Genomic DNA, 230686 nt, shown 5'->3' with positions numbered 1-230686 from the left:
TACTGATGATCTGAGCATCACTGTCAGCCGCAGCCTTGATCGCATCACTGACTGAGGGGGTTTTTTCCTTATCGGCGCCGTTCACGCCTTTGGAGAGCACTCGATAGGGGACGATCTTCGCGCCGGGGGCCAAGCCCTGTATACCGCCTCCGGCGCCAGTACCGGCAATCAGCTCCGCCATGCTGGTGCCGTGGCCGTCGTAATCTTCGGTGGCGTTGTACGAGACCACCTCCGGTACCTCGCCCCCGAGCACCTGGCCCTTCAGGGATGAGGTATTCGGATTCACACCGGTGTCCAGCACAGCAACTTTGACGCCTTTGCCTGTGCTGATCTTCCACATGCCTTCAGCGTCCATCGCGTCCAAGTACCACTGCTTCGGCTGAACGTCTGCGGCGACCGCACTTGGAGCCAGCCCCGAAGACACGATTACGAAAGCACCGAGTGCCGCACACACGGTGGACACCTGTCTCCCGGCACGGCCTGCGAAGAACGCAGGCAATCCGCGACGTGGACTGGTCCCTGTCATGCCTCTGGAGATCCTCACTCTTATCAGTCAGTCACTGGTGGCGTGTTGCGTCGCGGGGTCTCCGGTTGACCCTCACCCTTACGAGCTTTGCGGTTCGTGTTTTGTCGATTCCCCGTCCGGCCGTGCGGGGCGCCTGCGCCGCCTCCGGCCAGTCCACCGCTTCTCCCTGCTGGGGCTCGCCCCTTGGGTGCACCGACGACGCCGTCGGCATTGCCCGCGGCGGGACGGGCAGTCTGGCCCGGACGAGCACCAGGGGTCGAGTTCGGCGCCCCGATCACTCCGCGCTGCCCGATTTGGCCGGCGGGCGCACGAGAGCCAGGGTTGCCCTCGGCGCCGACGACCGTACCGCGCGGGACCCTGGAACCGGTCGCCCCTTGAGGACCTGTGGCGGGCCTTCCTCCGACAACTCCATTACCGCGCGCCGCACCTGTGGAACTCGCACCGCCCGCGCGGTCGCTCGCCGGTCCACCGACGGTGCGTGGCATTCCGCCGGAGACACCTCTGCCCATGGGTGCAGCGCTGCCACCTCGAGTACCCGACTGCCCGGTTGTGGTGGCGTGCCCCATCGGGCCTGAGGTGCCGCGGCCGCCGACGGTCCCACTCGAAGCGCCTGTACGGCCCTGAGCCGAGATCGGGGCCTTATTGCCGTTCGCTCCGCTGAAGGCTGAGGTTCGGCCAGCCTTACCGCCAAGCGTAGGAGGAACCGGGCCCGAGGTGAAGGGAGGTACTGGCCCACCGTTCCCTCCACCCGGGCTGGGCGCCGACGACGGCCCATTCATCGCCGGCCTCGTGGTCTCCTGGGGCGGGAGGGTGCCTACGCTGTCGATCTTGGTACCGACGTTCACATCTGACTGAACGGTCGGCGCCTCCACACGATTGAGCGGCGCCGTGGTGTTCCCCGAGCCCTGTTGTCCTGTGCTCCTGCTCGAAGCGTCGTGCTGGCCCGTCACGGACTCGCGCGCGGCTCCAACACCCTCTGCGCCCAGCACTTCGCCGCGCTCGATCGGCGCCTTATAGGTCGGATCCGGCTTAGGCACCCCCACATCCGGCATAGGCTCGAACGTCGGCGGCTCCTGCCCCGCCATGATCTCTTCCGACACCGCATAGAAGGACGCCAGCCGGTTCATCTGGTTGATCGCCTCTTGGCGGTCCTTCTCGGCCTTGACCGCAGCCGCGTACTCCGCGTTGCTTTCGACTTGCTTGGGCGGCGGAATGTCCGCGACCGCCTTGGGGTCCTCTCGGGTGTCGCGGGGCGGCATCGCGCTACGGACGGAGGCGAGGCCCGTGGCCGCTGCCGTTACCTGGGTGCCGGCGACGTCGGCGAAGGCGGCGAGTTTGCGGGCGTGGATGACGAGATTGGCGCCCCACTTACGGAAAGCCTCGCCTGACTCGCCCTCCCAGTCGACCCGGCTGATGTGGCCCTCGAGTTCCTCGGCGGCATCTTCGATGGCGGTCCGGGCGTTCAACAGAGCAGTGCCCGCAGCTTCCAAGTCCTCCGGTTTTGCGGACTCGACCATGTCGATCATGGCGTTCAGGGCATGGCCCTCGAAGTTCGTCTTGCCGAAGACACGGGGGACCTTCCAGCCGAAGGGGAGGAGCTGAGCTATCCCCGTCGCACCGCTCACCATGTCGATCGCGCCGAGCTGCGCCGCGGCCTGCTCCCTCTCCGCCTGGTGCGGTACCGGGTGCTCCTGCTCTTCGCTCATCAGTACAGGTCACCTGCCTGGTCGTCATCAGAACGTTCTGGCGCGGACTCGCCCCGCTTCGCAGCCTCCGCCGCTGCCCTCTCCTGCTTCGCTTCAAGCTGCTGACGGCCGATATCAGTCCTGATCTCCCAGAACCGCCGCCGCTCCTCCTCGTCGATGTTGCTGAAGTTTCCGCCCGCGCCCATGACGGCGATCTGCATCGCCTCGATCTGAAGGCCCAGGTTCTTCGAGAGTGCGGTGAGACGTTCGTGGACGCGCTCGTACTGGCTGTGGAGGCCCTTGGCCTCGGCGAAACCGCCCGAACCGCTGAAAGAGGCCTCGGAGAGGGCGTGCGCCGCGATCTTCTGAGGGCTGCCGGGTGAGCCCTCGAATGTGGAGAGCACGGCATCGACACGCTTCTTGAAGGTTCCCAGCGCCTCCAAGCCGACCTTGAAACCCTCCGCAGGCAGCATGCCTTCCCTCCCCGTTCCCCGTTGAAAAGTCGTCGAGCGGTGCACAGGTGTTGATCCGATCGGCACACTCGATGACCACTGTAGTCATAGTGCGAGATGCGGCCAACTGAACTTCGTGGTATGCGAGTTACCAGGGGGGACCAGACCCGGCCGAGCCACGAAGTCAGCAACCCCCCTTGCGCGTCGTCACCGCGAAGTCGTACGAAGGGACCGTCACCGTCCCCTGACCTCCCGCGATCCCCGGCGGCTCATAGTCTCCGTCCTTCGACCGGGTGCGGGTGACCCGCATGCAGAAGGCCGAGTCGCCGCCGGTGACCGTGTAGCGCGCCTCGGATGCCGTGTTCGAGGCGGCGGGCGTCGCGTTCACCCCGTACTGCGGGGCGTCGCCGCCGCCGTGCTCCACTACCTCTTGCTCGATTGTTGTCGCGTATTCGTCGATCCAGCCGGTGTCGTTGTCCTCGGCATAGATGTCGCCGAAACCGGAACTGCCGTCCAAGGCGTCGGTGGCCCCCTGCACCGCGCTGGTCAGCTCGCTGTCGTCCCACGCTGTGTCGTCGGAGACGCCGAAGCCCTGCACGCTCACGTAGATGCCGGCGCCGGCCAAGGCGACGAAGGTGACGCGAGCGGCGACGAAGAAGGCGTCGGGCAGTTCCTCGGCCGACGGGTTGATGCCGGCGCGCCACGCCCGGATGCGGTCGGCCTTGATGCAGGCCATGGCCAGCAGCACGGCGGACAGGACAAGGCTCAGCACACTCAGTTTGGTCAGCGCGTCCATGATCCGCCCTCCACCCGTCGCTGCTGCCTGCGCCGAGCGTCCCGGAGCGCCACCGCCGTGCCGCCCAGCGCCGCGACGAGGACCGCCGCGCCCACGGTCACGTACGTGGCGAGGCGGGCGTTGCGTTCCTCGGCGGTTTCGCCGATCTGGAACTCGGCCGGGGTGGGGGCTTCCGGTTTGCCCAGGCCTGCCTGGGGGTCGGGAGACTCGATGGGGTGTTCGTCCTGCGTCAGGGCGCGTACGGGGTCGACCACTCCCCAGCCGACCAGGCGGTCGTGGCCCGCGACGGTGCGCTCCGCGGTCTGTTCGATCTGGGCGACGATCTGCCGGGCCGTCCAGTCGGGGTGTTTCGCCTTGATCAGCGCCGCGACGCCGGCGACGTACGGCGCCGAGAAGCTCGTACCGTTGTCGGAGCAGTGGCCGCCCTTGGGAACGGTGGAGATCATGTCGACACCGGGGGCCGCGACGCCGACGAACTCGCCGGACTGGGAGAAGGAGGCGCGCTCGTTGTTGCGGTCCGACGCTGCGACCGCGAGGACGCCCTTGTAGGAAGCCGGGTACGTCTCCTTGACGTTGCCGCCGAGGCCGTCATTGCCCGCCGAGGCCACGACCACGATCTTCCGGGCCAGGGCCTGGTCGATCGCCAGCGCCAGATCGGACGTCGACTTCACCGGTTTCGAGGTGTCCTGGGAGATGTTGATGACGTCGGCCTCGGCCTGGATGGCGTAGCGGATCGCGTCGGTCAGGGTGTCGACGTCGCCGTGGCCCTCCGCGTCGTTCTGCTGGATCGGGATGATCGTCGCCTCGGGGGCCAGGCCCACGAAGCCGGTGCCCTCGGCGGGCCGGGCCGCGATGATGCCGGCGACCTTGGTGCCGTGGCCGACCGTGTCCGTGGTGCCGTTCTCCTTGCCCCGCTCGATCGGGTTGCCGTCGTCGTCCTTGAGGTTCCTGGGCAGGAAGTTGCGGCCGCTCTTCACGTCGACAGCGTCGGTGAGCTGCGGATTCGTCACGTCGACGCCGGTGTCGATCACCGCCACCCGCACGCCCTTGCCCTTGGACTGGCTCCACAGCTCGTCCAGGAGGACGCGCTGCAGGGACCAGGGCCGGCCCGGGTACTTGCCGTTGGGGAACGCGCACTGGTCCGAGTACGGGAGGTCGGCCGCCGCCGCGGGGGGCGCGAGGAGGACGGGGGCGGTCGTGAGCAGGGTCGCGGCCACCACCGTGGTCGCGGCGCGGAGGAAGGAGGGCACGTGTGGCATGTCCGGCCCCCTCAGGAACCCTGCGGCTGGCGTGCCGCCGTCGTCGACAGGCGTGGGCCGGTGGGCAGGAACTCCGACCAGGCGGCGGGGATCGGCGCGGGATCCACATCCTTGTAGCCGAGCCGGGTCTGGGCCTGTTGGGCCTCCTGCTGGGCCTGCCGGCGGTCCTTGGCCGTCGTGCCGATACCGGCGTCGTCCGCGCCGCTGTCGGCGTTGGACTGCAGGACGTAGCGCAGGCCCGTGTCGGTGACGAGGAAGACGGGGCCGGCCTTGGTCTCCTTGCCCTGGAACTGGCGGTAGAGCTGGCCGGAGCCGGGCGTGACGTAGGCGCTGGAGGAGCCGGCGGGGAGCTTGGCCGGGAAGTCCGTGCCGGCCCAGGTGCTCAGGGTCGTGGCGCCGGAGCCGGCGTTGACGCCGCGCAGGACGTTGCAGACGGTGCTGCGGCTTCCTGCTGTGCCGGAGGCGTCGTTGACGGGCTGGGGGTCCTCCGTCGGCCAGCGGTGCTCGGTGCCGAACGGCTTGCCGGGGACGATCGCACCCGGGCTCATGTCCTTGGCTTCACCGGCCTGGCCGAGGGAGACCAGGTCCTCGCTGAACAGCAGGAGTTGGGCGACGAAGGCCGAGACGGGGGCGACTCGGCCGGGCAGTACCACGTAGTACTGGTCGCTGTTGAGGTCGGACGCCTTGAGCACCATGCCGACCCTGTTGGTCTTCTCGTCCAGTTGGCCTGGGGCGTCGGCCGCGATGCCGACCTGGCCGGGGATCTTGGGAAAGGAGATCGGGTCGCCGGTGTGCAGGGTCTCCAGCCACTCCTCGGACACCTTCTGGGGCTTGCGTCCGGAGCCGACGACGGCGCGCAACAGCAGTTCGTCGCTCTTGTCAATGGGGTACGAGCGTCCGCTCGCGTCCACCACATAGCGGCTCCCGTCCGGGGCCGCGACGTAGAGCAGTTGACCCGCCGTCAGCTTTTCGCCCCTGCCCTCGGTCGCCTTCATGTCGCGGGAGGCGAGGACCAGGGCCGCCTTCTGGATCGACTCGCCGCCCGCGCTGGGGCGTTCGCAGACTGCCCAGCGTTTCTCGCTGCCCGCCTCGGACGCCGAGGGAAGGCGGTCGGGCGCGTACGGGATGCCGATGGTGACGCCGTGCGGGATCTTGCCGTTGTCGAGGACGGACTCGGCGACGGTCACCACCTCGCCCTGGCCCTCGTTGAGGAGCAGCTTGGCGGACGCCATGTTGAGGACCGGGTGCAGCTGGACCTGTTCGCCGGTCTTCAGGACGACGTAGCGCGTGGTCGAGTCGCTGGCGACGATCACCTTGGCGTTGGGCTCGTTCCAGCCCTTGGGCGCGGTGGGCTTGAACATGCCCCAGGCCCCGAACACGGCCATGACGACCACACCCACGATGACGCCGGGGATGACCGCGCGCAGCGGACGAGGCGCCCCTTCCTCCGAACCGTCGGGCGACGACTGCAGGAAGGCCGCGAGCATGCGGCGTTTCGCGAAGGTGTAGGCATTGAGCTGGTCGCGCCGAGATGCCATCTGTGCCTGTCTCTCCCCGTGTTCACGTGTGTCGCGCTCGCCAGGCGTGACATGGTCCCGCCCCCGGTGTCAGAGCGGCCCCCTACTATGCCTGGTATCCGCGGGGACTTGCGGAGCGAGTAGGGTACCTGGGCCATCAAAGGCCTTGTGCGGTGCTGAAGTACCGGCGGTTGCCGGCGAAACGGGGGGATGGAGTGATGGCATCCGGAACGCGCGCCCGGTCCCGTGACCGATCGCGGACACGGGGCGCCGCGGCGCCCCCACAAGGGCCGGCGCAGCGGCCGGCCTCGCCGGGCGCACTCCAGTCCAAGATGCGTTCGGGGCGGGTCGGGGCATTCCGGTTGCAACGCCTTGTCCTGTTCGAGATCGCGGCCGCCGTCCTGCTCGTCGGATGGGTGATCGATCCCTTGGCTCTGGTGCCTGCGGCTGCCCTCGCCGTCTGTCTGGTGCTGGTCTCCTTCCTCCGTCGCCGCGGCCGTTCCCTGCCCGAATGGCTGGCCACGGCACAGGCGTTGCGTGCGCGGCAGCGGCGGGCGGCGAGTACGCCGATTCCGGAGGGCGCCGAGCCCGGGTTGGTGCCGGCCCTGGAGTGCGACCCGAGTCTGCGGACGTACACGTACACCGGCCGTGACCGCCGGTCTGTCGGAATCGTCGGGGACGGTACGTTCGTCACCGCGGTCCTGCAGGTCGAGGCCGACGCCACCGCACTGCGGGCCGAGCGGAACAGACAGCCGTTGCCGCTCTCCCTGGTGTACGGCGCCCTGGATGTGGACGGTATCCGGCTGGAGTCGGCGCAGGTCGTGCTCCACACCCAGCCCGCGCCCGCGATCCATCTGCCCCAGCAGTCCGTGGCCGTCGCCAACTACGCGCCCCTGCAGGAGCAGACAGGTGCGCCGGCCGTACGCATCACCTGGATCGCTTTGAAGCTCGACCCGGAACTGTGCCCGGAAGCCGTGGCCGCGCGCGGGGGCGGTCTGGTCGGAGCGCAGAAGTGTGTTGTGCGTGCCGCCGACCATCTCGCGAGCCGACTCACCGGAGCCGGATTCCGGGCGACCCTCCTCGACGAGGAGCATCTGATCTCCGCGATCGCCACTTCGGCCTGTGCCAACCCGCTGGTGACGGCGGAGGCGGGGCGGACGGACGCGCGGGAGCGGCGGACCGAGGAGTCAGGCCGGAACTGGCGCTGTGACAACCGCAGACACACCACGTACTGGATCCGTCGGTGGCCCGTGCTGGGTGGCGAGAGGGCACCGTCGCTGCCGCAGCTCGTCGCTCTGGTCACTGCCGTCCCCACCCTCGCCACCACCTTCAGCCTCACGCTCAGGCGCGGGGAGCGGAAGGAGGTGTCCGTGTGCGGGCACGTGCGGGTGACCGGGCGCAGCGACGACGAACTCGTCGCCGCCCGGCGCGCAGTGCAGGCCGCGGCCCGGCACACGGGCATGGGGCTCGCCCGCCTCGACCGGGAACAGGTACCCGGCATGCTCGCCACTCTGCCCCTCGGAGGTGCCCGGTGACGGCAACGCCCCGGCGCGTGGGACAGGCGGCGGCCACCGGCCGGAGCGAGCCGCAGCCCTCTGCCCCCGGGCAGGCGCGTGAACTGCTGCGTCGTGGCTTCGGGTTGATCGGCCCGAGACACCCGCGGCACTCCGTGACCGTCGACCAACTGGACACCCTCGCCCTCCCCGTCGCCGACGACGGCGTCGTCATCGGCTTGGACGCGGAGAGCCGGCCCGCGGTACTCGGGCTCAATCGGCCGATGCCGTACGACGTCGTCCTCATCGGTGGGCTGTGGACCGTGCAGGTCATCGCGCTCAGGGCGGCGGCGACGGGGGCGCGGGTCGCCGTGGAGACGGGGCGGGCGCAGGCCTGGATGCGGATGGTGCACGCCATGGGGGGTGGGCAGAACGGGATGGCCGTGTACGACGTGGGGCGGGTGCCCCCGCTGGGTGCCTCAGCCGGTACGCCGGTGTTGGTGGTGCGGGACTGCGGGATGCGGCCACCTCGCGGTCGGGTCGTCTCCGGGGCCTGGCAGTCGGTGCTGACCCTGCTGCCGTACGTCAGCCCGGTCGCTCCGCGGCTCGTGCGGCAGGCGCGGCTGGTCGGGATTCAGAGGGTATCGCCGGACGAGGCCACGGAGCTGGGCCGCACGATGGCGCTCACCCGAGCCGAGATCGACTCCCTGCCGGGGCTCTCCGACGGTCTCACCCTGTGGTGTACCGATCGCGATCGGCAGTACGTCATGACACAGCCCACGGACACGGAGACCGGGCTGTTGGGTGCGCCACGTCGGATGGACTGACGGACCTCGTATCGGAAGCGCCCGTAACACGCCGTTTCGTCAACTTCTGCGCCAGGAATTACATCGCATTTGCGTGGTTTTCACGGTCCAGCGTTGTTATGGAGGGGCAGATGGGCCTGCCGAGGCGGACCTCGTGGTGATTAGGCTGGTACCGGGCGCGACGTCAGAACCCCGTGGACCGGGCGTCCGCGTCCCAGAAGGAGAGCGGGGAAGCCGGTGCGGTGTATCGGACGACCTCGGACGGCCTCGGAGACGCCATTGACCGACTTCGGACGAGGTCGGACGACAAGCAAGGGTCGCCCCAGCACGGCATGAGGGTGCTCGACCACACCAGGAGGAACACTGTGAGCAGCGATCGGGACGGGATCCGCGGGGGCTGGGCGACACCCGGCGATGACCAGCCCGACGCGGAGTCCGACGTCGAGATGACCGGCGAGTTCACCATCGACTACGCGCCCCCGGCCTGGTACACGCAGAACGCTTCGGGGAGTTCAATTTCGAGTTCGGGGCAGGGGGCGGGGGCGTCCGAGGACTCCGGTGCGTCCGATGCGCCGTCCCAGGAGGGCCGGGGGCCCGGTGACTCCGGTGGCTCCGGCGCTTCCGGTACCTCCGGTGCCCCGAGCGGACCGGTTCCTCCGCTGCCGGGGCTGACTCCGCCGCCGCATGCCAATCCTTCCGGTGGTCAGCCGTCCGTTCCGCCGCAGGCTCCGGCTCCGGGGCCTGCTCCGGGGGCGCCTTTCACGCCTCCCGTGCCGCCGCCCGCGGCGGGCGCTCCGTTCACGCCTCCCCCGCCGGCGCCGGGTGTGCCCTTCACGCCTCCCACGCCTTCCTCGGGTGGGGGCTCCGCCGTGCCCAAGCTGCCCATGGGGTTCGAGCCGCAGGGGCGGACCGAGGCGCCCGAGGCGGACACAGCCTCTCCTTCGGCCGTACCGGGCACCCCCGGCGGCGGGTTCCCGGCGCAGTGGACGCCGCCGGTTCCGGCGGCTACTCCTGCCGCTGCTCCGGATGTTCCGGCCGGCCCCGCCACCCCGGCCACCCCGGCCTCCGGGGAACCGGAGTCGGGGGACGGTGATCTGGAGAGCGGTGCCACCATGCGGTTCTCCGCCGTCGCCCTGAAGCGGGAGATCGCCGAGCGTGCCGCGGCGACCGAGGCGCGGCTGGAGTCGGCCGACGACGAACAGGGCGAAGCCGAGGCCAAGGACGAGGACCAGGGCGACTCGGGCGGTGACGCCGGGAGCGCGCCCGCCGACGCCGACGCCGACGGTGACCGCTCGGCGGATGCGGCCGACGCGTCCGGGACGGACGACAGCGCGGACGGCCCGGCTTCTGACGATGCCGAAGCCGGGGGCGTGAACGCGCACGCCGAGGTGACGGCACCGGACGAGGGGGCTCCGGAGAACGGGGCTTCAGGGGGCACGACACCAAAGGACACGGCTGCCGAGGACAGGACCTCCGAAGCCGAGATGCCCGGCGCCGTGGCCGCGGATGCGGCCCCGGCCGGACCCGAGCCGGTCGACGACCCGCCCGCCGAGGCCGATCCCTCCGACGCCAGGGCTGAGGACAGCGCCCCGCGGGGCGCCGCCGTTCCGGGCGTGCCGCCGCTGCCGCCGTCGTACCAGCCGGCCGCCCCGGCGCCGGCCAACCAGTGGCCCGCGCAGCATCAGCCCCAGCCGCAGGCCCAGCCCGCGGACCCGAACGCGCAACCGCAGCCGCCGTTCCAGCCGCAGGCGCCGCAGCCCACGCCCGCCGCGTGGAACCAGCCGGGCGCACCGACGCCGCCGAACCAGCCGCCCGCCCAGCCCGCCCCGCAGCCCGGTGGCTACGGCTTCCCGCAGCCGGGAGGCCCGGTCCCGGCCGCGCCCGACGCGCACGGCGGCTACGGCTTCCCGCACCCCGGCGCACCCGCCCAGCCCCCGGTCCAGCAGCAGCCGGACGGCCCGCCCGCCCCGGCACCCAACGCCCAGGGCGGCTACGGCTTCCCCCACCCCGGCACCCCGGCCGCACAGCAGCCCCCGGCCCAGCAGCCCGGCGCCCCGCAGGGCGGCTACGGCTTCCCGCAGCAGGGCGCTCCCGTCCCCCAGGGCGGATACGGCTTCCCGCACCCCGGTGCCCCCAGTGCCCAAGGCGGTTACGGCTTCCCCCAGCCGCCCGCGCAGCAGGCCCAGCCCGGGGTGCCCCCGCAGGGCCAGCCGCAGCCAGGGGGGCAGCCCCAGCAGCCCGTGGATCCCCGTACCGGCGCCGCCTGGCCGCAGCCCATGCAGCACGACCAGCGGCAGCCGACCAACCCCGGTGCCGCGCCGCTCGGTTACACCGCCGCGGTGGAGCTGTCGTCCGACCGGCTGCTCAACAGCAAGAAGCAGAAGGCGAAGAGCAGCCGTCCGGCGGCCGGCGGTGGCCGGTTCAAGCTCGGTGGGAAGAAGGAGGAGGCCGAGCGGCAGCGGAAGCTGGAGCTGATCCGTACGCCCGTGCTGTCCTGCTACCGGATCGCCGTGATCAGCCTCAAGGGCGGTGTCGGCAAGACGACCACGACCACCGCGCTGGGCTCCACGCTCGCCACCGAGCGGCAGGACAAGATCCTCGCGATCGACGCCAACCCGGACGCGGGCACCCTCGGGCGCCGCGTGCGGCGGGAGACCGGGGCCACCATCCGTGACCTCGTGCAGGCGATCCCGTACCTCAACTCGTACATGGACATCCGGCGGTTCACGTCGCAGGCGCCGTCCGGGCTGGAGATCATCGCCAACGACGTCGACCCGGCCGTGTCCACGACGTTCAACGACGAGGACTACCGGCGCGCGATCGACGTGCTGGGCAAGCAGTACCCGGTGATCCTCACCGACTCGGGTACCGGTCTGCTCTACAGCGCCATGCGCGGTGTGCTGGACCTCGCCGACCAGCTCATCATCATCTCGACGCCGTCCGTGGACGGTGCGAGCAGCGCGAGCACGACCCTGGACTGGCTGTCGGCGCACGGGTACTCCGACCTCGTCTCGCGGTCCATCACCGTCATCTCCGGTGTGCGCGAGACCGGCAAGATGATCAAGGTCGAGGACATCGTGTCGCACTTCGAGACGCGCTGCCGGGGCGTCATCGTCGTGCCGTTCGACGAGCATCTGGCCGCCGGTGCCGAGGTCGACCTCGACATGATGCGGCCGAAGGTGCGGGAGGCGTACTTCAACCTCGCGGCGATGGTCGCCGAGGACTTCACCCGCCACCAGCAGGCGCACGGCCTGTGGACCTCCGACGGCAACCCGCCGCCGGTGGCCGCCCCGCCGCTGCCCGGCCAGCCCGTCCCGGGCCAGCCCCAGCCTCCGTACCCCGGACAGCAGCCGGCCCCCGGCCAGCAGATCCCCGGGCAGCCCGGACCGTACCCGCAGCATCCGCAGCCGCACCCCGGCCAGCCGTACGCCCAGCCGGGCCAGCCCCCGGCCCAGCCGGGGCAGCCGTACCCGCAGGCCGCGGGCCAGCCCCCCTACCCGCAGCCGGGCCAGCCCCCGGCCGCGCCCCCGCAGCCGGGCTACGGCTACCCCCATCCCGGTCAGCCGGGTCAGCCCGGTCGGCCGGGATATCCGGCGCAGCCCGACGGGCAGAATCCGCCGCCCCCGCCCGCGCCCCCGACGCAGTAATCAGCTCACCCGATCGGCCCCTTTCGAGGGGCCGATCCCCTTTCCGGCCCGTGCCGTCCCGACCGGTGCGGGCCTCGGCGCGTCCAGGGGCGAAATCCGTTGCCAGGCCCTGGCCAGGAGCGCGTCAGTGGTCTCGACCAATGGGCACGAAAAGCTCGCCAATTCGTTATTTCCGCAGGCCACAAGGGGTGAACGCGCCGTTGACGGCTGGGAACGGCCGCTGATACACACTCAGCATCCACTGACAGCTGATCAACCCGTCCTTCCCGTCCGAGCGATGACGCGAGGTCCGACCATGGGCACGAACGATCAGACACGCAGCCTCCCGCGCGGCCTCCGGCTCGTCGCCGCGGCCGGGGCGGTCGCGCTCACCCTCACCGCCGGTCTCGCGACCCCGCTCGACCCGGCGCCCCAGCAGGCCCGGGCGGCCGACGACGGCAAGAAGGTGCTCACCGTCGCAGTGGCGCAGAGCGTGGACTCGCTCAGCCCGTTCCTGGCGGTCCGGCTGCTCAGCACGAGCATCCACCGGCTCATGTACGAGTACCTGACGAACTACGACCCCAAGGACAACCACGCCGTCCCGGGCCTGGCCACCAAGTGGGAGCCGTCGCCGGACAAGCTCACCTGGACGTACACGATCCGCACGAACTCCGCGTGGTCGGACGGCAGGCAGGCCACCGCCGAGGACGCGGCGTGGACGTTCAACAAGATGATGACCGACTCCGGCGCGGCCACGGCGAACGGCAGCTACGTCGGGAACTTCCGGAAGGTGACGGCGCCGAGCCCCACCAAGCTGGTCATCGAGCTGAAGAAGCCGCAGGCCACGATGACCGCGCTCGACGTGCCGATCGTGCCGAAGCACGTGTGGGAGAAGGTCTCGGACTTCTCGGAGTTCAACAACGACAAGAGCTTCCCGGTGGTGGGCAACGGGCCGTTCGTGCTGACCGGGTACAAGGCCGACAGCTATGTGCGGCTCAAGGCGAACAAGAGCTTCTGGCGCGGGGCGCCCAAGTTCGACGAGCTGGTCTTCCGCTACTACAAGGACCAGGACGCGGCCGTGTCGGCGCTGCGCAAGGGCGAGGTGTCCTTCGTCGCCGGGTCGCCGTCGCTGACGCCCGCGCAGGCGGAATCCCTGGAGGGCGCGGAGAACATCAAGGTCAACGACGCCCCCGGCCGTCGCTTCTACGCCCTCGCCACCAACCCGGGCGCGAAGGCGAAGAACGGCGAGAAGTTCGGCGACGGCCACCCCTCCCTGCTGGACCAGCGGGTGCGCCACGCGCTGTTCATGGCCGTGGACCGCGAGGCCATCATCGACAAGGTGTTCCGTGGGCACGCCGTCGAGGGCGAGGGCTACATCCCGCCGCGCTTCTCGCAGTACTTCTGGAAGCCGTCCGCGAGCCAGAAGCTGGCGTACGACCCGGCGAAGGCCGCGCAGCTGCTCGACCGGGCCGGGTACCGGAAGAACGGCGACGGCAAGCGCGTCGGCAAGGACGGCAAGCCGATCACCTACCGCGTCCTGTGCCACGCCACCGACCCGAACGACAAGGCGGTCGGCAAGTACCTTCAGGAGTGGTGGGGCGACCTCGGCATCGGCGTCCGGCTGGACTGCCTGGACAACGTGACCGACCCCTGGCTCGCCGGCACGTACGACCTGGCGTTCGACGGCTGGTCCGTGAACCCCGACCCGGACTTCGTGCTGTCCATCCACACCTGCGGCGCGCTCCCGGCGACCCCGAAGGACACGGGCGCGACGGACAACTTCATCTGCGACAAGAAGTACGACGAGCTCTACGCCCGGCAGCTCGCGGAGTACGACCCCGCCAAACGGGCGGACCTCGTCCAGCAGATGGAGTCGCGGCTGTACGACCTCGGGTACATGAACGTCATGGCGTACCCGAACGCGGTCGAGGCCTACCGGACGGACCAGATCAAGTCGATCACGACGATGCCGGCGAAGGCGGGCAACATCTACGGCCAGGACGGCTACTGGAGCTGGTGGTCGGCGGTGCCGGCGGACTCCGGCGACTCCTCCGGCGGTTCGTCCACGGCCGTCGTGGCCGTCATCGCCACGAGCCTCGTCCTGCTGATCGGCCTCGGCACGGTCGTGGCGGTGCGGCGCCGGGCCGGTGCCGACGACCGTGAGTGACCGGGCGCCCATGACCGCCGACGCGACCTCCACGCTGGTCGAGGACAGGCAGCCGGCGGCCGGGCCGCGGGTACGCAAGCGCTCCGCGTACCCGCGGTACCTGGCCGGGAAGGTGGCCGGTGCGGCCGTCTCGCTGCTGGCCGTCCTCGTCACCAGTTTCTTCCTCTTCCGGCTGATCCCCGGTGACCCGGTGAAGACCATGACCGGCGGCCGCCAGGTCTCCGCCGAGCAGCTGGCCGCGTACCGCGAGGAGTTCGGGCTCGATCTGCCGCTGTGGCGGCAGTTCACCGACTACTGCGGCAAGGCCCTCACCGGCGACTTCGGCACGTCGTACCAGTTCCGCGCGCCCGTGGTCGACAAGATCACCGAGGCGCTGCCGAACACCCTGCTGCTCACCGGCACGGCCTTCGTCCTCTACACCGTGCTCGGCATCTTCCTGGGCACGCGCTCGGCGTGGCGGCGCGGCGGGCTCGGCGACCGGGTCAACACCGGCCTCGCGCTGACCCTGTACTCGATCCCGTCCTTCTGGCTGGGGCTGCTGCTGATCATCGTGCTGTCGGTGGGCATCGGCCCGCTGCCGGGCCTGTTCCCGACCGGCGGCATGGAGTCGGGCGGCGAGGAGGGCTTCGCCTACGTGCTCGACGTGGCGCACCATCTGGTGCTGCCGGTGGTGACGCTGGTGGCGGTGGAGTACGGGCAGACGCTGCTGGTCACGCGGTCGGCGCTGCTGGACGAGATGGGCAGCGACTATCTGACGACCGCCCGGGCCAAGGGCCTGCGCGACGACCTCGTGCGCCGCCGGCACGCCGTGCCGAACGCGCTGCTGCCGACCGTGACGCTGATCTTCATCAACCTGGGACGGACGGTGGCGGGCGTGATCCTGGTGGAGACCGTGTTCTCCTGGCCGGGCCTCGGCGGGCTGTTCTACCAGGCGCTGAGCGTGCCCGACCTGCCGCTGGTGCAGGGCCTGTTCTTCGTGTTCGCCGCCGCGGTGATCCTGATGAACACCCTCGCCGACCTGGTCTATCCGCTGCTCGACCCCCGGGTGGCCCGATGACGACGTCGACCGGCACGGCCCCGGGCCCGCGCGCCCTGGCCCGGCAGCGCCGCCGGGCCTCCGTCGCCCGCTTCTGGCGGCAGTACCGCGCCGAACGGGCGGGGCTGTACGGCCTGGCCGTGCTCGCCCTGTGCGCGCTGCTGGCGCTGTTCGCACCCCTGTTCGTGGGCTCCGACGTGAGCAGCGTGACCGACGCTCCGGGGCGTCCGATGCAGAGCCCGAGCGCCGAGTTCCCGCTCGGTACCGACCAGTTCGGGCGGGACCTGCTGGGGCTGGTGGTCTGGGGCTCGCGGGTGTCGCTGCTGGTGGGGCTGCTCGCGGCCGTGCTGTCAGTCGCGATCGGCACCCTGATCGGGGTGACGGCCGGTCACTTCAAGGGCTGGTACGCGACGGTGATGATGCGCATCACCGACTGGTTCCTGGTCATGCCGACGCTGGTGCTGGCGATCGCCCTGGCGACCGTGATGTCCCGCTCCCTGACCACGACCGTCGTCGCGATCGGCGTCACCACCTGGCCGACCACCGCGCGCCTGGTGCGCGCGCAGACCCTCGCGGTGGAGACCCGGCCGTACATCGAGCGGGCGAGGGCGCTCGGCGGCGGCCACTGGCACATCATGTCCCGGCACGTCCTGCCCAACGTGATGCCGCTGGTGCTGGCCCAGACGACCCTGATCATCTCCTCGGCCATCCTCGCCGAGGCGACCCTGGCCTTCCTCGGCCTCGGCGACCCGACGGTCGTGTCGTGGGGCGGGCTGCTCCAGGACGCCCGGGAGGCGGGCGCGGTCAGTGCCGGGGACTGGTGGTACCTGGTGCCGCCGGGCATCGCCATCGCCGTGGTGGCGCTGGCGTTCACGCTGTGCGGACGGGCCGTGGAGTCCGTCCTCAACCCCAGGCTGGGGGTGTCGCGTTGAGTCTGCTCGACGTCAGGAACCTGACCGTGACGTACCCGGGCGGCGCGGCCGCCGTGCGCGGGGTGGACCTGCGCCTGGACGCGGGGCGCAAGCTCGGCCTGGCCGGGGAGTCCGGCTGCGGCAAGTCCACGCTGGCGCTGGCCCTGCTGCGGCTGCTGCCGTCCGGGACGCGCATCACCGGGGAGGTCCTGCTCGACGGCGAGGACGTGCTGACGATGAAGTGGGGCCGGGTGCGGGCGGTGCGCTGGGCCGGGGCCTCGGTCGTCTTCCAGGGCGCGATGCACTCCCTGAACGCCGTGCACCGCATCGGCGACCAGATCGCCGAGCCGATCCTGCTGCACCGGAAGGCGACCCCGGCCGGGGCGAAGAAGAAGACCGGCGAGCTGCTGGAGCAGGTCGGCCTCCCCGCCGCCCGCGCCGACGCCTACCCGCACGAGCTGTCCGGCGGCCAGCGCCAGCGCGTCATGATCGCCATGGCCCTGGCCTGCGACCCGCGCCTGGTCATCGCCGACGAGCCGACCACCGCGCTGGACGTGATGATCCAGGCCCAGATCCTCCGGCTCATCGAGCAGCTGGTCGCGGACCAGGACCTCGGCCTGATCATGATCAGCCACGACCTGGCCGTCCTGGCCGACACCTGTGACCGGCTGGCGGTGATGTACGCGGGCCGGGTGGTCGAGGAGGGCCCGGCGGCGCAGGTGTACGAGGACGCCCGGCACCCGTACGCCCGGGCCCTGTCGGCCGCGTTCCCGCGCATCGGCGACCCGGCCTCCCGGTTCGCGCCGCAGGGGCTGGCGGGCGACCCGCCGGACCCGGCCGCGCTGCCGTCCGGGTGCACGTTCCACCCCCGCTGCCCGGTGGCGCTGGAGGCGTGCGCCGAGGAGGATCCGGTACTGCGGGAGGCGGGGGCGGAGCGACGGGCGGCGTGCGTGCTGGTGGGTGCGCCGGTGGACGGAACGGACGGCATCCGTGACGCGTCGGAGGCATGTGAGACGCCGGTGGCCAGTGGCACGTCGGAGGCCCATGAGACGCAGGTGGCCCGTGACACGCCGGAAACCCGCTACGCGCCGGAGGCCCGTGACGCCTCGGAGGCCCATGACGGGCGCCGAGCACCGGAGGGCCCCGAGCCCCTGGAGGAAGCGAGGCCCGGCACGCCATGACCCTCTCCCCCACGGCCCCCGACGTCACCACGGCGCCCCTGCTGAGCGCCCAGGGCCTCCACGTCACCTTCCCCGGCCGGCACGGCGGCCCCCGGGCCCGCGCCGTCGACGGGGTCGACCTCGACATCCGGCCCGGCGAGATCGTCGCGCTGGTCGGCGAGTCCGGCTGCGGCAAGACGACCCTGGCCCGCGCCCTGCTGGGCCTGGTCGAGCCCACGGCGGGCCGGGTCGCCTTCGACGGCCGCCCGCTGGACTACTCCGGCCGCTCCCTGAAGGCCTACCGCAAGCGCGTCCAACTGGTCCTGCAGGACCCGAGCGGCTCGCTCAACCCCCGGCACACGGTGTACGACGCGGTCGCCGAGGGCCTGCGCATCCACGGTTACGGAGGCGACGAGCGGACAGCGGTCGCCGAGGCACTGTCCCGGGCCGGCCTGCGCCCTCCGGAGCGCTTCTTCCTGCGCTACCCCCACGAACTGTCCGGCGGGCAGCGCCAGCGGGTCGTCATCGCGGGCGCGCTCGTCCTGGAACCCGAACTCCTCGTCGCCGACGAGCCGGTGGCCTCCCTCGACGCCTCGGTACGCGGCGAGATCCTCGCCCTGCTGCTCCGGCTGCGCGCCGGCCTCGGCCTGTCCGCGCTGGTCGTCACCCACGACCTCGGCCTGGCCTGGAACATCGCCGACCGGGTGGCCGTGATGTACCTGGGCCGGATCGTGGAGACCGGCGCGGTGGAACAGGTCCTCACGGCCCCCGTGCACCCGTACACCCAGGCCCTGCTGTCGGTGCTCCCCGAAGCTCCTGGCGCCCCGGTGATCCTCACCGGCGAACCCCCGGACCCGTCCCGCGTGCCGTCAGGCTGCCGCTTCCACGCACGCTGCCAGATCCTGGCGAGCGGCGAGGCGGAGCGGGCGGGCGTGGGCGACGCGTGCAGACACCAGGACTTGGAAGTGCTGAGCGGGGGCGGCCAGTCACAGGTCGCCTGCCACTGGGCAACGTCCCTCAGGGGCGCGGAGAACTGCGCGACAAGCCCCCACCCACCCGCACCCGGCCCTCAGGAGGACTAGGCGGCCTCGTCAGCCGCCACCAGCTCCCGGCACTTCTGCACGTCCCGCCCGATCTGCTCCAGCAACGCGTCCAGCGTGTCGAACTTCGCCTGCCCCCGCACGAACGCCAGGAAGTCGACCGCGACGTGCAGCCCGTACAGATCCAGCCCGACCCGGTCGATGGCGTACGCCTCCACCGTCCGCTCGGTCCCCTCGAACTGCGGGTTCGTGCCGACGGAGATCGCCGCCGGCATCGCCTCCCCCTGCGCGTGCAGCCACCCGGCGTACACACCGTCGGCCGGGATGGCCGTGTGCGGCAGCGTCTCCACGTTGGCCGTCGGGAAGCCCATTTCGCGCCCGCGCTGGGCGCCCCGGACGACGACGCCCTCCACCCGGTGCGGCCGGCCCAGGATCTCGGCGGCGCCCTGGACGTCGCCCTCGGCGACCAGACGCCGCGTCAGCGTGGAGGAGAACGGCTCCCCGCCGCCCGCCTCTCCGGTCACGTACAGGTCGACGACCTCGACCTCGAAGTCGTAGGTCTTGCCCTGCGTGGCGAGGAACTCCACGTTGCCCGCGGCCTTGTGGCCGAAGCGGAAGTTGGGGCCCTCGACGACCGCCTTGGCGTGCAGCTTGTCGACGAGCACCTTGACGACGAAGTCGGCCGGCGACAGCTTCGAGAACTCGGTCGTGAAGGGCAGGATGAGCACCGCGTCCACGCCCAGGTCCGCCATGAGTTCGGCGCGGCGGTGGTGCGGGGCGAGCAGGGGCGGGTGGCTGCCGGGGCGGACGACCTCGCTGGGGTGCGGGTCGAAGGTGACGACGACGGCGGGCACGCCCAGCTCCCGGGCGCGGTCCACGGCATGCCGGATGATCAGCTGGTGTCCGCGGTGCACTCCGTCGTAGGAGCCGATGGTGACGACGCTGCGCCCCCAGTCCTGGGGGATGTCCTCCAAGCCACGCCAGCGCTGCACTGTGCCTGCTCCTTGTCGAAAGCTCGTCGAACCCGTGTCCGGTCGGTTGTCCGTGGTGACGCGTACGCAGGTCTAAGGGTGCCATGCCGGGTCCCCGCCGCCCGCATCGGCATGGGCGCTGTGACCGGGCGCACGACACCCCGCGCCGGTCAGGCGGGGACGCGCACGCCCGCACCGGCCGGGCGGGAACGCGGACGCCCGCGCCGGTCAGGCCGGGACGCGGACGCCCGCCAGGTTCTCGATCGTCCGGTGGCAGCTCGGGCCGACCAGGGCCGCCCACTCCCCCGGCGCGTCGGCCAGCCAGCCGGCCAGGCGGGCGGCGAAGCCGGGCACGTGCCGGCCGAGGTCGACCAGGGCGCGGTCGAAGCGGCTCGCGCCCTCCGGGGTGCGGGCCAGGAGCAGGCCGATGCGGCGGACGAGGTCGCGCAGGTCGTCGCCGCCGTTCCGGGCGGCGGCGTGCAGCAGCGCGTCCAGCACGTCGGTGTCGTGCTCGCGTGCCAGGAGCGCGTCGCGCAGTTCGCGGCGGAGCGGGCGGGAGGCGGGGATGCCGGGCGGGGTGAGGACGGTGGCGAGGGCACACCGCAGCCGGATGGGGCCGCCCTCGAGCAGGCCGCTGACCAGCGGCAGGAGCACGGCCCGGGCGGCGGGGCCCCGGTCGAGCCGCTGGTCCACGTATGCGGCCGCGTGCCCGGCGAGTTCCGGCCGTCGCTCCGCCGCCTCCCGGAGCAGCGCGGCGACCCGGTGGGCCAGGCCGGGCGGGGTGGCGTCGGCGAGCGCCCGCAGGGCGTCCTCCGGGTCCGGCCGCTCCAGCCGCGCGGCGAAGGCGCCGAGGACCGGCTCGGGGCAGACCGGGAGGGCACGGGCCAGTGCGTCCGGCGGGAGCTGCGGGTCGCCCGCCGCGAAGTGCTCCAGCGCGCGGGGGAGGTACCGGGCGCGGGTGTGCGGGTCCTGGACGAGGAGGGCGAGCGCTCCGCCGTGCAGGGCGCGGTCGGCGGGGCGGGCGAGCAGGGTGAGGGCCGCGTAGCGCAGGAGGGCCCGGTCGCCTCCGGCGGTCACGTGCGGCGCGACGCGCAGTCCGTGCTCCATCGCGGCGTGCCGGCGCGCCGGCCGCTCGTCGCGTGCCCATCGGTCGACGGCCCGGCACACCGCCGACGGTTCCTCCTCGGCCAGCACGGCCAGCAGTTCCCGGGCCCGCCGGTGCGCGCGGTCGACGAGCACGTCCACGAGGTCGTCCAGGGCGGCGTGGCGGTGGGTGTGCAGCAGCGCCTGCGCGGCCGTGGCCACGGTCGCGTGCGGGGTGGCGGGCAGGGGCTGCTCGTCGTCGAACCAGTCGGCGAGCAGGGGCTGGACGGCGGCGGGGTCGGTGGCGAGCAGACCGGCGACGGCGTCCAGGAAACGGGGGCCGGCCTCGCACGGCGGGCCGTCGGCGTGGACCAGCCGCCTGAGCAGCGCGCAGCGCACGCCCTCCGGCAGCCGCAACCCGGTCCAGAAGGCGGGCCCCGCCTCCTCGGGCACCGGATGCCCGAGCCGCCGCCAGGCCACGACCCGGTCGGCGAGCAGCCGCAGCACCTCGCTGTACGGCGTCGCGTCGGGCACGGCGGCCAGGGTGCCGGTGAGCAGCCGGGCGGCCCACCAGGACCGCGGGTCGGCGTCCAGGGCGTGCACCAGGTCGGTGAGACGGGCCGCCAGCCGTTCCGTGCCGTGCTGGCGCGCGAGGCACAGCAGGGCCTGGACGACGGGTCCGATGCGGTGGTGCGGGACGGGGTCGGGCTGTGGGGCACCGCGGCGGTGGACGAGGGCGTGCAGAGCCTCGTCGAGGTCGAGGTGCATGCCTTGGAGCCAGTCGGCGAGTTCCTCGTGGGCGAAGCGGTAGCCGGGCCCGGCGGGCACGAGCAGGCCCTCGGCGAGGACGGCCGACGCCCAGCCGGTGCCGCCGCCGAGCCGCGCCGGGGCGGGCCCCCACGGGAACACCTCCTCGAAGGCCGCACGGTCCAGGTCCCCCGGCCCGGGGCCGAGGCTGCGCCGGGCGGCCTCGTGCACCTGCCCGGCGACCTTGGCGGCCAGCCGCCGTACGGCCGTGCCGTGCAGGCCGTTCCCGGCGGCCAGGCGGAGGGCGATGCGCAGGGACATCAGGTCCAGGTAGGCGCAGAGGACGCCGTCCCGGTCGGTGGTGGCGGCGTGCGGGGCTTCGGGGGCGTCGGCGAGGGCGGCCCTGACCTCGGCGAGCAGACCGAGGGTGAGGGGGTGCCGGGCGTCGGCGGGGACGAGGGCGCTCTCCGGGATGCCGTGGCGCAGGCGGGCCTGGCTCGCCTCGTCCTCGGTGAGGTCGCCGAGCCGCAGGCACGCGGGCCGGTCCAGGAGGTCCGACACCTCCTCCCAGTACTCCGTCCGGCACGCCACGACCAGGCGCACTCCCGTCTCCCGCAGCCACCGCACCGTCCCGTCGGTCCAGTCGGCCAGGCGGCGGGCCAGGGCCGGCGGCATCTCCTCGGGGTTGTCGAGGAGGAGCAGCAGGGGGCGGCCGAGGGAGCCGGCGAAACGGGCGAGGCGCTCGGGCGTGGTGTCGCCCGGGTCGGCGGGGAAGGGGGCGCGGGCGGCCGCCACGACGGGCAGGGCCCGGGTCAGCGCCCGGCGGGCCGCGTCCGCCACGGAGGTGTCGTCGGCGCGCAGTTCGCAGCCGCGCAGCCACAGGGTGGGGTGCCCGCCGCGGCCGCGGCGGGCGGCGAGCGCCGCGAGTTCCGTGGTGCGGCCGCTGCCGGGCGGCCCGACGAGGCCGAGTACGGCCCCCGGGCCCGCCGTGAAGGCGTCGAGTCCGGCGACCACGGCGGCCCGTTCGACCGGTTCCGGGAGGCCGGTGCCGCCGGGCGGGCCGTCCAGCCCGGCCGATGTGCCGGTCAGCTCCAGCACCCCGGCGAGGTTGAGGTCGGCGCCGTAGGCGGGCACCGTCGCCGCGTTCTCGGCGAGCAGGTCGGCGAGCGGTCCCGCCGCGCCGGCCGGCCCGGCGTGCAGGGGTACGGCGAAGCCGACGTCGCGGTGGCCGGAGCTGAGCGCGGTGCCGAGCACGCCGACGACGGCGCCCGTCCCGGCGTCGAGCACGGGGCCGCCGGCCGCTCCGCCGCCCAGTCGCAGCGCGTCCCGCCCTGCCGTGCCGACCGCGAGTTCCAGCGCGCCGTCGAGGCGGTGGAAGCGGTCCGTGGCCGCGTAGGTCACGGCGGTCGTGCCCAGCACCCGCGCCTCCCGCCAGCCCCCGGCGGCGATCCGTACGTAGGCGCCGGTTTCCGCCCCGCCCCGCACGGTGACGGGCAGCGGCGGCACGCCGAGCCCCTCGGTGCGGACGAGGGCGAGGTCGAGGTCGGGCAGCGGGGTGACCGCCTCGGCGGTCACGACCCGGCTGCGGTCCCCGGCGCCGTACAGGACGAGCCGGGGCAGTCCGTCGACGGCCTCGTGGCTGGTGACGAGCGTGCCGTGCCGGTCGGCCAGGAAGCCGGTGCCGCGGGGCCGGCCGGCCAGGTCGTGGATGCGGACGAGAGCCTCGCCGGGGATCGCCCGGTCTGCGTACTCCGCCGTACCGCTGGTCTGTTGCGCTGTTCCGGGGCGGTCCTGGGAGCCTGCTGTGCTGTCGTGTGTCTCCCGGGACCGGTTCCGCGACGTCATCGTCGAGCCTCCCCGCCGTACACCCGTGCCCTTGTGTTCGACAGTAGGGGCGGGATGATCAGCGGGACAGATCGCTCTGCGAAAGCGCCCCCTTCCGCTCCCCCGGTTCACTCCGAGCGCCCGCACAGACGGGTGAAGGAACGGGGGCGGCTGGATACACCCTAGGGGTGGGGGAACCGAGGGGGGACCGTGGAGCGGCGGCAGTGGAGGTACCCCGTGGTCGCCGCTCCACGGGCGGACCGCCCCGGGCGGGCGGTCAGCCGAAGACGGCCAGGCTCTTGGCCTTGCCCCGCTGCTCCTCGACGAGGGCGAGGAAGCGTCCCTCCGGGTCGAAGACGGCGACCGGGCCGGAGCCCGCGTACTGGTCGGGCATCTCCAGCCGTACGCCGTTGGTGAGCAGCTTGGCGCGGCGGGCGTCGACGTCCCAGCGGGGGAACGCGGCCGCGGCGGCTTCGGCGACGGGCATCACGGTCAGCTCCTGCTGGAGCTGGTCGAGGGTGCGGGCGGCGTCCAGCTTGTAGGGGCCGACGCGGGTGCGGCGCAGGGCGGTGAGGTGACCGCCGACGCCGAGGTCGGCGCCCAGGTCGCGGGCGAGGGCCCGGATGTACGTGCCGGAGGAGCAGACGACCGACACGACCAGGTCGAGCACGGGCGTGCCGTCCTCGGCGACGGCGTCCCGGACGTCGTGCACGCCGAAGGAGGAGACCGTCACGGGGCGGGCGGGGATCTCGAACTCCTCGCCCTCCCGGGCGCGCTTGTAGGAGCGCACGCCGTTGATCTTGATGGCGCTGACCTTGGACGGCACCTGCATGATGTCGCCGGTCAGCTTGGCGATGCCGGCGTCGATGGCCTCGCGGGTGACCTTGGAGGCGTCGGCGGAGGAGGTGATCTCCCCCTCGGCGTCGTCCGTGAGGGTGTTCTGTCCCAGGCGGATGGTGCCCAGGTACTCCTTCTCGGTCAGCGCGAGGTGGCCGAGGAGTTTGGTGGCCTTCTCGACGCCGAGGACGAGGACGCCCGTGGCCATCGGGTCGAGGGTGCCGGCGTGCCCGACGCGTCGGGTCCGGGCGATGCCGCGCATCTTGGCGACGACGTCGTGCGAAGTGAAGCCCGACGGCTTGTCGACGATGACGAGGCCGTCGGGCGTGGTGTGCTTCTGGGTCATTCGGCGGTGTCGTCCGTCTCGTCGTCCTCGTCCGGCTTGCGGTACGGGTCGGCGTCGCCGGCGTACTTGGCGCCGGCCGAGACCTCGCGCACCTTCTCGTCGGACTGGCGGGCCTTGTCGAGGAGGTCCTCGATGGTCCGGGCGGTGTCGGGCAGCGCGTCGGCGACGAAGGTCAGCGTCGGCGTGAACTTCACGCCCGCCGCCGCGCCGACCGCGGAACGGAGCACGCCCTTGGCGCTCTCCAGACCGGCGGCCGCGGCCGCCCGCTCCTCGTCGTCCCCGTACACCGTGTAGAAGACGGTCGCCTCCCTGAGGTCACCCGTGACCCGGGTGTCCGTGATGGTGACGTGCGAGCCGAGCCGCGGGTCCTTGATCCCGCGCTGCAGCTTCTGGGCCACCACCTCTCGGATGAGGTCCGCCAGCCTTTTAGCCCGCGCGTTGTCGGCCACTGGTCCGTCTCCCGTTCTTTCCTGTCCGGTTCGTTCTTGGGGTCGTCAGTCGTCTTCACCGTGGAAGCGCCGTCTGACGGACAGCAGCTCCACTTCGGGGCGGGCGGCGACCAGCCGTTCGCACCGGTCGAGCACCTCGCTCAGGTGCCCCGCGTCGCCGGACACCAACGCGAGACCGATGACGGCCCTGCGGTGGAGGTCCATGTGGTCCACCTCGGCCGCGCTCACCGCGTACTTGCGCTGGAGCTCGGCGACGATGGGGCGGACGACGGAGCGCTTCTCCTTCAGCGACCGTACGTCGCCGAGAAGCAGGTCGAAGGACAGAGTCCCCACGTACATGTGTGTATCCGGATGACCCGCCGGTACGGGATCGATGGCCCTGCCGGTAGGGGTGGCAGGGACACCAGGAACGTTACCGCGAACGGGGCGGGTGCTCGATCGGGTTTTCCCGTGCGCACCGCGCCCCAACGGCCAGCCGGCCGACGCGGCGGGTGCCGCGTCGGCCGGCTGGGAAACCGTGGGTGTTACACCCGCGGCTTCTCGCGCATCTCGTACGTCGCGATGACGTCGTCGACCTTGATGTCGTTGAAGTTGCCGAGGTTGATACCGCCCTCGAACCCTTCGCGGATCTCGGTGACGTCGTCCTTGAAGCGACGCAGGCCCTCGATGTTGAGGTTCTCCGCGACCACCTTGCCGTCGCGGATGAGGCGGGCCTTGGTGTTCCGCTTGACCTCGCCGGAGCGGATGAGAACACCCGCGATGTTGCCCAGCTTGGACGACTTGAAGACCTCGCGGATCTCCGCCGTACCGAGCTCGACCTCTTCGTACTCCGGCTTGAGCATGCCCTTGAGGGCCGCCTCGATCTCCTCGATCGCCTGGTAGATGACCGAGTAGTACCGGACGTCCACGCCTTCGCGCTCGGCCATCTGCTGCGCACGCCCGGCGGCGCGCACGTTGAAGCCGATGACGATGGCGTCGGAGCCCATGGCCAGGTCGATGTCGGACTCCGTGACCGCACCGACGCCGCGGTGCAGGACGCGGATGTCGACCTCTTCGCCGACGTCCAGCTGGAGCAGGGAGGACTCCAGAGCCTCGACCGATCCGGACGCGTCGCCCTTGATGATCAGGTTCAGCTGCTGGACCTCGCCGGCCTTCAGCACCTTGTCCAGGTCCTCCAGCGACACGCGGCGCGTGCGCTTGGCGAACGCGGCGTTCCGCTCGCGGGCGGCGCGCTTCTCCGCGATCTGGCGGGCCGTACGGTCCTCGTCGACGACGAGGAAGTTGTCGCCCGCACCCGGGACGTTGGTCAGGCCCAGGACCTGGACCGGCGTCGACGGGCCCGCCTCGGTGACGAGGTTGCCGTTGTCGTCGTGCATCGCCCGGACTCGGCCGTACGCGTCGCCGACCACCATGGTGTCGCCGACCCGCAGCGTGCCGCGCTGGACGAGGACCGTCGACACGGCACCGCGGCCGCGGTCGAGACGGGACTCGATCGCGATGCCCTGCGCGTCCTGGTTCGGGTTGGCCCGCAGGTCGAGCGAGGCGTCGGCCGTGAGGATCACGGCCTCCAGCAGGGAGTCGATGTGCAGACCCTGCTTGGCGGAGATGTCGACGAACATCGTGTCGCCGCCGTACTCCTCGGCCACCAGCCCGTACTCGGTGAGCTGACCGCGCACCTTGGTCGGGTCGGCGCCCTCGACGTCGATCTTGTTGACCGCGACGACGATCGGGACGTCGGCCGCCTTGGCGTGGTTGAGCGCCTCGACCGTCTGCGGCATGACGCCGTCGTTGGCCGCGACGACCAGGATCGCGATGTCGGTCGACCGCGCACCACGGGCACGCATGGCGGTGAACGCCTCGTGACCCGGGGTGTCGATGAAGGTGATCTTGCGCTCTTCGTCGTTGACCTCGGTCGCGACCTGGTAGGCACCGATGTGCTGGGTGATGCCGCCGGCCTCGCCCGCGATGACGTTCGTCTTGCGGATGGCGTCGAGGAGCCGGGTCTTACCGTGGTCGACGTGACCCATGACGGTGACGACCGGCGGGCGGACCATCAGGTCCTCCTCGTCGCCCTCGTCCTCGCCGAACTCGATGTCGAAGGACTCGAGGAGCTCGCGGTCCTCCTCCTCCGGGCTGACGATCTGAACCGTGTAGTTCATCTCGTCGGCGAGGAGCTGCAGCGTCTCGTCGGAGACGGACTGCGTGGCCGTGACCATCTCGCCGAGGTTCATCATGACCGCGACGAGCGACGCCGGGTTGGCGTTGATCTTCTCCGCGAAGTCGGTGAGGGAGGCACCGCGCGACAGGCGAACGGTCTCGCCGTTGCCGCGAGGCAGCATCACGCCGCCGACCGACGGGGCCTGCATGGCCTCGTACTCCTGGCGCCTCTGCCGCTTCGACTTGCGGCCACGACGCGCGGGACCGCCGGGACGGCCGAAGGCGCCCTGCGTGCCACCACGGCCACCGGGACCACCGGGACGACCGCCGAAGCCGGGACGGCCACCGCCGCCACCGGGACCACCGGGACGACCGGCGAAACCGCCACCGCCGCCACCGGGACCGCCGGGACGACCGGCGAAGCCGCCACCGCCGCCACCGGGACGGCCGGCGAAGCCGCCGCCACCGGGACGACCGCCGCCGCCACCCGGACGACCGCCGCCACCCGGACCGCGGCCACCGGGGCCACCGCCACCGGGACGCGGGCCGGCAGCCGGACGCTGCGGCATCATGCCGGGGTTCGGACGCGGACCGCCGGGACCGCCACCGGGACGCGGGGCGCCGCCCTGCGGACGAGGCATGCCGCCCGGCGTGGGACGCGCGCCGCCCGGAGCCTGCGGACGGGGACCGCCCGCCGCACCCTGGGGACGGGGACCGCCCTGGCCCTGGCCCTGCGGACGCGGGGCACCGCCGGGGGCACCGGGGCCGCCCGGACGCGGGGCGCCGCCCGGACGGGGCGCCTGCGGGCGCGCCATGCCGGTGGAGCCACCAGAGGTGAACGGGTTGTTGCCCGGACGGGGACCCGCCGGACGGGCACCGGGACGCGGGGCGCCGCCACCCGGACGCGGAGCGCCGGGACGGTCGCCACGGTCACCGCGGCCCTGGCCACCCTGGCCCGGGCCACCCGGACGGGGAGCACCCGGACGCGGCGCCTGGCCGGCCGGACGCGGGGCGCCCGGACGCGGGCCGGAGCCCTGGGACGAGGCGGGCGCGGCGGGAGCCGACGGCGGCGCCGTGAACTCGGGCGTCGTCGGAGCCGGGGACGCCGGGGCGGGCCGCGGCGCGGGCTTCGGGCCCGGGGTGGGACGGGGGCCGGGAGTGGCCGGCGCGGCGGGAGCCGCGGGCTTCTCGGCAGCCGGCTTGGGGGCCGACGGGCGCGGGGCGGCCGGACGGGCGGCCTGCGCCGGGGAGGGGGCTGCCGGCTTCGCCGGGGCAGCCTTGCGTGCGGGGGCGGGCTTGCCGCCTCCGTTGCCCTGCTGGAGGGCGTCCGTCAGCTTGCGTACAACGGGCGCTTCGATCGTCGAAGACGCCGAACGGACGAATTCACCGAGTTCCTGGAGCTTGGCCATGACGACCTTGCTCTCGACACCGAACTCCTTGGCGAGTTCGTAGACCCGGACCTTAGCCACTTCGCTCCTTTGAGGTCCGGGTTACGTCCGGACCGTCGCTAGTTCATGGGCGTACTCATCGCGTACTCATCGAGTGCTCATCGCAATCTCGACCTGCTTTCGACTCGCGAGGTACCTAAGCCACACGGGGTTCCGTGCGGCACGTCTTACGGTGTTGCCTGCTCGGCAACTGTTGTCTGCTCGACGTGTCGGCGCAACGCCTTTGTGTCGAGCGCTCCCGGGGCGCGCAGTGCCCTCGTGAACGCCCGGCGGCGTACCGCCTGGTCGAGACAGACCAGTGCGGGGTGAACGTACGCACCCCGGCCGGGCAGCGTACCGCGAGGATCAGGGACGCATGCGTCCTCGATCGCCACGATCCGCAGCAGTTCGGCCTTGGCCGCTCGCTCCCGACACCCCACACAGGTGCGTTCAGGGCATGCGCGGGCGCGCGTCCGGCCAGACACTGTTAAGTCTACCTCCCCGTACGCACCTCACCCCTGTGGGGCAGGTTTCGAACAGTTGCCGCGCGTGAACCTGTCGTGATCTGAACGGCCCGCGGCTTGGATCTATTCCCCGGAGCGGTCCCGGGTCTGTTCCCCGGACGATTCCGTGTCCGGGCGGATGTCGATCCGCCATCCGGTGAGCCGGGCCGCGAGGCGGGCGTTCTGGCCCTCCTTGCCGATGGCCAGGGACAGCTGGTAGTCGGGGACGGTCACCCGGGCGGACCGGGTTGACATGTCCACGATCTCGACCTTGGAGACACGGGCCGGGGAGAGCGCGTTCGCCACCATCTCGGCCGGGTCCTCGGACCAGTCGACGATGTCGATCTTCTCACCGTTCAGCTCGCCCATCACGTTGCGCACCCGGCCGCCCATGGGGCCGATGCAGGCGCCCTTGGCGTTCAGGCCGGACCGGGTGGACCGTACGGCGATCTTGGTGCGGTGACCGGCCTCGCGGGCGATCGCGGCGATCTCCACGGATCCGTCGGCGATCTCCGGCACCTCCAGGGCGAACAGCTTCTTCACCAGGTTGGGGTGCGTGCGCGACAGCGTCACGGACGGGCCGCGGACGCCCTTGGCCACCCGGACGACGTACGACCGCAGCCGCATGCCGTGCGGGTAGGTCTCGCCGGGCACCTGCTCCTGCACCGGCAGGATGGCCTCCAGCTTGCCGATGTCCACGAGCACGTTCTTCGGGTCGCGGCCCTGCTGGACCACGCCGGTGACGATGTCGCCCTCGCGGCCGGCGTACTCGCCGAGCGTCGCGTCGTCCTCGGCGTCGCGCAGGCGCTGCAGGATGACCTGCTTGGCCGTGGTGGCGGCGATACGGCCGAAACCGGACGGTGTGTCGTCGAACTCGCGGGGCTCCTGGCCCTCCTCGAGGTCGTCGGGGTCCTCCTTCGCCCACACGGTCACATGGCCGGTCTCCCGGTTGAGCTCCACGCGCGCGTGGCGGCGGCTTCCCTCGGTGCGGTGGTAGGCGATGAGGAGGGCCGACTCGATCGCCTCGACCAGCAGGTCGAAGGAGATCTCCTTCTCCCGAACCAAGCCCCGCAGGGCACTCATGTCGATGTCCACGGCTACGCCTCCTCTTCCTTCTTGTTGTCCTTGCGGCTGAACTCGACCTGGACGCGTGCCCGGACGATGTCGTCGAAGGCGAGTCTGCGCGCGGTGGCCTTGCGGCCCTTGACCCCGGGCACCTCGGTGTCGACGCCGTCGTCGTCGACCTTCAGGATCCTGGCGACCAGCTCGCCGCCCTCGGCCAGCTGGAACTTCACCAGCCGGTCCGTGGCCCGGACGTAGTGCCGGTGTTCCGTGAGGAGGCGCTCCGCGCCCGGGGTGCCGACCTCGAGGGTGTACTCCCCCTCGCCCATCGCGTCCGTCTCGTCGAGCTTCGCCGAGAGCGCGCGGCTCACATCGGCGATCTGGTCCAGGTCCGCACCGGTGTCCGAGTCGACGACGACGCGCAGTACACGCTTGCGGCCGACGGAGTCCACTTCGATCTCTTCGAGATCCAGGCCCTGGGAGGTGACGAGCGGTTCCAGCAGTTCTCGCAGCCTCTCGCTCTGGGTGGTGCTCATCCGGGTGACTCCTCGGCCGCGTGTGCTGTTGTGGGATGGGTCGCGTGTCTGGTCAAAGGGTATCCGGTCGCGGGGAGTGTTGCCGTCCACCCGGTCACGAACGGTGCCGCTGAGTGGTCCCGGGCGGGGGCCCGGGTACCGTGATCACGGGCGTGCAGCCCTGCCATGCGCTTCTTTCTCGCAACGAGCCCCCGAGGACGTCTGACGTGCCGTTCCCCCCATCGCCGCGCGCCCGTTCGGGGCCGCGCAGAAGGAGTCTGCTCGCCCTGGGCCCGGCGGCCGTCGCCGTGGCCGGATGCACCGCCGGCGGGGCGGACCCGGCCGACCCGGGCGACGGCCCGTCGGCGGCGGAGCGCCGGGCACGCGCGCGTGCGGCGCGGGACAGCGAGGGGCTGGTGGAGCGGTACGACGCGGTGATCGCCGCCCGGCCGGGGCTCGCGGGGCGCCTGGGGCCGCTGCGGGAGAACGTCGTACGGCACGCGCAGGCGTTCGGGGGTGGCCGAAAAGCATCCCCCTCGGGGTCGGGCTCGGTCACGCCCTCGGCCTCGCCGAGTGCCGCGGTGCCGGGGAACGACAAGGACGCCCTGGCCGGGCTCGCCGCCGCGGAGCGGGAACTCGCCGACCGGCGGTCCAAGGAGCTGCTCGGGGTGCCGGGCGAGCTGGCGCGGCTGCTGGCGTCGGTGGCGGCGGCCGGGGCGGCGCACGTGTATCTGCTGACGGAGGGGGACGCGTGAGCGAGGCGAAGGACCGGGAGCTGCGGGCCCTGCAGGCGGCGCTGGCGGCCGAGCACGCGGCGGTGTACGGGTACGGCGTCGTGGGCGGGCGGATCGGCGAGGGGCAGCGCGTCGAGGCGCGGACGGCGTACGACGCGCACCGGGCGCGCCGGGACGCGCTGGTGCGCGAGGTGAAGGACCTGGGCGGCCGGCCCGTGGCGGCGGCCGCCGGGTACGCCCTGCCGTTCCCGGTGCCGGACGCGGCGGCCGCCGTGCGGCTCGCCGCGGAGCTGGAGGACCGGGTGGCCGGGGTGTACTCCGATCTGGTGCGCGCGGCGGGCGGCGGGCGGCGGGCCCTGGCCGCCGAGGCGCTGCGGGAGGCGGCGGTGCGGGCGGTGCGCTGGCGCGGGGAGAGCGTAGCCTTCCCTGGGCTCGCCGAGCGGGCCGGCACGGCTCCGCCCTCGGCGGCGCCGACGGCGTGACCCGCGCGGGGCACGCACCGCGGACAGTACGAAGGGAACGACTCGCGCATGGTTTTCGAACCGCCGAAGCGCCTGGTCAGGGCGCTCGGTGAGACGGCGCCGGAGGGTGACGACTGGCTGGAGAGGCTGCCCGAGACGGCGCAGCGTGCCGTCGCGCTACGCGAGTTGACCGTGGAGCGGGTGCAGGTGCCGGGCGGGCGCAGCAGCCTGGTCGTGCTGGTGCGGAGGGCCGACGGGACGCCCGCCGTGCTGAAGCTGGCGCCGGAGCGGGCCCGGCCGGAGGCGGAGCGGGCCGCGCTCGCGCACTGGGCCGGGCGGGGTGCCGTACAGCTGCTCGACGCCCACGCTTCCGAGGGTGTGCTGCTGCTGGAGCGGCTGCACCCGGACGTGTCGGTGCGGTCCCTGCCGGAGGCGAAGGCGCTGCTGGAGGCGGCGGGGACGCTGCGGCGGCTGTGGGTCGAGCCGCCCGCCGGTTTCCCCTTCGAGACGGTGGCCGAGCGGACCGGGCGGCAGGCCGAGGCGATGCGGGCCCGGGCGCAGGCCGATCCCGAGGTGGCCCCGCTGGTGGACCTGGCGCTCGCGGCGCGCGAGGAGCTGCTGGCGGCGCCGCCCGAACACCGGTTGCTGCACGGCACGTTCCGGCAGAGCAAGGTGCTCGCCGGGGAGCGGATGCCGTGGCTGGCCGTGGGGCCCGACCCGGTGGTCGGCGAGTGCGCGTTCGATCTGGCCCGGCTGGTCCGCGACCGGGTGGAGGACCTGATCGCCCAGCCGTCCGGCGCGGCGACGACCCGGCGCCGGGTGAAGCGGCTGGCGGAGTCCCTGGACGTGGACCAGGAGCGGCTGCGGGGCTGGACGCTGTTCCGGGCCGTGGAGTCGGGGGTGCGGGCGGGACGCGTGGGGCGGCCCCGGGACGCGGAGCTGCTGCTGGAGTTCGCGGGCTGGCTGTGAGCGCCCGGTCGCCCGGAGCGCTCACAGCCGCTGTCGTCGCGACCCTCAGGCGGTGAGGCGGGCCACGGCCTCCTCGACCGTCATCTCCTCGCGCTCGCCGGTGCGGCGGTCCTTCAGCTCGACCACGCCCTCGGCGGCGCGGCGGCCCGCCACCAGGATCTGCGGGACGCCGATCAGCTCGGAGTCCGTGAACTTCACGCCCGGGGAGACGCCGGCGCGGTCGTCGACCAGGACGCGGACACCGGCCGCGGCCAGCTTCTGCGAGATGTCGAGGGCCAGTTCGGTCTGGAGGGCCTTGCCGGCGGCGACCACGTGGACGTCGGCCGGGGCGACCTCCTTGGGCCAGCACAGGCCCTTGTCGTCGGCGCTCTGCTCGGCGAGGGCGGCGACCGCGCGGGAGACGCCGATGCCGTAGGAGCCCATGGTGACGCGGACCGGCTTGCCGTTCTGGCCGAGGACGTCGAGCTTGAGGGCGTCGGCGTACTTGCGGCCCAGCTGGAAGATGTGGCCGATCTCGATGGCGCGGTCGAGGACGAGGCCCGTGCCGCACTTGGGGCAGGGGTCGCCCTCCTGCACGACGACGACGTCCACGTAGGCGTCGACCTCGAAGTCACGGCCCGCGACGACGTTCTTGGTGTGCGTGCCGGCCTTGTTGGCGCCGGTGATCCAGGACGTGCCGGGGGCGACGCGCGGGTCGGCGATGTAGGTGACCTTGTCCAGGCCCTGCGGTCCGACGTAGCCGCGGACCAGGTCGGGGCGGGCCGCGAAGTCCGTCTCGGTGACCAGCTCGACGGTGGCCGGGGCGAAGTGCGCCTCGACCTTGTCCATGTCGACCTCGCGGTCCCCGGGGACGCCGACGGCGACGATCTCGCCGTCGACCTTCACGAGGAGGTTCTTCAGCGTGGCCGAGGCCGGGACGCCGAGGGAGGCGGCGAGGGTCTCGATGGTCGGCGTGTCCGGGGTGGGGATGTCCTCGGCGGCCGGCACGTCGGCGGCGTCGACGGGCTTCAGCTCGTACGTGATCGCCTCGGTGTTGGCGGCGAAGTCGCAGTTCGGGCAGTCGGCGAAGGTGTCCTCGCCGGCCTCGGCCGGGGCCAGGAACTCCTCGGACTTGGAGCCGCCCATCGCACCGGCGGTCGCGGCGCAGATGCGGTAGTCCAGGCCGAGCCGCGCGAAGATCTTCTGGTAGGCCTCGCGGTGCAGGGCGTAGGACTGAGCGAGGCCCTCGTCCTCGGTGTCGAAGGAGTAGGAGTCCTTCATCAGGAACTCGCGGCCGCGCAGGATGCCGGCGCGGGGCCGGGCCTCGTCGCGGTACTTGCTCTGGATCTGGTAGAGGATCACGGGCAGGTCCTTGTAGGAGGACGCCTGGTCCTTCACCAGCAGGGTGAAGATCTCCTCGTGGGTGGGGCCGAGGAGGTAGTCGCCGCCCTTGCGGTCCTGGAGGCGGAACAGTTCGGGGCCGTACTCGTCCCAGCGGCCGGTGGCGTCGTAGGGCTCACGCGGCAGGATGGCGGGGAGCAGCACCTCCTGGGCGCCGATGGCGTCCATCTCCTCGCGGACGATCCGCTCGACGTTGGCCAGCACCTTCTTGCCGAGCGGCAGCCAGCTCCAGATGCCGGCGGCGGTGCGGCGCACGTACCCGGCGCGGACGAGGAGCTTGTGGCTGAGGACCTCGGCGTCGGCCGGGTCGTCGCGCAACGTCTTCGCCATCAACTGGGACATGCGCTGGACCGGTGCGTTCGCCATGGTTCTGCTCCTGCTGCGTGTGGGTGATGGCAGGAGGTTATCCGGGGGGTGCTGGGCGGTGGAAATCGGTTAGCGGCGCAGCAGTGGGAGCGGGGCGCCCATCACCGCGTACGGCTTCGGGGCGCTCGGGAAGAGCACCTGGCGGGCCAGGTCCCGGTAGCCGAGGGAGCGGTAGAGGGCGCGGGCGGGGCTGTCGGTGTCGATCGCGGAGAGGATCGAGCGGGGTTCGGCGGCGCCGTCGGTGATCGTGGTGATCAGGGAGCGGCCGATGCCGCGGTTCTGGTGGTCGGGGTGGACGTGCAGCTCGGTGATCACGAAGGAGTCGTCGAGCCAGGTGTCGCGGCCCTGGGCGCGGAGGTAGGGCTCCACGACGGTGGACCACCAGTGGGTGCGGTCGTTGGGCATGCCGTAGACGAAGCCGACGAGGCGTCCGCCGGTGGTCGCGCCGAGGGCGCGGGCGCCGGGGTAGGTCATGTGGCGCAGGACGATCTGGCGGCGGACGGCGACTTCGTCGGAACCGAGGCCGAAGGCCACGGCCTGGACGGCCAGGGCCTCGTCCACGTGGGCGGAGAGGTCGAGTGGGCCGATCACGAGGTCCATGGCGGGAGCCTACAGGGGGGTCTCCGTTGTCAGAACAGCACGCTCATGAAGGCGCCGACCTCCTGGAAGCCCACCCTTTGGTACGTCCTGCGGGCCGCCGTGTTGAAGTCGTTGACGTAGAGGCTGACGACCGGGGCGACGTCGGCCAGGGCGTAGCGCAGCACCGCCGCCATGCCGGGGGCGGCCAGGCCGGTCCCCCGGTATTCGGGGGCCACCCACACGCCCTGGATCTGGCAGGCGTGGTCCGTCGCGGCGCCGATCTCGGCCTTGAAGACGACCTTGCCGTCCGCGTCGAAGCGGGCGAAGGAGCGGCCGGAGCCGACGAGTTCGGCGACGCGGGCCTGGTAGAGGAGTCCGCCGTCGCCGGCCAGCGGGGAGACGCCGACCTCCTCGGTGAACATCGCCACGCACGCCGGCATGATCGTCTCCATCTCGTCCTTGCGGACGCGGCGGACGTAGGGGTCCGGGGCGATGCCGGCCGGCAGCCGGTCGGTGACCATGAGCGGCTGGTGGCGGCGGACCTCGCGGGCCGGGCCCCAGTGGGGTTCCAGCAGTCGCCACAGGTCGGCGGTGGCGCCCGAGGGTCCGACGATGGAGGAGCAGCGGCGGCCGGCCCGGCGGGCACGGTCGGCGAAGGCGCGGACGGCGCGCGGGCCGGCGCAGATGGGGACCAGGTTGGCGCCCGCGTAGCACAGGGACGTCAGCATGCCGTCCTCGTACCAGCCCCACATCTCGCCGCCGAGCCGCCACGGGTCGAGACCGGCGATCCGCACCCGGGACGTCACGAAGGCGTTCGCGACCGGCTCGCGGTCGAGGACGGCGAGCGCGGCGTCCAGGTCGCTCGGTTCGAGGACCCGTGAGGTGGTCTGCGTCAACACGTGGCGGGGCCTCACACACTCGGGTCTGTTGGTCTCCGCACTATAGCTGCGCTGCTGGGGCGGGGCGCCTCGGAGCTCGGGAGTGACGGTTTGCCGGCGGGTGCGGGTGCGTTGGGGCGCGTCGCGCAGTTCCCCGCGCCCCCAAGGAGCCCGGCCCCGCCGGCGTCATGGGAAGGATCAGCCCGCGACCGCCACCGACGGCTCGCCGGAAGCGACGCCGTCCGCCTCCATCTGCTCGGCCAGCTTCATGGCCTCCTCGATGAGGGTCTCCACGATCTTGGACTCGGGGACGGTCTTGATGACCTCGCCCTTGACGAAGATCTGGCCCTTGCCGTTGCCGGAGGCGACGCCGAGGTCGGCCTCGCGGGCCTCGCCGGGGCCGTTGACGACGCAGCCCATGACGGCGACGCGGAGCGGGACCTCCATGCCGGTCAGGCCGGCGGTGACCTCTTCGGCCAGCTTGTAGACGTCGACCTGGGCGCGGCCGCAGGACGGGCAGGAGACGATCTCCAGGCCGCGCTCCTTGAGGCCCAGCGACTCCAGGATCTGGAGGCCGACCTTGACCTCCTCGGCGGGCGGCGCGGAGAGGGAGACGCGGATCGTGTCGCCGATGCCCTGGGAGAGCAGGGCGCCGAAGGCGACCGCCGACTTGATGGTGCCCTGGAAGGCGGGACCGGCCTCGGTGACGCCGAGGTGCAGCGGGTAGTCGCACTGCTCGGCGAGCTGCTTGTACGCCTCGATCATGATGACCGGGTCGTTGTGCTTGACGGAGATCTTGATGTCGCGGAAGTCGTGCTCCTCGAAGAGGGACGCCTCCCACAGGGCCGACTCGACCAGGGCCTCGGGAGTCGCCTTGCCGTACTTCTGCAGCAGGCGCTTGTCGAGGGAGCCGGCGTTGACGCCGATGCGGATCGGGGTGCCGTGGTCGCGGGCCGCCTTGGCGATCTCCTTGACCTTGTCGTCGAACTGCTTGATGTTGCCGGGGTTGACGCGGACCGCCGCGCAGCCGGCCTCGATCGCGGCGAAGACGTACTTCGGCTGGAAGTGGATGTCGGCGATGACCGGGATCTGCGACTTGCGGGCGATCGTGGCGAGGGCGTCGGCGTCGTCCTGGGTGGGGCAGGCGACGCGGACGATCTGGCAGCCGGAGGCGGTCAGTTCGGCGATCTGCTGGAGGGTCGCGCCGATGTCGGAGGTGCGCGTGGTGGTCATCGACTGCACCGAGACGGGGGCGTCTCCGCCGACGGCCACGGACCCGACCTGGATCTGGCGGCTCTTCCGGCGCTCGGCGAGCTTGGTCGGAACGGACGGCATGCCGAGAGAAATCGCAGTCATCTGCTGTGCAACCCCAAGTCGTGGATCAAGGTCCGGTCCCGTGAGCAGCGGGCTCCGAGCTTCGAGATTACGGCACATGCCCCGGCGCGGGCACATCCCACCCGCGTGGCCACTCGATGGGAGGCGGCCCGGCAGAAAGTATGCCGAGCCGCCACGAACGCCATATGACTAGGAGATTCTCACCGGGTTAACCACGTCCGCGATCAGGACGAGGATCGTGAAGCAGATGAAGATCCCCGCGACCACGTAGGCGACCGGCATGAGCTTCGCCACGTCGAAGGGGCCCGGGTCCGGCCGGCGGAGCACCTTGGCCGTGTTGCGGCGCAGCGACTCCCACAGGGCGCCCGCGATGTGGCCGCCGTCGAGCGGCAGCAGCGGGAGCATGTTGAACAGGAACAGGGAGAGGTTGAAGCCGGCGACCAGCATGAGGGCCATGGCCAGTTGCTGGGTGGGCGGGATGTCGAGGGTGAAGATCTCGCCGCCGACGCGGGCCGCGCCGACCACGCCCATCGGGGAGTCGGCCTCGCGCGGGGCGCCGTCGAAGGCCGCGTTCCACAGGGCCGGGATCTTGCCGGGGAGGGCGGCGAGGGAGTCGACGGCCTCGCCGATCCGGTCGCCCATCCAGGTCACGGACTCGCCGAAGTCCTGCTTGACCACGCCCGTGGCGGCGCTGAAGCCGAGGAAGCCGGCCCGGACGTACTGGTTCTCGATGATCTGGCCGCTGGAGTCCTTCTTGGCGACCATGTTGGGGGCGATCTTCGCGTGCAGGGTGACGTCCTGGCCCTTGCGCTCGACGACGATCGGCACCTCCTTGCCGGGGCTGGAGCGGATGAGGTCCGACAGCTGGTTCCAGTCGTCGGTCTTCACCCCGTCGAAGGAGACGATCTTGTCGCCGGCCTTGAGGCCCGCCGCGGCGGCCGGGGAGGCCGGGTCGCCCTTCTCGCACTTGTCGCGGTTCTCGCTCTGCGAGATGACGCACTGGGAGACCGAGCTGACCGTGGTGGTCTGCTGGCTGATGCCGAAGCCCATCAGGACGGTGAGGAACAGCGCCACCGCCAGGACCAGGTTCATGAAGGGGCCGGCGAACATGACGATCACGCGCTTCCAGGGGGCGCGCGTGTAGAACATGCGGTTCTCGTCGCCCGGCCGGAGCTCCTCGTACGCGGCGGAGCGGGCGTCCTCGATCATGCCGCGCCACGGGGAGGTGGAGCGGGACTCCAGACGGCCGTCGGCGCCCGGCGGGAACATGCCGATCATGCGGATGTAGCCACCGAACGGGATCGCCTTGATGCCGTACTCGGTCTCGCCCTTCTTGCGCGAGAAGATCGTCGGGCCGAAGCCGACCATGTACTGCGGCACGCGGATGCCGAACAGCTTGGCCGTGGACAGGTGCCCCAGCTCGTGCCACGCGATCGAGAACAGCAGGCCGACCACGAAGAGACCTATGCCGAGGATGAACATCAGAGTCGTCATGCACGGGCCTCCGCCGTCTGTGCCGCCAGTTCCCGGGCCCGGGTCCGCGCCCAGGTCTCCGCTTCGAGGACGTCCGACACGGTGAGTGAGGTTCCCGTACGCGGGGTGCCGTGCTCCTCGACGACCCGGGTGACGGTCTCCATGATCCCGTTGAAGGGCAGCGCGCCCTGGCGGAACGCCTCCACGCACTCCTCGTTGGCCGCATTGAACACCGCCGGGGCGGTGCCCGCGAGCTCGCCGACGTGCCGGGCGAGGTTCACCGAGGGGAAGGCCTCGTTGTCGAGCGGGAAGAACTCCCAGGTCGAGGCCTTGCTCCAGTCGAAGGTGGGGGCGGCGTCGGGGACGCGCTCGGGCCAGCCGAGGCCGATGGCGATGGGCCCGCGCATGTCGGGCGGGGTCGCCTGGGCCAGTGTCGATCCATCCGTGAACTCAACCATCGAGTGGACATACGACTGGGGATGCACGACCACCTCAATGCGGTCGAAGGGAATGTCGTAGAGGAGGTGTGCCTCGATGACCTCCAGGCCCTTGTTGACGAGGGTCGCGGAGTTGATCGTGATGACCGGGCCCATGGCCCAGGTGGGGTGGGCGAGGGCGTCCTCGACGGTGACGTGCGCCAGCTCCTCCTTGCTGCGGCCGCGGAAGGGGCCGCCGGAGGCGGTGACGACCAGCTTGCGGACGTCGGCGCGGGTGCCGGCGGCCAGGGCCTGGAAGAGGGCCGCGTGCTCGGAGTCGACCGGGATGATCTGCCCGGGCTTGGCGAGGGCCTTGACCAGCGGGCCGCCCACGATGAGCGACTCCTTGTTGGCGAGCGCGAGGGTGCGGCCCGCCTCCAGGGCGGCGAGGGTCGGGGCGAGTCCGATGGAGCCGGTGATGCCGTTCAGGACGGTGTGGCAGTCGGAGGCGGCGAGCTGGGTGGCCGCGTCCGGGCCGGTGAGGATCTCGGGGAACGGCTCGCCGGTGCCGTACTGCGCGGTGAGCGCCTCGCGCAGGGCCGGTACGACGTCCTCGCGGGCCACGGCGACCGTCCGCACCCGGAGCCGGTACGCCTGCTCGGCGAGGAGGGCGACCCGGCCGCCGTTGGCGGAGAGGCCGGTGACCCGGAACCGGTCGGGGTTGCGCAGCACGAGGTCGATGGCCTGGGTGCCGATGGACCCGGTGGAGCCGAGGATCACCACGTCCTTGGGGCCGTCGCCCGCTACGGGGTCGTAGACGAGGTGCGGGTCGGCGAGGGGGGCTGGACTGTCGCTCATTGCTCCATTGTTGCCGTAAGGGCCGTGTGTGAGGACAGCGCATCCCCTTCGCGGGGGCGCGCGCCACAGCGGCGCACGCCCCCATGAGGGCCGGGGCTACCGGATCGGCCGGTGGACGTTCTCCTTCTGCGACGGTCCCGGTGTCGCGTCGGCGATCCAGGGGCCGTCGCCCGACGGGTCGACGATGCCCCGCTCCAGCCACTCGTACGTGCCGGACAGGACGCCCTTGACCACCTTGCGGTCGAGGTCGTCGGTGTTGGTCCACAGGCGGGTGAAGAGTTCCTCGATCCGGATGCGGGCCTGGCGGCAGAAGACGTCGGCGAGCTGGTAGGCCTCGCGGCCGTGGTCGCCCTGGCTGCGCAGCATTTCGGCGCGGACGCAGGCCGCGCTCATGGCGAACAGCTCGGCGCCGATGTCGACGATCCGGCCGAGGAAGCCCTGCTTGGACTCCATGCGGCCCTGCCAGCGAGACATGGCGTAGAACGTGGAGCGGGCGAGCTTGCGGGAGGTGCGCTCGACGTAGCGCAGGTGGCCGGAGAGGTCGACCTCGTGCTTGAACTCGGCGTAGGAGGTGGGGAGCTGGCCCGGTCCCGCGACCAGCTTGGGCAGCCACTTGGCGTAGAAGGCGCCCGCGTTGGCGCCCGCCTTGGCCTTGTCGCCGAGGGACTTCTCGGGGTCGATGAGGTCGCCGGCGACCGAGAGGTGGGCGTCGACGGCCTCGCGGGCGATGAGGAGGTGCATGATCTCCGTCGAGCCCTCGAAGATGCGGTTGATGCGCAGGTCGCGCAGCAGTTGCTCGGCGGGGACGCCGCGTTCGCCGCGGGCCCGCAGGGACTCGGCCGTCTCGAAGCCGCGGCCGCCGCGGATCTGGACGAGTTCGTCGGCCATCGTCCAGGCCATCTCGGAGGCGTACAGCTTGGCGAGGGCGCCTTCGATGCGGATGTCGTTGCGGTCCTCGTCGGCCATCTGGGAGGCCAGGTCCGTCACGGCCTCCAGGGCGAAGGTGGTGGCCGCGATGAAGGAGATCTTGGAGCCGACCGCCTCGTGGTGCGCGACGGGCTTGCCCCACTGCTCGCGGGCCGCCGACCACTCCCGGGCGATCTTCAGGCACCACTTGCCGGCCGCCACGCAGGACGCGGGCAGGGACAGCCGCCCGGTGTTGAGGGTGGTCAGGGCGATCTTCAGGCCCTGGCCCTCCTCGCCGACGCGGTTGGCGGCGGGGACGCGGACCTGGTGGAAGCGGGTGACGCCGTTCTCGATGCCGCGCAGGCCCATGAAGGCGTTGCGGTTCTCGACCGTGACACCCGGCGAGTTCGTCTCCACGACGAAGGCGGTGATGCCGCCCCGGTGACCCTCGGACTTCGGCACCCGGGCCATGACGACCAGCAGGTCGGCGACCACGCCGTTGGTGGTCCACAGCTTCACGCCGTCGAGGACGTATTCGTCGCCGTCGGGCACGGCCGTGGTGGCGAGGCGGGCCGGGTCGGAGCCGACGTCGGGCTCGGTGAGCAGGAAGGCGCTGATGTCCGTGCGGGCGCAGCGGGGCAGGAAGCGCTCGCGCTGCTCCTCGGTGCCGAACAGCTTCAGCGGCTGGGGCACGCCGATCGACTGGTGCGCGGAGAGCAGCACGCCGATCGCGGGGCTGGCGGAGCCGGCCAGAGCGAGTGCCTTGTTGTAATACACCTGTGTGAGGCCGAGACCGCCGTACTTGGTGCCGATCTTCATGCCGAAGGCGCCGAGCTCCTTCAGCCCGTCGATCACCTCGTCGGGGATCCGGGCCTCGCGCTCGATGAGGGCCGGGTCGACCTTCGTCTCGACGAAGTCGCGGAGCTTGGCGAGGAACTCCTCGCCGCGCTGGGCCGCCTCGTCCTCGGGGACGGGGTGGGGGTGGATGAGGTCGAGCCGGAAGCGGCCGAGGAACAGCTCCTTGGCGAAGCTGGGCTTGCGCCAGTGCTGTTCCCGGGCGGCCTCCGCCACCTCACGGGCCTCCCGCTCGGTGACGGCGGGACGGGAAGAGGGGGTGGTGGACGCGGACATGAGGGGCACCTCGCCGCAACTAGGGAGATTGAGGACCGTTTCGTTACCGACCAGTGCTACTGGATCGTTGGTACCCGAAACCGGACGCTCCCACCAGTCCTCGCGCGTCCGTTCAGCCGAAGGGGGCGGATCGCGCGCGGCACTTGTCGCGCGCCTGACGACGGTGTTGCATCGAGGTGCCCCCCAGGAGACCGATTCGCGCCGCCGGAATTCGGTATCGAAGCGCTTCGACAACCTATGGACACCCAGGACCGCTGGAGCTACTGTCGAACCACCCTCACTCGTCGTTATCAGCAATGCGCACTGTCGAAGCGCTTCACAAACTTGGAGAGCTGGATGGTCACCCTCGCCGAGGTCGCCCAGCACGCCGGAGTCTCGGCGAGCACGGTGAGCTATGTCCTCAGCGGCAAGCGGTCCATCTCCGCGACCACCCGGCAGCGGGTCGAGCGGAGCATCCGCGAGCTCGGGTACCACCCGAACGCCGGGGCCCGGGCCCTGGCGAGCAACAAGTCGAACATCATCGCGCTGATGATCCCGCTGCGCACGGACATGTACGTCCCCGTGATGATGGAGATCGCCATCGCGGTGGCGACCTGCGCGCGCACGCACGGGTACGACGTGCTGCTGCTCACCGGCGAGGAGGGGCCGGACGCGGTGCGCCGCGTCGCGGGCAGCGGGCTCGCCGACGGGATGATCCTGATGGACGTCGAACTCGACGACGAGCGGCTGCCGCTGCTGCGCGCGACGGACCAGCCGTCCGTGCTGATCGGGCTGCCCGCCGACACCACCGGCCTGACCTGCGTCGACCTGGACTTCCGGGCGACGGGCGCGCTGTGCGTGGAGCACCTGGCGAAGCAGGGGCACCAGGACATCGCCGTCGTCGGAGAGGCCCCGGCCGTCTACGAGCGGCACACGGGCTTCGCCGAACGCACCCTCGACGGGCTGCGGTCCCGCGCGCGGGAACTGGGCGTGCGGCTGCTGCACCGGCCGTGCGAGGGCGGGTACGACGCCATGGCGGTGACGCTCGCCCGGATCCTCGACGAACGCCCGGACACCTCGGGGATCATCGTGCAGAACGAGTCGGCGGTCGAGCCGCTGCTCGCGCTGCTGCGGCAGCAGGGCCGGGCCGTGCCGGAGGACATGTCGGTGGTCGCGATCTGCCCCGACCAGGTCGCGATGCAGGCCTCGGTGCGGCTGACGTCGGTCGCCATCCCCGCGCAGGAGATGGGCCGGCACGCGGTGGAGCACCTGGTCGCCAAGCTCGAGGGGCGCGGCCGCGACGAGGTCGTGCTGATCGCGCCCGAGCTGACCGTACGGACGAGCACGGGCCCGGCGCCGAGCCGCTCGTAGGCGCCGCTGCGCCCCGCCTCCCCCGCATCACCGCCCACCTCCCTCGCAACCACCGCCCACCTCCCAGGGCACCCCCATGTCTGCACTCCTCCAGGAGCACAGGAGCACGCCACGTGAATCAGCCCGCTGAAACCCAGCCCCAGGTGAGCCTGGCGCAGTCCTCCCCCACGGTCGGCACGTTCCGCGAGCGCGGCGGCGCGCTGGAGTGGAGCGGCCGCCAGGAGACCGTACGGATCGAGCCGTGGGGTCCGGACGCGGTCCGGGTGCGTGCCCGGCTCGGCGGCCCGGTCCTCGAAGGGCTGCCGGGCGCCCTGCTCGACGAGGCTCCCGCGACGCCGTCCACGGTGAAGATCGAGGACGGCAGCGGCCGGCTGACCGTCGGCACGCTCACCGTCGAGGTGAACGCCGAGGGCCTCATCCGCTTCCTGCGGACGGACGACTCCGCCGAGCTGCTCGCCGAGGACCGCGCCCACTTCTGGTGGCCCGGCTCCCGCCTCTACACGGCCGTCGGCAACGGCCACCACCGCCTGGAGCAGCGCTTCGCCGCCTACGACGACGAGAAGCTCTACGGCCTCGGCCAGCACCAGCACGGGCGCCTGGACCAGAAGGGCCTGGTGCTGGACCTGGTCCAGCGCAACGCCGAGGTCGGCATCCCGGTGCTGACCTCCAGCCGGGGCTACACGCTGCTGTGGAACAACCCGGCGATCGGCCGCGTGGAGCTGGCGCACAACGGCACCCGGTGGGTCGCCGACTCGGCCCGGCAGATCGACTACTGGATCACGGCGGGCGACCCGGCCGGGGCCCAGCGCCGGTACAGCGCGGTGACCGGCCGGACGCCGATGCTGCCTCAGTGGGCGGCGGGCTTCTGGCAGTGCAAGCTGCGCTACCGCACCCAGGACGAACTGATGGCGGTGGCCCGGGAGTACAAGCGGCGGGGGCTGCCCATCTCGGCGATCGTCTGCGACTTCTTCCACTGGACGCACCTCGGCGACTGGAAGTTCGACCCGAAGGAGTGGCCGGACCCGGCGGCGATGGTGCGGGAGCTGGAGGAGCTCGGCATCAAGCTGGTGGTGAGCGTCTGGCCGTCGGTGTCGCCGCTGAGCGAGAACCACCCGGTCCTGGAGCAGCGCGGCTGGTTCATCGGCACCCAGTACGGGCCGATGGCACACGCCGACTGGCCCGACAAGGAGGTCGCCTCCACGGTCCAGGTCGCCTTCTACGACGCCACGAACCCGGACGCCCGGGAGTTCGTGTGGTCGAGGGTGAAGGAGAACTACCTGGACCCGTACGGCATCACGGCGTTCTGGCTGGACGCCTGCGAGCCGGAGCTGAAGCCGGGCTTCCAGGAGAACCTGCGCTACTGGGCGGGCCCGGGCCTGGAGGTCGGCAACATCTACCCGGCCGAGAACGCCCGGACGTTCTACGAGGGCCTTCTCGCCACCGGCGAGGAGGAGGTCGTCACCCTCAACCGCTCGGCGTGGGCGGGCAGTCAGCGCTACGGCGCCGCCCTGTGGTCCGGGGACATCGGCACGGACTTCCCGACGCTGCGCCGCCAGATCGCGGCCGGGCTCAACACGGCCCTGTCGGGCATCCCGTGGTGGAACACCGACATCGGCGGCTTCCACGGCGGCGACCCGGACGACCCGGCGTACCGGGAGGTGATGGTGCGCTGGTTCCAGTTCGGCGCGCTGTCCCCGCTGATGCGCCTGCACGGCTTCCGCGACCCGGGCATGCCGCTGGGCCCGGAGATGACCGGCGGCCCCAACGAGGTGTGGTCGTACGGCGAGGAGGCCGGGGCCGTCCTGGAGAAGTACCTGCGGCTGCGCGAGCGCCTGAAGCCGTACGTCCTGCGCGTCATGCGGGAAGCGCACGAGGAGGGCCTGCCGGTGATGCGGCCGCTGTTCCTGGAGTTCCCGGACGACCAGGCCACCTGGTCGGTCGACGACTCCTACCTCTTCGGCCCGGATCTGCTGGTCGCCCCGGTGCTGACGGCCGGCGCCACGGCCCGTACGGCGTACCTGCCGGCGGGGGCGACGTGGACGGACGCGTGGACGGGCGAGACGTACGAGGGCGGTCAGGCCGTGACGGTCGACGCCCCGCTGGACCGGATCCCGCTGTTCCTGCGGGACGGGGCTCGGCTGCCTGTAGCGGAGTAGCCGTGCCGGACGGGTGGCCGGATCGATGGAGGTCTTCCGGCCACCCCGTCCGCTTCTTCGGCCAACTTCCCACCAGCGCCGGTGGGTTGGAAGGGGTAGGTTCCCTGCGTGTCCTCGTCTCCGCTCGCCCTCACCGCCGCCAACCTGCTGCTGCGGCCCGCCTTCGGCTCCCGCCGGAACCCCGGCCGGGTCTTCGACCGCATCGCGGTGGAGGCCGGTCGGGCGCCGGGTGACCAGGAGTTCACCGACGGCTTCCGGTCCCTGCTGGGCTGGTGGGCGAAGGCCGAGAACCTCACGCCGGTCGGCTGGCAGTCGGCGCAGGCGCACGTCCGGCGGCACCTGGCCAACCGGGCCCGGGTGCGGCGGCTGATCGCCGAGCACCCGGAGATCGAGCGGGAGCCGATCGAGAAGCCGGTGTTCGTCGTGGGGCTACCGCGCACGGCGACCACTGTCACGCACTCGGTGCTGTCGATCTCGGACGGGCACCGCTGTCCGCTGCTGTGGGAACTGCTCGCACCCGACCTGGAGTTGCCGCCCCGGCAGCGGCGCAGGGCGGTCGCGGCCGGGCGCCGGCTGGTCCAGGGCACGGACCTGTTCGCGCCGCGCTTCCGCGACATCCACGCGATGGCCGCCGAGGGCCCCGAGGAGTGCACGTTCGCGCTGCCGCACGCCCTGATGCCGTTCTCCCAGGCCCGGATCCCCGAGTACCTGGCGTGGCACTGCGCGCGGGACTTCACCGCCGACTACCGGTACCTCAAGCAGGTGTACCAGGTGCTGCAGTACGGCCGTCCGCGGCGGCGCTGGATGCTGAAGTCGCCCATGCACCTGGAGAACCTGGACGCGCTGCTGAGGGTCTTCCCCGACGCCACACTCGTGTGGTGCCACCGCGACCCGGTCACCGTCGTGGCGTCGTTCTGCAGCCTGATCGAGCACGGCATGGCCGTCAGCACCCGCCCCCTCGATCCGGCCGGCATCGGCACCACCTGGCTGGGTCTGCTGAGCCGGGCCATGACGCGCGGTCTCGCGGCCCGGGCCGCCGTCCCGGCGGAGCAGTTGGTGGACGCCCCGTACTCCTGGCTCGGCTCCGACCCCGCGACCGGCGCCCCGAAGCTGTACGCGGCCGTCGGCGCCCCTTGGACCGAGGCCGACGCGGCCCGGCTGCCCGCGGCCGTGGCCCGCCCCAGGGGCGCCCGCAAGCACACGTACGACCTGGCCCGCTACGGCCTGACCCGGGACGAGGTCGAGTCGGCCTTCGCCGCGTACAACGCGCTGCGGGCCGAGGTCGACCGCGCCTGACGGCACGGCCGGCCCCGGCCCCGGAGGTCAGCTGCTGCTGACCGTGAGGTTGTTGGTGGTGAAGTTCAGACCGCCGGACGACGAGGTGATCTCGTAGCCGAACTGCACGTCACCGATGGTCTCGTTGCCCATCCACTTCTTGGTGTCCTTGATCCACTTCAGGATCGGCAGGATGTTCACGGTGCCGGAGTTGGAGTTGGAGGTGCGGATGAACGAGAACACCTCGTTGGCGCCGTTGGTGCCCTTGAAGACGTTCCAGGTGTGGCCGCCGAGCGTCACGCTGCCCTGCGAGCTGCCGATCGGGCCGACGGGTCCGGTCTTGTTGACCCAGAGCATGATCTCGTAGTCGTGGTCCGTGTCCCAGATGTCGTACGACGTGTTGTACGCGCCGGACGACGGGACGCTGACGTTGTAGCTGCTGGTCAGCGAACCCAGGGAGGTGATCGACTTGTTGATCGCCTTCGTCTGGTTCGGGTAGGACTTGATGCCGCCGGTGTTGGGGTGGTTGGCCCAGACGCCCCAGTTGGTGCCGGAGTTGGCCCAGATGCACTGGCTGCCGGCGCCGGAGCCCCAGATGTTGTTGTAGAGCGTGTAGCCGTTCAGGTTGGTCTGGCCCCACTGGTCGCAGGAGTTCCAGACCGCGGCGGAGGCGGGGGCGGAGGCGAGGCCGACGGTGACGCCGAGGGCCAGAGCGGGGGCCAGCAGGGCCTTGGTGACCCTGCTCAGCGTGCGTGATGCCATGGTGTCCCTTCCATGGGTGGGGGGGGTGGGGGGAACTACCACGCCCTCAGGGTGAGGACGTGGTCTTCTCCGGCGACCAGGTGGAGGGATTCTGCGCCGGAGGAAGTCCGGAGTTCGACGCGGTGGGTGCGGCCCGGCCTGATGACCGCGGTGGCGCGGTCCCGCGTCCAGGTGAGGTCGATCTCGGCCCCGAACCGGGTGCGCACACCGCGCAGCGCACCGCTGGGGTACGCCGCCGGGAGCGCGGGGAGCAGCACCAGCCGGTCGGGGGTGGACTGCACGAGCATCTCGATCAGCACGGCCGGCAGGGTGTGCGCCGCGTCGGCGTTGTAGACGTCGCGCTTGGGGTAGTGCGCGCTCATCAGGGAGGCGTGGAAGAAGTCGCCGTCCAGGACCTGGCCGAGGGCGTGGGCGACGCGGTCGGCGTCCCCGAGCCTGGCCGCGATGAGCGCGTGGTGCAGGTGGCCGTGGGCGGAGTCGTTCTCGGCGCCGCGCAGTTCGAGGGCGCGGTGGGCGGCGGCCGCGAGCTCGGGGGTGTCGTAGGGGGTGATCTCGTCGAGTGGCCAGACGCCGTAGAGGTGGCTGAGGTGGCGGTGGTCGTAGGAGTCCGCCAGGCCCGGCCAGGCCCATTCGGCCAGGGCCCCGTCCTCGTTGATCCGGTGCGGCGGCAGCCGGTCGGCGAGGGCGTGCCAGCGGTCGGCGTCGGGGCCGGGGTGGTAGGCGGCGGCCGTGCGCAGGGCGTGGCGGGCCGCGGAGAGGTCCATGGCCGCGTTGAGGGTGCCCCAGCTCGCGTTGGCGGGGCGGTTCTCGGGTGAGTAGGACGGGACGACGACGAGGTGGCCGTGCTCGTCCGTCCTGGTGAGGAAGTCCTCGTAGAACACGGCGACTTCGGCGAGTGCGGCGGCGGTGCGCGGGTCGCGGGTGCCGTGGGTCTCGTCGTGGTCGACGAGCGGTTTGAGCAGCCAGTCGGCGCCGGCGGTCCACAGGTGCAGCGGGTACTCGCGGTTGTAGTGGTACACGTGGCCGGACTCGCCGTCGGTGTGGGCGGGGGCGACGACGCCCCTCGTGCCGAAGATCGCGCGGGCGTTCTCGCGCCAGTCGGGCAGCTGGCGGTGGATCAGGTTCGCGTGGGCCTCGGTGACCTCGGGGAGGGCGGCGGCAGCGGCGGAGGCCGTCTGGAGGTTGAGGTTGGCGTCGTTGGTGAAGGCGCCCGACCAGGCGGTGTTCCAGTCGCCGGTCCACAGTCCGGTCAGGCGGGGCGGGAAGAGGCCGCTCGCGGAGAGCAGGTGGTAGCGGCCGGCGGCGAAGAGGCGCTCCAGCAGGGCGGCGCTGCGCGGCCGGGTCAGCAGCTCGGAGCCGGGCAGGGCGCGTTCGGCGGGGTCGGCGGCGAGGTCGAGGGTGACGCGTTCGTAGGCGGTGCGGTGCAGGGCGGTGTGGCGGTCGAGGAGCTCGTCGTACTCCTGGGGCAGGTCGCGCAGGGCCCGGCCCTCGGCGACCACGTCGAGTTCGCCGGTGTGCCGGTGCACCCGGGTGAGGACCAGCACGGACCGGGCGCCCTCGACGCGCACGCCGGGGGGCACCAGGGTGGTGGTGCCGCCGGTGACGGTGACCTGGGTGACGCCGGTGCAGGCCCGGTCGCCGTCCGGGTAGCGGGCGCGCAGGCTGAGCAGGGCGCCCTCGGGGGTGAGGACGGCTCCGTGGCCGATGCCCAGTCCGGCGGGGGCGCCGGGCAGCCGGTGGTCCAGGTCGATGTCGAGGGTGAGGCCGGGTCCGGTGAGGTGGTGGACGATCACGTCGTCGGCGCGGGAGACGAAGACGCGGCCGGTCCAGCCGGCGCAGGTCGCGCTGACCACGCCGGTGGTGAAGTCGACGTCGCGCCGGTAGTCGGGGCAGTCGGCCGGCGGCCGGCGCAGCCGGACCTGGAAGGCGGGGTGGAAGGGCTGCACCCACTGGAGCGGGCGGCTGTCCGTGAAGCTCTCGGCGGCCGTCCGGTCGCCCGCCAGGAGGCGGTCCTGGAGGGCGGGGAGGGCGTCGGCGAGCTGCGGGGGCCTCGGGTCCCGGCCGTTGGGCCGCACCAGGGTGTGGTGCGTGACGATGACCCGCTCGTGGTCCGGGTCGCCGAACACCAGGGCGCCGTGGTGGCCGTTGCCGCTGAGGAAGGCGTCCTCCCAGCGGGCGGCCGGACGCGGTTCCCAGGTGCCGTGGACGGGTGCGGTGGCGGTCATGACCGGAGCACCGCCGCCTCGTAGCGGCCGAGGGTGACCCGGTCGGTGACGGCCTTGTCCGTCAGCAGGTCGTGGTGGGTGCCGGGCACCTCGACGGTCACCGGCTCGCGGCCGTGGTTGAGCACGAACAGCAGCTCGCCCCGGCGTACGGCCTCGACCTGCTCGGGGAGGCCGTCCAGCACCGGGCGGACGCCCGCGCCCTCGGCGATCCGGGCCAGCAGGTCGCGCAGCGCCTCGGGTTCCGGGAGCGTGGAGAGGTACCAGGCGGGGCCCTTGCGCAGGACGGCGGGCATGCCGTCCAGTTCGCCGCCCTTGTAGGGGATCGTGTGGTCCGGGTCGGCGGGCTCGATCTCCTCGGACCACAGGGTGCCCCGGAAGCCCTCGCACGCGGCGGTCTCCCCCGCCTCCAGCGGCCACCACTCGTGCAGCGTGCGGATGCCGAACAGCTCCCGCAGCCGGGCGTCCATGCCGCCGGGCCGTACCCGGTCGTCCTCGTCGGCGACGCCGGTCAGGAAGCCGCAGACGAGGGTGCCGCCCTGCCGGACGTAGGCGAGGAGGTTGTCGATCGCCGCGTCGGTGAGCGCGTACAGCTGGGGCACGACGACCACCGAGTACGGCGTGAGGTCGTGCTCGGGGTGGGCGAAGTCGGTGGTGAGGTGCGCCTGCCACAGGGCGCGGTGCCAGGCGCGCAGCACGTCCGGGTACTCCACCTGGCTGGACAGGCGGCCGTCGTGGGCGCCGGCCCACCAGGCGTGCCAGTCGTGCAGGACGGCGATGTTCGCGGTGAGGTGCCGTCCGGTCACCTGCGGGGCGATCCGCGCCAGGTCGGCGCCGAGCTGCTTGACCTCCTGGTACGTCCGGCCGTCCTCACCGGCGTGGCTGACCATGCCGGAGTGGAACTTCTCCGCGCCCTGCCGGGACTGCCGCCACTGGAAGTAGCAGACGGCGTCGGCGCCCCGGGCCACGGCCTGCAGCGACCACAGCCGGTTCATCCCCCGGGGCTTGGGGTGGTTCACACCCCGCCAGTTGACCGGCCCGGCCGCCTGCTCCATCAGCATCCACGGCCCGCGTGCCTGGGAGCGGGTCATGTCCTGGACCAGGGCGCCCTGCTGGGCGCCGAGCGGGTCGCGCGGGTCGGGGTAGAGGTCGACGGAGACGACGTCCTCCTCCTCGGCCCAGCGCCAGGCGTCCTGCCCGAACCACAGCGGCATGAAGTTGCTGGTCACCGGCAGGTGCGGGGTGTGCCGCCGGACGATGTCCCGCTCGGCGGTGTAGCACTCCAGGAGCATGTCGGAGGTGAAGCGGCGGAAGTCCAGGACCTGGCCGGGGTTGCGCAGATAGTGCGGCAGGCGGGGCGGCAGGATGCCGTCCCAGGTGTCGTAGCCCTGGCTCCAGAAGGCCGTGCCCCAGGCCTCGTTGAGTGCCTCCAGGGTGCCGTACTTCTCCCGCAGCCAGCGGCGGAAGGCGGCCGCGGCCTCGTCGCCGTAGTCGTAGGTGCAGTACTCGTTGTTGATGTGCCACATCGTCAGGGCCGGGTGGCCGCCGTAGCGGGCGGCCAGGTCCTCGGTGATGGCGGCGGCGTAGCGCCGGTAGGTGGCGCTGGAGTGGGAGAAGTGCTGCCGGCCGCCCCACCACTCGGTGCGGCCGTCCTCGGTGACGGGCAGGGTGTCGGGGTGCAGCCGGCCCATCCAGGGCGGGGGCGCGGAGGTGGGGGTGGCGAGGACGACGCCGATGCCGTTGTCGTGCATCAGGTCCATCAGCGTGTCCAGCCAGCCGAACTCCCGTGCGCCCGGCTCGGGTTCCAGCGTCGACCAGGAGAAGACGCCGAGGGTGACGGAGTTGACGCCGGCGGCCTTCATCAGCCGGACGTCCTCGTGCCAGGTCTCCTCGGGCCACTGCTCGGGGTTGTAGTCGCCGCCGAAGAGGAGGCGCCCCCTCGTCGCATCACTCAGGCCGGGCATCAGGCGGGCTCCCCGTACTGGACGCCGCGTCCGTTGGTGGCGATGTAGACCCGGCCGTACACACGCGGGTCGCCGGTGATGGCGGCGCCGATCCAGCCCCACTGGTGCTGGTCGTCGTTGACGCGCACCCAGGTCTTCGCCTCGTCGTCCGAGCGGTACACGGCGGTGATCGTCTCGGTGGCGCCGACCATGTAGAGCGCCGGGTAGGAGGCGCCCGCGGCGGCCTTGCCGAAGCCGAGGGTGTACGAGGCCCAGCAACTGTCGACCTTGGCGAAGGTCGCGCCGCCGTCCGTGGAGCGGTACAGCCCGTTCCACTTCAGGCTCAGCCACAGGTCGCCCGAGCGGCCCGGGGCGGCGACGAGCTGGAACTCGGTGTCGCCCGAGTTCAGGCCGCCGGCCCGCGCGGTGAAGGTCAGGCCGCCGTCCGTGCTGGCGAAGAGCGTGCCGGTGGTGGTGTCGAAGGCGTAGAAGCGCTTGTCGTCGACCGGGTCGGCGACCGGGGCGGCGCCCTTGGGGAAGGAGGAGACCTCGGACCAGGTGGTGCCGTTGTCGGCCGAGCGGAAGCCCGGGTTGCTCGTGCCGAAGGACCACAGCAGCACGCTGCCGTCGGCGTTGGTGGCGATCGGCCCCGGCGCGCTCTTGGCCATGCTCGGCTGGGCCTTGAACGGGGCCCACGTCCTGCCGCCGTCGTTCGACCAGGCTCCGTTGCCGTTGTCGCCCCAGCCCGCCCGGACCACGTACGAGGGCTTGGCCGCGGCCAGCGAGAGGCCGGTCGACGTGCCGAACACCGGGTTCGACGCCATGCCGCGCGAGGGCGACGCCGTGAGCCGCTCGTGGTACATCACGCCGATGTCCCCCGAGCCGCTGAGCAGGTGTGCCTCGCCGGTCGGGGGCGAGACCAGCTGACGGATGGAGGCCTCCTCCAGGCCGCGGATCTGCGGCGCCCAGTGCCTGAGGTCGCGGGTGCCGTAGAGGGTCGCGCCCGTGCCGTAGACGACGTGCTTCGAGTCGTACGGGTCGAGGGCGAGGGCCTGGATCCACCAGCCGAACTTGGGCTGGTCACCGCCCCACTTGAGGAACGGCGTCTCGGAGACGTCGAAGACGGCCGTGTCCTTCAGGGACGTCCAGGTGCGGCCGCCGTTCGTGGAGCGGAACACGGTGTCGATCTCGGCCCAGCGGTTGTTGGTGGAGACGACGAGCGTGCCCGGGCGGCGGGCGTCGACGGCGACGCCGCCGTAGCCGAAGGAGTCGGTCCCGCCGTCGCTCGTGGTCCCGCCGGGCTTCACCGGTGTGACCTCGGTCCACTTCCCGCTGCTGGTGCGCAGCTTGTGCACGCTGCCGTCGGACTGGCCGTTCGGGCCGGGGGCGTTGGCGTACGTCACGTACAGCTCGCGGGTGTGCCGGTCGTACGCGGCGCGGATCGGCACCTTGGCGGCGGTGCCCGCGGGCTGCCCGGGGACGGCCTCCCAGGTGGTGCCGTCGGCGGTGCGGTAGAGGTTCGCGGTGGTGCCGTCGGAGTCGCCCCAGCCGGCGTAGACGGTACGGCCGGCCGCGACCAGGAGCGTGACGCCCTGGCCGGTGGCGCTGGGTGCGGCCGGGAAGCTCACGGCTTTCCAGGTGGCGCCCCGGTCGGTCGACTTGAGCAGCCCGTCGTGCCGGGTGCCGAGCCAGAGCGTGTCGCTGTCGCGCGGGTCGACGAGCAGCCGCTCACCGCATCCGCGCCCGTCCTCGTTGGCCCCGAGCTTCACGGTGAGGTCGGTGCGCTTCCAGGTGGCCCCGCGGTCCTCGGAGCGCAGCACGGCCCCGTTGCCGGCCCAGGACTGGGCGTACGTGCCGAGGGCGAGGTAGACCCGGTTGGGGTGGGCCGGGTCGACGGCCATGGCCTCCACGCCGAGCAGGTTCCAGTCGTCCCAGCCGAGGTGGTCGGTGAGCGGGACCCACCGGCCGGTGCGGTCGTCCCAGCGGTAGGCGCCGCCGATGTCGGTACGGGCGTAGGCGAGGCCGCGGACGGTGGGGTGGAACAGCACGCCGGTGATGAATCCGGTGCCGCCCTGGACGACGTTGCGCCAGCGGTACGCCTGCCCGGCGGAGACAGCCGCCCCGGCGGCGTGCGCCGGCCCGGGCAGGAAGGGGACGGTGGTGAGCGCGGCGGCGGCCGCGGTCCCGGCGAGGACGGTTCTTCTGCTGAGGCGAGACGCGCGCATGACACATACCTCGATCTACGAGAAAGGGTGGGGAGACGCACTTCAGGGGCGCGGGGCACTGCTTGATATGCGGCTCCGCCGCGTGGGCGCGATCGACCACGGCGCAGCCGCAGACGACGACGGTCGACAGCCCTGCGGCGAGAGGGCGTTGTCAGCCCTTGACGGCGCCGGTGAGCATGCCCTTCTTGAAGTGCTTCTGGACGAACGGGGAGAGGACGGCCACGGGCAGCAGGGCCAGCACCATCACCGCCATCTGGATCGCGAGCGGCGAGAGCTGGCCGGTGTTGATCTGCGCCTGGAGCCCCACCGGACGCTGCTGCATCTGCACCAGCTGGATCATCACGTTCTGCAACGGCATCATGTCCTGGTCGGTCAGGTAGATCGACGCGTTGAACCAGGCACTCCAGTAGCCCACGGCGTAGAAGAGGGCGATCACCGCGAGGACCGCGCGGGAGAGCGGCAGAACGATCTTCCACAGGATCCGCCAGTCGCCGGCGCCGTCGATGCGGGCGCTGTCGATCAGCTCCTGGGAGATGTTCATGAAGAAGGCGCGCAGCACGAGGATGTTGAAGACGCTCACGGCACTGGGCAGGATCAGCGCCAGATAGGTGTCCGTCAGGCCGAGGGCCTGCACCAGCAGATAGGTGGGGATGAGACCGGCCCCGAAGAACATCGTCGCCAGCAGGAGCATCAGGATCCAGCGGTGGCCGAGCGAGCCGCTGCGCGACAGGCCATAGGCGCACAGCACCGACACCGTCATGCTGAACAGCGTGCCGACCAGGGTCACACCGATGCTCACCAGGGTGGCTCTCTGGACCTGGCCGCCGCTGAGGAGTTCCTGGTAGGCGACGAAGGTGATGCCCTTGGGGATCACCACCAGACCGCCGGCCTCGTCGATGGTCTCCTTCGACTGGAGGCTGGTGACGATGACGATCCACAGCGGGAAGAGGATGGACAGGCAGGCCAGGGACAGGGCGATGCCCTTGCCGGCCAGCCCGGCCTTGGAGGGCGGCTCCTCCCAGACGGGGCGGGGCGGGGCGGCCCAGCGGCTCGGTTTCCTGACCCGCGGCGCGTCGCCGGGCGGAGTGTCGAGGACGGCGGTCACTTCTTGTACACCCCCTGCTCGCCCATGAGATGGGCCACCTTGTTGGCGATCAGCACGAGCGCCAGACCGACCACGCCCTTGACGAGCCCGGCAGCGGCGGCGTAGCTGAAGTCCTGGTTGCGGATGCCGTTCCACCACACGTAGGTGTCGAGGACCTCGGAGGCGTCGACACCCACGGCTTGTCGTTGGAGGAGCAGTTGTTCGAAGCCGACGGTGAGGGCGTCGCCGACGCGCAGCACGAGCAGCAGGGCGATCACCGGGCGCAGGGCGGGCAGCGTGATGTGCCAGATGCGCCGCCAGCGTCCGGCGCCGTCCATGGCGGCGGCCTCGTACAGGTCGTTGGAGACCGAGGAGAGCGCGGCGAGGAAGACGATGATGCCCCAGCCGGCGTCCTTCCAGACGGTCTGGGCCGTGACCAGGTACTTGAAGACCTCCGGGTCGGTCATCACGTCGAAGCCCTCGTAGCCGTGCTGGCGCAGGGTCTGGGCGATGATCCCGGCGCCGCCGAAGATCTGCATGAAGACGGTGACGACGAGGACCCAGGAGAAGAAGTGCGGCAGGTACATGACCGCCTGGGCGACCGCCCGGACCCGTGGCCTGACGACGCTGTTGATGAGCAGCGCGAGCAGGATGGGGATCGGGAAGTAGAGCACCAGCTGAAGGAAGAACAGCACCAGGGTGTTCTGCACCGCGTGCCAGAAGGCCGAGTCGGCGAAGATCCGCTCGAACTGCTCGAAGCCGATCCAGGGACTGTTGAGGATGGCGACGAAACCGTTGTCGCCCGCGTACGGGTCGTAGTCCTGGAAGGCCACCACATTGCCGAGGATCGGTATGTAGTTGAAGACCAGGATCAGCAGGACCGCCGGCAGCACCATGAAAAGCAGCGCGCGGTCACGCCTGAATCTGAGCCTCAGGCTCAGTTTTCCCGCGTTCTTCCTGCCGCGGGCCCGGTCTCCGGCGCCGCCGCCGGACTTCGCCGGAGTGCTCGCGGGGGTCTTCGCCTCGGTCGTCGCCTGAGGCACCGTGCTGTGGGACACGGCCTTCTCCTTGCTTGAGCCCCGGATCAGTTCGCCGAGCCGTTGTCGTCGAGCAGCTTCTTGTACCAGTCGCGCAGGTCGTCGCCGCCCTTCTTCTTCCAGTCGGCCACCGCCTGCTGCACATCGCTGATCTTCTTGCGGCCGCGCACGACGTCGTCCTCGAGCTGCTCGAAGTCGTCGGCGAGGTTGGCCCAGCGGGTGGGCTCGGTGACGGTCAGCCCGTAGAAGGTGGTCTTCTTGGTGAAGGCGCCCATGCGCTGCTGCCACTCGACGATGCCCCGGGTGATGTCGGGGAAGTCGGGGTAGGCGACGTACGGCGCCGGGTTGCCCGTGAGGTCATAGGTGCTGCTGACCTCGTTGATGCCCTGCTGCGTCTTGACCGGCAGGCCGCCCTTCACCGTGTAGTCGGTGCCCTCGACGCCGTAGGCGGTGAGCATGAACTCCTTGGTGCCGTAGGGAGCGGCGCAGTAGTTGCAGAGCGCGAGGAAGTCCTTGATCTGCTGCTTGCTCGCCTTCTTGCTGATGAAGGTGAACATGCCGCCCGGCTGACTGGCCCACAGCGTGGGGTCACCGCCGTCGGGCCCGAAGATGTCGAACACGCCCATCTCGAATTCGGGGTTCTGGGTCCGCTGTTCGGCGGTCTTGCCCCACCAGTCGGAAATGTTGTTGTTGTAGACCAGGACCTGTCCGGCGGTGAAGCGGTTGGCCGCCATGCCGCCCGCCTTGCCCGACACGGCGTCCGGGTGGACCACCTTCGCCGCGTAGAGCTTGCGCACCCACTCCAGGGCTTCCAGGTACTGCTCGGTCTCGATGCGGTTGACGAGCTTGCCGTCCTCCAGGTTCCACCACAGCGCCTTGTCGCCGCCCGGCGGGACACCGAAGATCTGCAGGGCCGACCACTTCATGTCGTCGCAGGCCCAGAGCTTCGCCCTGGGCTCGGCCGCCTCCTTCGCCCAGGACAGGAACTCGTCGGGGCTCTTCGGGAGGGAGTAGCCCTTCTTCGCGAAGAGGTCCTTGCGGTACATGGTCGCCATGCTGGTGACGCGGGAGTTCGGCATCGGGATCGCGCGGAGCTGGCCGCCGAAGATGCCTCGCTGCCAGGCGTCGGTGGGCACGGCCGCGAGGTTCGGGTAGTCCTTGACCTTGTCGCCGGACAGGTACGGGCCGAGGTCGGCGAACTTGGCGTTGATCGCGCTGGGTATCCGGCCCGTCAGGTTCCAGTCGGGCACCACCACGGCGTCGGGGATGTCACTGGAGGCGAGGATCGCGCCGAGCTTCTGGTCGTAGGTGGCGCCGTCCTGGTTCTGCCAGGTGATGTCCACGCCGATGGCCTTGTTCATGGCCGTGTAGTAGGGGTTGCTGCCCTTCGGCGGGGTGCCCCAGTAGGGGGCCATGATGGTCAGCCGGCCGCCGCTGCCGAGCTTCTGCGGCACCGAGGTCTTCAGCTCGGCCGCCGGGATCGCCTTGGTGAAGCCGACGGGCGAGCCGTTCTTCGAAGGGATGTCGGGGGTCGCGACGTTCGACGCGACGTAGGCCGGCAGGATCTTCGCGGCGTCCTTGCCCGACGTGGCCCCCTCCTTCTGGCCCTCTTTCCCGCCACCACAGGCGGAGAGCAGCGGCATCCCGCCCGCCACGGCTGCGGTGGCGACCGCGGTGGAGGCGAGGAAGCTTCTCCGGCTCGGTCCGGAGGAGGCGGAGGCGGCGTTCGGCGTCATTGCGTCAACCCTTCATGGCGCACCAGGACACCCGGCGGAGGCCGTCGGCTGCGGTGTCTCGAGTGGAACTGGCTGAGCTGAAGCGAGCCTTCGACCCATGCAACCGGGGTTCCCGTAGTCGAAGCGCTTCGATGTTGCTGTGAGGTTAAGTGAACGCCCCAGGGTGCACAAGGGTCGTTCCCAAACTTCCTGCCGGGCGCGAGAAGGGACCATTCCTCATGCACCGCTTGAAGTGATGGCGTCGGTCTCTTGACACCCGACCCGTCGTCGAATCAGCATCGAAGCGCTTCGAAAGCGCCTCGCCGATCCAGTGCAAGGGATCCCCACGTGACCGCACACACGCCGCCCACCGAACCGTTCCGCGATCCGCAGCTTCCGTTCGCGGAGCGCGTCGACGATCTGCTGGGGCGGCTCACCCTCGACGAGAAGATCTCCTTTCTGCACCAGTTCACGCCCGCCGTCGAGCGCCTCGGCGTCGCCGCCTTCCGCACGGGCCAGGAGGCCCTGCACGGCGTGGCGTGGATGGGCCCGGCGACGATGTTCCCGCAGGCGGTGGGCCTCGGCGCCACCTGGAACCCGGAGCTGGTGCGGCGCGTCGGCGACGCGGTGTCCAAGGAGGTCCGCGCGATGCGCGCCCGGGACGACCGGGTCGGCCTCAACGTCTGGGCGCCGGTCGTCAACCTGCTGCGCCACCCGCTGTGGGGCCGCAACGAGGAGGGCTACGCGGAGGACCCGAGGCTCACCTCGGCGATCGCCACGGCCTACACGCACGGCCTGCGCGGCGACCACCCCGCCTACTGGCGCACCGCACCCGTGCTGAAGCACTGGCTCGCCCACAACAACGAGACGGACCGGGCCACGACGTCGAGCTCGGTGCGCCCGCGGGTGCTGCACGAGTACGACCTGCGGGCCTTCCGCGCGACGGTCGAGGCGGGCGCGGTGGCCGGGGTGATGCCGGCGTACAACCTGGTCAACGGCCGCCCCAACCACGTCTCCCCGCTCCTCGCCGAGCACCTGCGCACCTGGACCGACCAGGAGCTGCTGGTCTGCTCGGACGCGGGCGCGCCGAGCAACCTGGTCGACTCCGAGCACTACTTCGACACCCATGAGGAGGCCATCGCGGCCTCGCTCGTGGCGGGCGTCGACAGCTTCACCGACCACGGCACGGACTCCTCGCAGATCACCGGGCGGCTGCGCGGCGCCCTGGAGCGCGGTCTGCTGACGGAGGCCGACATCGACACGGCCGTCCGCCGCCAGCTCTCGGTCCGCTTCCGGCTCGGCGAGTTCGACCCGGAGCACGACCCGCACGACGCGACCGGCGAGTTCGACACCCCGGCGCACCGCGCCCTCGCGCAGGAGGCCGCCGAGCAGGCGATCGTGCTGCTGAAGAACGACGGGGTGCTGCCGCTGGCCCCCGACACCCGTGTCGCGGTGGTCGGGCTGCTCGCCGACGAGTGCAAGCTCGACTGGTACAGCGGCACGTTCCTGCACCGCTCGACCCCGCTGGAGGGCCTGTACGAGCGGTTCGGCGCGGAGCGGGTGGAGTTCGCCGAGGGCGTCGACCGGGTCCGGCTGAAGACCGCCGCGGGCGCGTTCGTGCACGTGCCGGTGGCCGAGGACGCCGCCGAGGAGGTGCGCGGCGCCGAGGGCGCGCTCGACCCGGCGCTGCTCGCGGGCCGCACCGACCTGCCCGCGCTCACGACCGACGCGACCGGCACCGAACTGGCGCTGGCCGACTGGGGCGAGGGCGTGCTGACCCTGCGGGCGCCCGACGGCCGCTACCTCTCGGTCGCCGAGGACGGGTACGTCCGCGCCGCCGCGGACCAGCCGGGCGGCTGGGTCGTCCAGGAGACGTTCAGCCTGGAACCGCACGGGAACGGGCACCTCCTGAAGCACCTGGGAACGGGTCGCCATGTCTGTGTCTCCGCCGACGGCCTGAAGGTTGCCGACGAAGATCCCGAGGTGTTCGAGCTGGTCGTCACCGAGCGGGGCGAGGAGGCGGTGGCGCGTGCCGCCGCGGCGGCCGACGTGGTCGTGGTGGTCGCGGGCAACGACCCGCACATCAACGGCCGTGAGACGGAGGACCGGACGACCCTGCGGCTGCCCGGGCAGCAGGAGCGGCTGCTGCGGGCCGCCCGGGCGGCGAACCCGGCGACGGTGCTGGCGCTGGTCTCGGCCTATCCGTACGCCGTCGACCCGGCGGACCTCCCGGCCGTGCTGTGGACCGCGCACGGCGGCCAGGCGGCCGGCACCGCCCTGGCCCGCGTGCTGGCCGGTGACGTCTCCCCCGCCGGCCGCCTGCCGCAGACCTGGTACGCCGACGACGCCGACCTGCCGGACCTGCTCGACTACGACGTGATCGGCGGCCGCCAGACGTACCTGTACTTCGAGGGCACGCCCCTGTTCCCCTTCGGACACGGCCTGTCGTACACGTCGTTCACGTACGGCGGCCTCACGGCCCGGGTCGAGGACGGGGCGGTGCGGGTCTCCTTCTCCGTCACCAACTCCGGCGAGGTCACGGCCGACGAGGTCGCCCAGCTCTACGGCCGGGCCGTGGGGGCGTCCGTGCCGCGTCCGCGCCGGGAGCTGCTGGACCACCGCCGCGTCACCCTGGCCCCGGGCGCGACGGCCGAGCTGAGCTTCGAGATCCCGCTGTCCGCCTTCGCGTTCTGGGATGTGGCGCAGGACCGGTGGCGCGTCGAGCCGGGGGCGTACGAGCTGCTGGCCGGGGCCTCCAGCGAGGACGTCCGGCTGCGGACGACCGTCACGCTCGACGGCGAGCCCACCCTGCCCCGCGCCGTCGTCGCGAACGGCCTGGCCGCCGCCGGCTTCGACGAGCAGCGCGGCATCGACATCGTCGACCGGACGAAGGTGTCGGGCGACGCGGTGACGCCGGCGGACGCGGCCTCCGGTGAACTGGTCTACCGCGCCTGTGACTTCGGGCCCGGCATCACCGAGGTGACGGTGGAGGTGGCCGGCGAGGGCACGGTCGAGCTGTCCCTCGACGGCGGTCCGGCGCTCGCGGTGCTGTCGCCCGCGAAGCCCACCTCGGGCCCGTACGACTACGTCTCCGTCGCCGCGCCCGTCGTCGCCGCGGGCGTGCACGACGTGCACCTCAGGCTGCGCGGCCCGCTGCGGCTCGCGCACGTCGGCTTCTCCGGTTGAGGGTCCGGAGCAGCTCGGCGTAAAGAAGAGGCCCGGCACCGGAAGGCATCGGTGCCGGGCCTCTTCGCAGAGCCTATATGAAAATGGTTCCCATAAGCTAGAGGGGGTCAGAGAGGGTCAGAGAGTGATGCCGGTGAGGACCATCACGCGCTCGTAGGTGTAGTCCTCCATCGCGAACCGCACGCCCTCACGGCCCACGCCGGACTGCTTGACGCCGCCGTAGGGCATCTGGTCGGCGCGGTAGGACGGCACGTCGCCGATGACGACACCGCCGACCTCCAGGGCCCGGTGGGCGCGGAAGGCGGTCTGCAGGTCGTGGGTGAACACACCCGCCTGGAGGCCGTACTTGGAGTCGTTGACGGCGGCGAACGCCTCGGCCTCGCCGTCCGCCTTCTGCACGGTGAGGACGGGCCCGAAGACCTCCTCGCAGGAGATCGTCACGTCGGCCGGGACCTCGGCCAGCACGGTCGGCGCGTACGAGGCGCCGTCGCGCTTGCCGCCGGTGAGCAGCCGGGCGCCGGCGTCCACGGCCTCCTGCACCCACGCCTCGACGCGCTTCGCGGCGTCCTCGCTGACCAGCGGGCCGACGTCGGTGGCGTCGTCGCTCGGGTCGCCGGTGACCTGGGCCTCGACGGCGGCGACGATGCGCGGCAGCAGCCGGTCGTAGACGGAGGCGTCGGCGATGACCCGCTGGACGGAGATGCAGGACTGGCCGCCCTGGTAGTTGGAGAAGGTGGCGATGCGGTTCGCCGCCCACTCCAGGTCCTCGTCGCTCGCCCAGTCGGCGAGGACGACGGCCGCGCCGTTGCCGCCCAGCTCCAGGGTGCAGTGCTTGCGCGGCACCGAGTCCATGATCGCGTAGCCGACCTTCTCGGAGCCGGTGAAGGAGATCACGGGCAGGCGCTCGTCCTGCACCAGGACGGGCATCTTGTCGTTGGCGACCGGCAGGATGCTCCAGGAACCCGCGGGCAGCTCCGTCTCGGCCAGCAGCTCGCCGATGATCAGGCCGGACAGCGGAGTCGCCGGGGCAGGCTTGAGGATGATCGGGGCGCCGGCGGCGATGGCCGGGGCGACCTTGTGGGCGCACAGGTTCAGCGGGAAGTTGAAGGGCGCGATGCCCAGCACGACGCCCTTCGGGAACCGCCGCGTGAGCGCGAGCCGCCCCTGCCCGCCGAGGTCGGTGTCCAGCCGCTGGGCCTCACCGCCGTTGAACCGCCGGGCCTCCTCGGCCGCGAACCGGAACACGGACACGGCACGCCCCACCTCGCCGCGCGCCCACTTGACCGGCTTGCCGTTCTCGGCGGAGATCAGCCGCGCGATCTCCTCGGTGCGCTCGACCAGGCGCTTGCTGACGTGGTCGAGGGCGGCGGCCCGCACGTGGGCCGGGGTGGCGGCGAACTCGTCCCGCACGGCGTACGCGGCGGCCACGGCCTCCTCGACCTGAGCGTCCGTCGGCACGCTCACCGTGCCCACGAGCCGTCCGTCCCACGGGGAGCTGACGTCGAAGGTGTCCTCGCCGGTGGCCTGGCGGCCGGCGAGCCAGAAGGCGTGGGTGGAGGTCATGTTCGTTCCGGCCCTTCGGCGTTGGGGGTGATCCACTGCTACGGGACCAACGGTAGGGGCGGAGTGGCCGAAGGGCGTTTGTCCGGGGTGTAGCAGTGACGGCCGGGGACACTACGGTTTGGCTAGTCGGTGTTGGTCGCCTTCAGGGCCAGCCACAGTTCCATCCGGGCGTCCGGGTCGTCCAGGGAGCGGCCGAGGATCTCCTCGACGCGGCGCATGCGGTAGCGGAGCGTGTGGCGGTGGACGCCGAGGTCGGCCGCCGCCGCGTCCCACTGGCCGTGCTTGGACAGCCAGGCGCGCAGGGAGGCGACCAGGTCGCCGCGGCCCGTGGCGTCGTGCTCGTACAGGGGGCGCAGCATGCCGTCGGCGAACGCCCGAACGGCGTCGTCCGCGAGCAGCGGCAGTACGGATCCGGCCGCCATCTGCTCGTGCTCCACCAGGACGCGTCCGCGCCGCCGGGCCACCGACAGGGCCTGCTCGGCCTGTTTGTACGCGGCGGACGCGGCGATGGGGCCGGCCGGTGCCGACAGGCCCACGACCAGTTCGTCCTCCTCGCCGCCGGGCACCTTCTCGCGGACGCCGGCCCGGGCCGTCTCCAGGGCGGCCGCGTACTCGGCGCAGGCCGCCGCGGCGGCGCCGCCGTCCGCGGCGAGCACCACCAGCCGCTCCCCCTCCGGCACCACCAGCACGGCCTCGCCCGCCCGGGCCGCCGCGGACTCCATGACGTCGGCGAGCGCCGCGAGCGGGTCGCCGTTCGCGTCGGCCGCGGCGAGCGCGGCGGCCGAGGGCCGGTCCGCGGCGCGGGCGGGCGTCCCGGACTCCGCGCGGGCCAGGGCGGCCGAGGCCGACACCGGCACGCGCTCGGCGACCAGCATCCGGAACGGCGCGTCCAGCAGCCCGCCGTACAGGTCCCCGGCGACGGCGCGGGCGTGGTCCGGCTCCCCGGCCAGCAGCATGCGCAGCACCGCCGAGCCGATCCGCTGCTCGGCCGCCTGGAGGGACCGGGAGCGTTCCGTGGTCAGGGTCAGCAGCGCGATGGCGGAGTGGACGGCGTACCGCTCGGCCGTACCCGGGGCGGCGGCCGTGCCGACGGCGAGGGCCGCCCGGGGGCGCCGGCCGGTGCCGATGGTGTGCAGTTCGACGCGGTCCTCGTTCTCCGGCCCGCCGGCCACCGACGAGGCGGGCGCGGGCCGCTCCCGCAGCCGCTGCACGTCGCCGGTGAGCCGCGCGGCGCGCCGCCCCGCCCACTCCGGTGCCGTGGCGACGACGGCTCCCGAGGCGTCGTACAGCGCCGCCCAGCCGTCGACCTGTGCGGCGAGCGCGGCCAGCAGCCCCTCCGGACCGCCGGTCTGGGCCTGCCGGGTCAGCTCGCGCTGGGCGGCGAACCCGGCGGTGACGGCCCGGTACTGGTCGGCGGCGATCGCCGCCGACACGGCCTTGCTGATGGCGAGGAAGGGGGTGCGGCGCGGCACCTCCAGCAGGGGCAGGCCCTCCTCCTCGGCCGCGTCGACGAGCGCCTTGGGGATCTCCTCGTAGTTGACGCCGACGGCGAAGCCGAGCCCGACCACTCCCGCCCCGGCCAGCCGCCGCACGTAGCGGCGCATGGCCTCCGGGTCCTCGGCGTCCAGCTTGAGCGCGGTGATCAGCAGCAGTTCCCCGCCCTCCATGTAGGGCACGGGGTCGGCGAGCTCGCTCACGTGGGCCCAGCGGACCGGCACGTCGAGGCGGTCCGCGCCCGCTCGCACGGTCAGTTTCAGCGCGGAGTGGTGGACGAGCGAGGCGAGCGTCGGGGGCATGAGGCCTTCTGCGTCAGGGCTGTGTGATCTTTGTGGTCTTTTGGCCGCCGCGTATGAACGACCTGTGACGATTCTGCCTCACCGTACGGTCCCCGCGTACCCGCACCGGCGGGAAGCCGTCAGCCCCGGAGGTCCACCAGCAGCGGCGGCGCGTGCTCTCCCTTCACATTGGTCAGCGACAGCACCGCGTGCCCCGCCGGAACGCCGTGCGCCAGCTCGGACGCGGACCAGCGCTCCCGCTCGACCTGCCGCACGGTCACCGCCCGCGCGGTCGGCGCCTTGCCGGTGATCACCCGCCGTACCGCGTGCAGCGCCTTGCCCGCCGGGGTCTCGGCGATGATCTGCCGGTCGGTGACGTCCCGGGCCTCGGTCCACTCCTTGCCCCACACCTCGGCGAAATCCTGCCCGTCCCAGGGCGTGACGCCCGACAGCGCCATCCGGCAGCCGGTGGCCCCGAGCAGCGGCCCGCGCAGGGGCCGGGCCACGTCGTCCAGGGTGCGCAGGGTCAGCACGACTCCGGCGTTGCCGGACCGCAGCCGCTGGATGCCGCGCACGGACTCGGGCGTGACCACGCCGGTCGCGTCGTCGAGCACCAGGCAGGCGAACAGCGACCGGTCCTCCCGTACGGCGACACTCGCCGTGAACTGGGCGAGCACCAGCCGCGCCAGCATCCGGGAGGCGTCGGCGTGCCCGCGCTCGGGCAGGTCGATGCGCACCCGCACGGGATGGTCGAGGGCCTTCAGCGTGAACGGCCGCGACCGGCCGGAGGTGTCGAAGAACCCGGCGAACGCGGGCCGGTCGAGCAGCGCGACCCGGTCGGCGAGCACCCCGCCCACGTCACCCGGCTGCCCCATCTGCCGCTCCCGGGCGTCGAGCTCCCGCAGCAGCGAGTCCTGCCCGGCGTCCAGCAGGCCCTGCCGCAGCGTGGCGAACGGCCCCGGCGCCCCGTCCAGCAGCTGCCGCAGCTCCGGTACGGAGGGGAAGCGCCCGTGGACGGCCCGGAACGGTCCGAGCAGCTGCGCGAGGACGGTGGTGGACCGGCGGCTGTCGCTGCCCGGGTGCGGATCGGCGAGATCCCCGACGAGCGCCTCGGCGAGCACGGCCGCGGCCTCGTCCGGATCGGCGGTCCCGCCGTAGAGGTCGAGGTCGTACTCGGACTCCTGGTTCCCGATCCGTACGACGACGTCGTACGCGTCGGCCGGCCCGAGCCCCGCCCCGGCCGCCCCGACGACGACCACGGCGGCCCGCCCGGCGAGCGCGTGCAGACACAGCGACTCGGCGAGGGGCCGGACGACGGCACCGGTCTTGCCGGAACCGGCGGGGCCGACGGCGACGAGCGAGGTGCCGAGGAGGTCGGGGCCGAGGGCCAGCCCGGCCCCGCGGTAGGCGTAGGGGTTGCGGACGTCGTCCACGGTGGTGCCCAGCCGGACCTGCCCGGTGACCAGGTCGTGCCGGGCCAGCCGGGCGGGCAGGTCGCGCTCCCCGGAGGGGTGCAGGCAGGCGGCGGCGCCGTCCTTGAGCACGGCACCGCTGAAGGTGGCCAGGCTGTGCCGTCCGGTGCGCACGCCCTGCCAGGCGCGGAGGATCCGGGCGTGGTCGACGTCCCGCATCAGCCCGGAGCGGGCGTCGGCGGCGAGCCGCTCGGCGGCGTCGGCGGCCCCGGCGGCGCGGAGCTCGTTCCACTGGGCCGGGTCGTCCTCGGGGGCCGGTTGCGCGGCCTGGGGGTCCGGCCTGCGGAAGCGGGGGGCCACGAAGCGGCGCCACACCTCGCCCCAGCGGCCGAGCCGCGCCACCCCGACCATGATCGCCAGGGCGACCAGCAACTCGTACCCCCGGTACACCAGGAACGTGCCGGTCTCGCCGAGATCGCTGTCGGCGCCGCGCCAGGCGTCGGGGACGATCAGGTCGAACGGCACCCACCACCAGTTGCCGAGGTAGCCGTTCTGCAGCAGCGACCAGATCAGCCAGCCCACGAGGAAGGCGATCAGCGCCCCGCTCAGCAGCTGCCGGGTGGGGACCGTCTCGGGCTCCTCCGCGGGCCGCGGCCGGTGCCCGAAGCGCCATACGCCCGGCGCCGCGTCGGGGCGGGGCGCGCGCAGCCAGGCGAGGAAGGCCGACCCGTCCGGCAGCGGGGGCGCCTCCGGTGCCCGTGGCGGCCTCGGCGGCATCGCGGGCACCTCCGCCGGCCCCCCCGGGCGCGGCACGGGATGCGCGTGCGTACCCCGGGCCTCCTGCGTCCCGTCGCTGTCCATCGCCCTTGCCCCCTGACCAGCCGCTCCGTCCACCATCAGCGAGCCAATCTAACGCCCTCCCCTGGGGAGTTCACCGCTTACGCGGCCGGGTCGTGGGCAGCAGCCCATCAGGCCGCCATGTCCACCCCGGACAAGCCGCCGCGCCGACAACGCCCACATGGAGCATGCCCACCCTCCTTTCCCCGCCCTAGCCTGCGAGAAAAGAAGCCAAGCGTCCGTATGTCACCCTCCGCACCACCCCAGGAGCCCCGCATGACCGCACTTCCGCAGGAGCGTCGCGTCGTCACCGCCATCCCCGGACCGAAGTCCCAGGAGCTGCAGGCCCGCCGTACCGCCGCGGTCGCGCAGGGTGTGGGCTCGGTGCTGCCCGTGTTCACGGCGCGTGCGGGCGGCGGCATCATCGAGGACGTCGACGGCAACCGGCTCATCGACTTCGGCTCGGGCATCGCCGTGACCTCCGTCGGCGCCTCCGCCGAGGCCGTCGTACGGCGGGCGTCCGCGCAGCTCGCCGACTTCACCCACACCTGTTTCATGGTCACGCCCTACGAGGGGTACGTCGAGGTCGCCGAGGCGCTCGCCGAGCTGACCCCCGGTGACCACGCCAAGAAGAGCGCGCTGTTCAACTCCGGCGCCGAGGCCGTCGAGAACGCCGTGAAGATCGCGCGGGCGTACACCAAGCGGCAGGCCGTCGTCGTGTTCGACCACGGGTACCACGGGCGGACCAACCTGACGATGGCGCTCACCGCGAAGAACATGCCGTACAAGCACGGCTTCGGGCCGTTCGCGCCCGAGGTGTACCGGGTGCCGGTGGCGTACGGCTACCGCTGGCCGACCGGCCCCGAGAACGCGGGCCCCGAGGCCGCCGCCCAGGCGATCGACCAGATCAGCAAGCAGGTCGGCGCCGAGAACGTGGCCGCGATCATCATCGAGCCGGTGCTCGGCGAGGGCGGCTTCATCGAGCCGGCCAAGGGCTTCCTGCCGGCGATCCGGAAGTTCGCCTCCGACCACGGCATCGTCTTCGTGGCCGACGAGATCCAGTCGGGCTTCTGCCGCACGGGCCAGTGGTTCGCGTGCGAGGACGAGGGGATCGTCCCGGACCTGATCACCACGGCCAAGGGCATCGCCGGTGGTCTGCCGCTGGCGGCCGTGACCGGTCGCGCCGAGATCATGGACGCCGCGCACGCCGGCGGTCTGGGCGGCACCTACGGCGGCAACCCGGTCGCCTGCGCCGGTGCGCTCGGCTCCATCGAGACGATGAAGGAGCTCGACCTCAACGCCCGGGCGCAGCACATCGAGGCCGTCATGAAGGCCCGCCTGTCCGCCATGCAGGAGAAGTTCGACGTCATCGGCGATGTCCGCGGACGCGGCGCGATGATCGCCATCGAGCTGGTCAAGGACCGGGCCACCAAGGAGCCGAATCCGGAGGCGACCGCCGCACTTGCCAAGGCCTGCCACGCCGAGGGGCTGCTGGTCCTGACCTGTGGCACCTACGGCAACGTGCTCCGTTTCCTGCCGCCGCTGGTGATCGGCGAGGACCTGCTGAACGAGGGCCTCGACATCATCGAGCAGGCCTTCTCCCGCATCTGACCCGGTGTTGCCCGCACCCTGCCCCGTCGGTCCGCGCATCCGAGCCGCCGTCGGGGCAGATGAGCCGCCGTCGGGGCAGGTGAGCCGCCCGGGTTCCGCTACCGCGGCGGCGAGCGGCAGAGCGTGTGAAGAAGGTGTGCGAGGTGGATGACAGGGGGCCCTGCGGCCTGTCCTGCGCCCTGCCCCTGTCGTAGGTTCTACCCAGATGAGAGATACACCCCGCCCACAGGGGACTGTGGGTGACATCAGGCCGGGGCCTCCCCAGCTTCGACCTGGTCGTGCCCTCGCGCACACAACCGGAGCCTGAGGCTCTGGATCTCCTCACCGATCGGACAGTCGCCCGCCCCAAACCCCCCGGGGCGGCGACGTTCCGGTCCGGACGGCCGCCTCGGAACCACCCCCCCTGTTCCGGGGCGGCCGACCTCCCTCTACGCCCCCTTCCTGAGCACTTCGGTCAGTGCCGCGATGCTGTGCCGCCCGTGGCCCGCCTCGGCCGCCCGCCGCAGCAGGTCGTGCAGGGGAGCCAGCCAGGCGGTGTCGACGTTCGTCTCCTCGGCCAGGTCGTGGTCGTGGGCCGCGCCCGCGAGGAAGAGGTCCACCGAGCTGGCGGCGTCGCCGTAGTCACCGCTGTCGATCTCCGCGGCGTAGACCGGCAGCAGCGTCTTGATCATGTCGAGCCACTTGCCGGCGAACCGCACCGTCGACTCCGCCCGCAGTCCTCGCGCCTGGACGGCGGCGGCCCCCTGGAAGAACCCGACGAGCGCGGGCAGCAGCATCGCGCCCACCGCCATCTCGTACAACGCGGCGAGATCGGGCTCCTCCCCGAGGTGGACGGTGTCGCCTCCCAGCACCCTGAGGGTCGTCTCGTGCGCGTCGAAGACGGCCCGGTCGCCGCTGTAGTAGAGCAGGGTGTCCGGTGCTCCCACGGCCGCCGGCACGTTCTTGACCGCTCCGGCGAGCAGGCGGGCGCCGTGCGCGGTGGCCCACGCGGCGGTCTCGCGCGCGCCGGACGGGGAGCCGCTGTTCAGGGTGACGACGTCCCGGCCCCGTAACGCCCCGGCGGCCGGTTCCAGTACCGCGCGGGTGTCCTCGAAGGTGGTCAGGCACGTGACGACCAGTCCGCTTGCCGCGACGGCGTCCGCGACCGACTCCGCGTGCACGGCCCCCTTCTCCACCAGCGGCCCGGCTCGGCCCGGGGTGCGGTTCCAGACGGTGGTCGGGTGTCCTGCCGCCAGGAACGCCCCGGCGAGGGCCCGGCCCATCGACCCCAGTCCGATGACGGTCACGGGCGCGGGGTGGTCTCCAGCCATGTTTTCTCTCCCTTGTTTTCTTTTACGGGAGTCCATGCTGGGTGGTCGCGTACATTCCCTCAAGTACCTACATTTTTCTCGGGTACTGACAGTTTTGTTCGTGGGGAGGGCCGGATGGCGAAGCGTACGTTCACCTGCGGGCTGGATGCCGCCATAGCCGTGATGGGCGGAAAGTGGAAGGGCCTGATTCTGTTCTCGCTGGGGGAAGGCCCTTTGCGCTTCGGCGAGTTGCGGCGCGCGGTGGCCGGAATCAGCGAACGGATGCTCATCCTTCAGCTGCGGGAGATGGAGAACAGCGGTCTGGTGCACCGCGAGGTGCACCAGCAGGTTCCGCCGAAGGTGGAGTACTCGCTGACGGAATTCGGCCGTTCCCTCAATGCCGCGATGGCACCGCTCGGGGAATGGGGCGAGGAGAATCTGGAACGGATCGAGGCCATTCCGTGAGCCGGGGTCAGGACGGTTTCGCGGCGGCCGGGGCCGGTTCCGGGCGGTGGATGCCGCGGGGGCGGTAGCCCAGGACGTCGGCGAGGCCGAGTACGTCCGCGAGCAGCCAGATGATGGCGAGCCACATCTCCGTGCCCTGGAGGCCGGGTTCGCGGCCCGGGCCGCTGCCGTCGAGGGTGGGGCCGAAGGCGAAGCCGTGGCCCGGGTGCCAGCGGCGCAGGGCGGCGGTGAGCCGGTCCGCCGCCCAGGCCCGGGTCTCCTGGGAGCGGTGGCCGGTCTGCCGGGCGCAGAGCCACAGGGGGTGGATGACGTCCAGGACGTTGCAGGCGTTCTCGCGGCCCGGGGCGAAGTGGCGGGGGTCGCGGGCGTGATCCAGGACGGTGTCGATCGCGCGCTCCGCGTACGGCACGGGCAGGCCGAACTGGGCGAAGGAGCCGCGGGTGAGCCGGTAGTAGCCGTTGACCATCTGCAGGCGTCCGGCCTCGGGGGTGGGCGAGCCCCACATGCCGGTCCAGGGATCGGCGTGGGTGTGCAGCCAGCCGAACAGTGCCTCCAGCGCGCCGGGCGCGGCCGCCTCCGCCCCGAGGCGCAGGTTCCAGTGCGCGGCGGTGGCCCAGGAGTCGACCCAGGCCCCGGCGTGCCAGGCGCGGTCGCGCCAGGGCAGTGCGGCCAGGTGCCGGATCAGCCGGTCCGCGGTCGTGCCGCGCACCGCGTGCACCGGGTGGGCGAAGGAACTGCCGAGCAGGTCGAGCGCGTAGCCCACGCACAGCACGTGGTAGGCCGCGGCACCGTCGTCGTCCGGCAGCCCGGCCGGGCCGGGGAGCGGCGGCGCCGCGCCGTGTTCGGGGACCAGCCCGGTGGCGGGGTCCTGCAACGTCCGCAGCCGCTCCACGTGCTCGGCGGCGGACAGTTGGGGCGGCACGTCCCGGAGCAGCAGGTCGGCGATCTCGACGGCGTCGCAGTGGGCCCGCACGGTCGGCTGGACACCGGGCCGGTCGACGTAGCGGCCGGTGCCGGGTTGCCGGCAGCGGTCGAGCAGGTCGGGGGCCTGGGCCCGGGCGGTTCCTGCGAACGCGGCGAGTTCCTCGGCGAGAGCAGCGAGGGCGGGACGCCGGTCCGCGCTGTCGTGCGGATCGTGGTGGGCCTTGCCGAGGACGTGGGCAGGGCCTGGCCCCTCACCCCTCGGATCCCGCCGGTCCCGGATGCGCCGGGCCGGGTTGCCCGCCGCCACCGTCCACGCCGGCAGGTCCTTCGTCACCACCGCTCCCGCCCCGACGACGCAGTGGTCCCCGATCGTCACGCCGTCCAGCACCACCACGTGCGAGCCGATCCACACGTCGTCGCCGACCGTGATCCCACGGCTGGTGACGGGCTGCCGGTGGACCGGCAGGTCGGGCACGGTCCCGTGGTTGAAGCCGAGCAGGGAGGTGTGGGCGCCGACGCGCACCCCGTCCCCCAGGGTGACGGTCCCGCGCACCACCGTGAACGGGTTGATCGTGCAGTCGGCGCCGGTGCGTATGTCGCCGGTGACATAGGCGTGGGCCGCGATGTAGGAGCGGTCGCCCAGGTGCAGGACGTCCGGGTGCACGGCCGCCGTCTCCGCGACGAAGCAGTCCGCCCCGAGCCGCACCGGCCCCGGCCCCGCGAGCAGCCGCCGCTGCCGCTGCTCCTGTGCCGCGCGCTGCCCGTCGGACGCCTGCGCGGCGAAGAGCCACGGGCAGTGCTCGAAGAGGCCGTCGTCGTTCGCCGGCTGGTTCACGTGATCCTCCGAGGGGGCCGCGAGTGGGCGTCTGTGCTCGTGCCAAGCTGTGCCCCATGCCGATCCCCGCGAACCAGGAGCGCGCCACGTCCCCCACGCGGGGCAGGAGAACACACCCGGGCCTCCTGACCCTCCTGTTCGGCCTCCCCGCCCTGCTCTTCGCCCTGATCACCTGGCAGGTCGTCGCCGACGGCCCGCTGATCCGGCTCGACGAACGCGTCAGCCGCGGCCTCGTCGCCCCCGACCGCGCGTCCGAACTCCTCGCCGACCTCGGGAACATCCAGGTCGCGGTCCCCGTCCTCGCCGTCGTCCTCGGGTACGTCGCCGTACGCGCCCGCCGCTCCGGCGGCGACCGCTGGTGGCTGCCGGTGGCCGCCGCGGCCCTGCTCATGACCCTGGTCCCGGCGCTGGTCGTCCCGCTCAAGGAACTCACGGACCGCCCGGGCACCCCGGTCGTCCCGCCCGGCACCGGCTACTACCCCTCGGGCCACACCGCCACGGCCGCCATCGCCTACGGCTCCGCGACCCTGCTCCTGCTCCCCCGGCTCCGCACGCCCCTGGCCCGCCGCGCGCTGGTCGCCATCTGCGCCCTGCTGGTGCTCGGTGTCAGCTACGGCCTGGTCCGCCGGGGTTACCACTGGCCGCTGGACGTGGTGGCGAGCTGGTGTCTGTGCGCGGTGCTGCTGTCGTCGCTGTGGCTGTTCCTCGGGCGGACCGGGCCGTCCGAGCAGCCCCGGTAGGGCTTAGGGCCCTTCTGATGGATCTCCGCGGCGTCGCGACGCCGGCACGCCCGCTCGCCGATCGCACGCACCGAACGCCGCTCCTTCTCCCACGGAGATCCATCAGAAGGGCCCTAATCGTCGTGCTCCGTGGCCAGCCCCGCCGCCGCCTCGTGCATCGCCAGTTCCAGCAGCGCCGGGTCCGTCAGCGTGCCCGAGCCGTCCGGGGGGACCAGCCAGCGGACGCCGCCGGGTGAGGAACGGCCCGGGTACGGCACGACGATCCAGGTGCCGGCGCCGGCCGTGCGGATGCCCGTGCCGAGCCAGCGGGCCGCGGTGCCCGGCGGCACGAAGAAGCCCATGCGCGCGTCGCCGAAGTCGACGAGCACGGGCCCCGGCTGGTCGAGGACGCGGCTCAGCACGTCGAGCGTGGCGTAGCCGAGTTCGCCGGGCAGGATGAGCACGTCCCAGGCGCTGCCCGCGGGCAGCAGCGCCACCCCGAGCGGGTTGCGCTCCCATTCCCAGCGGCAGGCCTCGGGGTCGGGTGCGACGGATGCGAGCCACTCGACGGCCGTCTTCGCACCGGTCATCGGGAGGACCTCCTTCTCTCTCGTGGATCCCGTGGACCTCGTGGATCCCGTGGTCCTCGTGGACGCGCGGCGCGTCCCGAGGGCGTCACGAGGGAGAAGGGGGTCTCTCGCCGTCATTACGCGGCTTCCGGCTCCTCGTTGGAGTGAACCGGCTCACAGCCCACCGGCTCAGCTGTCGAAGCCCAGCCCCAGCCGGTCCATCGTCCGCAGCCACAGGTTGCGGCGTCCGCCCTGTGCGTCCGCCCTCGCCAGGGACCACTTGGTGAGGGCGATGCCCGTCCAGGCGAACGGCTCGGGCGGGAACGGCAGCGGCTTCCTGCGGACCATCTCCAGTTCGGTCCGCTCGGTGCGCTCCCCCGCCAGCAGGTCCAGCATCACCTCGGCGCCGAACCGGGTGGCGCCGACGCCGAGCCCCGTGTACCCGGCCGCGTAGGCCACCCTGCCCTGGTGGGCGGTGCCGAAGAACGCCGAGAAGCGGGAGCAGGTGTCGATCGCGCCGCCCCAGGCGTGGGAGAAGCGGACGCCCTCCAGCTGCGGGAAGCAGGTGAAGAAGTGCCCGGCGAGCTTGGCGTAGGTCTCGGGCCGGTCGTCGTACTCGGCGCGGACGCGGCCGCCGTAGGGGTAGATCGCGTCGTAGCCGCCCCAGAGGATCCGGTTGTCGGCGGAGAGGCGGAAGTAGTGGAACTGGTTGGCGCTGTCGCCGAGGCCCTGGCGGTTCTTCCAGCCGATCGAGGCCAGTTGGCCGGCGGTGAGCGGCTCGGTCATGAGGGCGTAGTCGTAGACGGGGACGGTGTAGGAGCGGACGCGTCTGACCAGGTTGGGGAAGATGTTGGTGCCGAGGGCGACCCGGCGGGCGCGGACCCGGCCGTAGGGGGTGCGTACGGCCATGCCGGCGCCGTAGGGCTTCAGGTTCAGCGCGGGGGTGTGCTCGTAGACGCGCACGCCCGATCGAATGCACGCCCGCTTCAGGCCCCACGCGAGCTTCGCCGGGTGCAGCATGGCGACGCCCCTGCGGTCCCACAGGCCCGCCTGGAAGGTGGGTGAGTTCACCTGTTCCCGTACGGCGTCGGCGTCCAGGTACTCGACGCCGTCGGCGAGGCCGCGGCGGGACATCTCCTCGTGCCAGTCGCGCAGTTCCCACGCCTGGTACGGCTCGGTGGCGACGTCGATCTCGCCGGTGCGTTCGAAGTCGCAGTCGATGGAGTGCCGGGCGACGGCCGCCTCGATCGCGTCGAGGTTGCGGGCGCCCAGCTCCTGGAGCGTGTGGATCTCGTCCGGCCAGCGGGCGAGGCCGTTGGGCAGGCCGTGGGTGAGGGAGGCGGCGCAGAATCCGCCGTTGCGGCCCGAGGCGGCCCAGCCCGCCTCGCGGCCCTCCACCAGCACCACGTCCCGCCGCGGGTCGCGCTCCTTGGCGATCAGCGCCGTCCACAGTCCGCTGTAGCCGCCCCCGACGACCAGCAGGTCGCAGGTCTCGGAGGTGGTGAGGGCGGGTTCGGGACGGGGCCGGCCGGGGTCGTCCAGCCAGTACGGGACCGGCTGGGCGTCGGAAAGCGATCGGATCCACTGATTCATGGCGCTCGGGGCCATGATGTCAACTCCCTACGGTTATGCCTTTTGTCTGTTGCGGCGATTGCCGACGGCCATGGAAACGAGGACGAACAGTACGGCGACGACGAACATGGCCGTGCCGATGACATTGATCTGGACGGGCGTTCCGCGCTGTGCCGAGCCCCAGACGAACATGGGGAAGGTGACGGTCGAGCCCGCGTTGAAATTGGTGATGATGAAGTCGTCGAAGGAGAGCGCGAAGGCGAGCAGCGCGCCCGCCGCGATTCCCGGGGCGGCTATCGGCAGGGTGACGCGGAGGAACGTCTGGAACGGGCCCGCGTACAGGTCCCGTGCCGCCTCCTCCAGTTTCGGGTCCATCGACATCACGCGTGCTTTCACGGCCGTGACCACGAAACTCAGGCAGAACATGATGTGCGCGATGAGGATCGTCCAGAAACCGAGCTGTGCGCCCATGTTGAGGAACAGGGTGAGCAGCGAGGCGGCCATGACGACCTCGGGCATCGCCATCGGCAGGAAGATCAGCGAGTTCACGGCGCCGCGGGCGCGGAACCGATAGCGGACCAGGGCGAAGGCGATCAGCGTGCCCAGGAGGGTGGCGCCGAGGGTCGCCCAGAACGCGATCTGGAGGCTGACCGACAGCGAGCCGCACAGGTCGGAGACCCCGCACGGGTCTTTCCAGGCGTCCAGGGAGAACTGCTGCCACTCGTAGTTGAAGCGCCCCTTCGGTTTGTTGAAGGAGAACACCGTCACGACGATGTTCGGCAGCAGCAGATAGGCGAGCGTCAGCAGTCCCGCGATGACGACGAGATTTCTCTTGAGCCAGTTGACGAAGGGCATGTCAGACCAGATCCTCCGTCCCGGACCTGCGGATGTAGAGGGTGACCATGAGGAGGATGGCCGCCATGAGGATGAAGGAGAGTGCCGCGGCCGTCGGATAGTCGAGCACTCTGAGGAATTGCGTCTGGATGACGTTGCCGACCATGCGGGTGTCCGTGGAGCCGAGCAGATCGGCGTTGACGTAGTCACCGGCCGCCGGGATGAAGGTCAGCAGCGTGCCGGAGACGACACCCGGCATCGACAGCGGGAAGGTCACCTTGCGGAACGTCGTCCACGGGCGGGCGTACAGGTCCCCCGCCGCCTCGTGCAGCCGGCCGTCGATGCGCTCCAGCGAGGTGTAGAGCGGCAGGATCATGAACGGCAGGAAGTTGTACGTCAGGCCGCACACCACCGCGAGCGGCGTCGCGAGGACGCGGTCGCCGGCGGTCCAGCCGAGCCAGTTGGTGACGTCCAGGACGTGCAGCGTGTTGAGCGCGCCGACGACCGGGCCGCCGTCCGCGAGGATCGTCTTCCAGGCCAGGGTGCGGATCAGGAAGCTGGTGAAGAACGGCGCGATCACCAGGATCATGATCAGGTTCCGCCAGCGGCCCGCCCGGAAGGCGATCAGATACGCCAGCGGGTAGCCCAGCAGCAGGCACAGGATCGTCGCCGTGCCCGCGTAGAGCACCGAGCGGACGAACTGCGGCCAGTACGCCGACAGGGCGTCCCAATAGGTGGCGAAGTGCCAGGTGACCTTGTAGCCCGTCTCCAGTGAGCCCGTCTGCACGGACGTGGAGGCCTGGTAGATCATCGGCAGCGCGAAGAACAGCAGCAGCCAGAGGATGCCGGGCAGCAGCAGCCAGTACGGCGTGAAGCGGCCTCTGCGCTTCGGCGGCTTCGGTTCGGGCGCCTCGGGCGCGAGCGGCGGTGGCGCCTCGGTGAGTGTGCTCATCAGACCGCCTCTTCCACTCCGGCCTCGGCGTCCTGGGCGGCGTCCAGGCCGAAGGTGTGGGCCGGGTTCCAGTGCAGGACGACCTCGGCGCCCGGCACCAGCCGCGGGTCGCGGTCGATGTTCTGGGCGTAGACCTCGAAGTCGGCGCAGACCGGGCTGTCGACTACGTACTGCGTCGAGACGCCGATGAAGCTGGAGTCCGCGATCCGGCCGGTGATGCGGTTGCGGCCCGCCGGGATCTCGCCGGCGTCGTCGGCGTGGGTGAGGGCGATCTTCTCCGGGCGGACCCCGGCCAGCACCTTGCCGCCGGTGCCCGTGGGCGCCGAGCAGCGCGCCTCGGGCAGGACCAGCTTGCCGCCGCCCGCCTTCAGCACGATCTCCTCGCCGCTCCTGGAGTCGACCTCGGCCTCGATGAAGTTCGAGGTGCCGAGGAAGTTGGCGACGAACGTGGTGCGCGGGTTCTCGTACAGGTCGGCCGGGGAGCCGAGCTGCTCGACGCGGCCCGCGTTCATCACGGCGACCGTGTCGGCCATGGTCATGGCCTCCTCCTGGTCGTGCGTGACGTGGATGAAGGTGATGCCGACCTCGGTCTGGATGCGCTTGAGCTCCAGCTGCATCTGGCGGCGCAGCTTCAGGTCGAGGGCGCCGAGCGGCTCGTCGAGCAGGAGCACCTTGGGGTGGTTGATCAGCGCGCGCGCCACGGCGACGCGCTGCTGCTGGCCGCCGGAGAGCTGGTGCGGCTTCTTGCGGGCCTGCTCGCCGAGCTGGACGAGGTCGAGCATCTCCTCGACCTGCTTCTTCACCGACTTAAGACCGCGCCGGCGCAGCCCGAAGGCGACGTTCTCGAAGATGTCGAGGTGCGGGAAGAGGGCGTAGGACTGGAAGACGGTGTTCACCGGCCGCTTGTACGGCGGGAGGGCCGTCACGTCCTGGTCGCCCAGGAAGACGCTGCCGGCGGAGGGTTCCTCCAGCCCGGCGATCATGCGCAGGGTGGTGGTCTTGCCGCAGCCGGAGGCGCCGAGCAGGGCGAAGAAGGAGCCCTGCGGGACGGTCAGGTCGAGCGGGTGGACGGCGGTGAAGGCGCCGTAGGTCTTGGCTATGCCGGTGAGGCGGACGTCGCCGCCCTGGTCGGTGGTGTTCGTCATGGTGGTCACGCCCCCGTCAGCTTCGCGAACTTCTCTTCGAACTCGGTCTCTTCCTTCGAGCTCAGCGAGCGGAAGGCGTGCGACTTGGCCGCCATGGCCCTGTCGGGGATGATCAGCGGGTTGTTCGCCGCGTCCTCGTCGATCTTCGCCAGCTCGGCCTTCACGCCGTCGACGGGGCACACGTAGTTGATGTACGCGGCGAGTTCGGCGGCGGGCTTCGGCTCGTAGTAGAAGTCGATGAGCCGCTCGGCGTTCGTCTTGTGCCGGGCCTTGTTGGGGATCAGCAGGTTGTCCGTGGACGTCATGTAGCCGCTGTCGGGGATGAGGAAGTCGATGTCGGGGCTGTCCGCCTTGAGCTGGACGACGTCACCGGCCCAGGCGACGCAGGCCGCGAAGTCGCCGCTGGTCAGGTCCGAGGTGTAGTCGTTGCCGGTGAAGCGGCGGATCTGGCCCTTGTCGACGGCCTTCTGCAGGCGGGCGATGGCCGCGTCGTAGTCGTCGGCCGTGAACGTCGCCGGATCCTTGCCCATGTCGAGCAGCGTCATCCCGACGCTGTCGCGCATCTCCGAGAGGAAGCCGACCCGGCCCTTGAGCCTGGGGTTGTCGAGCAGGTCCGATATCGACTTCACCTCGACACCGTCGAGGGCCTTCTTGTTGTACGCGATGACCGTCGAGATGCCCTGCCAGACGTACGAGTAGGCGCGGCCCGGGTCCCAGTCGGGGCTGCGGAACTGGGCGGACAGGTTGGCGTAGGCGTGCGGCAGGTTGGAGGGGTCGAGCTTCTGCACCCAGCCGAGGCGGATGAGCCGCCCGGCCAGCCAGTCGGTGAGGACGATCAGGTCGCGGCCGGTGTCCTGGCCCGCGGCGAGCTGCGGCTTGATCTTGCCGAAGAACTCGTTGTTGTCGTTGATGTCCTCGGTGTACCTGACCTTGATGCCGGTGCGCTTGGTGAACTGCTCCAGCGTCGGGTGGTGCTTGCCGCTGTCGTCGACGTCCATGTACTCGGTCCAGTTGGAGAAGTTCACGGTCTTCTCCTTGGCCGAGCGGTCCTCTGCGGAGACGCCGCCCTGCGACTGACCGGCCGCCGGGATGCCGCAGGCGCTCAAGCTCCCGAGACCGCCGACGGCGAGCGCGCCGCCCGCGGAGGCGCGCAGCAGGGACCGCCGGGTGAGGGCGGCCCTGCCGTTGGTGAAGCTGCGCCGCCGGGCGGCCACTTGGGCCGGGGAGAGGCGGTCGGGCTCGTACTGCTCCATGCGCGTGGTGCCCTTTCGGAGGGTGGGCGGCCGCTGGTCAGGCGGCCTGATACGGCTAGCGGTCCCCGAAGACGGTGCGGTGCCAGTCCTTCGCGGCCACCGCGGTGTTGTCGAACATGACGTGCTTGATCTGGGTGTACTCCTCGAACGAGTACGTTGACATGTCTTTGCCGTAGCCGGAGGACCGGTAGCCGCCGTGCGGCATCTCGCTGATGATCGGGATGTGGTCGTTGACCCATACGCAGCCGGCCTTGATCTCGCGCGTGGCCCGGTTGGCCCGGTACACGTCCCGGCTCCAGGCGGAGGCGGCCAGCCCGTACGGGGTGTCGTTGGCGAGCGCGATCCCCTCGTCGTCGGTGTCGAACGGCAGCACGACCAGGACCGGTCCGAAGATCTCGGACTGCACGACCTCGCTGTCCTGCGGCGCGTCGGCGATCAGGGTGGGACGGTAGTAGGCGCCCTGGGCGAGTTCGCCCCCGGGTGCCTCGCCGCCGGTCACCACGCGCGCGTAGGCCCGCGCCCGGTCGACGAAACCGGCGACCCGGTCGCGCTGGACGTGCGAGATCAGCGGCCCGAGGTCGGTCCCGGCGGCGAAGGGGTCGCCGAGCCGGACGGTCTCCATGAGCGCGGCGGTCCGCGCCACGAAGTCCTCGTACAGCGGCCGCTGCACGTACGCGCGCGTGGCGGCCGTGCAGTCCTGCCCGGTGTTGATGAGCGCGCCCGCGACCGCGCCGTGGGCGGCGGCCTCCGGGTCGGCGTCGTCGAAGACCACGAACGGCGCCTTGCCGCCGAGTTCCAGGTGGAGGCGCTTGACGGTGGCGGTGGCGATCTCGGCGACTCGCTTGCCGACGGCGGTGGAGCCGGTGAAGGAGGTCATGGCCACGTCGGGGTGGCCGACGAGGTGTTCCCCGGCCTCCTTGCCGGTGCCGGTGACGATGTTGATCACGCCGTCCGGGATCCCGGCGTCCGTGGCCGCCTGGGCGAAGAGCAGCGAGGTCAGCGGGGTGAGCTCGGCGGGCTTCAGGACGATGGTGTTGCCCGCGGCGATCGCCGGGAGGATCTTCCAGGCGGCCATCTGCAACGGGTAGTTCCAGGGCGCGATCGACCCGACGACCCCGATGGGCTCGCGCCGGACGTACGAGGTGTGGTCGCCGGAGTACTCGCCGGCGGACTGCCCCTGCAGCAGCCGTGCGGCTCCGGCGAAGAAGGCGGTGTTGTCGATGGTGCCCGGGACGTCGAACTCCCGGCTCAGCTTCAGCGGCTTGCCGCACTGGAGCGACTCGGCGCGGGCGAAGTCGTCGGCCCGGTCGGCCAGGACCGCGGCGAACCGGTGCAGGGCGTCGGACCGCTCGCCGGGCGTGGTCCCCGCCCAGCCGGGGAAGGCCTCGCGGGCGGCGGCGACGGCCCGGTCGACGTCGGCCGTGCTCGCGAGCTCGTAGCGCAGCACCTCCTCGCCGGACGCCGGGTCGACGACCGCGTGCGTACGGCCGGAGGTGCCCCTGGTCAGGCGGCCCGCGATGTACTGCGCGCCCTCCTGGAAGCACTCCTCGGCCGGGAATCGGTCCGGGGTGGCGGTACCCGGGTTGTGCATGTCGCTCTCCTCCGTGTCCCCGCGAGGGGGCCGGCGTGGCTCAGGCTCGATTTGAGTGCCGATCCTGACAGAGGGATGGGACTCCAACAAGGGATTCCGTTGTTGATTTTTGGTTACGCGACGGAATCTGTCGACCAGGTGGCGAGTCCGCCGGGAAAAGGCGGGACGCTGTGTCAGTGGTGGCTGCCAGACTCGCCCGCATGGAGAAGATCACGGGGGCGGTCGGTTCGCGGGAGGCCCTGATCAGGGCGGTCCGCGCCGGCGCCAAGGTCGAGTATCTGCACTTCTGGGGGCACCGGCCGCGGCCCGACGGCCGGATCGGGCCGAGCTGTCTGAGCCAGTGGTGGCCGTCGCCCTTCACGGTGGACGGCGTGGAGTACGCGACGGCCGAGCACTGGATGATGGCCGGCAAGGCCCGGCTCTTCGAGGACGCGGCGACCGAGCGTGCCGTGCTCGCGGCCGGGACTCCCGCCGCGGCGAAGAAGGCCGGGCGGCTGGTGCGCGGGTTCGACGAGGCGATATGGGCGCGGGAGCGGTTCCGGATCGTCGTGGAGGGTTCCCTCCACAAGTTCGGCGCCCATCCGGACCTGCGGGAGTTCCTGCTGAACACCGGCGACCGCGTGCTGGTCGAGGCGAGCCCCGTGGACCGCGTGTGGGGCATCGGGCTGGCGGCGGGCGACGAGGCGGCGATGGACCCGGAGCGGTGGCGGGGGCCGAATCTGCTGGGGTTCGCGCTGATGGAGGCGCGGGAGCGGCTGCGCACGGCGTGAGCGAGGGGCCGGCCCCGGGACCGGCCCCTCCGTGAGGCTTCGGTCAGGCAGCCGCGCCGAGCCCGCCCATGATGCTGGCGAACAGCAGGAAGCCCAGCAGCGGCAGGATCACGGTGGCGATGATGCCGCAGACCAGGCCGGCGGTCGCCGCGCCCTTGTTGGTGGCCTCGCCGCGGGTGGCCTTGCCGCGGCCGATGGCGCCGAAGATGATCGCCAGGATGCCCAGGACCACGCCGAAGAACCACAGCAGGAAGGTCACGCTGCACACCACGCCGATGATGCCCAGCACCAGCCCCGTGGTTCCCATGCCGTTGCTCGGCTGCGGAGGTATCCCGTAGCCGGGGGCCTGCGGGTAGCCCGCGGGCGGCGCGGCCGGGTAGCCCGGGCCGCCCTGGGGGTAGCCGTAGCCCGGGCCGGACTGCTGCGGGTAGCCGTAGCCGGGAGCCGGTTGCTGCGGAGGCTGGGACGGCGGCCCGAACCCACCGGGCGCGGGATTGGTGTTGGACATGGACGATCTCCCCTCGTTGTCAGACCAGGGAATCGTAGTGGCCAACTTCGAAGCGCCGTACGGGAGTTTCAGCGGTGGTACGGGGCGGTGGCGATCGGGGCGTGGGCGCCGTAGGGGTCGCTGTCGTACGAGTCGTCGCTGTTGATGGCGGCCGTGATGCCGACCGCGATCAGGACGATCACGGTGATGCCGAGGATGATCCCGATGATGCCCATGATCAGACCCGCCTGGGCCTGGCCGTGGTTCGTGGCCACACCGGCCTCGGCGCGCTTGCGGCCCTTGATGCCGAAGACGACGGCGAGGATGCCGGTGACCAGGGAGACCACGCCGTAGAGGCAGAACAGCGTGCAGGAGATGATGCCGAGCACCATCGCCGCTATGCCCATGCCGTTCTGCGGGGCCGGCTGCATACCGGGCCAGCCGTAGCCGGCCCCGGCCTGGTAGCCGGTCCCGCCCTGGGGGTAGCCGGGGTAGCCGTAGCCGCCGGGGGCGACCGGCGGGGGTGGGACCGCCCCGGCGCCCGTGCTGTCGAACTGGGGCGTGCCGGTGGGCGGGGTGAAGCCCGCGCTCGGCATCGAGGTGACCGTGGCCTGGTCGTGCACGGAGGACGGCGGCCCTTGGGTGGGCGGCTGGTCCTTGTCGAGCGACGGCTTGTTCTCCGGGGGCGCCCACGGGTCGTGGCCGCCGCCTGCGCCGGGCTGCGTCGGGTCCGTCATCTGTGCATCCCCCCTGGGTCGATCGTCCCGCCATGCTACGGGGCGCTTCACGCGTGTCGCAGTGCGGGTGCACGGGGGGCCGGTCGCGCGGTTCCCCGCGCCCCTGGGGGCGCCGCACCACGGCCTAGGATGAAGCCCGAGTCATCGATCAGCCGATCACCCGCGCCCGCCCGAGCCACGCTCCGGCCGGGGCGCCGTTCCGGGGAGGAACCCTTGACCGAGCATCTCGTCGACCCCCAGGCCCCACGCGACCTGAAGGCGTTCATCGCCGGACTGCCCAAGGCCGAACTGCACGTGCACCACGTGGGCTCCGCCTCCCCCCGGATCGTGTCCGAGCTGGCCGCCCGGCACCCCGACTCGAAGGTGCCGGCCGACCCCGCGGCCCTGGTCGACTACTTCACGTTCACCGACTTCGCGCACTTCATCGACGTGTACCTGTCGGTCGTCGACCTGATCCGCACCCCGGAGGACGTCCGGCTGCTGACCTATGAGGTGGCCCGGGACCTGGCCCGGCAGCAGGTGCGGTACGCCGAGCTGACCATCACGCCGTTCTCGTCCACGCGTCGCGGCATCGACGAGCGGGCCTTCATGGACGCGATCGAGGACGCCCGTAAGGCGGCCGAGGCCGAGTTCGGGACGGTGCTGCGCTGGTGCTTCGACATCCCCGGCGAGGCCGGCCTGGAGGCCGCCGAGGAGACGACCCGGCTCGCCACCGACGACCGGCTGCGCCCGGAGGGCCTGGTCTCCTTCGGACTCGGCGGTCCGGAGGTCGGCGTGCCCCGGCCGCAGTTCAAGCCCTACTTCGACCGGGCGATCGCGGCCGGGCTGCACTCCGTGCCGCACGCCGGCGAGACCACCGGCCCGGAGACGGTGTGGGACGCGCTGACGCACCTGCGGGCCGAGCGCATCGGGCACGGCACCAGCTCCGCGCAGGACCCGAAGCTGCTCGCGCACCTCGCCGAGCACCGGATCCCGCTGGAGGTGTGCCCGACCTCCAACATCGCCACGCGCGCGGTCCGCACCCTCGACGAGCACCCGATCAAGGAGTTCGTGCGGGCCGGGGTCGTCGTCACGATCAACTCCGACGACCCGCCGATGTTCGGCACCGACCTGGACAACGAGTACGCGGTCGCCGCCCGGCTCCTCGGCCTCGACGAGCGGGGCCTGGCCGACCTGGCGAAGAACGCCGTCGAGGTGTCCTTCCTGGACGACGCCGGCAAGACCAGGATCAAGGGCGAGATCGACACGTACACCGCGGGGTGGCTCGACCGGTGACGTCCTCCGCACAGCGCCCCGGACAGGCACAGCGCCCCGCGCGGGCCGTGACCGCCGTGGCCCACCGGGGCGACCCCTACCGCGTCCGCGAGAACACCGTGGCCTCGCTCAAATCCGCGCTCGGCCGGGGCGCGGACGCGGTGGAGATCGACGTACGGCTCACCCGGGACGGCGTACCGGTGCTGCTGCACGACGCGACGCTCAAGCGGCTCTGGGAGCACGAGCGGCCGGTGCTCGCGCTCTCCTTCGACGAGGTGCGCGGGCTGACCGGCGGCGGGGTGCCGACCCTGACGGAGGCGCTGGCCGCGACCGACGGGCACCGGGTGATGATCGACCTGCCCGGCTCGCCCGACGTGCGGGCGGTGCGCCGGGTCATGGATGCCGTCGGGGAGGCCTCGGCGGCGGACCGCGTCTACTACTGCGCGGGCGCCGACGCCATGCTCGCCGTGCGCGCGGCGGACCCGGACGCCGAGATCGCCCTCACCTGGACGACGCTGGCGCCGCCGCGGCCCGTGCTGCTGGAGGCGATCCGCCCGCGCTGGCTCAACTACCGCTTCTCCCTGGTGGACCGCCCGCTCGCCGACCGGGTCCACGCCGACGGCTACCTGCTGTCGGTCTGGACCCCCGACACGCGCCGCTCCATGCGGCGCCTGCTGGCCGCGGGCGTGGACTCGATCACGACCAACCGCGTCGACGTGCTGTGCGCTACACGCGCGAGCGCTGCGGCACCGTCGCCGGATCGGCCGGGGCCTCGCGGGTGACGTACTGCGGCACCGGCGCGCTGTCCGTGCCGGTGTCGCGGACGAGGCCGTAGCGCAGGGCGCCGCCCTGTCCGGGGCCCTCGTTGATGTCCTTGTCCACGGCCGCCCAGCTCGACGGGAAGACGGTCAGGCCGTAGTCGCAACCCCTTTCGTTCTGGGTGAGGGTGACGGTGCCGTCGAGGTAGAAGTACTCGTTCTGCCACATCTGCTGGGTGCCGGGCGGCAGGACGGCCCAGCCGATGTCCGGGCCGCCCATGCCGGTGGCATAGCCGTTCGGGGCGCCGGGCAGCGGGTCGTCCATCCGGCGCCAGCCGCCGGACGCCACGTGGAACAGCTTCCCCTTCAGGCCGGTCCAGCTGGGCATGACCAGCGCGCCCGGCCGGGACTTCGGCGAGATCTGCCAGCGGACCAGGACATAGCCCTGCCCGGTGAACGTCACGCTGTCGCCGCGGTGCTGCATGACCGTCTTCGGTCCGCCGGTGCTGGTGAGCCCCGACTCGGGGCGGCGCGGCAGCGCGGCGGGCCGGGCGTCCGGGTCGGGGGCGCGGTCGACGGCGTCGACGACCGTGCCGTAGAGGTCGGCCTTCTTCGACGGCGACGGCGAGGGCTCGGGGGTGGGCGGCGCGGAGGGCGACGGCGGTCCGGGGGTGGTGGCCGTCGCCGTGGGGGTGACCGCCGCCCGGGGCGGCGGGGCGTCCGGCGGCTGGGTGACGACGTAGGCGCCGCCCGCGACGATCGTCGCGCCCGCCGTCATCGCGACGGCGGGCTTGGTGAGCGCGCCCAGCAGCTTGGCGGACCAGCCGGCGGACGTGGCGGCCGCGGCCGTCTTCCCGCCGAAGGCGAGCGACAGCGTGAACCCGGCCGGCAGCGGGACCAGGGCGATGCCGACGAGGAGGCGTTCCGCCGGTACGACGGACTCGCGGGTGTCGCCGCAGTAGCCGCAGCCGCGGATGTGCCGGGCGAGCCGCTTGCGCCACACCGAGTCGGGCCTGCCGTCCCAGCGGCCGGTCAGCTCGCGCAGGTCGGGGCAGGCGCCGTCCAGGGCGCGGACGATGCCGCGCGAGGTCTCCAGGCGCTCCTTCATCCGCTGGACGCGCACGGCGGCGTGCTGCCGGGTGATACCGACGGCGTCCGCCAGTTCGCGCCGGGTCAGCTCCCCGGCGACCTCCAGCCACCACAGCGACAGCAGCTGCCGGTCCTCGTCGTCCAGCCACCGCACCGCCTCGGCGACCTCGCGCCGCTGCCCCTCCAGCTGGAGGCGCAGCACGGTCAGTTCGGCGAAGTCGGCGGCCGGTGTCTCCTGAAGCCGGTCCGCCGTCCGGCGCCGGGCCCGGTCCCGGATCTGCCGCATGGCGATCGCCACCAGCCAGGACCGGAAGCTGTCCGGGTCGCGCAGCGAGCCGAGGTTGCCGACCGCGCGCAGCATGGTCTCCTGGACGACGTCGTCGACGTCGGCGTGGCCGTTCAGGGCCCGGCCCACGATGTTGTAGACCAGCGGCAGCCAGCCCGCGACCAGCTCGTCCAGCGCCTGCCGGTCGCCGGACTGCGCCGCCGTGATGACGGCGCGCCAGTGCTGACTGTCCACGGTGCCCTCTCGACGCCTGGGTTCACTGATGTTCCGCACGCACCCTCTCAGCCGGTACCGGGGTCCTCGCCATGTCGGGGATCACATCCGGGGAGACGGCGTGAAGGTTCTCGGGATAACAGTTTTTCCTCAGACGCCCGGCACCGGGACGGCCACCGGCGCGGTCAGCGCCTCCAGCCGCTTGATCCGCTGCCGGACGACGTACAGCGGGATCACCCCGAGCACCCCGAAGGCCATGTCGATCACCGACCACCAGAAGGGGATGCCGCGGATCGGTCCGCAGATCAGGGCGAGGGGGATGATGCCGGCGCAGGCGATCATGCCGAACTCGACGACCCAGATGTTGCGGACCGGGTCGCGGTAGGGCCCGTAGAAGGCGACCGCGATCACCAGGTGCGCGAAGGCCAGCCAGTCCGTGCCGTACAGCAGGAAGGGGTACTCGGCGTCCGCCCGGTCGAGGCCGGCGCGCACCCGCCCGATCCACTCCGTCAGGCCGGGCAGGTGGTCGCCGACGGACAGCGCCCGCAACAGATCCTCGGTCCACCGCAGTTCGTGGACCAGGGGAAAGGCCGTGGCGCCACTGAGCACCAGACACACCACGAAGAAGACCAGCCACGCACGGATGCCCTTCAGCAGGGCGGCTCTGTCGCTCATGAGGCGCACTCTACGCTGCAATTGAACATGTTCAAAAACAGGGGTCCGTCCCGGACGCTCCGGGGCCCGCCTCGGGCGCCCCGGCATGCGCGAGCGGCCCCGGACGGAGAGGAACCGTCCGGGGCCGCTCGGCAGTACGGGGAGGGCTACGCGTCCAGCGACGTCATCACGTGCTTGATGCGCGTGTAGTCGTCGAAGCCGTACGCCGACAGGTCCTTGCCGTAGCCGGACTTCTTGAAGCCGCCGTGCGGCATCTCCGCGACCAGCGGGATGTGCGTGTTGATCCACACGCAGCCGAAGTCGAGCTTCTTGGACATCCGCATGGCGCGGCCGTGGTCCTTGGTCCACACCGAGGAGGCGAGCGCGTACTCCACGCCGTTGGCCCACTCCACGGCCTGGTCCTCGTCGGTGAAGGACTGCACGGTGATGACCGGGCCGAAGACCTCCTTCTGGATGATCTCGTCGTCCTGCTTCAGGCCCGAGACGACGGTCGGCGCGTAGAAGTAGCCCTTGTCGCCGACCCGCTTGCCGCCGGTCTCCACGCGCGCGTGCGCGGGCAGCCGGTCGATGAAGCCCTCGACCTGCTTGAGCTGGTTGGGGTTGTTGAGCGGCCCGTACAGCACGTCCTCGTCGTCCGGCTGCCCGGTCTTCGTCTCGGCGGCGGCCTTCGACAGCGCGGAGACGAACTCGTCGTGGATGGACTCGTGCACCAGTACGCGCGTGGCGGCCGTGCAGTCCTGGCCGGCGTTGAAGTAGCCCGCGACCGAGATGTCCTCGACGGCCTTGGCGATGTCGGTGTCCTCGAAGACCACGACCGGGGCCTTGCCGCCCAGCTCCAGGTGGACGCGCTTGACGTCCTTGGAGGCGGACTCGGCGACCTGGATGCCCGCCCGCACCGAGCCGGTGATGGAGGCCATCGCCGGGATCTCGTGCTCGACCATCATGCGGCCGGTCTCGCGGTCGCCGCAGATGACGTTGAAGACACCCTTGGGCAGGATCCCGCCGAGGATCTCCGCGATCAGGACCGTGGAGGCCGGGGTGGTGTCGGACGGCTTCAGCACGACGGTGTTGCCCGCCGCGATCGCCGGGGCGAACTTCCACACGGCCATCATCATCGGGTAGTTCCACGGAGCGACCTGCGCGCAGACGCCGACCGGCTCCCGGCGCACGATGGAGGTCAGGCCCTCCATGTACTCGCCGGCCGAGCGGCCCTCCAGCATCCGCGCCGCACCCGCGAAGAAGCGGATCTGGTCGACCATCGGCGGGATCTCCTCGGAGCGGGTCAGCCCGACCGGCTTGCCCGTGTTCTCCACCTCGGCCGCGATCAGCTCCTCGGCGCGCTCCTCGAAGGCGTCCGCGATCTTCAGCAGGGCCTTCTGGCGCTCGGCGGGCGTGGTGTCGCGCCAGCCGGGGAAAGCCTCGGCGGCCGCCGCCATCGCGGCGTCCACGTCCGCCTGCCCGGACAGCGGAGCGGTCGCGTACGCCTCGCCCGTCGCGGGATTGACCACCTCGGTGGTCCGTCCGTCGGCGGCGTCCCGGAACTCACCGCCGATGTAGTTGCGCAGACGACGCAGCTCGGTGCTCACTGCCGGCCCTCCAGTTCGGATGTCCAGTACTTGAGACACCCACCCTAGTCGGCCGGTCCACGTTTTCAACACCCCCGCTCCCATCGTTCATGCGGAATCCGCAGTCGCAGGCCATAAAAACAACGGATTTCATCGATCACGGCTTGCGGAAGTGACGAGACCTCGTGCACAGTGACCTCGTGGCCAGTCGAAGCGCAGACCAGAAGGGCTCGCGGGAGCACCGCGAGCCCTCCCGAGAGTCCAGGAACGGCAGCTCGCCCCAGCTGGACGCCGTCTCCCTCGCCATCATCGAGCAGCTCCAGGAGGACGGCCGCCGGCCGTACGCCGCCATCGGCAAGGCCGTGGGCCTGTCCGAGGCGGCCGTGCGCCAGCGCGTCCAGAAGCTGCTCGACCAGGGCGTGATGCAGATCGTCGCCGTCACGGACCCGCTCACCGTGGGCTTCCGCAGACAGGCGATGGTCGGCGTCAACGTCGAGGGCGACGTGGAGTCGGTCGCCGACGCGCTGACGGCCATGCCCGAGTGCGAGTACGTGGTGATGACCGCGGGCTCCTTCGACCTGATGGTGGAGATCGTCTGCGAGGACGACGACCACCTCCTGGACGTCATCAACAAACGCATCCGGGCCGTCCCAGGAGTGCGCTCCACCGAGAGCTTCGTCTATCTGAAGCTCAAGAAGCAGACCTACATGTGGGGAACCCGATAACCGTGAGGACCCGATAGCCGTGAGCAAGGACCTCTCCCAGTCCGCGTACGACCACCTGTGGATGCACTTCACGCGCATGTCGTCGTACGAGAAGGCCCCCGTCCCCACCATCGTCCGGGGCGAGGGCACGTACATCTACGACGACCAGGGCAAGCGCTACCTGGACGGCCTCGCCGGGCTGTTCGTGGTGCAGGCCGGGCACGGCCGCGTCGAGCTGGCCGAGACCGCCTTCAAGCAGGCACAGGAGCTGGCGTTCTTCCCCGTGTGGTCGTACGCCCACCCCAAGGCGATCGAGCTGGCCGAGCGCCTGGCCCACCACGCGCCGGGCGACCTGAACAAGGTCTTCTTCACCACCGGTGGCGGCGAGGCCGTCGAGACGGCCTGGAAGCTCGCCAAGCAGTACTTCAAGCTGGTCGGCAAGCCCACCAAGCACAAGGTCATATCCCGTGCGGTCGCCTACCACGGCACCCCGCAGGGCGCCCTGTCCATCACCGGCCTGCCGGGCCTGAAGGCCCCCTTCGAGCCGCTGGTGCCGGGCGCGCACAAGGTCCCGAACACCAACATCTACCGCGCCCCGCTCTTCGGCGACGACCCGGAGGCCTTCGGCCGCTGGGCCGCCGACCAGATCGAGCAGCAGATCCTCTTCGAGGGCCCGGACACGGTCGCCGCGGTCTTCCTGGAACCCGTGCAGAACGCGGGCGGCTGCTTCCCGCCCCCGCCCGGCTACTTCCAGCGCGTGCGCGAGATCTGCGACAGGCACGACGTGCTGCTCGTCTCCGACGAGGTCATCTGCGCCTTCGGCCGCCTGGGCACCTACTTCGCCTGCGACAAGTTCGACTACGTGCCGGACATGATCACCTGCGCCAAGGGCATGACCTCGGGCTACTCCCCGATCGGCGCCTGCATCATCTCCGACCGCCTGGCCGAGCCGTTCTACAAGGGCGACAACACCTTCCTGCACGGCTACACCTTCGGCGGCCACCCGGTCTCCGCCGCCGTGGGCCTCGCCAACCTCGACCTGTTCGAGCGCGAGAACCTCAACCAGCACGTCCTGGACAACGAGGGCAACTTCCGCGCCACCCTGGAGAAGCTCCACGACCTGCCGATCGTCGGCGACGTCCGCGGCAACGGCTTCTTCTACGGCATCGAACTCGTCAAGGACAAGGCCACCAAGGAGTCCTTCGACGCCGACGAGACCGAGCGCGTCCTGTACGGCTTCCTCTCCAAGAAGCTGTACGAGAACGGCCTGTACTGCCGGGCCGACGACCGCGGCGACCCGGTCGTCCAGCTCGCCCCGCCGCTTATCTCGGACCAGTCGACGTTCGACGAGATCGAGCAGATCCTGCGCGCCACGCTGTCGGAGGCGTGGACGAAGCTCTGACCCGCCGACGCCCGCCGACGCCCGCCGGCGCCCGCCGGCGCCCCCCGCGTCGCTCCGATCGTCTGCCTGGATGATCAACACCGGCCCCGGTGCCGCCCGTTCGAGTGAGAAACGGCGGCCCGGGGCCGCGTGCTGTCCGGCGCCGAGTCGCCTTCTGCCTAGCGTGCCCAGTGACCGATCGGCCCTGCCTTCGTTCCCCCGCACGGGGGATGGCACGGGAACTACGGATCTGAACCGAGGTGTGTGCCCATGGAGGCCAAGCCGGACGACGACGTGCTCTGGGCACGCGCCCTGCACTTCCAGCACGACGACGGCTCGCCCGCGCTCAGCGGTGTCTCGCTCGGCGTCCGGGAGGGCGAGATCCTGGCCGTCAGCGGCCCGCGCGGCAGCGGCAAGACGACCCTGCTGCGGTGCCTGTCCGGCCTGGTGCCCGTGCGGCGCGGCGAGGTCTGGTTCAACAGCGTGCCCGTGCACACGATGGGCCCGCTCACCCGGGAACGGCTGCGTCGCGACCGCTTCGGCTGGATCGACCCGGCCCCCTCCCTGGTGCCGGAGCTCAACGCCTGGGAGAACACCGCCCTGCCGCTGATGCTGCGCGGCACCAGCCGGCGCCGCGCGAAGACCGCCGCCCTGGAGTGGCTGGAGCGCCTCGACATCGGTGACGGCGCCCGCAAGCGCCCGCACCAGCTGGTCCAGGCCGAGCGCCAGCGGGTCTGCATCGCCCGCGCCCTCGCCCCCGCCCCCTCGGTGCTGTTCGCGGACGAGCCCACGGCCCCGCTGCACCGCGCCGACCGCGCCCACGTCCTGCGCACCCTCACCACGGCGGCCCGCTCCCACGGCATCACCGTCGTCCTGGCCACCCACGACCCCGACACCGCGGCGCTCGCCGACCGCACGGTGTCGCTGCTCGACGGGCGCCGCGTGCAGACGGTGCACCTGCCGCCGGTCGCCGAGACCGCCGAGCCGGAAGGCCGGGCCGCGTGCTCGCTCTCCGTCTGACCCGCGGCGCCCACCCCGCCGTCCAGCTGCGCCGCCTCCTGGTCGCGGCGGCCTCGGCGGGCACGAGCTTCCTGTTGCTGTGCGCCCTGGGCCACGCCCTCGGCCACCCCGGCGCCACCGGCGAGTCCCTGATGCGGCTGGCGTGGTGCGCGGCCCCGCTGGCCGCCACGATCTACTTCGCCGTCGCGGTGGCGCGCACCGACCCCGCCACGAAACCCCGGCCCGGCCTCTCCGCGATCGGCCTCGGCCCGCTGCGGCTGATGGTCGTCTCGGCGGCGACGACGGCCCTGTCCTGCACGCTCGGCTCCATGCTGGCCCTGCTCGTCTTCCTGCATCTGCGGGGCGACCTGTCGGGCCTGCCCTTCGACGGGGCGGCCGCCGGGCCCCTCGCCTCCGACCAGCCGCTGCCGCTGGCGGGCACCCTGACGCTGCTCGGGATCGTGCCCTTCGGGGCGTCGGCGGCCGTGGCGCTGGCACTGCGGCCGAGGGAGGCGACACCGGCGGCGCCCCGGACGCCCCGGACGCCCGGGATCTACGGCCGCTTCGGCGCGTACCGCCGTGAGAGCAAGCGCGAGACCTTCGGGGCGTACGGCAGGTTCGGACGGCAGATCGTCCGGCCCACGCCCGGCCAGTCCACCGGCTCCGCGCCGCAGGACAGCCCGCCGCAGGCCCGCACGGGCGAAGGGGCTTCGGCGGCGACCGCCGCCGGTTCCGGTCCCGGTTCTGTCTCTGGCACCGGCACCGGCACCGGCACCGGCACGGGCACCGGCTCTGCCTCCGGCAAGGGCTCCGGTTCTGCCCCCGGCAGCGGCAGCGGCTCCGCCAGTACGGTGAGCGCGCTCGCGGACCCGGCGGCACGCGACGCGGTGAGCGCGGTGATCCCGTACGGCGACCCGGCCCGCCACCCGGCCGCGCCGGCACCGGGGGACGCTGCCCGGCCCGACGGTGATCCCGCCCGGCACACGGCGGCACCCGGCCCCGGCACCCCCGACAGCGATCCGGCCCGGCACCGCGCGACATCCAACCCCGGCGACTCCGAGGACGCCCCCGCCCGGCACCCGGCGACATCCGACCCCGGCACCCCCGACAGCGCCCCCACCCGACACCCGCTGAACACCGCCCGCCCCGCCCGACACCCGCAGGCGCCGGACCAGCTGAACACCGCCCGGAACGCACAGGCGCCGGACCCGGTGAGCACGCCACGCCCCGACGGGACGCCCGCCCAGCGGTCCGCCCCGTCCGCGACCGCAACGCGCGGCGCCGACCACCCCACCGCTGCCCCCTCCCCGACCCCGACGCGCGGCGCCGACGACCCCGACGCCCTCGCGGCGGCGCTGCCGGACCCGCCCGGGACCGGCGGTTCTCCCACCTCCGCCCCCACTGGTCTCCCCTGGGGCATCACCCTCCTGGCCGCGGGCCTCGCCGTGGAGACCTACACGAGCCGCACCGCCCCGACCGCCCCCGACCTCACCTTCTCCGGCGCCTCCCCCGGCGTCCTGGCCGGCTGGGCGCTGGCCGCCGTCGGCCTGGCCCTGGCGGGCCCGGGCCTGACGCACCTGTGCGGACGCCTGCTCCAGTCGGCCCGCCCCGGCGCCCTGCGGCTGCTGGCCGGCCGCATCCTCATGGCCGAGGCCGGCCGCATCGGCCGCCCCCTGGGCGTCGTCAGCGCGGTCCTGTCGGCCGCGTGGGCCATGGCACTGCTGCACGCCCCGGACGGACTGTCGCTCGGCCCGCTCACCACCCTCGGCGTGCTCCTCGTGACCGGCTGCACCGTGGGCACGCTCCTCACGGCCGCCGTCGAGACCCGGCAGGCCCGCGCCGACACCACCGCCGCGCTGCTGCGCCTCGGCGCCCCCGCGACGATGCTCCGCGGCGCCGCCGCCCTGCGCGCGGGCGCCCTGCTCGCCCTGTTCGGCCCGCTCACCCTGACGGTCGCCGAGCTGGCGGCACTCCCGCTGGCCCGCTGAAGCGCGCCCGACGGCCACCGGAAGCCCGCCGAAACCCCGCCAGAACCCCGCCGAGAAAATCCGTACGAAAAAAATCTTCGAACGGCGATGAGTTCCGCTCCGTACCCCGGTCTATCCCCGCGTAACGACACGGACCCGATGGGAGAGACCCGCATGTACCAGCAGATGATCTTCGTGAACCTGTGCGTCAACGACCTCGACGCCTCCAAGAAGTTCTTCACGGAGCTCGGCTACTCGATCAACGAGCAGTTCAGCGACGACACGGCCGCCTCGGTCGTGATCAGCGACACCATCGTCGTGATGGTGCTCACGAAGGAGAAGTACGCCCAGTTCACCAAGAAGGAGATCGCGGACCCGAAGCGGACCAGCGAGGTGCTGATCGCGCTGAGCGCCGAGAGCCGCGAGAAGGTCGACGAACTGGTCGAGAAGGCGGTCGCGGCGGGCGGCTCCGTCAGCGGCGAGACCCAGGACCTCGGCTTCATGTACGGCCGCTCCTTCGACGACCCGGACGGCCACACCTTCGAGGTCGTGTGGATGGACCCGTCGGCCATCGAGGGCTGAGACGTGGCTGTGCCAGCATGGGCGGGTGCAGACGATGCCCGCCCATGCGGCCCCCCACGACGACCGTGAGATCGAGACGCTCGAGGAGTTCGACGCCACCGTCTCGGCGCGCGGCACACTCGCCGGCCACCGCGTCCAGGCCGTCGACCTGACGGACCGTACGCGCGAACTGCTCGGCACGGACACCGCGGGCGCGGTCTTCCTCGGCTGCGCGATGCGCGAGGACGCGGCCGCGAAGATCCGCGCCGACGGCGCCCTGGTCTTCCCGCCCGTCCCGGACCTGCCCTTCGACCCGTACCGCGGCCATGTCTACACGCCGGACGAGCTGTTCGCGTCGCTGGCGGACGGCTACGAGGCCACCCCCGACGCCCAGGCGTACGCCTGGTTCCAGCGCACGAAGGCGGACCGGGACATCTACGCCTCCATGTTGCGCTCGGTCCACGACGACTCCGTCTCCGACGCCCTCGACGAACTCCTGTCCGGCGCCCGGGTGGTGGGCGTGATGGGCGGCCACGCGATGGCCCGCGGCACGCGGGAGTACGCCGGTGCCGCCCGGCTCGGACGCGAGCTGGCCCGGGCCGGTTTCACGGTCGCCACCGGAGGCGGCCCGGGCGCGATGGAGGCGGCGAACCTCGGCGCGTACGCCGCCCCGTTCAGCGAGGACATGCTCACCGAGTCGCTCGAACTGCTCGCCAAGGCACCGCGGTTCACCCCGTCGATCACCCAGTGGGCGACGGCCGCCTTCGAGATACGCGGCCGCTGGCCGCGGGGCGGCCGTTCCGTCGGCATCCCGACCTGGTTCTACGGCCACGAGCCGCCGAACGCCTTCGCGTCCCACATCGCCAAGTACTTCGCCAACGCCACCCGCGAGGACGGCCTGCTGGCCCGGTCGAACGCGGGTGTGGTGTTCCTGCCGGGCGCCGCCGGGACCGTACAGGAGATCTTCGACAACGCGACGCCCAACTACTACGAGTCGCGCGGCGAGCCGACGCCCATGGTGCTCGTGGACCGGGCGCACTGGACGGAGAAGCTGCCGACGTGGCCGCTGCTCCGGTCGCTGGCGCAGGGGCGGTCGATGGAGGCGCGGATCGCGCTGGTCGACCGGATCGAGGAGGCGCCCGAGGCGTTGAAACGTCTCGGCGGTTAATAAGCTGGCAAAGCAAGTGCTTGCACCCTGCATATGCGTTGACACTACTTATGCGGCGCTTATAGACCTGTGAGCCTCCCGGTAGTGCTGATGTTCCGTCAACACTGCCTCCAACCCCCCGCATTACGTATCCTGTAAAGGACAAACGTGGCAGTTCTGTCCGTATCCCGCCGTACGGCCTCGCGCCGTACCGTCGCTCGCTCCCTGCGCGTCCTCGGTGTCGCCTCGGCGTCGGCCGCGCTCGCGCTCGGTGCCGCCGGCAACGCGCTCGCCTGCAACATCAACGAGTTCTCCGCCGAGGCGAAGTGCGACGGCGACAAGGGCGTCATCACCGTCACCGACGTGGACCCCGCCGGCGTCCCGGCCACGGTCACCGTGTACCTGCAGAACAACGGCGCCGACGCCAAGAAGGTCGGCGAGCAGGTCGTCAAGGGCTCGCGCGAGGGCACCACCATCACCTTCGCCGAGGAGTGGAAGCCGAACGCGGAGTACCGCATCCACGTCAAGGCCACTCCGTACGTCGACGAGGACATCAAGCCGAACCTCGTCACCCCGGCCACGGCCTGCAAGAAGGAGGAGGAGCCCCCGGCGTCGACTCCGCCGGCCACGCCGACCCCGTCGGCCTCCCCGTCGAAGCCGGCCGAGGACACCGGCACCCCGGCTCCGACGCCGTCGGAGAGCGAGAGCACCACGCCGGCGGGCAACGCGCCCGCCCCGGCGGCCGGTGACTCGAACCTCGCCGAGACCGGTGCCGACTCCAACACCGGCATCATCGCCGGCATCGCGGCGGCCCTGGTCGTCGTCGGTGGCGGTGCGGTGTTCTTCGGCATGCGCCGCCGCGGCGCGAAGAGCGACAGCTGACGCTCCGCCGACCAAGACGTGGCCCGTCCCCCGACCAGGGGGCGGGCCACGTCCCGTCTCCGCCCGGCCAGGAGACAGCTCCACCGGGCCAGGAGACGGGTGGCGGCTTCCCGGCTCAGCCGAACGTCGCCCGTTCCAGCCAGAACTCCAGCAGCTCCTGGTCGCCCAGGACCTCCAACTCCTTCGCGTCCAGCGGCAGTCGGCGGTAGAACGCGAGCAGCACGGAGGTGAGCGGTCCGCGCAGGGCGACCGTGGCCTTCTCATGCCCCCGGCGCCAGGAGACACCGTCCTCGGTCAGCTCTATCAGCCACTCCGCGTCAAGCTCGGGCCGGGCGTCGGTGGCGTGCAGATGGATGCTCCGGACCGGGCCGCGCAGTTCCCGCACCGCGTCGTCCGGCGCGGTCCGCTGCACGTACTCCACGATCTGCAGCCACTCGTCGATCGCGTCGGCGGCCACCTCGGGCGCGACATCGTAGGGCAGCCCGGCGGCGAGGGCCGCGTCGGCGCGGTGCACGGTGATCTCGTGCGTCACCCGGCGGGCCCAGAATCCGCAGCTGAGGTCCCCCGCCCAGCTCCACACGCCGGTGTCCGGCCCGGCCTCCCGCAGTGCGGCGACGACCTGCTCACCGCTCTCCGCCAGCCATGCGTCCAGGGCGGCGGCGTCACCCCGCGCCTCCGGCCCGGCGAAGCCCGGCACCCCCTCCTCGGGCACCTCCTCCTGGGCCCGCGTCCGCACGATGAGCTCCACCCAGCGCAGGGCACCGCCCAGGTGCCGGACCAGGTCCTCCAGCGACCAGTCCGGGCAGGTCGGCACGGTGCCGGACAGATCGGCCCCGGAGGTCACCACCGACCTCAACAGGCCCACCTGGTGGGCGATTTCGTCGCAGTAGCGATCGTGTGCGAGCTGAGTCATGCCCGCACCCTAAGCCGTCGTCGATCAGTCGAGCACCACGATTTCGGTCGCGTCGAACTCCACCCCGACCTCGTCCCCCACCTCGGGCGCCGCCCGCAGCGCACACGCCGCCTCCAGGCGCGGGGCGTCCCCGGGCTGGAGGTGGACGGCGACATGGGTGCCCCTGAAGGTGCGCGCGGCCACCGTGCAGCGCAGGCCGGTGCCGTCGGGCACCAGGCGCACCCCGGCGGGCCGGACGAGCAGGGTCCGCGTGCCCTGCGGGGCCCCCTCCGGCAGGGGCACCTTGCCCCACGGCGTGTCCGCCGCCTCCGCCCCGACGGTCGCCTCGACGACGTTCTCGAAGCCGAGGAAGCGGGCCACGAACGCGTCGGCGGGCCGCTGCCACACCTCAAGGGGCGTACCGGACTGGGCGATCCGCCCGTCCCGCATCACGACGACCCGGTCGGCGAGCGCGAAGGCCTCGCCCTGGTCGTGGGTCACGGCGAGCACGGTGGTGCCCAACCGGCCGAACAGCTCCTTGAGTTCGACGACCAGCCGCTCCCTGAGCGACCGGTCGAGCTGCCCCAGCGGCTCGTCCAGCATCAGCAGCCGGGGGCTCGGCGCCAGGGCCCGGGCCAGCGCGACCCGCTGCTGCTCCCCTCCGGACAGCGCGGCGACGGCCCGGCGAGCCGCACCCGGCAGCCCGACCAGATCCAGCAACTCCTGGACACGCTCGGCCTGTTGCCGCTTCGGCGCTCCGTGCATGCGCAGCCCGAAGGCCACGTTGCCGCCCACGTCCCGCTGCGGGAACAGCTGGTGGTCCTGGAACATCAGCCCGACGCCCCGCCGGTGCGCGGGCACGCCCGCCTGGTCGCGGCCGTCGAGCGAGACCCGCCCGGAGTCGAGCGGCTGCAGCCCGGCCACCGCGCGCAGCAGGGTCGACTTGCCGCTGCCGCTGGGCCCGAGCACGCACACGACCTCGTGCCGGGCGACCTCCAGGTCGACGGCGTCCAGCACGGCCCGCCCACCGAAACGGACCGTCGCGCCCTCCAGGCTCAGCAGCATCTAGAACTCCCCGGTCCGGTCCGTGCGCAGCCGCTCCAGCACCAGCAGGGCCACGGCGCACACCACCATCAGAATCGTCGACAGGGCCATCGCCTGCCCGTAGTTGAGGTCACCGGGCCGCCCCAGCAGCCGGGCCACGGCCACCGGCAGCGTCGGGTTGTCGGGCCGCGCGATGAACACCGTCGCCCCGAACTCCCCGAGCGACACGGCGAAGGCGAACCCGGCGGCGATCAGCAGCGCCCGCCGCACCATCGGCAGGTCCACCTCCCGCCACACCCGCCAGGGCGAGGCGCCCAGCACCGAGGCCGCCTCCCGCAGCCGCGCGTCCACCGCCCGCAGCACGGGCAGCATCGTCCGGACGACGAACGGCACCCCGACCAGCGCCTGCGCGAGCGGCACGAGGATCCAGGAGGACCGCAGGTCCAGCGGCGGCTCGTCCAGCGCGATCAGGAACCCGAAGCCGACGGTCACCGCGGACACCCCGAGCGGCAGCATCAGCAGCGCGTCGAAGCCGCGCACGAACCGCCCGGCGTCCCGGCGGGTGAGCGCGACGGCGGCGAGCGAGCCGATCACCACGGCGATGGCCGTGGCGGCGACGGCGTACGACAGGGAGTTGCCGACCGCCTCGATCGGCGGGACCAGGAACACTCCCCCGTCGTCGCTGGTCAGCGCCCGGTAGTAGCCGAAGCCGGGCGCTTCCAGGGACCGCCGCACCAGCACGGCCGGCGGCAGCAGGAGCAGCACGACCACGGTGACCAGGACCCCGCCCAGCAGCGCCCACTGCCCGGCGCCGCGCGGCCGGCGCGCGGTCCCGGCGGCGTCCACCAGCCGCAGCGCCGTCTCCCGCCGCCGCACGGTCCAGGCGTGCAGGGCGAGGATCGCCCCCACCGCGGCGAACTGGATCAGCGTCAGCACGGCCGCCGTGGACAGGTCGAAGATCTCGGACGTCTGCCGGTAGATCTCCACTTCCAGGGTCGAGAAGGTGGGCCCGCCGAGGATCTGGACGACGCCGAAGGAGGTGAAGGTGAACAGGAACACCATCAGCGCGGCGGCGGCCACCGCGGGCGCGAGGGCCGGGAGCGTGACCTGCCGCCAGGCCTTCAGGGGCGACGCGCCGAGCATCCGCGCGGCCTCCTCCTGCCGCGGGTCGAGCTGCGCCCAGAGCCCGCCGACAGTCCGTACGACGACCGCGTAGTTGAAGAAGACGTGCGCGAGCAGGATCGCCCACACCGTGGTGTCCAGCCGCACGCCCCACAGCTCGTCGAGCAGCCCGCCGCGCCCGACCAGCGCCAGGAACGCCGTACCGACGACGACCGTCGGCAGCACGAACGGCACGGTCACGACCGCCCGCAGCACGTGTTTGCCGGGGAAGTCCAAGCGCGCGAAGACGTACGCGCCGGGCAGCGCGACGAGCAGCGTGAGCGCGGTGGAGACGAGCGCCTGCCAGGTGGTGAACCACAGGACGTGCCGGACGTCGGACTGCGCCAGCACCTCCCCGATCCGCCCGAGGTGCCAGGCCCCGTCGGCCTTCAGGCCGCGCGCGACGATCGCGGCGACCGGATAGGCGAAGAAGACCCCGAAGAACGCGACGGGCACGGCCAGCAGACCGAACCGCGCCGCCGCGCCCCGCCTGCGGACGGCTACTTCAGCACGAGTGAGGTCCACGACTTGACCCACTGGTCACGGTGGTCGGCGATCTTCGCCGGGTCCATGGTCTCGGGGTCCTTCGCCTGCGGCCCGTACTTCACGAACTCCGGCGGCACCTGGGCGCCCTCGGTCACCGGGTACACGAACATGTTGAGCGGCATGTCCTGCTGGAACCTCTTGCTGACGAGGAAGTCGAGGAGGGCCTTGCCACCCTTGGTGTTCTTGGCGTTGCTGAGCAGCCCCGCGTACTCGACCTGCCGGAAGCAGGTGCCCTCGGCGACCCCGGTCGGGGCCGTGCCCGGCTTCGGGTCGGCGAAGACGACCTCGGCGGGCGGCGAGGAGGCGTACGACACGACGAGCGGCCGGTCGCCCTTGGCCTTCTTCCCGCCGGCCGAGCCGGAGAACTCCTCGTTGTAGGCCTGCTCCCAGCCGTCGACGACCTTCACGCCGTTGGCCTTGAGCTTCTTCCAGTAGCCCGCCCAGCCGTCGTCCCCGTACTTCGCGGCGGTACCGAGCAGGAAGCCGAGGCCGGGCGAGGACGCGGAGGCGTTCTCGGTCACGAGCAGGTTCTTGTACTGCGGCTTCACCAGGTCGTCGAAGCTCCGCGGCGGCTCCAGCTTGTGGTCCGCGAAGTACTTCTTGTCGTAGTTGACGCAGATGTCGCCGGTGTCGATGGGCGTGACGCGGTGCTGCTCCTGGTCGACCCGGTACTCGGCCTTGATCCGCTCCGACCCCTTCGCCTCGTACGGCTGGAACAGGCCGTTGTCGAGGGCGCGGGACAGCAGCGTGTTGTCGACGCCGAAGAAGACGTCGCCCTGCGGGTTGTCCTTGGTCAGGATGGCCTTGTTCACGGCCTGCCCGGCGTCGCCGTCCTTGAGGACGCGGACCTTGTAACCGGACTGCTTCTCGAAGGCCGCGATGACGTCCTTGGACGCGGCCCACGAGTCGTGGCTGACGAGCGTCACGGTCTTGGAGTCGCCGGCCCCCTGGGAGCCGTCGGACGACCCGCACGCGGCCAGCGCGCCGACCATGCCGAGCCCGACGGCCACCGCCGTCAGCCGCCTGATGTTGATGCTCACTGGATTCCTCCTGGAGTGACCAGGAGAAGACGCGGCCCTGCCCGGGACTTCCGGGGTCCCGGGCAGGGCGCAACAGCTCGAGTGGTGACCGATCTCCCTACCCAGAATGACCTGGGCCAGGTTCGGAGGGTCTGCGGCCGGGTGCCGCACTCTCAGCGCTGTGGCGCTCCCCTGTCGGAATATGCAGATGTTCTTACGGTGGTCAGACTACCGTTCGGTGGCGGCGAGCTGACCGCACGCCCCGTCGATCTCCTGACCACGGGTGTCCCGGATCGTCACCGGCACACCATGCGCGGCGATGGCCTCCACGAACGCCTTCTCGTCCTCAGGCCGCGAGGCGGTCCACTTCGACCCGGGCGTCGGGTTCAGCGGAATGAGGTTGACGTGCACGGGCCTGCCCTTGAGCATCCGGCCCAGCCGGTCACCGCGCCACGCCTGGTCGTTGATGTCCCGGATCAGCGCGTACTCGATGGACAGCCGCCGCCCGGACCGGGCGCTGTACTCGAATCCCGCGTCCAGCACCTCCCGGACCTTCCACCGCGTGTTCACGGGCACGAGGGTGTCGCGCAGCTCGTCGTCGGGCGCGTGCAGCGAGATCGCCAGCCGGCACTTGAAGCCCTCGTCGGCGAACCGGTGGATGGCCGGCACGAGACCGACGGTGGAGACGGTGATCCCGCGCTGCGACAGCCCGAGGCCGTCGGGCTCCGGATCGGTGAGCCGCCGGATGGATCCGATGACCCGGTTGTAGTTGGCGAGCGGCTCGCCCATGCCCATGAAGACGATGTTGCTGAGCCGCGCGGGGCCGCCGGGGACCTCCCCGTCCCGCAGGGCCCGCATCCCGTCCACGATCTGGTGGACGATCTCGGCGGTGGACAGGTTCCGGTCGAGACCCGCCTGCCCCGTCGCACAGAACGGGCAGTTCATCCCGCATCCGGCCTGCGAGCTGATGCACATGGTGACCCGGTCCGGGTAGCGCATCAGCACGGACTCGACGAGCGTCCCGTCGAACAGCCGCCAGAGCGTCTTGCGGGTGGCGCCCTGGTCGGTCGACAGATGCCGCACGACGGTCATCAGCTCGGGCAGCAACGCCTCCTGCAGCCGCCCACGAGAACCGGCCGGGATGTCGGTCCACTGCTCCGGATCGTGCGCGTACCGCGCGAAGTAGTGCTGCGAGAGCTGCTTGGCGCGAAACGGCTTCTCCCCGACAGCGGCGACCGCCTCCTTGCGCTCGGCAGGAGTGAGGTCGGCGAGATGCCGCGGCGGCTTCTTGGCTCCGCGCGGGGCGACGAAAGTGAGTTCTCCGGGTGCAGGCATAACCCGTCCAGTGTGGCAGATCACCGCCGGGAGCCCAGGCCGGAGCGGGGTGGGGGTGGTCACCTGTGGGTGCCGACTGTCAGCGTTGGCCGGCCTCGGACGGCCCAGGGACGGCCCAGAGACTGGTGGAGGCAGTTCGTCGAGCAACCACCGAATGTCCGACTCCTAGGGCAGGATGACGTGGGACCAGCCCTGACGCCACCTTCACTTGAGGATCCGAGCGCATCGAATACATGAACGCCACCCTGGAGAAAAGTTTCGAACTTTTTGTTCGACGCATCAGCTTGAGCCAACGTGAAATTGGTGACGCACTGAATCGCGCCGAGGAAATTTGCCAGTTCCTTTCACAGGCGACCGCGATTCACGAATGCCAAGTCACTGGCTCCATGGCTCACTCAACAGCGATTCAAGGATTCTCCGATGTAGACATCCTTGTCGCGCTAAGCCCAGACCCTTCCACGCAATCCACCCCCCATTCCATCACAGCAAAACTACTGGAAACCCTAAAGCCTAGATACCGGGAAGCATACATCTCGGAAAATACAGTTCACATCAACTTCACCCAAGGTCCCGACGTTGACGTAATCCCTGCCATTCCAGATACCGCCAGCACCAATGGCGAAATTACCTACAGAATCCCGTCGCCTGATCGAATCCAATGGAACACATACACCCCGGCAAGGCGAAATCAGGAGATTAATCAGAAGAGTGCCCTACTTGGAAGCGATTTCGTTCACCTAATTAAGGTGATCAAGTGGTGGAGTAAGCATCATGGGCAACCCATCGCATCCTACGAGATCGAAAACTTCGCAAGTGCCACATATTCACGCCGAATGCCACCACTCACCCGCGCGATAGTCGATTTCTTCGAATTTGCGAAAACTTCATCCACGCAGCATCGAGAAGATTGCTTTACCAAGATTTCAGAAGCACGAGCCATTGCCAATAAAGCCCTTCGGCGTGAACAGCAAGGAGACATTCGAGGGGCTATCGATCACTGGGGGAGTTTGCTAGGTGACCAGTTCCCAAGCGTCGTCTCATGAAATCATCGCACTAGCCAACGCGCAGCTTGAGAAGGCGGCCAAGGGGTACAGAGCGAGCAGGTGGCTCCAGGTGGCAACCTTTACTCTCAGCGTCATATCGGTCTTCATTACGAGTCCACTCGCTTACATTCCCGCACTCATCGCGTTGGGCGTTCAGGTTTCGTCTTGGGTCACCCGAAACAAGGCAGCGAAGTGTCACTCCGCTGGCGAGGAGGGGAGGATCCGCGGGCTCCTGCTTGATGCTCTCGGAGCAGTTGAAGAGAGGGTCGACCTTAGTAACTGGTTTGGTCGCGTAACTCCATTTCCCGGAGAAACACCCCCCGCCCCTGTTCCGCCAGACTACTTCGCCAGCGATGCACCTCTCGGCATGAAACGACTCTGTGCCCACCTTCAAGAGAATGCTTTCTGGGGGAAGCAGCTATATAAATCGGCGGCAGAGTATTACGGGCGCATGCTGTGGGTATTTTCTACAGTCACCGTCGGGGTTATTCTAATCGCCATCCCAATAACCTCTGACGAGAACGACATAATCCTGGCTCGCCTAATTGTAGTCGCTCTGGCGTCCGGGGCCGCCTTCACGCAGCTGACTGAAGTCATGGCTTGGCGGTCAGCTGAGTCGAAAAGCGAGATCCTTGACCGACGTCTGGACTCTCTCGCGACTTTCACCGAGAATGAACTTTCCTCCTCTCGCATTGGCGCAGTTTTGTCAGCCTATGGCGACTACTGCATTGCCACCTCTGGAGCGCCACCGGTACCTACGTGGATTTATTCCCGCCAGAAGGATCGCGTAAATTCCCTATGGGCGAGGAGGGGGACGATCTAAAGGTCGGCGGAGCGGCTTTGGGCTGGAGCTGCTTTGGGGCGAGTGATCATGGCCCCGTAAGCTTCCGGCGCGTCGGGCAGTCTGTGGACCTGCCCACTAAAGCACGACGTTGGGGCCATGATCTTAGAGGCTCGCCCCAAAGTGGCTGCCTAAAGCCGTGGAGCCGACCGCCCCAGCCACAGAGGGTGTCTCCCCACTTCATGCCCGCAGCCGCCGAGCGCGCCGCCGGGCGCGGCCAGCCGGGGCGCAGACAGGAGGCAGGCCGCGCCGCAGAGGCGGCGCGCGCCCGCGCCGTGCGCGGGCCTTGATGAAGTAGGGAAAGTTGTACCGCAGCCATGATCGAACCGTTCGATCGTGGCCTGTCGGCTCACCGCTCGTCTCGGCTACCGTTCCTTGCATGCCTTCTGCACTGGACACGCCTCAGGGAGCGGCCGAACTCGCCGAGTCTCTGCTTCCCCAGCTCGGGAATCGCTGGTTGCACACTCAGGCTGTGGCCGCTCGGGCGCGTGAGGCTTCCGCGGCTGTGTCCGAGGCTGACCGGGATCTCCTCGTCGCCGCAGCGTGGCTGCATGACATCGGTTACGCCCCCGAGCTTTGCGAGACCGGGTTCCATCCCCTCGACGGTGCCCGTCACCTGGAAGCACTGGGTGCGCCGGCGCGTCTGGTCCGGCTCGTCGCTCACCACTCCGGGGCCGTGTACGAAGCAGAGCAGCGCGGTCTGTCGGCAGAGCTGGCCGTCTACGAGCGGGAAGACTCCCCCGTCCTCGACGCGCTGATCTTCGCCGACATGACGACCGGCCCCGCCGGACAGTCCTTCCCCTTCGACACGCGCATTGACGAGATCCTCGTCCGCTACGAGCCGGGCAGCGAGGTGCACAACGCGATCAGCAAGGCGCGTCCATACCTCCAGGCCGCCGTCGAGCGAACCCTTGACCGCATGGCCGCTCAGCCGATGTAGGGCTCCGTCCGGTCGGCCAGGCCGTGGTCGATCCGCATGCGCATCGACGGATGGATGTTCAGCTCGTCCAGCCTGCTCGGATCGACGAACGCCACTTCCTTGCTCTCGCTGCTCGTCCGCAGCTGACCGCCGACGATACGGGCGTGGAAGCAGATCGAGAACTGCTGGCGGACCTCGCCGTCGTCGTACGCCATGACGTGCCCGGGGTTCGTGTAGATCCCGACCAGGCCGGTCACCTCGACGTCGAAGCCGGTCTCTTCCTTGGTCTCACGTACAGCCGCGTCGGGCGCTGACTCGCCCAGGTCGATGCCGCCTCCGGGCAGGGCCCACAGATCGTTGTCGGTCTTGTGGATCAGCAGGACCTCACCGGCCTCGTTGCGGGCCACGGCGGTCACGGAGGGGACGAGGCTGTTCGCCTTCGGGGCGTTCGGATCGTTGAAGTAGTCGACGCGTGCCATGCGTTCAGCGTCGCACGTCGGAAGCCGGTTATGCCTTCCGGCCCTGGTCCCACGCGTAGTCGAAGCTGCGCATGTAGTGCCGGAACGTCCGCGCTCCCGGCAGGTACTTGAAGTGCATCACCGGGTTCTGCCCGGCGGGAGCTCCGAGCACGTGGGGGTTCACCAGCACGTCGTCATCGAAGCGATAGATCGAGTTGTAGAGGATCGTGTCGTGCAGCCGGACCTCTACGCCGGGTGTCGACATGGCGGGCTGCAGGTACCGGCGAGTTATCCGCGCTCGCGCCGCCAAGTCGTCGCCGATGCCCTCCTCCTCGCCACGCTGGCGCACGGCCGCGGAATCCGGGTCGCCCAACAGGATGCGGACCTGGGCGCCGGCCTTCGCTTTCTCGGACAACTGGTCCGGCAGGTCCGGGTGGCTGTCGAAGAGGAAGAGTCCCGCGTACACCAGGATGTCGACCTGGTCCGTCGCCTTCTCGATCAGGGAGGACCACAGCGGGGCAGGGACGGCACCGCGGTGCGGATAGTACGTGATCAGCTCCGACGCGCTCGCCTTCTCGGCCTGCTTCTCGACTGACGGCCACACGTAGACCTCGTCGACCCCCAGGAAGCTCGCGGCCTTCCAGCGGTGCCCCCGGTGCGGAGTCCGGTTGGTGGTGATCCAGCGCTCGACGCTCTTGGGATCGACTCCGACGTGTTCGGCGACGGACTGGATCGTCTCGCCCTTCGCCGAAATCGCAGCCCGCAGACGCTCGTTCGCCATGGTGTTCCCTCCTAGGGACCCGTAGGGACGTTTTGACGGTAGCTCAGACGTCCCTAAACGTCCATACGGGCCGTGATGCGTCCACCCCCTCTCGCGGTCTCCTGATGTCACCGACGGGACGTCGGCCAAGAACCCACCACAGCAGGAGACAAGACGATGCGTCAGATTCCCGTGGACACCTCCGCCGCGACCGTGATGGTCGCCAAGACCCCGCAGCCCAAGGTCAAGGACCGCCGAACCGGTGAGATCGCCATGGACGTCGAGTCCGGCGCGAAGCTGATGACGGTCGATGTGGTGTTCGCGGCCAACGACGAGGTGGAGATCCTCTCCATCACCGTCCCCGAGCCGGGCATCTCCGGTGAGCTGACCATGGGCACGCCGGTCGCGCTCACGGGCCTGATCGCGCGGCCGTGGGAGAACGACTTCAACGGTCAGAAGCGGCACGGCATCGCCTTCCGCGCGGTCGCCGTCACCTCGCTGGCCGCCGCTGCCTCGAACTCGAAGGCGGCCTGACGATGACCGCCTTCACGGTCGCTCTGGTGCTGGTCGTCGCCGCTGCGGGTCTCCTGCGGTGGCGGCGCCCCGCCTGGTACTGGATGACCTTCGGCGTCACCCTCGCCTCGCTGAGGGTCCTGGTCCGCTACTCCTCCGTCATGGACGCCTGTGGGCTGACGGTCCCGCCCCCGCGCTGGCGCCTGGCCCTGGCCCGGGTCACCAATCGGCCCGTGCCGGACTCCCGCCCGCCGCGCATCCTGCGCTTCCGGCCGACCCGGACCGGCCTGGTCCTGCGGCTGGGCCTGCGCCCCGGTCAGGACGCCTTCGACGTCGCCGCCGCCTCGGACCGGCTGCGCCACTCCTTCTCCATGTACGGGGTCACCTCGCGTGAGGTGTGCTCGGGTGTCGTGGAAGTAAGGATGACCGGCTACGACGTCCTCAAGCGGGTGCAGATGCCTGCCAAGGTCGACACCCGCCCCATGAGGGTTCCGGTCGCCCTGCGCGAGGACGGCTCGGTGCACTACCGCGACTACCGGGCCGTCCCGCACGCCCTCACGCTTGGCGCCACCGAATCGGGCAAGTCCGTCTACCAGCGCAACCTGGTCGCCGGGCTCGCCCCTATGGACGTCGCCCTGGTCGGCATCGACTGCAAACAGGGGGTGGAGCTGTTCCCGCTGGCCCGCCGGTTCTCCGCCCTCGCTGACAACCCCGACACCGCCGCCGACCTCCTCGACGCGCTCGTGTCCCGCATGGAAGGCGTCTATCAGCTCATCCGGGCTGAGCAGCGCATCACTTCCGCCGTGCCCGATGCCGAGATAGCCGCCGACATCTGGGACCTGCCCGACGACATCCGTCCCGTCCCGGTCGTGGTCCTGGTCGACGAGGTCGCCGAACTCGCCCTGTTCGCCAGCAAGGAGGAGGAGAAGCGCCGCGACCGCATCATCACCGCACTGGTCCGCCTCGCCCAGCTCGGCCGTGCGGCCGGCATCTACCTGGAGATCTGCGGACAGCGTTTCGGCTCCGAACTCGGCAAGGGCATCACCATGCTCCGCGCCCAGCTCACCGGTCGTACCGCCCACCGCGTCAACGACGAGACCAGTGCCAACATGGCCTTCGGCGACATCTCCCCGGACGCCGTCCTGGCCGCCATCCAGATCCCCGCCGAGGTGCGGGGGCTGGCCATCGCCGGGGACTCGACCGGTGGCTGGCACCGCATCCGCGCCCCGCACACATCTCTCCGCCAGGCCGTGAACACCTGCAACCGGCACGCCGACCGCACACCGGTCCTGCCTGAACTGGCCCCCTTCCGGCCCGAGCTGGTCAGCTCCTCCGAGGCCCTGGTGCCGCTGTCCAAGACTGCTCCCGTCACGGTTTGACACGGCCTCTTCCCGGTCGGCGCGACCGCCTTCGCGCCAAGTCCCTACCCCGCCATGCCTGATCACAGAAGGAGCCCCCGATGTTCTGCGAGCACTGCGGCGACCTCGACGGCGCCGAGACCGGCATCGACCACGACGAACGCGACTGCCCCTGGTACGAGGACGCGCCCGCCGACGACACCCCGGAGGACTGACCCGCCATGTGCCCCGACTGCGAGGACTTCGCCCGCACGGTCCTGCTCCTGGGCCAGCTCGCCCTCTACGCCGACACGACCGGTGCTGACCTCGACTTCGTGGACGCCGTCAGCCCTTCCCTGGCCGCCTCGCTCCCCGAACCGCCGACCGGGGAGGAGTCCTGATGGCCGCCCGTCACAGCCTGCGCGTCGACGCCGTCCTGGTCCAGGCCGTCATCGCCGGAGCCTTGTCCTTCGCCCACCTGCACGACCTCGCCGCCGCTGCCGGACAGGACGGCTGGAAAGCCTGGGCCTACCCGGTCAGCGTCGACCTGCTCCTGGTCGCCGCCTGGCGACGACTCCGCAGTGAGGGCCCGTCCCGGCTGGCCTGGTGCTGGTTCCTCATCGCCCTGTTCGCCTCGCTCGGCGCCAACGTCGCCACCGCCGGATTCCTCGACCTGGCCGACCCACCCGCCCTGCTCCGCCTCGGCATCGCCGGATGGCCCGCGCTCGCCTTCCTCGGCGGAACCCTCCTCGCACACTCCGGCGACCACCGGATCCAGGATGCCTCGGCACCCGCCGCGGCCCCGGAACCCGATCTCGCCGGCGACAGCGAACCGGCCCCCGAAGCCACGCCGGACCCGGAGCCCGCCCCGGCCCCGGTGGAGGAGCCGCCGGCGCTTCCGCCCGCCGACCCGGTGCCCGCGGTTCCCGCCGTGCTCATCGACCACGCCCGCAAGGTCGCCGCCGACTACCGCGACCGCACCGGCGCTCCGATCGACACCGACACCCTGCGCGCCCGACTCGGCGTCCCGCCCCACCTCGCCGACGCCATCGCCGCCCAGCTCGCCTGACCCGGAAGGAGAACCATCCGCCATGCCCGCCCGCGACCACTTCCACTCCGTGATGCGGATCGGCCCCGTGCAGATCGGCACCCACCGTGACCGCCACGGCCAGACCAAGTACGCCGCCGTCTGCACCGCTGACCGCTGCGGCTGGTCCGCCGACTACTCCAGCCAGAGTGCCGCCCAGCTCGCCGCCCGCACCCACCGCTGCCGCGTCCGCTAGGAGACACCGCCGTGCAGGTCCCCCTCTGGTTCGCCCTCGCCGTCGTCGGCTACCTCGGCGTCAAGTTCCTCCGCCCGCCCTGGTGGCTCGTCGCTGTCCTCCTCCTCGGTGGATACCTCCTCGCCGACAGCGTCCTGGCCCCCGCGATCGACACCGCCCTCAGCAAGTAGCCCCGAAGGGAGAACCGCCATGCTCCGCCCGAAGATCCCCACCATGCCCAGCCCTACCGGACTCATCACCCCGCCCACCGTCGTCGAGCCGACCACCGTGGTCCAGCACCACCCGACGCCCGCCCCTGCGCCGACCGCGTCGACCCGCCCGACGATCCAGCTCACCCCCGGCACAGCCCTCGCCCTGGTGGGTGCTGGTACGGCCGTGGTCCTGGTCGTCGGCGCCGTCCTGGTCTCGATGCTCCTGGCCGTCGCGGTCACCGGCGCGTCCGTCGCCGTCTGCGCCGTGGTGATCCGCTCGCTCATCTCCTCGCAGCACCGCCGCTGAACGGCCCCAGGGGCGACGCACACGCCGCCAAGCACGCCGCCGCTCCTGGGACCGGGTTCCGTCAGCCAACCGCCATCGCCAAGGAGCAACGCCATGGACTTGCACATAGCCGCGAGCATCGTGCCGTTACTGGGCTGGGCCGTACACGGCGGCATCCTCACCCGCCGTCTCGCCTGCGCCCGCCGCGACCCGCTCACCGGCCTGCACACCCGCGCCGGATGGACCGCCCGGGCCGAGCACCTCATCCGCCGGCACCCGAACGCGGCCGTGCTCCTGGTCGACCTCGACCACTTCAAGAACTTGAACGACACCCACGGCCACGCCGCCGGGGACGCCGCTCTCGTCGCCACCGCCGACCGGCTGCACGCCTGGTGCGGGCAGAACGGCACCGCTGGCCGCCTGGGCGGGGATGAGTTCGTCGCCGTGATCCGGGACCTGGCCGCCGCCGACCTCGACGCGCTCACGGCAGCACTGCACCGGCCACTGCCCTATGACGGAACGTTTCTCCCACTCGCCGCCTCAGTCGGCGTCAGCCCTGTCGCGGAGCTGCCGGTGCCCCTCCTGACGGACGCCCTCGCCGCCGCCGACACGGCCATGTACGCGATCAAGGGCCGAACCCGCCGAGGCTCCCGCGCCGCTCGCTGAGAGGCCGCCGGGTGGCGCACAAGCCGCCAAGCACGCCGCCACCCGGGGCCGTTCCTTCCAACCGCAATCGAAAGGAACCACCATCATGGCCCACCACAGCTCGCCCCCGCCGAGGATCTGCCCGGCCTGCGACGGCTTCGCCTCCGTCGCCGTCACCCTCGGCGGCCGCGACCACCGTGGTCACCTGCGCACCATCACCGCCCACTGCCCGGCCTGCGACGGCCTCGGCGTCACCCGCACCCGCCCCGACCGGGAGGGCGCCCGTGCCTGAGCAGCTGCTCGACCGTGCCACCCTCGGCGACCTGCTGAGGGTGGCTTCGGCCTCTGACTACCACCGCTGGCACGAGCAGATCCGCCGCACCGGCGGCTGTGCAGACCCCATCCACCTGACCGGCTGGGTCCTGCACAAGGACAAGACGACCGGCGAAACACTGCATCACTACTCCACCGAGGGGGAACCGGGCGGACGACTCCGCCTCGCCTGCGGCAACCGCCGGGCCTCCCGCTGCCCCTCCTGCGCCTGGACATACGCGGGCGACACCTACCACCTCATACGCTCCGGGCTCGCCGGGGACGACCGCCGCGACATCCCTGCCACCGTCCGCGACCATCCCCGCGTCTTTGCCACCCTCACCGCCCCTTCGTTCGGCGGCGTGCACAACCGCCCGGACCGGGGAGTCTGCCGCTGCGGCACCCGCCACACCCCCGAAGATCCCGCCCTCGGCACGGCCCTCGACCCGGAGACGTACGACTACGCGGGCACGGTGCTGTTCAACAACCACGCCGGACAGCTCTGGCAACGCTTCACCAACCGGCTCCGCCGTGAAGTCGCCGCCCGCGCCGGCCTCTCTCAACGGGAGCTGAAGGAGTCGGCCCGGCTGTCGTACGGCAAGGTCGCGGAGTTCCAGAAGCGGGGTGCGCTGCACTTCCATGCCGTGATCCGCCTCGACGGACCGGACGGCCCTGGCTCCCCGCCGCCGACCTGGGCCACGGTCGATCTCCTCTCCGACGCGATCCGGGCCGCTGCCGCGCACTCCTACACCTCGGTCTCCGTCCCGGCAGTCGCCGACCAACCGGCCCGGACCTTCCGCTGGGGCCGACAGCTCGACGTCCGGCCGATCAAGGCCTTCGGGGACGGCTCCGACATCACGGAACAGGCCGTCGCCTCCTACGTCGCCAAGTACGCCACCAAGGCCGCCGAGAACACGGGCACCCTCGACCGCCGCATCGGTGAACTTTCCGAACTCGACCGTCACGGCGTCCCGGACCACACCCGACGCCTCATCGAGGCGTGCAAGCTACTCGACCCGCTGTACCCGGACCGGCGCCTGTGGGCCTGGGCTCACATGCTCGGCTTCCGCGGCCACTTCTCCTCGAAGTCCCGCCGCTACTCGACCACCCTCGGCGCCCTCCGCCAGGCCCGCGCCGACTACCGCGCCGCCCAGGAGCACGCCGCTCTCGGACTCGACGACCAGGAGCCGGACACCGTCCTGGTCCTCGCCGACTGGCAGTACGCGGGCCATGGCCACACCCCCGGCGAATCCGTCCTCGCCGCCACCATCGCCCGCGGCCTCCAACTCAACCGCCAAACCACCCGGGAAGCCCTGCAAGACCTGACCCTGGAAGGAGTCGCCGCATGACCGTCCGCACCCTTCCTGAGCGGTACCTGACCCCGGCCGACGTCGCCGAGCTGCTCGGTGTGCCGGTCGAGACGCTGTATCAGTGGCGGCGGAAGCGCACAGGTCCTCCCGCCTTCCGCGTCGGCCGGCACCTGCGCTACGACCCCGCGCGGCTTCGCCAGTGGGTCGACGGTCTGACCGAGGTGGCCGCCTGATGCCTGGGCACGTGCAGGATCGCTGGTACAAGACCGAGACAGGCCCGGACGGCAAGCCGGTAAAGGTGAGGACGGACCGCTACGGCAGCGGCCTCCGCTACCGGGCCCGGTACGTCGGGCCGGACGGCACCGAGAAGAGCCGGTCCTTCCCCGACCGCCAGAAGCGCCGGGCGGAAGAGTGGCTGGCCGAGACGGCCGCCGACATGTCCCGTGGCCAGTACGTCGACCCCAAGGCCGCCCGGATCACCTTCCAGCAGTACGCGGAACGCTGGATCGCCGGGCAGACGACCGATCTGAACACCCGTATCGGAGTGGAAACCCGGCTCCGCCTGCACGCCTTCCCTCGCATCGGGGCGCGTCCGCTCGGGTCCTTCCGCCCGGTCCACATCCGCGAGTTCGTGCGCGACTTGGAGAACGACTCGATAGGCGGCACCTACGCCCGCAACATCTACGCCAACGTCCGCGCGGTGCTGTCGGCCGCCGTGGATGACGGCCACCTCGCCCGGAACCCATGCTCGGCGGCATCTGTCCGCCCACCGGCCGTCTCGACCGCCCGGGTCGTGCCGTGGCTCCCCTCCCAAGTGCTCGCAGTCCGCGAGGCTCTACCCGAGCGTTACCGAGCCATGGTCGATGTGGGCAGCGGCTGTGGCCTCCGACAGGGCGAGATCATCGGCCTGGCCGAAGACGCCTTGCTGCCCGACAGCGACACCCTGCGGGTCACCACTCAGGTCAAGCTGATCCGGGGCATAGCGGTCTTCGCTCCGCCCAAGGGCAACAAGGAGCGTGACGTGCCGCTGCCGTCCTCGGTCGCCTCGGCCCTGCGCCGGCACATGGATCGCTACCCGCCCGTGACCATCAAACTGCCGTGGGGCAGGCCGGACGGCCCGCTCACTGAGCGGCGCCTGATCTTCACCAACACGGCCGACGGCATCGTCTGGCGAAGCAACTTCAACATCCAGGAGTGGAAGCCCGCCCTCGCGGCCGCCGGCCTCATCCCGACGCCCGAACCCGGCCAGCCGTACGCCTCCGCCCGGCAGCACGGAATGCACGCCCTCCGCCACTTCTACGCCTCGGTCCTCCTCGACGCGGGCGAGAGCATCAAGGCCGTGAGCGAATACCTCGGGCACTCCGATCCGGCGATGACGCTGCGGGTGTATGCCCACCTGATGCCCAGCAGCAGCGAGCGAGCCCGCCGCGCCCTTGACGGTGTCTTCGGCACGGCCCAGGAGCCCTGACGGCCCAGAGACGGCCCAGCGGGCACAAGACAGCCCCCTATTGGCGACAACATCGCTGGTAGGGGGCTTCTTCATACCCGGAACACATCAGTTCTCCGGGCTTAGGCATGGCTCAACCAGTGTCGCAGATCGTTCACGGTGGCCCGTGCCCCGCCTGCGGCACTCGGCGTGAGACCGCCTACTCGCCCGTGTGCTCCAGCCGGTCCTTGAGGAGTTGCTCGTTGCGCGGGAGTTCCTTGCGGACCTGGGGGCGGACGACGAAGGGGACGAGGACCTTGCCCATGCCGTGGCCCTCGAAGTCGACCTCGATCGTCACGTGGGAGCGGCGGCCCTCGTCGAACGGCTCGACCTCGCCGTGGACCCGTGCCCGGACGGGGCCGTCGATCCCGCGCAGGCCCCAGCTGTGCGGCGGGTCGTACTCGGTGACCTCCATGGTCATCGGCATCGTGCGGCGCCCGATGTGCCGGGTGACCCGGACCTTGGAGCCGATGCCGACGGGCCCCTCGTCGAGGCGTTCCGCGGACACGGCGCTCAGCTGCCACTCCGGCATGCGCGGGGTGTCCATGACGTAGTCGTAGACGTCCGTGGGAGCGCGGTCGACATCGATGGACTGTCTGATGGCGGACATGATGACCCCCTTTGCGGCGTACACCTGAATCGTCCCACTTCGCGTGGTCCGCCGCCTCTCCGAAAACGACCACGAGCCCCCGCCCTGGTGGACGGGGGCTCGCCGGGCGGATCCGCTCAGCCGGATCCCACGAAGAGCACGAGCAGCAGCCACACCACGGGGGCCGTGGGCAGCAGCGAGTCGAGCCGGTCCATGATGCCGCCGTGGCCCGGCAGCAGCGTGCCCATGTCCTTGATGCCGAGGTCCCGCTTGATCATGGACTCGCCGAGGTCGCCGAGCGTGGCGCTGACCGCGACCGCGAGGCCCAGCACCAGGCCCTGCCACCAGGCACCGTCGTCGATGAGGAACTCCAGGCACAGCGCGCCCACGACCATGGCGAAGGCGACCGCGCCGAGCAGGCCCTCGCGGGTCTTGCCGGGGCTGATGCGCGGGGCGAGCTTGTGCCGGCCGAAGCGCCAGCCGACGGCGTAGGCACCGGTGTCGCTGACGACGGTGAGCAGCAGGAAGGTGAGCACCCGCTGCGGCCCGTCGTCCGCGGTCAGCATCATCGCGACGAACGTCGCCAGGAACGGCACGTAGAACGCCGCGAAGACGCCCGCGGTGACGTCCCTGAGGTAGTTCTCCGGCGGTTCCGTCATGCGCCAGACCAGCACGGCCAGCGCGGTGAGCGCCATGGCGACCCAGGCGCCCTCGGCGCCCCGGACGTACCCGGCGACGACCATCGCGGCACCGCCGAGCGCGAGCGGCACGAGCGGCGCCCGGATGCCCTTGCGCTCCTCCAGCCGCTTGGTCAGTTCCCACAGGCCCACCACGACGGCGACCGCGATCACGCCGACGAACACGGCCTTGACGACGAACAGCGACGCGACGATCACCGCGCCGAGCCCGACCCCTACCCCTATCGCGGCACTGAGGTCGCGACCCGCGCTCTTCTTCTGCGGCTTGGGTGCCGGCTGCGAGGCGTCGGGCATGGGCTCCGGATTCGTGTCGTTCCGGACCGGAGGGCCGCTCCGCCGAGCAGCCCCTCGGTCGTCATCCTGGTTTCCGCCGTATGCGGCTACGTCGGGCACGATGGGCATGGGCCGAGTCTGAGGCGCGTCATGCGCATCGTATGCGGGACCCGCCGGGGCGGCCCCCTGGACGTGCCCCTGGCCGGGGGTGTGGACCTGCCCGTGTCCATGCGGGTGGTCGGTGGGCCCCCAGTACCCGGCCTGTGGCGGCGCCCCCCAGGAAGAGTCGTTCATCAGACCTCGAGCAGCTCCGCTTCCTTGTGCTTCAGGAGCTCGTCCACCTGCGCGACGTACTTCGCGGTGGTGTCGTCGAGCTCCTTCTCCGCACGGCGGCCCTCGTCCTCGCCGACCTCGCCGTCCTTGATCAGCTTGTCGATGGCGTCCTTGGCCTTGCGGCGCACGGAGCGGATGGAGACCTTGGCGTCCTCACCCTTGCCCTTGGCGACCTTGATGTACTCGCGGCGGCGCTCCTCGGTCAGCTCGGGGAACACCACCCGGATGATGTTGCCGTCGTTGCTCGGGTTGACGCCCAGGTCGGAGTCGCGGATGGCCTGCTCGATGTTGCGCAGCGCGCTCTTGTCGAACGGGGTCACCACGGCCATGCGCGGCTCGGGCACCGAGAACGAGGCCAGCTGGTTGATCGGGGTCGGCGCGCCGTAGTAGTCGGCCACGATCTTGTTGAACATCGCCGGGTGCGCACGGCCGGTGCGGATCGCGGCGAAGTCCTCCTTGGCGACCACGACGGCCTTCTCCATCTTCTCCTCGGCCTCGAGGAGGGTCTCTTCGATCACCACTTGCTCCTGCGTGTCTTGAGTAGGCCCGGCTGCGGTTCCATGTGGGGCGGCGGCCGGCTGCGTCGCGTCTTCTTCCTGCACGGTTCCCGACCGGCAGGACATTGTCCATCCCCCGGCCCGGCTCCGTCCCGTCCGTCCCCCGGACGGGGTTGTTCCCGGGGACCCTGCCCCGGCTCTCGGGGTGCTCAGTCCCGGCTGCCGGGGTCCCCCACCAGCGTGCCGATCTTCTCACCCTTGACGGCGCGTCCGATGTTGCCCTCCGCGAGCAGCTCGAAGACCACGATCGGGAGCTTGTTGTCGCGGCACAGCGTCACGGCCGTGGCGTCGGCGACCTTCAGGTCGCGGGTGATGACCTCGCCGTAGCCGAGGTGGTCGAACTTCACGGCGTCCGGGTTGGTCTTCGGGTCGGAGTCGTAGACCCCGTCCACGCCGTTCTTGCCCATCAGCAGCGCCTCGGCGTCGATCTCCAGGGCGCGCTGGGCGGCGGTGGTGTCGGTGGAGAAGTAGGGCATGCCCATACCGGCGCCGAAGATCACCACGCGGCCCTTCTCCAGGTGCCGTACGGCGCGCAGCGGGATGTACGGCTCGGCGACCTGGCCCATGGTGATGGCGGTCTGCACGCGGCAGTCCACGCCGACCTTCTCCAGGAAGTCCTGCAGGGCGAGGCAGTTCATGACCGTGCCGAGCATGCCCATGTAGTCGGAGCGGGCCCGGTCCATGCCGCGCTGCTGGAGTTCGGCGCCGCGGAAGAAGTTGCCGCCGCCGATGACGACCGCGATCTGCGCGCCGTCGCGTACGACGGCCGCGATCTCGCGGGCGATCTTGTGCACCACGTCGGGATCGACGCCCAGGCCCCCACCGCCGGAGAAGGCCTCTCCGGACAGCTTCAGCAGAAACCGGCCGCGTACTTTGCCGTCGTCGCTCTTCTGGGCCTTGGTGGTCATGGGGGATCCCGCCTCTTTCACGTGGTGCGCATACGAAGAAGGCCATTGCCGGCGGGGCGTGTTTCGCATCCCATACGGCAATGGCCTCCTCGTCAGATCTGCTGTCGTCCGTCACCCCTGTGACGGCGTACGCGGACGACTGCTGTCGACCCTATCGGGGTCGGGCGTCGATCGCGGTACGGACTCAGATGCCGACCTTGATGCGCGTGAAGCGCTTCAGGGTGACACCGGCCTCGTCCAGGATCTTCTGGACGGACTTCTTGTTGTCGAGCGCGTACGGCTGGCCGAGCAGCGTGGCGTCCTTGAAGAAGCCGTTGAGGCGACCCTCGACGATCTTCGGCAGAGCGGCCTCGGGCTTGCCCTCGGCGCGGGTGGTCTCCTCGGCGACGCGGCGCTCGGACTCGACGACCTCGGCCGGCACGTCCTCCTTGGAGAGGTACTTCGGCGCGAAGGCGGCGATGTGCTGGGCGACGCCCTTGGCGATCTCCGCGTTCGGCTTGTCCAGCTCGACGAGGACACCGATCTGCGGGGGCAGGTCGGGCATCGTGCGGTGCATGTACGCCGTGACGTAGCCGTCGGCGAACTGCGCGAAGCGGTCCAGGACGATCTTCTCGCCCAGGTTGGCGTTGGCCTCGTCGACGAACGCCTGGACGGTCTTGCCGGCCTCGATCTCGGAGGCGAGCAGGGCCTCCAGGTCGGCCGGGGAGGTCTTGGCGACGTGCTCGGCGATGGCGGTGGCCACGGCCTGGAACTTCTCGCCCTTGGCGACGAAGTCCGTCTCGCACTTCAGCTCGACGAGGACACCGGAGGAGTTGTCGTCGGCGATGATCGAGACCACGGCGCCGTTCTCGGCGGAGCGGCCCTCGCGCTTGGCGACGCCCTTCTGGCCCTTGATGCGGAGCGCCTCGACAGCCTTCTCGACGTTGCCCTCGGCCTCGTCCAGCGCCTTCTTGCAGTCCATCATGCCGGCGCCCGTGAGCTCGCGGAGCTTCTTGACGTCGGCGGCGGTGTAGTTCGCCATGAGTCTGTGAATCTTTCTCGAAGTCTGGAAGATCGAAGATCTGCGGGATGCACCCCCATGGAGCCCGGGGGTGCTGTCCTTCCGCTGACCTACGGGTGAACGGCGGGAGCGGACTTCATCGCGCCCGGGGGCGACCTGTGATGGAGTGCCGCTCCCGCCGTCAACGCGGACTGACGGGTCAGGCCTGCTCGGCCTCGGCCGGCTTCTCGGCCTCCGCCTCGGCGGGGGCGGCCTCGGCGGCCGGAGCAGCCTCGGCGGCCGGGGCGGCCTCCGCGGCGGGGGCGGCCTCGTCGGCCTTCTTCTCGCCCTCGAGCAGGTCACGCTCCCACTCGGCCAGCGGCTCGCCGGCGGCCTTCTCGCCCTTGCCCTCGGTGGCGACACCGCTGCGGGCGATGAGGCCCTCGGCGACGGCGTCGGCGATGACGCGGGTGAGCAGGGTGACGGAGCGGATCGCGTCGTCGTTGCCCGGGATCTTGTAGTCGACCTCGTCGGGGTCGCAGTTGGTGTCGAGGATCGCGACGACCGGGATGTTCAGCTTCCGGGCCTCACCAACGGCGATGTGCTCCTTCTTGGTGTCCACGATCCAGACGGCGCTGGGCACCTTCTGCATCTCGCGGATACCGCCGAGGGTCTTCTCCAGCTTGGCCTTCTCGCGCGAGAGCACGAGAAGCTCCTTCTTGGTCAGACCGGACGCGGCGACGTCCTCGAAGTCGATCTGCTCGAGCTCCTTGAGGCGCTGCAGACGCTTGTAGACGGTCGAGAAGTTGGTGAGCATGCCGCCCAGCCAGCGCTGGTTGACGTAGGGCATGCCGACGCGGGTGGCCTGCTCGGCGATGGCCTCCTGCGCCTGCTTCTTCGTGCCGACGAACATGACCGTGCCGCCGTGGGCGACGGTCTCCTTGACGAACTCGTAGGCGCGGTCGATGTACGACAGCGACTGGAGCAGGTCGATGATGTAGATGCCGTTGCGCTCCGTGAAGATGAAGCGCTTCATCTTCGGGTTCCAACGACGGGTCTGGTGACCGAAGTGGACGCCGCTCTCCAGCAGCTCCCGCATCGTGACGACGGCCATGGCCGTTTCTCCTTGAATTTCTCGGTTGTGCCGCGGATGCCGGACGGCTTCCGCGCCTGACGCCCGCTGCGCGCCGTGCCACGAGGGACCGAGGGGCGCTGATACGGCCCGTTGCCGGGCTGCATATCGGGGCGTGCGAAGTCGACCCGGTGACCCGGATCGCCACCAGAAGTGTACGGGACCCGCGGGGCACCGGGTGACGCCGTTGTCCACAACCGGGCGGTGGTCCACAGCCACGGCCGGTGACGGGCGGCGGTCAGGGACGCTTTCGGCATGCGAGCGAAACGATGTGTGCGCGGGTGTACGCGGCTGATCCTGCTGCTGGTGTTCACGGTGACGGCCCTGCTGTCCCCACCGCCGAGCCTGTCCCTGACCGGCACGGACGCGACGGTGCCGGCCCTCGGCCGGACCTGGCCCGTGGGGTTGCGTCCCCCGGTCCTGCGCGGCTGGGAACCTCCGGCGACGGTGTACGGCCCGGGCCACCGGGGCGTCGACCTGGCGGCAGCGCCCGGGACGCCGGTGCGGGCGGTGGCGGCGGGCCGGGTGGCCTTCGCGGGCCGGGTGGCCGGCAAGGGGGTGGTCTCGGTGGACCTCACGGCGACCGGCGATCCCCCGCTCCGCACGACGTACGAGCCGGTGACGGCGTCCGTCGAGGAGGGCGAGGAGGTGGCGCCGGGCGAGGTCATCGGCACGGTGGCGGCGACGGGCTCGCACTGCTCCGCTCCCTGCGTGCACTGGGGTCTGCGCCGGGGCGGGATATACCTGAACCCACTGTCGCTCCTGCCGCCCTGGCTCCTGCACAGGGGGCCGTCTCGGCTGCTGCCCCTTACGTAGCTAGTTGCGGCTCTCCTGCGTGAGCTGCGGAAACCGTGCCGCTGGGGCGGCACAGGCGGGCGATGAGGGTCTCCCTGCTCGGGCGAAGCCGAGAGGTCGGGAGAGGCACCCCACTCCGTCGAGCTGTGCACCTACCCGGCCCCAGCCCCGACAGGGGCTCAGCCCCGCACACCCCGCAGAGCCATGGAGACAGCCGCCTCGGTGATGGCCCCGGGCTCCTCCGCGGCCCCCAGCTCGATCCGCCGCACGGCCGCGTCCACGACCCCCTGCACCAGCATCGCCGCCAGCCGGGGCTGCTCATGCCCCATCTCGGCCAGCGCTTCGACGATCATCGCGACGAGCCCGCCGTGCGCTGCCCGGATCTTCTCCCGGGCCCCCGCGTCCAGCTCACTCGCGGAGATCGCCACCACGGCCCGGTGCCGCCGGTCCCCGACCAGCTCCAGTTGCTGCCGCACATATGCCTCGACCTTGGCCTCGGACGTCTCCGCCCGCTCCATCGCCGCCGACACCTCCGCCGCCCAGACGGGGAAGTCGACCTCGCACAGTTCCTCGACGACGGCCGCCCGCGACCGGAAGTACTCGTAGACGGACGATCGCGCGAGGCCCGTCCGCTCGGCGAGGGCCGGGAAGGTCAGCGCCTCCGTACCGCCCTCGGACAACAAGGAACGAGCCGCGTCCAGCAGGGCGGCTCGCTGCATCGACCGGTGCTCGGCCACGGAGGCCGCTCGAATCCTTGGCACGTCAACACTCTACGGACGCACCGGGCCGGACGGGAGTGGCTCCCGCCGGGCCGACACCATCCGGCCAGGTCAGCGGCCGAAGCTCGCCAGTTTCGCTCTGAGCTGGAGCACGGACTTGGTGTGGATCTGGCTGACCCGGCTCTCGGTCACGCCCAGCACGTTCCCGATCTCGGCCAGCGTGAGGCCCTCGTAGTAGTACAGCGTGACCACGGTCTTCTCCCGCTCGGGCAGCGTGTTGATCGCCCGGGCGAGGAACCTCCGCAGCTCCCGGTCCTCGGCGACCTCCACCGGGTTGTCGGCGGCGGTGTCCTCCAGCGTGTCCATGACGCTCAGCCCGTCGCCGCCCTCACCGCCCACGTGCAGCAGCTCCTCCAGGGCCACCACGTTGGCCAGCGACAACTGGCTGAACACCGCGTGGAGTTCCTCGACCGCGATGCCCATCTCGGAGGCCACCTCGCCCTCCGTCGGCGTGCGCCGCAGCCGCGCCTCCAGCGTGGCGTACGCCCGCTCCACGTTGCGCGCCTTCTGCCGCACGGAGCGCGGGATCCAGTCCAGCGCCCGCAACTCGTCGATCATCGCCCCGCGGATCCGGGTGATCGCGTACGTCTCGAACTTGATCTCCCGGTCGATGTCGAACTTCTCGATCGCGTCGATCAGCCCGAACACCCCGGAGGAGACGAAGTCCGCCTGCTCGACGTTGGACGGCAGGCCCACGCTGACCCGGCCCGCGACGTACTTGACCAGCGGCGAGTAGTGCAGGATCAGCTGCTCCCGCAGCCGCTCGTCCCCCGTCGCCTTGTACGACCGCCACAGCTCGTCGAGCGTCGAGGGAGCGGGCGGCCGCACGCTGCCACCGTCACGGGCGGCTGGGGGGATCGCCGCCCGGTCGGACCCGGAGGTGTGCTGGGGCATTCGTCGCCTTGTGCCGTTCTGCTGCGAAGTGGTGCTGCTGGGGTGAGCTGTCTGTCTGATGTCGAGTTGCCTGTCCGTGTCGGGATCCTCGTGAGCGTAGCGTGACTGCGGTGTCGCGGTGCGCGAAGGACGGTGGTCGACGGGGGCGCAGATACGTTCCGGAAGGCATCCCGCCGGGGTGCCGCGATCGCTCGGCGCGCTGACCGGAGGACCCCAACTGGGCGAATTTCCAAGGGGTGTCGGGGTTCCCCCGGACGGCCGAACACGGGCGGTGCTCACGGCTCGGGACCGCCGCGGACCGACATCACCGCCTGGCGTGTCAACTTCCAGCCGTCGCCGTGTCGTTCGACGTAACCGAGTGCTCGGAGTTCGTACAGTCTCGCGATCGCGTCGTCCTGTGCGGTCTGTGCGCGGCGCGCGATCTCGTCCGGCCGGGCGGCCCGGCGCCCCGGCAGCGCGGCGAGCACCTGCCGGGCGGCCGGCTCCAGCAGGTCCCGGGGCAGGACGGGCCCGCGCCGGTCGGGGGCCAGCTGCCCGATGTCGCCGACCAGCTCGACGACGTCGGCGGCGTCGGTGACCAGGGCCGCTTCCGCGCGCAGAAGTTCGTGCACCCCGGCGGAGAGCGCGCTGGTGGCGGGGCCCGGTACGCCCATCGTGTGCCGGCTCAGGCGCTGGGCCGCCCGGGCGGTGACCAGGGAGCCGCTGCGGTGGGCGGCCTCGACGACCACGGTGCCGCGGGTGAGCGCCGCGATCACCCGGTTCCGCAGGATGAACCGGCTCGGTGTCGGGTGATCACCGGGTGGCAACTCGCCGATGACGAGCCCCTGTTCGGCGATTCTGCCGATCAGCTGGGTGTGTCCGCGCGGGTAGGGCCGGTCGACGCCGCAGGCGAGGACGGCGACGGTGGCGCCGCCCGCGCCGAGCGCTCCGCGGTGGGCGGCGCCGTCGACGCCGTAGGCGCCGCCGGACACCACGACCCAGCCCTGCTCTGCGAGGCCGGCGGCGAGGGTGGCCGCCATGTGCGCCCCGTACTCGGTGCAGGCCCGGGCGCCGACGACGGCGACCGACCTCAGCGCCCACATGCGCAGGCTGGGCTTCCCCCGCACCCAGAGGCCCACGGGCCGGGCGTCCCCGAGATCGTCGAGCTGCCCGGGCCACTCGGCGTCCCCGGGGCACACGAACCGCACGTCGGCGTCCCGGGCGACCTCCAGATCCCGCCGCGGCCGGGCGACCGCGGCCCGGGCCAGCAGCCCGGCCCACCGCTTCCCGCTCACCCCCGGCAGAGGCACGCCGCCCTCCACCAGCCGCCGCACCACTCCCCCGACCCCGAACTCCCGCACCCACCGCCCACCGGCTTCGTCCCCGGGCTCGATGACCCGGGTGAGGAAGACGCGGGCGAGCAGTTCGTCGTCCGGGTCGTCGAGGAGGCTCACGTCAGCGCCCCGATGGCCATGGGCACGCCCCTCGGCACGCCTGTCCGCAGCTGGAGCGCGAGGGCGACGTCCGTCGCGTCGGGCCGGTCGTGGCCGACGAGATCGGCTACGGTCCAGGCCACGCGCAGGACGCGATCGAGCCCGCGGGCGGTCAGGACGCCCCGCTCCAGGTTCCGCTCCGCCTCCTCCATCGCCCCGGAGGTTGCGTACCAGCGGCTGCGCAGCTCGCGGCCGGGCACCTCGCTGTTCGTCCGCCAGGGAGTGCCCGCCAGACGCTCCGCAGCCCGCTCCCGGGCCGCCCGGACCCGGTCGGCGACCGTCGCGGTGGACTCGCCCCGGGCACCGCAGGCGGTCAGCTCGGTGCGGGTGACGCGGTCCACCTCGACGCGCAGGTCGACGCGGTCGAGCAGCGGCCCGGAGAGCCTCGCCTGGTACCGGCGGATCGCCGAGGGCGGGCACTCGCACAGGTCGTCCCGCAGGGAGAACCGGCCGCACGGACAGGGGTTGGCCGCGAGCACCATGAGGAACTTCGCCGGGAAGCGCACGACTCCCGCGCTGCGCGCGATCACGACGTGCCCGGCCTCCAGCGGCTGGCGGAGGGCGTCCAGGGCCTGGCTGTTGAATTCCGGCGTTTCGTCCAGGAACAACACCCCGCGATGGGACAGCGACACCGCGCCGGGCCGCGCGATGCCAGGGCCGCCGCCGACGAGTGCCTGCATCGTGGCCGAGTGGTGCGGGGCGCAGTACGGGGCGACGTCGATCAGCGGCTTGCCGGGAGGCAGCAGGCCCGCCACCGAGTGGACCGCGGTGACCTCCAGCGACTCCTGCCGGCCGAGCCGGGGCAGGATGGTGGGCAGCCGCTCCGCGAGCATCGTCTTGCCCGCCCCGGGCGGCCCTTCCAGGAAGAGGTGGTGCCCGCCCGCCGCGGCCACCTCCACCGCCGTGCGCGCCGACGTCTGTCCCACGACGTCCGAGAGGTCGTGGCCGTGGTCGTGCTGGGCGGCGCCGATGCTGTGCATGCCGGTGGCCGCGCCCGTGCCGGGCACGCGCAGGCCGGCGAGGAGCGGGTCCGGGCGTCCCAGTTCGTCGGGCTCCTCTTCGGGTACGGGTTCGTCGGCCAGGATGGCGATCAGCTGCCGCAGGCTGCGGACGCCCAGGACGGAGACCCCGGGCACGAGGGACGCCTCGGCCGCCGCGCACTCCGGCACCACCACCTGCTCATACCCCGCGTCCGCCGCCGCCAGCACCGCCGGCAGCACCCCGCGCACCGGTCGCACCCGCCCGTCCAGCCCCAGCTCCCCGATCATCACGATGTCGGCGAGGACCCGCGGGTCGATGCGTTCCGCCGCGCCGAGGACCGCCGCCGCGACGGCCAGGTCGAAGCCGCTGCCGGACTTCGGTACGGAGGCCGGGCTCAGGCCCACCGTGAGTTTCTTCTGCGGCCAGGCCGCGCCCGAGTTGGCCAGTTCCCTGATGATCTGATGTGTTCAAGCGCATCAGGAGGGGATCGAGTTGGGCGAGTGGCACATGGAATGGGTGCCGGATCTAGGGCAGTGGGGAACTCTGCCGGCGGAGGGCGTCTTGGGGGTACAGGACCTACCAGAGTCGGTGGCCCGCATCGGCCTGAGGCCGGGCGATCCGGTTTACATACGTCCGGACGGCATGGTGGACCGGGGTTTCCTGGATTTCGTACGGTCCGAGGTCTTCCGGAATCTGGAACGGGAAACGAAGCGTAATTACGGAACGGATTACCGACCGCTGCTGAATTTCCTGTCCTCGCGTGGGCTGTCGTGGCAGGAAGCAACGCGGCAGGATCTTGCGGACTATCGGCACTGGCGGTGCGATGCGCCGGAGAACCCGGGCCGGATCGGTGGGTCGAAGTGGAACCGTGAAGCGGCCGCGTTCACGAAGCTGTTCAAGTGGGGCAAGGTCTACCCGCTACCGGTGGATGTCTCCCGGCCCGAGGACAGGGCGCCGGACTCGGTGAGTGCGCGGGTGTCGTGGCTGACGCCGCGGACCTGGGACCTGTGGCTGGACATTGGGCTGCGCGGCCATACCCGTGCCGGCGTCGCCGTGCTGGGGTGGGAATCGCGCACGGAGCTGCGGAACACCAGCTTCGTGCAGCTGGTGCTGAGTTCGGGGCTGCGTAGACAGGAGTGCGGCTCGCTGCTGACGCTGGAGCTGCCAACCCAGCGTCTTCGCCGCGGCCGCTACATGCACGGCCAGCTGGCGAGTGCGTTGACCAGGTCCAAGAACAGCCGGACCTACTACGCGTCGGTGGATTCGGTCGGCCAGGTCGAGGCCTATGTGGAGTCGGAGCGGGCGTGGGCGATCCAGCGGGCCCAGGAGCGGGGCCTTTATGACCAGCTGCCGGTGATGCGGCTGATCACGGAGGTGACCCGCGGTTTGAGGCCGAAGGTCAAGTGGGTGGACCGGAACGGGGTCATCGGCGCCCAGGAGTTGAGCCGGCTGGGCTGGCGTGAGCGGCAGTGGCTGTTCCAGCCGGGCCCGGACGGGCCGGAGCCGGCGTGGTTGTGGCTGACCGAGCAGGGTCTGCCGATGGCCCCGGACCGGTGGAACGGTGTGTTCAGGGCGGCGAATCTGCGCTGCGAGCAGGTCCTGATCACCGAGGAAGAGAGGGCGATCCACCGGAGGTTCCGGCTTGCGGAGGCGCGCGGGAAGAGTCCGTACGCGACGCCGCACTCCGGTCGGCACTCATTCGCGCTCTACATGTTGATCCTGCTCAACGAGCTGTTCGAGAAGCGCTACGGGCTCACCAAGAAGGATCGGCGGGACTTCGCCCAGCTCTTCGGTGACCCGTGGTGGCTGGTGAAGACGCTGCTGGGGCACTCGGACGTGGAGACGACCAAGCGGCACTACCTCGCGCCTGTGTCCCACCTGCAGCTCGAGTCGATCCTTGCCGCCGCGGAGACCACCGACGAGGGCCAGGATATCGAGGACATGGACGGGGTGTTCGCCCGACTGGCCCGGGACGCGGTTGGCATCCAGGACATCGATGCTCTCGTCGAGGTGGCGTCGTGAGCGGGCGTGGACGCAAGGCCGTCCCACCGCCGCCCGATCACCACGTCGAGCCGCCGCTGGGCCCCGATGGGCTGGTGGTGACGGTCACCAACAAGGCTGGATTCAAGAAGGAGTACGACTTCGCCGAGCTGCCGGTGCCGGAGCCGATGCAGCGCTCGCTGGCTGAGCTCTTCGCCGAGGCATCCAAAGGCTGGAACAGTATTTTGACCGCGAAATCCTACTGGCGCGGTCTACTAGGATTTGCTCGCTTTCTTTCCGGTTCCGAGGATTCTCCGGAGGACTTGGACGACTTGACCGCCGCGCTACTCAAACGTTGGCGGGCCAAGAACATCGGCACGAGCACCGGCAGGAATGAGTTGACCAAGGTGCGTCTGATGCTGAAGCGAGACCCTCGGCTGACCACCGGCGCGGCAGCGGAAGAGCTGGCCCGGCGTATTCCTGGAGCGCAGCCGAGCAAGCAGTCCTACGAGGAGGACGAGCGCAATCAGGTGGTGCTGACCGCGCAGCGGCAGTTCCGGTCCGCATGGATGCGGATCTGCGAGAACACGCGCCTGCTGGAGAGCTGGAGAGCTGGCCGCCTTGTGGACGGGAGTCGCGAGTGGCAGCTCGGCGAGGTTCTCGACCAGCTCGCACGCACCGGCAATGTCCCGCACACCATCTACCCGAGCGGGCAGTCACATGTGAAGAATCACCGCCTTCTGGGCGGGCGGGGCCCGATAGCGACATGGGGCAGGCTGTTCCTTGACCGGCAGGAACTCACTTCGCTGGCCGTCCTGCTTACGGACAGATTCGGATGGAATCTCTCTGTTTATGACCGTATGCCGACTCCGATCTCGTTGCCGTCGGCTGGCGAGAAGACGTCGGTGACCTACCAGGTTCAGCTGGAGAAGCGCCGGGCGGGCGAGGGACGGTGGTTCTCCATGGAGAACATCACGGATTCCGGCGCCGACTCCGCAGGGCGGCTGATCAGCCAGGCGCTGGAAGCCACCGCCCATGGACGCGCTCTGGCTGCCCGTCTGTCGCCCGGCACCGATCTCTTGATGATCGCGCGCATGCACCAGCCGGCACGGCACCACCAGGACCCGGACCGCCCCCGCCCTGTCGGCCCTTTGTCCCTCGGTGTTGGCCAAGGTGACGCCAGGTTCTGGGCAGAGAGCCACAAACTGACCGGGTCACCGTTCCAGCGGTCCCGCAGGACGACAGTGACGCGCGAGGGCCGCCCCCTCCAGCACACACAGGGCACCCATGAAAGCGTCTACGTGCTGCCCGACAAGCGGATTCAGCGCGCCTCGCGTGAGGTCTTCGAGGCCGGTGCTTTGGCGGCTCTCGAACAGGCTCAGACCGCCGTCTTCGCCGGAAGCATCAAAGACAGGGCGAATCCTGCCCACCAGGAGACCGTGACAGCGGACTGCGAGGACGAGTCGACGAGCCCGTGGCCCGCACCGGAAGGCGGCTGCGGAGCCAGCTTCCTGCTCTGTCTGGGCTGCCGCAACGCGCACGTCCACCCCGGCCACCATTCGCGCCTCGCCTACCTGCACCAGACCCTGGAGAGTCTGCGGTCCGCCCTTGACGACCGTGCGTGGGCCGCGGTCTGGCACGATCCTCACCTGCGGCTGAAGGACCTGCGCAAGAAGATCGGCCCGACGGCCTGGAATGCGGCCCTTGCACGCGTCAGCGACGCCGACCGTGCTCTCGTCCAGCTCCTGGTGGAAGGAAAGTTCGCCCCGTGACCACCCCTTACGCTGCCGAGACCGACCCGTACATCCTGGCCATGCCCACGCCGGACAGCTTCGTGGTGCTGCCCCAGTGGATCTATGCGGGCAACACGTATCCGAACTCCCGCTACGTGGATCTCATCTGGTCTCTGGCCCCGCTCATAAACAACCCCGGCACCAGCCTGGTCAAGATCCACTGGAAGAAGTGTCCGATCCCCTTGCGGGACCAGGTGAAGCTTGCCGCCTGGACGATGATCAACGGCCAACTGCGGCCCACCTACCTCCGAGACCGAGGAAGTCGTGCTCGCACCCGCACCTCTCCTGGGGACATGCTGGCCAACTGCCGGGAGTGGATGCGGCTCGCTCGCTGGTTGCACAAGCGCGGCGTCACCGACCTCGCGCTCTGCACCGAGGAGGAGTGGCGAGCCTACGCACACGAACGCATGCAGAGCGGAGTAAGCCGCGACACCGCAGAGAAGACCTGCTCGAGACTTACTGATCTATGGGCATTCGACCAGCTCAGCGCCCGCCCCTCTGGCATATCCGAGCCTCCGTGGGAAACGGAGGGCATTGACGACTTCCTTCCCGCCGCCGAGGGCAGGGCTGGTGGGGAGAACTTGAGAGAGCCGCTGGACCCCCAGGTCCTTGGTCCTCTGCTGGTCTGGGCGATCCGGTTCGTCGACGACTTCGCCGACGACATTCTGGCTGCATGGGCCGAGAGCCGCCGGCTGGCGGCGCTGGCCGCCAGCAACCGGGCGACATCCGCAGGTTGGGCAGCGCTTGAAGCACTCTTGACGCCATCAATCCGCGCGGGGAAGCCGTTGCCCACGACGTCGATCAAGGGCGAAACAGTCCTGGCCCGCAGCTACATTGCCAGCATTACTGGCGCCAGCACGGGGCAGGTCGACCGCTTCAACCAGCAACACAACCTCACCGCGCGAGCGGCCCAGCAACCTGGCGCCTGCCCACTACAGCTGCCGGTCACCGGGCAGATCAACGGCAAGCCCTGGCGCGAGCACATGGACTTCGTCGAGGCTAGCGAGCTGATGCGCCACCTGGGCACCGCCGCCATGATCCTTTGTCTCTACCTGACAGGCATGCGTTTGCAGGAGGCCCAAGGACTACGGTCCGGCTGTTGCCCCGACCCCAAGCTGGCCCCTGATGGCTCCCCCGGGCGACACCTGATACGCAGCCATCACTACAAGAACGTCACAGACGACGATGGGAACCACATCTCGGCCGGCGAGGAACGCGAGGTCCCTTGGGTCGCCATAACGCCGGTCGTCAACGCCATCCGCGTCCTGGAGCGGATCGTCCCGAAGGGAGAGCTGCTTTTCAGCGCTGCCCACCACGACTTCACCCATCAACGCGGCCACCCCGGAGCACTGAAGAACGCCACCCTCACCACGCGGATCGAAGACTTCGTTCTCTGGGTGAACCGTGAGGCCGAGACCCACGGCCTGCCCAAGCAGGTGATCCCCGAGGACCCACATGGGACTATCGGGCTGGCACGATTCCGGCGCACCCTGGCCTGGCACATCGCACGTCGGCCCGGCGGCTTGATCGCACTAGCCATTCAGTACGGGCACATGCGCACCGTACTGGACGCCCGCACCTCCAGTGGGTACGGATCCCGCAGCCGCCGCGGCATGCATGCAGTTCTCGACGTCGAAACGGCTCTGGCCGCCGCAGACACAGCCGCTCATCTCCGGGACCAAGCCGCCGCTGGTGAGAAAGTCTCCGGCCCAGCCGCCCGGCGGGCCCTGACCAGCGCCGCGACGACCCCGCGGTTCGAGGGCCGGATCGTCCCCAGAACATTCGCGAAGAAGGCGGCCAAGTTTCTGGCCCGGGACGGTGTCGTGCTCTATGACAACCCCGACGCGTTCTTGATCTGCGCGTTCAAGCACGACAACGCGCTGTGCGAGCCCGAACCTGGCGCGACCGCGCCGAGGCAGTACGCCTGCCAGCAAGGCTGCGGCAACACCGTCCGCACCGACACCCACGCACGGCAGATGCGGAAACAGGCCGCCGAGATCGACCGCAAGGCCACCGTCGTTCCGGAGAAGCTCGCAAAACGGCTGCATCGCAATGCCGACAACCTCCGCAAGATGGCCGACGCCCATGACGCCACCGCCCAGACCGTCGAGGCCTTGACATGAACCAGCACCAAGATGAACGCACCCGCATCCGCGAGGCGATGAACCGGCTGCTGGCCGGGAAGGCCACCGCCTCCAACGGCAGCTTCACCGCCGCCGCGCTCGCCGCCGAGGCCGGTGTCCACCGCATGGCCCTTTACAAGCGGCACGCTGACCTGAAGAACGAGTTCGACGAGCGCGTCCGCAAGGAGACCCGGCAGGTCCCGGAGACGGAGAAGCAACTGCGGGCGACCGTCGCCAGGCTCAAGAAGACCATCGCCAATCAGAAAACCGAGCTCGAAGAGCTACGCCAGTTGGTGACCAACCTGACCCTCGCCAGTGCCGTTCTTAGCGAGGGGAGGCAGTTGCCAACGGAGCCGGCCCCACTCCCGGACAACGTCCTCCCGTTCCGCCCTCCCACAACCTGAGACTGGTCCGACCAGACGGCTCAGCACGACCATATGCGACTGTGGCACTTCCCCCGTCGATGGGGGAAGGAGCTCGGGCAGCGCTGAGCGGGTGGCGAGGGCGGCTCCGTGCTTCGCATGGTGTGCGATCGTCGCTGGCCCGGGGCCCCATGTGCGGGGGCCGCTCGGTCTTCCGGCAGGGCGCGCAGCCTCAGGGCGCGGGCGGAAATGGCGACGGCGCTTGAGCGAACAGCCGGGCCCGGCCGCGCGCCGTCCGCCCGCCGCCGGCGCGCCGAGCCGGACATCGTCTCCTCCACCAAGCGGATCTCGCCTCCGCTGCCCGCAAGCTCACCCACGCCGTCCCGCGCAGCTCCCGAACGCCCAGGCCAGCCGCTGGCGTTCGTACGTCCTGTGGTGCGCCACCTACGACTGGGCCGAGGACGAGCCCAACTCCGTCCTGTCCTACCTCTCCGACCTCGGCGACCGCGGCCACCCCGCGAGCAGCATCGAGGCGCACTTCAGCACGCTGCGCGCCATCCAGGGCACGCCGCTGTCGGACAGAGAGGTCAAGGCCTGCCAGCTCGTCGTCCGCCACCGCGCCGGCGAGGAGGCCGACGACCCCCTGTTGGAGCCCGGGCCCGCTCCAGGCCGACGCCGTCGACCTGGACGAACTGCGCCTGATGGTGCGCACCCTGGACCGCACCACCGTGCGCGGCAAGCGGGACGCCGCCGTCCTGCTCATCGCCTGGTGGATGGCCGCCCGCGCCAGCGAGCCTGCCCGCCTCAACCTGCACGACGCCAAGATCCGCACCGTGCAGATCGAGGACGAGGACGGCAGCAAGAGGACCTGCCAGGCTCTGGTCATCAAGATCCGCAGCTCCAAGGCCGACCAGGCCGCACGCGGCCGAGAGGTGCTCATCCTCGCCCCTCCGACCAGGAACTGTGCCCCATCCACGCCCTGCGCGAATGGCTCGACGTCCTCGCCGACGACGGCCAGCTCACCCCCGGCCCGCTGCTGCGCCGCATCGACCGCCACGGCACCATCGGCGCCAAGGCCGCCGGACGCCCGCCCAAGGACGACCGCCGCCGCGGCGGCATCACCGCCGACACCGTCAACGACATCATCAAGACCGCCGCCCGCGCCGCCGCCCGCCGCATCACCGGCCACAGCTTCGCCGCGGCTGGATCCAGCAGGCCTGGCCGCCGGCAACCCGCCCGAGACGGTCGCCCTGCACCCCCGGCACTCACTGCGCAGCACCGCTTGTCCGCCGGTCGTGGTCGTCGACGAGGTGGGCAGGCACAGGCTTGGCCCCGGCGCCTCCTGGCGGACTGGCTGGGCCACCGGCGACGCCGGTGGCCCAGCACCGCGAAACAGGGAGGCCCGCGGGTCGCATCATCACCAACGGGTCGAACATGCCTGACACCCCGCTGATACCTGTCAGGCACGGTCTCCCAGATCCACATGACCTACATGCCTGACGGTCAATTCGCACCCGAGACAACGGGAGTAACGATCAGCCTTCGGGCCAGATGCGTCCTCGCCACCGGGGAGCGGGAGGGGGTTTTGCCCCGTCGGCTGCCGTGAGGGCGGCACGGCAGCTGGACCGCCGTCCAGAGTCTCAATGCGCTGTCCGGGGCGGGGCGTGCGCGGCGATGCGCCGCCGCTCCCTCTCGGAGGCAACGAACACCACCAGTGCCGCGAGGCGGTCCCGGATGGCAGCCACCCGACTGGCGACCGGGCAGATGACGCCGTACGGGGTCACCCCCACGTACACCGGCACGCCCATGGCGAACTCGGCGGCGCCACCGTCTTCTACGAACGGGTGGACGCCGGTTTCCCGACGGACGAACTCAAAGGCCGGTTTCTCCAGGGCGGCTTGCCGTTCGAGCAGGGCGTGAATGGCCGCCTCGTGATCACCGCGTGCCCTGGCCCGCTCCCGGTCCGGCGCGGCGCTCGACGAGTGGCGGGGCTTCCTCTCTGCTCGCAACCTCATCTGAACAGACGCGGCTACCACGACAAGGAGGCGCAACGCAGCCTCAGCACGACTTCTTGCGCTCAGCGAATGCCTTGGTCACTGCCGTGGCCAAGATGACGGTGACGGTAAGAACAGCACTGAGCAGCTCGCAGACGGCATCGGGACGCCAGTCCCTCCCCGGCGTGGCGGGCATGCGTCAGCAGTGCTGGCACGGTGTCGTCCGTTTTCGGAGGTGGACGCTTTGACTATGAGGTGCGTGCGGTCCTTCGGACGGCTTGCCCCTGAGATGCGGACCTACCGGATTCGGAGTGACGATGGGTGAGTAATAGAACTTCGGTTCGGTGAGGCGCGGATGTCTGACGCATACGTCGCAGCCATCGACCAGGGCACCACCTCCAGCCGCTGCATGATCTTCGATCAGAATGGCGCGATCGTCGCCGTGGACCAGCGCGAGCACCGCCAGATGTTCCCGAAACCCGGCTGGGTGGAGCACGACGCCACCGAGATCTGGTCCAAGGTGCAGGCGGTGGTCGCGGGGGCGCTGGCCAAGGCCGGGCTGCGTGCCGACCAGCTGAGCGCGATGGGGATCACCAACCAGCGCGAGACGACCCTCCTGTGGGACCGCGCGACGGGAAAGCCGGTGCACAACGCCATCGTGTGGCAGGACACGCGGACGGCGGCGCTGTGCAACCAGCTGGGCGGCTCGGAAGGGCAGGACCGATTCCGCGAGCAGACGGGTCTGCCGCTGGCCACCTACTTCTCCGGGCCCAAGGCGGCCTGGCTGCTCGACAACGTGCCCGACCTGCGGGCCCGGGCCGAACGCGGTGAGATCGCCTTCGGAACGATCGACTCCTGGCTGATCTGGAACCTCACCGGCGGCACGGACGGCGGGCAGCACGTCACCGACGTCACCAACGCCGGGCGCACCATGCTGATGAACCTGGAGACCCTCCAGTGGGACTCCTCGATCCTCTCGGCGATGAACATCCCCGAGGCCATGCTGCCCGAGATCAGGTCCTCGGCCGAGGTGTACGGCACCGCCGTCGGCCAGCTCGCCGGCGTCCCCGTGGCCTCGGCGCTGGGCGACCAGCAGGCGGCCGTGTTCGGCCAGGCCTGCTACGACGTGGGCACGGCGAAGAACACGTACGGCACGGGCAGCTTCCTGCTGCTCAACACCGGCAACCGCCCGGTGCCGTCGAAGAGCGGCCTGCTGACGACGATGGGGTACAAGATCGGCACTGAGGCGCCGGTCTACTGCCTGGAGGGGTCGATAGCCATAACGGGCGCGCTGGTCCAGTGGTTCCGCGACCAGCTCGGCATCATCCGTACCGCCGACGAGATCGAGCCCCTGGCGGCGAGCGTGGAGGACAACGGCGGCGCGTACATCGTGCCGGCGTTCTCGGGTCTGTTCGCGCCGTACTGGCGTTCCGACGCGCGTGGCGTGGTCACCGGGCTGACCCGGTACGTCACGAAGGCGCACCTCGCGCGCGCTGTGCTGGAGGCGACGAGCTGGCAGACGCGCGAGGTCGTGGACGCCATGTACCAGGACTCCGGGGTGCACATCACCACCCTGAAGGTCGACGGCGGCATGACGAAGAACAACCTGCTCATGCAGCACCAGGCCGATGTTCTCGACGTGCCTGTGGTGCGGCCCAAGGTCTCCGAGACCACCTGCCTGGGCGCCGCGTACGCGGCCGGGCTCGCCACGGGCGTGTGGAACGACCTGGACGAACTCAAGGCGCACTGGCAGAAGGACGTCGAGTGGACGCCGTCCATGGAGGCGTCGGTGCGCGACCGCGAGCACCACAACTGGCGCAAGGCCGTGGAGCGGAGCTTCGGCTGGGAGGAGGAAAGCGAGGACGGCGATGAACATCGGATGCCAGAGGCGTCTACAAGCCGCACCCCATCACGCCCTGTCCCGTCCGATTCCGAGCAGGCACAAAACCCCTGGAGACGAAGTATCGGCCCGGTGTATTTCGCTCACGAAGTGCTTGCGATTCTAGGCCCGGAAGCGTCACAGGAGTCACTTGAGGAGATGACCAGAGAGCGGTCTTTGCTCGCGTTGCGCACTGCGGACGGGGATACCGTATACCCCGCTTTCCAGTTCGAAGGTAAGCGTCTCCTGCCATACCTTTCCGAAGTCCTGCGAGCCTTCCCTGCCGACGATAATAAGATGCTGTGGCTCGTGGCTTCATGGATGCGAATTCCGCAGGTGAGCCTCGGGGACAGAAGCATCGTTGACGCCCTCTGGGAGGACGACCTGCCACGTGCCGTGACTATCGCTCACGCCACGGCGGATAGGTGGTCACGATGACTGTCCGGCAAACTGTAGCCATCACAAGCCCTGACAAGAACCTTCCATGGCACGAATTTCCGGGCGCTCCGCTGCAGCCCTCCACATCCATCTTCCGCGCTGCACTGCGCGGCAACGGGCCCTGGTACTTCTCAGCCCGGGGGTCTGGTCGATTCGATCTACATTCTCCCCGTGGCACATGCTACGCAGGAACTGATGAAGTTTCTGCATTCTTCGAGTGCATTGGGGTTGAGTGGTCCACGAAGAAGAAGTCTCTACTCGTGCTATACGAGGAGTTTGTGCAACAGAGGGAAATGCATGAATATCGACTCCCTAACCCCCTCCACGTTGCTACACTTGAAGCGGAAGAAGTATTCCGCTATCGGATAACCAATGAACTCACCGTTATGACCCCATACGACATACCGAGGGAATATGCGGAGGTTCTTGACGGGGCAGCCACTAATGGTCAACGTTGCTTCAACGGAATCATGTACCGAGCACGCTTCGACCCGCGCTTGCAGCCGCGAGCTCTAGCCCTGTTCGACGAGGAAGGAGAAAAAGACTGGGTGAGCTGCACGCCTAACGATCTCAACCGAAGCCTTATCGATCAGTTGAAGAACATGGGGATAGACATTGAGGTGGCAGATATCCCTCCAACTGATGTAATGCGCTGAGAAGGCTTCGAGAGTCGCCTCTGTAGGCCATCGCCGTTCTCAGGGGCACCGCCCGGCGCACAGCTGGCGGCGGCGATCGGCGCAAGCTCGGGCGGGTGCACACCGGGGATCCTTCCTTGGGAGCCGGACCCCCCACAGGCCGGGCGGCGCTACGGCCTGCGGCACAGGGCAGCCCGGCGGCGTACGGGGCCCAGGGGATTGCGGGAGCGTCCGGGGCGCGAGGTGGGGCGCCGGCGGGCAGGGGCGTGTAGGCCCTGCGCCGTCAGACAACAGGGGGCGGTTGCGGTGGCTGGGCCTGGCCTGCTGCGTTCGTCGACGTCCGGGTCGCGCCTGCGACTGCCGCCATGTCGCCAGGATCGCTACGCCGTAGAACGAAGATTTTGACCAGGGCGAGCAGGCTCGGGCCGCAGAGGAGGGTGGACAGCCACCAGGACTCCGGAGCCACGTACACGCCGCTCCCGAGCATCGCCAAAGCGACCACCGCACCGACAACGAGTTCTGTCACGTGCCGACGGTGCGCGCGCTGCTGCTGCCATTCTACCTGCTTCTGCTGCGCTGCCTCGCGTTGCATCTCCAGACGGACCATCCGCTCACGGTGCTCGCGGCGTAGTGACGGCTCCATCGCCGCCATGGCTGCCGCGAGGTGGGCAGCGTCCAATTCTTTCCACTGCATGGCCACTTGCAGCGCTGCGGAAATGACCGGGTCATTCTCCGGCCTGGGTTCGGCGGGCAGTCGTTCGTCCGTCGTCACCGGTTTGCTCCCCCGTCACCGCTTGTCGCCGGGCTGGAGTCGTGTTCGAGGCCCTCCGGCGGGGGGCCGAGTCGCACGAACAGCCGAGCCAGGGTGCTGTTGATCGTTTCAGCCGTCTCCGCGGCAAGGTGCCGTCGCTGCTCTGGTGGCAGGTCTGCGTAGTAAGCCTCGGCGTCGTTGAACTGGTCGCCGTCCGAGTCCCGTTCTGCTGGTCTTCCCGTAGCCTCTCGGGCCGCCGCAGTGAGCAGGTCCACGAGAGCAGAAGCAGAGTGTGCCTCGCTCGCGTAGTACCCCATGTTCGACAGAATGCTGGCGTGTTCGGCCAAGACCCGGCGATAGAAGTCATACCGCGCTGCGGCCGGAGACCTGGACAGAATGGACAGGTGCCGCAGCTCGTCAACTGAGGAGGCGACAGTGTCCGCCTCGCCAGGCTGAGCCCCGTCATGTGTCGCCGCCTCGGCCCCATCAGATGACGGCGGACGAGCGGGTCCCGAGTTGTCCCGGACGGGGTGGCCGTACTCGCCGGGCTCCAGCATTTGCAGTCGTCTGATAGTGACCGGTTTGCCGCGCAGCTTCGCCAACGCCCGGACCGTCAGCGCGTGCAGCTTGTTCAGCAGCACAGGCCTCGCCCCCCCTAGGCCACGGCAGATGTGGAACGTCGAGCCTACCGGCGTGATCCTCGTCAAGGGGAAGTTTCCGGCTGGACGGCCGGTGGGCAGGGCGTGTACGCCTGCGCCGCCCGGGCACTGTCTCGCTACTTCCACCGGCGCGACGGCCACTGATCTCGATGAACTGGTCAAACTGCCCCGCGGTAGGAAGGCGTGCGGTCAGGGTTTCCACCTGGTCCCGCGCTCCCACCTTCCGCAACCGCGTGCGTAGGGCCCTGGTGCGCTCCGTACAGCGGGGTCACCATCGCTCAACTGGGCGGGCCCCGAAGGGCGTCAGCCTTCACTCGATTGAGAGGCACCAGCGTGGGGTTCAATTAAATTGCCCCAGCTGTGCACAGTCTTGGGCACCGTTCCTTCGGGCACAGGCTCGCCAGTCCTCGTCCGTCCGGCTGACCTGAGGAAACGGAGGAAAGCCGCAGTACACATTGCGCCGTGCTTCCTGGGCCGCCTGACCACGGGGCCGCACACCTTCCCAGGGTGAAGGGACCGAAGGGACCGGGCGGGGCGTGGCGCTCCGGTCTGCGGCACAGGGTCGGCCCGGCGGTGTAGGCCAGACGACCTTAGGGAAAGACGGGGCGGCGGGCCGCCATCGGCGCCTAATAGGACGGGCGGTACGCGCTCACCAGCAGCGTGTCGGCGGTGCGCGGCCCATTTTTGGTGGCGGCGGGCAGCACATCGACGGTGATCCTGGTGAACCCGGCCTCGTCAAGCAGCTTGGTCCAGACATGCTCCTGGAGCACCCAGCGGCGCATCGTGGCTTCCTCGCCGTCCGGTGCCTTCGCCGGGACTTCGGCGGCCACCACATCGGGCTGGGCGGGCGTGCCGCTCAGGTAGTGGGCGAGAGTTGCGAACAGCAGCCGCCCGCCCGGCTTGAGGGCGGCGGCCGCCGCCGGCAGCAGCTCGCGCGGGTCGGTGAAGTCGAGGGCGCCGAAGACGCTGTACAACACGTCGTACGAGTCGCGCATCGCTTGCAGGTGGGGCACCGCCTCGGACCGCACGATGCGCAGGCGCGGCGCGAGGTGGGCGTACAGGTCGGTTGCCATGGCGTGCTGGGCGGGCGAGGCGTCGATGGCGATGACCCGGGCGGGCTGGTGATGAACCGCCAGGTGTGCGGCGTGCCGACTGGCTCCGGCGCCGAGGTCGCCCACACGGCGGCCCGTCAGGTCGCCCAGGGCCTCCGTGCCGGGCCCGGCGTCCTGGCCCCAGGTCCAGTAGAAGGTGTCGGGAACAGCGCGGTCGCTGGAGGCCCGAGCGCGGCCGTAGTGGTGCCAGAGGTCTGCGGTGCTGGATGTCACCCGCCCCATCCTGGCGGCCGCCACCCGACGGCGGGCGACTTCGGCGAGATCTCACCTCGGGTGTGCTCCGGGGGGCCTGGCCGTCCGGCTGGAGTCCCCCGAAGCAGCCCGCGCTACAGCATGGTCAGTGCGAGTCGTTGCCGGGGTGGCACGGGCCGCACTCGGCGGCGTCCGCCCACAGTGACAGGTCGACCTCCCAGCCGTCGGCCGCGATGATGTGGGCCGTCTTCATCACGGAGCCGTCGTTCTTGAAGTCGACCTTGGGCACGTGGTGCAGGAACTCGCCGCCGTTGAACTTCTCGCACAGTTCGGCGTACGCCACGGTGTCCAGGATGATCGTGTGGACGCCGATGTCGACGAGCGACGTCCCCGGCCAGCCCTCATACCGTGGAGGACCCCCAGTCTGTGCGGTGTGGGAGGGACACGTGCCCGTAGACCCGCTCTGGAACAGCACGACAGCGCTGGAGTTAGCCGCGCAGCGGCACCCGGGCGCGCTCATCCGCCTCGGACGCGAGCACCGCTCCTGGACGCTCGCCGCGCTCGGAGACCGGATCGGCTGCTCACCCGCCACCGTCTCTCGTCTGGAGCGTCGCACACGGATCGTCGACTGGCCCTGGTTCACCGCGCTGCACTCGAAGTCGGCGTCCCCAGACACGTCCTGACGACTTCTCTGGCGCCACCCCCCGCGACGAGACCGGCGGCCACTAGAGTGACCGCCAGTCAGCGTTACGCCGAGGAGGACCCCATGCGCCGCCGTACGCTGCTCACCGCCACGGCGGCCGCCGTACCGGCCGCCCTGCTGATGGGCCTGGACGATGCCCTGGCCGCCACCCCCGCCCCGCCCGGCGCCGGCCCCCTCGACGGCCGCCTGGCTGGCGCCCGCACGCTGTACGACAAGGGCGCGCACACGCCACTCCTCGCCGCGCTGCCCGACCTCATCGCCGACGCGCATTCCGCCGCCGCCTCCCGCCGCAGTCTCGACCAGGCCCGGCTCTCAGCTGTGTACAGCCTCACCTCCGCTGTCCTCATCAAGCTCGGCTCGTACGACCGTGCCCGGCTCACCGCGGACCGCGCCCGGACCTGGGCTGAGATTTCCGGCTCGCCGCTCGCAGCGGCGGCCGCAACACGGGAGCTGGCCATCGTTCTCCGCCACCAGGACCACACGGACGCCGCCCAGCGCCTCATGTCATCAGCGGCAGCCGAGCTTGAGGCGACCGGGCTGCACACCGACGCCACGGCGGCCGCGTACGCGCAGATGCTGTGCACCCTGGCCTACACTGCCGCCCGGGGTGGACAGCGCACCGAGGCCCTCGCGATGACGGAGGAGGCCCGCCGCGCCGCCCGCCGCCTGCCCCAGGTCGTCCCATCGGGCCGCCTGTTCAACCTGAGCCCGGCCGCTGTCGACCTGTACGCGGTCGGTGTGCACTGGGCACTCGGTGACGCGGGCGCCGCCCTGGAGGCCGGGAAGAATCTGCGGCCCGAGCAGTTCCCGACCGCGGAGCGCAAGGCCCGTATGAGCACCGACATGGCGCGGGCCTGGTGGGCGTGGCAGCGGCCAGAGCAGACCGCCCGCGCTCTGCTCGACGCCTACCGGGCCAGCCCCGGTGAGGTCCGCGACCGGCCCGCGATCCGCGGCATCGTCAACGAACTGGCTGAGCGGCACCCGCGCACGAACGGCGTGCGCGAGCTGCACGCCGCGGTGACGAGGGCGTAGCGGAGTAGCGGCCGGTGGGGGAGAGAGACGCGTGAGGTCGGGTGGCCTGTCACTACTGGCGGACTTCAAACAGCTTGGGGCGCTGCCATCCGCGCACAGGCGGGGCTACCAGCTGGAGGCCCTGCTGGAGCAGCTGTTCAGGCGGGCGCATTTCCGCGTCGACCGCAATCCGGCCATCGCGAAACCGAGGCAAACGGATCTGGTGGCCCGCTACGGGGACACCTGGTATCTGATCGAGGCCAAGTGGCTCAACGAGCCGGCCGACATCGACGTGTTCGACACGGTCCGCTCCCGGATGCAGCGGGCCGCCTCGTCGGCTGTCGTCGGCGTCATCATCAGCGTGAACGGCTTCACCCCCTCGGCAGTGGAGGACCTGCGGGTGCACCGGAACCGCGGGCCGATCCTGCTGTTCGGCGAAGAGGAGCTGACGCAGGTCCTGGGCACACCGAGGTCACTGGTCAACCTCCTGCACATGAAGCGGGAGGAACTGATCACCCACGGCCGCGTGCACCTGGCCGCCGCCCCAAAGCCTCGGCGCCGACGCCGACCGGCCACGGACCTCCCAGGTGCGGAGGTGCGGCTGCTCGACCGTGACCTACAACCGCTGCCCTACGTCACGTCGGGGGGCGGGTTCGGTGAGTTCGCGTTCGTGCAGGAGCTGCCGGACGTGGACTGGGCGTTCGGCAGCGGCAGCGGTGTCTCTCTCGACGTGCCGGTCCGGCCGTTTAACGAGAACGGCATCGTGGAGCTGCTGTACGGGCTGAATTCGATGGGGTGGACCAGTACCGAGCCGCGCTGGAACATCCAGCAGTCCGGCGCGAACTGGCACGGTGTTGGCGCCAGGGAGTTCGCCCGGGCGCTGCGCGCGTGGAGGCAGCGCGAGAAACGTCTGGACGACGCGCACCACACCGAGCAGGCCACGTACTTCGACACGTGCCAGGGCGGAGGCTTCTACACGCTCACTGCCAGCATCGCCGTCCATCACTTCCGGCCGGTCTACGACTGTCGCCTGTCGTTCCAGCTGCCCGGCGTCCCCGTGGACTTGCAGCCGATCCGGCACCTGTTCGAGCAATTCGACGCTGAGGCGTTCAGCTACTTCCGTCCGCTGAGCAGTCCGGCCGTCGTGCGACATCACCCCGAGGGGAGGGTGGCGCTTAATGTCGTCGGATTCGTCGCCCAGCAAAGCGACCTGGACTTGGAGGAAGCAGACGGTGCACCTGCGGAGTGGGTGACTGGCCTCGTGGTGAGAAATCCGCACCGTGGCGAGGACGGCAGGCCCTCGCCGGAGGAGTGGCCGGGCCTGGTGGAAGAGAGCGAACTGCTCCTGTGCGCGCTGCGGTCGCACCACCAGCTCGGTGAGACCAAGTCGGAGTACCACCTGTACTCGTGGGAGTACGCACGCACCTCTGACGTGCTGGTCCTGCGAGCGGTGGCGGATTGGTAACACCGCGCTCGTGCGAGGTTCTGCGCGGAAGGACGAGGCGGCCTGGTCCCTGTTTCTCCGTGGGAGAAGATCGCCGACGAATGGAATAACGTCCTCTGGTTCCCCTCGGAAGCTGGATCGGGCCTGATGGACGTCGAGATGAACCTCGTTCTCGACTCGATCGCCAGTAGCATTTAGCTTTACTGGTGAGCTCGCGTATTCAACTGTCGCCAGTTCCCCGAGGAACCCAGCCCACTGGTGACCGTGTGTGATCTCCAGCGGCGTATCGACTCCGGGTGAGCTGCTTGTGCTGGTCCGGGGCCGGTGGCGTTCAGCGGCGCTCGGCGAGGACCTGCCGCCAGGGTCCTCCGGCGTCGCCGGGGCCGCTTGGGCCTCGACCCCGGGCAGCCGTGATTCAGCGGTACTGCTCCGGAATTTCCATCTCCTCTGAGCCGTCGGAGACGTACTCCATCCCCGGGTTCTCAACCTCGGCAACGACGATCCAGGGTCTATGCCCCTCCACTTCGCAGACCGCGTGCAGGCGCAGTTTCGCCTCCCAGTACCCGTCCACCCAGTCTCCCGGGTCTTGGAACCAGCTCGGCGGCTCGGAGTTATCCATCTGCCGGTGCACGAAGTTGCCGCGCTCCAGGCTCCGGATAATGCTCTGGCGGCCGGGCGCGGCAACCCCGTCGACCCCGGGGCTGAATCGGGCGGGCCCCCAGATCACCGACGGCAGCTCCGTACGCATAGCTTCGTCGTAATGCGGTCTGGCTGAGTGATCCCGTCCGGCCTCGTCGCGCACCGTGAGGGTGATCGTGTCGAGGTGATCCAGGCCGACTGGGCCGGCGAGTGTGGTGGTGAGCCTCAGGCGGTTGGAGCCCACGCGGATCAGGCTGAAGGACAGCTCAGGAGTCAACTCGCGGTGCCAGCGGTCTCGTTCGATCTGCGCCACCTCTCGCGCGGTGTCAGCCGAGTCGGCAGCGGCCGCCGCCGCTTTGCGGGTCGTCCAGAACGCCATGAGCGCGGCGACCACCACCCCGACCGCGGTAACAATGGCACCGAACGCCGTCCAGTCGTCAGTGTTCATGGCGCCGGACCGTAGCAGCAGCGGCGGCCGCACCCGGCCGCTAGGTTCTCCACATGGACTCAGGAGACTGGATCGCTCTAATCGCGGTCGTTGTGTCGGTCGGCGCCGCCTTCATCAGCGCATGGCAGGCCCGAATCGCTCGCACATCCGCAGATGGTCAGATGGAGATGGCCAAGCGGGTGCACCGCGAACAAAACGAGCCCTACGTCGTCGTCGACATCGAGCCCTACCAGCCAGGCTCCCCAGCCATGGTCCTGGTCATTGAGAACATAGGCCCCACAGTAGCCAGAAACGTGCGGATCAGTTGCGACCCGCCGATCGTCTCAAATTGGGGCGATGACCTGACCGCAACCCTGCAACAGATCATGTCGCAGACAATCTCAGCGCTGCCTCCCCGAAGGCGCCTCGTCTATCTCTTCGACGACCACGACCGGTGGCGTACCGACCTCCCGACCGCCTACACGTTCACTGTTCAATGCGATGGACCTGAAGGCGCAGTGGAGGCGCTGGAGTACATGATCGATTTCGGGTTCTGGGGGGATTCGTTGATTGGCGAGCGGCCTACCAAGCGGCTGGAGGAGGAGCTAGACAGCATCAGCACCGTGCTAGGCAAGCTGACCGACAGTTACAAGCTGGCTGCTGCCCCAATGATCAGGGAGGAACGGCAACGTCAGGCGGACGCGTTCAGGGAACGAAGGAACCGGGTACCTCGCCCTCCCTCGCCGAACCCTCCGAGCGGATCGCCAGACGCTTGAACTGGTGTGGGTAGCTCAGGGCAGGTCAGCACTGCGCCCTCGTGGCTGCCGACCGGCCTTGGTACTGATGGACTCGCGTAATCAACTGTCGCCGGTTCCCCGAGGAGTCCAGCCCGCTGGTGACCTTCCGTGATCTCCTGGGGCGTATCGGCTCCATGTGCCGCCAGTCTCGTTGCGGAGCCGGGTGGTGGTCTTGTGGTGGTAGCCGAGCGCGTCCGCGACCACGGGGGCGGGCATGTCGAGGAGCTGCTGGCGGATGGCGGCGCCGCGGGCAGCTGCTGCCGGGATCCCGATCTCGTTCAGCAGAGCGGACAGGTGATCCGGGCGGAACGGCTGGCCGGCCCTGCGGCCGGGGAAGAGCCAGCGGGACGCGGGGTTGGTGGCGGTGTTCATGTTGTCGCGGTGTGCGATGTGTTCCAGCAGCAGGTCGACGACCGATGTGTTCCAGCAGCAGGTCGACGACCGGCTCAGGGATCGGTGAGGGTGACTCCCCGAGCCGTAGCAGCATGGTGTCGCCGTCACGGATGACGTCGTCGAGGGTGAGTCGGACGATGCGGCTCACGGGCTGCGCGTAGAGGAGCACGATGACTCCGGCGACTCGGAGCCTCATCGGTGTCTCCGTGTCGGTCAGTAGTCGGCCGAGGGCGTCGAGGCGCTCGTCGTCGCTCATTGCGACCCGCCGGGAGACCTTCATGGCCGGAATGGAGAGGAAGCCTGGGCAGCGGCGGGTCTGCATGGCCCAGTTGAGGAAGGCTCGCAAGTGGTGCGGCCGTGTTCGGTGTTCTCGGCCCACCACGCGTCGATGTCGAGCTGGCCGCAGGACGCGAGGTTGGTGTTCCGTTTGCCGAGCCAGTGCAGGAAGGCGGTCGCGTACTTGATCTGCTCGGCGGCGAACCGGCGGATGCTCGGTGTGATGTGGCTCCGCTCAGCGCGGGCCCGCAGCCGGGGGAGAACGCGCCAGGTCGCGTAGAGCTTGATCATCTTGGCGTGCTCGGGGTCGGCGATGCCGGCCAGATGCCCGGAAGCCAGCGCTGGAAGGAACAGAGGTACTTGTCGGCCGCAGGAAGGACTCCGCACGTCATCAGGAGTTCTTCCAGGTGAGCGGCGGCCCGCCAGGGCTGGAGCTCGTGGAAGGCATCGTGGGTCAGTGGGATCTCGCCGAGGCCGAGCCGACGCAGCAGCTGTGAGGCATTCCCCGGCTGGCCGCGGCGCATCTCCAGCCAGGCCAGCCCGCTCCTGGGCTTGTCCATCGCCACCAGCAGGTCGAACAGCGGGAACAGCGCGCGACGGATGCGGCCGGTGCCGTCGTCCAGGAGCGCGGTGAGGCGGTCCGTGAGCGTGCAACGTTCGCAGAGCCGCCCGTGCAGGAGCTTGCCCTCGAAGCCGCAGCGTGAGCAGTCGAAGGTCTGGGAGAAGCCGGCGGCAGGTGGTACAGATCGCTGCCCCATCACCGGGGCGGAGCCCGGGAAGGGTTCGGTCCTGGCCGCATCCCGGGCAGGTGCCGCGTGTCCGGACGGCGTGGTCCGAGCAGGTCCGGCAGACGTATCCGTCCGGCCAGGTGCCGGCCTTGTGCCTGCGGCGGCCGCAGCGGCAGCACTCGGCCATATACCAGCGCTCGTACTGTTCGTCGGTGGCGTAGGGGCGGGTCATGCGTCAGGCAGGATGCGGGCGGCGCGGGGGCGGAGCTTCGCGACGTTCGCGGGCGGCGCGGGCAGGTCGCCGGTGGCAGTCTTGCGGACGCCGGCGTTCTCGGCGGTGGTGGCCACCAGGGCAGCCGGGGTGCAGGAGAGGATGTCGCAGAGCGCGGCCATGACCTGCAACGAGAGGCGTTCCGGGGTGCCGGACACCAGGCGGTGGACCTGAGAGGCGGACAGGTCGATGCCGCGCTCGCGCAGCAGTGGCACCAGCTCGGTCGCGGTGAAGATCTGGTGCTGGGCCATGACTTCGCGCAGCCGCCAGGTGTAGCCGACCTTGCGTTTCATGCGTGCCTCCCGGCCCGGGTTTCAAGGGCCGCGGCGATGGTGGAGTCCAGGTGCCGCCGCAGGGTGCGTGTGCGGAAGTCCGAGGACACGCAGGTGTAGAGCGAGGTGGTGCTGGCGTGCTCGTGACCGACCTTTTCCTGGACGAAGCGCGGGTCCCAGCCATCCTCGATCAGGTGGGTGACGTAGGACCTGCGGAGGGAGTGGAAGTCGAGTCCGTCGTCCAGGCCGAGGGCCTTGCGGTAGGCGATGAAGCGGGAGTTGAGCCGCTGACATCCGATCCGCAGGCCCCGTTCAGAAGGCCAGGCCGCTGGGTTGTTGTCAGTGCCGAACAGCGGGCGGACCTCGGTGAACCACTCGTCCAGGACGTCCGGTGTCCAGTCGAAGACGGTCAGCACCCCGCGGCGTTTGGGCGGCGAGCCCTTCTTGGCCTTGCCGAACCGGACCTGGCAGCCGCCGTACTGGCCGAACTCGCCGCCGTGCGGGTTGCGGCCGAAGTCAGCGGCGTCGAGCATGCGTGTCTCGTTGCGCCGCGTCCCATAGGCGTAGGCGGTCTTGAACAGGGTCGCGTCGCGGAAGGCGGGCAGCCAGCCCTTGCGGCCGAAGGCCCGGATCCGGACAACCTCGTCGTCGCAATGCGCGAAGAAGGCGTGCAGCTCAGCCTTGGTGAACGCGCGCTTCTTCGCGTCCGCCTCGTTGTCCTGGACGTGCACCGCGGTGTTCCACTCGTGCACCACCTGCACCGGATGAGTGCCGAAGCGCTCCTCGCAGGTCGCCGTCCACTCGCAGAGCGGATCGGTAATGAAGTGGCAGAAAGCCCGCACGGCCTCGGAGTACGAGCGGATCGTCGAGCGCTTCAGATCCCGCAGGGAGCGCAGGTCGCCGAGCCACTCGTCGACCATGGCCGGCGTCCACAGCCACGGGTAGGCGTTCACGTAGGCCGCGAATGCCTTCACCGTGTTCTCCCGGCCCTCCACGGTTGTCCGGGCCAGATTTCGGGCGAGCTGCTGGTTGGCGAAGCCGGTCAGCATCGCCGCGAAGACCTGTTCCTCCGGCCGCAACAGAGGCACTCCGTCGACCAGATGCAGCCCCGCCGCTCCTGGCACCGGCCCGCTGAACCCCACCATTCCGCCACCCTCCGTCACTCGCATCAGGTGCGAGAAAACCGCATCCGATGCGAGAGAGCGGCAAATCCGCAGGCCAGCCATCCATACGAGTGACACAGCTGGCAACCACGAGCTGAGCCCCGGTAGCGTCAGGTGCTGCTTCAGGACCACAATCACCCTGGTCACGGCGATGAATCCGGCATCCTGCCAGGTCGAATCACAGACCATCGCGAGTTCGCATCCGATGCAATTGGCGGCGCTCGGAAAAACGGAACAGTCATTGGCGCTGAGCACTTGATCTTGGGCCCGGAGTCCTAGCCCGGACACCAGGTAATAAGTAACCCGCCGGTAGCTTCAGGGCTTCGTAACTGCGATCTCTGGGAAGCGCGCTTACCCGCTCGATGGGTGCTTCCACTCGGCATGCGCGCGGCTCGCCACGCTCAAGAGCACAGCTCGAAGGGCTTCACGGTTCCGGCCCCGCCCTTTCAACGCGTGGCAATTGGGGCATAGCGCGACCATCTGCACTGGGTGATCACGGCCGCCTGCAGCGATCTCCACGATGTGGTCGACCTCTAGGATGGGCTGCCCGTCATCAGTCACATCGGTCGGCTGACCTCCACAGGTAGGGTTTTCGCACCGTCCCCGACACCGAAGGAGAACAGCCTTTCTGGCCTCTGCCAGCCGGACAGGGCGGTTACTGGTCTGTGCTGCGCGGCGGCCGTACGTTGCTTCTTCGTGCCGCTCCACCGAGTTGACGAGCTTCCGATACTGGGTGATCGCCTGCCGGTCTTGGGAAGTGTGGACATCCGCAGTGGCTGGCGGCTGAACTGGGGCAGCGGGAGCGCTGGTTTCCATCAGCCGGGAACTGTCTTCGCATTGGCGGTGTCTCGACCGGCCCTCAGCCAGACCGGTACGGCCACATACGGAGCACCGGCGCTGTTCATGCGCGGGGCTTGTGGTGGTCATGGCAGCAAGGACAACGTCCGGGCCGGTGCGCTCGTCGGGCTTGGGTTCTCCGTGCTCTGCCGTGGTCTCCCACGCGGTCAGGGCAGAGAGGGCTTCCTGATACCGCTGACGCGCTGCCATAAGGCGGGAGTTGGCGGCGGATAGATCAGGTTCTACCGTGCTGGGCTCTGGTGCAAAGCCAATCTTCACCCATCGCTCGTAGTGGCCGTTCTCAGCCTGCTCATACTCTCTCTCCGCGATCCGAAGCTGCTCTTTGCTCCTTCGAAGCTCGAATCGCAGTGCTACTTGCCTGTCTACTCTCACCCTCGTCTTGTACGGATCTCGCTCGTTGCTCACGCGGTGGGCTCCCCCTTTAGTGCAACCTCCGGGCGAATACCCTGGTCTCCTAACCAGCGGCCGAAAGGGCCGATACTTCCGGAGCTGGTGGCGTTGAGGACGCCCGGCCCCTTCGTACGGTGCGGTGACATGGGGATCACTCGGTGCCTCCGTCCCGGGCCTGCGCGAGCAGATGGACCACCACTTCGTCGGGGCCATCCTGAGCGTGGCGGGCCAGGTCGTCCAGCACGTTGTCTCCATCGAGGACTTGCCGGGCGAGGCGCTCCATCAGGCCCGGCTCGTTGCTGCTGCCGGGGCCAGCGATGCGGGCACGGACCGGGCGGCGGGGACCGATGGCCTGCGTGTCGGCGGGTGCGCTCCCCAACTTCGGCCAGTGTCCGGTACAGCGAGGCGACCGACGGGTGCTGGCCGGCGTTCTTCGGCCAGGTCACGATAGCGCGGGGAGAGGTTATAGCCGAGCATGGAGAACAGGCCGAACACGATGTCGGAGTATGAGGCGTTGACGGTGGCGACCATCTCCGACTTCACCCCGGCGTCCAGGTTCAGCAGGGTATCCAGGATGTGCAGATGGTCGCGCGGGGTGCCCTGCACGACCATCTGCCCGATGCCCGCGACCTGGTCATTCACGGCGTTGAGCCACGTGATGTCGCGTTTGAAGTGGTAGTACTTCGGCGACGGACCGGCGTTGATGGTGCGCTTGGGCAGCACGAACTGCAGTCCGTCCACGGAGGCGAGCAGGCCCTCGCCCCAGTGCGCCACGATCGGCACCTCCACTTGGGCTTCGATGAGGCGTGCGTTCGCCGCGGCGATGGTGTCCGCCCGGAGGTAGTACTGATCGACGTGCACCAGCCTGGCCCTCGTGAGCGCCTCGTCGTTCGCGTCGACGACGGAGGTAAAGCCGACGTTGCACGCCTCGGCGACCAGAAGAGTTACCAGGGAGGTCTTCAGGTTCTCCATGCGGGTGCGGCCGTCGCCGAGGTGCACGAAAGCGTCCATCCGCAGCGATGCCCTGCTCATGCTCGTGCACGACTGATGAACCGGTGACAGGCTTCATCTCGTGCTCCCGGAAGACCAGTCGGCCGAGCTGGGCCTCGCTCCGAACTCCTGTCGCACGTACGTCACCCCCGTGGTGTCAGCGCGGCGGCAAGCAGCTTCGGATACGAGGCCCCGCCTGCGCCGGTCCGCGAAGATGTAGGCGGCGGTTGCCGCATCCATGTACGGCGGGTAGCGGAACTCGAGTGGGACTTGTTCGTCCGTCGGCTCGTACACCTCTGCCTTGGCCTGGGGGCCCCACGGGCTCGGCTTCTGAGTCAGCTCCTCCAGCACGTCCTTCAGTTCTGAGGCGAGCCGGGCCGCGCGCCTGGAGGTTTCCTCGATCTGCGTGTCTGACCCGGCCCATGGCCAGGGGTGGGCGGCGGACAGTGCGAGCGAGAAGGTTTCGGCGAGGTCGCGCAGATGTGCTGCCAGCTCACCGGGCTCCACGGGGTTACCGCCCAGCATCAGGTACCCGGCGGCGGTGTGCAGGTGCTCTTGCGCGCGGGCCAAGGCGCCGATGGTGTCGGGATTGAGCGGCCCGAAGTCCGGCTCGCTCTCGGCCTCGAAGGACATTTCGCCTCCCGGCCTTGGGGCCTTGTCCTCGACGTCGCGCGCTGTCTCCTCTGCCATGTCGCGAGCTTATCGGTGGGTGAGATCAGGACTCAGACTTCCGTGATCTTGCCTGGTTAGAAAATTTCCTAGACACAAAGAAAGGTTGAAAGATATCCTGTGTTCAGGATTTTTCTTTCACTCCAATGGGGGGATCAGCATGGGCGAGCCGTACGCGTTCGACGGCAAGACGTGGGACGACCTGCGCAAAGCGGTCGAGGAGAACGGCGGAGTGCTCCGCATCTACATGGCCAGCCTTCGGGAGCTGCAGAACGCAGGCCGACTCGGCATCCACGTCCGCAACGAGATCAGCCGCCGCCTCGCCGGCGCCGGCCTGGGCCACCTCCCCGACGAACTGCCCCCGTACCAGGAGAACGAGGTGGTCGTGTTCCAGCTCGGCACCCCGGCCGCCGACGTCGTCGAAGCGGTACGCGGCGACAACTTCGCCCGCGCCGAAGACGCCCTGCGCCGACTGAACACCAAGGGCGACGCCGAGAAAATCGCCGCCATCGCAGCCATCCTCAGCGGCGACTGACCTCGCTGGCCATCCCCGGCCAGCACACCACGACCCAGATTCGGGGGGATCGGCATGACCGCCGAGCAGCACGATCACGATCCCGAGGCGCCCGCAGAGCCGGAGGGCGGCCAGGGCGCCGACCAGGAGAACGACGAAAAGCAACCGCATCGGCGGAGGCGCCACACCATCCGGGAGTTGTCCGAGGAGGTCGAGAAGGCCACCGGCAGGCCGAGCCCGGGTATGGCCACGCCGGGGACCTATGCGACCACCGAAGCCATCCGCCAAGCCGTCGGCAGCCCCGTTCATCGGCAGCTCCGGGACTCGGCCGCAGCCCGCCTTGCCCTCGATAGCCCTGTCCAGCGGCTACTCCGGGACTCGGCCGGAGCCCGCCTGCTGGCCCTCGACGGCCCTCTCCACCGGCTGATCCGGGACTCGGCCACAGCCCGTCTGTCCATGAGTCGGAGCCTGACCACCCTGGCCCCCGCCCTGGCGGAATTGGGCGCGGCCCGGGAGGGCGCGATCAGGTCCGCAGTACAGGCGAACCTGGCACTGCAGTCCACACTGGACAATCTGGACCTCCGGCACCTCATGCCCGGCGGGGCCCTGAGCCGCAACCAGGCCTTCCGCCTCGCCGGTTCGACACTGTGGGAACGCCTGCAGGCCCTCGACCCGGAGAACTGGCGCGAGGAACAGCTAAGGCGCCTCGACATGCTCCCGATCATGGAAGAGGGCATCCCTCTGGTGTGGACGCCGCCGGCGGACGTGATCCGTGACCTGCTCGACGCGCCGGACGCCCCGGCCCGCCGCAAGGTACTGGAACAGCAGTCGACCGCCGTCGTCGAGCACTGCCGAACCATCCTCAGCCACGTCGTCCGCGATGACCTGACAGCAGAAGCCGACTTCCTCACCGACTGCCTGGACTTGATCAGCAGCGGCAGGTACGCGGCCGCCCAGGCCCTCGCTTCCTCCGTCCTGGACACCGTGCTGCGCGCCATGGTCCGAGCGGACCCCAGCCTTCAGGGCAGGAAGGGCCAGTTCCACTTCGAGAGCCTGGCCGCGCAGCTCCCGAAGGCCTCACCGGACACCCTGGTCGGCCAGTTCCGCGCGTACTGCGTCCATACCAGCATCCATAAGGCCTACGAGCCGTACTTCGGACCGCCTGTCCCCGAGGAGTACAACCGTCACGCGACCGCCCACGCGGCGGGCCCGACGCAGATCACGCTCGCCAACGCCCTCGCCGCGGCGATGCTGGCCGTCGGCATGGTCCGGGAACTGGAGGAGACGCAGCGGCCTCTCATTCCGGCCGGATGACCACGGCCATCGCCGACAGACGGCGGCCGGGGAAGACAGACTGTCTTCCCCGGCCGGCACTCATCCCTGCCGCCGGCGGTCAGGCGCCAGCTCGTGCGAGTTTGGCCCTGGCCTGCTCGACGATTTCCTTGCACGTGGGGCACAGCGGTCCGGCGCCCCGCTGTACGGGTCGCGGGCCATGACGACCACGCCGCGGGCGTCCTCGAGGACGGCGTCCTCACCGTCCGGCCATCGTGCTAGCCACCGGGGTGACCACGCTCACGCCCTGGGACGTCCCGTGGATCGAGGCACCGGACGCCGGGTGGTTGCCGCCGCTGTGGCGGGCGGCGGCCGATGACCTCAAGGAACGCCGGGTCGTAGTGCTGGAGCCGACCGGCCGCTGGGCACCTGGCTACGCGCGCGCCCGCAGCCATGGTGTACTTCAACGTCCTGTTTGACGAGGCCGACCAGTACAAGATCGACGAGGTCGCCGACGAGCAGGGTATCCGTCTCGAGCTGCACGCCGCCGTGGCGACGGCCCACTGACCCAGCCCGGCTTCAGCCGGGAAGCCAACTCCTCTTCGTGGCGCGCCACGCTTCTCGTACCGTGGCCCCATGCCCGATGGCCCGCCCCCGCCTCCGATCCTCGTCGCTCTGCCTCGCTACGACCAGGCGGGCGTTCGACCATGAGTCGGAGGGTGTGGAGGCAGCCACCTCGTCGCTCAGTCCTGCAGGTCCGTGGCTGGTGTTGCGTCGGCTGGGGTTCGTGTCTGGCTGGCTTGATGGTGGCTTTCGATCCATGACAGGCCTCCGAGATCGAGCCGGCTGCGGGCGCGGGTGACGGCAACGTAGGCGAGGCGGGCGTCGGTGTCGCTGACAGGTTCCGGAATAGGACGGCCCTCGCGGTCGTGCTGGTTGGTGTCTCGCGGCTCTGGGAAGTCGGCTGCGATCTTCACTGTGGGCCATTCGCGCCCCTTGGCCTTGTGGGCGGTGGAGACGGTGACGTCGGCGGTCGACTCGTCGGTGAGTTCCTCGACGGCCGTGAGGATGGCGTCGGGCCCATGGGTGTCGACGAGATCGACGAAAGGCTGGAGATCTCGGCCGGCCGGGTCGTAGGCGGCGTAGTCCTGAAGTTCGCCCCAGGAGGCGAACAGCACCAGCTCGGGGTGGTTCGTGCGGTGCCCCTCCTTGAGATCGCGGGCGGCGGTGGCCAGCGCGGCCAGTTGCTGTCCACCCCGGGTCAGGGCGACACGCTGGTCTTCGGCAAGCAGCCGCATGACTTCGGCCATGGCTCCGATGTTGGTGCGGCACAAAACCACGTCAGGACGGGCTACGTCGCCCACTTCAGCGGGGATGGTGTCCGTGCCGGTCAGCCGGATGGGTGCGCTGGCGAGGGCAAGCCACCGGTTGGCCTGGTCTGCAATCTGGGGACCGAAGCGGAAGGAGCGTGTCAGGGTCAGCTGTGCCGCGTCGAATCCGGTCATCACGTCGCGGGCACCGCGCCAGCCGTAGACGGCTTGGGCGGAGTCGCCGACCATGACGAGCTGAGCGTGGTCGCGTTGGGCGGTGAAGACCTGCTCCAGGACGGGGTTGGTGTCCTGGGCTTCGTCGAGGAAGAGGAAGTCCGCTTCGATCTTTGGTCGGGTCAGGGCCCACATCTTCAGGTAGTGGTCGTGCTCGAAGCGGACCGCGCCCGGCTCGGGGTCTTGCAGGTCTGCCCATGCTTTGGCGGCGAACGGAAGGATTACCTCCGCCAGGTGGGTGTGCTCCGCAGGCATGTCCAGGCCACGCAGGCGCGGCACGTGGTGGCGGGCCAAGTCGCGGTCAGCGGAGTAGCAAAAGCGTGTCACCGTCCGCACGACGGCGTTGGAGAGCGTCCGCTGGGTCAGATCGCGCTCTCCGATGCGGACGGGGCGGGTGATGCCGAGGGCCTGACCGGTTCTCCACGCGGGCTGGCGCGGGCTGCTGAGGCGGCGGGCGTAGCGGTGACCGAGGGCGGCGTAGGCCGTGGCGTGGGCCGTCTTGCACCGCATCGTGCTGGGGAAGCGACCTGCGGCATCTCGGGCGATGTCCTTGTTGAAGGCCAGGTAGCGGCCCTGGCGTGTGGTGCTGGCCGCTAGGAGGGCGAGAGTGCTGGTCTTTCCGGTGCCGGCCCCGGCCTGCAGGACGAGGTGGTGGCCAGCTTTGAAGGTTTCGACGGCGTGTGCCTGTTCATCGGTCGGGGTGTGCAAGAGGAACTCCGTGCAGCAGGAGAGAGAGCGAGTAACGGGAAGGCCGCCGCACAAGGCGCCGTGACGCAACGGTCAGAGTGCAGCAGACGAGTGACGGCGGCTGAGCAGACTGGCCGCGCAGGACAGCGCCTCTTCGCGGGTGTGCTGGTGGAGCAGGCTTTCCCGGTGGGCTGTCAGGGGGGGTGGTGCCGTTCTCGTTCGCTGCGCTCGACGGCTTGGACCAGACGCTGGCCGAGGTATTCGCGGGGGGCTTGACGGGCGCCATCGCGGCCCTGCGAACGGCTCTGGTGGCTGAGCGCCCCAGTTCCGGGTTGGGCAGAAGGTGGCCGCTGCGGTCTGGGTACTGGCGTGGCCAGGACAACGACGGACGGCTGTCCACCGATCCAACGCCGCATCCGGTGCAGGCCGCCCTCCGGGCTCTTGGCGCTCTGCATGGTCATCAGCCGTGTGCGGTCAGCGTTACCGGCGAGCGCCACGCGCTTGCGGGCGCGGCGCAGTTCGCCGCACGAGGCGGACCTGGTCAGAGTGATCTCGGTAGCGTAGTGCCGACTCAAGCCCGCCCCTCCCGGTGCGGATGGTCCGCGCGTGCGCCCCGGCGTCTGAGCGTGGGCAGCCGGGTGTGGATGTGGCCACTGTGCAGGAGCGAGTCGAAGCTCTCCCAATCGGTCATTGCCAAGTCAGCGGCGGTGGGCGTCGCGGCGTGCTGCGGGCAGCGCTGTGAGCGCCAGCGCAGTTGCTCCGCGTAGGGCAGGGCGGTGAGGCTGTAGACGGCCATGCTTCCGGCAGGCAGGGCCAATTGGCCGACGTGCGCAGTGACCGGCAGCAGGGTCCACTGCCCTCCTCGGGTCTCGGGCGCGAGCACGGGACTCGTGCAGCGGTGGCGGCGCCTGGTCTGGGCAACGCACTGGATCTCGTCGACGGGCCGCGCGGCAAGGTAGCGGACGTACAAGATCTGCACAGTCGGCCGAGCCGGGCGGCAGTCGGCCGTGGCTGGCGGCTCATTGCCAGCAGGAGCGATAGGTGGCGGGGTGAAGGCACCAGCGTCAATCATTCGGCGGGTATTGACGGCCAGCAGCCGCCGTAGTTCGGCGAGTTCCGGGGCCGCCTCCGGGGCTGGCCTGGCGGGACACAGCACGGCGTGGGACAGGCGGCACCAGCGTCTGCCGTCCTCCGAGGGGTGGGCGACGCCAGAGCTGACGGTCCAGCGGCAGGCGACTGGCACGGCGGTCACCGGCACTTCCTGGGGGTGCAGGCGGACGCCGCGCTGGCTGCTGCGCTGATACCACTCGATCCGGTTGCCGCAGTCGCGACACCGATCGCTCTGGCCGCAGCGCAGCAGTCGGCTGGCCGCGTGGGGCGCGACGCGCAGGGACCGGCGAAGGGGGACACGGACCAGGCTGCCGTCCCAATGCCGGGCAGCAGAAGAAGGGGGTGTGGAGCACATGCGGGCGAAGCTGCCAGCCAAAACGCCGCCAGAGCGGGACCTACACCGCCAAATCACTCAGGCGGCCCCAACCCGGGCCACTCATGTGCGAATTAGCGATCAGACATTCGGCATCGAATGCCGGTCCGGGTGATTTTGCTGCACGCGGCAGATCACCCACTCAGCCCTCGAGCGAGCCAGGCAGGTCATGACCCTGGCACAGGCCGCTGAACAAGTCGTCGAGCGGCGCATTGAGGGCGTGCGCCAAAGCGTGCCAGGTCTTGAGGCTGCCAACAGTGCGGCCCTGCTCGATCTCGATGAGGGTCCGCCTGGCCAGGCCACTTCGGGCCGCGAGCTCGTCATAGCTCCACCCCCGCTTGGCCCGCAGACGCGCGAGCTTCAGACGCAACGCGTTGAGGTCCGGCTCGGGCGGCAAGATCGTCACCCGACCATCCGACGGTGCAGAGCACTGCCCTGTCAGTGCAGACCTCTGCCCTATTTCCAGGGACGGGACGGGACAACGGTAGGGCAGGAGTCTGCACTACCGTGAGCGGCTATCCCTGCTCATCTGGGCCGGGATCGACATGGGAGGCGACGGGAGGAGCAGGCACCCATGAGGTTGCGCACACCCTGCCCTGCAACGACACGCGCATGGACCGTTGAGCTGCGTTCCCATCCTGGCGGCATCACCCTCGTCTGCCCGAACTGTCCGCACGATGGCGATCGCGTAAGTCCCGCTTCTGCCCGTACGGCAGCCCTGGCCCACCTCGCCCGGCACGCCCGCACCGATCTATCCGCGGTCCATCTGCGCATCTGCCAGTGCCACGAGCGGGGATGCCGGTGGCACGCCCGCCACCGCGGCTGCGCCGGCCCCATCCGGCTGCTTCTGGCCCGGGAACGCGGCGGTCGGCTTTGGCGGCTGGCCGATGCCTGCACTGCCTGCGCGGCGGCCACGGAGCAGGCCGCCGTGGTGCCGGACACGATGCTGGTCTCACCACAGCAACCGCCCAGTGCCGCCCGCCGGCGCCGACGCTCGACCAAGGGGCCGGGCGACCTAGCCCGAGTAGCCGAGATGCTCAGCTACCTCGCCGCCGCGCTTCCCCCCGGCACCTCGGCAGAGGCCCGGCTGATCGCCCTGCAGTGCGCACTGCGCATGGATTCCCACATGCGCGTCCGGCTGCCAGTGGGCGTACTACGCAGTCTGCGCATCAGCACCCAGAAACCATGGCAAGAGCTGGAGCAGGGCCACTGGCTACGCGCACTCCCCAACCCCAGTCCGGGCACGGTGATGGCCGAACTACAGGACCCCGCACTGCTTGGCCAATCCCCCTCCCGCCCGGACCGGCAGCGCGCAGCGGATTGGGCACTGCGCGCCGGCCGAACAGCCCGGGCAGCCAGCAAAGACGCGCTCCTGCAACTGATGAACATCCACGTAGCCGCGCATACCGACCCACTAACCGGCCGCGGGTGGGGCGAGGGCGATAAGACGGCACGTGAGTGCGGACTAGAGGACCAGAACCTACCCCAGGCACTCGATCAGCTCGCAGCGATCGGCTCTCTGGCATGGTGGCAGGCATGCCCTAACACGGGCGACTTGCAGTGGAGTTGCACCTCACCAGCCTGAGCGGCCGCGCAGAGGGGCGAATGCCCCGCTTCAGGGCGCAACCCAGCGGAGGCGCTGCGTTCCGCCGCCCTGTCAGGCACTGCGGGCGCGGACCACAGGGATGTCGCGGCTTGGCGGACCGGTGCCGGCAGCCACCGAATGCCGGCACGAACAAGCAGTGTCGCCCTGCCCGCCAACACGAGCTTCTCACCGAACGAGCTCACCAAGCGGTGACTCACCCGGGCGGCCCACCGGCCCGCCGGGCCGCTAGCTCACCTTCGTCCGACAGACAAGTTCCAGCCAAGTTCAGATCGCGACGCCTCATCTGCGCAGATAGCTAAGAAGAAACCGCAGGTCAGGACTCTATAGGGTTGGTTGCAGACCGTGCCACAGGGGCGAAGCCCCTAGGTCCACCTGCGACTTCACCCAGTGGCTGACGGTCGCCCTTAACCACGTCAAGGCCACGCTCCGCCGCATACCGTCATCCGCACAACGCGGAAAGGGACCGCCCCCGGCAGGGCAGTCCCTTCAAATCCGCGCGTTACGACAGCTCATCGCAAGCAAGGACACAACCATGGAACCACAGAGGTGGAAGCCCGTCCGGCTCCACTACCGCCGTCCCGAATGGCAGGACGCCTTCAACGCGGCCGTCGCCGGCACCGTGCTCTACCTGCTCCCGCAGGTCCCACCCGCAATGATCGCCCTCGCGCTCATCCCGCTCCTGCGGTGCCTTCGGGTCCGGCACACTGTCTGAATCCCGCCGCAACAGCGGAGCCCCCGACCGTAACCAGCGGCTCGGGGGCTCCCGGCGTTCTACGCACCGCGCTCACCCCTTCTCGCGAGCCTGCCTTCGCGGCTCCCGACCTGGCCGGGCGCCGCGCGATCACGAGCGATGCGGCGCGCCTATGGGCCGGCTCATTCCCCGCCGGCGGCGACCCATCTGACCGATGAGCCCGCTCAGCAGGCAGTGCTGCAGTAACCGCAAAGCCTCTGCAACCAGTCGTGCACCATGGTCAGTCTTGTCAGTCATGAATCCACTCGGGGTGCCAGGCGCATGCAGCTATGGCCCATCAGCACGGTCCTGATCCTGATCTTCACTGTCGCGATAGTCACCGCCACCGTCGCCTTGTACTACGGCTGGGATCTTCCGGGCGGCCACTCGAAGAACTGGTTCGACCTGTTGAAGGCCTCTTTCGGACTGGTTGCTGGGGCGGGCGCGCTCTTCGCCCTGGTCATCGCCTACCGCCGCCAGCGCCTCGACGAAGAAACCGCCATGCGTGATGCCACCCGGCTGCACGTCGAACGCTTCAGCAGCGCCATCTCCCTGCTCGGTGAGAACTCCGCCGGCGTACCTCTCAGTGGAGTTCATACCCTGGCCGGGCTAGCCGATGACGCTCCCACCAGCGAACTACGCCAGACTGCATCTACACCCTGTGTGCGTACCTGCGACTGCCCTACACCACCGAGGTCGATCTGCCAGCGAACGATGCGGAAGCCCGCCGTACATATCTGGCCCTTCGGGAAGTCCGGCACACCATCATCCGGCTCATCCGCGACCACCTCCGCCTAGTACTCCAGGTGCCTCACCGGTCCGACTGAGGGTTGCGATCCCTCCTGGGGCTCATTACGACCGGGATAACGCCTCTCCTTGCTGCTCTGGCGATTGTGTTACGAACCCTCAGGGGCTGATGACGGCTTCCGCCTTACTTCATCGTGGAGGACACCTGCGGGTTACGAACCCTCCTGGGCTGATGACAACTCGGTGAGACATCAACCAGACCGGTCGGGCCTTCAAGTTGCGAACCCTCTGGGGGGTAATGACAGCGCGCGTCTACTGGGCAGGAACATGGCGACCTACCTGTTGTGAACCCTGCTGGGCTGATGACGACCAGGCGGCCCGCCGTTCGGCTCAGCGACGCCACTCCCTACCGGCTGCGAACCTTCCTGGCTGAAGGCCGACAGTAGCTGACTTCGCATCAAGGAACGTCATCAGCCTCACGCTCTACTGCCGGTGACAATACCTGACCCGTTGCCCGCAATGGTGGTATCTCCCAGCTCAGCGGACGTTGTCAGTCCCTCTGTGTACGTTGCTCCTCGGAACGCCAACTCCTCCGCATGGAGCTTCGTTTGGCGTGCCCTGACGTGGACTCATACGCCCCGGACGGGGAGAGAGGGGAGGCTCGTGCGGCTGCGCTTGAAGATCAGTACACGGGCTCGGGAGATTCCATGGGAGAACGTCCTCGCTCCCGGGCGAGGCATCGTGTACGACGCGTTGCGTCGGACTGCGCCCGATCTCGCGGAGAAGATTCATGAGAACGGATGGGGTCCGTACGGGATGGCCCCGTTCGGGTTCAGCGCGCCCATGTTTCCGAGTGCGCGGCGGGTGCGCGGGAAGTATGCGGCCGGCGGGAGCGGTTATCTTGAGTTCGGCAGCCCGCTGCCGGAGTTCATACAGGCTCTGGCTCTGGCCTTTATGGACCCGGCCCGCTCGCTGCTGGACTGGGGCGGGGTCGCCTTGCAGGTCAGTAGTGTCACCGTCCAGCAGCCGCCCAGCTTTACCGCCGGCCGGGCCCGGCTGCGCACGGCGAGCCCTGTGCATCTGTCCGAGTACCGGCAGCCCGAGCCCGGCACCCAGCACACCGCTGTGCGGGCGTTGCTGCCGGAGCATCCGGCTTATCCGGTGGCGCTGGAGCGCAATCTGAACCGTCGGGCCGAGACATTCGGGCACGCCGCGGACCTCTCGGTCGAGGGGATCACGTGGGTGGGCGTGCGCCGTTCCTTCCGGGTGGCCGGTCAGGGGCGTTCTGGTCACCGGACGGGGGCGCCGGTGGAGGTCGAGGTTCGCGGAGGCGCCGGAGCTCTGTCTGCTCTGTGGTCTTCGGGGATTGGCCAGCAGACCGGGGCCGGGTTCGGGTGGGTGACCGCATGACCGGGACTCCTACTGAGCAGGTATCGCTGCGGCTGACGCCTCATCCGTTGCAGAGGGTCGGGGCGTTCGCCCTGGCGGCGTTCGCCGGCGCCCGGCATCCGGACATGGTGGCGGGCCCGCTGTTCGAGGCGGCCACCGAGAAGGTCACCGCAGCCGCTGTGCGGGCCGCGCTCGTGAGGGATACCAAGGCGGAGGCCGGGTTTCTCCTGAAGTGTTCGTACAGCCTGTGGCCGAACAGCAAGATGAATCACCCGCGGAACAAGAAGCTTTCCGATGCGGAGGTCACCGAAGCGGTCCGGGCCTGGCGCACCATCCCCGCACCGCACTCCTGGCCTGTGACGGGGTGCGTGCTGTGCGGGGCTGCGGCGGTCGGGTTCTACGGCAAAAGCGACGTCGTGCTGGCCGAGTCGGTCGCCTATCGCAACAGCACGCCGCGCGGGCACGCGGGTCTCGCGCTGTGCTGGCCGTGCGTGTGTTCCTTCCACGCCGTGCCGTTCGGCAGCCAGCTGACGGGGGGCCCGAGCACGGTCGTGCACACCTGGGACGAGCGTTTTGCGGCGCACACCGTCGGCCGGCAGGTGCAGCGCAACGGGCTGATGATCACGCTCGGTGCGAAGCCGACCAGTCCGCAGGCCGACGTTGCCGTGCTGGCGGCGCTGCGTGGCTACGAGCACCGCGTCACAGCGGGCGTGGAGCTGCTGGTGTTCACCAACAACAACCAGGACCAGGTCCTCACCTCGCATGCCGTTGACCAGCCGCTTGCCGAGTGGCTGCGCACCACGACGCGGCTGCCCGGTCGGCGGACCGGGTTCGCGTGCCTGCTGCGTTCCTTGCGCACCGACAAGGGCAGCGGTGCGCAGAACCTGGCCTGGCGAGTGTTCCACCGCTCCGAGAGCATCCCCGGCGTTCTTGCCTCCTACCTGACCGACCGGACCGAGGCCTGTGGCCGGCCTGCACCCGAGTCGTCGGCCGTTGCCGAACTGGCCGGCTCCTACCTGCATGAGGTGATGCACATGGAAGAAAAGGATCTCGCCGAGATCCGTGCGACCGCCCAGCGGGTCGCCGCCCTGTTCAAGCCCGATGACACAGGGGGTAAGCTCACCGGCTTTCACGCCCTGTTCCGCCCCGGCCGCGGCGCGGACCTGCGCGGCTGGCTGCAGCGCCACGGCGTCGAATGGGTCCTGGCCCGCCCGGAGGACGGCGCTCCGCTGATCACCGAGCGCGCGTTCGAGCTGTTGTTCTCCCCGAGCCAGGACGGCAACGCCTGGTTCTTCCGGCAGTACCTGCTCACGTCCGTTCTGGCGGAACTGCACCGCCGTGGCTGGCAGCCCAAAGACGCCAAGACGATCGTCGAGGACTTCGACCCCGACGCCATCGACCCCGCCGACACTGAAGCCCTTGAGGAAGGAATCGCCCCATGACGCACCTTGCCGGAAAGCTCGCGCTCGACGTCCAGGCCGGCGCCCCCAACAACGGCCGCGGCCAAGACAACGTCGGCGTGGTCAAGAAGATGCAGGTCGGCCGGGACACCTACCCCTACATCTCGCCCCAGGCCGTGCGCCGCTGGCTGCGCGACAGCTTGCCCGCCAGTGAGACCATCTCCCCTGTCGTGCGCGAGGGCAAGGGCAAGAAGCAGCAGGCCTACACCAAGGGCCGTCCCGACCTGTACGCGGACGACGACCTGTTCGGCTACATGGTCGCCGTCAAGGGCTCGGACAGCTCCTGCCAGCGGGACACCGTCCTGGCGACCGGCACGTTCGTCAGCGTCACCCCCCAGCGGCCCACCTCCGACTTCGGGACCATGACCCGCGGGTTCGCCGCCGACGACAGCCCCCTCATCCACGAGCACGAGTTCTACACTGCCGTCTGCGCCGGAGACCTCAGCCTCGATCTGCCCCGCATCGGCACCTTCGAGACCGACGGACAGGGCATCCGCGTAGCCCTGCACCCCCAAGCCGCCGAGGAAGCCGCCGCCGCGGGGGCCGCCGACGCGATCTTCCGCGGGGTGGCGTCCCTGGTCCTGGACATCGCCGAGCGGCGCCGCCGCGTCGCGCTGGTGCTGCGCACGCTCGCCGCCCTGCGCGGCGGTGCCAAGCCCGCCTCCCACTACGGCGACCGCACCCCGGCCTTCATCCTCCTGGCCCCGGTCAAGGGCGGCGTCAACCCCTTCACCCGCGTCCTGGCCAACAAGGACGGCAAGCCCGCCTTCGCCGCCGACACCCTCGCCGAGGAGATCACCGCCTGGCGTGACGAACTCGACGGGCCCGTGCGGATCGGGTGGGCACCCGGCTTCCTCGGTGACCAGCGCGACCGCGCCCGCCGCGACCTCGCCGACCTGATCACCGCCGGGACCGTGGTGATCGACCACCCGCGCACGATCCTCAACGGCCTGGCCCAGGAGATCGAGAACGGCGATCACGACGACTGGTTCCAGGACGCGACGGCATGACCGCAGGTACCGTCACGGCGCTGCAGGCCACCTTCACGGCCCCCGTCGCCAGCTTCCGCAATCCCCTGTACTCCGGCGTGCAGGTCCAACTGCCCTGCCCACCGCCGTCCACGGTCGGCGGCATGCTCGCCGCCGCGGCCGGAGGCTGGCCGCACATTCCCGACACCTTTCAGTTCGCCATGGCGTTCCACGCCCGAGGTCAGGGCGTCGACCTGGAGACCTACCACCCCCTGGACGCCAAGGGCCGGCCCACCAAGCCGGTGCCGAAGGACCGCGAGTTCCTGGCCTTCACCACCCTGACGGTCTGGATCACCGACCAGCCCGACCGGTGGCGCCGCATCCTGCGCCGACCGGTCTGGCCGCTCCGCCTCGGCCGCAGCCAGGACCTCGTCGGCCTGCACCTGGACACCATCGAACTGGTCCAGGAGGCCGGCGAGCAGCGTGGCGCCGTCGTGGAGGACGCCCCCGACATGGGCGGCACCGCGCTGCGGCTGCCCACCGCGATCCGGCTGGACCGGACCCGCACGGTGTGGGGCACCTACCGCCACGATGCCGCCGGCACCGCCTCCAGCGTCGTCCCCGGCAGTTACCGCACCGCCACCGGGCAAGCGGTCAGCCTGCTCCCGCCCACCCATCCCGCGACCGTGGAGGCGTAGCAGCCCATGTCCTCATGGCTACAGCCACTAGAGCAGCCGAGCATGGGAGAGGGGAGCGTGCTGCACGGGGTTCTGGCCAAGAGTGCCCGGCGGGGATGGTCGCCCGAGATGCTGACGGTGCACCTGCGAGCGGCGCTGGATGCGGCCGGGCTGGTGGCCCGGCGCACCGGGCGCATAGCCGTGGTGGACGGCATCGTGCCCGGGTTCTGGGACGCGGTGCGCCTGGCCGATCTCCTGCACGACGCGGGCAAGATCCCCGATGGGTTCCAGCAGATGCTCGTCGGGGGCGCGGTGTGGGGTGAGCGGCACGAGGTGCTGTCCCTGGCGTTCGTACCGTTGGTGGCGGACGAGGAGCTGCGCGCGTGGGTAGCGGCTGGCATCGCCACCCACCACCGGGCGCTGACCAACTCCCCCCGGTCTCTGGCCGCGCTGTACGGCACGGCGCCGCTTCCCGAGTGGCGGGCCCGCTTCGCGCCGCTGGACCCGGCCGTCGCCGAGGCGCTCGCGGCTTGGCTGTACGACACTGCCGATCAAGGCGGGCTGGCGGTCAAGCCACTTCCGGCCGGAACCGACTGGATCGCGCAGGCTCATGCGGAGCTGAGCGGGCTGCTGGACCGCTTCGAGTACGGCACGAGCGCCGAGGAGGGCCTGGCGGCGGTGCTGCTGCAGGGCGCCGTCACCATGGCCGACTACCTCTCCTCCGCCCACACCCGCCCCCATCTGGTGCAGCCCATGGGCCCGGCCTTCGCCACCCGCCTGGAGAACGGCATCACGGCCAAGGGCTATACCCTGCGGCCGCACCAGCAGCGCGCCGCCGCCGTCGACGGGCACCTGCTGCTCCGCTCCCGCACCGGCAGCGGCAAAACGGAGGCTTCCTGGCTGTGGGCCTGCCGACAGACCGCCGCCATGCAGGCCGCAGGCCAAGGCGTGCCCCGCATTTTCTACACCCTGCCCTACCTCGCCTCCATCAACGCCAACGCCGACCGCACCGCCAAAGAACTCGGAGCGCCGGAGCGGGTCGGGGTGGCGCACGGGCGGGCCGCCGCCTACCACCTGGCCACCGCCGCCTGCCCCGAAGACGGCGACCAGGAACGGGTCACGGCCGCCCGTAAAGCGGTGGCCCGGCAGGCCGCGACCCGGCTGTTCACCGAGACGGTCAGGATCACCACCCCCTACCAGCTGCTGCGCGCCGCGCTGGTCGGCCCCACCCACGCCTCCCTGCTGGTGGACGCGGCGAACTCGGTGTTCATCATGGACGAGCTCCACGCCTACGACACCAAACGCCTCGGCTACATCCTGGCCATGATGGGCCTGCTTGAACGGCTCGGCGGCCGCTTCGCGATCCTGTCCGCGACCCTGCCCGACCCCCTCGCCGACCTCATCACCGACACCCTCACCCGCCCCGTGACGCGGACGGATGACGCCGATAGCCAGCCCCCGGCCCGGCACCGCATCCGCACCCGTCCCCACCACCTCAGCGATCCGGCCGCCGTCGCCGAAATCGCCGAACGTCTGGAGCATTGCGAATCCGTCCTGGTGATCGCCAACAACATCCGCCAGGCCCAGCAGCTCTATGACCGGCTCGGTCCCCACGCACGCGCCCTGTACGGCCCTGACGCGGCGACCATGCTGCATTCCCGTTACCGGCGCCGCGACCGCGCCCGGCTCGAACAGCACATCCTCGCCCGGCACAGCGTCGACCGGACCCGCGCCGGCGACCGACTGCCCGGCCTGGTGGTCTCCACCCAGGTCCTTGAGGTCTCCATGGACGTCGACTTCGACGTGTTGTTCAGCGCCGCCGCCGACCTCGAAGCCCTCGCCCAGCGCTTCGGCCGCGCCAACCGCATTGCCGCCCGGCCTCCCGCCGACGTCATCGTGCATGCTGCCCACTACAGCCCGCGCAAGGAGGCTCCCGGCCAGTGGTTCGCCGACGGCATCTACCCCCAAGCCCCCACCCAGGCCGCCTGGCGCATCCTCACCACCCAAGACGGACACCCTGTCGACGAAAACGAGATCACCGGCTGGCTTAACACCGTCTACGCCACTCCCTGGGGCACCACATGGCGAGAAGAGGTTCTGCATCACCGGGACCAGTTCGCCGCCACGTTCCTCGACTTCAGCTACCCCTACGACGACCGCGACCCGCTCGCCGAACGCTTCGACGAACTCTTCGACGGCACCGAAGCCATCCTCACCGAAGACCGCGGCCACTACGCCACCGCCCTCAATCAGGCCGGTGGCCCCGCCGGCCGGCTCCTCGCCGACGACTACCTCATCCCCCTCCCCGCCAGCGCCGCTCCGAAAGCCCGCTACGACACCGAGCTGAAAGTTCACGTCATCGACGGCGACTACACCGAAGAATACGGGCTGAAAGCCGTAAAAGACCCCGACACCACATACAAACCAGAAGAAACAGCCTGACACGCATAATCAGCCCAAACGGGATTACAAGATGTACCCCTCGTGATTATTTTCATTACCCGTGTAAAACTCATCCGCCACAGAAGGGATCAAACGTTCCGAGTTATATGCCGTTGCGGTCGCGGTACCCCCGAACGTCATCAGCTCAAAAGGAATCACAACGAGTACAGTTGGATGCCGTGCACCCGGAACGCGAACGTCACCATCAACCCAAAAGGGATAGCAACATCATGTCTGCAGCCTGAAGCGCTACAGCAGCGAATACATCTCAGTCAAAAGGGATCGCAACCCGTGGTCTTTCTCCGGGACGTGCTAGTACCCGCATATCGCCATCAGCCCAAGAGGGATTGCCACATCACTTTTTCAACGACTCCGGCGAGAACCAGGTTTCCGTCATTGACTCAGAAGGGATCACAACCTGTAGCCGGCGGTCTCCGGGATGTTCGGACCGTCAGTCGTGAGGGATTGCAACTTGGTGGTGAACCCGCCAGGCACGTAGCCCGCAGAGTCGCCATCAGCCCGAAAGGGGTTGCAACATGAACCGTCCCTTTGAGTCCCGTGGGTGCAGTGCGGCCGTCATCAGCCCACGAGGGATCGCAACCGGCACTTCGCCCCGTACATCACGTCGAGGGCGGCGGTCGTCATCGGGAGGGTTCGCAACCGCTGTGTCAGGTGGTATGTGCAGCTCGGGTTGTAGTCGCCATAAGCCCGAGAGGGACCGCAATCCCGGCGGGTACATGATCACTACGGGCATGCCCCAGTCGTTATCGGCCTTAGAAGGATCACAACACGTGGTGCGCTTCCGTGCGGTTTTCCGGCTCTCGCATCATCATCAGCCCAAAAGGGCTCACAATTCCCACACGTCACACTCGACCGGAGTCCCCGCGTGGTCATCATCAAAATCCCAAGAGGGATCGCAACGGATAGGCGGTGATCGCCCATTCTAACCCGGCGACGTCGTAATCAGCCTAAGAGGGATTGCAACCACATGATGTCCCGCGCGTCGCCCTGGCCCATAAGGGCAGATTGTCATCAGCCCAGAAAGGATTGCAACCTGACGTAGACGCCTTCACCCTTACGTATGGGAACGGTCGTCATTAGCTCAAGATGGTTTGTAACTCCTTCTGCTTTACACGCGGGTGCCGTCGGCAGTCGTTCTTACCGACCCTAGAGGGATCAAAACATGTCTTGCCAGTCGAGCGGATTGAGCACGACCGCCGTCATCACCACTTAAGAGGGATCACATCAGGATGATCGGCACCGTCGCGGCGAGGAGCCAGGCATCGTCATCAGCCCACCAGGAATCGCAACGCGAAGAGGTGGACGCCTACGCGAAGGTACGCCTCGTGCCGCCATCAGCCCATGAGGGATCACAATAAGTACTCTATCTCCTTGGTCTGCCACTTCCCCTTGGTCCCCATCAGCCAAGAAGGATTACAACAGGACGTCGTCCGTAATGGTGCTGGCGGTGCAGCGCATCGTCATCAGCCAAAGGCGGATCGCAACAGCGGGCGAGGCTTCTGCTGGTACAGCGCCCACCAGTCGTCATTAGCCCAAGAAGGATCACAACGACAGCACCCGTAGGAAGTGAATGACCCCATCTGCCGTCCTCATCAGCCCAGAGAGCTAGCGACCACACGGAAATCATCGTGTGAGGCTCGCGCGTCCCGTCATCATCAGCCCGCTAGGGTTAGCAAATTGTAGGCATAGGCTTTGCCATCGATTGCGAGGGAATATAATAAGCCCGTGAGGGAACGCAAAGCGTATTTCATGCCGCCGGGATCTGCTCCGACGGCGTGCCGTCATCAACTTAAGAGGGATCCTCACCCTGTACGTCTTGTCCAGAAGGCCAGCGTCCGTGAAACTCGTCATCAGTCCAGGAGGAACCGTAATGTCTCGCCGGTACCTCGGTCGCCGCACCGGAGCCACGTCGTTATCACCCTGGAAAGAATCACAACGCCCGCGTACCGAATAGCGCCACCGCTACTGCCGACTCACCATCGACTAAAAAGGAATTACAACCAGTCGCCGTACTTAATGATTAGAGCGTGGACGCTTGTCGTTATCAGCCCATGAGAGATCACAACTCGAAGTACTCGGCGAAACCACGAGTCAGCTTGGGATCGTAATCCCCAGGTCGGCCGCCGTGGTCCCGGCCAGGTGCAGGCCGTCATCAGCCCAGAGGATCGCAACTACTCAGCCAGCAGCGCCTTCGTGATAGCTCGCCGCCCGTTATCACCCCGGGAGGGTTCGCAACGTCGTCGGGTCGTACAGGATGTGCGGCTCGAAGCCTGCCGTCATCAACCCAGAAGGGTCACAACACGCAGACCAGTTCGCCGGTGAGAACATCACGGCCGGCAGACACCAGCCCAGAAGGGATCGCAACACGTTCGGCAGCTCCGGAAGGATCCGCTCCCATAGGTCATCATCAGCTCAACATACGGAAGAAGTCGTGCGGGGCGCACACGCTCGCCGTTATCAGTTCAGGAGGGATCACAGCGTGGCACGGCGCTCGATGTCGGCGCCGGTACCCGCGTTCACGAAGCCCGGCGACCCCAATCGCCCGCCGTCGACGACGTGGTGGTGGAGGTCGTGGCGGGCACGACCCTGCACCCCGTCGTCACTGTGATGCGACTGCGCTGACCGGTGTCAGGGCTTCGTCCGGCGCGGCCGGCCTGATCGGCTGGCGCAGTCCAGGTAACAGCGCAGCCGTACGCCGGGCTTCCCCACATCCCGAATGGTCCGCTCCGCTGTTGCGGTTGCCCACCGGTCGGCGAGCAGCTGCGGGAAGGCCACTGGAGGCCGGCCCTCGGTGAACTGGGGCGGCACCCGCCCACTGCTGCCCACGCACGATCATCTTGCTCACTCCGCGAGGGATTGGGTGCGGAATATTTTGAAGCACTACGCCGAGGAGTGAACCTGTGTATACTAGGTGTCGAGACTGAGGGTGGGAGGGTGGACGATGAATGCTCGCGAGGGCCAGATCGCGGTGCCCGCCATGCTTGCGCTGGCTCGCGAGTCTCGCGGGATGACACAAGCAGACCTCGCTGTCGCGATGTCGCGACTTGACGACACCAATCGGGTTTCCCAGGGGTACGTCAGCCGAGCCGAGGCTGGCCGTTTGCAGGTGAAGGACGATCGCCTTGAGCTGTACGCCAAAGCTCTCGGATACACACCTGAAATGCTATGCCGCACCACTGACACTCACGGTGTAGGCGTCGGCCTGGTCCACCACCGGAAGCGCGCCTCGATGGGGGCCACGAGCCTCCGCCGCATCCATGCCACGCTGACTTTGACTCGGCTACAGGTTGAGTCGCTCACGGCCCCCCTGACCGATGTCGGCCACCACAGCTTCCGGCACATCGAGGTCGACGACCTGGACACCCCCGAGGATGCGGCTGCCACACTGCGTGAGGAGTGGGCCGTGGACCGCGGGCCCATCAACGACTTGGTCTCGGTCATAGAGGGCGCCGGCGCTTCGGTTGTCGTCCGGGACCTGGGAACGGCCGAGTTGGACGCCGTCAGTCAGTGGCCGGACCGCAGGCCTCCGCTGTTCCTCCTCAACTCGACCGCGCCCGGTGACCGCTTTCGTTTCAGCTTGGCGCACGAGCTAGGTCATGTCGTGATGCACACCGAACCCGGTGACGGACGCCTTCAGGAGCAGCAGGCCGACCGTTTTGCAGCAGAATTTCTCATGCCGCACGACGCAATCTTGCCCGAGCTCAAACCGGGCGTTGACTTGCAGCGGCTGATGGAGCTCAAGACCAGGTGGGGCGTTTCGATGGCCGCGCTCATCAGGCGGGCACTCTCTCTCGGAGTCGTCAGCGAGTGGCAGTACCGCAACCTCATGGTCGAAATGTCTGCCCTTGGCTACCGAACTGTCGAACCCGTCACCGTTCAGCGCGAGATCCCGCGCCACATCGCTCAGGTCGTAACCCGGCTTGAGCAACAGCACCACCTCGACCTGACCCATGCGGCGCATCTGGCCGGCCTGGGTCACGAGGAGTTCCACGAGATCTACTTGTGCGCTTCCTCTTCGTCCGGGGCCGTTGTGACTCCGGCCCACCTGTGAGGTGACCTCTTGAGCAACCCCGCACCCTTCGGACAGCGCCCGCCTGCTCTGCGGGTACTTGATGCCAGCGTCCCTGCAACTCCGATCCTGGCGGGGCGTGTGTTGCTGCACGAGCACTCGCGCTTCATTCCGCGCCAGCGCGAGGCAATCGACAGCGACCTCGGCGGCGTTGTGATGACTGGAGACAACGCTGAGACCCGCGCGTTCAAGCTCCGAACGGAAGAGGGCTTTACCGGCACGATGCTGATCGACAGCGCCCCGTACACAACCTACGCGGCGACCGAGGACGAGCCGTTCCTCCTGCCTCACGACCTGATGTTCGCGACCCTCGATGACACGCTGGGCTTCCAGAAGGCTGCAGGGGCAAGCGCCGCCCTGACACCCACGGGCTACATCGCCCCCGGGGCATCCAGGCCGCTGAAAGCGGTGATCCGCGAAGCGAAACGCATTGAACGCGTTGACACGGTCGTGACCCTGCCTGTCGACGTCACTTGGCTCGGCAACGAGCGCATCGGCCAGCTCATCGCCGCCTGTAAGCACATCAACCAGCCGAAGGCCCTCGTACTCGTAGGCCAGTTCGATCCGCTGCAGCACGCCAAGGTCATCCCTGCAAACCTCCGCCGCGTCATCTCCGAGGTTGAGGACATGATGCTGCTGCGGACGGACCTGGCGGCCCTTGACGTGATGGCCCACGGCGCCCTCTGCGCGGGTATCGGTGTCTCAAGCTCCGTGCGACACAGCGTGGCACCCGGCGAGCGAGCCAAGGTCAGCAAGCCAAACGGCCCGGTGTACCCGAACGTTTTGATGCCGGAGCTCATGTGCTTCAAGGGCGCCGAGTCGCTCGCGAACCGCTACGCAAACGCGGACCCGGCGACGTGCCCCTGCGAGGTCTGCAACGGACGTGGACTCGACCGCTTCTTCAAGACCGACAGCGAGACACGTGTCGAAGCCGAGGACCACAACATCCTCACCTGGACCACGTGGGTCGGCGAGATGGCCGGCTACGAAGCCGGTTCAGAGAGAAAGTCCTGGTGGCAGGAAAAGTGTGCCGCTGCCATCAACCGCTACCCGCTCGAGAACCAGCGAATCGGGCTCTCAGCAAAGAGGGGCTTCCAGCCGCCGCCGCCCCTGGCGGCATGGGCGACGCTGCCTGCTCCCTAGCGTGGTCGCCCCGGCTACGTGCCATGTCACACAGGTCACCGCACCTTACTAAGCCAGCTGGGCGTACAGGTCTTCAAGGAACTTCCAGCCAGCCACGGTGTGGCGGCGCTTAACGAAAGGCCGCGGCGGAACCAGTACATCCAACTCATTGCCGACCAGAGCCAGGAGGCCGATGCCGTAGAAGTCCGCCTGCAGCATCGCGTCATCCTTGCGGCGCAAGGGGCGCTCGACAAGAACCGCACGCGCACAGAACGGGGTGAAGAGCTCCGCCTTCGCCATTGCGGATTCCCAGCCTCTGCCAGGCACGATGGCAAGATCGACGCCAAGGGGCTGGACGACCTGCCTGGTCACGGTTCCGCTACTTTGAACGACCACACCCTTTGGAGCTGCCTTGAGCGCGCGGCGCTCGGGCGGACTCAAAGTACTGACAGGCACAGTCTCCCCCACAGGCAACCCCATGAGGAGATCCAGCACGTCTGGCCGGGTCAACGGCGGCGTACCTTCTGCAGCACGCCTCTCGCACTCAGCAGTATCGCGTCGATAGGCGACGACAGCCTGCACGCCGAAGGCGTTCACAGCTTGCAACTTCGACTCCTGCGGAATCAGCGTTCCCGACGGGACCGAGTTCGCGAGCACATCGACTGGTCCTCGCGACGCAACCGCCATGACTCAACCCGTCCTCACCCGAAACCCTGACCCCGTTAGGGGGCCCTGACGCACGCACCAGAAGCGTGTACCCATCTTCCGGCACGGCCCCGAGCCTCGGCCTTCCATCTGCCCCTCAGGGGCCCGCCTAGGCCGTTTGGCGACATGGCCCTAACCGAGCGATTCCGCGAAAGGACACGAAAAGCAAGCGGCAGCGCTCGCCGCCAGGCTAGTGCGGAGAGGCTCCCGTCAGACCAAGATCGCCCCGACGACCCTAATGCGGCCAGGAGTCATACCGCAATGCTCGCGCTCGACTGGTTGCCGACCCGACTGCGACACGTCCGATCGTAAGGCATCACATCAAGATTCACTCACGCGTTCGATTCTTGAGTGGATCCCGCCGACTCTCGCCATCCCTTTCGCTCGAGCTACCACCAAAGGCCCGCAACATCTGCCACGGAGCCTTCGAAGGCGTTGAGACGCCACGCCTGAACAGATGAACTTGACGGGGAAGACGACCGCGGCGCGCACCCGGTCCCGGCTCTCCGTGAGGCTCTTGTCGGGCAGCCCCACCAGCGTGAACGCCGCCACGCCCGGTTCGAGGTCGGCCTGGACCTCGACGACCACGCCCTCGACGCCCACCAGCGCCACCGAACACGTACGGGCGAATGCCATCAGGCCACCCCCCGCACATGCTCGACCACGGCCGCGCCCCGGGCCGGCAGCAGCACCCCGACCACGTCGATGCGGACCCCGCCGGGCGGCGCACCCCCGTGGGTCTGGATCCACCGCTCGGCGAGGTCCCGCAGCCGGTCCGCCTTCTGCCGGGTCACGGCCGCCATCGGATGCTCGAAGGGACCTTCCCTGCGGGTCTTCACCTCGCAGACGACCAGGACGTCCCCGTCCCGGGCCACGATGTCGATCTCGCCGGACCGGCCCGAGCGCCAGTTGCGCTCCAGGACCGTCAGACCGGTCTCCGCCAGCCGCCTGGCCGCCAGGGTCTCTCCGTACCTGCCCATCGCACTGCGTGCGTTCATGTCGGCACCACCTCCGGCGCCAACGATCACGCAGCCGCACCCAAGAAGTGGATCTTGGTGGACGGTCGGGCCGTTGTGGACAACCTCGTCACCCACACGGGTGACGCAGAGTCGTCACCCGCTGGGCAGCTCCAGGTCGCTCTTGTTCAGCTCCTCGATGTTCACGTCTTTGAACGTGAGAACCCGGACCTGCTTCACGAACCGCGCCGGCCGATACATGTCCCACACCCAGGCGTCCGCCATGGACACCTCGAAGAACACCTCACCCTGGACCGAGTGCACCTGCATCTCGTAGTCGTTGGTCAGGTAGAAGCGCCGCTCGGTCTCGATCACGTATTTGAACAGACCGACGACATCGCGGTACTCCCGGTAGAGCTTCAGCTCCATCTCGGTCTCGTACTTCTCGAGGTCCTCGGCGCTCATGGCATGTTCCCCTTCAGCCGTGCGATCCCACCATTGTGCGCCAGTCCCGTAAGCCCCTAGACGATTTCCGGGTCAAGGATCACGGGCCTGGCCGGGGGACCTTCGTCGAGCAGCGTGCGCAGCAGCCCGGCGAGTCTGGTCGGATACACCGTCTCATGTGCCCGGGTCAGTTCCGGACACGTCCACCAGCGCGCTCCGGCGACGCTGCGCCGTTCCAGCTCGGTCAGCCCGGTGGCGGCGACCGCCGTACGGTCCGTACGAGCCAGGTAGTACCACTCGTCCTGGTCCCAGCGGCGGCCCGCGAACGGGAACGAGCACCTCCGCCGCCACAGCACCGGGCCGAGCTCGACCTCGTCCCCGGTGATGCCCGTCTCCTCGGCGAGTTCCCGCAGGGCGGCCTGTTCACGGGTCTCGTCGCCCTCCACGCCGCCGCCGGGGGTGAACCACCAGTCGTCGGCCGGATCGTCCGGCTCGTGCCCGTGCAGCAGCAGGATGCGGTCCTGCGGGTCGAGCAGCACGACCCGGGCGACCTTGCGCAGTCCGCCCTCGTCGCAGCCGTCCTGGCCCGCGCTCACGGCCTCAGCGGGCACCTGCGGGCTCCGCACTCGCCCGGCGGGCCCGGGCCGCGTCCGCGCGCTTGGCGATCGGGCCGTAGGCGCCGCCGCCCAGGACGAGCACCGCGCCGGCGATCACCAGGGCGGTGATCGTGCGCAGCGGTCCGGGCGAGGAGAGGGCGCCGAGCGGTTCGAAGCCGGTGGGGCGCTCCAGCATGCCCTTCATGGGCCACACGACGGCGTCCACGCGGGCGTCCACGGCGGAGCGGGCCACCGTGCCGCTGGCGGCGTCGGTCAGGTGGGCGGTGGAGTCCACGGAATTGCCGCGCTCGTCGCCGAGCAGGAACAGCCGGCCCTTGGGGACGGTCACGGTCGGGAAGTTGCTCATCTCGGCCGGTGTGCCCTTGGGCAGGTACGTTTCGTCGATCTCCTTGCCGTTGACCTCGAGCTTGCCGTCCTGGCAGCAGGAGACCGTGTCGCCGCCGACCGCGACCACGCGCTTGACCATGGGCGCGTTGGCCCAGGTCGCGTCCTTGAAGACGACGACGTCACCGCGGCGCACGTCGGCGCCCTCGACCCGCTGCGCCAGGATCCGGTCGCCCGCGTCGATCGTCGGCGTCATGGAGCTGGTGGGCACGGTGTACGGCCGGTAGACGACCGCTCCCCAGGCGAAACCGCCGAGGAACAGCACCAGGCCCAGTGCGACGGCCAGCCCGGACAAGCGCTGTCCGGTCCGGCTGCCCACCGGGCCCGTGCCTGTGCCGCCGCTGCGCGGGGCCGTGTGCGTCATGCTCTCGCCACCCATGGGTCCGCACCCTACCCGGGGGTACCGGCCGGGGTCAGCAAACGGGTGGGATCACTGCCCTCGCCGGCCGGACTAGCGCTTCCTGCGCCGCCACCACACCACCGGCACCACACCGGCGAGCGCCAGCCCCTGCGGCGCGACCGCCCAGCCCGCGGCGGCCGGCTGGGCGTTCAGACCGGCCTGGTCGAAGGTGTCCGGCACCGGCAGTGTGTCCCAGCGGTTGATCGGCCAGGCGATGACGATGGCCCGCCCCACGACGTCCTTCACGGGAACCATGCCGTGGTTCTTGTCCGACTGGTTGTAGCGGGAGTCGCGCGAGTTCTGCCGGTGGTCGCCCATGACCCAGATGTAGCCCTTGGGGACCTTCACCTTGAACTGGCCGCCCTGGTCGTCGACGCTGCACGGCGTGTTGCCGGCGTAGACGTACGACCGCTCGTCCAGCGCCTTGCCGTTGACCGTCAGCGGGCCGGTGCCCTTGCACTCGATCGTGTCACCGCCGACGCCGATGACGCGCTTGATGAGGTCCTTCTCCTCGGCGGAGGGCATGAGGCCGATCCAGCTGAGGAACGTCTGCAGGGCGTTCGGATCCGTCGTCGGCTCGCCCGCCAGCCAGTTGTCGGGGTCGTGGAAGACGACGACCTCGCCGCGCTCGGGCTCGGAGCCGAACCAGGGGGTCAGCTTGTCGACCAGGACGCGGTCCCCCTGCTGGAGGGTGTTCTGCATCGAGTCGGAGGGGATGGAGAACGCCTGCACCAGGAAGGTCTTGATCAGCAGCGCCAGTACCAGCGCGATACCGATCAGGATGGGCAGCTCCTTCCAGAAGGAGCGCGGTTTCTTCGGTGTCCGGGCCGTACCGCCCGGTCCCTGGCCTTCGGCTGTCGTGTGCTCGCCTGTCACCCTGTCGTCCTCGGCTGCCCCGGAGTCACTCCCGGAGGTCACGGCGCTGTCCGCGGCCGGGACGGTGGATTCCGCGGGGCGTCCGCGGTGCTCCTCGCCGTCGTGTCCGGACCGTGCGCCAACCGCCACATCCCCCACGCCAACTCCTCACTCTGTGCCGCCGCCTGCCCCAAACACGACGCAGGCCCACCACTCCCATAACGAGCGGGAGTTCCGCAGGGGTCGGGAGCTGGATCGTTCCGTTCGAATCGTCGGAGGCAACCCTATGCGACGAGGGAGGGGCAGCGGTCGACCCGGTCGCCGAGTCGGACACGGAGGCGTAGGTGTTCGGTTCCTCGAGCGTGGTCCAGTGCCCGAGGGGCCAGGCGATGACCATGGCGCGGCCCACGACCTCCTCCTCGGAGACCGTGCCCCCGTAGTCGGTGTCCTGGTGGGCGCGCGAGTCGGCCGAGTTGTTGCGGTGGTCACCCATCACCCACAGCCGCCCCTGGGGCACCGTGATGTCGAACGGCGTGTCGGACGGGGCGATGCCGGGGTACAGGTAGTCCTCGTTCAGCGGGATGCCGTTGACGGTCACGCGCCCTTGTGTGTCGCAGCACTTGACGCGGTCGCCGCCGACGCCGACGACCCGCTTGATGAGGTCCTTCTCGTTCTCGGACGGCAGCAGGCCGATGAAGGTGAGCCCTTCCTTGATCTGCTTGATGACGACGGGGTCGTCCTTCTGCGTGGTGGGCTGCTCGTCCTGGAGCCAGCCGCCGGGGTCCTTGAACACGACGACGTCCCCGCGCTGCGGCTTCGAGCCGAACCACGGGGTGAGTTTGTCGACCAGGACGCGGTCGCCGATCTGGATCGTCTGCTCCATGGAGCCGGACGGGATGACGAAGGCCTGGACGAGGAAGGTCTTGAGAACGAGAGCTATGAGGACGGCGACGCCGACGAGGAGAGGTATCTCCTTGACGGCACCGCGCCTGCGGCGCCGCTTGACCTTCTTCTGGAGTTTGCGCCGCTCGGCGCGCGTACGGCCGCCGGACGGGCTGGAGGCGCGCCGGGCGCCGGTGGGCAGCAGGTTGTCCGCGGGGCTGGCGGGGACGCCGCGCGGTTTGCCGCGGTTACCCATGGGCGCCCGCCTCTCCGGCGGGGGCGGGCACGCGCGCGTAGGCGTCGGGGCGCTGCAGCCGGGTGGCGTGGCCGAAGGGCCAGACGATCCAGTCGGCGCGGCCGATGACGTCGCCGACCGGGACCATGCCGCCGCCCGGTGAGCCGAGGTGGTCACGGGAGTCGCTGGAGCGGCTGCGGTGGTCGCCGAGGACGAACAGGGTGCCGTCGGGCACGACGACGTCGAAGGGCACCGTGGACGGGCTGTCGCCGGGGTACAGGAAGCCCGACTCGTCGACCGGCCGGCCGTTCACCCGGATCCTCCCCTCCTTGTCGCAGCACACCACGTGGTCTCCCCCCACGCCTACAACGCGCTTGATGTAGTCCGCGTGCCCGAAGTAGCCGGTCCCGTCGAACACGACGATGTCTCCCCGCTGCGGCTCGGCACCGAAACGGTACGCCAACTTATTTACGAGAACCCGGTCCCCGATCCTCAACGCCTGCTCCATGGATCCGCTGGGGATCTGGAACGGCCGCACCACGAACGTGCTGAGGAACAGCAGGAACAGCAGGCAGGTCAGCAGGGTGAGGGTGATCCGGCCGCCCGGGAGCCATGCGCCGACACGCGACACCAACGAGAAACGCGACCGGTCCTCCGGCCCTCCGGGGTCCGAGGTCTGCTCGGAGTCGGAAGGGCGGGAGGAGCGGTCGCGCTCCGTCGGCTGTGCTTCGGTGTCCATCGGAGCCAGATGCTATCCGGCCCCGGTGTGAACCCCGGAGAGCGCTCAGTTCTCGCGCTTCTCCTTGATCTTCGCGGCCTTACCGCGCAGCTCGCGCAGGTAGTACAGCTTGGCGCGGCGGACGTCACCCTTGGTGACGAGCTCGATCTTCTCCACGATCGGGGTGTGCACCGGGAAGGTGCGCTCGACGCCGACGGAGAAGGAGACCTTGCGGACCGTGAAGGTCTCGCGCACGCCGGAGCCCTGGCGGCGGATCACGACGCCCTTGAACTGCTGCACACGGGAGCGGTTGCCCTCGATGACGCGGACGTGCACGTTGACGGTGTCGCCCGGGCGGAAGGCGGGGACGTCGCTGCGCAGCGACGCGGAGTCGACGGTGTCGAGCAGGTGAGACATGTCGTCTGCTTTCCTCGCTGATGCCACAGGTCATCAACGGAAACTAGGTGTTTCGGATCAGGGTTGTGCGGGTCGGGGCGGGCGTCGTCTCCCCCTGTGGCAGGGGCGCACGCCGGACGGACGCACAACAGCTGGCTATTCTTCCACGCCGTCGGTCCTGCGCCAAAATCGGCCGTACGGCTCCCCCGCCGGGTCGGGTGCCCAGCCCAGGATGGAGAGCATCTCGCGGTCCTTCTTGTCGAAGGCCTTGGGGTCGCACCGTTCGATCAGGTCGGGCCGGTGGGCGGTCGTGCGCTTCAGGGCCTCGTCGCGGCGCCAGCGGGCGATCTTCCCGTGGTGGCCGCTGAGCAGCACGTCGGGGATGTCCCGGCCGCGCCACTCGGGCGGCTTGGTGTAGACGGGCCCCTCCAGCAGGTTCGCCATGGCGCCGAGCGCGAAGGAGTCGTCCCGGTGGGACTCGGCGTTGCCGAGGACGCCCGGCAGCAGCCGCGCCACGGCCTCCGTGACGACGAGCACGGCCGCCTCGCCGCCGGCCAGGACGTAGTCGCCGATGGAGACCTCGTAGACCGGCATGCGTGTCGCGTACTCGTCGACGACCCGCCGGTCGATGCCCTCGTAGCGGGCCGGCGTGAAGATCAGCCAGGGGCGCTCGGAGAGGTGGACGGCGAGTTCCTGGGTGAAGGGGCGGCCGCTGGGCGTCGGCACGATGAGGGCCGGCTCGTGGGAGCCGGTCTCGTAGCCGTCGGCCAGGACGGAGTCCAGGGCGTCTCCCCACGGCTCGGTCTTCATGACCATGCCGGGGCCGCCGCCGTACGGGGTGTCGTCGACGGTGTTGTGCCGGTCGTACGTCCAGGAACGCAGGTCGTGCACATGGACGTCGAGCTGTCCACGCGCGCGTGCCTTGCCGACGAGGGAGACGTTCAGCGGTTCCAGGTACTCGGGGAAGATCGTGACGACGTCGAGGCGCATCAGGACTCGTCCCGGCTGGAGGCGATCTCGGCACGGTCGTCGATCAGGCCCGGCGGCGGGGTGATGACGGCCTTCTGCTCCTCCAGGTCGATCTCGGCGACGATCTCCTCGACGAACGGGATCAGCACCTCGCTGCCGTCGGGGCGCTCCACGATGAACAGGTCCTGGGTGGGCAGGTGCGAGATCTCCGTGATCCGCCCGACCTCGGTGCCATCGGCGGTGACCACGTCGAGGTCGATGAGCTGGTGGTCGTAGTACTCGTCCTCGCCCTCGGGCAGTTCCTCCGGGTCGATCTCGGCGATCAGGAGGGTGTTGCGCAGGGCCTCGGCGCCGTTGCGGTCGCTGACGCCCTCGAAGCGCAGCAGGAGACGGCCGCTGTGGACGCGGCCCGTCTCGATGGTGAGCGGTCCCGCGGAGGCGGGATCGGTGGCGAGTACGGCACCGGGGGCGAGCCTCAGTTCCGGCTCGTCCGTACGGACCTCGACGGTGACCTCACCCTTGATGCCATGGGCACGGCCGATCCGTGCGACTACCAGCTGCACGTGTGCAATCTCCTGTCATACGACTACGGGCCGGGGACGGCCCTCAGGCCCTCCCCGGCCCGAGCCGGTTGCGATAAGCGTCAGCGGACGTGGTCCACGTCGACGAGGTCGACGCGGACTCCGCGACCGCCGATGGCGCCCACGACGGTGCGCAGGGCGCGTGCGGTCCGGCCGTTGCGGCCGATGACCTTGCCGAGGTCGTCCGGGTGGACCCGGACCTCGAGCACCCGCCCGCGGCGCAGGTTGCGCGAGGCGACCTGCACATCGTCAGGGTTGTCGACGATGCCCTTCACGAGGTGCTCGAGAGCCTCCTCGAGCATGCTCAGGCCTCGGTCGAAGCGGACTCAGCGGCAGCGTCGTCCTTCTTCTCAGCCTTCTTCTTCTGGGTGATCGCCTCACCCTTGCCCTCGTCGTCACCGCCGAGAGCCTCGAACGACGGGCGCGCGGCCTTCTCGGGCTGCGTCAGGAGCGGAGCCGGAGCGGGCTCGCCCTTGAACTTCTGCCAGTCGCCGGTCTTCTTGAGGATGGCCATCACGGGCTCGGTCGGCTGGGCGCCGACACCGAGCCAGTACGCCACGCGCTCGGCGTCGACCTCGATCACCGACGGGTTATACGTCGGGTGGTACTTGCCGATCTCCTCGATCGCACGGCCGTCACGACGGGTACGGGAGTCGGCGACGACGATGCGGTAGTGAGGCGAACGGATCTTGCCCAGACGCTTCAGCTTGATCTTGACTGCCACGGGAGTGGGTTCTCCTGGATTTGACGTGGTTGGGCACGGCGAGAAAAGCCGCGTGGGGTTGCGGTACCCGAGTGCCCGATGGACGCGTCAGCCGGAGGAGAGAGGGGTCCTGTGCGGCTGTCGAGTACAGCTAGCCATTGTGCCACACCCTGCGGGTCGCTCTGGCCAGGGGTGTGCCGCGGGCGGGCACGCCGGAGCGGCACCCGGCGTGGAGGTGAGGTACGTCGGGTGCCGCACCGCCCCGGCGTCCGTCTTCGACCGGCAGCCACGAGATGCCGGTGCCGGACGTCAGCCGGCGACCGCTCCCGCTCCCACGACCTCCGGGATCCGGAACGGCTTGCCGCAGCCGCCGCAGACGATGGGGGCCTGGGCGAGGACCGACGGCACCACGCGGACGTTGCGGCCGCAGTCGCAGACCGCCTTGACGCGGACGCCGCCGCCGGAGGAGCCGTGCCGGGCGGCCGGGCCCCGGAAGGTGCGGGAGGTGTCGGAGGAGGTGGCCGCGGTGTGGGCCTTGAGGGCGCGCTGGAGGCGCTCCATCGTCGGACGGTAGCGGCGCTTCGCCTCGGGGGTGAGCGTGACCAGGGAGAAGCCGCTGCTGGGGTGCGGTTCCTCGGGGTGGTCCAGGCCCAGCTCCTCGGCGATCGCGAGGAATCTGCGGTTGTGGTAGCGGCCGGCACGGGAGGTGTCGCGGACGCCGCGCGCGGCGGCGATGCCATGGACTGCCTCATGGAGCAGTCGCTCGAAGGAGAGCTCGTGACCGCACGCGGACGACGACTCCCCGATCAGGGACTCTGGCGCGGCAAGGTCGGGCAGCTCGGGGTGGTACCGCTGAATGTCGGCCCACGCCTGTGCCAGCTCTGCGGCGAGAACAGGTGGTGTCTGTGTCGTGCTCACGTAATGACAACGAGCCGGGGTGCCCCAGTGTTCCGATTCCGGGGCATCCCAAATAATTTGCACGTACCCGTCAGTTGCCTCTGATGCGTCCCGACGAGGGCGCCTGCGCTGATCTGGGGAGAAGCCTCACAGCTCACCACAAGGTGGTGCGTAGCCCCGCGTACGCCCCGGCGCGTAGATGACATCCGCGCGCCGGGGAGCCAGAGGTCCGCGGGTGCGCAAGAGGCGTTTCGGCCGCCTTGCGCCCCATCCGGAAAGCGCGTGCCGCGCTTCAGTAAGCGCGTGCGACGACGGCGAGGTTACCGGGTGCGTCGTCGGCGTCCGGCACCGACCCGTCCTCGGCGACCAGACACCGTACGGTCACCGCGTGATCGGCCAGTGCGGCCTCGCCCTCCTCGCCGAGCACCGCCCAGGGGATGCGCGCCCAGCCGCCGGCCGTCGCGGCCTCGACGGCCTCCTCGATCGTGGAGACGTCGGTCGTACGGGACTCCCGGCGCTCCCGGGCCTGCTCCAGCAGCAGCGCCTGGTCCTGTTCGAGCACCTTCGGGAGCAGCTCGACCAGGTCGTCCAGGGACACCGGCTCCTTGCCGCCGGGAATGCGGCGCGCGAGCATCGCCGTGCCGTTCTCCAGGTCGCGCGGTCCGACCTCGACGCGCACGGGGACGCCCTTCAGCTCCCAGTCGACGGCGCGGCGGCCGAACGGGGTGTCGGTGCGGTCGTCGACGTGGACGCGGACCCCGGCCGCCTTCAGCCGGTCGCCGAGCTCGCGGACCTTGGCCAGAACCGCCTCGTCGCCCTTGATCGCGAGCACCACGGCCTGGATCTGCGCCAGCCGGGGCGGGACGCGCAGGCCGTGGTCGTCGCCGTGCATCATCACCAGGGCGCCGATCATGCGGGTCGTGGAGCCCCAGGAGGTCTGCCAGACCAGCTCCTGCCGGCCGTCCTTGGACAGGTACTGGGTGTTGAAGGCCTTGGCGAAGTTCTGGCCCAGTTCATGGCTCGTGGCCATCTGGAGGGCCTTGCCGTCGCCCATCATGCCTTCGAGGGTGAGGGTGTTGATGGCGCCCGCGAACCGCTCCTTGACGGTCTTGCGGCCTGGGACGACGTCCATGGCGAGGACGTTCACCATGAAGTCCTCGTAGACCCGCCGGTGGATGTGCGCGGCGAAATCGCGCGCCTCCTCGTACGTGGCGTGCGCGGTGTGGCCCTCCTGCCAGAGGAACTCGGTCGTGCGCAGGAAGAGACGGGGCCTGAGCTCCCAGCGCACGACGTTCGCCCACTGGTTGATGAGCAGGGGCAGGTCGCGGTAGCTCTGCACCCACTTGGAGAAGGAGGCGTTGATGATCATCTCGGAGGTGGGCCGGACCACGGCGGCCTCTTCGAGTTCCTTGCCGCCGCCGTGCGTGACCACGGCCAGCTCGGGCGCGAAGCCCTCGACGTGGTCCGCCTCCTTGGTCAGGTACGACTGCGGGATCAGCAGGGGGAAGTACGCGTTCTGGGTGCCCGTCTCCTTGATGCGGGCGTCCATCTCGGCCTGCATCCGCTCCCACAGCCCGTAGCCGTACGGTCGGATGACCATGGTGCCGCGCACCGGACCGTTGTCGGCGAGCTCCGCCTTGGTGATCAAGTCCTGGTACCAGCGCGGGAAATCGTCCGCCCGGGGAGTGAGTACGGGTGCTTTTGCCATGGCGCGATGGTACGGGCCCAGGTTGCCGGAATGTGAAATCTCGCCATAGGCACATGACAACTCGCAAGCCGGGGCGCATTCCACTGGACGACAGGTCGAGAGGGGAGTTTCCTGGCATACGGGGGTAGTGCGAGCGCACTGTCACGGGGGCCATGGAATCGGGCAAGAGGCAACTCTCGGCGGATTGGGGCGCTTACTTATGACACCTACGCTCGTGCGGCAGCACCTGCCTCACGCGGGGGCCGCACCCCGCGTGGACCTGCGTGCACGCGCGCGTGACTGGTCCGAAATCCAGGAGCGGATGCTCGTACCGCTCTACGAGGCCGTCTACGAGCGACTGGACGTGGGTCCCACGACGCGGCTGCTCGGCCTCGGCTGCGGTTCCGGACTCGCCCTGCTGATGGCCACCGCCCGGGGAGCGGCGGTCACCGGTGTCGACGCTTCCCCCGAAAGAATGGCCCTCGCACGGGAGCGGCTGCTGCCCGCGGCGGGGAGCACGCGCGCGCGGGCGGGCACCCGGCTGGTCGAGGGCTCGCCCCGGGACACACGGGAGCCGGGCGCTCCCGCCTACAGCCTCGTGACGGCCTTCGAGCCGATCGGGTGCCTCGCGGGCGACTCGGAGGGGCTGAGCGGGCAGCTCGCGGAGGCGACGCCGCTCGCCGAGCGGGGTGCGGCCGTGGTGCTGGCGGGCTGGGGTCCGCCGGAGCGCTGCGCCACGACGTCCGTGCTGCGGGTGGCCACGAAGCTGGCGGAGCCGCTGCGCGCCTCGGGCAGCTGGCGTCCCGCCCTGCGCGACGACCTGGAGGAGGTCGCCCAGCGGGCCGGGCTCAGGCCGGACGGCTCGGGGCGGGTGGCGTGCCCGTTCGGGTACGCCGACGTGGACAGCGCGGTGCGCGGGCTGAAGTCGACGGGGCTGTTCGACGCGGCGATGACGGCGACGGACCAGGTGCAGGTGGACAAGGAGCTGACCGAGGCGCTCCATCCGCACCAGCGGCGGGACGGGACGGTGTGGATGCCGAACGTGTTCCGGTATCTGATCGCCCGCACGCCGTGACGCCCGGCGCCTGACGGAACGGCCGCGAGGGCACCCCTTCGGAGCAGGGGCGCCCTCGGTGTCGTACGAAGCAATCGTGCGGAGCGGGCCGTCAGCCCATGAACTTCTTGAACTCGTCCGGCAGTTCGAAGTCCTTGCCGCCCTGCTGCGGCAGCCCGAAGGCGCCTGAGGCCTCGGCGGCGGCCGCGCGGCGGGCGGCGGCCTCCTGCTCCTGCTGCTTGCGCTTCATCGGGTTGCCGGAGCGCTGCTTGCCCTTGGCCTGCTTCTGCTTCTTCTTCGCCCGGCCGGGGCCACCGCCCATGCCCGGCATCCCGGGCATGCCCGGCATGCCGCCGCCCTGGGCCATGCGGGACATCATCTTGCGGGCCTCGAAGAACCGCTCGACCAGGTTCTTCACCGCGCTGACCTCGACACCGGAACCCCGCGCGATACGGGCGCGGCGGGAGCCGTTGATGATCGTCGGGTCCTGGCGCTCGCCCGGGGTCATCGACTTGATGATGGCCGCCGTGCGGTCGACGTCCCGCTCGTCGAGGTTGTTGATCTGGTCCTTGATCTGGCCCATGCCCGGGAGCATGCCGAGCAGCTTGGAGATGGAGCCCATCTTGCGGACCTGCTCCATCTGGGCCAGGAAGTCGTCGAGGGTGAAGTCCTGGCCCTTCTTGGAGGCCAGCTTCTCCGCCATCTTCTGGGCTTCGGCCTGGTCGAAGGTCTTCTCCGCCTGCTCGATCAGGGTGAGCAGGTCACCCATGTCGAGGATGCGGGAGGCCATCCGGTCCGGGTGGAAGGCGTCGAAGTCCTCGAGCTTCTCGCCGTTCGACGCGAACATGATCGGCTTGCCGGTGATCTGCCGGATCGACAGGGCCGCACCACCGCGGGCGTCGCCGTCGAGCTTGGAGAGCACCACGCCGTCGAAGCCGACGCCGTCGCGGAAGGCCTCGGCGGTGTTGACGGCGTCCTGGCCGATCATCGCGTCGACGACGAACAGGATCTCGTCCGGGGAGACCGCGTCGCGGATGTCCGCGGCCTGCTGCATCATCTCCTGGTCGATGCCGAGGCGGCCGGCGGTGTCGACGATGACGATGTCGTGGACCTTGGACTTCGCGTGCTCGATGGAGTCCTTGGCGACCTTGACCGGGTCGCCGACGCCGTTGCCCGGCTCCGGCGCGTAGACGCCGACGCCGGCGCGCTCGGCGACGACGCTGAGCTGGTTGACGGCGTTCGGGCGCTGGAGGTCACAGGCGACCAGCAGCGGGGAGTGGCCCTGCTCCTTCAGCCAGCGGCCGAGCTTGCCCGCGAGGGTGGTCTTACCGGCACCCTGCAGACCCGCCAGCATGATCACGGTGGGCGGCTGCTTGGCGAAGCGCAGGCGCCGGGTCTCGCCACCGAGGATGGTGACCAGTTCGTCGTTGACGATCTTGAGGACCTGCTGGGCCGGGTTCAGCGCCCTGGAGACCTCGGCGCCGAGGGCGCGCTCCTTGACGTTCTTGATGAACGTCCGGACGACCGGAAGCGCCACGTCCGCCTCGAGGAGCGCGATGCGGATCTCGCGCGCCGTGGCGTCGATGTCCGCCTCGGAGAGCCGTCCCTTGCCGCGCAGGTTCTTGAAGGTCGCTGAGAGGCGATCGGAAAGAGTATCGAACACGGCGCTCGCGGTCCTCGGGGTCGGAGACAGACTGGGGAATCGCCCTCCAGGGTATCCCGGCGCGACAAGTCGCCGGGTCGGCCTCACCCACGCAGGGTCTCCTCCAGCTTCCGCGCCACCGCCGCCGCCTCGTCGCCGGGCAGCGGCGCGCCCTCCGGGCCGGTCACGTAGAAGGCGTCCACGGCGTTGGCGCCGAGGGTCGAGACGTGCGCGCTGCGCACCCGTACGCTCGCGTCCTCCAGGGCGCGGCCGATGCGGAACAGCAGGCCCGGGGCGTCCTGGGAGCGGACCTCGATGACCGTGGCCAGCCGGGAGGCGGCCGGGTGGACCGACACCCTCGGCGGCGGTGCGACCACGCCCCGGCGGCGCGGATAGGCCGCGTCCCGTTCGGCGAGGCGGCCGGCGATGTCCAGGGAGCCGTCCAGGGCCCGCACGAGGTCGGCGCGCAGGCGGGCGGCCTGCGGCAGGGAGCCGTACTCGGCGGCGACCCGCCAGTCCAGCAGCAGGACGGAGCCGTCGACGCCGTCCGGGAGGGTCAGGGAGCGCAGTTCGGCGGTCCGTACGGTGAGCCGGTGCATGGCGAGGACCCCGGCCACCGCGGGCAGCACGCCCGGCTGGTCGGGCACCGCGATGAGCAGTTCCACCCCGAGCGGCTCGGGGTCGCCGGACGGCTCCTGCCCGGCGGGCGGCTCGGTCTGGGCGCGCAGGGCGAGGACCGGGCTGCCGGTCGCGACGGCCTCGATGGCGAGCCGCTCCTGCTCGGCGGTCGGCGCGGCGTCCTCGGGGTCGTCGGGGGCGTCCCCGGCGAGCACCGCCGAGACCCGCTTGACCAGGTCGGCGACGAGCGAACCCCGCCAGGAGGACCAGGCGGCCGGGCCGGTGGCCAGGGCATCGGCCTCGGTGAGCGCGTGCAGCAGTTCCAGGGTGCCCGGCGAGCCGACGGCCTCGGCGACCGAGCGCACGGTGGCCGGGTCCTCCAGGTCGCGCCGGGTGGCCGTCTCGATCAGCAGCAGGTGGTGGCGGACGAGGGTGGCGATGACGGTCACGTCGTGGCGGTCGAAGCCGATGCGGGCGGCGACGTCCTTGGCGATGATCTCGCCGGCCACCGAGTGGTCGCCGGGCCAGCCCTTGCCGATGTCGTGCAGCAGCGCGGCGACCAGAAGCAGGTCGGGCCGGCTGACCCGGCGCGTGAACTCGGAGGCGCGCACGGCGGTCTCGATGAGGTGCCGGTCGACGGTCCACAGGTGCACGGCGTTGCGCTGCGGCCGGCAGCGGACCCGCTCCCAGTCGGGCAGCAGCCGGGTGATCAGCCCCTCGGCCTCCAGCGCCTCCCAGACCTCGACGGTCGGGCGGCCGGAGCCGAGCAGGGTGACGAGCTGTTCCCGGGCCTCGGCGGGCCAGGGCGCGGGGAGGGGGCGCACGGTGGCCGCCATGCGCCGTACGGCGTGCAGAGAGAGCGGGAGTCCGGCCTGCGCGGCGGCCGCGGCGGCGCGCAGGGGCAGTACGGGGTCGCGCTCGGGACGCGCCGCACGGGCGAGCACGACCTCGCCGTCCTGTTCCACGACGCCCTCCGCCAGCGGCGACCGCTCCGGGGCCGGTTTCCCGCCGCCCAGCATGGCGCGCAGCCGGGGCCGCACGGCGCGCGACCGCAGCACGCGCCCCACCTCGCGCCAGGTGACGTCACTGGCGTACGAGACGACCCGGGCCGCCTCGTAGACCTGCCGCAGCAGGGTGTCCGCGTCCAGCAGGCCGAGTTCGGCGGCGACCTGGTCCTGCTCCTGGAGGGCGAGCCGGTCGGTGGCCCGCCCGGTGGCCAGGTGCAGGGCGTCCCGGACGTCGAGGAGGCGGCGCCGGGCGTCGGCGAGGCCCTCGCGCGGGGCGTCGGCGAGCCAGGAGGCGGCGACGGCGCGCAGGGCGGTGGCGTCGCGCAGCCCGCCGCGGGCCTCCTTCAGGTCGGGCTCCAGCAGGTACTGCAGTTCGCCCTGCCGCTCGGCGCGTTCGGCGCACAGCTCCTGGAGTTCGGGGAGGCGCTTGGGCGCCTGGTTGCGCCAGTCGGCGAGGACGGCGGTCCGCAGTCCGGCGGTGAGGCCGAGGTCGCCGGCGATGTGCCGGGCGTCCAGCAGGCCGAGCTGCACCTTGAGGTCCTCGCCGGCCGTCTTGCGGGCCTCGGCGGGCGTGCGGACGGAGTGGTCGAGGTCCAGGCCCAGGTCCCACACCGGGTACCAGAGCCGGTCGGCGAGGGCGGCGACCGCCTTGGGGTCGCTGCCGTCGTGCAGCAGGAGCAGGTCGAGGTCGCTGCGCGGGGAGAGTTCGCCGCGGCCGTAGCCGCCGACGGCGACCAGGGAGGCCCCGCGCAGCCCCTCGGCGCCCGCCGCGAACAGGCCGGTCAGCCAGTCGTCGGTCAGTTCGGCCAGGGCCGCACGGCGCGGCGGCCCGGACCGCGCCTCCTCGGTGAGGAGACGCAGCCGGGCCGCCGCGTAGCCGCTGGGTCCCGAGTCCTCTGCTTCCTTCTGCACGTCCGTTCCCGTCACCCAGCGACTCCTGTTCTGTTTGCCTGCGTCAAGGGCCCTCAGAGCGCGTCGGGGCCGCGCTCGCCGGTCCGGACCCGTACGGCCGTCTCGACCGGGATGGACCAGACCTTGCCGTCACCGATCTTGCCGGTTCGGGCCGCCTTGACCACGACGTCGATCAGCTGCTCGGCGTCGTCGTCCTCGACCAGGACCTCGATGCGGATCTTGGGGACCAGGTCGACGGTGTACTCGGCACCGCGGTAGACCTCGGTGTGGCCCCGCTGACGACCGTAGCCGCTGGCCTCGGTGACCGTCAGGCCGTGCACTCCGAAGGCCTGCAGGGCCTCCTTGATCTCGTCGAGCCGGTGCGGCTTGACGACGGCGGTGATGAGCTTCATGCGTCCACCTTCTTGCTCTCGGCGCCGGCCGCTGCGGCCGCGACGGCGGCGGTCTTGGCGGCACCGCCACCGGCGCCGCTGAAGTCGTATGCGGTCTCGGCGTGCTCGGCCTGGTCGATGCCGGCGACCTCGTCGTCCTCGGTGACCCGCATGCCGATGGTCTTGTCGAGGATGAAGGCGAGGATCGCGGAGACGATCAGGGAGTAGGCGAGCACCGCGAAGACACCGGCGCACTGCTTCCAGAACTGGGTCAGGCCGCCGCCGTAGAAGAGGCCCTCCACCGTGGACTGGCCCTTGCCGCTGGCGAAGAGGCCGATGAGCAGGGAGCCGACGACACCACCGACGAGGTGGACACCGACGACGTCGAGCGAGTCGTCGTAGCCGAACTTGTACTTCAGGCCGACGGCCATGGCGCACAGCACACCGGCGATGGCGCCGACGGCGATCGCGCCGAGCGGGGAGACCGCGCCACCGGCGGGGGTGATGGCGACGAGACCGGCCACCGCGCCGGAGGCGGCGCCCAGCGTGGTGAACGCGCCGTGGCGGATCTTCTCGTAGGCGAGCCAGGCCAGCATGGCGGCGGCGGTGGCGATCTGCGTGTTGACGAACATCAGCGCGCCGACGCCGTCGTCGTTGCCGAGCCAGGAGCCGGCGTTGAAGCCGAACCAGCCGAACCACAGCAGACCGGCACCCAGCATGACCAGCGGCAGGCTGTGCGGGCGCATCGGGTCCTTCTTGAAGCCGACGCGCTTGCCGATGACGAGGATCACGCCGAGCGCGGCGGCACCGGCGTTGATGTGGACCGCCGTACCACCGGCGAAGTCGATCACACCCAGCTCGAAGGCCCAGCCGCCGGCGCCCCAGACCCAGTGGGCGACCGGGAAGTAGACGACCGTGGCCCACAGGGCGATGAACAGCGCCCAGGCGCTGAACTTCACGCGGTCCGCGAGGGCACCGCTGATCAGGGCGGGCGTGATGATCGCGAACATCAGCTGGAAGACCAGGAACACGAAGATCGGGATGGTGTAGCCGTCCCACAGCTGCGTCAGGCCGATGTTGCTGAGGCCGACCCAGTCGGAGTTCCAGCCGATGAGGCTGCCGGAGTCGGTGCCGAACGCCATGGAGAAGCCGTACAGCACCCACAGGATGGTGACGATCCCGAGGCTGATGAAGCTCATCATCAGCATGTTCAGGGTGCTCTTGACGCGGACCATGCCTCCGTAGAAGAAGGCCAGGCCCGGGGTCATGAGCATCACCAGGGCGGAACAGATGAGCATGAACCCTGTGTTGGCGGCAGACAGCTTGGGTGCTTCTGCGGCAAGGGTGATGGCTGGTGCCATCGGCGTCTCCTCGTCGTTGGTACGGCCCCGTGCGGGCGAAGCCTCGAGCGGAATGAGGGGTGGGCCGGTTATGCGCCACGAGATTGGCGCAGCGCGGTTTCGGTGGAAGCCCCTCGTTGTTTCGCGGCCGTGACGAAGGCGCCTGCTGTGTTACGCGTCGATGAACTGCCGGATTGCGGGTGCGCCGATCGTTATCGTGGCGCAACCTTCGGTCCGGGGCGGTCCTGGACACATGGGCCGGCCGCGGTCGGCCTTCCGATGACCTGGCATGGGGGAGCCGAGTCGGGCAGTTCGGGAGGGCCGGCCGCGGCCGGGGTCCAGGGGGCCGGGCGGTCTCAGACCGCCTCGGCTGTCTCGGGCAGCTCGGCGGCGAGCCGCTCGGTGAGGTCGACGACTTCGCCGAGGTCGCCGAAGTCGCGTGCGGCGGTGTCGACCGTCTTTCGGATACGGGTGTTGACCCGCTCGGAGCGCACCTTCTTGGCCACCTGCATGGCCTGGGCCGCGTACACCGTGCTCTGCTCGGGCTCGCGCTGGAGGAGGTGCACGGTGGCCATGCCGATCAGGTTCAGCGCATACGACCGCTGGTGCTCGCCGTCCTCGGCGAACAGCTCCACGGCCCGCTTCATCAGGGGCTCGGCCAGCGAGGCGTAGGTCGGGCTGCGGCCGGCGACGTAGGCCAGGTCGCGGTACGAGTGGGAGTTCTCGCCGTAGAGCTCGGCCTCGGAGAAGAAGCGGATCCAGTCGGGGTCGGGCTCGTCCCACTCGTCGGCCTCGGCGAAGGTGTCCTCGGCCATCCGCACCGCCCGCTTGCACTTGCCGGGCTGGCCCATGTTGGCGTAGGCGCGGGCCTCCATCGCATACAGCATCGACTGGGTGCGCGGGCTCGCGCAGTCCCGGCTGCCGTACTGCGCGAGGTGGATCAGCTCCAGCGCGTCGTCGGGCCGGCCGAGGTGGATCATCTGGCGGCTCATGCTCGACAGGACGTAGGAGCCCAGCGGCCGGTCACCGGCCTCCTTGGCGGCATGGAGCGCGAGGACGAAGTACTTCTGCGCGGTCGGCTGCAGCCCGATGTCGTACGACATCCACCCGGCCAGCTCGGCCAGCTCGGCGGCGACCTTGAACAGGCGCCGGGTGGTGGCCTCGGGCTGGGGTTCCTGGAGCAGGTCGGTCACCTCGTGCAGCTGGCCGACGACCGCCTTGCGGCGCAGGCCGCCGCCGCACTGGGCGTCCCACTGGCGGAACATCACCGTCGTGGACTCCAGCAGGTCCAGCTCCGGCTTGGAGAGCCGGCCGCGGGCGCGCCCCGCCCCGGCCGCGAGGTCGGGCTCGGAGCGCGGCGCGGGGGGCGCGGGCACGAGCCAGCGCTGCATGGGCTCGATGAGGGCCGGGCCCGCAGACAGGACCAGCGAGCTCCCGAGGAAGCCGCGCCGCGCCAGCATCAGGTCGCTGCGCGAGAACTCGCTGAGCAGGGCCACGGTCTGCGGGCCCGTCCAGGGCAGGTCGACGCCGGTCGCGGAGGGTGACTGACGCGCCGTGCGCAGCCCCAGGTCCTCGACGGAGACGACGACGCCGAAGCGCTCCGAGAACAGCTCCGAGAGGATCCTCGGGATCGGCTCGCGGGGGTTCTCGCCGTCGAGCCAGCGGCGCACGCGCGAGGTGTCGGTGGAGATGTGGTTGGCGCCCAACTGCCGTGCCCTGCGGTTGACCTGGCGGGCGAGCTCGCCCTTGGACCAGCCGCTGCGCACGAACCAGGAGGTGAGCAGCTCGTTCGGGCGCTTGTCAGTGTGCGTCGCGTGTGCAGCGTTCGTCCCGCTTCCGCCGTTGCCGCTCACTGGAACGCCCCCATCCCTGAGACCACTTGTCGCCGAGTGCGCCAAGCCCTATCAGCATGCCGGTTCGTACGGCCGTCCGTCCGGTCCTTGTCACCCTTCGAACGGAAAGCCGACTTGCCTCCGGCATACCCACGAGTGCATGTGCCCCCAGGACTCGTGCACACAAAGTAATCCTACGATCACCCGTCCAGCCACGGCTCACACGGAAACGCCACCATTCGCCACCCCATCGAATGAACTCACGTACGCCTGCGCGCGATTCACTTGACACAGCACACCCAGGAGCGGGTGCAGCGATGCACTCGGGGGCGCGTGTCGTGGGTGCACCACCCTGAGGCGCTTCCGGGCGCCGAGTGAACCGGCCGCCGACGGGAAGGCGGAAACGGAGAGTCACGCGCCGCGTCCGCTGCGTAACCATGGGTGCGTCGGACCCGTTGGAGGGGGTATGGGCTTCACGATCGGCATCAGCCGGGGCATGCGCGACATCCGGACCGGCTCGCGCCGCCGCAGCCGCACGTCGGACGGCACCGCCGTGGCCGAGTACACCGGGCTGTGGGGCTGGGACGTGGTGCCGGGCGCCCGGGCGTCGGCGGGCGCCTGCTCGTGCGGCCGCCGTGACTGCCCGGCTCCGGGCGCGCACCCGCTGGACTTCGCCCCGGTGATCCCCGCCGGGGCGACGCTCGACGACGTGACGGAGGCCTGGGGCGAGTTCCCCGGCGCCTCGGTGATGCTGCCCGTCGGCCGGGCCTTCGACGTCATCGAGGTGGCCGAGCCGGCCGGCTGCCGCGCCCTGGCCCGGCTGGAGCGCATGGGCCTGCCCGTCGGCCCGGTCGCGGCCACCCCGGACGGCCGCGGCCACTTCTTCGTCGCCCCCGGGGCCGCCGCCGACCTGCCCGGGCTGCTCTACCGCATGGGCTGGGACGACCCGGACGCCCTCGACCTGCGCGGCCTCGGCCCCGGCACGCACATCACGGCGCCGCCCTCGGACCGCGGCGGCCTCGGCCCCGTCCGCTGGCTGCGCTCCCCCGCCCTGGACTCGGCGTCCCGACCGCCGGAGGCCCGCCTGGTGCTGGGCACGCTGGCGTACGTGGCGCACCGCTCACGGGCGTAGCGGCCACAAGGACCCACGAAGACCGCGAAAAACCCCAAGGACACAGAGCGAAGCGCCCGTCCCCGACTGCACCTCGGGGGCGGGCGCTTCTCGCGCAGGTACGGTTTTTCGCAGGTCGTGCCGCGGCGGGTGCCGAGCTCACTCCCCGATAAGGGCGTCAACGAACGCCTCCGGCTCGAACGGCGCGAGGTCGTCCGCGCCCTCGCCGAGCCCGATGAGCTTGACCGGGACTCCCAGCTCACGCTGGACGGCGACCACGATGCCGCCCTTGGCCGTGCCGTCGAGCTTGGTGAGGACGATGCCGGTGATGTTGACGACCTCGGCGAAGACCCGGGCCTGGACGAGGCCGTTCTGGCCGGTGGTGGCGTCCAGGACGAGCAGCACCTCGTCGACCGGGGCCTGCTTCTCCACGACCCGCTTGACCTTGCCCAGCTCGTCCATGAGGCCGGTCTTGGTGTGCAGCCGGCCGGCGGTGTCGATGAGCACGACGTTCGCGCCCATCTCCTTGCCCTCCTTGACCGCGTCGAAGGCCACGGAGGCCGGGTCGCCGCCCTCCGGTCCGCGCACGGTGTGGGCGCCGACGCGCTCGCCCCAGGTCTGGAGCTGGTCGGCGGCGGCGGCCCGGAAGGTGTCGGCGGCGCCGAGCACCACGCTCTGGCCGTCGGCGACCAGGACGCGGGCGAGCTTGCCGGTGGTGGTGGTCTTGCCGGTGCCGTTGACGCCGACGACCATCACGATGCCCGGCTTGCGGTCCTCCGGCTCGGTCTTGACGGCGCGGTCCATGTCGCGGCCGACCAGCGTGATGAGCTCCTCGCGGAGCAGGGTGCGCAGCTCCTCGGGGGTGCGGGTGCCCAGCACCTTCACGCGCTCGCGCAGCCGCTCGACCAGCTCCTGGGTGGGCTGCACGCCGACGTCGGCGGTGAGCAGCGTGTCCTCGATCTCCTCCCAGGTGTCCTCGTCGAGGTGCTCGCGGGACAGCAGGGTCAGCAGGCCCTTGCCGAGGGCGTTCTGCGAGCGGGAGAGCCGGGCCCGCAGCCGGACCAGACGGCCCGCGGTGGGCTCCGGGATCTCGATCTCGGGAGCCTCGGCGGGCGGCTCCTCGACGACGACCGGAGCCGAGCCGTCCGGAAGATCCACCTCCTCTATCGTGCGCCGCGGTTCCTCCCGCGGCGTCTCGGCCTCGTCGCCGACGTGCGGCTCGGCCGGTGGGGCGGTGATGTCGGGCGCCGCGGGCGGGGGCGGCGGCAGCTGCTTCTTGCGCCGGCTGCCGACGATGAGCCCGCCGAGCGCGCCGAGCACGACCACGGCGATGACTACAGCAAGGATGACGATGTCCATAACGCGTCCAGTATCAGCCATGGGGCCCCGGGTCACCCTGCTTGTACCGCTCCGAAGGGCCGGGGGCCGCCGGATCTCCACACCCCTGGATGTCTGATGCCCCGTCAGCTAACGTCCCCCGGACACCGCCCGGTGAAGCCGAGCCTCCGCCCGGTGAAGGGAGACGCCGCCATGCCCGTCACGGTCGCACGCTTCAACCTCGTCGCTCCCGGGGCCTCTCCCGCCGAGCTGGGCGCCCGCTACCGGGCGGCCCTGGAGATGGCCGCGTACGCGGACGACCGGGGCGTCACCACGGTGCAGACGGAGGAGCACCACGGGGCGGAGAACAACTGGCTGCCGTCGCCGTTCGCCTTCGCGGGAGCCGTCTTCGGCGCGACCCGGCGTGTCGCGGTCACCGTCTCGGCGATCATCGGCCCGCTGCACGACCCGCTGCGGCTCGCCGAGGAGATCGCCGTGCTGGACCTGCTGAGCGGCGGCCGGCTGGTGACGGTCGCCGGGATCGGGTACCGGCCGGAGGAGTACGAGCAGTTCGGGGTGGACTTCGCCCGGCGCGGCAAGCTCCAGGACGAGCTGCTGGAGACGCTGCTGAAGGCGTGGACGGGCGAGCCCTTCCCCTACCGGGGCCGCACGGTCCGGATCACCCCGCGCCCGTTCACCGCACCCCATCCCCTGCTCCTGGTCGGCGGCTCCTCCAGGGCCGCCGCCCGCCGGGCCGCCCGGCTGGGCCTGCCTTTCTTCCCCAGCGCGCACCTGCCGGAGCTGGAGACGTACTACAAGGAGCTGCTCGTCGAGTACGGCACCGAGGGCTGGGTCATGATGCCGGCGGCCGAGACGCCCCTGCTGCACGTGGCCGAGGATCCGGACCGGGCCTGGGCGGAGTACGGCCGGCACTTCCTGCACGAGGCGCGGACGTACGCCGCCTGGCAGTCGGGCGGGGTGCGCTCGGCGGTGAAGTCGGCCGCGACGACCGTCGAGGAGCTGCGCGCGGAGGGCGTGTACCGGATCCTCACGCCGGAGCGGTGCGCGGGGCTGGGGCTCGACTCGTACGTCCTGCACCCGCTGGCGGGCGGCATGCCGGTGGAGGAGGGGTGGCGGAGTCTGCGGCTGTTCTGCGAGCGCGTACTGCCCGGGCTCGCGGCATGAGACCGCCGCCCCGGCTCGGGCAGTGGCCGAACCGGGGCGGCGGCGGGTTACGGGGAGAGGGGCAGCGGGGACTATGGCCCTCCTCCCCTAGGGGTGTCCACAAAGTCGCGTCGTCCGCCCGGAGGGCGGGCCCTGCGGCGTCATGGGGTCCCCCCTGCTCGAAGAGCTTGGGGGAGCGTGCCGGGCGTCGCAGGGCAGGCGGGACTTTGCGGACACCCCCTAGTGCGCGGGACGGGCTCAGCCCATCTCCTCCAGGGCCTTGCCCTTCGTCTCCTTAACGAACTTCAGGACGAACGGGATCGAGAGCGCGGCGAACGCCGTGTAGATCACGTACGTCACGGACAGGTTCCAGTCGGCCAGCGACGGGAAGCTCGCGGTGATGGCCCAGTTGGCGATCCACTGCGCGGCGGCGGCCACCCCCAGGGCGGCGGCGCGGATCCGGCTGGGGAACATCTCGCCGAGCATGACCCAGACGACCACACCCCAGGACAGGGCGAAGAAGAGGACGAAGACGTGCGCGGCGATCAGGGCGATCCAGCCCTGCGCGGCGGGCAGCTTGCCGTCGACCAGGTGGTACGAGAACGCCCAGGCCTCCAGGGCGAGGCCGATGACCATGCCGACCGAGCCGATGATCGCGAGCGGCCTGCGGCCGATGCGGTCGACGAAGATCATCGCGATGACGGTGCCGACGATGTTGATGATCGAGGTGGTGAAGGAGTAGAAGAACGAGTCCGTCGGGTCGACGCCGACCGACTGCCACAGCGTCGAGGAGTAGTAGAACGCGACGTTGATGCCGACGAACTGCTGGAAGACCGACAGGCCGATACCGATCCAGACGATCGGCTTGAAGAAGAAGCTGCCGCCGAGCAGGTCCTTGAAGCTGGAGCGGTGCTCGCTCTTCATGGCGCCCTCGATCTCGGCGACACGGGCGTCCAGGTCGACGTCCTTGCCCTCGACCTCGGTGAGGATCTCGCGGGCGCGCTCGTGCTTGCCGACGGAGATCAGGAAGCGCGGGGACTCCGGGATGGCGAAGGAGAGCAGCCCGTAGAGGACGGCCGGGACGACCATGACGCCGAGCATGACCTGCCAGGCCTCCAGGCCCATCAGCTTGCCGCGCTGGTCGCCGTCGGCGGCGTTCAGCAGACCCCAGTTGACCAGCTGCGACACGGCGATGCCGATGACGATCGCGGCCTGCTGGAAGGAGCCGAGCCGGCCGCGGTAGGCGGGCGGGGCGACCTCGGCGATGTAGGCCGGGCCGATCACGGAGGCCATGCCGATGGCGAAGCCGCCGACGACGCGCCAGAAGGCGAGGTCGTACAGCGCGAAGGGCAGCGCGGAGCCGACGGCGCTGATCGTGAAGAGGATCGCGGCGATCTGCATGCACCGGATGCGGCCGATGCGGTCGGCTATGCGGCCGGCGGTCGCGGCGCCGATGGCGCAGCCGATCAGGGCGATGGCGATGACCTGGGCGAGGGCCGCGGAGCCGACGTCGTAGCGGTCACGGATGGCCTCGACGGCGCCGTTGATCACGGAACTGTCGTAGCCGAAGAGGAAACCGCCCATCGCGGCCGCCGCCGCGATGAAGATGACGTGCCCGAGATGATCGGGATGAGCCGTCCTGGCTCCTGACTGGGGTGCCTGCGCTGTGCTGGTCACGTGTACTCCTCGGGCCACCGGCAACGCTGCCGGAGGGGGTCAGCCCTTCGAGGTGCCACCTGAAGGTACCTGAAGGTAAAAGGAACGTTGCCGAGACTATGCCTTCAAGTTTCGAAGTCAATAGGGCGCTTGCTGTGAATCTGAGGCAGGGGTGTGTCAGCGATGTGTTCAATAAATGAAGTCAGCCAGAGCCGCAGGTGAGAAGGGTGTAGACCACACCCATCTAGCGGAGGCGCTGCGAGATGACCTTCGACACACCGTCGCCCTGCATGGAGACGCCGTACAGCGCGTCGGCGACCTCCATCGTGCGCTTCTGGTGCGTGATCACGATCAGCTGGGACGCCTCCTGCAGCTCCTGCATGATCCGGATGAGCCGCTGGAGGTTGGTGTCGTCGAGGGCGGCCTCGACCTCGTCCATGACGTAGAACGGGCTGGGCCGTGCCTTGAAGATCGACACGAGCAGCGCGACGGCCGTCAGCGACCGCTCCCCGCCGGAGAGCAGCGACAGCCGCTTGACCTTCTTGCCCGGCGGCCGGGCCTCGACGTCCACGCCCGTGGTGAGCATGTTGTCGGGGTCGGTCAGCACCAGTCGCCCCTCACCACCGGGGAAGAGCCGGCTGAAGACGCCCTCGAACTCCCGGGCGGTGTCCCGGTAGGCCTCGGTGAAGACCTGCTCGACGCGCTCGTCGACCTCCTTGACGACCTGGAGCAGGTCGGCGCGGGTCTTCTTCAGGTCCTCCAGCTGCTCGCTGAGGAACTGGTGGCGTTCCTCCAGCGCCGCGAACTCCTCCAGGGCGAGCGGGTTCACCTTGCCGAGCTGCTGGTAGGCGCGCTCGGCGGCCTTGAGGCGTTTTTCCTGCTCGGCCCTGACGAACGGCCTCGGCTGATTGCGCGGGTGCTCGGGGTCCTCCGGCAGCTCCTCGCCCTCGGCGGGGGGCGAGGGCGGCACGAGCTGGTGCGGACCGTAGTCCGCCATGAGCCCGGCCGGTTCGACACCCAGCTCCTCCAGCGCCTTGGTCTCCAGCTGCTCGATCCGCAGCCGCTTCTCGGCGCCGAGTACCTCGCCGCGGTGGACCGAATCCGTCAACTTGTCGAGTTCCGCCTTGAGATCGCGCCCCTCGGTGCGGGCGCGGGCGAGTTCCTGCTCGCGCCGGGCCTTGGCGGCCTCGGCGGCGGTGCGCTCCTCGTCGGCGCGGGCGACGGACACCTCGACGTGCGCGAGCAGCTGCCGGGCGCCGGAGGCGACGGCCTCCGCCACCGCCGCCTCGTGCCGCAGCCGGGCCCGCCGCTGCTCGGCACGCGCGCGTGCCTCGCGTTCCGCGCGGGCGGCCCGGTCCAGGGAGTCGGCCCGCCCTGCCAGGCCCTTGACCCGCTCCTCATGCGTACGGACCTGGAGACGGGCCTCCATCTCGGTCTGGCGGGCGTTGGCACCGTCGGCGGCGAGCCGGTCCCGCACGGCGGTGTCGGGCTCCTCCTCGATCGGCATCTCCTCGGCGACGGCGAGCCGCTCGGCGAGTTCCTCGACCTCCTGGAGTGCCTTGTCGAGGGCCTCCTGAGCGCGGGCCGCGGCGGCGGTGGCGCGTTCCGCCTCTCCGGTGGCGCCGCGTGCCTGCCCCGCCAGCCGCCCGAGCTGCTGGGCGACGGCCGACTTCTCCCGGTCGGCGGCCCGGCGCCGCTCCCCCAGCTCCTCGACCAGCGCGGCGCACTCCTTGCGCCGCTCGACGGCCTCCTGCTGGGCCTCGGTCAGCTCCTCGCAACGGACGGCGAGCTCTTCCAGCTCGGCGGCGGCCTCGTCGACGGAGGCCTGTACTTCGAGGAGGCTGGGGGCGCCCGCGGAGCCGCCGTGGGCGAAGTGGGCGCCGAGGAGGTCGCCTTCGGCGGTGACGGCGGTGAGGTCCGGGTGGGTGTAGACGAGGCTTTCCGCGTCTTCGAGGGTGTCGACCACGACGATGCCGTGGAGGAGCCGTCTGACGGCAGGCATGAGGTCCGCAGGGCCGCGGACCAGGTCTGCGGCGTAGGTGTGGCGGGCGTCCGCGGCGCCGTTGTGGCTGGTCGCGCAGTTCCCCGCGCCCCTGAGGGCGTCATCTCCTGCCAGGAGCAGGGTGGCCCTGCCACCGTCCTGCTTGCGGAGGAGTCGGATCGCGTCGGCCGCGGATGCCGGGGACGTGACCGCGATGGCGTCCGCCGCAGCCCCGAACGCGGCGGCCAGGGCGACCTCGTGGCCCTGGGCCACCGTCAAGAGCTCCGCCGCCGGGCCGAGCAAACCGGAGAGGCGGTCCTTGGCCGCGAGCAGTATCCCGGTGCCGTCCTTGCGGCGCAGGCCGAGGGCCAGGGCCTCGTGCCGTGCCTGGGTCGCGGCGCGCCGGCGCTCCGCCGCCGTGGCGGCCTCCCGGGCTGCCGTGAGGGCGGCCTCGGCCTCGGTGAGCTGCTGCTTCGCCGCCTCGTGCTGCTGGGCGAGTTCGACGTCGCCGGCGTCGAGGCCGTCGACCTCGGCCTGGAGGGCCTCGTACTCCTCCTGGGCGGTGACGGCACGTTCCTGCGCCTCGTCGCGGGCGGCGGCCAGGCGTTCGATCTCGGCCTGGGCGGAGGCGGCGCGGGAGCGGGCGGCGTTGACCTGGCCGCTGAGCCGGGCCAGGCCCTCGCGCCGGTCGGCGATGGCGCGGGCGGCGTCCTTCAGGCGCCGTTCCTCCTGGGCCAGTTCGCGTTCCAGCTCGGCGCGGTGGGCGACCGTGTCCTCCAGGGCGCGCTCGGCGGCCTCCAGGGCGGCCTCCAGCTCGGCCTCCTGTTCGCGGACGCGGGCGGCCTCGCGCTCCAGGTCCTCGGGGTCGCGGCCGCGCCGTTCCTCGGGGGGCGCGGAGGTGGCGCTCTTCACGCGGGCGTCGGCCAGCGAGATCGTGCCGCGCACCCGCTCGGCGAGCTGGGAGAGCTCGTACCAGGTCTGCTGGGCGCGCTGCAGGCGCGGTGTGAGCTGCCGGACCTCGTCCTCCAGGAGTGCTTCGCGCTGGAGTGCCCTGCGCAGCTCCTGCTCGGCGGCCTCCTTGCGTTCCTTCAGCGCGGCCTCGTCGGCGACCTCCGCCTGGAGGGCTTCCCGGAGCCGGACGAGGTCGTCGGCGAGCAGGCGCAGCCGGGCGTCGCGCAGGTCGGCCTGGATGACGGCCGCCCTGCGCGCGACGGCGGCCTGGCGGCCGAGGGGCTTGAGCTGGCGCCGCAGCTCGTCGGTAAGGTCCTGCACGCGCGCGAGGTTGGCCTGCATCGCGTCCAGCTTGCGCAGCGCCTTCTCCTTGCGCTTGCGGTGCTTGAGGACGCCGGCGGCCTCCTCGATGAAGGCGCGGCGGCCCATGGGGTCGGCGTGCAGCACGGAGTCGAGCTGGCCCTGCCCGACGATCACGTGCATCTCGCGGCCGATGCCGGAGTCGGAGAGCAGTTCCTGGATGTCGAGGAGGCGGCAGGTGTCGCCGTTGATCTGGTACTCGCTGCCGCCGTTGCGGAACATGATCCGCGTGATGGTGACCTCGGCGTACTCGATGGGCAGGGCCCCGTCGGAGTTGTCGATGGTCAGGGACACCTCGGCGCGGCCCAGGGGCGGGCGGCCGGTGGTGCCGGCGAAGATGACGTCCTCCATCTTGCCGCCGCGCAGCGACTTGGCGCCCTGCTCGCCCATGACCCAGCTGAGCGCGTCGACGACGTTGGACTTGCCCGAGCCGTTCGGTCCGACGACGCACGTGATCCCCGGCTCGAACCGGAGCGTGGTGGCCGAGGCGAACGACTTGAACCCGCGGAGGGTCAGGGCCTTGAGGTGCACGCCGCCGGACTCTACCGCCCGGGTTCGTCTCACTCCATGAACCCACGGTTTCGCCGCTGAACGCGCAGGGCACACCAGACGTTAAAGACGGTGAAAGGATGCGCGGGGAAAGAAAGAAGGGACGCCTAGGGCGTCCCTTGCACTTCTGACAACTCAGCGGTTGTGACGGGCGGCCCGACCACTGCTGTGCTGTTGTGGAGCGATGCAGTGATCAGGTGAGCGCAGGCTCCGCCTGGTGTGCGTCAACGCTCTCCATGATCCTGTCGTGAGAAGCGGCAGCCGTCAGCGCTTCGTTCTCCGCCTGGATCCGTACGAGCTCGGATTCCAGGTCCTGGACGCGCTGCTGGAGCCGTCGCATCTCGGCGAGGAGTCGAGGGTCGGAGCCGCCGACGTAACCGAGAAGCGCCTTTGCCATGATGGATGGTCCTCCACAATGAGTGACCGACCGATGCGGTGTGGGTCGTGAGGGATTCGCACCCGCCCTGCCTGGCAGGCCTGGAGTTGTGCTGCCGTTCAGCCATGCCAAACAGCTAAGGTGCGCGGGGTGCTTTCAGCGTCTCACCAAAAAGTTTGACGGTCAACACGATCACGCCCCGTATTGGCGGGCGACCCGGGCGCACACGGCCGGGAACGGCGGTGCGGCGGCTTCTGCGGGGCCCTCGGGGCGTGGCGATCATCCTTGCGTGCGGAGCGTGCCAAGGCAAGCGGTTCTGGCAATCACCAGCAAGTTTCCCTGCGGGGCGACGGCCCGCGGCCTGTCCGTGGGCGGCCCCCGGGGCCGCCCGGCGGTACGGAGTCAGCGGATGGCGAAGCCCTCGTAGCCGCCGCGAGGTGTGTCCCAGATCTCGGTGACACCGTCCACGCGGCCGGGCGTGTCGTCACTCTGGAGCCATTCCAGAAGACCTTCACAGCCCTCCCGCGCGCCCTCCGCGACCACTTGGACCCGTCCGTCGCCCAAATTGAGAGCAAAACCACTCAGGCCGCCGATCTCCAGGGCCTTGGCCCGGGTGAACCAGCGGAAACCCACACCTTGGACGCGTCCCCGCACCCAGGCGACCAGTCGCACATCGTCGCTCATGACTGCAACCTAACCGCACGATCTTCCTCCGGGCACTTCCTCCACTTGCGCCATGCGGTACCGTCCCCCCTCAACGAATCTCATATGAAACTCACACGATCGAGTGAGTTTGGTGTTGATCTCGAGGACGAGTCGACCGCCAGGACGAGGAAGGCCAGGACATGGGACGCCACCGACGCTCCGCCGCCGGCCGCGCCGCCACGGGGATCACACGGGCCGACGGCACCGCGGAGGGCCACGACCCGCTGCACTCCACCGCGGAAGACGCCCCGACGATGGGCATCGCGCCCTACCTGAACCCGGAGGCGTACGCCGAGGGCTACGCGAAGAGCGAGGCCTACCTGTTCGGGGCGGAGGCGTCCGCAGCGGGTGACCGCCACGAGGACACGGCCGTCTTCGCGAGCGACGGTTTCACGCGGGACGGGTTCACGCGTGACGGGTTCACGAGCGACGGCTTCGCGGGCGACGGTTTCACGCCCGACGGCGGCGTCCGCCGCGCCGGTGCGCACCGCCGCCGGAAGAAGGCCGCGCGTCCGATGCGCACCGGGCTGCTCGGCGTGTCCGCCGCGGTCGCCCTCGGCACGGTCGCGGTCGCCACGGGCGCGGTGCCCGGCCTCGAGAACTACAAGCTCGGCGGCACCAACGGCGCCGACAAGGTGCAGGCCGGGGACACGCCGACGAACACCCCGATCGAGCAGGGTGGCACCTCCGGCAGCGCCGACAGCCGGGGCGGTGTCCCCACCAGCCGGGACGCCGAGCGCTCCGCCTCCCCGTCGCCGTCCGCGTCGAAGTCCTCCGCCGCGCCGACGAAGACGCCTCAGAAGCCGGAGAAGTCGGACAAGGCGCCGCAGAAGACCCCGGAGAAGAAGCAGCCGGCGGCCACCCCCAGCGAGAAGCCGGACAACACGCCGTCCCGCACGGCCACCAAGGCGCCGCGTAAGCCCAGCGCCTCCGCCGCGCTCTCCGGGGAGTCCGCCGCCGCGGCCCAGGTGCTCGCGCTGGTGAACGACGAGCGGGCCAAGGTGGGCTGCAGCCCGCTCGCCGCGAACAGCGCGCTGACCGAGCTGGCCCAGAACTACAGCGAGGACATGGCCGCGCGCGGCTTCTTCGACCACACCGACCCGGACGGGCAGACGCCGTGGGACCGGGCCGAGAAGGCCGGCATATCCAACCTCGGCGGCGAGAACATAGCGCGCGGCCAGGCCGACGCCGCGGCCGTGATGGACGCCTGGATGAACAGCCCCGGCCACCGCGCCAACATCCTGAACTGCGACTTCAAGACACTGGGCGTCGGCGTCGAGTTCGGCTCGGGCGGCCCCTGGTGGACGCAGAACTTCGGCTACTGAGCCGGCTCACGACGCTCATGCGGCGTCCGGGCCACGACCTCAGCACGAAGCGCTAACTTTCGGTTAGTGCAACCTATTGGTTAGCGCTGTGCTGGCGTAGGCTGGGCGTATGACCACCACCCAGGAGCGCGCGGAGGGGCTCGACGACCTCCCGTACAACGTGTTCGCCAAGGCCTGTCCCTCGCGCGGCACGCTGGAGCACGTCACGGGCCGCTGGGGCGGACTCACGCTGGGCGCCCTGTACGAGGGCTCGCTGCGCTTCAACGAGCTGCGCCGCCGCGTCGACGGCGTCAGCGAGAAGATGCTCTCCCAGACGCTGCACGCGCTGGAGCGCGACGGCCTGGTGCACCGCGAGGCGCAGCCCACCAATCCGCCCCGGGTGGACTACGAGCTGACGCCGCTGGGGCGCGGGGTCGCCGAGCGCCTGCTGAGCCTCATCCACTTCGTGGAGGGGCGGATGGACGACGTGCTGGCGGCGCGCGAGCGTTACGACGAGACGCGCGGCGCCCGCTGACACGTCGGGCAGAAGTAGCTCGACCGGTTCATCCAGGCCCGGCGGCGCATGGGCGTGCCGCAGCGCCGGCAGGGCAGGCCCTCACGCCCGTAGGCGTCGAGGGACCGGTCGAAGTAGCCCGACTCGCCGTTGACGTTGACGTAGAGGCTGTCGAAGCTGGTGCCGCCCACGGCGAGGGCCGCGTTCATCACGTCCCGGACATGGCCCAGGAGCAGCAGGGTGCGGGGGCGGGTGAAGGTCGCGGTCGGGCGCTCGTAGTGGATGCGGGAGCGCCACAGGGCCTCGTCCGCGTAGATGTTGCCGACGCCGCTGATGAGCGACTGGTCGAGCAGGGCTCGTTTGATCGTGGTCCGCTTGCGGCGCAGCGCCTGGTGGAAGGCCTCGTCGTCGAAGAGCGGGTCGAGCGGGTCGCGGGCGATGTGCGCGATGACGTCGGGCAGCCCGTCCACGGTGTTCTCGTGGAGCGACAGCCCGCCGAAGGTGCGCTGGTCGACGAAGCGGAGTTCGGTGTCCAGGGTGTCGGTGAAGCGGACACGGATGCGCAGGTGCTTCTCGTCCGGGGCGGTGTGCGGCTGGACCAACAGCTGGCCGCTCATGCCGAGGTGGGCCAGGATCGACTGGTCCGTCTCCTCCAGGGGCAGCCACAGGTACTTGCCGCGACGGCTCGGGACGCCGATGCGGTGGCCCTTGAGCCGGTGCGCGAAGTCGTCGGCTCCGGCGAGGTGGCGGCGCACGGCGCGCGGGTGCAGCACCTCGGCCTCGGCGACGGTCCGGTGGGCGACCCACCGCTCCAGACCGCGCCGGACGACCTCGACCTCGGGCAACTCGGGCACGACTCTCCTTCTGCTCCGGCCCCTGAACACTGGGACATGGGTCCGCAGCGTAGCGTGGTCATACCGTCAGTCCGCCAGGCCGGTCGGCAGTACCCGGCCGTCGGCGGTGAGACCACGGGTCAGCAGGGCCTCGGCCTCGGCCGCTCGGCCCTGAGCCCGGAGCACCTCGACGAGGTCCCGTACGGCGTGGTGATCGCCCTGGTCGATGAGCGTGCGCAGTTCCTCGGTCCTGCCGAGTTTCTTGAGCAGGTCCCGTCGCTGGTAGGGCGGCGAGTCCCCGGCGGGGCCGGTGATGAGGGCGACGGCCCGGTCCGTCTCCCCGAGCGCCACGAGGGCGTTCACGAGTTCGCGCGTGGTGTCGAACATGCCGGCGGTACGGCCTCCTCCGAGGGCATGCAGCCGGACGGCTTCGTCGAGATCGTCTTCCTCGATGGCCAGTCTGGTCAGCTCGCCCACCGCGTAGATGTCACCGGATGCCGCGCGCGTCCGCAGATCCTCCACTCGGCCTGTCACGCGCAGCAGTTCGGCCAGGTCCCTGCCCAGGTAGGAACCCTCGTCGGCGTGCGAGATGAGCACCTCCACCGCTTGCTCGTCCTCACCTCGGTCCCGCAGGAGCCGAGCCGCCTCCTGCGCCGCATCAGCGTGCCCTTCCGCCGCCCGCTCCAGCAGGGCATCGACGTCACCGCTCTTCGCAAGCAGATGGGCCAGCATGAAGTCGGCATCGCCGTTGCCCTGGTCCACGAAATCCCAGAGCATCTCGATGCCCTCGTCCGTCCGGCCCTTCTCGTGGAGGAGGTCGGCGAGACAGCAGGCCGCGTCGAAGTACCCCTCCTCCGTCAGCTCGTACAGCCGCTCGAGATTGCCCTCCTCCTTGTGCAGCTCGGCGAGGAAAAGGAGAGCGTCGGGGTACTCCCGTTTGTGGAGCATCTCCAGAATGGAGATGGCCTGTTCGTTCTCGTCCTCGTCGTGGAACAGCTGTGCCAGTCGGTACCAGGACCACAGGTCGTCCGGGTCGAGACCGTCCAGCAGCAGTGAGATCGCCAGCTGAGGGTCCCCGTACTCGATGAGATGGCCGACCGCGTACTCATTGCCGGCTTCCGCCAAGTCGAGTAGTTCCTCGAAGTCCCAGCCCGCCAGAATCGTCCGGTACAGAGCGGCGTCCGGAGCGCTGGACGTCGTCAGCCGGTCAGCCATCTCCTGGGCACCGGCCGTCTCCCCCGACCTGCGGTAAAGCTCACCGAGCTCGCGCATGGCAGACGCGGAACCTGCCTCGACCGCCTTGCGCAACAAGGGAACGGCGGCAGCGAGACGTTGCCGGGCAGCAGCGGCCGCTCCGGTCCTCACGACATCCGCACGGTCGGTGAGGTGCTCGGCACACGCCTGCCAGAAGCTCTCCGGCGGCGGTGCGGCACGTTGAGCCCGGCCGGTGTGGTGCAGCACGTAGTCGGCCACCCGATAGCCGTCGGGGCGTCCCATCATGGGACCGTGGCTGACGGGGACGAGAGCCGAGGTGGCGCCCAGCAGTGGTCCGGTCGCGTAGCCGAGCGCCTCCTCGAACCAGCCGTCCGGGGCACCGGCCCGTTGGGCGGGAGTGCAGTAGCCCGGCGCGGCGGATCGCAGCAGCGCCTCGGGGATGGGTGACTGGACCCCCATCAGGGACGCGTCCACGGCCGCGGTCATCAGGGCGCGCGCATAGGGGTCGGCGTTCTCCCACCGATGGACGAGTTGCGGAGCCCCGGCGATGACCTGGGTCAGCCCGAAGTCCTGTGACTCCAGAGCCATGCGCAGCCGGCCGTCCGACTCGGCAAGAGCGACCGCGCGTCCCCGCTCGGCGGGGCTCAGGACTGCGCTAACGTGCACGGTCTCCGCGAGCTTGAGCAGTTCGCGCTCGGCACGGTTGCGATCGTCGTCCGTCGCAGAGGAGGGCGTCGCGGTCCAGGCGCCGTAGTAGTGCGGCCACAGCGTGCCCACGAGCACCACGGGCTCCGGTCGGGCCAGCAGGGCGCGAACGGTCGCCGCCGTCAGTTGGTGCGTGCCGGACACGTGGTGCTGAAGTTCATCGAGCCAGATCACCAGCGGGCCGGGCAGCTGATCCATGACGGGGCCGATCATGCCGGCATCGGCGGGATGCAGCAGCCACCAGTCGGGCAGCAGGGCGCGGATCGCCTCGTAGAGCGACCGGGTCTTGCCGACCGACGAGCCACCCACCAGGAGAACGAATCCGCCGTCCCGTGCGGCCGCCCCGACCATCCGACGCACTCCGTCGCCGTCCCGGGTGTCCAGGTCACGGGGTACGTAGGCGGGCAGGGCCGTGGGCTCGGCACCCGTGACCCGGATAGGGCGGTGGACGCCGAGTCTGATCGGGTCGGCATCCCTGACGCGGACACACACCAGGGCTGAGGGTGCGGTCGGGGCGGGGCCGGTCTGCTCCTGCGCGGGCACGCGGACGGGCGCCTCAAGGCCGGTGATCAGGGTGACGCCACCGGGTACATCTCCGAACTGGAACAGGTCCCGGCCGACGACCGAGTGCTCCACCCGGCTCCGCTCGCCTTCCGCCGCCATACGGTCTCCCAGGTCAGCCGCGGGCAGGGCGGCCGAGGTGGACGTCACCGCCGACCGAGCCGATCTGGATGCTGTCCCCGCCGATCACACTGCCGGTGACGACCTGGGAGCCGTCGCCGGTACGCGTGCGGGCAGGGGCTCGGCCCAGCAGCGCCCGTACGTCGGCCGCCAGCTCCTCGTCGGCCAGGAGCGCCTTGCGGATGGCCTTGCGCAGCGCGGCGGTGGTGTCCGGGTCGTCCGGTTCCTCCACCACGTCGGCGAGAGCTTCGGGCAGTTCCTCACCGTCCGCGCGGCTGCCGAAGATCCGCTGCGCCAGCCGTCGGCCCAAGGCGACCGTCGCGCTCGCGGCCTCGTCCTGCGTACGCACCAGTACGGCGACGCCGTAGGCGCCCGCGGCCGCGGTGACGTATGGGGTGATCTCTCCGACCACCTGTAAGACGTCCCCCGACATTCTTCCCCCTCGGACCGCTGGATAGGCCGAACGCCCGCCCCGGCAGGGGCGGGCGCTCGGGTGCGCTGTGCTGGGGCCGGACGCCCGGTGCGGGCGGCCGGCTCGTCAGCCGTCGACGCTGCTGCCGTCGACGGCCGTGTGGGCGGCCTGGGCCGCCGCCGTCTGCGTCTCCTCGGCGGCCTTCGCCGCCTTGGCGCGCTCGTCCGCGGCGGCCCGGATGGACCGCCAGGCGGACTCGGCGGCCTGCTGCTCCGCCTCCTTCTTGCTGCGGCCGGTGCCGGTGCCGTACGAGACGCCTCCGACGCGGGCGGCAGCAGTGAAGGTCTTCTCGTGGTCGGGGCCGGTCTCGGTGACCAGGTACTCGGGGACGCCGAGCCCCTCGGTCGCGGTGAGCTCCTGGAGACTGGTCTTCCAGTCCAGGCCAGCTCCGAGGTTCGAGGACTTCTCGATCAGGGGGTCGAACAGGCGGTGCACCAGCTCCGCCGCCGAGTCCAGTCCCTGGTCGAGGTAGACCGCGCCGATCACCGCTTCCAGGGTGTCGGCCAGGATGGACGCCTTGTCCCGCCCGCCCGTGCCCTCTTCACCGCGGCCGAGCCGGATGAAGGAGCCCAGGTCGAGCCCGCGGCCCACCTCGGCGAGCGCACGCGAGTTCACCACCGCGGCCCGCAGTTTGGCCAGCTGGCCTTCCGGCAGGTCGGGGTGGGTGCGGTACAGCGTGTCCGTGACCACGAGGCCGAGGACGGAGTCCCCGAGGAACTCCAGGCGCTCGTTGGTCGGCAGACCGCCGTTCTCGTATGCGTACGACCGGTGGGTCAGTGCGCGCACCAGAAGGGCGGACTCGACCTTGTAGCCGAGCCGCCCTTCCAGAAGCGTGTGGGACGAGGCCTGGTTGTCCGCCGGAGCACTCCCGCTCACGCGGGAAGACTTGTTCTTAGGCGTGGACACAGTGCCTCTCACCAGCCGCTCAGACCTCGAGGACCTGGCGCTTGTTGTAGGTGCCGCACGACGGGCACGCGATGTGCTGCAGCTTGGGCTCGTGGCAGCGCTCGCACGCAACCAGGGTGGGGACCGCAGCCTTCCACTGCGACCGGCGGTGGCGCGTGTTGCTGCGCGACATCTTCCGCTTCGGAACAGCCACGGCTACTTCTCCTGCTTCTCGTCGACGCCCGCTTCGGCGCCGCTGATCTCGTCCTTATCGCCCGGTTCGAGTGAACCGGCGAGTCCCTGCAGTGCCGCCCAACGGATGTCGACGGCGTCATGGTGGTGGTCCGGGTCGTCCGCCAGCCGTGCGCCGCACTCGGCGCACAGACCAGGGCAGTCTTCCTGGCACACCGGCTGCATCGGCAGTGCGAGCACCACCGCGTCACGCAGCACGGGCTCGAGGTCGAACAGGCCGTCCTCGAGGAAGAGCCTGTCCTCGTCGTCCTCGGCGTCGTCGCCCGGTTCCGCGATCACGCGGCCCCGGTCGTCGGCGTCAGGGTACGAGAACATCTCCTGGAAGTCCGCTTCGAGCTCCAGCTCCAGCGGCTCCAGACACCTTACGCACTCCCCCTCGGCCTCGGCACGGGCGGTGCCTGTGACGAGCACCCCTTCCATGACCGACTCCAGGCGGAGTTCGAGCTCCACCGGGGCGCCTTCCGGCACTCCGATGACTCCCTTGAGACCGAGGTCCTTGGGAGCGTCGACCGTGCGGGTCAGGCGCTGCAGCGCACCAGGCCGCCGACCCAGCTCGTGCGTGTCGAACACAAGCGGGTTGCGGTGGTCGAGGCGGGCGTTCAGGGCCATTCCTGCTTTCGATCTGCTGAGCTCGGGGGGACGCCGCCCTTCGGTGTTCCCGGGCAGCGTTGATCGCGGACGTACGCGCGACCGAAGAGCCAGGATACTGGACCTTTCGCCGTCGGCCCAATCCGGTACTCAGCCCTGGCCGCGGCCCTGCTCGTAGGCCCGCAACTGCTCGGCACTGATCATGCTGGTGTCGAAGAGGCTGGTCTCGTCGAGGGCGTACCCCTGGTGGGCCTGAGGGCTCTGGTGCCCCTGCTGCGGCTGCTGCGGCTGCTGCGCCTGCTGCGGGACCTGGTTCGGGTCGTACGCGGCCTGTTGGGGGTCGTAGCCCTGGTAGGCGTAGGGATCGGCCTGCTGGTAGCCGTACGGGTCCTGCTGGGCGGCGTAGGCGGGCTGCTGGTAACCGCCGTAGGGGTCGGGCTGCTGCTGGTAGCCGTAGGCCGGCTGCGGCTGTCCGTAGTCCTGTTGCTGGGCGGGCTGCCCGGCCGGGGGCTTCTCCTCCGCGAGGGCGGCCAGGCCGGCGAGGTAGTCGGCGTCGCTGGAGTGCTGGACGGTGCTGGTGTCGTCGGCGAGGGCGCCGAGGTCGTCGGTGGCGATCCGGCCGTGCAGCTTCTGCCGGCCGCGGCCGACGGCCTCCAGAGTCTTGGCGAGGACCGCCTCGAAGGCGCCGAGCTTGGCGTCGACGTACTCGTCGGCGGTGCGGCGCTGGGTCTCCGGGTCGTGGCTGCGCTCGGGGGCGTCCTCGTCCTCGTAGCCCTGCTCGTCGGTGCCGGGGCCGGTGCCGAGGAGCTTCTCGCGGCCGCGGCCGACGGAGCCGAGGGTCTTGGTGAGGACGACCTCGAAGTTGGCGAGCTTGGAGTCGACGTAGTCGTCGGCCTCGGCGCGGATCTCCTCGGCCTCCTGGCGGGCCTCGGCGAGGATCCGGTCGGCCTCGGCCTGGGAGCGGCGCGCGACCTCGGTGTCGGAGATCAGCGAGCCGCGCTCGGCGTGCGCGCTCTCGATGATCCGCTGGGCCTCCTGGCGGGCCTGCTCGACCATCTGCTCCCGGCCGCCGATCAGCTCCTGGGCCTGGGCGAGGGAGTCGGGCAGCGCCGCGCGGACCTCCTCCAGCATGGAGAGCAGTTCGGCGCGGTTGACCACGCACGAGGCCGACATGGGCATGGACCGGGCGCCGGAGATCGCGGCGACGATCTCGTCGAGCTTCTTCTGCACGTCCACCGTGTGCTCGCCACTCTCTACAGATGCGTTGGAGACGGACGGGACGACTGTACGGCCACGGGGTCACCGGCGGACACCGGGTGACGGCTTGTCAGGCTCCCGGGGGGCGCCCGGGGCGCCTTCAGTCCTTCCGCAGGCGCTCGGTGAGGGCCTGGAGGACCTCGGCGGGCACCAGGTGGGAGACGTCGCCGCCCCAGGTCGCGACCTCCTTGACCAGGGAGGACGACAGGAAGCTGTAGGTGGGGTTGGTGGGGATGAAGAGGGTCTCCACACCCGAGAGGCCGTTGTTCATCTGGGCCATCTGCAGCTCGTAGTCGAAGTCGCTGACGGCGCGCAGGCCCTTCACGATGGCGGGGATGTCGCGCTGCTTGCAGAAGTCGACGAGCAGGCCGTGGAAGGCCTCGACGCGGACGTTGCCGTACTCGGCGGTGACCCGGCGGATCAGGTCGATCCGCTCGTCGATCTCGAACAGGCCCTTCTTCGACTGGTTGATCATCACCGCGACGTAGACCTCGTCGTACAGCCTGGAGGCGCGGGAGATGATGTCGAGATGTCCGTTGGTGATCGGGTCGAACGACCCGGGACAGACGGCGCGGCGCACTTGTGATCCCTCGCTCTCCGGTCCGGTCATCGTGCGTCTTCGCACGTAGAGGCGGCGCGACCGTACCAAAACGTTCCCTCGCCGTAGCGACGGGCCCGGAGGGGTTCGAAACCCTCGGGCCATCGGAATTCGCCGCCTCTGGTGCTGCGCTCCACGGTGACGAGGGCTTCTTCGGCGAGCCAGCGTTCCGAGCGGAGTGTGAGGAGGATCTCCCGAAGATCGTCGTCCGTGACGGCGTACGGGGGGTCGAGGAAGACGAGGTCGTAGGGGTCGCCGGGGGGTGGGGTGCGGATGATCTGTTCCGCTTTGCCGGATCTGACCTCGGCGCCGGGGAGTCCGAGGTTCTTCACGTTCTCGCGGACCGCGCGGACGGCTTTGGCGTCGGCCTCCACGAGGAGGGCGTGGCCGGCGCCGCGGGAGAGGGCCTCCAGGCCTACGGCTCCTGATCCGGCGTAGAGGTCCAGGACGCGTTCGCCTTCGAGGGGGCCGCCGAGGAGGGATTGCCAGGTGGAGAAGAGGCCCTCGCGGGCGCGGTCCGAGGTGGGGCGGGTTCCTGTTCCTGGCGGGACGGCCAGGCGGCGTCCGCCGGCTGTGCCGGCGATCACGCGGGTCATCTTCGGTCCTTGTCGTGGGCGGCTTTCCGTATCAGTGTGGCTGGTCGCGCAGTTCCTCGCGCCCCTGGGGCGGCAACCGTCACCCCTTTTCCAGGTACTGCTCCCTTTCCTCGTCCAGGAGGGCGTCCAAAGCCGTCCGAAGAGCAGGGAGGTTGGCCAGCTCCGGGTCGGCGGCCACTACCGCCGTCGCCTCCTCCCTCGCCTCCGCGATGATCTCCTCGTCCTCGATGACCGCGAGGACCTTCAGGGAGGTCCGGGCGCCCGACTGGGCCTGGCCCAGGACGTCGCCCTCGCGGCGCTGTTCCAGGTCGATGCGGGACAGTTCGAAGCCGTCGAGGGTGGAGGCGACGGCGTTGAGGCGCTGGCGGGCGGCGCTCGCCTCGGGCATCTCGGTGACCAGGAGGCAGAGGCCGGGGGCCGAGCCACGGCCGACGCGACCGCGCAGCTGGTGGAGCTGGGAGACGCCGAAGCGGTCGGCGTCCATGATCACCATGACGGTGGCGTTCGGGACGTTGACGCCGACCTCGATGACCGTCGTGGCGACCAGGACGTCCACGTCGCCGGCGGCGAAGCGGCGCATGACCGCGTCCTTGTCGTCCGGGTGCATACGGCCGTGCAGGACCTCGACCCGGAGGCCCTGCAGGGGGCCCTTGGCCAGGTGGTCGGCCACGTCGAGGACGGCGAGGGGCGGGCGCTTCTCCGCGGCGTCCTCGGCGGACCCGGGGGCTTCGGAGGACTTCTTCTTGCCGACCTTCTTCGGGTCGTCCTCCTCGTCGCCGATGCGGGGGCAGACGACGTACGCCTGGTGGCCGTTCTCCACCTCCTCGCGGACCCGCTCCCACGCGCGGGTCAGGAAGTGGGGCTTGTCGGCGGCCGGGACGACATGGCTGGCGATCGGGGAGCGGCCGGCCGGGAGCTGGTCGAGGACGGAGGTCTCCAGGTCGCCGAAGACCGTCATGGCGACCGTGCGCGGGATGGGCGTGGCCGTCATGACGAGCAGGTGCGGGGGCTGCTTGCCCTTGCCGCGCAGGGCGTCGCGCTGCTCGACGCCGAAGCGGTGCTGTTCGTCGACCACGACCAGGCCCAGGTCGTGGAACTGCACCTTGTCCTCGATCAGCGCGTGCGTGCCGATGACGATGCCGGCCTCGCCGGTGGTGAGGTCGAGCAGGGCCTGGCGGCGGGCGGCCGTGCCCATGGAGCCGGTGAGCAGCACCACCTTCGTGGCCTGCTCGGCCCCGCCCAGCATGCCGCCCTCGGCCAGTTCGCCCATCATCTCGACGATGGACCGGTGGTGCTGCTGGGCGAGCACTTCGGTCGGCGCGAGCATGGCGGCCTGCCCACCGGCGTCGACGACGGCGAGCATGGCGCGCAGGGCGACCATGGTGTTGTGGGTCACCGTGAAGTTGTCGGTGACGTAGGCATGGCTCGGGTGGGCGACGCTGATGCACTGGACGGGCTTCCGCCCCGCGTACTCGACCGCCCGGATGCCGCGTCGGAACGTGTTGTACTTCGGCCTCGGACGCACACGTTCCGCTTTGCGGGTGAGCCGGAACGGGACGTAATCGTCCGGCAGGGACACCTGCACGTTGTACGCGGCCTTCTTCGGCAGTACTCGCGCCCGGCCGCCCAGCGAACGTACGAGCCATGCGACGTCCTCCGCGAGTCGGCGCGAAGCCGAGCAGAGGGAAACACTCATGCCGTCGGCTTGGACAGTGCCGTCCGTGTCGAGAAGTCCCTGCAGCACGGCGAGACGGTCCTTGATCGGAGCGTTCTTGAAGGCCTGAGGGACGAACTTGTCGTGGGACGTCCTTCCCCAGAGGCCCAGCTCGCGCAGGACCTGGATCACCGGGTTGCGCACGCCGCCGGCACGCTGCTTGAGCTGGATCGTGTAGTCACAGTGCGATCCCTTCACCGGCACCAGCCGGCATTCGGGCGCTACTGCCGCTGCTACCGCGTCACGGATCTCGTCGTCGATGGTGGAAAGGCAGAGATTGTGCCGGAACGAACCGTCCCCCAGCAGTAGTCCGATCAGGTACGGGTCGAGGGGCAGCCCGGCGTCGCCGCCGAGATCGACCGGCTTCGCCGGCGGGATGTACCACTTGGAGGACCCGTTGGCCTCGAACGTGTCCGAACGGATCTCCCGGGTCGTCATGACCTTGGGAGCCTGACCGCGGTGCCAACCGCAGCTCGTGCCGACGATCCAAAGATGCTCGTCGTCGCACTCGACGGAACTCCCGTCGGACAGCACCAAGCGCCACACATCGCGCTCGCCCTGAGGGAAGACACCATCGATCAGGGCGATGTCCCCGTCCGGCACCACCACCTCGTCGCCCACCCGCAGATCCCCCATGGAACGGAAGCCGGTGGGCGTGAGCACCAGCGAGTCGAGGGGCTGGGCCTTGCCCGAACCGACCTCTCCCTGGAGCAGCCGGTGCATCGGGTGCTCGGTCGCCAGGTCGGCGAAGATCTCGCGGGAGACGCGCTGCTGGCCGTCGGTGAGGGTGAACGGGAGGCGGGCGTCGAAGGCCGTGAGGAGGCCGTCCGGGGTGGGCTTGCGGGGGACCGCCGGGAGCAGGGCGTCCGCGTGGCGGCGGCGGGCGAGGGCGACCTGGAGGACGAAGGCCTCGTCCCACTTGAGGCGGGCGCGGGCGTCCTCGATGTCGGCCTTGGTGTGCGGGCGGTGGATCTTCAGGAGGGCTTCGGGGAGGGGGACCAGGCCGCGGCCCTGGCGGAGGGTGTCCGGGAGGGGGTCGAGGGCCTCCTGGGCGGTGGGCAGGACCGTCTGGATCGCCTTGCCGATCTTCCAGGACTCCAGCTTGGCGGTGGCGGGGTAGATCGGGATCAGCGCGCCGGCCCAGGTCTCCACCGACTCATCCGGGTCCCCGCGCAGCAACTCGTAGGCAGGATGGGCGAGTTGGAGGCGGCGGTTGAAGACGGAGACCTTGCCCGCGAACATCGCGCGGGTGCCCGGCAGGAGCTCCTTGTGGGGCTTGTGGACGCCCGCGCCGAAGAAGACCAGTTGGAGCCGGCCGCTGCCGTCCGTGATCGTGACCTCCAGGCGCTGGCCCTTGCCGCGCGGGGCCTTGGCGGAGGCGAAGGTGTGCAGGCGGGCGTCGGCGACCTGGGCGACCACCGTGACGTGCTCGTCCATGGGGAGGTCGGCGAGGTGGGTGAGCTGGCCGCGCTCCTCGTATCTGCGCGGGTAGTGGTGGAGGAGGTCGCCGACGGTGAGCAGGCCGAGGTGCTCGGCCATCACCTTCGCGGTGGCGGGGCCGAGCACCGACTTCAGCGGTTGGCGCAGGGGTTCTTCCAGTGCGGGCACGAGATCCATTGCACACCACGCCACTGACATCGGCGCCCAGGCCGCAGCGGAGGTCGCCGTATACGTCCCGGAAATCCCTGGTCAGGCGGCCGGTTCCGGCCTTAGGATGACGCGCCCCCGGCCTTTCTCGCGGTCACCGCCTCACCGGGACCGCCCGACCCCGCGCCGTCGCGAGTCCCCCACCGGCGCCGTGATGATGGACTCCCAGACCTCACAGGCATCCCAGGCACCCCGTTCCCCCCGACCACCTCATACGTTCCAGGTCGACCTGCGTGGTCTGGTGGACCTGCTCTCCCACCACCTCTACTCCAGCCCCAAGGTGTACCTGCGCGAGCTGCTGCAGAACGCCGTGGACGCCATCACGGCCAGACGCGCGGAGGAGCCCGGCGCCCCGGCCCGGGTGCGGCTGCGCGCGGAGGGCGGGGCCCTGCGGGTCGAGGACACCGGCGTCGGGCTCACCGAGGCGGACGTGCACAGCCTGCTGGCCACGATCGGGCGCAGTTCCAAGCGCGCCGAGGGCCTTCAGGAGGCCAGGTCCGACTTCCTCGGGCAGTTCGGCATCGGCCTGCTGGCCTGTTTCGTCGTCGCCGAGCGCATCCGGGTCGTCAGCCGCAGCGCCCGTACGCCCGGGGCGCCGCCCGTGGAGTGGACGGCGTCCGACGACGGTTCGTACACCGTGCGGACCCTGCCGGACGCCGAGCGGCCCGAACCGGGCACCACCGTGCACCTGGTGGCCCGGGCCGGGGCCGCGGAGTGGCTCACGCCCGAGCGGGTGGCGGCGCTGGCCCGGGATTTCGGGTCGCTGCTGCCGTACGACGTCCGGGTGGGCGACGAGGCGGTCACCGACCTGCCCGCGCCCTGGGACCGGCCGTATCCGGGCCCGGCGGCCCGCCGCGTCGCCCTCGCCCGGCACTGCCACGACCTGTTCGGCTTCACGCCGCTGGACACGATCGACCTGTCCGTGCCGCTGGCGGGCGTGCGCGGGATCGCGTACGTGCTGCCGTCGGCGGTCAGCCCGGCCCAGCGCGCCGGTCACCGCGTGCACCTGAAGGGCATGCTGCTGACCGAGCGGGCCGAACAGCTGCTGCCCGACTGGGCGTTCTTCGTGCGCTGTGTGCTCGACACGGACAGCCTGCGGCCCACGGCCTCGCGCGAGGCGCTGTACGAGGACGAGACGCTGGCGGCCGTACGGGAGGCGCTGGGCGAGCGGATCCGCGCCTGGCTGACGGGGCTCGCGGCCGGTGATCCGGAACGGCTCGCCGCGTTCCTGTCGGTGCACCACCTGGGCGTGAAGTCGCTGGCCCGGCACGACCGGGAGATGCTGCGCACGATGCTGCCGTGGCTGCCCTTCGAGACGACCGACGGGCGGCTGTCCCTGGAGGAGTTCGCGCAGCGGCACCCGGTGGTGCACTTCACGCGGACCGTGGAGGAGTACCGGCAGGTCGCGCCGATCGCGTCCGCGCAGGGCATCGGCGTGGTCAACGGCGGTTACACGTACGACAGCGAGCTGGTTCAGGCGCTGCCGTCGGTGCGGCCGGGGACGGTGGTCGCCGAGCTGGACGCCGAGACGGTGACCGCGCACCTGGACGCGGTCGATCCGGCCGAGGAGCTGGCCCTGTCCGGCTTCCTGGCCGCCGCGCGGGCCCGGCTCGACCCGCTGGGCTGCGACGTCGTCCTGCGGGCGTTCCACCCGCTGTCCGTGCCCGCGCTGCACCTCGACGACCGGGACGCCCGGCACGAACAGGCCCGGGCGGACGCCGAGGCGCAGGCCGACGACCTGTGGGCGGGCATCCTCGGCTCCCTGCGCGGCAGCGCCCCCCGCGCGCGTCTGGTGCTCAACCACCTCAACCCGCTCGTGCGGCGGATCGGCGCACTGCCCGACCCGGAGCTGATCGGCACGGCCACGGAGTCGCTGTACGGGCAGGCGCTGCTGATGGCGCAGCGGCCGCTCCGGCCCGCCGACTCGGCGCTGCTCAACCGGGCGTTCATCGGCCTCCTGGAGTGGGCCACGCACAGCGAGGACGGCCGGGCATGAGCGAGATCACGGACTTCGACGCCCTGCGCCGGGCGATGGCGGAGAACGCCGAGCAGCCGGAGGGGCCGGCCCGCAACGCGCGCGCGGAGGAGCTGCTGACGGCGGCCGAGAAGCTGAACATCCCGCTCGCCGTGATCGAGGCGCTCGGACACCAGCTGAAGGTCTACAACTACAGCTCCGAGAAGGGGAAGATGTTCGTCCCCTTCGCGCGGCTGCTGCGCATGTGGGACGAACGGCCGGAGGACTTCGACGAGTACGAGACCCACTCGCTGCACTGGGTCTTCAAGTGGGTGTCGTCCGGCATGCTCGACCAGCCGCACATCCCGCTCGCCTCGATCGAGAAGTGGCTCGGCGAGATGGAGCGCCGCTACCGGCTCGCCGGGCACTCCGAGCGGGCCGTGCGCAGCGCCGAGCACAGTGTGGCCGCGCATGTCGGGGACGTGGCGCGGGCCGAGCGGGCGTACGCCGCGTGGCTGGCGGCCGACCGCGACAGCATGGCCGACTGCCACGCCTGCGAGCTGCACGGGCAGGGCTGGTGGCAGGCGGAGCTGGGCCGGGACGCGGAGGCGCTGGAGCTGTGGCGGCCGGTGCTGGACGGCGAGTACGCCTGCGCCCACGAGCCGCACACGGCCCTGGCGTCCTCCCTGGTGCCGCTGCTGCGGCTGGGCCGCACGGACGAGGCCAGGGCCAACCATCTGCGGGGCTTCCGGCTGGTCCGGGCCATGGAGAGCATGCGCGGCGCGTACGCGGAGCACGTGGAGTTCTGCGCGCTGACCGGCAACGAGGCGCGGGGGCTGGAGCTGCTCGCCGAGCGGCCGGCGTACTTCACGGACGACGGGCATCCGCAGAGCAAGCTGGAGTTCATGAGCGTGGCGGCCCTGCTCATGGACCGGCTGACCGTGCTCGGCCTGGGCGACCGGCAGGTGCCCGGTCCGGCCGGCCGGGAGTGGACCGCCCGCGAACTGGCCGCACACGCGCGTGCGGAGGCCCTGGCGCTGGCGGCGCGGTTCGACGAGCGCAACGGCACGACGTACGTCAGCGAGCGGGCACGCGCGCGTATGACGCGGAAGCCCCTGGTGGAGCGGCTGCCGCTGGGGGTGCGGTTGTCGCCGGGGGTGCGCTCGGTGCGGCCGGTCCCGCCGCCCGCTCCCCCGCCGCCCGTTCCCTCGGTGGACGCGGCTCCCGTCGCCGGCCGGCCGGATCTGCCCGCGCTGCTGGCCGAGGCGCGGCGGCTGTCGGACACCCTGCGGCCGGGCGCCGTGGAGGCGTGGGCGGCGGCCGCCGCTGCCGCGGAGGGCGTCGAGCTGGACCCGCGCGACCGGGCCGAGATGGCCGACCACGAGGCGATGTCCCTCGGCCCGGAGGGGGTCGCGCTCTTCGAGCGGGCCGCCGGGCTCTACGCGGAGGCGGGCGATCCGGGCGAGGCCCTGGCGGCACGCGCGCGTGGCGCGTACGTACGCGCGCTGGCCGGTGACGTGGCCAGGGCGGTCGCGGCCGTGGCCGGCCCGTACGAGGAGGTCCTCGCGCTGTACGCGGCCGGCGGCACGGGGCTGCGGCAGACGGCCTCGGTCCTGATGGGGCGGGCCCGGACCCTGCTGCGCCGGGCACACGAGGAGCCCGGCTCGGACGCGGTGCGCGCCGAGGCCGAAGCCGCCGTGCGGGAGGTCCTGGCGCTCGTCGACGGGCGGACCGGGGAGGACGTACGGCTGGCCGCGCGGGCCGCCGAGGCCCGGGCGATGCTCGGCGAGCTGGCGGGGCTGGCCGGGGACCTGGAGGCGGCGGCGGAGCTGTTCGCGCGGGGCGCGGCGGCGTTCGTCGCGGCGGGACTGCCCTGGTTCGCGGTGGAGTACGAGGCCCGGCTGGCCTCGCTGGCCCACCACCTCGGCGACATGGCCGAGGCGGAACGGGCGCTGCGGGCGGCCCTGGAGCACGGCGGCGCCCAGCTGGAGGCGCCCGGGCGGGCCCAGCTGCACCTCCAGCTCGCGGAGCTGGTCGGCGGCCGGGGCGATGCCGTGGAGGCCGCCGGGCACGCCCTGGAGGCCGCGCACTGGGCCGACGAGGCGGGCGAGAGCGCGACGCTGGGCGCCTGGGCCCGGCAGCAGCTCGGCGGGTTCCTGCTGCGGCAGGGGCGGTGGGCCGAGGCCGCGGAGGTGCTGGAGTCGGCGCTGCCCGAGCTGACCGCCGAGACGCACGGCGACGGGGCGGTCGTGCAGACGCTGTGGTGGCTCGGCGACTGCCTGAGCGAACTCGGCGAGCACCGCGCCGCCGCCGAACGGCGCCTGCAGGCGGCCGAGATCGCCCGGCACTGGCCCGAGCAGCAGGACCACGCGACCCTCGCCCACCTGGCCGGGGAGTCCCTCGCGGAGGCCGGGCTGTCCGCCGAGGCGGACCGGGCCTACGCCCGCGCGGGTGCCCTGTGGCGCGAACTCGGCAACGTCCCGGGACTGATCCGCTCACTGCGCGCCCGCGCCTGGCTGGCACTGGACGGGCGGGACGGGCAGGGCAGGCGGGGTGGGCCGGACGGGCGGGACGGGCTGGAGGACGCACGCGGCCTGATGGCGGACGCGGTCCGGGCGTGCGAGGCGGCGCTGGACACGGCGGCGGACGAGGAGTCGCGGCAGCAGCTCGTGGCCGAACTCGGGCATACGCACCGGCAGTTCGGCGACCTGCTGGTCCGTTCCGTCGCCGAGGGCGCCGAGGAGGCGTCGGCCCGGGCCGTGTTCGAGGATGCGCTGGCCCAAGTGCTGCTGTCGGCCGAGGTGTTCGCCTCCCTCGGGGAGGGCGCGCTGCACAGCCGTACCGGCTCGGAGCTCGCCGCGGGGCGGCTGGAGGCCGACCTGGGCCGGCCCGCCGACGCGGCGGCACGCGCGCGTGCGGTGCTGGCGGCGTACGAGGGGCAGGGCGACGAGGGGATCGGCGGCGAGCGGACCGGGAACAGCGAGGCCGCACCGGCCCGCCGGGCGGAGGCCGAGCAACTGCTCCGGCTCCTGGCGGACCAGCCGGATGCGGGCGCAGGTCCTACTCCACGCCGATGAGCAGCAGGGAGCCCTGCCGTCCGCCCCGGTACACGACGGTGTCGACGGCGAGGTACCCCTCGCGGACCCGGCCCTCCAGATGCTCGGCGATGGTGTCGGGGGCCTCGTCGCCGAGGACCAGGGTGACCATCTCTCCCCCGGCCGCGAGCATGCGGTCCAGGACCGTCTCGGCGGTGGCCGTGACGTCCGAGCCGATCACGGCCACGTCGCCGTCGATCAGGCCGAGGACGTCGCCGGCCTGGCAGATGCCGGCCATCGTCCAGGACTGGCGTTCGGCGACGGTGACCTCGGCGTAGCGGGTGGCGCCGGCGGCCGAGGTCATCGACACGACGTCCTCGTCGAAGCGGCGCTCCGGCTCGTGCACGGCCAGGGCCGCGATGCCCTGGACCGCCGAGCGGGTCGGGATGAGGGCGACGCGGACGCCCTCCGTGCGGACCTGCTCGGCCGCCGCAGCGGCGGTGTGGCGCAGGTCGGCGTCGTTGGGCAGCAGGACGACCTCGTGCGCGTGGGCGCGCCGTACGGCCTGCACGAGTTCGCCGCTCGCGGGCGGCTCCCCGGGGCGCGCGAGCACGGTGGTGGCGCCGGCCTCGGTGTAGAGCCCGGCCAGGCCCTCCCCGGGCACGACCGCCACGACGGCCCGCTGGGCACGCTCCCGGGGCGGCCGCTCGGCGCCGGTGGTGTGCACGTCGCCGACGCCGAAGTGCGTGATACGGATCCGGTACGGCCGCCCGGCCTCGATGCCGGCCTCCACGGCGGCGCCCGCGTCGTCGACATGGACGTGGACGTTCCACAGCCCGTCGCCGCCGACCACGACGAGGGAGTCCCCGAGCCCGTCGAGCCGCTCCCGCAACCGCGCCACGGCGTCGTCCTCGGCCTCCAGGAGATAGATCACCTCGAAGGCGGGCCCGTCCTGGCCGGGCGCGGTGACGCTGTCGGCGCTGTCACCGGGGTCGGCGCAAGCCGGGACAAGCCCTGCGCCGCCCTGGCCGGGGACAGAGGCGCTGTCAGACCCCTCGCCGGGACCCGTGCAAGCCGGGACGGGCTCTGCGAGGGACTCCACCGACTCCACGCGCGCGTGCGCCCCCGCCGACTCCCCGGCCCCGGTCCCCGGCCCGGCTCCCGGCCCGGACCCCCGGGCCCCCGGCACCCGCCCCGCGCTCGTCACCGGCCCGCGCGGCCTCTCCCCCGTGAACGTCTCCACCAGCGCCCCGAGCACGGCCACCAGCCCCCGCCCGCCGGCGTCCACCACCCCGGCGCGTTCCAGCACGGGCAGCTGGTCCGGGGTGGCGGCCAGGGCCTCGCGCGCTCCCTCGTAGGCGGCCCGTGCGACGTTCCCGCAGTCGCTCTCGGCACCGCCGGCGGCGTCGGCGGCGTCGGCCGCGGCCGCGGCGACCGTGAGGACCGTGCCCTCCACGGGGTGGGCCACGGCCTGGCGGGCGGAGTCGGCCGCGTGCCGCAGGGCGAGCCGCAGACCCTGACCGTCCGCGTGCACGCTCGTGCCGTCCGCCTGCACGCTCGCGCCGTCGGCCAGCACCTGGGCCATGCCGCGCAGCAGCTGGGCGAGGATCGTCCCGGAGTTCCCCCGGGCACCGATCAGCGCCCCGTGCGCCATCGCCCGGGCCGCGTCGGCCAGGGTCGGCTCCTTCGGACCGGATCCTTCGGCCCCCGGCGAGCCCGCCGCGTGCCCCACGAACACCGCCTCGACCGCCGCGACCGCCGACTCCAGGGTCAGGTACAGGTTCGTACCGGTGTCCCCGTCCGCCACGGGATAGACGTTGATCGCGTCGATCTCCTCACGCGCCCGCCCCAGCGTCTCGAGCGCGAGACCGCACCAGGTGCGCACCGCGAGAGCATCGAAGAATGTCTGCGGCACCTGCGCCACTGCGCCTCCCTGAGCTGCTGGACGTGGCAGGCAGCGTAGACCCCGGGACGGTGTCCACCGGAAGAGGGCCGGGGCGGGGCCCTGAGCTGCCATGGTAGTTTCGCTCTACGGGTGCAGCCGTTGTATGCTGCTCCGGTTGCCCGATCCTGATCGGGCCTTCCCCCTGGCAGCGCCACTCAGATCTCGACCGGCTCCTGGAGCCACAAGATCTCGATCCCGGCATGCCGGGATTAACCGTAAGTGCATCTGAAGTCTTTGGAGTGACCCGTGGCTGCCAACTGCGACGTCTGCGGCAAGGGGCCGGGCTTCGGCAACAACATCTCGCACTCGCACCGCCGTACGTCCCGTCGCTGGAACCCGAACATCCAGCGTGTGCGTACCGTGGTGGGCGGGACGCCGAAGCGCGTGAACGCTTGCACCTCGTGCATCAAGGCCGGCAAGGTCTCGCGCTGACGCTCAGCTAGCGCGCGGCCACTGCTGGTTCGCTGCAGAGAGCCGGTCCACCCCTGGTGGACCGGCTTTTTGCCGTACCCGGATGCGCAGGCACCGGCCCTGAACGCCCGCCTCGACGCTCAGGACCCGGCCCGGAACCGCCACCCATGATCCACCGGCCCGATGCCCCCGCCGAGCGCGAACCCGGCCGCGACGGCCCCGGTGACGTACTCCTTGGCCGCCGCCACCGCCTCCGGCACGGAGTCGCCCTTCGCGAGCTGCGCGGCGATCGCCGAGGCGAGGGTGCAGCCGGTGCCATGGGTGTGGCGGTTGTCATGCCTCGGCGCCCGCAGCCAGTGCTCCTCCGAACCGTCCGTGAGCAGGTCCACGGCGTCCCCGGAGAGGTGGCCGCCCTTGATCAGCGCCCAGCGCGGCCCGTACGCCAGCACGGCCGCCGCGGCCCGCCGCATCTCCCCCTCCGACTCGACGCGGACGCCCGTCAGCTGGGCCACCTCGTCGAGGTTGGGTGTGGCGACCGTCGCCGCCGGCAGCAGCTTCCTACGGACGGAGTCCAGCGCGGAGGCGGCCAGCAGGGAGTCGCCGTGCTTGGAGACGCCGACCGGGTCGACGACCGCCGGAGCGTCCGTCCCCGCGATCAACTCGGCGACCGCCTCGACGAGTTCGGCGGAGGCGAGCATGCCGGTCTTGACCGCCTGGACGCCGATGTCGTCGACGACACTGCGGTACTGGGCGCGCACGGCCTCCACGGGCAGTTCCCAAGCCCCTTGCACGCCCAGGGAGTTCTGGGCGGTCACCGCAGTGACGACGCTCATGCCGTGCACGCCGAGCGCGAGCATCGTCTTCAGGTCGGCCTGGATGCCCGCGCCTCCGCCCGAGTCGGAGCCCGCCACCGTGAGGACGTTGGGAATCATGACTCCATGTCCCCGAAGTGGTCCCAGCCGCCCTTGTTGGTCCACGGCGCCCCGTCGACGGTCACCTGGGGCAGCGCCGAGGGGTTGAGGACCTCGCCGATGACCTTCCAGCGGGCGGGCAGCTTCACGTCCGGTGGGAAGGTCGCCACGATCGCGTGGTCCTCTCCCCCGGTCAGCACCCACTGCATCGGGTCGACGCCGACTGCCTGCCCGATGTCGTTCATCTGGGACGGGATGTCGATCGCCTGGGAGCGGATGTCGATGCGCACCTTGCTGGCCTCGGCGATGTGCCCCAGGTCGGCGATCAGCCCGTCGCTCACGTCGCACATCGCGGTCGCCCCGAGCCCGGCGGCGGCCGGCCCCGCGTGATACGGCGGCTCGGGCCGCCGGTGGGCCTCCACGAACGCCCGCGGCGAGCGGAACCCCCGGGACAGCACCGCGAACCCGGCCGCGGACCAGCCCAGCCACCCCGTCACCGCGACGAGGTCCCCGGGCTGCGCGCCCGCCCGCGTCACGGGCTCCTGGTTGCGCAGATCGCCGAGAGCGGTGATCGACACCATGATCGAGTCGCCGCGTACGACGTCACCGCCGACCACGGCGGCGCCCGCCACCTGGCACTCGTCCCGCAGGCCGTCCATCAGCTCGCTCGGCCACGTCACCGGCAGCTCGGCCGGGACGACCAGGCCGAGGAGCAGCGCGGTCGGCACGGCGCCCATGGCGGCGATGTCCGCGAGGTTCTGCGCCGCCGCCTTGCGGCCCACGTCGTAGGCCGTCGACCAGTCGCGTCGGAAGTGCCGGCCCTCCACCAGGATGTCCGTACTGGCCACGACCCTGCGGTCGGGCGCGGCCACCACGGCGGCGTCGTCGCCGGGGCCGACCCGGACCGCCGGGGTGGTGGTCAGACGGGAGGTGAGCTCCCTGATGAGCCCGAACTCACCGAGCTCACCAACAGTGCCCTTCATTGCCCTTTCTCCCCTTCTGTCCCTGTCCGTGCCCGGTCGCGGGGCATCTCGGTCCTCGCTACGGTCGAAGTGACCGTCACGTTCTGCCGGACCCGCGCCCCGGCGCGCAAGACCCGGTGCCCGCAGGTCTCCCCGCGGCGAGCGGCGACGCGATACCGTGGCGTTCCTTTTCCCCACATGATCCTCGTGGCCGCCCTGGAGGTTCCGTGGTACAGGCGTACATCCTGATCCAGACGGAGGTCGGCAAGGCGTCGACCGTCGCCGAGACGATCAGCAAGATCCCTGGTGTCATCCAGGCCGAGGACGTGACAGGACCCTACGACGTCATCGTGCGGGCCCAGGCGGACACCGTCGACGACCTCGGCCGCATGGTGGTCGCCAAGGTCCAGCAGGTGGACGGCATCACCCGCACCCTGACCTGTCCGGTCGTGCATCTGTAGCCCCCGTCTACCCTGTGCCGGTGAACCTTTTCCGTCACCGGCACCGTCGTGTCTTCCGCGTTGTCCTCCGCCTGCCCGCTCTCGCGCTGTTGATCACTGCCGCGGGCTGCTCCTCAGCAGACGACAGCGCGTCGGCGGCGGTTCCCGGTCCGGACGCGAAGGCCACGGAACTGTGCCGGAACCTGGACAAGGTACTGCCCGCGAAGGTGGACGGTGAGCGTCGCCAGGATCCCGAGCCCGCGTCGGCGCTGACGGCGGGCTGGGGCAGCCCGGCGATCATACTGCGCTGCGGTGTGCCGCAGCCGCCCAAGATGGTCGACCCGAAGGTGGCCGAGGGGCGGGACGCGGACGCCGTCGCCGGCGGTGTGAACGGGGTGGACTGGCTGATGGAGAAGCAGGGGGACGGGGGGTACCGGTTCACCACGGCGAACCGTGAGGCCTATGTGGAGGTCCAGGTGCCGGAGGGTGTGGACAGTTCCGGTGTTCTGATCGATCTGGCCTCGGCTGTGAAGAAGGCGATCCCCGAGGGGATCGCCTCCTAGCGCCGCACGTCTGAGTCTGTGGGTCAGCGCAAGCCCGTCGACCGGCGCAGAGCCGCCTGCACCAGCCGGTCGATCAGCTCGGGGTAGCTCACCCCGCTCGCCTCCCACATCTGCGGATACATCGAGATGGGCGTGAAGCCGGGCATCGTGTTGATCTCGTTGATCACGAACTCGCCGTCCTCGGTGAGGAAGAAGTCCGCGCGGACCAGGCCCTCGCAGGACGCCGCCTCGAAGGCGTCGACCGCCAGGCGCCGCACCTCGGCCGTCTCCTCGGGCGTGAGGGGCGCCGGCACGATCCCCGGCGTCGAGTCGATGTACTTGGCCTCGAAGTCGTAGTACGCGTGCGTCTCGGGTGAGGGGATCTCCGCGGGGACGGAGGCCCGGGGGCCGTCCTCGAACTCCAGGACGCCGCACTCGATCTCGCGTCCGCGCAGCGCCGCCTCGACGAGGATCTTGGGGTCGTGGCGCTGGGCCTCGGCGATCGCCTCGTCCAGGCCGGAGAGGTCGTCGACCTTGGTGATGCCGATCGACGAACCGGCGCGGGAGGGCTTCACGAACAGCGGCCAGCCGTGCTCGCCGGCGAGGTCGACGATCTTCTTGCGGGCGGCCGCCTCGTCCTGCTGCCACTCGCGCGGCCGGATCACCACGTACGGGCCCACCTTGAGCCCGAAGGAGGTGAAGACCCGCTTCATGTACTCCTTGTCCTGGCCGACGGCCGAGGCGAGCACGCCCGAACCCACGTACGGGACGCCGGAGAGCTCCAGGAGGCCCTGGAGGGTGCCGTCCTCGCCGTACGGGCCGTGCAGCACCGGGAAGACCACGTCGACCTCGCCGAGCGCCTTGGGCACCGATCCCGGCTCGCTGTAGACGACTTCGCGGTTGGCGGGGTCGACCGGGAGGATCACCCCGCCCTCGGCCGACTCGGCGAGCGCGTCGACGCTCGGCGGGCGCCGGTCGACGATCGCCATCCGCTCCGGTTCGTCCGCCGTGAGCGCCCAACGCCCGTCCTGGGTGATGCCGATCGGGAGGACGTCGTACTTCGTCCGGTCGATGGCCTTGAGGACGGCGCCGGCCGTGACCACGGAGATCCCGTGTTCGGAGCTGCGCCCGCCGAACACGACGGCCACACGCGGCTTGCGAGGCGGCTGCTCGGGGCTCTGGGGGAGGTTCTCGGTGCTCATATCGCGTTGAGAGTACCCGTAGGTAGTGCCCGGAGACAGCGCCCCCGGCCTCGCGTCGCTCAGCGTCGTTCCGGCTTCGCGCTGCGCGACATCAGCTCCTTGAGGGCGACCACCGGAGGCTTGCCCTCGTGCACGATGCCGACGACCGTCTCCGTGATCGGCATGTCGACGCCGTGCCGGCGGGCCAGATCCAGCACCGACTCGCAGGACTTGACGCCCTCGGCGGTCTGCTTGGTGACCGCGATGGTCTCCTGGAGGGTCATGCCCTTGCCCAGGTTGGTGCCGAAGGTGTGGTTGCGGGACAGCGGCGAGGAGCAGGTCGCCACCAGGTCGCCCAGGCCCGCGAGTCCGGAGAAGGTCAGCGGGTCGGCGCCGAGCGCCATGCCGAGCCGGGTGGTCTCGGCGAGGCCGCGGGTGATGAGGGAGCCCTTGGCGTTGTCGCCGAGGCCCATGCCGTCCGCGATGCCGACGGCGAGGCCGATGACGTTCTTCACGGCTCCGCCGAGTTCGCAACCCACCACGTCCGTATTGGTGTACGGGCGGAAGTAGGGCGTGTGGCAGGCGGCCTGGAGCCGCTGGGCGACGGCCTCGTCGGTGCAGGCGACGACGGCCGCGGCCGGCATCCGCGCGGCGATCTCCCGGGCCAGGTTGGGCCCGGTGACCACGGCGATCCGGTCCGGGCCTACCTTGGCGACGTCGTCGATGACCTCGCTCATCCGCATCGCGGAGCCGAGTTCGACGCCCTTCATCAGCGACACGAGGACCGTGTCCGGGGCGAGCAGCGGGGTCCACTCGGCGAGGTTGCCGCGCAGGGTCTGCGAGGGGACCGACAGGACCGTGAAGTCGGCGTCCGCCGCGGCTTCGGCGGGGTCCGTGGTGGCCCGTACGTTCTCCGGGAGCTCGACGCCCGGGAAGTAGTCGGGATTGGTCCGCGTGGAGTTGATCGCCTCCACGACCTCCGGGCGGCGCCCCCACAGGGTGACCTCGCACCCCGCGTCGGCGAGCACCATGCCGAAGGCCGTGCCCCACGAACCGGCGCTCAGGACCGCCGCCTTGACCGGTGTGCTCACTTGCCCAGCCCCTCTTCCTGCACGGTCTGCCCGGACTTCTGGTGCGTCTGCGTCTGCGCCTGGGTGCGGCGCCGCTGCTCGATCCGCTCCCGGCGCGGGTCGTAGGGCGTCGCGGGCGCCTTCTCGCCGCGGATCTCCTCCAGCTGGGCGGTGATGGCGGCCATGATGACCTCCGTGGCCTCCTTCAGCAGGTCCGCGGTCATCTCCCGGTCGTAGAACCGGGTGAGGTCCACCGGCGGTCCGGCGAGCACCCGGTGCGTCTTGCGCGGCAGAAGGTGCGGCTTCTTCGCGTACGGCGGCAGCAACTCGTTGCAGCCCCACTGGGCGACGGGGATCACCGGGCACTTCGTCTGCAGGGCGACGCGGGCCGCCCCGGTCTTGCCGGTCATGGGCCAGCCGTCCGGGTCGCGGGTGAGGGTGCCCTCGGGGTAGAAGGCGACGCATTCCCCGCGGTCCACGGCGTCGATCGCGGCCCGGAAGGCGCTCAGCGCGTCCGTGCTCTCGCGGTAGACGGGGATCTGGCCGGTGCCCCGCATGGCGGCCCCGACGAATCCCTTCTTGAAAAGCCCGCTCTTGGCGAGGAATCGCGGGACGCGCCCGGTGTTGTACTGAAAGTGCGCGTAAGCGAAGGGGTCGATGTGCGAATTGTGGTTCACCGCGGTGATAAATCCACCCTCGGCCGGAATGTGCTCCATTCCGCGCCAGTCCCGCCTGAGCAGAACCACCAGCGGCGGTTTGCAGATCACCGCGGCGAAGCGGTACCAGAAGCCGATTCTGCGGCGGGGCACGCGGACACCTTCCTCTAGGGCCTGAAGCGGGGGCCACGGGGGGCCGCACAAGTGTCGCCCCAGGCCGCCGGTCTGTCGAGAACACCGTACGCCCCGACACGCCGCCCGCCCGATGCCCCGGGTGACAATGACCGCGACAAGAGGAGGACGGAACACCCGTGCAGTGGACCCTGGTCGTACCCCTGAAGCCCCTGGCCCAGGCCAAGAGCAGGCTTGCGGACACCGCGGACGACGGGCTGCGGCCGGACCTGGCCCTGGCCTTCGCCCAGGACACGGTGGCGGCGGCGCTGGCCTGCCCGGCGGTGCGGGATGTGGCAGTCGTCACGGACGACGCCCGGGCGGGCCGTGAGCTGGCCGCTCTGGGCGCGGCGATCGTCCCCGACGAGCCGGGCAGCGGCCTCAACGCCGCCCTCGCACACGGGGCGCGGGCCGTACGGTCCACGCGTCCGCGAAGTCCGGTGGCCGCGCTGAACGCCGATCTTCCGGCACTGCGCCCACAGGAATTGTCCCGGGTGCTCGATTCCGCCGCTGAATTCCCGCGCGCATTTCTCCCGGACGCGGCCGGGATCGGCACGACCCTGCTGGCGGCCGCCCCGGGCCTGGAATTGCGTCCGGCCTTCGGCACCGATTCCCGGGCCCGGCACCGCACGTCAGGCGCGGTGGAACTGCGCCTCACCGCCGTGGATTCCGTACGCCAGGACGTGGACACCGGCGCCGACCTGCGCAGCGCGCTGGCCCTGGGGGTCGGTCCTCATACGGCCGCGGCCGCCGCGCGGTTGCTGATACCCGGGCAGTAGGCTGCGGCCATGCAGGCGACCGCGTACACGTACGACCCCGAAAGCCGCAGCGGGCAGGTGCTCCTGGACGACGGCACCCCGGTGCCCTTCGACGCGGCGGCGTTCGACGCGGGGGGCCTGAGACTGCTGCGCCCGGGGCAGCGGGTCCGTATCGAGGTGGAGGGCCCGAAGGAGAGCCCGCGGATCACTCTCGTGACACTCCAGACCCTCTGACCACTTGCTGAACACACCGCGGGCCGGACTCCGTGCGGAGTCCGGCCCGGCGCGTGAGTACCCCGGTGCCCTTACTTCTTGCGGGCGGTGGTCTTCTTGGCGGTGGTCTTGCGCGCCGTCGACTTCTTGGCGGGCGCCTTCTTGGCCGTCGCCTTCTTCGCCGGGGCCTTCTTGGCGGTGGTCTTCTTCGCGGCGGTGGTCTTGGACGCCGTCGTGGTCTTCTTGGCGGGCGCCTTCTTGGCCGTCGTCTTCTTCGCGGCCGCCGTCTTGGTGGTGGTCTTCTTCGCCGTGGTCTTCTTGGCGGTGGTCTTCTTCGCGGCGGCCGTCTTCGTGGTCGCCTTCTTCGCGGCGGCCTTCTTGACCGTCGCGCCGGCACCGCCGGACAGGCTGCCCTTGGGCGCCTTCTTGACGGACACCTCACCACCGCGCGGGAGCTTCTTCGAGCCGCTGACCAGGTCCTTGAAGCCCTGGCCCGCGCGGAAACGCGGAACGGAGGTCTTCTTGACCCGAACCCGCTCGCCCGTCTGGGGGTTCCGGGCGTAGCGGGCCGGACGGTCGACCTTCTCGAAGGAACCGAAGCCGGTGACGGAGACCCTCTCACCTGCGACGACCGCGCGGACGATGGCGTCCAGTACATGGTCGACAGCGTCGGCGGCCTGCTGGCGGCCGCCCATCTTGTCGGCAATCGCTTCTACGAGCTGCGCCTTGTTCACGTCTTCCCCTTCGGAGACATCGCCAGAACGAAAGTGTTCAAGCTTTTTCGCACGTTAGGCAGATATATACCGCAAATCAAACACGAAACGGGCTTATCACCCTTGTGCCGCAACGAACTCGACGGTGTCGAGGGGTTCAGCGTTCCTCGTCGGGGAGACGTCCCTCTTCGAGGTCCGCGTTGAACCGCTCCAGTCGCCTTGCCGCGTCGGCGAGATCGTGCTTGGCCGCGGCCGTAATGACCAGCAGCTTCCGGGTCAGCGCCATCCGTACGCCCTCCGGGACTTGCAGTGCGCGCACCCTTGCGTGCGCTTCCTTGAGTTGGCCCGCGACTGCCGTATAGAGCTCGAGTTGGCCGTCGTGTTCCATGCACAGATTGTGCCATCTGGGGCGAGTTGTCGCCTGCGCAGGGGACAACTGCCGCCTCAAACGGCCTTCCGGGCACCCACGGCAGTCACGGCTGTACCACTCGCGTACCCCAACAACCACCGGCATAACGTGGGAAGTTGACAGCGCCGGTCCGGGCGTGCAGGGCCGTTCGGGTGCAGACACAGCTGTACCCCCGATCGGGCTGATCGGGGGTACAGAGAGGGTGTTGCGGTGGCCGAAAGTCGCCTTGTTCAGGGGCGGCGGATCGTGCTCCGGATCAGACCGGGAGCGTCCGCGGCTTGAACGACGGGCGCTTCGCCTCGTACGCGGCGATGTCCGCCTCGTTCTGCAGGGTGATCGAGATGTCGTCGAGGCCGTTCAGCAGCCGCCAGCGGGAATTCTCGTCCAGCTCGAAGGAGGCGGTGATGCCCTCGGCGCGCACCTCGCGGCGCTCCAGGTCGACGGTGATCTCGGCCTGCGGGTCCTTCTCGGTGAGCTCCCACAGCGCGTCCACGATCTTCTGCTCCAGCACGACCGTGAGCAGGCCGTTCTTGAGCGAGTTGCCGCGGAAGATGTCGGCGAAGCGGGAGGAGATCACGGCCTTGAAGCCGTAGTTCTGCAGCGCCCAGACGGCGTGCTCACGGGAGGAGCCGGTGCCGAAGTCGGGGCCCGCGACCAGCACGGTCGCGCCCTGGCGCTCGGGCTGGTTGAGGACGAACGTCTCGTCCTTGCGCCAGGCCTCGAACAGCCCGTCCTCGAACCCGTCCCGGGTCACCTTCTTGAGCCAGTGGGCGGGGATGATCTGGTCGGTGTCGACGTTGCTGCGGCGCAGCGGGACGGCCCGGCCGGTGTGGGTGGTGAATGCTTCCATGACTGATCAGACTCCAGCGGGCGTACGGACGTCGGCGTCGGCCAGGTCGGCCGGGGAGGCCAGGTGGCCCAGGACGGCGGTCGCGGCGGCGACCTGCGGCGACACCAGGTGCGTACGGCCGCCCTTGCCCTGCCGCCCCTCGAAGTTGCGGTTGGAGGTGGACGCGGAGCGCTCACCCGGGGCCAGCTGGTCGGGGTTCATGCCCAGACACATGGAGCAGCCCGCGTGCCGCCACTCGGCGCCGGCCTCCTTGAAGACGACGTCCAGACCCTCGGAGACGGCCTGCAGTCCGACCCGCGCGGAGCCCGGGACGACCAGCATCCGTACGCCGTCGGCGACTTTGCGGCCCTTGAGCAGCTCGGCCGCGGCACGCAGGTCCTCGATGCGGCCGTTGGTGCAGGAGCCTACGAAGACGGTGTCCACCTTGATGGAGCGCAGCGGCTGCCCGGCCTCCAACCCCATGTACTCCAGGGCCTTTTCGGCGGCGTAGCGCTCCGATGCGTCTTCGTACGAAGCAGGATCGGGGACGGACGCCGAAAGCGGTGCGCCCTGACCCGGGTTGGTGCCCCAGGTGACGAACGGCGACAGCTCGGCGGCGTCGATGACGACCTCGGCGTCGAACTCGGCGTCCTCGTCCGTCTTCAGCGTCTTCCAGTACGCGACGGCGGCGTCCCAGTCCTCGCCCTCGGGGGCGTGCGGACGGCCCTTGAGGTAGGCGAAGGTGGTCTCGTCGGGGGCGATCATGCCCGCGCGGGCGCCGGCCTCGATCGACATGTTGCAGATGGTCATCCGGGCCTCCATCGAGAGCTTCTCGATGGCCTCGCCGCGGTACTCCAGGACGTAGCCCTGGCCGCCGCCCGTGCCGATCTTCGCGATGATCGCGAGGATCAGGTCCTTGGCGGTGACGCCCTCGGGCAGCTCGCCGTCGACCGTGATCGCCATGGTCTTGGGGCGGGTCATCGGCAGCGTCTGGGTGGCCAGCACGTGCTCCACCTGGGAGGTGCCGATGCCGAACGCCAGCGCGCCGAAGGCGCCGTGCGTGGAGGTGTGGGAGTCGCCGCAGACGACGGTCATGCCGGGCTGGGTCAGACCCAGCTGCGGGCCGACGACGTGCACGACGCCCTGCTCGACGTCGCCCAGCGGGTGCAGGCGCACCCCGAACTCGGCGGCGTTCTTGCGCAGGGTCTCCAGCTGGACCCGGGAGACCGGGTCGGCGATGGGCTTGTCGATGTCGAGGGTGGGGGTGTTGTGGTCCTCGGTGGCGATGGTGAGGTCGAGGCGCCGCACCGTGCGCCCGCTCTTGCGGAGGCCGTCGAAGGCCTGCGGGCTGGTCACCTCGTGCAGCAGGTGCAGATCGATGAAGAGAAGGTCGGGCTCGCCCTCGGCGCGCCGGACGACATGGTCGTCCCAGACTTTCTCCGCGAGTGTCCTACCCATCGCTGTTCCCTCCGGCCGACGACGATCCGCCGACCCAACTAGAGATCTTGAGGAGGCGGGCCCGCGCCCCTGGTTCCGGGCACCGCCGCCAGGCCCGTACGTCACGGGCCGTTGTGACTTCGTGTCTTCCAGAGTGGCGGGTTCCACGGAAATTTGAACTTGCGTTTCACAGAGTGAGACGCGAGTATCGTTTCATGGACAACAGTAGCGGCGTCGGCGTTCTGGACAAGGCGGCCCTCGTCCTGAGCGCTCTGGAGTCCGGTCCGGCCACCCTCGCGGGTCTG

Annotated in this window: 199 protein-coding genes, 10 pseudogenes and 1 riboswitch (2 of these 210 running past the window's edge); of the genes and pseudogenes, 81 read left to right on the top strand and 128 right to left on the bottom strand. The window is 70.6% G+C overall.

Annotated features, from left to right (window positions below):
• From ABZ386_RS19275 to eccB, 6 genes are all read right to left on the bottom strand, one after another.
• Window positions 1-355: the start of a S8 family serine peptidase gene (locus tag ABZ386_RS19275; protein ID WP_358965294.1), read on the bottom strand. Its footprint begins 743 nt before the window's first position; only the first 355 of its 1098 coding nucleotides appear in the window; it begins with the start codon at window positions 353-355; its stop codon lies beyond the left edge, outside the window.
• Window positions 356-549: 194 nt separating this feature from the next.
• Complete coding sequence (locus ABZ386_RS19270; protein WP_356506299.1) at window positions 550-2232, bottom strand: hypothetical protein; 1683 nt, start codon at window positions 2230-2232, stop codon at window positions 550-552.
• Window positions 2232-2684 (bottom strand): hypothetical protein, encoded by a 453-nt coding sequence (locus ABZ386_RS19265; protein WP_351341506.1) that lies wholly within the window; start codon window positions 2682-2684, stop codon window positions 2232-2234. The genes ABZ386_RS19270 and ABZ386_RS19265 overlap by 1 nt, the downstream gene beginning before the upstream one ends.
• A 163-nt stretch (window positions 2685-2847) precedes the next feature.
• Complete coding sequence (locus tag ABZ386_RS19260) at window positions 2848-3459, bottom strand: hypothetical protein (RefSeq protein WP_358965274.1); 612 nt, start codon at window positions 3457-3459, stop codon at window positions 2848-2850.
• Window positions 3447-4718: a type VII secretion-associated serine protease mycosin gene (mycP, locus tag ABZ386_RS19255; RefSeq protein WP_358965272.1), complete on the bottom strand. Its 1272-nt coding sequence runs from the start codon at window positions 4716-4718 to the stop codon at window positions 3447-3449. The genes ABZ386_RS19260 and mycP overlap by 13 nt, the downstream gene beginning before the upstream one ends.
• 11 nt (window positions 4719-4729) lie before the next feature.
• Window positions 4730-6256, bottom strand: coding sequence for a type VII secretion protein EccB (gene eccB / locus ABZ386_RS19250; protein WP_358965270.1), 1527 nt, complete (start codon window positions 6254-6256; stop codon window positions 4730-4732).
• A 197-nt stretch (window positions 6257-6453) separates the two neighbouring features.
• Here eccB and eccE point away from each other — a divergent pair, with 197 nt between their 5' ends.
• The 8 genes from eccE (at window position 6454) to ABZ386_RS19210 (ending at window position 18516) form a co-directional block, all read left to right on the top strand.
• Complete coding sequence (gene eccE, locus ABZ386_RS19245) at window positions 6454-7770, top strand: type VII secretion protein EccE (protein ID WP_351341496.1); 1317 nt, start codon at window positions 6454-6456, stop codon at window positions 7768-7770.
• Window positions 7771-7853: 83 nt separating this feature from the next.
• Entirely contained in the window at window positions 7854-8555 is a 702-nt protein-coding gene (locus ABZ386_RS19240; protein WP_351341590.1) for a hypothetical protein, read from the top strand.
• A 344-nt stretch (window positions 8556-8899) separates the two neighbouring features.
• Window positions 8900-12181: an SCO5717 family growth-regulating ATPase gene (locus ABZ386_RS19235; RefSeq protein ID WP_358965268.1), complete on the top strand. Its 3282-nt coding sequence runs from the start codon at window positions 8900-8902 to the stop codon at window positions 12179-12181.
• Between the two features lie 295 nt (window positions 12182-12476).
• The gene (locus ABZ386_RS19230) at window positions 12477-14327 is read left to right on the top strand and encodes an ABC transporter substrate-binding protein (protein WP_358965266.1); all 1851 of its coding nucleotides are present in this window, start codon (window positions 12477-12479) and stop codon (window positions 14325-14327) included.
• Between the two features lie 10 nt (window positions 14328-14337).
• Window positions 14338-15384, top strand: a complete 1047-nt coding sequence (locus ABZ386_RS19225; RefSeq protein WP_358965264.1) for an ABC transporter permease — start codon at window positions 14338-14340, stop codon at window positions 15382-15384.
• Entirely contained in the window at window positions 15381-16295 is a 915-nt protein-coding gene (locus tag ABZ386_RS19220) for an ABC transporter permease (RefSeq protein ID WP_358965262.1), read from the top strand. Before ABZ386_RS19225 ends, ABZ386_RS19220 begins: the two co-directional genes overlap by 4 nt.
• Window positions 16292-17455 (top strand): ABC transporter ATP-binding protein, encoded by a 1164-nt coding sequence (locus tag ABZ386_RS19215; RefSeq protein WP_358965260.1) that lies wholly within the window; start codon window positions 16292-16294, stop codon window positions 17453-17455. The genes ABZ386_RS19220 and ABZ386_RS19215 overlap by 4 nt, the downstream gene beginning before the upstream one ends.
• A complete protein-coding gene (locus ABZ386_RS19210; protein WP_358965258.1) occupies window positions 17452-18516 on the top strand; it encodes an ABC transporter ATP-binding protein in 1065 nt (354 codons plus the stop codon). The genes ABZ386_RS19215 and ABZ386_RS19210 overlap by 4 nt, the downstream gene beginning before the upstream one ends.
• Here ABZ386_RS19210 and ABZ386_RS19205 read toward each other — a convergent pair.
• From ABZ386_RS19205 to rimP, 9 genes are all read right to left on the bottom strand, one after another.
• Window positions 18513-19466: a bifunctional riboflavin kinase/FAD synthetase gene (locus tag ABZ386_RS19205; protein ID WP_351341476.1), complete on the bottom strand. Its 954-nt coding sequence runs from the start codon at window positions 19464-19466 to the stop codon at window positions 18513-18515. The two genes, ABZ386_RS19210 and ABZ386_RS19205, sit on opposite strands and share 4 nt — an antisense overlap.
• Window positions 19467-19673: 207 nt before the next feature.
• Window positions 19674-23120, bottom strand: a complete 3447-nt coding sequence (locus tag ABZ386_RS19200; protein ID WP_358965256.1) for a trypsin-like peptidase domain-containing protein — start codon at window positions 23118-23120, stop codon at window positions 19674-19676.
• A 256-nt stretch (window positions 23121-23376) separates the two neighbouring features.
• Window positions 23377-24282, bottom strand: coding sequence for a tRNA pseudouridine(55) synthase TruB (gene truB, locus ABZ386_RS19195; RefSeq protein WP_358965254.1), 906 nt, complete (start codon window positions 24280-24282; stop codon window positions 23377-23379).
• Complete coding sequence (gene rbfA, locus ABZ386_RS19190; RefSeq protein ID WP_114255623.1) at window positions 24279-24731, bottom strand: 30S ribosome-binding factor RbfA; 453 nt, start codon at window positions 24729-24731, stop codon at window positions 24279-24281. Before rbfA ends, truB begins: the two co-directional genes overlap by 4 nt.
• Window positions 24732-24776: 45 nt before the next feature.
• Complete coding sequence (locus ABZ386_RS19185) at window positions 24777-25070, bottom strand: DUF503 domain-containing protein (protein ID WP_010042759.1); 294 nt, start codon at window positions 25068-25070, stop codon at window positions 24777-24779.
• A gap of 185 nt (window positions 25071-25255) precedes the next feature.
• Complete coding sequence (infB, locus tag ABZ386_RS19180) at window positions 25256-28357, bottom strand: translation initiation factor IF-2 (RefSeq protein WP_358965252.1); 3102 nt, start codon at window positions 28355-28357, stop codon at window positions 25256-25258.
• Between the two features lie 146 nt (window positions 28358-28503).
• Window positions 28504-28800, bottom strand: coding sequence for a YlxR family protein (locus ABZ386_RS19175; RefSeq protein WP_114255621.1), 297 nt, complete (start codon window positions 28798-28800; stop codon window positions 28504-28506).
• A 102-nt stretch (window positions 28801-28902) separates the two neighbouring features.
• Complete coding sequence (nusA, locus tag ABZ386_RS19170; protein WP_358965250.1) at window positions 28903-29913, bottom strand: transcription termination factor NusA; 1011 nt, start codon at window positions 29911-29913, stop codon at window positions 28903-28905.
• Window positions 29914-29915: 2 nt separating this feature from the next.
• On the bottom strand, window positions 29916-30416 hold the full coding sequence (gene rimP / locus ABZ386_RS19165) for a ribosome maturation factor RimP (RefSeq protein WP_114255619.1): 501 nt from the start codon (window positions 30414-30416) through the stop codon (window positions 29916-29918).
• Between the two features lie 206 nt (window positions 30417-30622).
• Here rimP and ABZ386_RS19160 point away from each other — a divergent pair, with 206 nt between their 5' ends.
• From ABZ386_RS19160 to ABZ386_RS19150, 3 genes are read left to right on the top strand one after another with little or no spacing between them, the layout of a single operon-like run.
• A complete protein-coding gene (locus ABZ386_RS19160) occupies window positions 30623-31150 on the top strand; it encodes a hypothetical protein (protein ID WP_351341457.1) in 528 nt (175 codons plus the stop codon).
• Window positions 31147-31611, top strand: coding sequence for a ferritin-like domain-containing protein (locus ABZ386_RS19155; RefSeq protein ID WP_114255617.1), 465 nt, complete (start codon window positions 31147-31149; stop codon window positions 31609-31611). The genes ABZ386_RS19160 and ABZ386_RS19155 overlap by 4 nt, the downstream gene beginning before the upstream one ends.
• A gap of 48 nt (window positions 31612-31659) precedes the next feature.
• A complete protein-coding gene (locus ABZ386_RS19150; RefSeq protein ID WP_351341454.1) occupies window positions 31660-32559 on the top strand; it encodes an aminoglycoside phosphotransferase family protein in 900 nt (299 codons plus the stop codon).
• A gap of 45 nt (window positions 32560-32604) precedes the next feature.
• Here ABZ386_RS19150 and ABZ386_RS19145 read toward each other — a convergent pair whose 3' ends face one another.
• From ABZ386_RS19145 to ABZ386_RS19115, 7 genes are all read right to left on the bottom strand, one after another.
• Window positions 32605-34305 carry a proline--tRNA ligase gene (locus ABZ386_RS19145; protein ID WP_355720138.1) on the bottom strand — a complete coding sequence of 567 codons (1701 nt, stop codon included), beginning with the start codon at window positions 34303-34305 and terminating at the stop codon, window positions 32605-32607.
• 69 nt (window positions 34306-34374) lie between these two features.
• Window positions 34375-34905: a GNAT family N-acetyltransferase gene (locus tag ABZ386_RS19140; RefSeq protein ID WP_351341447.1), complete on the bottom strand. Its 531-nt coding sequence runs from the start codon at window positions 34903-34905 to the stop codon at window positions 34375-34377.
• 29 nt (window positions 34906-34934) lie between these two features.
• Window positions 34935-35783: a GNAT family N-acetyltransferase gene (locus ABZ386_RS19135; protein ID WP_351341444.1), complete on the bottom strand. Its 849-nt coding sequence runs from the start codon at window positions 35781-35783 to the stop codon at window positions 34935-34937.
• 177 nt (window positions 35784-35960) lie between these two features.
• Window positions 35961-37118 carry a flavodoxin-dependent (E)-4-hydroxy-3-methylbut-2-enyl-diphosphate synthase gene (ispG, locus tag ABZ386_RS19130; RefSeq protein ID WP_351341441.1) on the bottom strand — a complete coding sequence of 386 codons (1158 nt, stop codon included), beginning with the start codon at window positions 37116-37118 and terminating at the stop codon, window positions 35961-35963.
• Window positions 37119-37286: 168 nt separating this feature from the next.
• Window positions 37287-38579, bottom strand: coding sequence for a site-2 protease family protein (locus ABZ386_RS19125; RefSeq protein WP_351341588.1), 1293 nt, complete (start codon window positions 38577-38579; stop codon window positions 37287-37289).
• A gap of 8 nt (window positions 38580-38587) precedes the next feature.
• Entirely contained in the window at window positions 38588-39844 is a 1257-nt protein-coding gene (dxr, locus tag ABZ386_RS19120; RefSeq protein ID WP_358965247.1) for a 1-deoxy-D-xylulose-5-phosphate reductoisomerase, read from the bottom strand.
• A gap of 96 nt (window positions 39845-39940) precedes the next feature.
• Window positions 39941-41881 carry an acyl-CoA dehydrogenase family protein gene (locus ABZ386_RS19115; RefSeq protein WP_355720148.1) on the bottom strand — a complete coding sequence of 647 codons (1941 nt, stop codon included), beginning with the start codon at window positions 41879-41881 and terminating at the stop codon, window positions 39941-39943.
• A 336-nt stretch (window positions 41882-42217) separates the two neighbouring features.
• Between ABZ386_RS19115 and ABZ386_RS19110 the strand changes: the two genes are divergently transcribed.
• From ABZ386_RS19110 to ABZ386_RS19100, 3 genes are all read left to right on the top strand, one after another.
• Window positions 42218-43231, top strand: coding sequence for a LacI family DNA-binding transcriptional regulator (locus ABZ386_RS19110; RefSeq protein WP_114255610.1), 1014 nt, complete (start codon window positions 42218-42220; stop codon window positions 43229-43231).
• A gap of 113 nt (window positions 43232-43344) precedes the next feature.
• Window positions 43345-45387 carry a glycoside hydrolase family 31 protein gene (locus ABZ386_RS19105; protein WP_358965245.1) on the top strand — a complete coding sequence of 681 codons (2043 nt, stop codon included), beginning with the start codon at window positions 43345-43347 and terminating at the stop codon, window positions 45385-45387.
• 108 nt (window positions 45388-45495) lie between these two features.
• Entirely contained in the window at window positions 45496-46683 is a 1188-nt protein-coding gene (locus ABZ386_RS19100) for a sulfotransferase (protein WP_358965243.1), read from the top strand.
• Between the two features lie 27 nt (window positions 46684-46710).
• Here the strand turns inward: ABZ386_RS19100 and ABZ386_RS19095 are convergent, their stop codons facing one another.
• From ABZ386_RS19095 to ABZ386_RS19065, 7 genes are all read right to left on the bottom strand, one after another.
• A complete protein-coding gene (locus ABZ386_RS19095; protein WP_351341425.1) occupies window positions 46711-47424 on the bottom strand; it encodes a hypothetical protein in 714 nt (237 codons plus the stop codon).
• A 35-nt stretch (window positions 47425-47459) separates the two neighbouring features.
• Window positions 47460-49649, bottom strand: a complete 2190-nt coding sequence (locus ABZ386_RS19090) for a glycoside hydrolase N-terminal domain-containing protein (RefSeq protein ID WP_358965241.1) — start codon at window positions 49647-49649, stop codon at window positions 47460-47462.
• Complete coding sequence (locus ABZ386_RS19085) at window positions 49646-51610, bottom strand: beta-galactosidase (protein ID WP_356506124.1); 1965 nt, start codon at window positions 51608-51610, stop codon at window positions 49646-49648. The genes ABZ386_RS19090 and ABZ386_RS19085 overlap by 4 nt, the downstream gene beginning before the upstream one ends.
• Window positions 51610-53814 carry a 1,4-beta-glucanase gene (locus ABZ386_RS19080; protein WP_355719695.1) on the bottom strand — a complete coding sequence of 735 codons (2205 nt, stop codon included), beginning with the start codon at window positions 53812-53814 and terminating at the stop codon, window positions 51610-51612. The genes ABZ386_RS19085 and ABZ386_RS19080 overlap by 1 nt, the downstream gene beginning before the upstream one ends.
• Before the next feature lie 151 nt (window positions 53815-53965).
• Window positions 53966-54919 (bottom strand): carbohydrate ABC transporter permease, encoded by a 954-nt coding sequence (locus tag ABZ386_RS19075; RefSeq protein WP_351341414.1) that lies wholly within the window; start codon window positions 54917-54919, stop codon window positions 53966-53968.
• Complete coding sequence (locus ABZ386_RS19070) at window positions 54916-55956, bottom strand: ABC transporter permease subunit (protein WP_351341411.1); 1041 nt, start codon at window positions 55954-55956, stop codon at window positions 54916-54918. Before ABZ386_RS19070 ends, ABZ386_RS19075 begins: the two co-directional genes overlap by 4 nt.
• A gap of 26 nt (window positions 55957-55982) precedes the next feature.
• Window positions 55983-57671 carry an extracellular solute-binding protein gene (locus ABZ386_RS19065; RefSeq protein WP_358965238.1) on the bottom strand — a complete coding sequence of 563 codons (1689 nt, stop codon included), beginning with the start codon at window positions 57669-57671 and terminating at the stop codon, window positions 55983-55985.
• Window positions 57672-57998: 327 nt separating this feature from the next.
• Between ABZ386_RS19065 and ABZ386_RS19060 the strand changes: the two genes are divergently transcribed.
• Entirely contained in the window at window positions 57999-60836 is a 2838-nt protein-coding gene (locus ABZ386_RS19060; RefSeq protein WP_351341405.1) for a glycoside hydrolase family 3 C-terminal domain-containing protein, read from the top strand.
• Between the two features lie 117 nt (window positions 60837-60953).
• Here ABZ386_RS19060 and ABZ386_RS19055 read toward each other — a convergent pair whose 3' ends face one another.
• The 3 genes from ABZ386_RS19055 to ABZ386_RS19045 form a co-directional block, all read right to left on the bottom strand.
• Window positions 60954-62399, bottom strand: a complete 1446-nt coding sequence (locus ABZ386_RS19055; RefSeq protein WP_358965236.1) for an aldehyde dehydrogenase family protein — start codon at window positions 62397-62399, stop codon at window positions 60954-60956.
• A 122-nt stretch (window positions 62400-62521) separates the two neighbouring features.
• Window positions 62522-64195, bottom strand: a complete 1674-nt coding sequence (locus tag ABZ386_RS19050; protein ID WP_351341399.1) for a PucR family transcriptional regulator — start codon at window positions 64193-64195, stop codon at window positions 62522-62524.
• A 119-nt stretch (window positions 64196-64314) separates the two neighbouring features.
• A complete protein-coding gene (locus ABZ386_RS19045) occupies window positions 64315-66447 on the bottom strand; it encodes an ATP-binding protein (protein WP_358965234.1) in 2133 nt (710 codons plus the stop codon).
• A gap of 252 nt (window positions 66448-66699) precedes the next feature.
• On the opposite strand from ABZ386_RS19045, the gene gabT reads away from it, so the two are divergent.
• Complete coding sequence (gene gabT / locus ABZ386_RS19040) at window positions 66700-68034, top strand: 4-aminobutyrate--2-oxoglutarate transaminase (protein WP_358965232.1); 1335 nt, start codon at window positions 66700-66702, stop codon at window positions 68032-68034.
• A gap of 205 nt (window positions 68035-68239) precedes the next feature.
• Window positions 68240-68454, top strand: a pseudogene (locus ABZ386_RS19035) (phosphoesterase); the annotation flags it as partial.
• 8 nt (window positions 68455-68462) lie between these two features.
• Here ABZ386_RS19035 and ABZ386_RS19030 read toward each other — a convergent pair.
• Window positions 68463-69344, bottom strand: coding sequence for an NAD(P)-binding domain-containing protein (locus tag ABZ386_RS19030; RefSeq protein WP_355718020.1), 882 nt, complete (start codon window positions 69342-69344; stop codon window positions 68463-68465).
• A 114-nt stretch (window positions 69345-69458) separates the two neighbouring features.
• Here ABZ386_RS19030 and ABZ386_RS19025 point away from each other — a divergent pair, with 114 nt between their 5' ends.
• On the top strand, window positions 69459-69788 hold the full coding sequence (locus tag ABZ386_RS19025; protein ID WP_351341388.1) for a helix-turn-helix domain-containing protein: 330 nt from the start codon (window positions 69459-69461) through the stop codon (window positions 69786-69788).
• A gap of 7 nt (window positions 69789-69795) precedes the next feature.
• On the opposite strand, the gene ABZ386_RS19020 is transcribed toward ABZ386_RS19025, so the two are convergent.
• Window positions 69796-71547 carry an acyltransferase gene (locus ABZ386_RS19020; protein WP_358965229.1) on the bottom strand — a complete coding sequence of 584 codons (1752 nt, stop codon included), beginning with the start codon at window positions 71545-71547 and terminating at the stop codon, window positions 69796-69798.
• 56 nt (window positions 71548-71603) lie between these two features.
• Here ABZ386_RS19020 and ABZ386_RS19015 point away from each other — a divergent pair, with 56 nt between their 5' ends.
• Window positions 71604-72287 carry a phosphatase PAP2 family protein gene (locus tag ABZ386_RS19015; RefSeq protein ID WP_358965227.1) on the top strand — a complete coding sequence of 228 codons (684 nt, stop codon included), beginning with the start codon at window positions 71604-71606 and terminating at the stop codon, window positions 72285-72287.
• A gap of 113 nt (window positions 72288-72400) precedes the next feature.
• On the opposite strand, the gene ABZ386_RS19010 is transcribed toward ABZ386_RS19015, so the two are convergent.
• The 7 genes from ABZ386_RS19010 to ABZ386_RS18980 form a co-directional block, all read right to left on the bottom strand.
• Window positions 72401-72856, bottom strand: a complete 456-nt coding sequence (locus tag ABZ386_RS19010) for a hypothetical protein (RefSeq protein WP_351341379.1) — start codon at window positions 72854-72856, stop codon at window positions 72401-72403.
• 168 nt (window positions 72857-73024) lie between these two features.
• Window positions 73025-74443 (bottom strand): FAD-dependent oxidoreductase, encoded by a 1419-nt coding sequence (locus tag ABZ386_RS19005; protein WP_358965225.1) that lies wholly within the window; start codon window positions 74441-74443, stop codon window positions 73025-73027.
• An 18-nt stretch (window positions 74444-74461) separates the two neighbouring features.
• Window positions 74462-75262: an ABC transporter permease gene (locus ABZ386_RS19000; protein ID WP_351341373.1), complete on the bottom strand. Its 801-nt coding sequence runs from the start codon at window positions 75260-75262 to the stop codon at window positions 74462-74464.
• A 1-nt stretch (window position 75263) separates the two neighbouring features.
• A complete protein-coding gene (locus tag ABZ386_RS18995; RefSeq protein WP_351341370.1) occupies window positions 75264-76193 on the bottom strand; it encodes an ABC transporter permease in 930 nt (309 codons plus the stop codon).
• Window positions 76193-77347 (bottom strand): ABC transporter ATP-binding protein, encoded by a 1155-nt coding sequence (locus ABZ386_RS18990; protein WP_355718033.1) that lies wholly within the window; start codon window positions 77345-77347, stop codon window positions 76193-76195. The genes ABZ386_RS18995 and ABZ386_RS18990 overlap by 1 nt, the downstream gene beginning before the upstream one ends.
• On the bottom strand, window positions 77344-78591 hold the full coding sequence (locus ABZ386_RS18985) for a spermidine/putrescine ABC transporter substrate-binding protein (protein WP_358965222.1): 1248 nt from the start codon (window positions 78589-78591) through the stop codon (window positions 77344-77346). The genes ABZ386_RS18990 and ABZ386_RS18985 overlap by 4 nt, the downstream gene beginning before the upstream one ends.
• A 55-nt stretch (window positions 78592-78646) precedes the next feature.
• On the bottom strand, window positions 78647-80182 hold the full coding sequence (locus ABZ386_RS18980; protein WP_358965220.1) for a gamma-aminobutyraldehyde dehydrogenase: 1536 nt from the start codon (window positions 80180-80182) through the stop codon (window positions 78647-78649).
• Between the two features lie 200 nt (window positions 80183-80382).
• Here ABZ386_RS18980 and ABZ386_RS18975 point away from each other — a divergent pair, with 200 nt between their 5' ends.
• A complete protein-coding gene (locus ABZ386_RS18975) occupies window positions 80383-80952 on the top strand; it encodes an NADAR family protein (RefSeq protein WP_358965218.1) in 570 nt (189 codons plus the stop codon).
• A 43-nt stretch (window positions 80953-80995) separates the two neighbouring features.
• On the opposite strand, the gene ABZ386_RS18970 is transcribed toward ABZ386_RS18975, so the two are convergent.
• Window positions 80996-81460, bottom strand: coding sequence for a DUF4190 domain-containing protein (locus ABZ386_RS18970; protein WP_356522564.1), 465 nt, complete (start codon window positions 81458-81460; stop codon window positions 80996-80998).
• A 68-nt stretch (window positions 81461-81528) separates the two neighbouring features.
• Window positions 81529-82176, bottom strand: coding sequence for a DUF4190 domain-containing protein (locus ABZ386_RS18965; protein ID WP_351341352.1), 648 nt, complete (start codon window positions 82174-82176; stop codon window positions 81529-81531).
• 143 nt (window positions 82177-82319) lie between these two features.
• On the opposite strand from ABZ386_RS18965, the pseudogene ABZ386_RS18960 reads away from it, so the two are divergent.
• A pseudogene (locus ABZ386_RS18960) lies at window positions 82320-83451 on the top strand (adenosine deaminase).
• The gene (locus ABZ386_RS18955; RefSeq protein ID WP_351341349.1) at window positions 83448-84212 is read left to right on the top strand and encodes a glycerophosphodiester phosphodiesterase; all 765 of its coding nucleotides are present in this window, start codon (window positions 83448-83450) and stop codon (window positions 84210-84212) included. Before ABZ386_RS18960 ends, ABZ386_RS18955 begins: the two are co-directional and overlap by 4 nt.
• Here the strand turns inward: ABZ386_RS18955 and ABZ386_RS18950 are convergent.
• The 3 genes from ABZ386_RS18950 to ABZ386_RS18940 form a co-directional block, all read right to left on the bottom strand.
• Window positions 84157-85797 carry a sigma-70 family RNA polymerase sigma factor gene (locus tag ABZ386_RS18950; RefSeq protein ID WP_358965216.1) on the bottom strand — a complete coding sequence of 547 codons (1641 nt, stop codon included), beginning with the start codon at window positions 85795-85797 and terminating at the stop codon, window positions 84157-84159. The genes ABZ386_RS18955 and ABZ386_RS18950 overlap by 56 nt on opposite strands.
• 129 nt (window positions 85798-85926) lie before the next feature.
• A complete protein-coding gene (locus ABZ386_RS18945; protein ID WP_351341343.1) occupies window positions 85927-86451 on the bottom strand; it encodes a hypothetical protein in 525 nt (174 codons plus the stop codon).
• A 146-nt stretch (window positions 86452-86597) separates the two neighbouring features.
• On the bottom strand, window positions 86598-88037 hold the full coding sequence (locus ABZ386_RS18940) for a gamma-aminobutyraldehyde dehydrogenase (RefSeq protein ID WP_351341340.1): 1440 nt from the start codon (window positions 88035-88037) through the stop codon (window positions 86598-86600).
• A gap of 164 nt (window positions 88038-88201) precedes the next feature.
• Between ABZ386_RS18940 and ABZ386_RS18935 the strand changes: the two genes are divergently transcribed.
• From ABZ386_RS18935 to ABZ386_RS18900, 8 genes and pseudogenes are all read left to right on the top strand, one after another.
• Window positions 88202-88741: an Lrp/AsnC family transcriptional regulator gene (locus ABZ386_RS18935; RefSeq protein WP_351341337.1), complete on the top strand. Its 540-nt coding sequence runs from the start codon at window positions 88202-88204 to the stop codon at window positions 88739-88741.
• A gap of 19 nt (window positions 88742-88760) precedes the next feature.
• Complete coding sequence (locus tag ABZ386_RS18930) at window positions 88761-90122, top strand: aspartate aminotransferase family protein (RefSeq protein WP_351341335.1); 1362 nt, start codon at window positions 88761-88763, stop codon at window positions 90120-90122.
• Between the two features lie 249 nt (window positions 90123-90371).
• A complete protein-coding gene (locus ABZ386_RS18925) occupies window positions 90372-91121 on the top strand; it encodes an ATP-binding cassette domain-containing protein (RefSeq protein ID WP_351341332.1) in 750 nt (249 codons plus the stop codon).
• Window positions 91103-91732 (top strand): annotated as a pseudogene (locus ABZ386_RS18920) (hypothetical protein); the annotation flags it as partial. The gene ABZ386_RS18925 and the pseudogene ABZ386_RS18920, both read left to right, overlap by 19 nt.
• Before the next feature lie 750 nt (window positions 91733-92482).
• Window positions 92483-93088: pseudogene (locus ABZ386_RS18915) on the top strand (hypothetical protein); the annotation flags it as partial.
• A 153-nt stretch (window positions 93089-93241) separates the two neighbouring features.
• Entirely contained in the window at window positions 93242-93649 is a 408-nt protein-coding gene (locus ABZ386_RS18910) for a VOC family protein (RefSeq protein ID WP_351341329.1), read from the top strand.
• Between the two features lie 25 nt (window positions 93650-93674).
• Entirely contained in the window at window positions 93675-94796 is a 1122-nt protein-coding gene (locus ABZ386_RS18905) for an LOG family protein (protein ID WP_356506094.1), read from the top strand.
• A 147-nt stretch (window positions 94797-94943) separates the two neighbouring features.
• Window positions 94944-95657, top strand: a complete 714-nt coding sequence (locus ABZ386_RS18900) for an LAETG motif-containing sortase-dependent surface protein (RefSeq protein ID WP_351341323.1) — start codon at window positions 94944-94946, stop codon at window positions 95655-95657.
• Window positions 95658-95772: 115 nt separating this feature from the next.
• Here ABZ386_RS18900 and ABZ386_RS18895 read toward each other — a convergent pair whose 3' ends face one another.
• From ABZ386_RS18895 to rlmN, 5 genes are all read right to left on the bottom strand, one after another.
• The gene (locus ABZ386_RS18895) at window positions 95773-96570 is read right to left on the bottom strand and encodes a maleylpyruvate isomerase family mycothiol-dependent enzyme (protein WP_351341320.1); all 798 of its coding nucleotides are present in this window, start codon (window positions 96568-96570) and stop codon (window positions 95773-95775) included.
• 24 nt (window positions 96571-96594) lie between these two features.
• Window positions 96595-97614, bottom strand: a complete 1020-nt coding sequence (locus tag ABZ386_RS18890) for an ABC transporter ATP-binding protein (protein ID WP_358965214.1) — start codon at window positions 97612-97614, stop codon at window positions 96595-96597.
• A complete protein-coding gene (locus tag ABZ386_RS18885; RefSeq protein ID WP_355714561.1) occupies window positions 97615-99279 on the bottom strand; it encodes an iron ABC transporter permease in 1665 nt (554 codons plus the stop codon). It lies immediately after the preceding gene.
• Window positions 99255-100334 (bottom strand): thiamine ABC transporter substrate-binding protein, encoded by a 1080-nt coding sequence (locus tag ABZ386_RS18880; RefSeq protein WP_351341585.1) that lies wholly within the window; start codon window positions 100332-100334, stop codon window positions 99255-99257. Before ABZ386_RS18880 ends, ABZ386_RS18885 begins: the two co-directional genes overlap by 25 nt.
• Window positions 100335-100416: 82 nt before the next feature.
• Window positions 100417-100523, bottom strand: a riboswitch (TPP riboswitch).
• A 24-nt stretch (window positions 100524-100547) separates the two neighbouring features.
• Complete coding sequence (gene rlmN / locus ABZ386_RS18875; RefSeq protein WP_356671738.1) at window positions 100548-101654, bottom strand: 23S rRNA (adenine(2503)-C(2))-methyltransferase RlmN; 1107 nt, start codon at window positions 101652-101654, stop codon at window positions 100548-100550.
• A gap of 233 nt (window positions 101655-101887) precedes the next feature.
• Here rlmN and ABZ386_RS18870 point away from each other — a divergent pair, with 233 nt between their 5' ends.
• From ABZ386_RS18870 to ABZ386_RS18860, 3 genes are all read left to right on the top strand, one after another.
• The gene (locus ABZ386_RS18870) at window positions 101888-102697 is read left to right on the top strand and encodes a nucleotidyltransferase domain-containing protein (RefSeq protein WP_358965211.1); all 810 of its coding nucleotides are present in this window, start codon (window positions 101888-101890) and stop codon (window positions 102695-102697) included.
• Window positions 102669-103520: a hypothetical protein gene (locus ABZ386_RS18865; RefSeq protein WP_358965209.1), complete on the top strand. Its 852-nt coding sequence runs from the start codon at window positions 102669-102671 to the stop codon at window positions 103518-103520. The genes ABZ386_RS18870 and ABZ386_RS18865 overlap by 29 nt, the downstream gene beginning before the upstream one ends.
• Before the next feature lie 397 nt (window positions 103521-103917).
• Window positions 103918-104478 carry an HD domain-containing protein gene (locus ABZ386_RS18860; protein ID WP_358965207.1) on the top strand — a complete coding sequence of 187 codons (561 nt, stop codon included), beginning with the start codon at window positions 103918-103920 and terminating at the stop codon, window positions 104476-104478.
• Here the strand turns inward: ABZ386_RS18860 and ABZ386_RS18855 are convergent.
• Both ABZ386_RS18855 and ABZ386_RS18850 read right to left on the bottom strand, forming a co-directional pair.
• Window positions 104466-104936 (bottom strand): NUDIX domain-containing protein, encoded by a 471-nt coding sequence (locus tag ABZ386_RS18855; RefSeq protein WP_358965205.1) that lies wholly within the window; start codon window positions 104934-104936, stop codon window positions 104466-104468. The genes ABZ386_RS18860 and ABZ386_RS18855 overlap by 13 nt on opposite strands.
• 28 nt (window positions 104937-104964) lie before the next feature.
• The gene (locus tag ABZ386_RS18850) at window positions 104965-105696 is read right to left on the bottom strand and encodes an XRE family transcriptional regulator (protein ID WP_358965203.1); all 732 of its coding nucleotides are present in this window, start codon (window positions 105694-105696) and stop codon (window positions 104965-104967) included.
• Window positions 105697-105852: 156 nt separating this feature from the next.
• Between ABZ386_RS18850 and ABZ386_RS18845 the strand changes: the two genes are divergently transcribed.
• The 12 genes from ABZ386_RS18845 (at window position 105853) to ABZ386_RS18790 (ending at window position 113020) form a co-directional block, all read left to right on the top strand.
• Window positions 105853-106209, top strand: coding sequence for a hypothetical protein (locus ABZ386_RS18845; protein ID WP_358965201.1), 357 nt, complete (start codon window positions 105853-105855; stop codon window positions 106207-106209).
• Between the two features lie 2 nt (window positions 106210-106211).
• The gene (locus tag ABZ386_RS18840; RefSeq protein ID WP_358965199.1) at window positions 106212-107567 is read left to right on the top strand and encodes an FtsK/SpoIIIE domain-containing protein; all 1356 of its coding nucleotides are present in this window, start codon (window positions 106212-106214) and stop codon (window positions 107565-107567) included.
• Between the two features lie 200 nt (window positions 107568-107767).
• Window positions 107768-107926: a hypothetical protein gene (locus ABZ386_RS18835; RefSeq protein WP_167396220.1), complete on the top strand. Its 159-nt coding sequence runs from the start codon at window positions 107768-107770 to the stop codon at window positions 107924-107926.
• Complete coding sequence (locus ABZ386_RS18830) at window positions 107926-108594, top strand: DUF2637 domain-containing protein (RefSeq protein ID WP_358965196.1); 669 nt, start codon at window positions 107926-107928, stop codon at window positions 108592-108594. The genes ABZ386_RS18835 and ABZ386_RS18830 overlap by 1 nt, the downstream gene beginning before the upstream one ends.
• 22 nt (window positions 108595-108616) lie before the next feature.
• Window positions 108617-108808 carry a mobile element transfer protein gene (locus tag ABZ386_RS18825; RefSeq protein ID WP_161368208.1) on the top strand — a complete coding sequence of 64 codons (192 nt, stop codon included), beginning with the start codon at window positions 108617-108619 and terminating at the stop codon, window positions 108806-108808.
• Between the two features lie 11 nt (window positions 108809-108819).
• The gene (locus ABZ386_RS18820; protein ID WP_184564812.1) at window positions 108820-108978 is read left to right on the top strand and encodes a hypothetical protein; all 159 of its coding nucleotides are present in this window, start codon (window positions 108820-108822) and stop codon (window positions 108976-108978) included.
• A gap of 19 nt (window positions 108979-108997) precedes the next feature.
• Window positions 108998-109306, top strand: a complete 309-nt coding sequence (locus tag ABZ386_RS18815) for a SpdD-like protein (RefSeq protein WP_161368207.1) — start codon at window positions 108998-109000, stop codon at window positions 109304-109306.
• Window positions 109307-109399: 93 nt separating this feature from the next.
• Entirely contained in the window at window positions 109400-109951 is a 552-nt protein-coding gene (locus ABZ386_RS18810; RefSeq protein ID WP_356670573.1) for a GGDEF domain-containing protein, read from the top strand.
• 85 nt (window positions 109952-110036) lie between these two features.
• A complete protein-coding gene (locus tag ABZ386_RS18805; protein ID WP_184564806.1) occupies window positions 110037-110222 on the top strand; it encodes a hypothetical protein in 186 nt (61 codons plus the stop codon).
• Window positions 110215-111591 carry a replication initiator protein RepSA gene (repSA, locus tag ABZ386_RS18800; protein WP_358965193.1) on the top strand — a complete coding sequence of 459 codons (1377 nt, stop codon included), beginning with the start codon at window positions 110215-110217 and terminating at the stop codon, window positions 111589-111591. The genes ABZ386_RS18805 and repSA overlap by 8 nt, the downstream gene beginning before the upstream one ends.
• Window positions 111588-111785, top strand: coding sequence for a helix-turn-helix domain-containing protein (locus ABZ386_RS18795; RefSeq protein WP_161368203.1), 198 nt, complete (start codon window positions 111588-111590; stop codon window positions 111783-111785). The genes repSA and ABZ386_RS18795 overlap by 4 nt, the downstream gene beginning before the upstream one ends.
• Window positions 111785-113020 (top strand): site-specific integrase, encoded by a 1236-nt coding sequence (locus tag ABZ386_RS18790; RefSeq protein ID WP_358965190.1) that lies wholly within the window; start codon window positions 111785-111787, stop codon window positions 113018-113020. The genes ABZ386_RS18795 and ABZ386_RS18790 overlap by 1 nt, the downstream gene beginning before the upstream one ends.
• Window positions 113021-113198: 178 nt before the next feature.
• Here ABZ386_RS18790 and ABZ386_RS18785 read toward each other — a convergent pair whose 3' ends face one another.
• From ABZ386_RS18785 to rpsB, 6 genes are all read right to left on the bottom strand, one after another.
• Window positions 113199-113648 (bottom strand): SRPBCC family protein, encoded by a 450-nt coding sequence (locus ABZ386_RS18785; RefSeq protein ID WP_031120908.1) that lies wholly within the window; start codon window positions 113646-113648, stop codon window positions 113199-113201.
• 116 nt (window positions 113649-113764) lie between these two features.
• A complete protein-coding gene (locus tag ABZ386_RS18780; protein ID WP_356614730.1) occupies window positions 113765-114892 on the bottom strand; it encodes a phosphatidate cytidylyltransferase in 1128 nt (375 codons plus the stop codon).
• Window positions 114892-115449, bottom strand: coding sequence for a ribosome recycling factor (gene frr / locus ABZ386_RS18775; protein WP_014675285.1), 558 nt, complete (start codon window positions 115447-115449; stop codon window positions 114892-114894). The genes ABZ386_RS18780 and frr overlap by 1 nt, the downstream gene beginning before the upstream one ends.
• A 188-nt stretch (window positions 115450-115637) precedes the next feature.
• Window positions 115638-116396, bottom strand: a complete 759-nt coding sequence (gene pyrH, locus ABZ386_RS18770; protein ID WP_010044452.1) for a UMP kinase — start codon at window positions 116394-116396, stop codon at window positions 115638-115640.
• 184 nt (window positions 116397-116580) lie between these two features.
• Window positions 116581-117417: a translation elongation factor Ts gene (gene tsf, locus ABZ386_RS18765; protein WP_031120911.1), complete on the bottom strand. Its 837-nt coding sequence runs from the start codon at window positions 117415-117417 to the stop codon at window positions 116581-116583.
• A 178-nt stretch (window positions 117418-117595) separates the two neighbouring features.
• On the bottom strand, window positions 117596-118489 hold the full coding sequence (gene rpsB / locus ABZ386_RS18760) for a 30S ribosomal protein S2 (protein WP_114255565.1): 894 nt from the start codon (window positions 118487-118489) through the stop codon (window positions 117596-117598).
• A gap of 273 nt (window positions 118490-118762) precedes the next feature.
• Here rpsB and ABZ386_RS18755 point away from each other — a divergent pair, with 273 nt between their 5' ends.
• A complete protein-coding gene (locus tag ABZ386_RS18755; protein WP_358965188.1) occupies window positions 118763-119323 on the top strand; it encodes a M23 family metallopeptidase in 561 nt (186 codons plus the stop codon).
• A gap of 158 nt (window positions 119324-119481) precedes the next feature.
• Here the strand turns inward: ABZ386_RS18755 and ABZ386_RS18750 are convergent, their stop codons facing one another.
• The 4 genes and pseudogenes from ABZ386_RS18750 to ABZ386_RS18735 form a co-directional block, all read right to left on the bottom strand.
• Window positions 119482-120039 (bottom strand): helix-turn-helix domain-containing protein, encoded by a 558-nt coding sequence (locus tag ABZ386_RS18750; RefSeq protein ID WP_351341583.1) that lies wholly within the window; start codon window positions 120037-120039, stop codon window positions 119482-119484.
• 93 nt (window positions 120040-120132) lie between these two features.
• Entirely contained in the window at window positions 120133-120975 is an 843-nt protein-coding gene (gene whiG / locus ABZ386_RS18745) for an RNA polymerase sigma factor WhiG (RefSeq protein ID WP_114255562.1), read from the bottom strand.
• Window positions 120976-121250: 275 nt separating this feature from the next.
• Complete coding sequence (dprA, locus tag ABZ386_RS18740; protein WP_358965186.1) at window positions 121251-122408, bottom strand: DNA-processing protein DprA; 1158 nt, start codon at window positions 122406-122408, stop codon at window positions 121251-121253.
• Window positions 122405-123924: pseudogene (locus ABZ386_RS18735) on the bottom strand (YifB family Mg chelatase-like AAA ATPase); the annotation flags it as partial. The pseudogene ABZ386_RS18735 and the gene dprA, both read right to left, overlap by 4 nt.
• A gap of 11 nt (window positions 123925-123935) precedes the next feature.
• Here ABZ386_RS18735 and ABZ386_RS18730 point away from each other — a divergent pair.
• From ABZ386_RS18730 to ABZ386_RS18710, 5 genes are all read left to right on the top strand, one after another.
• Window positions 123936-125450 carry an integrase gene (locus ABZ386_RS18730; protein WP_358965184.1) on the top strand — a complete coding sequence of 505 codons (1515 nt, stop codon included), beginning with the start codon at window positions 123936-123938 and terminating at the stop codon, window positions 125448-125450.
• Window positions 125447-127180, top strand: coding sequence for a hypothetical protein (locus ABZ386_RS18725; protein WP_358965182.1), 1734 nt, complete (start codon window positions 125447-125449; stop codon window positions 127178-127180). The genes ABZ386_RS18730 and ABZ386_RS18725 overlap by 4 nt, the downstream gene beginning before the upstream one ends.
• A 41-nt stretch (window positions 127181-127221) precedes the next feature.
• Window positions 127222-129324, top strand: coding sequence for an integrase (locus ABZ386_RS18720; protein ID WP_358965292.1), 2103 nt, complete (start codon window positions 127222-127224; stop codon window positions 129322-129324).
• Window positions 129321-129728: a hypothetical protein gene (locus tag ABZ386_RS18715; RefSeq protein ID WP_358965180.1), complete on the top strand. Its 408-nt coding sequence runs from the start codon at window positions 129321-129323 to the stop codon at window positions 129726-129728. Before ABZ386_RS18720 ends, ABZ386_RS18715 begins: the two co-directional genes overlap by 4 nt.
• A gap of 659 nt (window positions 129729-130387) precedes the next feature.
• Window positions 130388-131128: a hypothetical protein gene (locus ABZ386_RS18710; RefSeq protein ID WP_358965178.1), complete on the top strand. Its 741-nt coding sequence runs from the start codon at window positions 130388-130390 to the stop codon at window positions 131126-131128.
• A gap of 198 nt (window positions 131129-131326) precedes the next feature.
• Here the strand turns inward: ABZ386_RS18710 and ABZ386_RS18705 are convergent, their stop codons facing one another.
• A complete protein-coding gene (locus tag ABZ386_RS18705) occupies window positions 131327-131737 on the bottom strand; it encodes a hypothetical protein (RefSeq protein ID WP_358965176.1) in 411 nt (136 codons plus the stop codon).
• A 298-nt stretch (window positions 131738-132035) separates the two neighbouring features.
• Here ABZ386_RS18705 and glpK point away from each other — a divergent pair.
• Together glpK and ABZ386_RS18695 are read left to right on the top strand one after the other, a co-directional pair.
• Window positions 132036-133544, top strand: a pseudogene (gene glpK / locus ABZ386_RS18700) (glycerol kinase GlpK); the annotation flags it as partial.
• A 713-nt stretch (window positions 133545-134257) separates the two neighbouring features.
• Window positions 134258-134653 (top strand): hypothetical protein, encoded by a 396-nt coding sequence (locus tag ABZ386_RS18695; protein WP_358965174.1) that lies wholly within the window; start codon window positions 134258-134260, stop codon window positions 134651-134653.
• Between the two features lie 262 nt (window positions 134654-134915).
• On the opposite strand, the gene ABZ386_RS18690 is transcribed toward ABZ386_RS18695, so the two are convergent.
• From ABZ386_RS18690 to ABZ386_RS18675, 4 genes and pseudogenes are all read right to left on the bottom strand, one after another.
• Window positions 134916-135404 carry a hypothetical protein gene (locus ABZ386_RS18690; protein WP_358965172.1) on the bottom strand — a complete coding sequence of 163 codons (489 nt, stop codon included), beginning with the start codon at window positions 135402-135404 and terminating at the stop codon, window positions 134916-134918.
• Complete coding sequence (locus ABZ386_RS18685; RefSeq protein WP_358965170.1) at window positions 135401-136024, bottom strand: hypothetical protein; 624 nt, start codon at window positions 136022-136024, stop codon at window positions 135401-135403. The genes ABZ386_RS18690 and ABZ386_RS18685 overlap by 4 nt, the downstream gene beginning before the upstream one ends.
• A gap of 644 nt (window positions 136025-136668) precedes the next feature.
• The gene (locus ABZ386_RS18680) at window positions 136669-137367 is read right to left on the bottom strand and encodes a class I SAM-dependent methyltransferase (protein WP_358965168.1); all 699 of its coding nucleotides are present in this window, start codon (window positions 137365-137367) and stop codon (window positions 136669-136671) included.
• Between the two features lie 124 nt (window positions 137368-137491).
• Window positions 137492-137728, bottom strand: a pseudogene (locus ABZ386_RS18675) (hypothetical protein); the annotation flags it as partial.
• 64 nt (window positions 137729-137792) lie between these two features.
• Here ABZ386_RS18675 and ABZ386_RS18670 point away from each other — a divergent pair.
• The 3 genes from ABZ386_RS18670 (at window position 137793) to ABZ386_RS18660 (ending at window position 140525) form a co-directional block, all read left to right on the top strand.
• Window positions 137793-138029, top strand: a complete 237-nt coding sequence (locus tag ABZ386_RS18670; protein WP_358965166.1) for a helix-turn-helix transcriptional regulator — start codon at window positions 137793-137795, stop codon at window positions 138027-138029.
• An 83-nt stretch (window positions 138030-138112) separates the two neighbouring features.
• A complete protein-coding gene (locus ABZ386_RS18665) occupies window positions 138113-139081 on the top strand; it encodes a transcriptional regulator (RefSeq protein WP_358965164.1) in 969 nt (322 codons plus the stop codon).
• 31 nt (window positions 139082-139112) lie between these two features.
• Complete coding sequence (locus ABZ386_RS18660; RefSeq protein ID WP_358965162.1) at window positions 139113-140525, top strand: restriction endonuclease; 1413 nt, start codon at window positions 139113-139115, stop codon at window positions 140523-140525.
• Between the two features lie 394 nt (window positions 140526-140919).
• On the opposite strand, the gene ABZ386_RS18655 is transcribed toward ABZ386_RS18660, so the two are convergent.
• Window positions 140920-141591 (bottom strand): hypothetical protein, encoded by a 672-nt coding sequence (locus ABZ386_RS18655; RefSeq protein ID WP_358965160.1) that lies wholly within the window; start codon window positions 141589-141591, stop codon window positions 140920-140922.
• A gap of 53 nt (window positions 141592-141644) precedes the next feature.
• Here ABZ386_RS18655 and ABZ386_RS18650 point away from each other — a divergent pair, with 53 nt between their 5' ends.
• Window positions 141645-142346, top strand: a complete 702-nt coding sequence (locus tag ABZ386_RS18650; protein WP_358965158.1) for a hypothetical protein — start codon at window positions 141645-141647, stop codon at window positions 142344-142346.
• Window positions 142347-142427: 81 nt separating this feature from the next.
• Here ABZ386_RS18650 and ABZ386_RS18645 read toward each other — a convergent pair whose 3' ends face one another.
• From ABZ386_RS18645 to ABZ386_RS18610, 8 genes and pseudogenes are all read right to left on the bottom strand, one after another.
• Window positions 142428-142739, bottom strand: a complete 312-nt coding sequence (locus ABZ386_RS18645; protein WP_358965156.1) for a hypothetical protein — start codon at window positions 142737-142739, stop codon at window positions 142428-142430.
• Window positions 142740-143036: 297 nt separating this feature from the next.
• Entirely contained in the window at window positions 143037-143327 is a 291-nt protein-coding gene (locus ABZ386_RS18640; protein ID WP_358965154.1) for a hypothetical protein, read from the bottom strand.
• Window positions 143324-143794, bottom strand: a complete 471-nt coding sequence (locus ABZ386_RS18635; protein ID WP_358965152.1) for a hypothetical protein — start codon at window positions 143792-143794, stop codon at window positions 143324-143326. Before ABZ386_RS18635 ends, ABZ386_RS18640 begins: the two co-directional genes overlap by 4 nt.
• 198 nt (window positions 143795-143992) lie before the next feature.
• Window positions 143993-144328, bottom strand: coding sequence for a helix-turn-helix transcriptional regulator (locus ABZ386_RS18630; RefSeq protein WP_358965150.1), 336 nt, complete (start codon window positions 144326-144328; stop codon window positions 143993-143995).
• On the bottom strand, window positions 144325-145452 hold the full coding sequence (locus tag ABZ386_RS18625) for a site-specific integrase (RefSeq protein WP_358965148.1): 1128 nt from the start codon (window positions 145450-145452) through the stop codon (window positions 144325-144327). The genes ABZ386_RS18630 and ABZ386_RS18625 overlap by 4 nt, the downstream gene beginning before the upstream one ends.
• Window positions 145453-145821: 369 nt before the next feature.
• Window positions 145822-146286 carry an HNH endonuclease signature motif containing protein gene (locus ABZ386_RS18620; protein WP_358965290.1) on the bottom strand — a complete coding sequence of 155 codons (465 nt, stop codon included), beginning with the start codon at window positions 146284-146286 and terminating at the stop codon, window positions 145822-145824.
• A gap of 858 nt (window positions 146287-147144) precedes the next feature.
• Window positions 147145-147729, bottom strand: a pseudogene (locus tag ABZ386_RS18615) (Tn3 family transposase); the annotation flags it as partial.
• 54 nt (window positions 147730-147783) lie between these two features.
• Window positions 147784-148398, bottom strand: a complete 615-nt coding sequence (locus tag ABZ386_RS18610) for a hypothetical protein (RefSeq protein WP_358965146.1) — start codon at window positions 148396-148398, stop codon at window positions 147784-147786.
• 139 nt (window positions 148399-148537) lie between these two features.
• Between ABZ386_RS18610 and ABZ386_RS18605 the strand changes: the two genes are divergently transcribed.
• Together ABZ386_RS18605 and ABZ386_RS18600 are read left to right on the top strand one after the other, a co-directional pair.
• Window positions 148538-148912, top strand: a complete 375-nt coding sequence (locus tag ABZ386_RS18605; protein ID WP_358965144.1) for a hypothetical protein — start codon at window positions 148538-148540, stop codon at window positions 148910-148912.
• Between the two features lie 54 nt (window positions 148913-148966).
• A complete protein-coding gene (locus ABZ386_RS18600; protein ID WP_358965142.1) occupies window positions 148967-150205 on the top strand; it encodes a hypothetical protein in 1239 nt (412 codons plus the stop codon).
• Between the two features lie 701 nt (window positions 150206-150906).
• On the opposite strand, the gene ABZ386_RS18595 is transcribed toward ABZ386_RS18600, so the two are convergent.
• The 4 genes and pseudogenes from ABZ386_RS18595 to ABZ386_RS18580 form a co-directional block, all read right to left on the bottom strand.
• Window positions 150907-152415 carry a UvrD-helicase domain-containing protein gene (locus ABZ386_RS18595; RefSeq protein ID WP_358965140.1) on the bottom strand — a complete coding sequence of 503 codons (1509 nt, stop codon included), beginning with the start codon at window positions 152413-152415 and terminating at the stop codon, window positions 150907-150909.
• Window positions 152416-152965: 550 nt separating this feature from the next.
• A complete protein-coding gene (locus tag ABZ386_RS18590; protein ID WP_358965297.1) occupies window positions 152966-153364 on the bottom strand; it encodes a hypothetical protein in 399 nt (132 codons plus the stop codon).
• A 105-nt stretch (window positions 153365-153469) separates the two neighbouring features.
• Window positions 153470-153859, bottom strand: a pseudogene (locus ABZ386_RS18585) (DUF6083 domain-containing protein); the annotation flags it as partial.
• Between the two features lie 160 nt (window positions 153860-154019).
• Window positions 154020-154283 carry a helix-turn-helix domain-containing protein gene (locus ABZ386_RS18580; protein WP_358965138.1) on the bottom strand — a complete coding sequence of 88 codons (264 nt, stop codon included), beginning with the start codon at window positions 154281-154283 and terminating at the stop codon, window positions 154020-154022.
• A gap of 1732 nt (window positions 154284-156015) precedes the next feature.
• On the opposite strand from ABZ386_RS18580, the gene ABZ386_RS18575 reads away from it, so the two are divergent.
• The 7 genes from ABZ386_RS18575 (at window position 156016) to cas3 (ending at window position 163896) form a co-directional block, all read left to right on the top strand.
• Window positions 156016-156195, top strand: a complete 180-nt coding sequence (locus ABZ386_RS18575) for a hypothetical protein (RefSeq protein WP_358965136.1) — start codon at window positions 156016-156018, stop codon at window positions 156193-156195.
• Between the two features lie 300 nt (window positions 156196-156495).
• On the top strand, window positions 156496-157011 hold the full coding sequence (locus ABZ386_RS18570) for a hypothetical protein (protein WP_358965134.1): 516 nt from the start codon (window positions 156496-156498) through the stop codon (window positions 157009-157011).
• Between the two features lie 612 nt (window positions 157012-157623).
• Window positions 157624-158370, top strand: coding sequence for a CRISPR-associated endoribonuclease Cas6 (locus ABZ386_RS18565; protein ID WP_358965132.1), 747 nt, complete (start codon window positions 157624-157626; stop codon window positions 158368-158370).
• Entirely contained in the window at window positions 158367-159791 is a 1425-nt protein-coding gene (locus ABZ386_RS18560) for a hypothetical protein (RefSeq protein ID WP_358965130.1), read from the top strand. The genes ABZ386_RS18565 and ABZ386_RS18560 overlap by 4 nt, the downstream gene beginning before the upstream one ends.
• Window positions 159788-160819 (top strand): type I-B CRISPR-associated protein Cas7/Cst2/DevR, encoded by a 1032-nt coding sequence (gene cas7i / locus ABZ386_RS18555; protein ID WP_358965128.1) that lies wholly within the window; start codon window positions 159788-159790, stop codon window positions 160817-160819. Before ABZ386_RS18560 ends, cas7i begins: the two co-directional genes overlap by 4 nt.
• Window positions 160816-161475, top strand: coding sequence for a CRISPR-associated protein Cas5 (cas5, locus tag ABZ386_RS18550; RefSeq protein ID WP_358965126.1), 660 nt, complete (start codon window positions 160816-160818; stop codon window positions 161473-161475). The genes cas7i and cas5 overlap by 4 nt, the downstream gene beginning before the upstream one ends.
• 42 nt (window positions 161476-161517) lie before the next feature.
• Entirely contained in the window at window positions 161518-163896 is a 2379-nt protein-coding gene (cas3, locus tag ABZ386_RS18545; RefSeq protein ID WP_358965124.1) for a CRISPR-associated helicase Cas3', read from the top strand.
• Between the two features lie 2649 nt (window positions 163897-166545).
• Here the strand turns inward: cas3 and ABZ386_RS18540 are convergent.
• Complete coding sequence (locus ABZ386_RS18540) at window positions 166546-166692, bottom strand: DUF6207 family protein (protein WP_358965288.1); 147 nt, start codon at window positions 166690-166692, stop codon at window positions 166546-166548.
• 166 nt (window positions 166693-166858) lie between these two features.
• Between ABZ386_RS18540 and ABZ386_RS18535 the strand changes: the two genes are divergently transcribed.
• Together ABZ386_RS18535 and ABZ386_RS18530 are read left to right on the top strand one after the other, a co-directional pair.
• A complete protein-coding gene (locus tag ABZ386_RS18535; protein WP_358965122.1) occupies window positions 166859-167968 on the top strand; it encodes an ImmA/IrrE family metallo-endopeptidase in 1110 nt (369 codons plus the stop codon).
• A gap of 9 nt (window positions 167969-167977) precedes the next feature.
• Window positions 167978-169129: a hypothetical protein gene (locus ABZ386_RS18530; RefSeq protein WP_358965120.1), complete on the top strand. Its 1152-nt coding sequence runs from the start codon at window positions 167978-167980 to the stop codon at window positions 169127-169129.
• Between the two features lie 48 nt (window positions 169130-169177).
• Here the strand turns inward: ABZ386_RS18530 and ABZ386_RS18525 are convergent, their stop codons facing one another.
• The 16 genes and pseudogenes from ABZ386_RS18525 to proS all read right to left on the bottom strand — a co-directional run bounded on the left by ABZ386_RS18525 (window position 169178) and on the right by proS (window position 180558).
• Entirely contained in the window at window positions 169178-169765 is a 588-nt protein-coding gene (locus tag ABZ386_RS18525) for a hypothetical protein (protein WP_358965118.1), read from the bottom strand.
• 522 nt (window positions 169766-170287) lie between these two features.
• A pseudogene (locus ABZ386_RS18520) lies at window positions 170288-170449 on the bottom strand (magnesium chelatase domain-containing protein); the annotation flags it as partial.
• Window positions 170449-170841 carry a YraN family protein gene (locus tag ABZ386_RS18515; RefSeq protein ID WP_358965116.1) on the bottom strand — a complete coding sequence of 131 codons (393 nt, stop codon included), beginning with the start codon at window positions 170839-170841 and terminating at the stop codon, window positions 170449-170451. The gene ABZ386_RS18515 and the pseudogene ABZ386_RS18520, both read right to left, overlap by 1 nt.
• An 84-nt stretch (window positions 170842-170925) precedes the next feature.
• Window positions 170926-171234, bottom strand: a complete 309-nt coding sequence (locus tag ABZ386_RS18510) for a DUF2469 domain-containing protein (protein WP_003993268.1) — start codon at window positions 171232-171234, stop codon at window positions 170926-170928.
• 56 nt (window positions 171235-171290) lie between these two features.
• Window positions 171291-171824, bottom strand: coding sequence for an NUDIX hydrolase (locus ABZ386_RS18505; RefSeq protein ID WP_358965114.1), 534 nt, complete (start codon window positions 171822-171824; stop codon window positions 171291-171293).
• Entirely contained in the window at window positions 171814-172593 is a 780-nt protein-coding gene (gene lepB / locus ABZ386_RS18500; RefSeq protein ID WP_358965112.1) for a signal peptidase I, read from the bottom strand. Before lepB (ABZ386_RS18500) ends, ABZ386_RS18505 begins: the two co-directional genes overlap by 11 nt.
• 72 nt (window positions 172594-172665) lie before the next feature.
• On the bottom strand, window positions 172666-173628 hold the full coding sequence (gene lepB / locus ABZ386_RS18495) for a signal peptidase I (RefSeq protein WP_114255556.1): 963 nt from the start codon (window positions 173626-173628) through the stop codon (window positions 172666-172668).
• On the bottom strand, window positions 173516-174607 hold the full coding sequence (gene lepB / locus ABZ386_RS18490; RefSeq protein ID WP_356502152.1) for a signal peptidase I: 1092 nt from the start codon (window positions 174605-174607) through the stop codon (window positions 173516-173518). Before lepB (ABZ386_RS18490) ends, lepB (ABZ386_RS18495) begins: the two co-directional genes overlap by 113 nt.
• Window positions 174600-175325 carry a signal peptidase I gene (gene lepB / locus ABZ386_RS18485; protein WP_358965110.1) on the bottom strand — a complete coding sequence of 242 codons (726 nt, stop codon included), beginning with the start codon at window positions 175323-175325 and terminating at the stop codon, window positions 174600-174602. Before lepB (ABZ386_RS18485) ends, lepB (ABZ386_RS18490) begins: the two co-directional genes overlap by 8 nt.
• A 45-nt stretch (window positions 175326-175370) precedes the next feature.
• On the bottom strand, window positions 175371-175721 hold the full coding sequence (rplS, locus tag ABZ386_RS18480; protein WP_030852073.1) for a 50S ribosomal protein L19: 351 nt from the start codon (window positions 175719-175721) through the stop codon (window positions 175371-175373).
• A gap of 135 nt (window positions 175722-175856) precedes the next feature.
• Window positions 175857-176690: a tRNA (guanosine(37)-N1)-methyltransferase TrmD gene (gene trmD / locus ABZ386_RS18475; protein ID WP_358965108.1), complete on the bottom strand. Its 834-nt coding sequence runs from the start codon at window positions 176688-176690 to the stop codon at window positions 175857-175859.
• Window positions 176690-177232: a ribosome maturation factor RimM gene (gene rimM, locus ABZ386_RS18470; protein WP_356614723.1), complete on the bottom strand. Its 543-nt coding sequence runs from the start codon at window positions 177230-177232 to the stop codon at window positions 176690-176692. The genes trmD and rimM overlap by 1 nt, the downstream gene beginning before the upstream one ends.
• Before the next feature lie 80 nt (window positions 177233-177312).
• The gene (locus tag ABZ386_RS18465; protein WP_003973401.1) at window positions 177313-177552 is read right to left on the bottom strand and encodes an RNA-binding protein; all 240 of its coding nucleotides are present in this window, start codon (window positions 177550-177552) and stop codon (window positions 177313-177315) included.
• A gap of 2 nt (window positions 177553-177554) precedes the next feature.
• Window positions 177555-177974 carry a 30S ribosomal protein S16 gene (gene rpsP / locus ABZ386_RS18460; RefSeq protein ID WP_114255551.1) on the bottom strand — a complete coding sequence of 140 codons (420 nt, stop codon included), beginning with the start codon at window positions 177972-177974 and terminating at the stop codon, window positions 177555-177557.
• A gap of 288 nt (window positions 177975-178262) precedes the next feature.
• The gene (locus ABZ386_RS18455; RefSeq protein ID WP_114255550.1) at window positions 178263-178871 is read right to left on the bottom strand and encodes a hypothetical protein; all 609 of its coding nucleotides are present in this window, start codon (window positions 178869-178871) and stop codon (window positions 178263-178265) included.
• A 271-nt stretch (window positions 178872-179142) separates the two neighbouring features.
• On the bottom strand, window positions 179143-180558 hold the full coding sequence (proS, locus tag ABZ386_RS18450) for a proline--tRNA ligase (protein WP_351341265.1): 1416 nt from the start codon (window positions 180556-180558) through the stop codon (window positions 179143-179145).
• A gap of 199 nt (window positions 180559-180757) precedes the next feature.
• On the opposite strand from proS, the gene ABZ386_RS18445 reads away from it, so the two are divergent.
• Window positions 180758-181612, top strand: a complete 855-nt coding sequence (locus ABZ386_RS18445; protein ID WP_355714527.1) for a methyltransferase domain-containing protein — start codon at window positions 180758-180760, stop codon at window positions 181610-181612.
• A gap of 91 nt (window positions 181613-181703) precedes the next feature.
• On the opposite strand, the gene ffh is transcribed toward ABZ386_RS18445, so the two are convergent.
• The 5 genes from ffh to ABZ386_RS18420 form a co-directional block, all read right to left on the bottom strand.
• A complete protein-coding gene (gene ffh, locus ABZ386_RS18440; RefSeq protein WP_351341259.1) occupies window positions 181704-183254 on the bottom strand; it encodes a signal recognition particle protein in 1551 nt (516 codons plus the stop codon).
• Window positions 183255-183337: 83 nt separating this feature from the next.
• Window positions 183338-185785 (bottom strand): [protein-PII] uridylyltransferase, encoded by a 2448-nt coding sequence (locus tag ABZ386_RS18435; RefSeq protein WP_358965105.1) that lies wholly within the window; start codon window positions 185783-185785, stop codon window positions 183338-183340.
• 38 nt (window positions 185786-185823) lie between these two features.
• Window positions 185824-186162, bottom strand: a complete 339-nt coding sequence (locus ABZ386_RS18430; RefSeq protein ID WP_030231663.1) for a P-II family nitrogen regulator — start codon at window positions 186160-186162, stop codon at window positions 185824-185826.
• On the bottom strand, window positions 186159-187502 hold the full coding sequence (locus tag ABZ386_RS18425; protein ID WP_351341253.1) for an ammonium transporter: 1344 nt from the start codon (window positions 187500-187502) through the stop codon (window positions 186159-186161). The genes ABZ386_RS18430 and ABZ386_RS18425 overlap by 4 nt, the downstream gene beginning before the upstream one ends.
• A gap of 335 nt (window positions 187503-187837) precedes the next feature.
• The gene (locus ABZ386_RS18420) at window positions 187838-189334 is read right to left on the bottom strand and encodes a hypothetical protein (RefSeq protein WP_351341250.1); all 1497 of its coding nucleotides are present in this window, start codon (window positions 189332-189334) and stop codon (window positions 187838-187840) included.
• A gap of 445 nt (window positions 189335-189779) precedes the next feature.
• On the opposite strand from ABZ386_RS18420, the gene ABZ386_RS18415 reads away from it, so the two are divergent.
• On the top strand, window positions 189780-190445 hold the full coding sequence (locus ABZ386_RS18415) for a bifunctional DNA primase/polymerase (protein ID WP_358965103.1): 666 nt from the start codon (window positions 189780-189782) through the stop codon (window positions 190443-190445).
• A gap of 138 nt (window positions 190446-190583) precedes the next feature.
• Here ABZ386_RS18415 and ftsY read toward each other — a convergent pair whose 3' ends face one another.
• On the bottom strand, window positions 190584-191783 hold the full coding sequence (gene ftsY / locus ABZ386_RS18410) for a signal recognition particle-docking protein FtsY (RefSeq protein WP_351341244.1): 1200 nt from the start codon (window positions 191781-191783) through the stop codon (window positions 190584-190586).
• A gap of 171 nt (window positions 191784-191954) precedes the next feature.
• Between ftsY and ABZ386_RS18405 the strand changes: the two genes are divergently transcribed.
• On the top strand, window positions 191955-192926 hold the full coding sequence (locus ABZ386_RS18405; protein ID WP_351341242.1) for an LLM class flavin-dependent oxidoreductase: 972 nt from the start codon (window positions 191955-191957) through the stop codon (window positions 192924-192926).
• A 237-nt stretch (window positions 192927-193163) separates the two neighbouring features.
• Here the strand turns inward: ABZ386_RS18405 and ABZ386_RS18400 are convergent, their stop codons facing one another.
• The 4 genes from ABZ386_RS18400 to ABZ386_RS18385 all read right to left on the bottom strand — a co-directional run bounded on the left by ABZ386_RS18400 (window position 193164) and on the right by ABZ386_RS18385 (window position 199462).
• Complete coding sequence (locus ABZ386_RS18400) at window positions 193164-194582, bottom strand: sugar porter family MFS transporter (RefSeq protein ID WP_351341239.1); 1419 nt, start codon at window positions 194580-194582, stop codon at window positions 193164-193166.
• A 223-nt stretch (window positions 194583-194805) separates the two neighbouring features.
• Complete coding sequence (smc, locus tag ABZ386_RS18395) at window positions 194806-198384, bottom strand: chromosome segregation protein SMC (RefSeq protein ID WP_356502139.1); 3579 nt, start codon at window positions 198382-198384, stop codon at window positions 194806-194808.
• Between the two features lie 211 nt (window positions 198385-198595).
• Complete coding sequence (locus ABZ386_RS18390) at window positions 198596-198799, bottom strand: hypothetical protein (protein WP_003993245.1); 204 nt, start codon at window positions 198797-198799, stop codon at window positions 198596-198598.
• 381 nt (window positions 198800-199180) lie between these two features.
• Window positions 199181-199462: an acylphosphatase gene (locus ABZ386_RS18385; RefSeq protein WP_351341232.1), complete on the bottom strand. Its 282-nt coding sequence runs from the start codon at window positions 199460-199462 to the stop codon at window positions 199181-199183.
• Window positions 199463-199623: 161 nt separating this feature from the next.
• Between ABZ386_RS18385 and ABZ386_RS18380 the strand changes: the two genes are divergently transcribed.
• Window positions 199624-200808, top strand: a complete 1185-nt coding sequence (locus ABZ386_RS18380; RefSeq protein WP_356614719.1) for a CAP domain-containing protein — start codon at window positions 199624-199626, stop codon at window positions 200806-200808.
• Between the two features lie 109 nt (window positions 200809-200917).
• Window positions 200918-201322: a helix-turn-helix domain-containing protein gene (locus ABZ386_RS18375; RefSeq protein WP_114255536.1), complete on the top strand. Its 405-nt coding sequence runs from the start codon at window positions 200918-200920 to the stop codon at window positions 201320-201322.
• On the opposite strand, the gene mutM is transcribed toward ABZ386_RS18375, so the two are convergent.
• From mutM to ABZ386_RS18325, 10 genes are all read right to left on the bottom strand, one after another.
• Window positions 201295-202155 carry a bifunctional DNA-formamidopyrimidine glycosylase/DNA-(apurinic or apyrimidinic site) lyase gene (mutM, locus tag ABZ386_RS18370; protein ID WP_351341225.1) on the bottom strand — a complete coding sequence of 287 codons (861 nt, stop codon included), beginning with the start codon at window positions 202153-202155 and terminating at the stop codon, window positions 201295-201297. The two genes, ABZ386_RS18375 and mutM, sit on opposite strands and share 28 nt — an antisense overlap.
• Window positions 202156-202221: 66 nt before the next feature.
• Window positions 202222-204717, bottom strand: a complete 2496-nt coding sequence (locus tag ABZ386_RS18365; RefSeq protein WP_358965100.1) for a hypothetical protein — start codon at window positions 204715-204717, stop codon at window positions 202222-202224.
• A gap of 13 nt (window positions 204718-204730) precedes the next feature.
• Window positions 204731-205168, bottom strand: a complete 438-nt coding sequence (locus tag ABZ386_RS18360; protein WP_356502131.1) for a hypothetical protein — start codon at window positions 205166-205168, stop codon at window positions 204731-204733.
• Between the two features lie 105 nt (window positions 205169-205273).
• Window positions 205274-206083 (bottom strand): ribonuclease III, encoded by an 810-nt coding sequence (rnc, locus tag ABZ386_RS18355; protein WP_351341223.1) that lies wholly within the window; start codon window positions 206081-206083, stop codon window positions 205274-205276.
• 49 nt (window positions 206084-206132) lie between these two features.
• Window positions 206133-206306 carry a 50S ribosomal protein L32 gene (rpmF, locus tag ABZ386_RS18350; protein ID WP_007493396.1) on the bottom strand — a complete coding sequence of 58 codons (174 nt, stop codon included), beginning with the start codon at window positions 206304-206306 and terminating at the stop codon, window positions 206133-206135.
• A 2-nt stretch (window positions 206307-206308) separates the two neighbouring features.
• Complete coding sequence (locus ABZ386_RS18345) at window positions 206309-206953, bottom strand: YceD family protein (protein ID WP_358965099.1); 645 nt, start codon at window positions 206951-206953, stop codon at window positions 206309-206311.
• Window positions 206954-207082: 129 nt separating this feature from the next.
• Window positions 207083-208168, bottom strand: a complete 1086-nt coding sequence (locus ABZ386_RS18340) for a cell division initiation protein (RefSeq protein WP_358965098.1) — start codon at window positions 208166-208168, stop codon at window positions 207083-207085.
• Window positions 208169-208289: 121 nt separating this feature from the next.
• Complete coding sequence (gene coaD, locus ABZ386_RS18335) at window positions 208290-208769, bottom strand: pantetheine-phosphate adenylyltransferase (RefSeq protein WP_010044544.1); 480 nt, start codon at window positions 208767-208769, stop codon at window positions 208290-208292.
• A gap of 26 nt (window positions 208770-208795) precedes the next feature.
• The gene (gene rsmD, locus ABZ386_RS18330; protein ID WP_351341217.1) at window positions 208796-209383 is read right to left on the bottom strand and encodes a 16S rRNA (guanine(966)-N(2))-methyltransferase RsmD; all 588 of its coding nucleotides are present in this window, start codon (window positions 209381-209383) and stop codon (window positions 208796-208798) included.
• Window positions 209384-209462: 79 nt separating this feature from the next.
• Entirely contained in the window at window positions 209463-212714 is a 3252-nt protein-coding gene (locus tag ABZ386_RS18325) for a helicase-related protein (RefSeq protein WP_358965096.1), read from the bottom strand.
• Between the two features lie 187 nt (window positions 212715-212901).
• Here ABZ386_RS18325 and ABZ386_RS18320 point away from each other — a divergent pair, with 187 nt between their 5' ends.
• Together ABZ386_RS18320 and ABZ386_RS18315 are read left to right on the top strand one after the other, a co-directional pair.
• Window positions 212902-214740 carry an HSP90 family protein gene (locus ABZ386_RS18320; RefSeq protein ID WP_351341579.1) on the top strand — a complete coding sequence of 613 codons (1839 nt, stop codon included), beginning with the start codon at window positions 212902-212904 and terminating at the stop codon, window positions 214738-214740.
• The gene (locus tag ABZ386_RS18315) at window positions 214737-217775 is read left to right on the top strand and encodes a tetratricopeptide repeat protein (RefSeq protein ID WP_358965095.1); all 3039 of its coding nucleotides are present in this window, start codon (window positions 214737-214739) and stop codon (window positions 217773-217775) included. The genes ABZ386_RS18320 and ABZ386_RS18315 overlap by 4 nt, the downstream gene beginning before the upstream one ends.
• On the opposite strand, the gene ABZ386_RS18310 is transcribed toward ABZ386_RS18315, so the two are convergent.
• A complete protein-coding gene (locus tag ABZ386_RS18310; RefSeq protein ID WP_358965093.1) occupies window positions 217759-219657 on the bottom strand; it encodes a DAK2 domain-containing protein in 1899 nt (632 codons plus the stop codon). The two genes, ABZ386_RS18315 and ABZ386_RS18310, sit on opposite strands and share 17 nt — an antisense overlap.
• Window positions 219658-219924: 267 nt before the next feature.
• On the opposite strand from ABZ386_RS18310, the gene rpmB reads away from it, so the two are divergent.
• On the top strand, window positions 219925-220110 hold the full coding sequence (rpmB, locus tag ABZ386_RS18305) for a 50S ribosomal protein L28 (protein WP_003993230.1): 186 nt from the start codon (window positions 219925-219927) through the stop codon (window positions 220108-220110).
• A gap of 119 nt (window positions 220111-220229) precedes the next feature.
• On the opposite strand, the gene thiD is transcribed toward rpmB, so the two are convergent.
• Complete coding sequence (thiD, locus tag ABZ386_RS18300; protein WP_351341206.1) at window positions 220230-221021, bottom strand: bifunctional hydroxymethylpyrimidine kinase/phosphomethylpyrimidine kinase; 792 nt, start codon at window positions 221019-221021, stop codon at window positions 220230-220232.
• Window positions 221018-221983 carry a thiamine-phosphate kinase gene (locus ABZ386_RS18295; RefSeq protein ID WP_351341204.1) on the bottom strand — a complete coding sequence of 322 codons (966 nt, stop codon included), beginning with the start codon at window positions 221981-221983 and terminating at the stop codon, window positions 221018-221020. Before ABZ386_RS18295 ends, thiD begins: the two co-directional genes overlap by 4 nt.
• A gap of 206 nt (window positions 221984-222189) precedes the next feature.
• On the opposite strand from ABZ386_RS18295, the gene ABZ386_RS18290 reads away from it, so the two are divergent.
• Window positions 222190-222423: an Lrp/AsnC ligand binding domain-containing protein gene (locus ABZ386_RS18290; RefSeq protein WP_003997603.1), complete on the top strand. Its 234-nt coding sequence runs from the start codon at window positions 222190-222192 to the stop codon at window positions 222421-222423.
• Window positions 222424-222443: 20 nt separating this feature from the next.
• Window positions 222444-222965 (top strand): DUF3515 domain-containing protein, encoded by a 522-nt coding sequence (locus tag ABZ386_RS18285; RefSeq protein ID WP_351341200.1) that lies wholly within the window; start codon window positions 222444-222446, stop codon window positions 222963-222965.
• 23 nt (window positions 222966-222988) lie between these two features.
• Here ABZ386_RS18285 and ABZ386_RS18280 read toward each other — a convergent pair whose 3' ends face one another.
• From ABZ386_RS18280 to ABZ386_RS18270, 3 genes are read right to left on the bottom strand one after another with little or no spacing between them, the layout of a single operon-like run.
• Window positions 222989-224146, bottom strand: coding sequence for a D-alanine--D-alanine ligase family protein (locus ABZ386_RS18280; RefSeq protein WP_355717914.1), 1158 nt, complete (start codon window positions 224144-224146; stop codon window positions 222989-222991).
• Window positions 224147-224205: 59 nt separating this feature from the next.
• A complete protein-coding gene (locus tag ABZ386_RS18275; protein ID WP_114255524.1) occupies window positions 224206-225216 on the bottom strand; it encodes an NAD(P)H-dependent glycerol-3-phosphate dehydrogenase in 1011 nt (336 codons plus the stop codon).
• On the bottom strand, window positions 225213-226004 hold the full coding sequence (locus ABZ386_RS18270; protein ID WP_351341194.1) for a lysophospholipid acyltransferase family protein: 792 nt from the start codon (window positions 226002-226004) through the stop codon (window positions 225213-225215). The genes ABZ386_RS18275 and ABZ386_RS18270 overlap by 4 nt, the downstream gene beginning before the upstream one ends.
• 158 nt (window positions 226005-226162) lie before the next feature.
• Here ABZ386_RS18270 and cofC point away from each other — a divergent pair, with 158 nt between their 5' ends.
• Both cofC and ABZ386_RS18260 read left to right on the top strand, forming a co-directional pair.
• Window positions 226163-226801 carry a 2-phospho-L-lactate guanylyltransferase gene (cofC, locus tag ABZ386_RS18265; protein ID WP_351341191.1) on the top strand — a complete coding sequence of 213 codons (639 nt, stop codon included), beginning with the start codon at window positions 226163-226165 and terminating at the stop codon, window positions 226799-226801.
• A gap of 9 nt (window positions 226802-226810) precedes the next feature.
• Entirely contained in the window at window positions 226811-227014 is a 204-nt protein-coding gene (locus ABZ386_RS18260; protein ID WP_351341189.1) for a hypothetical protein, read from the top strand.
• A gap of 71 nt (window positions 227015-227085) precedes the next feature.
• On the opposite strand, the gene ABZ386_RS18255 is transcribed toward ABZ386_RS18260, so the two are convergent.
• The 4 genes from ABZ386_RS18255 to leuC all read right to left on the bottom strand — a co-directional run bounded on the left by ABZ386_RS18255 (window position 227086) and on the right by leuC (window position 230402).
• The gene (locus tag ABZ386_RS18255) at window positions 227086-227727 is read right to left on the bottom strand and encodes an HU family DNA-binding protein (RefSeq protein WP_358965091.1); all 642 of its coding nucleotides are present in this window, start codon (window positions 227725-227727) and stop codon (window positions 227086-227088) included.
• Window positions 227728-227863: 136 nt separating this feature from the next.
• Window positions 227864-228094, bottom strand: coding sequence for a hypothetical protein (locus ABZ386_RS18250; protein ID WP_351341185.1), 231 nt, complete (start codon window positions 228092-228094; stop codon window positions 227864-227866).
• 277 nt (window positions 228095-228371) lie between these two features.
• Window positions 228372-228965 (bottom strand): 3-isopropylmalate dehydratase small subunit, encoded by a 594-nt coding sequence (gene leuD, locus ABZ386_RS18245; protein ID WP_114255518.1) that lies wholly within the window; start codon window positions 228963-228965, stop codon window positions 228372-228374.
• Window positions 228966-228971: 6 nt separating this feature from the next.
• The gene (leuC, locus tag ABZ386_RS18240) at window positions 228972-230402 is read right to left on the bottom strand and encodes a 3-isopropylmalate dehydratase large subunit (protein ID WP_351341182.1); all 1431 of its coding nucleotides are present in this window, start codon (window positions 230400-230402) and stop codon (window positions 228972-228974) included.
• 194 nt (window positions 230403-230596) lie between these two features.
• On the opposite strand from leuC, the gene ndgR reads away from it, so the two are divergent.
• On the top strand, window positions 230597-230686 hold the 5' portion of the coding sequence (ndgR, locus tag ABZ386_RS18235; protein ID WP_010044585.1) for an IclR family transcriptional regulator NdgR. It continues 627 nt past the right edge of the window; 90 of the gene's 717 nt are visible here — the first part of the coding sequence; its start codon is at window positions 230597-230599; the stop codon falls past the right edge of the window.

The organism is Streptomyces sp. NPDC006140 (genome assembly GCF_040628815.1).
Classification (GTDB): domain Bacteria; phylum Actinomycetota; class Actinomycetes; order Streptomycetales; family Streptomycetaceae; genus Streptomyces.
The sequence above is the reverse complement of the archived record's forward strand: the minus strand, read 5'-3'. Positions and strand labels throughout refer to the sequence as shown.

Excerpts from the sequence above, each read along its gene's own strand:
- ABZ386_RS19270 (WP_356506299.1), bottom strand. The coding sequence starts at position 2,232 with ATGAGCGAAGAGCAGGAGCACCCGGTACCGCACCAGGCGGAGAGGGAG.
- ABZ386_RS19265 (WP_351341506.1), bottom strand. The coding sequence starts at position 2,684 with ATGCTGCCTGCGGAGGGTTTCAAGGTCGGCTTGGAGGCGCTGGGAACC.
- ABZ386_RS19260 (WP_358965274.1), bottom strand. The coding sequence starts at position 3,459 with ATGGACGCGCTGACCAAACTGAGTGTGCTGAGCCTTGTCCTGTCCGCC.
- mycP (WP_358965272.1), bottom strand. The coding sequence starts at position 4,718 with ATGCCACACGTGCCCTCCTTCCTCCGCGCCGCGACCACGGTGGTGGCC.
- eccB (WP_358965270.1), bottom strand. The coding sequence starts at position 6,256 with ATGGCATCTCGGCGCGACCAGCTCAATGCCTACACCTTCGCGAAACGC.
- eccE (WP_351341496.1), top strand. The coding sequence starts at position 6,454 with ATGGCATCCGGAACGCGCGCCCGGTCCCGTGACCGATCGCGGACACGG.
- ABZ386_RS19230 (WP_358965266.1), top strand. The coding sequence starts at position 12,477 with ATGGGCACGAACGATCAGACACGCAGCCTCCCGCGCGGCCTCCGGCTC.
- ABZ386_RS19225 (WP_358965264.1), top strand. The coding sequence starts at position 14,338 with ATGACCGCCGACGCGACCTCCACGCTGGTCGAGGACAGGCAGCCGGCG.
- ABZ386_RS19220 (WP_358965262.1), top strand. The coding sequence starts at position 15,381 with ATGACGACGTCGACCGGCACGGCCCCGGGCCCGCGCGCCCTGGCCCGG.
- ABZ386_RS19210 (WP_358965258.1), top strand. The coding sequence starts at position 17,452 with ATGACCCTCTCCCCCACGGCCCCCGACGTCACCACGGCGCCCCTGCTG.
- ABZ386_RS19200 (WP_358965256.1), bottom strand. The coding sequence starts at position 23,120 with ATGACGTCGCGGAACCGGTCCCGGGAGACACACGACAGCACAGCAGGC.
- truB (WP_358965254.1), bottom strand. The coding sequence starts at position 24,282 with ATGACCCAGAAGCACACCACGCCCGACGGCCTCGTCATCGTCGACAAG.
- ABZ386_RS19185 (WP_010042759.1), bottom strand. The coding sequence starts at position 25,070 with ATGTACGTGGGGACTCTGTCCTTCGACCTGCTTCTCGGCGACGTACGG.
- rimP (WP_114255619.1), bottom strand. The coding sequence starts at position 30,416 with ATGAGCACCACCCAGAGCGAGAGGCTGCGAGAACTGCTGGAACCGCTC.
- ABZ386_RS19150 (WP_351341454.1), top strand. The coding sequence starts at position 31,660 with ATGGTTTTCGAACCGCCGAAGCGCCTGGTCAGGGCGCTCGGTGAGACG.
- ABZ386_RS19145 (WP_355720138.1), bottom strand. The coding sequence starts at position 34,305 with ATGGCGAACGCACCGGTCCAGCGCATGTCCCAGTTGATGGCGAAGACG.
- ABZ386_RS19140 (WP_351341447.1), bottom strand. The coding sequence starts at position 34,905 with ATGGACCTCGTGATCGGCCCACTCGACCTCTCCGCCCACGTGGACGAG.
- ispG (WP_351341441.1), bottom strand. The coding sequence starts at position 37,118 with ATGACTGCGATTTCTCTCGGCATGCCGTCCGTTCCGACCAAGCTCGCC.
- ABZ386_RS19125 (WP_351341588.1), bottom strand. The coding sequence starts at position 38,579 with ATGTTCATCCTCGGCATAGGTCTCTTCGTGGTCGGCCTGCTGTTCTCG.
- dxr (WP_358965247.1), bottom strand. The coding sequence starts at position 39,844 with ATGAGCGACAGTCCAGCCCCCCTCGCCGACCCGCACCTCGTCTACGAC.
- ABZ386_RS19115 (WP_355720148.1), bottom strand. The coding sequence starts at position 41,881 with ATGTCCGCGTCCACCACCCCCTCTTCCCGTCCCGCCGTCACCGAGCGG.
- ABZ386_RS19110 (WP_114255610.1), top strand. The coding sequence starts at position 42,218 with ATGGTCACCCTCGCCGAGGTCGCCCAGCACGCCGGAGTCTCGGCGAGC.
- ABZ386_RS19095 (WP_351341425.1), bottom strand. The coding sequence starts at position 47,424 with ATGGCATCACGCACGCTGAGCAGGGTCACCAAGGCCCTGCTGGCCCCC.
- ABZ386_RS19090 (WP_358965241.1), bottom strand. The coding sequence starts at position 49,649 with ATGACCGCCACCGCACCCGTCCACGGCACCTGGGAACCGCGTCCGGCC.
- ABZ386_RS19085 (WP_356506124.1), bottom strand. The coding sequence starts at position 51,610 with ATGCCCGGCCTGAGTGATGCGACGAGGGGGCGCCTCCTCTTCGGCGGC.
- ABZ386_RS19080 (WP_355719695.1), bottom strand. The coding sequence starts at position 53,814 with ATGCGCGCGTCTCGCCTCAGCAGAAGAACCGTCCTCGCCGGGACCGCG.
- ABZ386_RS19065 (WP_358965238.1), bottom strand. The coding sequence starts at position 57,671 with ATGACGCCGAACGCCGCCTCCGCCTCCTCCGGACCGAGCCGGAGAAGC.
- ABZ386_RS19055 (WP_358965236.1), bottom strand. The coding sequence starts at position 62,399 with ATGACCTCCACCCACGCCTTCTGGCTCGCCGGCCGCCAGGCCACCGGC.
- ABZ386_RS19050 (WP_351341399.1), bottom strand. The coding sequence starts at position 64,195 with ATGCCCCCGACGCTCGCCTCGCTCGTCCACCACTCCGCGCTGAAACTG.
- ABZ386_RS19045 (WP_358965234.1), bottom strand. The coding sequence starts at position 66,447 with ATGGACAGCGACGGGACGCAGGAGGCCCGGGGTACGCACGCGCATCCC.
- gabT (WP_358965232.1), top strand. The coding sequence starts at position 66,700 with ATGACCGCACTTCCGCAGGAGCGTCGCGTCGTCACCGCCATCCCCGGA.
- ABZ386_RS19030 (WP_355718020.1), bottom strand. The coding sequence starts at position 69,344 with ATGGCTGGAGACCACCCCGCGCCCGTGACCGTCATCGGACTGGGGTCG.
- ABZ386_RS19025 (WP_351341388.1), top strand. The coding sequence starts at position 69,459 with ATGGCGAAGCGTACGTTCACCTGCGGGCTGGATGCCGCCATAGCCGTG.
- ABZ386_RS19015 (WP_358965227.1), top strand. The coding sequence starts at position 71,604 with ATGCCGATCCCCGCGAACCAGGAGCGCGCCACGTCCCCCACGCGGGGC.
- ABZ386_RS19010 (WP_351341379.1), bottom strand. The coding sequence starts at position 72,856 with ATGACCGGTGCGAAGACGGCCGTCGAGTGGCTCGCATCCGTCGCACCC.
- ABZ386_RS19005 (WP_358965225.1), bottom strand. The coding sequence starts at position 74,443 with ATGGCCCCGAGCGCCATGAATCAGTGGATCCGATCGCTTTCCGACGCC.
- ABZ386_RS19000 (WP_351341373.1), bottom strand. The coding sequence starts at position 75,262 with ATGCCCTTCGTCAACTGGCTCAAGAGAAATCTCGTCGTCATCGCGGGA.
- ABZ386_RS18995 (WP_351341370.1), bottom strand. The coding sequence starts at position 76,193 with ATGAGCACACTCACCGAGGCGCCACCGCCGCTCGCGCCCGAGGCGCCC.
- ABZ386_RS18985 (WP_358965222.1), bottom strand. The coding sequence starts at position 78,591 with ATGGAGCAGTACGAGCCCGACCGCCTCTCCCCGGCCCAAGTGGCCGCC.
- ABZ386_RS18980 (WP_358965220.1), bottom strand. The coding sequence starts at position 80,182 with ATGCACAACCCGGGTACCGCCACCCCGGACCGATTCCCGGCCGAGGAG.
- ABZ386_RS18975 (WP_358965218.1), top strand. The coding sequence starts at position 80,383 with ATGGAGAAGATCACGGGGGCGGTCGGTTCGCGGGAGGCCCTGATCAGG.
- ABZ386_RS18970 (WP_356522564.1), bottom strand. The coding sequence starts at position 81,460 with ATGTCCAACACCAATCCCGCGCCCGGTGGGTTCGGGCCGCCGTCCCAG.
- ABZ386_RS18965 (WP_351341352.1), bottom strand. The coding sequence starts at position 82,176 with ATGACGGACCCGACGCAGCCCGGCGCAGGCGGCGGCCACGACCCGTGG.
- ABZ386_RS18945 (WP_351341343.1), bottom strand. The coding sequence starts at position 86,451 with ATGAGCGACAGAGCCGCCCTGCTGAAGGGCATCCGTGCGTGGCTGGTC.
- ABZ386_RS18925 (WP_351341332.1), top strand. The coding sequence starts at position 90,372 with ATGGAGGCCAAGCCGGACGACGACGTGCTCTGGGCACGCGCCCTGCAC.
- ABZ386_RS18910 (WP_351341329.1), top strand. The coding sequence starts at position 93,242 with ATGTACCAGCAGATGATCTTCGTGAACCTGTGCGTCAACGACCTCGAC.
- ABZ386_RS18895 (WP_351341320.1), bottom strand. The coding sequence starts at position 96,570 with ATGACTCAGCTCGCACACGATCGCTACTGCGACGAAATCGCCCACCAG.
- ABZ386_RS18890 (WP_358965214.1), bottom strand. The coding sequence starts at position 97,614 with ATGCTGCTGAGCCTGGAGGGCGCGACGGTCCGTTTCGGTGGGCGGGCC.
- rlmN (WP_356671738.1), bottom strand. The coding sequence starts at position 101,654 with ATGCCTGCACCCGGAGAACTCACTTTCGTCGCCCCGCGCGGAGCCAAG.
- ABZ386_RS18870 (WP_358965211.1), top strand. The coding sequence starts at position 101,888 with ATGAACGCCACCCTGGAGAAAAGTTTCGAACTTTTTGTTCGACGCATC.
- ABZ386_RS18860 (WP_358965207.1), top strand. The coding sequence starts at position 103,918 with ATGCCTTCTGCACTGGACACGCCTCAGGGAGCGGCCGAACTCGCCGAG.
- ABZ386_RS18855 (WP_358965205.1), bottom strand. The coding sequence starts at position 104,936 with ATGGCACGCGTCGACTACTTCAACGATCCGAACGCCCCGAAGGCGAAC.
- ABZ386_RS18850 (WP_358965203.1), bottom strand. The coding sequence starts at position 105,696 with ATGGCGAACGAGCGTCTGCGGGCTGCGATTTCGGCGAAGGGCGAGACG.
- ABZ386_RS18845 (WP_358965201.1), top strand. The coding sequence starts at position 105,853 with ATGCGTCAGATTCCCGTGGACACCTCCGCCGCGACCGTGATGGTCGCC.
- ABZ386_RS18840 (WP_358965199.1), top strand. The coding sequence starts at position 106,212 with ATGACCGCCTTCACGGTCGCTCTGGTGCTGGTCGTCGCCGCTGCGGGT.
- ABZ386_RS18835 (WP_167396220.1), top strand. The coding sequence starts at position 107,768 with ATGTGCCCCGACTGCGAGGACTTCGCCCGCACGGTCCTGCTCCTGGGC.
- ABZ386_RS18830 (WP_358965196.1), top strand. The coding sequence starts at position 107,926 with ATGGCCGCCCGTCACAGCCTGCGCGTCGACGCCGTCCTGGTCCAGGCC.
- ABZ386_RS18825 (WP_161368208.1), top strand. The coding sequence starts at position 108,617 with ATGCCCGCCCGCGACCACTTCCACTCCGTGATGCGGATCGGCCCCGTG.
- ABZ386_RS18815 (WP_161368207.1), top strand. The coding sequence starts at position 108,998 with ATGCTCCGCCCGAAGATCCCCACCATGCCCAGCCCTACCGGACTCATC.
- ABZ386_RS18810 (WP_356670573.1), top strand. The coding sequence starts at position 109,400 with ATGGACTTGCACATAGCCGCGAGCATCGTGCCGTTACTGGGCTGGGCC.
- ABZ386_RS18805 (WP_184564806.1), top strand. The coding sequence starts at position 110,037 with ATGGCCCACCACAGCTCGCCCCCGCCGAGGATCTGCCCGGCCTGCGAC.
- ABZ386_RS18795 (WP_161368203.1), top strand. The coding sequence starts at position 111,588 with ATGACCGTCCGCACCCTTCCTGAGCGGTACCTGACCCCGGCCGACGTC.
- ABZ386_RS18790 (WP_358965190.1), top strand. The coding sequence starts at position 111,785 with ATGCCTGGGCACGTGCAGGATCGCTGGTACAAGACCGAGACAGGCCCG.
- ABZ386_RS18785 (WP_031120908.1), bottom strand. The coding sequence starts at position 113,648 with ATGTCCGCCATCAGACAGTCCATCGATGTCGACCGCGCTCCCACGGAC.
- ABZ386_RS18780 (WP_356614730.1), bottom strand. The coding sequence starts at position 114,892 with ATGAACGACTCTTCCTGGGGGGCGCCGCCACAGGCCGGGTACTGGGGG.
- pyrH (WP_010044452.1), bottom strand. The coding sequence starts at position 116,396 with ATGACCACCAAGGCCCAGAAGAGCGACGACGGCAAAGTACGCGGCCGG.
- tsf (WP_031120911.1), bottom strand. The coding sequence starts at position 117,417 with ATGGCGAACTACACCGCCGCCGACGTCAAGAAGCTCCGCGAGCTCACG.
- rpsB (WP_114255565.1), bottom strand. The coding sequence starts at position 118,489 with ATGGCCGTCGTCACGATGCGGGAGCTGCTGGAGAGCGGCGTCCACTTC.
- ABZ386_RS18755 (WP_358965188.1), top strand. The coding sequence starts at position 118,763 with ATGCGAGCGAAACGATGTGTGCGCGGGTGTACGCGGCTGATCCTGCTG.
- whiG (WP_114255562.1), bottom strand. The coding sequence starts at position 120,975 with ATGCCCCAGCACACCTCCGGGTCCGACCGGGCGGCGATCCCCCCAGCC.
- ABZ386_RS18730 (WP_358965184.1), top strand. The coding sequence starts at position 123,936 with ATGGAATGGGTGCCGGATCTAGGGCAGTGGGGAACTCTGCCGGCGGAG.
- ABZ386_RS18720 (WP_358965292.1), top strand. The coding sequence starts at position 127,222 with ATGCCCACGCCGGACAGCTTCGTGGTGCTGCCCCAGTGGATCTATGCG.
- ABZ386_RS18715 (WP_358965180.1), top strand. The coding sequence starts at position 129,321 with ATGAACCAGCACCAAGATGAACGCACCCGCATCCGCGAGGCGATGAAC.
- ABZ386_RS18710 (WP_358965178.1), top strand. The coding sequence starts at position 130,388 with ATGGTGCGCACCCTGGACCGCACCACCGTGCGCGGCAAGCGGGACGCC.
- ABZ386_RS18665 (WP_358965164.1), top strand. The coding sequence starts at position 138,113 with ATGCGCCGCCGTACGCTGCTCACCGCCACGGCGGCCGCCGTACCGGCC.
- ABZ386_RS18655 (WP_358965160.1), bottom strand. The coding sequence starts at position 141,591 with ATGAACACTGACGACTGGACGGCGTTCGGTGCCATTGTTACCGCGGTC.
- ABZ386_RS18650 (WP_358965158.1), top strand. The coding sequence starts at position 141,645 with ATGGACTCAGGAGACTGGATCGCTCTAATCGCGGTCGTTGTGTCGGTC.
- ABZ386_RS18645 (WP_358965156.1), bottom strand. The coding sequence starts at position 142,739 with ATGAACACCGCCACCAACCCCGCGTCCCGCTGGCTCTTCCCCGGCCGC.
- ABZ386_RS18640 (WP_358965154.1), bottom strand. The coding sequence starts at position 143,327 with ATGATCAAGCTCTACGCGACCTGGCGCGTTCTCCCCCGGCTGCGGGCC.
- ABZ386_RS18635 (WP_358965152.1), bottom strand. The coding sequence starts at position 143,794 with ATGGGGCAGCGATCTGTACCACCTGCCGCCGGCTTCTCCCAGACCTTC.
- ABZ386_RS18630 (WP_358965150.1), bottom strand. The coding sequence starts at position 144,328 with ATGAAACGCAAGGTCGGCTACACCTGGCGGCTGCGCGAAGTCATGGCC.
- ABZ386_RS18625 (WP_358965148.1), bottom strand. The coding sequence starts at position 145,452 with ATGGTGGGGTTCAGCGGGCCGGTGCCAGGAGCGGCGGGGCTGCATCTG.
- ABZ386_RS18620 (WP_358965290.1), bottom strand. The coding sequence starts at position 146,286 with ATGGAAACCAGCGCTCCCGCTGCCCCAGTTCAGCCGCCAGCCACTGCG.
- ABZ386_RS18610 (WP_358965146.1), bottom strand. The coding sequence starts at position 148,398 with ATGGCAGAGGAGACAGCGCGCGACGTCGAGGACAAGGCCCCAAGGCCG.
- ABZ386_RS18605 (WP_358965144.1), top strand. The coding sequence starts at position 148,538 with ATGGGCGAGCCGTACGCGTTCGACGGCAAGACGTGGGACGACCTGCGC.
- ABZ386_RS18600 (WP_358965142.1), top strand. The coding sequence starts at position 148,967 with ATGACCGCCGAGCAGCACGATCACGATCCCGAGGCGCCCGCAGAGCCG.
- ABZ386_RS18575 (WP_358965136.1), top strand. The coding sequence starts at position 156,016 with ATGGAACCACAGAGGTGGAAGCCCGTCCGGCTCCACTACCGCCGTCCC.
- ABZ386_RS18570 (WP_358965134.1), top strand. The coding sequence starts at position 156,496 with ATGCAGCTATGGCCCATCAGCACGGTCCTGATCCTGATCTTCACTGTC.
- ABZ386_RS18560 (WP_358965130.1), top strand. The coding sequence starts at position 158,367 with ATGACCGGGACTCCTACTGAGCAGGTATCGCTGCGGCTGACGCCTCAT.
- cas7i (WP_358965128.1), top strand. The coding sequence starts at position 159,788 with ATGACGCACCTTGCCGGAAAGCTCGCGCTCGACGTCCAGGCCGGCGCC.
- cas5 (WP_358965126.1), top strand. The coding sequence starts at position 160,816 with ATGACCGCAGGTACCGTCACGGCGCTGCAGGCCACCTTCACGGCCCCC.
- cas3 (WP_358965124.1), top strand. The coding sequence starts at position 161,518 with ATGGGAGAGGGGAGCGTGCTGCACGGGGTTCTGGCCAAGAGTGCCCGG.
- ABZ386_RS18535 (WP_358965122.1), top strand. The coding sequence starts at position 166,859 with ATGAATGCTCGCGAGGGCCAGATCGCGGTGCCCGCCATGCTTGCGCTG.
- ABZ386_RS18510 (WP_003993268.1), bottom strand. The coding sequence starts at position 171,234 with ATGAGCGCCGAGGACCTCGAGAAGTACGAGACCGAGATGGAGCTGAAG.
- lepB (WP_358965112.1), bottom strand. The coding sequence starts at position 172,593 with ATGGGTGGCGAGAGCATGACGCACACGGCCCCGCGCAGCGGCGGCACA.
- lepB (WP_356502152.1), bottom strand. The coding sequence starts at position 174,607 with ATGGGTAACCGCGGCAAACCGCGCGGCGTCCCCGCCAGCCCCGCGGAC.
- lepB (WP_358965110.1), bottom strand. The coding sequence starts at position 175,325 with ATGGACACCGAAGCACAGCCGACGGAGCGCGACCGCTCCTCCCGCCCT.
- rplS (WP_030852073.1), bottom strand. The coding sequence starts at position 175,721 with ATGTCTCACCTGCTCGACACCGTCGACTCCGCGTCGCTGCGCAGCGAC.
- trmD (WP_358965108.1), bottom strand. The coding sequence starts at position 176,690 with ATGCGCCTCGACGTCGTCACGATCTTCCCCGAGTACCTGGAACCGCTG.
- ABZ386_RS18465 (WP_003973401.1), bottom strand. The coding sequence starts at position 177,552 with ATGCTCGAGGAGGCTCTCGAGCACCTCGTGAAGGGCATCGTCGACAAC.
- proS (WP_351341265.1), bottom strand. The coding sequence starts at position 180,558 with ATGGCAAAAGCACCCGTACTCACTCCCCGGGCGGACGATTTCCCGCGC.
- ABZ386_RS18445 (WP_355714527.1), top strand. The coding sequence starts at position 180,758 with ATGACACCTACGCTCGTGCGGCAGCACCTGCCTCACGCGGGGGCCGCA.
- ABZ386_RS18430 (WP_030231663.1), bottom strand. The coding sequence starts at position 186,162 with ATGAAGCTCATCACCGCCGTCGTCAAGCCGCACCGGCTCGACGAGATC.
- ABZ386_RS18425 (WP_351341253.1), bottom strand. The coding sequence starts at position 187,502 with ATGGCACCAGCCATCACCCTTGCCGCAGAAGCACCCAAGCTGTCTGCC.
- ABZ386_RS18415 (WP_358965103.1), top strand. The coding sequence starts at position 189,780 with ATGGGCTTCACGATCGGCATCAGCCGGGGCATGCGCGACATCCGGACC.
- ftsY (WP_351341244.1), bottom strand. The coding sequence starts at position 191,783 with ATGGACATCGTCATCCTTGCTGTAGTCATCGCCGTGGTCGTGCTCGGC.
- ABZ386_RS18405 (WP_351341242.1), top strand. The coding sequence starts at position 191,955 with ATGCCCGTCACGGTCGCACGCTTCAACCTCGTCGCTCCCGGGGCCTCT.
- ABZ386_RS18390 (WP_003993245.1), bottom strand. The coding sequence starts at position 198,799 with ATGGCAAAGGCGCTTCTCGGTTACGTCGGCGGCTCCGACCCTCGACTC.
- ABZ386_RS18385 (WP_351341232.1), bottom strand. The coding sequence starts at position 199,462 with ATGAGCGACGATGTGCGACTGGTCGCCTGGGTGCGGGGACGCGTCCAA.
- ABZ386_RS18380 (WP_356614719.1), top strand. The coding sequence starts at position 199,624 with ATGGGACGCCACCGACGCTCCGCCGCCGGCCGCGCCGCCACGGGGATC.
- ABZ386_RS18375 (WP_114255536.1), top strand. The coding sequence starts at position 200,918 with ATGACCACCACCCAGGAGCGCGCGGAGGGGCTCGACGACCTCCCGTAC.
- ABZ386_RS18365 (WP_358965100.1), bottom strand. The coding sequence starts at position 204,717 with ATGGCGGCGGAAGGCGAGCGGAGCCGGGTGGAGCACTCGGTCGTCGGC.
- ABZ386_RS18360 (WP_356502131.1), bottom strand. The coding sequence starts at position 205,168 with ATGTCGGGGGACGTCTTACAGGTGGTCGGAGAGATCACCCCATACGTC.
- ABZ386_RS18345 (WP_358965099.1), bottom strand. The coding sequence starts at position 206,953 with ATGGCCCTGAACGCCCGCCTCGACCACCGCAACCCGCTTGTGTTCGAC.
- rsmD (WP_351341217.1), bottom strand. The coding sequence starts at position 209,383 with ATGACCCGCGTGATCGCCGGCACAGCCGGCGGACGCCGCCTGGCCGTC.
- ABZ386_RS18325 (WP_358965096.1), bottom strand. The coding sequence starts at position 212,714 with ATGGATCTCGTGCCCGCACTGGAAGAACCCCTGCGCCAACCGCTGAAG.
- ABZ386_RS18320 (WP_351341579.1), top strand. The coding sequence starts at position 212,902 with ATGGACTCCCAGACCTCACAGGCATCCCAGGCACCCCGTTCCCCCCGA.
- ABZ386_RS18315 (WP_358965095.1), top strand. The coding sequence starts at position 214,737 with ATGAGCGAGATCACGGACTTCGACGCCCTGCGCCGGGCGATGGCGGAG.
- thiD (WP_351341206.1), bottom strand. The coding sequence starts at position 221,021 with ATGATTCCCAACGTCCTCACGGTGGCGGGCTCCGACTCGGGCGGAGGC.
- ABZ386_RS18295 (WP_351341204.1), bottom strand. The coding sequence starts at position 221,983 with ATGAAGGGCACTGTTGGTGAGCTCGGTGAGTTCGGGCTCATCAGGGAG.
- ABZ386_RS18280 (WP_355717914.1), bottom strand. The coding sequence starts at position 224,146 with ATGAGCACCGAGAACCTCCCCCAGAGCCCCGAGCAGCCGCCTCGCAAG.
- ABZ386_RS18260 (WP_351341189.1), top strand. The coding sequence starts at position 226,811 with ATGCAGGCGACCGCGTACACGTACGACCCCGAAAGCCGCAGCGGGCAG.
- ABZ386_RS18250 (WP_351341185.1), bottom strand. The coding sequence starts at position 228,094 with ATGGAACACGACGGCCAACTCGAGCTCTATACGGCAGTCGCGGGCCAA.
- leuD (WP_114255518.1), bottom strand. The coding sequence starts at position 228,965 with ATGGAAGCATTCACCACCCACACCGGCCGGGCCGTCCCGCTGCGCCGC.
- leuC (WP_351341182.1), bottom strand. The coding sequence starts at position 230,402 with ATGGGTAGGACACTCGCGGAGAAAGTCTGGGACGACCATGTCGTCCGG.